At 62.4% G+C, this 226,403-nt stretch carries 219 protein-coding genes and 2 tRNA genes (2 of these 221 only partly in view); 89 read left to right on the top strand and 132 right to left on the bottom strand.

The annotated features are described in order from the left end of the window. A protein-coding gene (locus tag KY084_RS05575) for a hypothetical protein (RefSeq protein ID WP_219237463.1) crosses the window boundary here: on the top strand, window positions 1-67 show its end. The gene continues 119 nt to the left of window position 1, outside the view; 67 of the gene's 186 nt are visible here — the last part of the coding sequence; its start codon lies beyond the left edge, outside the window; its stop codon occupies window positions 65-67. Window positions 68-98: 31 nt separating this feature from the next. On the opposite strand, the gene KY084_RS05580 is transcribed toward KY084_RS05575, so the two are convergent. After that, a complete protein-coding gene (locus KY084_RS05580; RefSeq protein ID WP_219237464.1) occupies window positions 99-1,388 on the bottom strand; it encodes an MFS transporter in 1,290 nt (429 codons plus the stop codon). Between the two features lie 128 nt (window positions 1,389-1,516). Between KY084_RS05580 and pgsA the strand changes: the two genes are divergently transcribed. From pgsA to KY084_RS05595, 3 genes are read left to right on the top strand one after another with little or no spacing between them, the layout of a single operon-like run. Beyond that, window positions 1,517-2,071 (top strand): CDP-diacylglycerol--glycerol-3-phosphate 3-phosphatidyltransferase, encoded by a 555-nt coding sequence (gene pgsA, locus KY084_RS05585; RefSeq protein ID WP_219237668.1) that lies wholly within the window; start codon window positions 1,517-1,519, stop codon window positions 2,069-2,071. Beyond that, entirely contained in the window at window positions 2,071-2,328 is a 258-nt protein-coding gene (gene moaD, locus KY084_RS05590) for a molybdopterin converting factor subunit 1 (protein WP_219237465.1), read from the top strand. The genes pgsA and moaD overlap by 1 nt, the downstream gene beginning before the upstream one ends. Next, entirely contained in the window at window positions 2,325-2,762 is a 438-nt protein-coding gene (locus KY084_RS05595; protein ID WP_219237466.1) for a molybdenum cofactor biosynthesis protein MoaE, read from the top strand. The genes moaD and KY084_RS05595 overlap by 4 nt, the downstream gene beginning before the upstream one ends. Window positions 2,763-2,816: 54 nt before the next feature. On the opposite strand, the gene KY084_RS05600 is transcribed toward KY084_RS05595, so the two are convergent. The 5 genes from KY084_RS05600 to KY084_RS05620 form a co-directional block, all read right to left on the bottom strand. Next, entirely contained in the window at window positions 2,817-3,512 is a 696-nt protein-coding gene (locus KY084_RS05600) for a fasciclin domain-containing protein (RefSeq protein WP_219237467.1), read from the bottom strand. A gap of 105 nt (window positions 3,513-3,617) precedes the next feature. Next, a complete protein-coding gene (locus KY084_RS05605) occupies window positions 3,618-4,514 on the bottom strand; it encodes a hydrogen peroxide-inducible genes activator (protein WP_219237669.1) in 897 nt (298 codons plus the stop codon). 116 nt (window positions 4,515-4,630) lie between these two features. Beyond that, window positions 4,631-6,214: an alkyl hydroperoxide reductase subunit F gene (gene ahpF, locus KY084_RS05610; protein WP_219237468.1), complete on the bottom strand. Its 1,584-nt coding sequence runs from the start codon at window positions 6,212-6,214 to the stop codon at window positions 4,631-4,633. A 95-nt stretch (window positions 6,215-6,309) separates the two neighbouring features. Further along, window positions 6,310-6,873, bottom strand: a complete 564-nt coding sequence (ahpC, locus tag KY084_RS05615; RefSeq protein ID WP_219237469.1) for an alkyl hydroperoxide reductase subunit C — start codon at window positions 6,871-6,873, stop codon at window positions 6,310-6,312. Between the two features lie 196 nt (window positions 6,874-7,069). Continuing rightward, a complete protein-coding gene (locus KY084_RS05620) occupies window positions 7,070-7,831 on the bottom strand; it encodes a sulfite exporter TauE/SafE family protein (RefSeq protein WP_219237670.1) in 762 nt (253 codons plus the stop codon). 162 nt (window positions 7,832-7,993) lie between these two features. On the opposite strand from KY084_RS05620, the gene epsC reads away from it, so the two are divergent. Together epsC and KY084_RS05630 are read left to right on the top strand one after the other, a co-directional pair. Next, window positions 7,994-8,674 (top strand): serine O-acetyltransferase EpsC, encoded by a 681-nt coding sequence (gene epsC / locus KY084_RS05625; RefSeq protein WP_219237470.1) that lies wholly within the window; start codon window positions 7,994-7,996, stop codon window positions 8,672-8,674. Further along, on the top strand, window positions 8,674-9,018 hold the full coding sequence (locus KY084_RS05630) for a DUF2794 domain-containing protein (RefSeq protein WP_219237471.1): 345 nt from the start codon (window positions 8,674-8,676) through the stop codon (window positions 9,016-9,018). Before epsC ends, KY084_RS05630 begins: the two co-directional genes overlap by 1 nt. 121 nt (window positions 9,019-9,139) lie before the next feature. On the opposite strand, the gene KY084_RS05635 is transcribed toward KY084_RS05630, so the two are convergent. The 9 genes from KY084_RS05635 to KY084_RS05675 form a co-directional block, all read right to left on the bottom strand. Further along, entirely contained in the window at window positions 9,140-10,048 is a 909-nt protein-coding gene (locus KY084_RS05635) for an SDR family NAD(P)-dependent oxidoreductase (protein WP_219237472.1), read from the bottom strand. A 105-nt stretch (window positions 10,049-10,153) separates the two neighbouring features. Next, window positions 10,154-10,447, bottom strand: a complete 294-nt coding sequence (locus KY084_RS05640) for a hypothetical protein (protein WP_219237473.1) — start codon at window positions 10,445-10,447, stop codon at window positions 10,154-10,156. A gap of 92 nt (window positions 10,448-10,539) precedes the next feature. Then, window positions 10,540-11,232 (bottom strand): phosphate regulon transcriptional regulator PhoB, encoded by a 693-nt coding sequence (gene phoB, locus KY084_RS05645; RefSeq protein WP_219237474.1) that lies wholly within the window; start codon window positions 11,230-11,232, stop codon window positions 10,540-10,542. Then, the gene (phoU, locus tag KY084_RS05650) at window positions 11,229-11,930 is read right to left on the bottom strand and encodes a phosphate signaling complex protein PhoU (protein WP_219237475.1); all 702 of its coding nucleotides are present in this window, start codon (window positions 11,928-11,930) and stop codon (window positions 11,229-11,231) included. The genes phoB and phoU overlap by 4 nt, the downstream gene beginning before the upstream one ends. Before the next feature lie 17 nt (window positions 11,931-11,947). Next, on the bottom strand, window positions 11,948-12,694 hold the full coding sequence (pstB, locus tag KY084_RS05655; protein ID WP_246586938.1) for a phosphate ABC transporter ATP-binding protein PstB: 747 nt from the start codon (window positions 12,692-12,694) through the stop codon (window positions 11,948-11,950). 77 nt (window positions 12,695-12,771) lie between these two features. Further along, complete coding sequence (gene pstA / locus KY084_RS05660; protein ID WP_425516719.1) at window positions 12,772-14,052, bottom strand: phosphate ABC transporter permease PstA; 1,281 nt, start codon at window positions 14,050-14,052, stop codon at window positions 12,772-12,774. Continuing rightward, window positions 14,045-15,421 (bottom strand): phosphate ABC transporter permease subunit PstC, encoded by a 1,377-nt coding sequence (gene pstC, locus KY084_RS05665; RefSeq protein ID WP_219237477.1) that lies wholly within the window; start codon window positions 15,419-15,421, stop codon window positions 14,045-14,047. The genes pstA and pstC overlap by 8 nt, the downstream gene beginning before the upstream one ends. Before the next feature lie 76 nt (window positions 15,422-15,497). Next, window positions 15,498-16,544, bottom strand: coding sequence for a substrate-binding domain-containing protein (locus KY084_RS05670; protein WP_219237478.1), 1,047 nt, complete (start codon window positions 16,542-16,544; stop codon window positions 15,498-15,500). Window positions 16,545-16,670: 126 nt separating this feature from the next. Then, entirely contained in the window at window positions 16,671-17,888 is a 1,218-nt protein-coding gene (locus KY084_RS05675) for a sensor histidine kinase (RefSeq protein ID WP_219237479.1), read from the bottom strand. 103 nt (window positions 17,889-17,991) lie between these two features. On the opposite strand from KY084_RS05675, the gene KY084_RS05680 reads away from it, so the two are divergent. From KY084_RS05680 to KY084_RS05695, 4 genes are read left to right on the top strand one after another with little or no spacing between them, the layout of a single operon-like run. Further along, on the top strand, window positions 17,992-18,387 hold the full coding sequence (locus KY084_RS05680; RefSeq protein ID WP_219237480.1) for a hypothetical protein: 396 nt from the start codon (window positions 17,992-17,994) through the stop codon (window positions 18,385-18,387). A 5-nt stretch (window positions 18,388-18,392) separates the two neighbouring features. Further along, entirely contained in the window at window positions 18,393-18,668 is a 276-nt protein-coding gene (locus KY084_RS05685) for an HPr-rel-A system PqqD family peptide chaperone (protein ID WP_219237481.1), read from the top strand. Continuing rightward, window positions 18,665-19,528 (top strand): HprK-related kinase A, encoded by an 864-nt coding sequence (locus tag KY084_RS05690; protein ID WP_219237482.1) that lies wholly within the window; start codon window positions 18,665-18,667, stop codon window positions 19,526-19,528. Before KY084_RS05685 ends, KY084_RS05690 begins: the two co-directional genes overlap by 4 nt. Beyond that, window positions 19,525-20,532, top strand: a complete 1,008-nt coding sequence (locus KY084_RS05695; RefSeq protein WP_219237483.1) for a nucleotidyltransferase domain-containing protein — start codon at window positions 19,525-19,527, stop codon at window positions 20,530-20,532. The genes KY084_RS05690 and KY084_RS05695 overlap by 4 nt, the downstream gene beginning before the upstream one ends. Here the strand turns inward: KY084_RS05695 and KY084_RS05700 are convergent. Next, window positions 20,517-21,200 carry an HAD-IA family hydrolase gene (locus KY084_RS05700; RefSeq protein WP_219237484.1) on the bottom strand — a complete coding sequence of 228 codons (684 nt, stop codon included), beginning with the start codon at window positions 21,198-21,200 and terminating at the stop codon, window positions 20,517-20,519. The genes KY084_RS05695 and KY084_RS05700 overlap by 16 nt on opposite strands. A gap of 141 nt (window positions 21,201-21,341) precedes the next feature. Between KY084_RS05700 and glmU the strand changes: the two genes are divergently transcribed. The 3 genes from glmU (at window position 21,342) to KY084_RS05715 (ending at window position 25,701) form a co-directional block, all read left to right on the top strand. Further along, window positions 21,342-22,718: a bifunctional UDP-N-acetylglucosamine diphosphorylase/glucosamine-1-phosphate N-acetyltransferase GlmU gene (gene glmU / locus KY084_RS05705; protein ID WP_219237485.1), complete on the top strand. Its 1,377-nt coding sequence runs from the start codon at window positions 21,342-21,344 to the stop codon at window positions 22,716-22,718. 89 nt (window positions 22,719-22,807) lie between these two features. Beyond that, window positions 22,808-24,631: a glutamine--fructose-6-phosphate transaminase (isomerizing) gene (gene glmS, locus KY084_RS05710; protein ID WP_219237486.1), complete on the top strand. Its 1,824-nt coding sequence runs from the start codon at window positions 22,808-22,810 to the stop codon at window positions 24,629-24,631. A gap of 62 nt (window positions 24,632-24,693) precedes the next feature. Further along, on the top strand, window positions 24,694-25,701 hold the full coding sequence (locus tag KY084_RS05715) for a zinc-dependent alcohol dehydrogenase family protein (RefSeq protein WP_219237487.1): 1,008 nt from the start codon (window positions 24,694-24,696) through the stop codon (window positions 25,699-25,701). A 46-nt stretch (window positions 25,702-25,747) separates the two neighbouring features. Here KY084_RS05715 and KY084_RS05720 read toward each other — a convergent pair whose 3' ends face one another. Next, entirely contained in the window at window positions 25,748-26,581 is an 834-nt protein-coding gene (locus tag KY084_RS05720; protein ID WP_219237488.1) for a class I mannose-6-phosphate isomerase, read from the bottom strand. Window positions 26,582-26,997: 416 nt separating this feature from the next. Continuing rightward, entirely contained in the window at window positions 26,998-27,732 is a 735-nt protein-coding gene (locus KY084_RS16310) for a hypothetical protein (protein WP_246586960.1), read from the bottom strand. On the opposite strand from KY084_RS16310, the gene KY084_RS16315 reads away from it, so the two are divergent. The 3 genes from KY084_RS16315 to KY084_RS05735 are packed head-to-tail and all read left to right on the top strand — an operon-like array spanning window position 27,658 to window position 31,368. After that, on the top strand, window positions 27,658-28,425 hold the full coding sequence (locus tag KY084_RS16315) for an EAL domain-containing protein (protein WP_246586918.1): 768 nt from the start codon (window positions 27,658-27,660) through the stop codon (window positions 28,423-28,425). The genes KY084_RS16310 and KY084_RS16315 overlap by 75 nt on opposite strands. Next, a complete protein-coding gene (locus KY084_RS05730) occupies window positions 28,400-30,922 on the top strand; it encodes an ATP-binding protein (protein WP_219237490.1) in 2,523 nt (840 codons plus the stop codon). The genes KY084_RS16315 and KY084_RS05730 overlap by 26 nt, the downstream gene beginning before the upstream one ends. 53 nt (window positions 30,923-30,975) lie before the next feature. Further along, entirely contained in the window at window positions 30,976-31,368 is a 393-nt protein-coding gene (locus KY084_RS05735) for a response regulator (protein ID WP_219237491.1), read from the top strand. A gap of 14 nt (window positions 31,369-31,382) precedes the next feature. Here the strand turns inward: KY084_RS05735 and KY084_RS05740 are convergent, their stop codons facing one another. Next, window positions 31,383-32,537, bottom strand: a complete 1,155-nt coding sequence (locus KY084_RS05740) for an N-acetyltransferase (protein ID WP_219237492.1) — start codon at window positions 32,535-32,537, stop codon at window positions 31,383-31,385. 173 nt (window positions 32,538-32,710) lie between these two features. On the opposite strand from KY084_RS05740, the gene KY084_RS05745 reads away from it, so the two are divergent. Then, window positions 32,711-33,814 (top strand): fatty acid desaturase family protein, encoded by a 1,104-nt coding sequence (locus KY084_RS05745; RefSeq protein WP_219237493.1) that lies wholly within the window; start codon window positions 32,711-32,713, stop codon window positions 33,812-33,814. A gap of 209 nt (window positions 33,815-34,023) precedes the next feature. Here KY084_RS05745 and lptG read toward each other — a convergent pair whose 3' ends face one another. The 8 genes from lptG to KY084_RS05785 form a co-directional block, all read right to left on the bottom strand. After that, window positions 34,024-35,121, bottom strand: coding sequence for an LPS export ABC transporter permease LptG (lptG, locus tag KY084_RS05750; protein WP_219237494.1), 1,098 nt, complete (start codon window positions 35,119-35,121; stop codon window positions 34,024-34,026). Next, window positions 35,118-36,311: an LPS export ABC transporter permease LptF gene (gene lptF, locus KY084_RS05755; RefSeq protein WP_219237495.1), complete on the bottom strand. Its 1,194-nt coding sequence runs from the start codon at window positions 36,309-36,311 to the stop codon at window positions 35,118-35,120. The genes lptG and lptF overlap by 4 nt, the downstream gene beginning before the upstream one ends. Before the next feature lie 108 nt (window positions 36,312-36,419). Beyond that, complete coding sequence (gene spt / locus KY084_RS05760; RefSeq protein WP_219237496.1) at window positions 36,420-37,682, bottom strand: serine palmitoyltransferase; 1,263 nt, start codon at window positions 37,680-37,682, stop codon at window positions 36,420-36,422. Between the two features lie 110 nt (window positions 37,683-37,792). Next, window positions 37,793-38,038, bottom strand: coding sequence for an acyl carrier protein (locus KY084_RS05765; protein ID WP_219237497.1), 246 nt, complete (start codon window positions 38,036-38,038; stop codon window positions 37,793-37,795). 71 nt (window positions 38,039-38,109) lie between these two features. After that, window positions 38,110-39,015 carry an NAD-dependent epimerase/dehydratase family protein gene (locus KY084_RS05770; protein WP_219237672.1) on the bottom strand — a complete coding sequence of 302 codons (906 nt, stop codon included), beginning with the start codon at window positions 39,013-39,015 and terminating at the stop codon, window positions 38,110-38,112. Window positions 39,016-39,055: 40 nt separating this feature from the next. Beyond that, window positions 39,056-40,180 (bottom strand): glutamate 5-kinase, encoded by a 1,125-nt coding sequence (proB, locus tag KY084_RS05775; RefSeq protein ID WP_219237498.1) that lies wholly within the window; start codon window positions 40,178-40,180, stop codon window positions 39,056-39,058. Between the two features lie 40 nt (window positions 40,181-40,220). Then, the gene (gene obgE / locus KY084_RS05780) at window positions 40,221-41,267 is read right to left on the bottom strand and encodes a GTPase ObgE (protein ID WP_219237499.1); all 1,047 of its coding nucleotides are present in this window, start codon (window positions 41,265-41,267) and stop codon (window positions 40,221-40,223) included. An 89-nt stretch (window positions 41,268-41,356) separates the two neighbouring features. Continuing rightward, window positions 41,357-41,950, bottom strand: a complete 594-nt coding sequence (locus KY084_RS05785; RefSeq protein WP_219237500.1) for a TetR/AcrR family transcriptional regulator — start codon at window positions 41,948-41,950, stop codon at window positions 41,357-41,359. A 66-nt stretch (window positions 41,951-42,016) separates the two neighbouring features. Between KY084_RS05785 and KY084_RS05790 the strand changes: the two genes are divergently transcribed. Further along, a complete protein-coding gene (locus KY084_RS05790; RefSeq protein WP_219237501.1) occupies window positions 42,017-42,892 on the top strand; it encodes a metal-dependent hydrolase in 876 nt (291 codons plus the stop codon). A gap of 37 nt (window positions 42,893-42,929) precedes the next feature. Here the strand turns inward: KY084_RS05790 and KY084_RS05795 are convergent, their stop codons facing one another. The 4 genes from KY084_RS05795 to hspQ all read right to left on the bottom strand — a co-directional run bounded on the left by KY084_RS05795 (window position 42,930) and on the right by hspQ (window position 44,833). Continuing rightward, a complete protein-coding gene (locus tag KY084_RS05795; RefSeq protein ID WP_343227960.1) occupies window positions 42,930-43,478 on the bottom strand; it encodes a GNAT family N-acetyltransferase in 549 nt (182 codons plus the stop codon). A gap of 171 nt (window positions 43,479-43,649) precedes the next feature. Beyond that, the gene (gene rpmA, locus KY084_RS05800; protein WP_219237502.1) at window positions 43,650-43,919 is read right to left on the bottom strand and encodes a 50S ribosomal protein L27; all 270 of its coding nucleotides are present in this window, start codon (window positions 43,917-43,919) and stop codon (window positions 43,650-43,652) included. 33 nt (window positions 43,920-43,952) lie between these two features. Beyond that, complete coding sequence (rplU, locus tag KY084_RS05805) at window positions 43,953-44,318, bottom strand: 50S ribosomal protein L21 (protein ID WP_219237503.1); 366 nt, start codon at window positions 44,316-44,318, stop codon at window positions 43,953-43,955. Between the two features lie 134 nt (window positions 44,319-44,452). Beyond that, the gene (gene hspQ, locus KY084_RS05810) at window positions 44,453-44,833 is read right to left on the bottom strand and encodes a heat shock protein HspQ (RefSeq protein WP_219237504.1); all 381 of its coding nucleotides are present in this window, start codon (window positions 44,831-44,833) and stop codon (window positions 44,453-44,455) included. Between the two features lie 130 nt (window positions 44,834-44,963). Between hspQ and KY084_RS05815 the strand changes: the two genes are divergently transcribed. Further along, window positions 44,964-45,053, top strand: a tRNA-Ser gene (locus tag KY084_RS05815). A 57-nt stretch (window positions 45,054-45,110) separates the two neighbouring features. Here the strand turns inward: KY084_RS05815 and KY084_RS16575 are convergent. Together KY084_RS16575 and KY084_RS05820 are read right to left on the bottom strand one after the other, a co-directional pair. After that, window positions 45,111-45,239, bottom strand: coding sequence for a hypothetical protein (locus KY084_RS16575; protein WP_281421887.1), 129 nt, complete (start codon window positions 45,237-45,239; stop codon window positions 45,111-45,113). 56 nt (window positions 45,240-45,295) lie between these two features. Beyond that, entirely contained in the window at window positions 45,296-45,568 is a 273-nt protein-coding gene (locus KY084_RS05820; protein ID WP_219237505.1) for a zinc-binding dehydrogenase, read from the bottom strand. Between the two features lie 210 nt (window positions 45,569-45,778). On the opposite strand from KY084_RS05820, the gene KY084_RS05825 reads away from it, so the two are divergent. The 4 genes from KY084_RS05825 (at window position 45,779) to KY084_RS05840 (ending at window position 52,171) form a co-directional block, all read left to right on the top strand. After that, entirely contained in the window at window positions 45,779-47,719 is a 1,941-nt protein-coding gene (locus KY084_RS05825) for a methyl-accepting chemotaxis protein (protein ID WP_219237506.1), read from the top strand. 145 nt (window positions 47,720-47,864) lie between these two features. Beyond that, window positions 47,865-49,448, top strand: coding sequence for an alginate export family protein (locus tag KY084_RS05830; RefSeq protein WP_246586920.1), 1,584 nt, complete (start codon window positions 47,865-47,867; stop codon window positions 49,446-49,448). Between the two features lie 114 nt (window positions 49,449-49,562). Beyond that, window positions 49,563-51,353, top strand: a complete 1,791-nt coding sequence (locus tag KY084_RS05835; RefSeq protein ID WP_246586921.1) for an adenylyl cyclase — start codon at window positions 49,563-49,565, stop codon at window positions 51,351-51,353. Continuing rightward, entirely contained in the window at window positions 51,350-52,171 is an 822-nt protein-coding gene (locus KY084_RS05840; RefSeq protein ID WP_219237507.1) for a glycoside hydrolase family 16 protein, read from the top strand. Before KY084_RS05835 ends, KY084_RS05840 begins: the two co-directional genes overlap by 4 nt. Here KY084_RS05840 and KY084_RS05845 read toward each other — a convergent pair. Further along, window positions 52,168-53,379, bottom strand: coding sequence for an MFS transporter (locus tag KY084_RS05845; RefSeq protein WP_343227961.1), 1,212 nt, complete (start codon window positions 53,377-53,379; stop codon window positions 52,168-52,170). The genes KY084_RS05840 and KY084_RS05845 overlap by 4 nt on opposite strands. Before the next feature lie 25 nt (window positions 53,380-53,404). Next, window positions 53,405-55,648: a beta-glucosidase gene (locus KY084_RS05850; protein ID WP_219237508.1), complete on the bottom strand. Its 2,244-nt coding sequence runs from the start codon at window positions 55,646-55,648 to the stop codon at window positions 53,405-53,407. Window positions 55,649-55,793: 145 nt separating this feature from the next. On the opposite strand from KY084_RS05850, the gene KY084_RS05855 reads away from it, so the two are divergent. The 5 genes from KY084_RS05855 to KY084_RS05875 all read left to right on the top strand — a co-directional run bounded on the left by KY084_RS05855 (window position 55,794) and on the right by KY084_RS05875 (window position 63,350). Continuing rightward, window positions 55,794-58,898, top strand: coding sequence for a TonB-dependent receptor (locus KY084_RS05855; RefSeq protein WP_219237509.1), 3,105 nt, complete (start codon window positions 55,794-55,796; stop codon window positions 58,896-58,898). Window positions 58,899-59,046: 148 nt separating this feature from the next. Then, entirely contained in the window at window positions 59,047-59,766 is a 720-nt protein-coding gene (locus tag KY084_RS05860; protein ID WP_219237510.1) for a SapC family protein, read from the top strand. Further along, the gene (locus KY084_RS05865) at window positions 59,759-60,790 is read left to right on the top strand and encodes a cupin-like domain-containing protein (RefSeq protein ID WP_219237677.1); all 1,032 of its coding nucleotides are present in this window, start codon (window positions 59,759-59,761) and stop codon (window positions 60,788-60,790) included. Before KY084_RS05860 ends, KY084_RS05865 begins: the two co-directional genes overlap by 8 nt. A 47-nt stretch (window positions 60,791-60,837) precedes the next feature. Continuing rightward, on the top strand, window positions 60,838-62,286 hold the full coding sequence (locus KY084_RS05870; protein WP_246586945.1) for a tryptophan halogenase family protein: 1,449 nt from the start codon (window positions 60,838-60,840) through the stop codon (window positions 62,284-62,286). Window positions 62,287-62,294: 8 nt separating this feature from the next. After that, window positions 62,295-63,350 carry a LacI family DNA-binding transcriptional regulator gene (locus KY084_RS05875; protein WP_219237512.1) on the top strand — a complete coding sequence of 352 codons (1,056 nt, stop codon included), beginning with the start codon at window positions 62,295-62,297 and terminating at the stop codon, window positions 63,348-63,350. Window positions 63,351-63,359: 9 nt separating this feature from the next. On the opposite strand, the gene hutH is transcribed toward KY084_RS05875, so the two are convergent. Beyond that, window positions 63,360-64,889: a histidine ammonia-lyase gene (gene hutH, locus KY084_RS05880; protein WP_219237513.1), complete on the bottom strand. Its 1,530-nt coding sequence runs from the start codon at window positions 64,887-64,889 to the stop codon at window positions 63,360-63,362. A 174-nt stretch (window positions 64,890-65,063) separates the two neighbouring features. Here hutH and KY084_RS05885 point away from each other — a divergent pair, with 174 nt between their 5' ends. From KY084_RS05885 to KY084_RS05900, 4 genes are all read left to right on the top strand, one after another. Further along, window positions 65,064-65,753, top strand: a complete 690-nt coding sequence (locus tag KY084_RS05885; protein WP_219237514.1) for a histidine utilization transcriptional repressor HutC — start codon at window positions 65,064-65,066, stop codon at window positions 65,751-65,753. Between the two features lie 72 nt (window positions 65,754-65,825). Then, a complete protein-coding gene (locus KY084_RS05890) occupies window positions 65,826-69,422 on the top strand; it encodes a hydantoinase B/oxoprolinase family protein (protein WP_219237515.1) in 3,597 nt (1,198 codons plus the stop codon). Beyond that, window positions 69,419-70,420, top strand: coding sequence for a DUF2891 domain-containing protein (locus KY084_RS05895; RefSeq protein ID WP_219237516.1), 1,002 nt, complete (start codon window positions 69,419-69,421; stop codon window positions 70,418-70,420). Before KY084_RS05890 ends, KY084_RS05895 begins: the two co-directional genes overlap by 4 nt. A 4-nt stretch (window positions 70,421-70,424) precedes the next feature. Beyond that, entirely contained in the window at window positions 70,425-71,564 is a 1,140-nt protein-coding gene (locus KY084_RS05900; protein ID WP_219237517.1) for a transporter substrate-binding domain-containing protein, read from the top strand. Between the two features lie 32 nt (window positions 71,565-71,596). Here KY084_RS05900 and KY084_RS05905 read toward each other — a convergent pair whose 3' ends face one another. Both KY084_RS05905 and KY084_RS05910 read right to left on the bottom strand, forming a co-directional pair. Further along, window positions 71,597-73,648 (bottom strand): NAD(+) synthase, encoded by a 2,052-nt coding sequence (locus KY084_RS05905; RefSeq protein WP_219237518.1) that lies wholly within the window; start codon window positions 73,646-73,648, stop codon window positions 71,597-71,599. Window positions 73,649-73,833: 185 nt separating this feature from the next. After that, on the bottom strand, window positions 73,834-74,559 hold the full coding sequence (locus tag KY084_RS05910) for a murein L,D-transpeptidase catalytic domain family protein (RefSeq protein WP_219237519.1): 726 nt from the start codon (window positions 74,557-74,559) through the stop codon (window positions 73,834-73,836). A 208-nt stretch (window positions 74,560-74,767) separates the two neighbouring features. On the opposite strand from KY084_RS05910, the gene KY084_RS05915 reads away from it, so the two are divergent. After that, window positions 74,768-75,439, top strand: a complete 672-nt coding sequence (locus tag KY084_RS05915) for a L,D-transpeptidase family protein (RefSeq protein WP_246586922.1) — start codon at window positions 74,768-74,770, stop codon at window positions 75,437-75,439. 7 nt (window positions 75,440-75,446) lie between these two features. Here the strand turns inward: KY084_RS05915 and KY084_RS05920 are convergent, their stop codons facing one another. The 3 genes from KY084_RS05920 to KY084_RS05930 are packed head-to-tail and all read right to left on the bottom strand — an operon-like array spanning window position 75,447 to window position 77,234. Then, complete coding sequence (locus KY084_RS05920) at window positions 75,447-75,869, bottom strand: hypothetical protein (RefSeq protein WP_219237521.1); 423 nt, start codon at window positions 75,867-75,869, stop codon at window positions 75,447-75,449. Continuing rightward, window positions 75,859-76,149: a rod-binding protein gene (locus KY084_RS05925; RefSeq protein ID WP_219237522.1), complete on the bottom strand. Its 291-nt coding sequence runs from the start codon at window positions 76,147-76,149 to the stop codon at window positions 75,859-75,861. The genes KY084_RS05920 and KY084_RS05925 overlap by 11 nt, the downstream gene beginning before the upstream one ends. Then, entirely contained in the window at window positions 76,149-77,234 is a 1,086-nt protein-coding gene (locus tag KY084_RS05930; RefSeq protein WP_246586947.1) for a flagellar basal body P-ring protein FlgI, read from the bottom strand. The genes KY084_RS05925 and KY084_RS05930 overlap by 1 nt, the downstream gene beginning before the upstream one ends. Before the next feature lie 118 nt (window positions 77,235-77,352). Here KY084_RS05930 and KY084_RS05935 point away from each other — a divergent pair, with 118 nt between their 5' ends. After that, window positions 77,353-77,772 carry a flagellar assembly protein FliX gene (locus KY084_RS05935; protein WP_219237524.1) on the top strand — a complete coding sequence of 140 codons (420 nt, stop codon included), beginning with the start codon at window positions 77,353-77,355 and terminating at the stop codon, window positions 77,770-77,772. Window positions 77,773-77,833: 61 nt separating this feature from the next. Here the strand turns inward: KY084_RS05935 and flhB are convergent, their stop codons facing one another. Genes flhB through flgC form a run of 5 tightly spaced genes read right to left on the bottom strand, consistent with a single transcriptional unit; the run spans window position 77,834 to window position 80,711 of the window. Continuing rightward, complete coding sequence (flhB, locus tag KY084_RS05940; protein WP_219237525.1) at window positions 77,834-78,910, bottom strand: flagellar biosynthesis protein FlhB; 1,077 nt, start codon at window positions 78,908-78,910, stop codon at window positions 77,834-77,836. Between the two features lie 4 nt (window positions 78,911-78,914). After that, window positions 78,915-79,673: a flagellar biosynthetic protein FliR gene (fliR, locus tag KY084_RS05945; protein ID WP_219237526.1), complete on the bottom strand. Its 759-nt coding sequence runs from the start codon at window positions 79,671-79,673 to the stop codon at window positions 78,915-78,917. 8 nt (window positions 79,674-79,681) lie between these two features. Then, window positions 79,682-79,948: a flagellar biosynthetic protein FliQ gene (locus KY084_RS05950; RefSeq protein ID WP_219237527.1), complete on the bottom strand. Its 267-nt coding sequence runs from the start codon at window positions 79,946-79,948 to the stop codon at window positions 79,682-79,684. 16 nt (window positions 79,949-79,964) lie between these two features. Next, complete coding sequence (gene fliE / locus KY084_RS05955; RefSeq protein ID WP_219237528.1) at window positions 79,965-80,291, bottom strand: flagellar hook-basal body complex protein FliE; 327 nt, start codon at window positions 80,289-80,291, stop codon at window positions 79,965-79,967. A gap of 12 nt (window positions 80,292-80,303) precedes the next feature. Beyond that, a complete protein-coding gene (gene flgC, locus KY084_RS05960) occupies window positions 80,304-80,711 on the bottom strand; it encodes a flagellar basal body rod protein FlgC (protein ID WP_219237529.1) in 408 nt (135 codons plus the stop codon). Window positions 80,712-80,841: 130 nt separating this feature from the next. Between flgC and KY084_RS05965 the strand changes: the two genes are divergently transcribed. The 3 genes from KY084_RS05965 to fliP are packed head-to-tail and all read left to right on the top strand — an operon-like array spanning window position 80,842 to window position 82,144. Further along, a complete protein-coding gene (locus KY084_RS05965; protein WP_219237530.1) occupies window positions 80,842-81,081 on the top strand; it encodes a FliM/FliN family flagellar motor switch protein in 240 nt (79 codons plus the stop codon). After that, a complete protein-coding gene (locus KY084_RS05970) occupies window positions 81,078-81,413 on the top strand; it encodes a flagellar biosynthetic protein FliO (protein WP_219237531.1) in 336 nt (111 codons plus the stop codon). The genes KY084_RS05965 and KY084_RS05970 overlap by 4 nt, the downstream gene beginning before the upstream one ends. 5 nt (window positions 81,414-81,418) lie before the next feature. Beyond that, window positions 81,419-82,144 carry a flagellar type III secretion system pore protein FliP gene (fliP, locus tag KY084_RS05975; protein ID WP_219237532.1) on the top strand — a complete coding sequence of 242 codons (726 nt, stop codon included), beginning with the start codon at window positions 81,419-81,421 and terminating at the stop codon, window positions 82,142-82,144. A gap of 3 nt (window positions 82,145-82,147) precedes the next feature. Here the strand turns inward: fliP and KY084_RS05980 are convergent, their stop codons facing one another. From KY084_RS05980 to motA, 13 genes are read right to left on the bottom strand one after another with little or no spacing between them, the layout of a single operon-like run. After that, entirely contained in the window at window positions 82,148-82,789 is a 642-nt protein-coding gene (locus tag KY084_RS05980; protein WP_219237533.1) for a PilZ domain-containing protein, read from the bottom strand. Window positions 82,790-82,801: 12 nt separating this feature from the next. Further along, entirely contained in the window at window positions 82,802-83,239 is a 438-nt protein-coding gene (locus KY084_RS05985; protein WP_219237534.1) for a hypothetical protein, read from the bottom strand. A gap of 5 nt (window positions 83,240-83,244) precedes the next feature. Then, window positions 83,245-84,072: a flagellar motor protein MotB gene (locus KY084_RS05990; protein ID WP_219237535.1), complete on the bottom strand. Its 828-nt coding sequence runs from the start codon at window positions 84,070-84,072 to the stop codon at window positions 83,245-83,247. 6 nt (window positions 84,073-84,078) lie between these two features. Further along, on the bottom strand, window positions 84,079-84,414 hold the full coding sequence (locus KY084_RS05995; protein WP_246586923.1) for a hypothetical protein: 336 nt from the start codon (window positions 84,412-84,414) through the stop codon (window positions 84,079-84,081). An 8-nt stretch (window positions 84,415-84,422) separates the two neighbouring features. Next, on the bottom strand, window positions 84,423-84,941 hold the full coding sequence (locus tag KY084_RS06000) for a chemotaxis protein CheD (protein WP_219237536.1): 519 nt from the start codon (window positions 84,939-84,941) through the stop codon (window positions 84,423-84,425). Between the two features lie 13 nt (window positions 84,942-84,954). Beyond that, the gene (locus KY084_RS06005) at window positions 84,955-85,344 is read right to left on the bottom strand and encodes a response regulator (RefSeq protein WP_219237537.1); all 390 of its coding nucleotides are present in this window, start codon (window positions 85,342-85,344) and stop codon (window positions 84,955-84,957) included. After that, window positions 85,345-86,394 (bottom strand): protein-glutamate methylesterase/protein-glutamine glutaminase, encoded by a 1,050-nt coding sequence (locus tag KY084_RS06010; RefSeq protein ID WP_219237679.1) that lies wholly within the window; start codon window positions 86,392-86,394, stop codon window positions 85,345-85,347. Further along, a complete protein-coding gene (locus KY084_RS06015) occupies window positions 86,394-87,266 on the bottom strand; it encodes a CheR family methyltransferase (protein WP_219237538.1) in 873 nt (290 codons plus the stop codon). Before KY084_RS06015 ends, KY084_RS06010 begins: the two co-directional genes overlap by 1 nt. Before the next feature lie 3 nt (window positions 87,267-87,269). Then, window positions 87,270-87,794: a chemotaxis protein CheW gene (locus KY084_RS06020; RefSeq protein ID WP_246586924.1), complete on the bottom strand. Its 525-nt coding sequence runs from the start codon at window positions 87,792-87,794 to the stop codon at window positions 87,270-87,272. Continuing rightward, entirely contained in the window at window positions 87,791-89,995 is a 2,205-nt protein-coding gene (locus KY084_RS06025) for a chemotaxis protein CheA (protein WP_219237539.1), read from the bottom strand. Before KY084_RS06025 ends, KY084_RS06020 begins: the two co-directional genes overlap by 4 nt. Beyond that, window positions 89,992-90,357, bottom strand: a complete 366-nt coding sequence (locus KY084_RS06030) for a response regulator (protein WP_219237540.1) — start codon at window positions 90,355-90,357, stop codon at window positions 89,992-89,994. The genes KY084_RS06025 and KY084_RS06030 overlap by 4 nt, the downstream gene beginning before the upstream one ends. Then, a complete protein-coding gene (locus KY084_RS06035; RefSeq protein WP_343227962.1) occupies window positions 90,354-90,686 on the bottom strand; it encodes an STAS domain-containing protein in 333 nt (110 codons plus the stop codon). Before KY084_RS06035 ends, KY084_RS06030 begins: the two co-directional genes overlap by 4 nt. Beyond that, a complete protein-coding gene (motA, locus tag KY084_RS06040) occupies window positions 90,661-91,545 on the bottom strand; it encodes a flagellar motor stator protein MotA (protein WP_219237541.1) in 885 nt (294 codons plus the stop codon). The genes KY084_RS06035 and motA overlap by 26 nt, the downstream gene beginning before the upstream one ends. 196 nt (window positions 91,546-91,741) lie before the next feature. Here motA and flaF point away from each other — a divergent pair, with 196 nt between their 5' ends. Beyond that, a complete protein-coding gene (gene flaF, locus KY084_RS06045; RefSeq protein ID WP_219237542.1) occupies window positions 91,742-92,101 on the top strand; it encodes a flagellar biosynthesis regulator FlaF in 360 nt (119 codons plus the stop codon). 24 nt (window positions 92,102-92,125) lie between these two features. Here flaF and KY084_RS06050 read toward each other — a convergent pair whose 3' ends face one another. From KY084_RS06050 to KY084_RS06080, 7 genes are all read right to left on the bottom strand, one after another. Then, window positions 92,126-92,743 carry a response regulator transcription factor gene (locus KY084_RS06050; protein WP_219237543.1) on the bottom strand — a complete coding sequence of 206 codons (618 nt, stop codon included), beginning with the start codon at window positions 92,741-92,743 and terminating at the stop codon, window positions 92,126-92,128. Further along, entirely contained in the window at window positions 92,740-95,379 is a 2,640-nt protein-coding gene (locus tag KY084_RS06055) for a PAS domain S-box protein (RefSeq protein WP_219237544.1), read from the bottom strand. Before KY084_RS06055 ends, KY084_RS06050 begins: the two co-directional genes overlap by 4 nt. A 306-nt stretch (window positions 95,380-95,685) precedes the next feature. Beyond that, window positions 95,686-96,696, bottom strand: a complete 1,011-nt coding sequence (locus tag KY084_RS06060) for a sigma-70 family RNA polymerase sigma factor (protein ID WP_219237545.1) — start codon at window positions 96,694-96,696, stop codon at window positions 95,686-95,688. Window positions 96,697-97,071: 375 nt separating this feature from the next. Continuing rightward, window positions 97,072-97,995: a lysozyme family protein gene (locus KY084_RS06065; protein ID WP_219237546.1), complete on the bottom strand. Its 924-nt coding sequence runs from the start codon at window positions 97,993-97,995 to the stop codon at window positions 97,072-97,074. Continuing rightward, a complete protein-coding gene (locus tag KY084_RS06070) occupies window positions 97,992-98,432 on the bottom strand; it encodes a hypothetical protein (RefSeq protein ID WP_219237547.1) in 441 nt (146 codons plus the stop codon). The genes KY084_RS06065 and KY084_RS06070 overlap by 4 nt, the downstream gene beginning before the upstream one ends. Beyond that, window positions 98,416-99,753 (bottom strand): flagellar protein export ATPase FliI, encoded by a 1,338-nt coding sequence (gene fliI, locus KY084_RS06075; protein ID WP_219237548.1) that lies wholly within the window; start codon window positions 99,751-99,753, stop codon window positions 98,416-98,418. Before fliI ends, KY084_RS06070 begins: the two co-directional genes overlap by 17 nt. A 10-nt stretch (window positions 99,754-99,763) precedes the next feature. Further along, the gene (locus KY084_RS06080; RefSeq protein ID WP_219237549.1) at window positions 99,764-100,156 is read right to left on the bottom strand and encodes a flagellar biosynthesis repressor FlbT; all 393 of its coding nucleotides are present in this window, start codon (window positions 100,154-100,156) and stop codon (window positions 99,764-99,766) included. Window positions 100,157-100,341: 185 nt separating this feature from the next. Between KY084_RS06080 and flgE the strand changes: the two genes are divergently transcribed. The 4 genes from flgE to KY084_RS06100 all read left to right on the top strand — a co-directional run bounded on the left by flgE (window position 100,342) and on the right by KY084_RS06100 (window position 106,717). Further along, on the top strand, window positions 100,342-101,646 hold the full coding sequence (gene flgE / locus KY084_RS06085; RefSeq protein WP_219237550.1) for a flagellar hook protein FlgE: 1,305 nt from the start codon (window positions 100,342-100,344) through the stop codon (window positions 101,644-101,646). A gap of 31 nt (window positions 101,647-101,677) precedes the next feature. Then, a complete protein-coding gene (locus KY084_RS06090) occupies window positions 101,678-103,777 on the top strand; it encodes a flagellar hook-associated protein FlgK (protein WP_219237551.1) in 2,100 nt (699 codons plus the stop codon). A gap of 11 nt (window positions 103,778-103,788) precedes the next feature. Next, window positions 103,789-104,691 carry a flagellin gene (locus tag KY084_RS06095; protein WP_219237552.1) on the top strand — a complete coding sequence of 301 codons (903 nt, stop codon included), beginning with the start codon at window positions 103,789-103,791 and terminating at the stop codon, window positions 104,689-104,691. A gap of 76 nt (window positions 104,692-104,767) precedes the next feature. Further along, window positions 104,768-106,717 carry a methyl-accepting chemotaxis protein gene (locus KY084_RS06100; RefSeq protein WP_219237553.1) on the top strand — a complete coding sequence of 650 codons (1,950 nt, stop codon included), beginning with the start codon at window positions 104,768-104,770 and terminating at the stop codon, window positions 106,715-106,717. Between the two features lie 180 nt (window positions 106,718-106,897). Here KY084_RS06100 and KY084_RS06105 read toward each other — a convergent pair whose 3' ends face one another. Continuing rightward, window positions 106,898-108,700, bottom strand: a complete 1,803-nt coding sequence (locus KY084_RS06105) for a hypothetical protein (RefSeq protein WP_219237554.1) — start codon at window positions 108,698-108,700, stop codon at window positions 106,898-106,900. After that, the gene (locus KY084_RS06110; RefSeq protein ID WP_219237555.1) at window positions 108,685-108,894 is read right to left on the bottom strand and encodes a hypothetical protein; all 210 of its coding nucleotides are present in this window, start codon (window positions 108,892-108,894) and stop codon (window positions 108,685-108,687) included. The genes KY084_RS06105 and KY084_RS06110 overlap by 16 nt, the downstream gene beginning before the upstream one ends. 88 nt (window positions 108,895-108,982) lie before the next feature. Here KY084_RS06110 and KY084_RS06115 point away from each other — a divergent pair, with 88 nt between their 5' ends. Then, a complete protein-coding gene (locus KY084_RS06115) occupies window positions 108,983-109,372 on the top strand; it encodes a hypothetical protein (protein ID WP_219237556.1) in 390 nt (129 codons plus the stop codon). Between the two features lie 34 nt (window positions 109,373-109,406). Here the strand turns inward: KY084_RS06115 and KY084_RS06120 are convergent, their stop codons facing one another. The 5 genes from KY084_RS06120 to KY084_RS06140 all read right to left on the bottom strand — a co-directional run bounded on the left by KY084_RS06120 (window position 109,407) and on the right by KY084_RS06140 (window position 112,629). Beyond that, complete coding sequence (locus KY084_RS06120; protein WP_219237557.1) at window positions 109,407-110,045, bottom strand: GAF domain-containing protein; 639 nt, start codon at window positions 110,043-110,045, stop codon at window positions 109,407-109,409. A 106-nt stretch (window positions 110,046-110,151) separates the two neighbouring features. Then, window positions 110,152-110,688 carry a MotE family protein gene (locus KY084_RS06125; RefSeq protein ID WP_246586951.1) on the bottom strand — a complete coding sequence of 179 codons (537 nt, stop codon included), beginning with the start codon at window positions 110,686-110,688 and terminating at the stop codon, window positions 110,152-110,154. After that, window positions 110,688-111,101, bottom strand: coding sequence for a DUF6468 domain-containing protein (locus KY084_RS06130; RefSeq protein WP_219237559.1), 414 nt, complete (start codon window positions 111,099-111,101; stop codon window positions 110,688-110,690). Before KY084_RS06130 ends, KY084_RS06125 begins: the two co-directional genes overlap by 1 nt. After that, window positions 111,098-112,111, bottom strand: a complete 1,014-nt coding sequence (gene fliM / locus KY084_RS06135) for a flagellar motor switch protein FliM (RefSeq protein ID WP_219237560.1) — start codon at window positions 112,109-112,111, stop codon at window positions 111,098-111,100. Before fliM ends, KY084_RS06130 begins: the two co-directional genes overlap by 4 nt. Continuing rightward, window positions 112,108-112,629, bottom strand: coding sequence for a flagellar basal body-associated FliL family protein (locus KY084_RS06140; protein ID WP_219237561.1), 522 nt, complete (start codon window positions 112,627-112,629; stop codon window positions 112,108-112,110). The genes fliM and KY084_RS06140 overlap by 4 nt, the downstream gene beginning before the upstream one ends. A gap of 124 nt (window positions 112,630-112,753) precedes the next feature. On the opposite strand from KY084_RS06140, the gene KY084_RS06145 reads away from it, so the two are divergent. From KY084_RS06145 to KY084_RS06175, 7 genes are all read left to right on the top strand, one after another. After that, on the top strand, window positions 112,754-113,494 hold the full coding sequence (locus tag KY084_RS06145; RefSeq protein WP_219237562.1) for a flagellar hook basal-body protein: 741 nt from the start codon (window positions 112,754-112,756) through the stop codon (window positions 113,492-113,494). Between the two features lie 16 nt (window positions 113,495-113,510). After that, window positions 113,511-114,293, top strand: a complete 783-nt coding sequence (gene flgG, locus KY084_RS06150) for a flagellar basal-body rod protein FlgG (RefSeq protein ID WP_219237563.1) — start codon at window positions 113,511-113,513, stop codon at window positions 114,291-114,293. Next, on the top strand, window positions 114,290-114,739 hold the full coding sequence (flgA, locus tag KY084_RS06155; protein WP_219237564.1) for a flagellar basal body P-ring formation chaperone FlgA: 450 nt from the start codon (window positions 114,290-114,292) through the stop codon (window positions 114,737-114,739). The genes flgG and flgA overlap by 4 nt, the downstream gene beginning before the upstream one ends. Window positions 114,740-114,753: 14 nt before the next feature. Beyond that, on the top strand, window positions 114,754-115,506 hold the full coding sequence (flgH, locus tag KY084_RS06160) for a flagellar basal body L-ring protein FlgH (RefSeq protein WP_219237565.1): 753 nt from the start codon (window positions 114,754-114,756) through the stop codon (window positions 115,504-115,506). 212 nt (window positions 115,507-115,718) lie between these two features. Then, on the top strand, window positions 115,719-116,537 hold the full coding sequence (locus KY084_RS06165) for a flagellin (protein ID WP_219237566.1): 819 nt from the start codon (window positions 115,719-115,721) through the stop codon (window positions 116,535-116,537). A 240-nt stretch (window positions 116,538-116,777) separates the two neighbouring features. Further along, window positions 116,778-117,155 (top strand): hypothetical protein, encoded by a 378-nt coding sequence (locus KY084_RS06170; RefSeq protein WP_343227963.1) that lies wholly within the window; start codon window positions 116,778-116,780, stop codon window positions 117,153-117,155. Between the two features lie 98 nt (window positions 117,156-117,253). Beyond that, window positions 117,254-117,577 carry a hypothetical protein gene (locus KY084_RS06175; protein WP_219237568.1) on the top strand — a complete coding sequence of 108 codons (324 nt, stop codon included), beginning with the start codon at window positions 117,254-117,256 and terminating at the stop codon, window positions 117,575-117,577. Between the two features lie 63 nt (window positions 117,578-117,640). Here the strand turns inward: KY084_RS06175 and KY084_RS06180 are convergent, their stop codons facing one another. From KY084_RS06180 to KY084_RS06220, 9 genes are all read right to left on the bottom strand, one after another. Beyond that, on the bottom strand, window positions 117,641-119,587 hold the full coding sequence (locus tag KY084_RS06180; protein ID WP_219237569.1) for a putative bifunctional diguanylate cyclase/phosphodiesterase: 1,947 nt from the start codon (window positions 119,585-119,587) through the stop codon (window positions 117,641-117,643). Between the two features lie 145 nt (window positions 119,588-119,732). After that, complete coding sequence (locus KY084_RS06185) at window positions 119,733-120,386, bottom strand: flagellar hook assembly protein FlgD (protein ID WP_219237570.1); 654 nt, start codon at window positions 120,384-120,386, stop codon at window positions 119,733-119,735. A gap of 10 nt (window positions 120,387-120,396) precedes the next feature. Beyond that, entirely contained in the window at window positions 120,397-121,947 is a 1,551-nt protein-coding gene (locus KY084_RS06190; protein ID WP_219237571.1) for a flagellar hook-length control protein FliK, read from the bottom strand. A gap of 31 nt (window positions 121,948-121,978) precedes the next feature. Further along, entirely contained in the window at window positions 121,979-124,060 is a 2,082-nt protein-coding gene (gene flhA, locus KY084_RS06195) for a flagellar biosynthesis protein FlhA (protein ID WP_219237572.1), read from the bottom strand. 4 nt (window positions 124,061-124,064) lie between these two features. Further along, entirely contained in the window at window positions 124,065-125,360 is a 1,296-nt protein-coding gene (locus KY084_RS06200; protein WP_219237573.1) for a sigma-54-dependent transcriptional regulator, read from the bottom strand. Between the two features lies 1 nt (window position 125,361). Then, window positions 125,362-125,739, bottom strand: coding sequence for a flagellar motor switch protein FliN (fliN, locus tag KY084_RS06205; protein ID WP_246586926.1), 378 nt, complete (start codon window positions 125,737-125,739; stop codon window positions 125,362-125,364). A gap of 11 nt (window positions 125,740-125,750) precedes the next feature. Beyond that, entirely contained in the window at window positions 125,751-127,361 is a 1,611-nt protein-coding gene (gene fliF, locus KY084_RS06210; protein WP_246586952.1) for a flagellar basal-body MS-ring/collar protein FliF, read from the bottom strand. A 138-nt stretch (window positions 127,362-127,499) separates the two neighbouring features. Next, on the bottom strand, window positions 127,500-128,162 hold the full coding sequence (locus tag KY084_RS06215) for a FliH/SctL family protein (protein WP_219237684.1): 663 nt from the start codon (window positions 128,160-128,162) through the stop codon (window positions 127,500-127,502). A gap of 19 nt (window positions 128,163-128,181) precedes the next feature. Continuing rightward, window positions 128,182-129,213, bottom strand: coding sequence for a flagellar motor switch protein FliG (locus KY084_RS06220; protein WP_219237574.1), 1,032 nt, complete (start codon window positions 129,211-129,213; stop codon window positions 128,182-128,184). A gap of 110 nt (window positions 129,214-129,323) precedes the next feature. Here KY084_RS06220 and KY084_RS06225 point away from each other — a divergent pair, with 110 nt between their 5' ends. After that, entirely contained in the window at window positions 129,324-132,017 is a 2,694-nt protein-coding gene (locus KY084_RS06225; RefSeq protein ID WP_246586927.1) for an NHL repeat-containing protein, read from the top strand. A gap of 2 nt (window positions 132,018-132,019) precedes the next feature. Next, window positions 132,020-132,433: a flagellar biosynthesis protein FlgB gene (locus tag KY084_RS06230; RefSeq protein ID WP_219237575.1), complete on the top strand. Its 414-nt coding sequence runs from the start codon at window positions 132,020-132,022 to the stop codon at window positions 132,431-132,433. 8 nt (window positions 132,434-132,441) lie between these two features. Here KY084_RS06230 and KY084_RS06235 read toward each other — a convergent pair whose 3' ends face one another. From KY084_RS06235 to KY084_RS06245, 3 genes are read right to left on the bottom strand one after another with little or no spacing between them, the layout of a single operon-like run. Beyond that, window positions 132,442-133,164, bottom strand: coding sequence for an anti-sigma factor (locus KY084_RS06235; protein WP_219237576.1), 723 nt, complete (start codon window positions 133,162-133,164; stop codon window positions 132,442-132,444). Further along, a complete protein-coding gene (locus KY084_RS06240; protein WP_219237577.1) occupies window positions 133,157-133,717 on the bottom strand; it encodes a sigma-70 family RNA polymerase sigma factor in 561 nt (186 codons plus the stop codon). Before KY084_RS06240 ends, KY084_RS06235 begins: the two co-directional genes overlap by 8 nt. 46 nt (window positions 133,718-133,763) lie before the next feature. Then, window positions 133,764-134,489, bottom strand: coding sequence for a Crp/Fnr family transcriptional regulator (locus KY084_RS06245; RefSeq protein WP_219237578.1), 726 nt, complete (start codon window positions 134,487-134,489; stop codon window positions 133,764-133,766). 170 nt (window positions 134,490-134,659) lie between these two features. On the opposite strand from KY084_RS06245, the gene KY084_RS06250 reads away from it, so the two are divergent. Beyond that, a complete protein-coding gene (locus KY084_RS06250) occupies window positions 134,660-135,625 on the top strand; it encodes a ferritin-like domain-containing protein (RefSeq protein WP_219237579.1) in 966 nt (321 codons plus the stop codon). Window positions 135,626-135,646: 21 nt separating this feature from the next. Continuing rightward, on the top strand, window positions 135,647-136,642 hold the full coding sequence (locus KY084_RS06255; RefSeq protein WP_219237580.1) for a ferritin-like domain-containing protein: 996 nt from the start codon (window positions 135,647-135,649) through the stop codon (window positions 136,640-136,642). Window positions 136,643-136,774: 132 nt separating this feature from the next. Here the strand turns inward: KY084_RS06255 and KY084_RS06260 are convergent, their stop codons facing one another. The 8 genes from KY084_RS06260 to KY084_RS06295 all read right to left on the bottom strand — a co-directional run bounded on the left by KY084_RS06260 (window position 136,775) and on the right by KY084_RS06295 (window position 145,878). Further along, the gene (locus KY084_RS06260) at window positions 136,775-137,476 is read right to left on the bottom strand and encodes a FadR/GntR family transcriptional regulator (RefSeq protein WP_219237581.1); all 702 of its coding nucleotides are present in this window, start codon (window positions 137,474-137,476) and stop codon (window positions 136,775-136,777) included. Beyond that, the gene (locus KY084_RS06265; protein WP_246586928.1) at window positions 137,473-138,222 is read right to left on the bottom strand and encodes a helix-turn-helix domain-containing protein; all 750 of its coding nucleotides are present in this window, start codon (window positions 138,220-138,222) and stop codon (window positions 137,473-137,475) included. Before KY084_RS06265 ends, KY084_RS06260 begins: the two co-directional genes overlap by 4 nt. Before the next feature lie 55 nt (window positions 138,223-138,277). Next, window positions 138,278-139,624, bottom strand: coding sequence for an MFS transporter (locus tag KY084_RS06270; RefSeq protein ID WP_219237582.1), 1,347 nt, complete (start codon window positions 139,622-139,624; stop codon window positions 138,278-138,280). Beyond that, entirely contained in the window at window positions 139,621-141,036 is a 1,416-nt protein-coding gene (locus tag KY084_RS06275; protein ID WP_219237583.1) for an FAD-binding oxidoreductase, read from the bottom strand. The genes KY084_RS06270 and KY084_RS06275 overlap by 4 nt, the downstream gene beginning before the upstream one ends. Window positions 141,037-141,039: 3 nt before the next feature. Beyond that, window positions 141,040-143,166 (bottom strand): TonB-dependent receptor, encoded by a 2,127-nt coding sequence (locus tag KY084_RS06280; protein ID WP_219237584.1) that lies wholly within the window; start codon window positions 143,164-143,166, stop codon window positions 141,040-141,042. A gap of 202 nt (window positions 143,167-143,368) precedes the next feature. Further along, window positions 143,369-144,142, bottom strand: a complete 774-nt coding sequence (locus KY084_RS06285; RefSeq protein ID WP_219237585.1) for an SDR family NAD(P)-dependent oxidoreductase — start codon at window positions 144,140-144,142, stop codon at window positions 143,369-143,371. Window positions 144,143-144,155: 13 nt separating this feature from the next. Further along, the gene (locus KY084_RS06290) at window positions 144,156-145,661 is read right to left on the bottom strand and encodes a carboxylesterase/lipase family protein (RefSeq protein WP_219237586.1); all 1,506 of its coding nucleotides are present in this window, start codon (window positions 145,659-145,661) and stop codon (window positions 144,156-144,158) included. A 140-nt stretch (window positions 145,662-145,801) separates the two neighbouring features. Next, a tRNA-Arg gene (locus KY084_RS06295) sits at window positions 145,802-145,878 on the bottom strand. Between the two features lie 108 nt (window positions 145,879-145,986). On the opposite strand from KY084_RS06295, the gene KY084_RS06300 reads away from it, so the two are divergent. After that, complete coding sequence (locus KY084_RS06300; RefSeq protein ID WP_246586929.1) at window positions 145,987-146,688, top strand: queuosine precursor transporter; 702 nt, start codon at window positions 145,987-145,989, stop codon at window positions 146,686-146,688. Window positions 146,689-146,944: 256 nt separating this feature from the next. On the opposite strand, the gene KY084_RS16685 is transcribed toward KY084_RS06300, so the two are convergent. From KY084_RS16685 to purC, 4 genes are all read right to left on the bottom strand, one after another. Then, window positions 146,945-147,640: a Crp/Fnr family transcriptional regulator gene (locus tag KY084_RS16685; protein ID WP_219237588.1), complete on the bottom strand. Its 696-nt coding sequence runs from the start codon at window positions 147,638-147,640 to the stop codon at window positions 146,945-146,947. Further along, window positions 147,637-148,302 (bottom strand): phosphoribosylformylglycinamidine synthase subunit PurQ, encoded by a 666-nt coding sequence (purQ, locus tag KY084_RS06310; protein ID WP_219237589.1) that lies wholly within the window; start codon window positions 148,300-148,302, stop codon window positions 147,637-147,639. Before purQ ends, KY084_RS16685 begins: the two co-directional genes overlap by 4 nt. After that, a complete protein-coding gene (gene purS / locus KY084_RS06315; RefSeq protein ID WP_219237590.1) occupies window positions 148,299-148,529 on the bottom strand; it encodes a phosphoribosylformylglycinamidine synthase subunit PurS in 231 nt (76 codons plus the stop codon). The genes purQ and purS overlap by 4 nt, the downstream gene beginning before the upstream one ends. Window positions 148,530-148,624: 95 nt before the next feature. Continuing rightward, complete coding sequence (gene purC, locus KY084_RS06320) at window positions 148,625-149,404, bottom strand: phosphoribosylaminoimidazolesuccinocarboxamide synthase (protein WP_219237591.1); 780 nt, start codon at window positions 149,402-149,404, stop codon at window positions 148,625-148,627. A gap of 210 nt (window positions 149,405-149,614) precedes the next feature. Here purC and parC point away from each other — a divergent pair, with 210 nt between their 5' ends. After that, window positions 149,615-151,855, top strand: a complete 2,241-nt coding sequence (parC, locus tag KY084_RS06325) for a DNA topoisomerase IV subunit A (protein WP_219237592.1) — start codon at window positions 149,615-149,617, stop codon at window positions 151,853-151,855. Window positions 151,856-152,007: 152 nt separating this feature from the next. Then, entirely contained in the window at window positions 152,008-153,624 is a 1,617-nt protein-coding gene (locus KY084_RS06330) for a putative bifunctional diguanylate cyclase/phosphodiesterase (RefSeq protein WP_219237687.1), read from the top strand. Here KY084_RS06330 and KY084_RS06335 read toward each other — a convergent pair. The 4 genes from KY084_RS06335 to KY084_RS06350 are packed head-to-tail and all read right to left on the bottom strand — an operon-like array spanning window position 153,597 to window position 156,524. Beyond that, on the bottom strand, window positions 153,597-154,799 hold the full coding sequence (locus tag KY084_RS06335) for a CCA tRNA nucleotidyltransferase (RefSeq protein ID WP_425516720.1): 1,203 nt from the start codon (window positions 154,797-154,799) through the stop codon (window positions 153,597-153,599). The two genes, KY084_RS06330 and KY084_RS06335, sit on opposite strands and share 28 nt — an antisense overlap. Beyond that, on the bottom strand, window positions 154,796-155,398 hold the full coding sequence (locus tag KY084_RS06340) for a CoA pyrophosphatase (protein WP_219237593.1): 603 nt from the start codon (window positions 155,396-155,398) through the stop codon (window positions 154,796-154,798). The genes KY084_RS06335 and KY084_RS06340 overlap by 4 nt, the downstream gene beginning before the upstream one ends. Beyond that, a complete protein-coding gene (locus tag KY084_RS06345; protein WP_219237594.1) occupies window positions 155,395-155,961 on the bottom strand; it encodes a DUF1285 domain-containing protein in 567 nt (188 codons plus the stop codon). Before KY084_RS06345 ends, KY084_RS06340 begins: the two co-directional genes overlap by 4 nt. A gap of 11 nt (window positions 155,962-155,972) precedes the next feature. After that, complete coding sequence (locus tag KY084_RS06350) at window positions 155,973-156,524, bottom strand: GNAT family N-acetyltransferase (protein WP_343227964.1); 552 nt, start codon at window positions 156,522-156,524, stop codon at window positions 155,973-155,975. Window positions 156,525-156,612: 88 nt separating this feature from the next. On the opposite strand from KY084_RS06350, the gene KY084_RS06355 reads away from it, so the two are divergent. Beyond that, window positions 156,613-157,245 (top strand): glutathione S-transferase family protein, encoded by a 633-nt coding sequence (locus KY084_RS06355; protein WP_219237595.1) that lies wholly within the window; start codon window positions 156,613-156,615, stop codon window positions 157,243-157,245. Between the two features lie 69 nt (window positions 157,246-157,314). Here the strand turns inward: KY084_RS06355 and KY084_RS06360 are convergent, their stop codons facing one another. Then, window positions 157,315-157,920, bottom strand: a complete 606-nt coding sequence (locus tag KY084_RS06360; protein ID WP_219237596.1) for a TetR/AcrR family transcriptional regulator — start codon at window positions 157,918-157,920, stop codon at window positions 157,315-157,317. A 184-nt stretch (window positions 157,921-158,104) separates the two neighbouring features. Between KY084_RS06360 and KY084_RS06365 the strand changes: the two genes are divergently transcribed. From KY084_RS06365 to KY084_RS06375, 3 genes are all read left to right on the top strand, one after another. Beyond that, window positions 158,105-158,875, top strand: a complete 771-nt coding sequence (locus KY084_RS06365; protein ID WP_246586954.1) for an alpha/beta fold hydrolase — start codon at window positions 158,105-158,107, stop codon at window positions 158,873-158,875. A gap of 149 nt (window positions 158,876-159,024) precedes the next feature. After that, window positions 159,025-159,405: a dihydroneopterin aldolase gene (locus KY084_RS06370; protein WP_219237598.1), complete on the top strand. Its 381-nt coding sequence runs from the start codon at window positions 159,025-159,027 to the stop codon at window positions 159,403-159,405. Next, the gene (locus tag KY084_RS06375) at window positions 159,402-160,151 is read left to right on the top strand and encodes an SDR family oxidoreductase (protein WP_219237599.1); all 750 of its coding nucleotides are present in this window, start codon (window positions 159,402-159,404) and stop codon (window positions 160,149-160,151) included. Before KY084_RS06370 ends, KY084_RS06375 begins: the two co-directional genes overlap by 4 nt. On the opposite strand, the gene KY084_RS06380 is transcribed toward KY084_RS06375, so the two are convergent. After that, window positions 160,132-160,857: a hypothetical protein gene (locus tag KY084_RS06380; RefSeq protein WP_246586930.1), complete on the bottom strand. Its 726-nt coding sequence runs from the start codon at window positions 160,855-160,857 to the stop codon at window positions 160,132-160,134. The genes KY084_RS06375 and KY084_RS06380 overlap by 20 nt on opposite strands. 365 nt (window positions 160,858-161,222) lie before the next feature. Here KY084_RS06380 and KY084_RS06385 point away from each other — a divergent pair, with 365 nt between their 5' ends. The 4 genes from KY084_RS06385 (at window position 161,223) to KY084_RS06400 (ending at window position 163,765) form a co-directional block, all read left to right on the top strand. Beyond that, entirely contained in the window at window positions 161,223-161,903 is a 681-nt protein-coding gene (locus KY084_RS06385; protein WP_219237600.1) for an energy transducer TonB, read from the top strand. A 56-nt stretch (window positions 161,904-161,959) separates the two neighbouring features. Further along, window positions 161,960-162,745 (top strand): MotA/TolQ/ExbB proton channel family protein, encoded by a 786-nt coding sequence (locus KY084_RS06390; RefSeq protein WP_219237601.1) that lies wholly within the window; start codon window positions 161,960-161,962, stop codon window positions 162,743-162,745. 90 nt (window positions 162,746-162,835) lie between these two features. Next, on the top strand, window positions 162,836-163,312 hold the full coding sequence (locus KY084_RS06395; protein ID WP_219237602.1) for an ExbD/TolR family protein: 477 nt from the start codon (window positions 162,836-162,838) through the stop codon (window positions 163,310-163,312). A gap of 27 nt (window positions 163,313-163,339) precedes the next feature. Further along, the gene (locus KY084_RS06400) at window positions 163,340-163,765 is read left to right on the top strand and encodes an ExbD/TolR family protein (RefSeq protein ID WP_219237603.1); all 426 of its coding nucleotides are present in this window, start codon (window positions 163,340-163,342) and stop codon (window positions 163,763-163,765) included. A 258-nt stretch (window positions 163,766-164,023) separates the two neighbouring features. Here the strand turns inward: KY084_RS06400 and dcd are convergent, their stop codons facing one another. From dcd to KY084_RS06420, 4 genes are read right to left on the bottom strand one after another with little or no spacing between them, the layout of a single operon-like run. Beyond that, window positions 164,024-164,578, bottom strand: a complete 555-nt coding sequence (dcd, locus tag KY084_RS06405; protein WP_219237604.1) for a dCTP deaminase — start codon at window positions 164,576-164,578, stop codon at window positions 164,024-164,026. Between the two features lie 47 nt (window positions 164,579-164,625). Further along, window positions 164,626-165,069, bottom strand: a complete 444-nt coding sequence (locus KY084_RS06410; RefSeq protein ID WP_219237605.1) for a cytidine deaminase — start codon at window positions 165,067-165,069, stop codon at window positions 164,626-164,628. Next, complete coding sequence (locus KY084_RS06415) at window positions 165,059-165,757, bottom strand: glycoside hydrolase family 25 protein (protein WP_219237606.1); 699 nt, start codon at window positions 165,755-165,757, stop codon at window positions 165,059-165,061. Before KY084_RS06415 ends, KY084_RS06410 begins: the two co-directional genes overlap by 11 nt. 3 nt (window positions 165,758-165,760) lie before the next feature. Next, window positions 165,761-166,243, bottom strand: coding sequence for a UPF0262 family protein (locus KY084_RS06420; RefSeq protein WP_219237607.1), 483 nt, complete (start codon window positions 166,241-166,243; stop codon window positions 165,761-165,763). A gap of 123 nt (window positions 166,244-166,366) precedes the next feature. On the opposite strand from KY084_RS06420, the gene KY084_RS06425 reads away from it, so the two are divergent. Continuing rightward, window positions 166,367-167,881, top strand: a complete 1,515-nt coding sequence (locus KY084_RS06425; RefSeq protein WP_219237608.1) for a replicative DNA helicase — start codon at window positions 166,367-166,369, stop codon at window positions 167,879-167,881. Between the two features lie 59 nt (window positions 167,882-167,940). Here KY084_RS06425 and KY084_RS06430 read toward each other — a convergent pair whose 3' ends face one another. From KY084_RS06430 to KY084_RS06460, 7 genes are all read right to left on the bottom strand, one after another. Next, the gene (locus KY084_RS06430; RefSeq protein WP_219237609.1) at window positions 167,941-168,708 is read right to left on the bottom strand and encodes a phosphoadenylyl-sulfate reductase; all 768 of its coding nucleotides are present in this window, start codon (window positions 168,706-168,708) and stop codon (window positions 167,941-167,943) included. After that, complete coding sequence (locus KY084_RS06435; RefSeq protein ID WP_219237610.1) at window positions 168,701-169,126, bottom strand: DUF934 domain-containing protein; 426 nt, start codon at window positions 169,124-169,126, stop codon at window positions 168,701-168,703. Before KY084_RS06435 ends, KY084_RS06430 begins: the two co-directional genes overlap by 8 nt. Continuing rightward, entirely contained in the window at window positions 169,119-170,750 is a 1,632-nt protein-coding gene (locus KY084_RS06440) for a nitrite/sulfite reductase (protein WP_219237611.1), read from the bottom strand. Before KY084_RS06440 ends, KY084_RS06435 begins: the two co-directional genes overlap by 8 nt. 1 nt (window position 170,751) lies before the next feature. Then, a complete protein-coding gene (locus tag KY084_RS06445; protein WP_219237612.1) occupies window positions 170,752-171,048 on the bottom strand; it encodes a DUF2849 domain-containing protein in 297 nt (98 codons plus the stop codon). Then, on the bottom strand, window positions 171,045-171,833 hold the full coding sequence (cobA, locus tag KY084_RS06450) for a uroporphyrinogen-III C-methyltransferase (protein WP_219237613.1): 789 nt from the start codon (window positions 171,831-171,833) through the stop codon (window positions 171,045-171,047). Before cobA ends, KY084_RS06445 begins: the two co-directional genes overlap by 4 nt. A gap of 93 nt (window positions 171,834-171,926) precedes the next feature. Continuing rightward, the gene (gene astD / locus KY084_RS06455) at window positions 171,927-173,345 is read right to left on the bottom strand and encodes a succinylglutamate-semialdehyde dehydrogenase (RefSeq protein ID WP_219237614.1); all 1,419 of its coding nucleotides are present in this window, start codon (window positions 173,343-173,345) and stop codon (window positions 171,927-171,929) included. Window positions 173,346-173,444: 99 nt separating this feature from the next. Beyond that, window positions 173,445-174,821: a protein adenylyltransferase SelO family protein gene (locus KY084_RS06460; RefSeq protein ID WP_219237615.1), complete on the bottom strand. Its 1,377-nt coding sequence runs from the start codon at window positions 174,819-174,821 to the stop codon at window positions 173,445-173,447. A gap of 18 nt (window positions 174,822-174,839) precedes the next feature. Between KY084_RS06460 and KY084_RS06465 the strand changes: the two genes are divergently transcribed. The 4 genes from KY084_RS06465 (at window position 174,840) to KY084_RS06480 (ending at window position 179,040) form a co-directional block, all read left to right on the top strand. Next, entirely contained in the window at window positions 174,840-175,739 is a 900-nt protein-coding gene (locus tag KY084_RS06465; protein WP_219237616.1) for an alpha/beta fold hydrolase, read from the top strand. Window positions 175,740-175,773: 34 nt separating this feature from the next. Then, window positions 175,774-176,910 carry a glycosyltransferase family 4 protein gene (locus tag KY084_RS06470; protein ID WP_219237617.1) on the top strand — a complete coding sequence of 379 codons (1,137 nt, stop codon included), beginning with the start codon at window positions 175,774-175,776 and terminating at the stop codon, window positions 176,908-176,910. A gap of 59 nt (window positions 176,911-176,969) precedes the next feature. Next, the gene (locus KY084_RS06475; protein WP_219237618.1) at window positions 176,970-178,373 is read left to right on the top strand and encodes an NAD(P)H-dependent flavin oxidoreductase; all 1,404 of its coding nucleotides are present in this window, start codon (window positions 176,970-176,972) and stop codon (window positions 178,371-178,373) included. A gap of 178 nt (window positions 178,374-178,551) precedes the next feature. Further along, on the top strand, window positions 178,552-179,040 hold the full coding sequence (locus KY084_RS06480; RefSeq protein WP_219237619.1) for an SH3 domain-containing protein: 489 nt from the start codon (window positions 178,552-178,554) through the stop codon (window positions 179,038-179,040). Window positions 179,041-179,103: 63 nt separating this feature from the next. Here KY084_RS06480 and KY084_RS06485 read toward each other — a convergent pair whose 3' ends face one another. The 3 genes from KY084_RS06485 to KY084_RS06495 all read right to left on the bottom strand — a co-directional run bounded on the left by KY084_RS06485 (window position 179,104) and on the right by KY084_RS06495 (window position 182,080). Continuing rightward, window positions 179,104-179,277 (bottom strand): hypothetical protein, encoded by a 174-nt coding sequence (locus tag KY084_RS06485; RefSeq protein WP_219237620.1) that lies wholly within the window; start codon window positions 179,275-179,277, stop codon window positions 179,104-179,106. A 117-nt stretch (window positions 179,278-179,394) separates the two neighbouring features. Beyond that, window positions 179,395-181,626 (bottom strand): catalase/peroxidase HPI, encoded by a 2,232-nt coding sequence (katG, locus tag KY084_RS06490; protein WP_219237621.1) that lies wholly within the window; start codon window positions 181,624-181,626, stop codon window positions 179,395-179,397. Window positions 181,627-181,789: 163 nt separating this feature from the next. After that, on the bottom strand, window positions 181,790-182,080 hold the full coding sequence (locus KY084_RS06495; protein WP_219237622.1) for a hypothetical protein: 291 nt from the start codon (window positions 182,078-182,080) through the stop codon (window positions 181,790-181,792). A 25-nt stretch (window positions 182,081-182,105) separates the two neighbouring features. On the opposite strand from KY084_RS06495, the gene KY084_RS06500 reads away from it, so the two are divergent. Both KY084_RS06500 and KY084_RS06505 read left to right on the top strand, forming a co-directional pair. After that, window positions 182,106-182,555 carry a hypothetical protein gene (locus KY084_RS06500; protein WP_219237623.1) on the top strand — a complete coding sequence of 150 codons (450 nt, stop codon included), beginning with the start codon at window positions 182,106-182,108 and terminating at the stop codon, window positions 182,553-182,555. Further along, the gene (locus KY084_RS06505; RefSeq protein ID WP_343227965.1) at window positions 182,552-183,859 is read left to right on the top strand and encodes a PepSY-associated TM helix domain-containing protein; all 1,308 of its coding nucleotides are present in this window, start codon (window positions 182,552-182,554) and stop codon (window positions 183,857-183,859) included. The genes KY084_RS06500 and KY084_RS06505 overlap by 4 nt, the downstream gene beginning before the upstream one ends. Here the strand turns inward: KY084_RS06505 and KY084_RS06510 are convergent. Continuing rightward, complete coding sequence (locus KY084_RS06510; RefSeq protein ID WP_219237625.1) at window positions 183,842-185,053, bottom strand: mechanosensitive ion channel family protein; 1,212 nt, start codon at window positions 185,051-185,053, stop codon at window positions 183,842-183,844. The two genes, KY084_RS06505 and KY084_RS06510, sit on opposite strands and share 18 nt — an antisense overlap. A gap of 166 nt (window positions 185,054-185,219) precedes the next feature. Between KY084_RS06510 and KY084_RS06515 the strand changes: the two genes are divergently transcribed. Together KY084_RS06515 and KY084_RS06520 are read left to right on the top strand one after the other, a co-directional pair. After that, window positions 185,220-185,483 (top strand): hypothetical protein, encoded by a 264-nt coding sequence (locus KY084_RS06515; protein ID WP_219237626.1) that lies wholly within the window; start codon window positions 185,220-185,222, stop codon window positions 185,481-185,483. Beyond that, on the top strand, window positions 185,476-186,225 hold the full coding sequence (locus tag KY084_RS06520) for a prepilin peptidase (RefSeq protein ID WP_219237627.1): 750 nt from the start codon (window positions 185,476-185,478) through the stop codon (window positions 186,223-186,225). Before KY084_RS06515 ends, KY084_RS06520 begins: the two co-directional genes overlap by 8 nt. Before the next feature lie 172 nt (window positions 186,226-186,397). Here the strand turns inward: KY084_RS06520 and KY084_RS06525 are convergent, their stop codons facing one another. The 4 genes from KY084_RS06525 to hppD all read right to left on the bottom strand — a co-directional run bounded on the left by KY084_RS06525 (window position 186,398) and on the right by hppD (window position 190,331). Then, on the bottom strand, window positions 186,398-186,982 hold the full coding sequence (locus KY084_RS06525) for a DUF1989 domain-containing protein (protein ID WP_219237628.1): 585 nt from the start codon (window positions 186,980-186,982) through the stop codon (window positions 186,398-186,400). Beyond that, window positions 186,979-187,665 (bottom strand): guanitoxin biosynthesis heme-dependent pre-guanitoxin N-hydroxylase GntA, encoded by a 687-nt coding sequence (gntA, locus tag KY084_RS06530; RefSeq protein WP_219237629.1) that lies wholly within the window; start codon window positions 187,663-187,665, stop codon window positions 186,979-186,981. The genes KY084_RS06525 and gntA overlap by 4 nt, the downstream gene beginning before the upstream one ends. A 103-nt stretch (window positions 187,666-187,768) precedes the next feature. Continuing rightward, window positions 187,769-189,055 (bottom strand): homogentisate 1,2-dioxygenase, encoded by a 1,287-nt coding sequence (gene hmgA / locus KY084_RS06535; protein ID WP_343227966.1) that lies wholly within the window; start codon window positions 189,053-189,055, stop codon window positions 187,769-187,771. A 202-nt stretch (window positions 189,056-189,257) separates the two neighbouring features. Continuing rightward, the gene (gene hppD, locus KY084_RS06540; protein WP_219237631.1) at window positions 189,258-190,331 is read right to left on the bottom strand and encodes a 4-hydroxyphenylpyruvate dioxygenase; all 1,074 of its coding nucleotides are present in this window, start codon (window positions 190,329-190,331) and stop codon (window positions 189,258-189,260) included. Between the two features lie 133 nt (window positions 190,332-190,464). On the opposite strand from hppD, the gene KY084_RS06545 reads away from it, so the two are divergent. Both KY084_RS06545 and KY084_RS06550 read left to right on the top strand, forming a co-directional pair. Then, window positions 190,465-190,917, top strand: a complete 453-nt coding sequence (locus KY084_RS06545) for a MarR family winged helix-turn-helix transcriptional regulator (protein ID WP_219237632.1) — start codon at window positions 190,465-190,467, stop codon at window positions 190,915-190,917. 81 nt (window positions 190,918-190,998) lie between these two features. Beyond that, the gene (locus KY084_RS06550) at window positions 190,999-193,098 is read left to right on the top strand and encodes a malate synthase G (RefSeq protein WP_425516721.1); all 2,100 of its coding nucleotides are present in this window, start codon (window positions 190,999-191,001) and stop codon (window positions 193,096-193,098) included. A 27-nt stretch (window positions 193,099-193,125) separates the two neighbouring features. On the opposite strand, the gene KY084_RS06555 is transcribed toward KY084_RS06550, so the two are convergent. Then, a complete protein-coding gene (locus KY084_RS06555; protein WP_219237633.1) occupies window positions 193,126-194,154 on the bottom strand; it encodes a YihY/virulence factor BrkB family protein in 1,029 nt (342 codons plus the stop codon). Between the two features lie 218 nt (window positions 194,155-194,372). Between KY084_RS06555 and KY084_RS06560 the strand changes: the two genes are divergently transcribed. The 6 genes from KY084_RS06560 to KY084_RS06585 all read left to right on the top strand — a co-directional run bounded on the left by KY084_RS06560 (window position 194,373) and on the right by KY084_RS06585 (window position 206,427). Then, the gene (locus KY084_RS06560; RefSeq protein WP_219237634.1) at window positions 194,373-196,604 is read left to right on the top strand and encodes an autotransporter assembly complex protein TamA; all 2,232 of its coding nucleotides are present in this window, start codon (window positions 194,373-194,375) and stop codon (window positions 196,602-196,604) included. Next, complete coding sequence (locus tag KY084_RS06565) at window positions 196,604-200,833, top strand: translocation/assembly module TamB domain-containing protein (protein ID WP_219237635.1); 4,230 nt, start codon at window positions 196,604-196,606, stop codon at window positions 200,831-200,833. The genes KY084_RS06560 and KY084_RS06565 overlap by 1 nt, the downstream gene beginning before the upstream one ends. 49 nt (window positions 200,834-200,882) lie before the next feature. Continuing rightward, window positions 200,883-202,370, top strand: coding sequence for a flavin-containing monooxygenase (locus KY084_RS06570; protein ID WP_219237636.1), 1,488 nt, complete (start codon window positions 200,883-200,885; stop codon window positions 202,368-202,370). Window positions 202,371-202,493: 123 nt separating this feature from the next. After that, window positions 202,494-203,228, top strand: a complete 735-nt coding sequence (otsB, locus tag KY084_RS06575) for a trehalose-phosphatase (protein WP_343227967.1) — start codon at window positions 202,494-202,496, stop codon at window positions 203,226-203,228. Next, window positions 203,225-205,027 carry a glycoside hydrolase family 15 protein gene (locus KY084_RS06580; protein ID WP_219237638.1) on the top strand — a complete coding sequence of 601 codons (1,803 nt, stop codon included), beginning with the start codon at window positions 203,225-203,227 and terminating at the stop codon, window positions 205,025-205,027. The genes otsB and KY084_RS06580 overlap by 4 nt, the downstream gene beginning before the upstream one ends. Then, window positions 205,024-206,427, top strand: coding sequence for an alpha,alpha-trehalose-phosphate synthase (UDP-forming) (locus KY084_RS06585; protein WP_219237639.1), 1,404 nt, complete (start codon window positions 205,024-205,026; stop codon window positions 206,425-206,427). The genes KY084_RS06580 and KY084_RS06585 overlap by 4 nt, the downstream gene beginning before the upstream one ends. Before the next feature lie 197 nt (window positions 206,428-206,624). On the opposite strand, the gene KY084_RS06590 is transcribed toward KY084_RS06585, so the two are convergent. From KY084_RS06590 to KY084_RS06615, 6 genes are all read right to left on the bottom strand, one after another. Continuing rightward, window positions 206,625-207,089 carry a GNAT family N-acetyltransferase gene (locus KY084_RS06590; RefSeq protein WP_219237640.1) on the bottom strand — a complete coding sequence of 155 codons (465 nt, stop codon included), beginning with the start codon at window positions 207,087-207,089 and terminating at the stop codon, window positions 206,625-206,627. A gap of 1 nt (window position 207,090) precedes the next feature. Next, complete coding sequence (locus KY084_RS06595) at window positions 207,091-209,016, bottom strand: acetyl/propionyl/methylcrotonyl-CoA carboxylase subunit alpha (RefSeq protein ID WP_219237641.1); 1,926 nt, start codon at window positions 209,014-209,016, stop codon at window positions 207,091-207,093. An 8-nt stretch (window positions 209,017-209,024) separates the two neighbouring features. Beyond that, on the bottom strand, window positions 209,025-210,626 hold the full coding sequence (locus tag KY084_RS06600; RefSeq protein ID WP_219237642.1) for a carboxyl transferase domain-containing protein: 1,602 nt from the start codon (window positions 210,624-210,626) through the stop codon (window positions 209,025-209,027). Between the two features lie 232 nt (window positions 210,627-210,858). After that, window positions 210,859-212,016: an isovaleryl-CoA dehydrogenase gene (locus KY084_RS06605; protein ID WP_281421891.1), complete on the bottom strand. Its 1,158-nt coding sequence runs from the start codon at window positions 212,014-212,016 to the stop codon at window positions 210,859-210,861. Between the two features lie 136 nt (window positions 212,017-212,152). Continuing rightward, entirely contained in the window at window positions 212,153-212,998 is an 846-nt protein-coding gene (locus KY084_RS06610; RefSeq protein ID WP_219237644.1) for an HpcH/HpaI aldolase/citrate lyase family protein, read from the bottom strand. A gap of 141 nt (window positions 212,999-213,139) precedes the next feature. Continuing rightward, window positions 213,140-216,385 (bottom strand): autotransporter outer membrane beta-barrel domain-containing protein, encoded by a 3,246-nt coding sequence (locus KY084_RS06615; RefSeq protein WP_219237645.1) that lies wholly within the window; start codon window positions 216,383-216,385, stop codon window positions 213,140-213,142. Window positions 216,386-216,696: 311 nt separating this feature from the next. Between KY084_RS06615 and KY084_RS06620 the strand changes: the two genes are divergently transcribed. The 3 genes from KY084_RS06620 to KY084_RS06630 all read left to right on the top strand — a co-directional run bounded on the left by KY084_RS06620 (window position 216,697) and on the right by KY084_RS06630 (window position 219,574). After that, entirely contained in the window at window positions 216,697-217,428 is a 732-nt protein-coding gene (locus KY084_RS06620) for a response regulator (protein WP_219237646.1), read from the top strand. Further along, window positions 217,425-218,756 carry an ATP-binding protein gene (locus KY084_RS06625; protein WP_343227968.1) on the top strand — a complete coding sequence of 444 codons (1,332 nt, stop codon included), beginning with the start codon at window positions 217,425-217,427 and terminating at the stop codon, window positions 218,754-218,756. The genes KY084_RS06620 and KY084_RS06625 overlap by 4 nt, the downstream gene beginning before the upstream one ends. 101 nt (window positions 218,757-218,857) lie before the next feature. Beyond that, complete coding sequence (locus KY084_RS06630; protein ID WP_219237647.1) at window positions 218,858-219,574, top strand: EF-hand domain-containing protein; 717 nt, start codon at window positions 218,858-218,860, stop codon at window positions 219,572-219,574. A gap of 85 nt (window positions 219,575-219,659) precedes the next feature. Here the strand turns inward: KY084_RS06630 and KY084_RS06635 are convergent, their stop codons facing one another. Both KY084_RS06635 and KY084_RS06640 read right to left on the bottom strand, forming a co-directional pair. Continuing rightward, window positions 219,660-220,253, bottom strand: coding sequence for a Spy/CpxP family protein refolding chaperone (locus KY084_RS06635; protein ID WP_219237648.1), 594 nt, complete (start codon window positions 220,251-220,253; stop codon window positions 219,660-219,662). 78 nt (window positions 220,254-220,331) lie between these two features. Next, complete coding sequence (locus KY084_RS06640) at window positions 220,332-220,514, bottom strand: hypothetical protein (RefSeq protein ID WP_219237649.1); 183 nt, start codon at window positions 220,512-220,514, stop codon at window positions 220,332-220,334. A gap of 163 nt (window positions 220,515-220,677) precedes the next feature. Between KY084_RS06640 and KY084_RS06645 the strand changes: the two genes are divergently transcribed. Continuing rightward, complete coding sequence (locus tag KY084_RS06645) at window positions 220,678-222,342, top strand: amidohydrolase (RefSeq protein WP_219237650.1); 1,665 nt, start codon at window positions 220,678-220,680, stop codon at window positions 222,340-222,342. Between the two features lie 15 nt (window positions 222,343-222,357). Here KY084_RS06645 and KY084_RS06650 read toward each other — a convergent pair whose 3' ends face one another. Then, entirely contained in the window at window positions 222,358-222,969 is a 612-nt protein-coding gene (locus KY084_RS06650; RefSeq protein WP_219237651.1) for an FMN-binding negative transcriptional regulator, read from the bottom strand. 217 nt (window positions 222,970-223,186) lie between these two features. On the opposite strand from KY084_RS06650, the gene pdxR reads away from it, so the two are divergent. The 3 genes from pdxR to KY084_RS06665 form a co-directional block, all read left to right on the top strand. Beyond that, window positions 223,187-224,653 (top strand): MocR-like pyridoxine biosynthesis transcription factor PdxR, encoded by a 1,467-nt coding sequence (pdxR, locus tag KY084_RS06655; RefSeq protein WP_219237652.1) that lies wholly within the window; start codon window positions 223,187-223,189, stop codon window positions 224,651-224,653. A gap of 121 nt (window positions 224,654-224,774) precedes the next feature. Continuing rightward, a complete protein-coding gene (locus KY084_RS06660) occupies window positions 224,775-225,941 on the top strand; it encodes a PepSY-associated TM helix domain-containing protein (RefSeq protein ID WP_219237653.1) in 1,167 nt (388 codons plus the stop codon). Further along, on the top strand, window positions 225,938-226,403 hold the 5' end (the start) of the coding sequence (locus KY084_RS06665) for an alpha/beta hydrolase (protein ID WP_219237654.1). It continues 473 nt past the right edge of the window; 466 of the gene's 939 nt are visible here — the first part of the coding sequence; it begins with the start codon at window positions 225,938-225,940; the stop codon falls past the right edge of the window. Before KY084_RS06660 ends, KY084_RS06665 begins: the two co-directional genes overlap by 4 nt.

Genomic DNA, 226,403 nt, shown 5'->3' on the forward strand with positions numbered 1-226,403 from the left:
CGACTGGAAATTGTTCGTGCTCAGCTTCAGCGCGTTCTTCGTCTGCTTCTACACCTTCATCGCCTGATCCGGCGGATCGGTCGCAACGTGCGATATGTCTAGTCGCAGGCGCGGTGCAGCTTTGTCGCTATCCATGCGGCGACAATGCACATAATCGCCACCATCAGCAGCATGTCGGTATTGTGAAGCCCCGCCAGTGACAGACCGATCACCAGTAGCGACCCCGCCACCATCGCGCCCGAATTGACGACGTTGTTGGCCGCCACGGTGCGCGCCGTCTGATCCTTGGTCACCGTGGTGGTGAGGAAGGCGTACAGCGGCACGACAAACATTCCACCGGTGATCGCGATGGCAGCCAGCGTCGCCATGATCAGCACCGATTGCGGATGGGTCAGGAAATCGGCGATGCCGTACAACTGTCCCGCAGGCGCAGGAATGAAATTGTGCGCCTCCACCCAGAACGCGACAACGCATACCGCCATCGCGATTACCGAGGCAGGCGCATATCTTGCCGATATACGCCCTTTCAGCAGCGTGTTGATGACGACCGACCCGATCGCCACCCCGATCGAGAAGGTCGCGATGGTGAGGCTGGCGACGCGTTCGTCGGCGGTCAGCACATTTTTCACCAGCGGCGGGAAAACCACGATCAGCACCGCGCCGATCGCCCAGAAGAAGCTGATCGCGCAAATTGCCAGAAACAGTCTGGGAATATGCATGGTGGCGTTGATCAGCCGCCAGGAGGAGGTGAAGGGATTGTAATTGAGTGCCAGTTTCGGCCCGAGGCGCGGGGCGGGGAGTACGCAGCGTCCCGCGATCCAGCCGATGCCGGCGACGACGAGCACCAGAATCGCAGCGCCTTCGACCGAAATCCAGCCCGCGACGATCGTTCCCAGCAGGATGGCGAGATAGGTTCCCGCTTCCACCAGCCCCGTACCGCCCAGCACTTGGTCATCCTCCAGATGCTGCGGCAGGATCGCATATTTGATCGGGCCGAAAAATGTCGAATGAACGCCCAGGAACAGCACGGCGGCAAGCATCATGCCGATGCCGAAGCTGGTGAAGCCTGCGCGCGCCATCATCAATCCCGCCGCGCCGAACAGCATGATGCCGATTTCGGCCGTTTTGACGATGCGGATGATCTTCGCCTTGTCGGTCGTGTCGGCAAGCTGGCCCGACAGCGCGGAAAGCAGGAAGAAGGGGATAAGCGACAGGCCGGTGGCCAGCGCGTTGAAGTTCGATTCCATATGCGGATCGGCGAAGATCGAATAGGTCGCGAACAGGACCATCGCCGTCTTGAACAGATTGTCGTTGAACGCCCCCAGAAATTGCGTGACGAAAAGGGGCAGAAAACGGCGCTGTTTCAGCAAACCAAGCGCGCTAATCATGGAATTTCGGGGCCTGTGGTGGCATGGTGGCGCCGCCATAGCCGGTCCCGCGCACGCATAACAATCGCTAATTGGTTGAACGCATGGGCTGGCAGGCCGCGCCGCATGACGATAGAGCGCAAGATGCGATGCTGACCCTGCCCAACATACTCACCCTTTCGCGCATCTTCACGGTGCCGTTGCTCGTCGGCTTGTTGTGGTGGCCGCAATGGACGCTTGGCTATGCCATTGCGTTCGCGGTCTACTGCCTGATGGGCATCACCGATTATTTCGACGGCTATCTGGCGCGCGCGCAAGGGACGGTGTCCAAACTCGGCGTGTTCCTCGATCCGATCGCCGACAAGATCATGGTCGCGGCGGTCGTGCTGATGCTGGTCGGCACGCATGATATCGCCGGGCTGCATGTGATTGCGGCGCTGATCATCCTGCTCCGCGAGATCATGGTGTCCGGCCTGCGCGAATTTCTGGCACAGCTTCAGGTGTCGATGCCGGTATCGCGGCTCGCCAAATGGAAGACGACGCTGCAACTGATCGCGCTCGGTGCGCTGATCCTTGGCGGCGCGCTGCCCGACTGGCCTTGGGTCGGTACGATCGGGCTGGTTAGCCTGTGGGGCGCGGCGGTGCTGACGCTGATCACCGGCTGGGATTATCTGCGCGTCGGCCTGCGCCATATGGATAGCTGATGGCGATCGAGATGCTTTATTTCGCCTGGGTGCGCGAAGCGACCGGCATGGGCGGCGAAACGGTTGCGCCACCCGAAACGGTGCGCACAGTCGCCGATCTGATCGACTGGCTGGCTGCACGGGGTGAGGGGCATGCACGCGCGTTCGGCGAACCGGCAAGGCTGCGCGCCGCGATCGACCAGGAATTCGTGCCGCTCGATCATGATCTGGCCGGCGCGCGCGAAATCGCGATCTTCCCTCCGGTCACCGGCGGATGATCCGGGTCGCGGTCACCGCCGAACCGTTCGACCCGGTGGCGGCGGCCACGGCGCTGGAGCGGGAAGGTGCGGGGGGAATCGCTACCTTTACCGGACTGGTGCGTGCCGATGACGGCGTGACTACGCTGGAACTGGAACATTATCCCGGCATGACCGAGCGCGTCCTGCACGAACTGGCGCAGGAGGCGCAGCGGCGCTGGGCGCTGAGCGCGGTTACCGTGTTCCACCGTGTCGGGACGATGGCGATCGGGGAGCGGATCGTGTTCGTCGGCACGGCGGCCGCGCATCGCAGCCCCGCGATCGAAGCGATGACGTTCCTGATCGACCGGTTGAAGACCGATGCCCCGTTCTGGAAACGCGAACAGCGCGAAGCGGGCGGCCGGTGGGTGGAGGCGCGGCGGACCGACGACGAAGCAGCAAAACGCTGGCGATAAAAAAGGCGCCGGTCCTTCGACCGACGCCCTTTTTCAAATCGAACACTTTAACGCTTATTGCGCGGTGTCGCTGGAACCGCCGCCCAGGGTGGGGACGATTACGCCGTTGATGACGTGGACAACGCCGTTCGATTGCATCACATCATTCATCTGCGGGCTGACATAGGCCTTGTTGCCGTTCGAATCGGTCAGCGTGACATTGCCGTTGGTCAGCGTCAGCGTGACCGGCTCGCCTTCGACCGTGGTGATCGTGGCTGAGCCGCCGCCCGCTTCGATCTTTTCCTTAAGGTCTTCGGTGGTCAGCTTGCCTGGAAGCACATGATAGCTGAGGATCTTTTTCAGCGTCGCCTTGTTTTCGGGCTTCAGCAGCGTGTCGACCGTGCCCGGCGGCAGACGGTTGAACGCATCATCGGTCGGCGCGAACACGGTGAACGGTCCCGGACCCGACAGCGTCTGGGCAAGACCGGCTGCCTGAACCGCTTTTACCAGCGTGGTCAGGTTGCTTGCCTTCGATGCATTGGCGACGATCGTCTTGTTCGGATACATTTTCGCGCCGCCAACCATCGGATTAGGCGTCGGAGTGGGAGTCGGCGCCGGAGTCGGGCTGGGCGTCGCGGTGCGCGTTCCGCTGGTCGTCGTGGGCGTGGAGGCTGCGGTATCCGTGCCGTCCATGTCTCCGGTAGTGGTGCAGGCGGCCAGCGCGGCCGCGCCAGCCATGCTCGCGAAAATCAGACTCTTCTTGCGGAACATTAAATTCTCCATCTGCCAGTAAGGGAACAGCGTGTGCTATCTTGTGCGTATGAACAGGTACGGTTCAACCCCGAAATGGTTGCGGCGCGACAGCTAATTTGATCGTCAAACTTCGGCCAGCGCCTTCGCCAACAAGCGGAAATCGCGTTCGCGCGGGCTCGCTTTTCGCCAGATCAGCGCGATTCTTCGCGACGCGCGTTCGGCTTCGATCGGACGCACTACGATATTGGTCCCGTCCAATATGCCTGAATGTACCGCCATTTCGGGAAGCATCGTCACGCCAAGGCCGTTATCGACCATCTGCACGATGGTGTGCAGCGACGTACCCATCATCGTTGCCTGTCCGCGCAAATCCGGATTGTTGCACGCGGCAAGGGCATGGTCCTTCAGGCAGTGCCCGTCTTCCAGCAACAGGAGGCGGGTGTCGTCGATATCCTCCGCCACAACCGGCGAATCGATGCGTTCGCTCTCGCCATCGGGAAAGGCGACGTAAAGCCGGTCGTCGAACAGCGTTTCGATCTCGACATCGCCACACGCATAGGGAAGCGCCAGAAGCACGCAATCGCTGCGCCCCTGATGCAGTCCCTCGCACGCCGCGGCGCTCGGCTCTTCGCGAAGGAACAGCTTCAGATCGGGATATTCCTTGCGCAGGCGCGGCAATATTCGCGGCAGCAGGAAGGGGGCAATGGTCGGAATGACGCTCATTCGCAGGTCGCCGGAAAGCGGCTGACCCGCGGCGCGCGCAATATCGCCAAGGTCTTCGGTTTCGCGCAGCACCTTGCGCGCCTTCGCAACGATCTGTTCGCCCAGGGGGGTAAAGCGCACGACCCGACGGGTGCGTTCGACCAGCGTGATGCCGATCAGCGTCTCCAATTCGCGAATGCCCGCCGAAAGCGTTGATTGCGTGACGTAGCACGCTTCGGCGGCGCGCCCGAAATGGCCGGCCTCGTGCAGGGCGACGAGATATTGAAGCTGTTTGATGGTGGGCAGATAGGTGGTCAGCGCTGGTCTCCGCGTGGGTGTCGCCCGCCTATCTAATCGGTGTACGCGCAGAGACAATGTCCCCGTCCGTCTCGCAGTGGCGCGCGGACGGGGATAAAAGCGTTTTGGCCGAAAATTCAGGCGGGTTCGAGTTCGCCCACCTGTTGCGCGGGAAGGCGAATCAGATAATCGAAGGCTGAAAGCGCTGCGATCGATCCCGCACCCATCGCCACCACGATCTGCTTATACGGAACGGTGGTCGCATCGCCCGCCGCGAAGATACCCGGTTGCGACGTTTCGCCGCGCGCATCGATCTCTATCTCGCCATGTTTGGAAAGGGCGACCGCGTCCTTCAGCCATTCGGTATTAGGCACCAGCCCGATCTGCACGAAGATGCCTTCCAGCGCGACCTCATGCATCTCGCCATGGTTGCGGTCCTTGTAGGTCAGGCCCACCACCTTCTCGCCATCGCCGCGTACTTCGGTGGTCATCGCGGATGTAATGATCTTCACATTGGGCAGGCTTGCGAGCTTGCGCTGCAGCACGGCATCGGCGCGAAGTTCGCTCGCATATTCGATGAGCGTGACGTGCGCGACGATTCCGGCAAGATCGATTGCGGCCTCAACCCCCGAATTACCCCCGCCGATAACCGCGACTCGCTTGCCCTTGAACAGCGGGCCGTCGCAATGCGGGCAATAGGCAACGCCCTTGTTGCGATATTCGTCTTCGCCCGGAACGTTGATCTTGCGCCAGCGCGCGCCGGTGGAAAGGATGATCGAGCGCGCCTTCAGCGACCCGCCATTGGCCAGGCGCAGTTCGTGCAGACCGCCTTCTTCCTTTGCGGGGATCAGCTTTTCCGCCGTCTGCAGGTTCATCACGTCGACTTCATTGTCCTTGACATGCTGTTCCAGCTGCACGGCGAGTTTTGGCCCTTCGGTATAGGGAACGGAGATGAAATTCTCGATGCCCATGGTGTCGAGCACCTGGCCGCCAAAGCGTTCGGCCGCGACACCCACGCGGATACCCTTGCGCGCGGCATAGACGGCCGATGCAGCACCGGCGGGACCGCCGCCGACGATGAGCACGTCAAAGGGGTCTTTTTTCGACAGCTTCTCGGCCGCCTTTTCATCGGCGCCGCTATCGAGCTTCGACACGATCTGCTCCAGTTCCATCCGGCCTTGGCCGAACGGTTCGCCGTTCAGATAGACCGACGGCACCGCCATCACCTTGCGGCTTTCGACCTCGTCCTGGAATAGCGCTCCATCAATCGCGGTGTGTTTGATGTTCGGGTTCAGAACCGCCATCAGGTTCAGCGCCTGAACGACATCGGGGCAGTTCTGGCAGGAAAGCGAAAAATAGGTTTCGAATTCATACGCGCCTTCGATCCCCTGGATCGTTTCGATCAGGTCGCGGCTTTCTTTCGACGGATGGCCGCCGACCTGAAGCAAGGCGAGGACGAGCGAGGTGAATTCATGGCCCATGGGCAACCCGGCGAACCGAACGCCGATATCGGTTCCGGCGCGCCGGATCAGGAAGCTGGGTGAACGCTTGTCAGTTTCGCGCGCAACTTCAACCTTTTCCGAAAGCGCAGCGATATCGTTCAGAAGCGCTTCCAGCTCGACCGACTTGGCATCGTCGCCCAGGCTGGCAACGAGCTCGATCGGCTGCTGAATCTTCTCGAGATACGCCTTGAGCTGCTGCTTCATATTGTCGTCGAGCATGTGAAGACTCCGTGTGTTTCAGATACAAAACGGCCCGGGACGGTGGGTTTCCGCCCCGGGCCGCCGTTCAAACCCAAAGGGGGCTTGGGTCGCGCTTAAATCTTGCCGACAAGGTCGAGCGAAGGTGCAAGCGTCTTTTCGCCTTCTTCCCATTTCGCGGGGCAGACTTCGCCGGGATTGTTGCGAATATATTGCGCAGCCTTGATCTTGCGCAGCAGTTCCGTGGCATTGCGGCCGACGCCTTCCGACGTGATTTCAACCAGCTGGATCACGCCATCGGGATCGATGACAAAGGTGCCGCGATCGGCCAGGCCCTGGCCATCGCGCAGCACGTCGAAGTTGGTCGCGATCGAATGGTTCTGGTCGCCAAGCATAAAGAAATCGATCTTGCCGATTGCGGGCGAGCTGTCATGCCACGCCTTGTGGCTGAAATGGGTGTCGGTCGAAACCGAGAAAACCTCGACGCCCATGTCCTGCAGCTTGGGATAGATGCCGGCCAGATCTTCCAGTTCGGTCGGGCAGACGAACGTAAAATCGGCCGGGTAGAAGAAGAACACGGCCCATTTGCCCTTGACGTCGCCATCGCTGACTTCGACGAACTTGCCCTGCTTGTACGCCTGGGTGGTGAATGGTTTCAGCGTGTCGCCGATCTTAGCCATAAGTGTTTCTCCTGCTTCGATGAAAGGGGCGAACCCCGTTTGTGCCATGCAGCATATAGGGGGCGTTGAAGCGGCTTCCAAATGGGAAGCCTCGTTTGTACAAATCGAAAAACTCGATCAAAACCGCCATGTTGATCGACGTCGCGTATCATGTTGCGAATGCGTGGAAAAAATCCCGCACTTGCGTAAAGGCCCCTTACAGCAACGCCCTGACCAGATTATAGATGCTGGTCAGCGTAAGGATCGTGCCCACCATTAGCAGCAGCGTCTTCGGGGCGAGCCGCCGCGCCAGCAGTGCACCGAACGGCGCCGCGATTACCCCGCCCACCAGCAGCCCCGCGGTTGCCAGCGTAAAGGCGGCAAGTCCAAGCTGGGTGAGGAAAGTCGCGGAAATGGTTACGGTGACGAAAAATTCCGCCGTGTTGACCGTACCTACCGTGGTGCGCGGACTGGCCCCCTGCGCCAGCAGGTTGGACGTGACCACCGGCCCCCATCCGCCGCCGCCCGCCGCGTCGAGAAAACCGCCGGCCAAGCCCAGCGGCTCGACGATGCGGGGCGCGCGTTCCTGCGGCGGAAAGCGCACCCCGCGATATATCAGGTAAACGCCGATCGCGGTCAGATAGGCGAGAATGAAGGGCTTGGCGACCGCGGCATCGATATTGGCCAGAACATATGCGCCCAGTGCGCCGCCGATCATTCCGGGCACCGCCAGACGTCCGAACAGCCGCCAGTTCACATTGCGTTGAAGCGCATGCGAGATTCCCGAAACCATCGTGGTGAAACTCTCCACCGTATGCACCCCGGCCGAAGCGGCCGCGGGCGGCACGCCCAGCGAGAGAAGCAGTGTGTTCGATATGACCCCAAATGCCATGCCCAGCGCACCGTCAATGATCTGGGCAAGGAAACCGACACCGGCAAAGGCTAGGAACGCCTGATAGTCAAACCCGGACACGTCCATCTTCATCACTCCTGCCGCAAATATTGCGGAAACGCGATCAGGGCAGGATTTTGTAATTCCTACAAGATAGATAGACTTTAGGGCAGTGATAAACAAATCCCGTGGCGCTGGAATTCGTTGTCCGCGTTCCCTAAATTGGCGCGCTGGAAAGGGGAGCCGCGCATGGTTCGGCAGTTGATTGCCTATCTCGATTCGATTCGCGAACGCGATCCGGCGCCGCGATCGCGTGCGGAAATCCTGCTATATCCCGGCGTATGGTCGCTTTTCTTTCATCGCATTGCGCACCGGTTGTTTCGTGCGCGCCTGTTCTTCCTCGCGCGCGCAGTGAACCATCTGTCGCGCTTCCTCACTGGAAATGACATTCATCCAGGCGCGACGGTCGGTCGCAACCTGTTCATCGATCACGGCTTTTCGGTGATCGGGGAGACCGCCGAGATTCACGACAATGTCACCATCTATCAGCATGTCACATTGGGCGGGACCAGCCCCGACGACGGTATCGGCGGCAAGCGCCATCCCACCATTCGCGATGGTGCGATTTTGGGATCGGGCGCTCAGGTGCTCGGTCCGGTGACGGTGGGGCGCGGCGCGCGGATCGGCGCGAACGCAGTGGTTACGCGCGACGTGCCCGAAGGCGCCACCATGGTCGGTATCCCTGCGCGCCCGACCATGGTGGAAGGCGGTGCGACGAAGCCCGATTTCGTACCCTATGGTACGCCGTGCACCGAAATGTTCGATCCGGCACGCCAGCAGGTCGAAATCCTGCGCTGCGAACTGGAGGTGATGCGCAAACGGCTGGACGCTATGCTTGCCGAACAAGAGGACCGCCGCGACCGCGCTTGATGGGTACGGTAACGCCATTTCCCGGCCCGCGGCGGCAGGATGGGCAGGTCGGCTTCGAACGCGCCGAACTGATGCGTATTCTCGATCTGTACGGCCGGATGGTCGCCGCCGGGCACTGGCGGGACTATGCGATGGATTTCGGGCGGGAAGCGGCAAGTTTCTCGGCCTTTCGCCGGACCGCCGAGCGACCCGAATTCCGTATCGAAAAACGCCCGGCGTTGCGCAATCGGCAGGGAATGTGGTCGTTGTTGAACGAAGCGGGGATGGTGCTCAAGCGCGGTCAGGAACTTGGCGCCGTGCTTGCCCCGGTGGAACGGCGTCTGGTCAAGCTGGTCGGCGAATAATCAAGACCATCAGCATGGGCAGGAGCCGCATGCACAAGGCAATCATCGCCAGTTGAAAGCATCTTCGCCTTCACCGTAATTGAGTCCGACCGCCATCGCCCCTGCCGTGCGGTTTCTCCGATCAGACGGCCATATTCTTTTGCAGTGTCGCGAAGATCGTCTGCGCCTGTTCCGCGCCCGATTGGGGCACGATTTCACCGGTGCGATCGGTGATGCGATCCCAGGCGGCGGCGACGCCGTCAGGGCTGAGTTCTTCGCCGTTCAGGTGAACGCCGGGGGTCAGCGTGACATAGGACGCCTGGAACACGCCTGCGCCCGCACCGATGATCGCGTTGCTCGGCGCGTCTTCCGAAACCAGATAGAGTGCGGCAGGCGCGACCTTTTCCGGGGAGAAGGCGTCGAACGCCGCTTCGGGGAAAATGTCCTCGGTCATGCGTGTCCCCGCCGTCGGCGCGATGGTGTTGACGCGGATGCCGTATTTCGCGCCTTCCAGATAAAGCGTCTTGGTGAGGCCGGCGAGGCCGAGTTTCGCCGCGCCGTAATTGGCCTGCCCGAAATTGCCGAACAGGCCGGTGGAAGAGGCCGTCATCAGGATGCGGCCGTAATTCTGCTCGCGCATGGTTTCCCATACCGCTTTTGTGCAATTGGCCGATCCGTTGAGGTGCACGTCGACGACGAAGCGAAAATCCTCCGGCGTCATCTTGGCAAAGCTCTTGTCGCGAAGCACGCCGGCATTGTTGATCAGGATATGGACGCCGCCCCATTTTTCCTTTGCGCGGGCGACCATCTCTTCCATCTGGGCGAAATCCGTTACGCTGCCGCCGTTGGGCATCGCGCTGCCGCCCGTCGCCTCAATCTCCTCCACCACCTTTGCCGCCGCGTCGGAATGCCCGGTGCCGTCGCGCGAGCCGCCCAGATCGTTGACGACAACCTTTGCGCCCAGCCGGGCGAGGTCGAGGGCATAGGCACGGCCCAACCCGCCGCCTGCACCGGTTACGATGGCGACGCGATCATCGAAGCGAATGGACATTAAAAAAGCTCCCGAAACATACGGGAGCCGCACTAACCCAGTTTCTAGCCGGGTAAAAGAAGGGCGGGCGCAGCGGTCAGGCCGCGCCCGTTCCCATGGGCGCGATCAGCCTCCGCGCTGGCGGCACCCGTCGGTCTGCCCACGTTTGCAGACAGGATATTCCGCCTTTGGAGCAGGGGCGGGATACGCCTGAGACACCGGCGGCGATGCCTTGAAAATCACCTTTTGCCCCGGCTTGGGCTGAACCGGCATCGGCGGTTGGTCGGGCTGATACCCGCCACGGTGATCACCATTGTTCATTGTGGCGTCCTGCTGCGGATTGCTGCCCTGCATGTCCTGCGCGTTGGCGAGGGCAGGAGCCCCGATCGCGAGCGCGGCTGTCATCAGAATCAGTTTCATACGACTCTCCAGCTGTTCGTAAGCGCCATTGGTGCGCTGCGGGGAGAAACGAGCCGGAGCGAGAATCTATCCGTTATTCTTTGCCTGTCGCGTTATGTGCCGGAATCGAGGGCATAGCCCGCCGAGCGGACGGTGCGGATGATATCGGGCTTTCCGCCTTCGTTGATCGCCTTGCGCAGCCGCCGGATATGCACGTCCACGGTGCGCGATTCGATATCCGAATCATGCCCCCAGACCGCGTCGAGCAGCCGTTCGCGCGAAAATACCCAGCCAGGATGTTCCAGAAAATGTTTGAGCAGGCGGAATTCGGTGGGGCCGAGCGGCACCACTTCGCCGCCGCGCCGCACCTTGTGCCCCACCGTATCCATTTCGACATCGGCATAGGTGAGTTGTTCGCCCGCAAGCGCGGGCCGCACGCGGCGGAGCACCGCGTTCACACGGGCGATCAATTCGCGCGGGGAAAAAGGTTTGGTGACATAATCGTCCGCGCCGGTTTCAAGGCCTCGAACCCGATCCTCCTCCTCGCCTCGCGCGGTCAGCATGATGATCGGAACATTCGCGGTTTCGGGCATCCGGCGCAGCCTGCGGCACACCTCAATCCCCGACAGCCCCTCGACCATCCAGTCGAGCAACACGATGTCGGGGGTCATTTCGCGTGCGAGCAGCAACGCCTCTTCACCATCGACGGTGTGGCGAATCGCGAAATCTTCCCGCCGGAAATGATAGGTCAGAAGTTCCGCCAGCGCGGCGTCATCCTCGACCAGCAGCATGTCGGCACGGTTCATCCTGCATCCCCGTTCAGTGGCACCGGATCGCCCTGATCGCGATCCCCCAGATGATCGCCGGTGGCGGCGTAATAGACCATTTCGGCGACATTGGTCGCATGGTCGCCGACGCGTTCCAGATTCTTGGCGATGAACAACAGGTGCGCCGACTGGCTGATGCTCGTCGGGTTTTCCATCATGAAGGTGACGAGCGTGCGGAAGATCGAATTATAGAAATCGTCGACCGCGCGGTCACGCTCGCACACGCGCTGCGCCGCTTCGGGATCGCGCGCGGCGAACGCGTCGAGCACGTCGCGCACCATGTCGGTCGCCATGTGCGCCATGGCGGGGAGCAGCGAAAGCGGTTCGATATGCCCGTCGCCGCGAATGGCGGGCACGCGCCGCGCGATATTCTTGGCATAATCGCCGATCCGTTCGACCACGCCGGCAATCTTCAGCGCCGCGACCACTTCGCGCAGATCGTCGGCCATCGGCGCGCGCAGTGCGATCAGGCGGACGGCAAGCCTTTCGACCTCCGTTTCCAGCCGGTCGATTTCCTTGTCGCCGTCGATGATCCGCGCGGCCGCTTCCAGATCATGGCGTTTCAACGCCACCATTGATGCCTCGATCGCGGATTCGGCCAGCCCGCCCATCTGCGCGATCAGGCCGCGAAGTTCGCCGATATCCTCGTCGAATGCCTTTACCGTATGCTCGTTCATCGCAGTTTCCATCCGGATCAGCCGTATCGGCCGGTGATATAGTCCTTGGTGCGCTCTTCGCGCGGATTGGTGAAAATTTCCGACGTTTCGCCATATTCGACCAAATGGCCGAGGTGGAAGAACGCCGTCTTTTGCGATACGCGCGCTGCCTGCTGCATATTATGCGTGACGATCACGATCGCATATTTACCGCGAAGCGCGTGGATCAGCTCCTCGATCTTCGCCGTTGCGATAGGATCGAGCGCCGAGCATGGTTCATCCATCAGGATGACTTCGGGATCGACGGCGATCGCGCGCGCGATACACAGCCGCTGCTGCTGACCGCCCGAAAGCGCGGTGCCGCTGTCGTCGAGCCGGTCCTTCACCTCTTCCCAAAGCCCCGCCCGTTTTAGGGCGCTTTCCACGATGCCGTCCAGATCGCGCTTCGCGGGCGCAAGGCCATGGATGCGCGGACCATAGGCGACATTTTCATAGATCGATTTGGGAAAGGGGTTGGGCTTTTGAAACACCATGCCGACCCGCGCGCGAAGCTGAACCACGTCCATGTCCGGCGAATAAATGTCTTCGCCATCCAGCGTGATGTCGCCCGTCACCCGTGCGATCGGGATCGTGTCGTTCATCCGGTTCAGCGTACGAAGGAAGGTGGACTTGCCGCAGCCCGACGGGCCGATAAAGGCGGTTACATTTTCCATATCGACATCGATCGACACGTCCCGGATCGCGTGACTGGTGCCATAGAAGACGTTCACGTCGCGCGCGGCCATCTTGATATGCGTTTCGCGCTTCGGCGTCGCACGCTCGGTATTGTCGGTGCGAACGGCGGGGGCTTGGGTATCGGTCATTACCAGCGGGTCTCGAAACGGTTGCGGAGATAGATGGCGAGGGCGTTCATCGCGAGCAGGAACAGCAACAGCACGATGATCGCGGCTGAGGTTCGTTCGACAAAGCCGCGGCTGATCTGATCCGACCACAGGAAAATCTGCACGGGCAGCACCGTGGCTGGGTCGGTCAGTCCTTCCGGCGGCTGGGCGATAAAGGCACGCATTCCGATCATCAGCAGCGGCGCCGTTTCGCCCAGCGCGCGCGCCATGCCGATGATCGTGCCGGTAAGGATGCCGGGCAGGGCGAGCGGCAGGACGTGGTGAAAGATCACCTGTACCTTGCTTGCGCCGACGCCCAGCGCCGCGTCGCGGATCGAGGGCGGCACCGCCTTGATCGCGTTGCGGCTGGCGATAACGATGACCGGCATGATCATCAGCGCCAGCGTCAGCCCGCCGACCAGCGAGGCTGATCGCGGCAGGTTCATGAAGCTGAGGAACACGGCAAGGCCAAGCAGCCCGAAGATGATCGAGGGCACGGCCGCCAGATTGTTGATCGATACCTCGATCAGGTCGGTCCAGCGGTTTTTACGGGCATATTCTTCAAGATATACTGCCGAAAGCACGCCGATGGGGAAGGCGATGGCCAGCGTCACCAGCATGGTGAACAGCGATCCCTTCACCGCGCCCCAGATGCCGACATCGGTCGGATCAGTCGAATCGGCGGACATCAGGAAGCCGAAATCGAACGAGGAGCCGATCATATCGTGCTGCTTCAGCTTTGCCGCGATCGCCTGCATTTCGGGCTTTCCCGCCCCGTCGAGCGCGCTTTTCAGGTCCTGTGACACCGGCACGGAGATCGCTGCCTTTCGGTTCAGCAACGATGGATCATCCTTCAGTGCATCGCGAACACCGGTCCAGGCATGCGGCGAAATCACATCGGGACCGTGCGCACCAAAGGCGGCTGTCGCCGAGCGTTCGACCAGTTCTTCCAAACCCGCACCCGCCAGCGCCAGATCGGCACCCCGGCTTTCAAGCTGCTGTGGTGTAACGTCGAGTTGTGCCGCCCGAAAATCGATCGGCAGCGTAACTTCGGTGCGCGTAAAGCCGGCAATGCCGTTCGACAGCATAGTAATCAGCAAAAAGGCGAGAAAACCGGCCGACAGCACGACCGCGCCCAGCCCGATCAGGCGGAATCGCCGTTCTGCGGCATAGCGACGTCGTATGCGCCGCTGCATCGCCGTGCCGCGCCAGTCGGTGGGGCGGCGCGGCGCGCCTGCGTCGGGGGCGGGCGGGTTATTCATAGGCCTCGCGATATTTCTTCACGACGCGCAGCGCGACGATGTTGAGCAGGAAAGTGATGACGAACAGCGTCAGCCCCAGCGCGAATGCGGCAAGCGTTTTCGGGCTGTCGAATTCCGCTTCGCCGGTCAGCAGGTCGACGATCTGCTTGGTGACCGTAGTGGCGCTTTCGAACGGGTTGAGCGTGATCGTCGCCGCGCCGGAGGCCGCCATCACCACGATCATCGTTTCCCCGATCGCGCGGCTGACGGCGAGCAGAATGCCCGCCACCACGCCGGGAAGCGAGGCGGGCAGCAGCACACGCCGGATGGTTTCCGACGTCGTCGCGCCCATGGCCAGCGATCCGTCGCGCATCGATGTCGGCACCGCCGCGATCGAATCGTCCGCCATCGAGGATACGAAGGGGATGATCATCACCCCCATCACCAGCCCGGCGGCAAGCGCGCTTTCGCTGCTGGCATATTCAAAGCCAAGCATGACGGCGAAATCGCGGATCGCGGGCGCTACGGTCAACGCGGCGAAATAGCCATAGACGACCGTCGGCACGCCGGCGAGAATCTCAAGAATCGGTTTCATCCATTTGCGCACGCGCGGCGCGGCATATTGGGTGAGGTAGATGGCGCTCATCAGCCCGAAGGGGATGGCTACGATCATCGCGATCACCGCGCCGATGAAGAATGTGCCCCAGAACAGTGGAACCGCGCCAAGCGATTTGCCCGGATCGGTCGAACTGATGACCTGCGGGCTCCAATGCGTGCCGAACAGGAAATCGGTGATCGGCACGACCGAGAAGAACCGCGCCGATTCGATCAGCAGCGAAACGAAAATGCCCAGCGTCGTCAGGATCGCGATCAGCGATGCTATCAGCAACACCAGCATGACCGTGCGTTCGACCCGGGTTCGCGCGCGAAACACCGGGCTGACCCGCGAATAGGCATAGGCGAAACCGGCAAAGGCCAGAAGGACAGTCAGCGCAGTGCCGATCCAGCTATAGCGCGTTTGCGCTTTGCCATAAGCGGGGGCGAGCACGCGCGCCTCTTCATTGAATGCGCCCGCATCGGGGTTGTTCGCCAGCCTGCGCGCTTCGCCCAGGATCGAATCGCGCTGAAACCCGAATTGCGGCAGCGTGCTTGCTGCGGGCGTTTCCAGCACGGCCTCGCGCACCAGCGAGGGCGAGATCGCCGACCATGCGGTGAGAAACAGCAAGGCGGGCAGCGCGGTCCACAGCGCGACATAGGTCGCGTGCTGGCCGGGGCGCGAATGGCTGCGTGTCGCCGAAACGCGGATCAGGCGCCCGGCGCGCGCCCGCGCCGTCAGCCAGCCGATCAGGCCGAGGCCGAGAACGAGGAAGAGAAGGGCGAAGGAATTCACGCTGCGACCGTCATTTCGTTGCGATTTGCAGGCGCGCCGGCGATGGCGCGCCCGTCATTTTTCAGAACCATGCCGATCAATGCAACTCATCATCAGCAAGCGTTTCGGCGGTGATCGTGGTGCCCTGATCGATAATGCGCTCACTTTGCTGACGAATATCGGCCGGGGCGGCGATCATCCCCTTGGCGACCAGTGGCCCGTCCGGGTCCCACATCTGGGTATATTCGTGCAGGAACTGCTTCATGCCGGGAACCGCGTTCAGATGCTGTTTCTTGACATAGATGAACAGCGGGCGCGCGCCCGGATAGGACCGATCGGCGATATTGGCATAGGTCGGTTCGACGCCGTTGACCGGCACGCCGTTCAGCCGGTCGCGATTTTCCTCAAGATAGCTGTAGCCGAATATCCCGATCGCATTGGGGCTGACGGTCAGGTTCTGGACGATGATATTGTCGTTTTCACCCTTGTCGACATAGGCACCGTCTTCGCGGATGCGCTGGCACCGATCCTTGAACGCGTCCTTGTCGCTTTCTTCCAGCTTCGCCGCCTGCGGATCGACTTCCTTGCAGCCTTTGGCGAGGATCAGTTCGGCCAGCGCATCGCGCGTGCCGCTGGTAGAGGGTGGGCCGAAAACCTGAATCGGCGTATGCGGAAGTTTGGGATTAACGTCGTTCCAGAATTTCGCCGTTTGCTGCTTGCCCATCGGATTGGCGGCAAGCGCGCGGTAGATGTCGGCGCGGGTCAGTTCGAGCTTCGGGCCCTTTTTCGATTCGGCAAAGGCAACGCCGTCCATGCCGACCTGGATTTCCATGATTCCGTCGACGCCGTTCTGGGTACAGGTCTGAAATTCGCCGGGTGTCATCCGGCGTGAAGCATCCTCGATATCGGGATGCTGAACGCCCACGCCGTTGCAGAACAGCTTCATTCCGCCGCCGGTGCCGGTCGATTCGATCACCGGCGTCTTGAGCGACGGATTGGCATTCACCATCGCTTCGGCAACCGCGGTGGAGAAGGGGTAGACGGTCGATGAGCCGACGATCTTCATATAATCGCGCGACGAATCCTGGCTGCAGCCGGTGACTGCGATCGCCGCCGCGGCGATGACGGTTAACCTGCCGAACATTTGCTTTCCCTTCCTGCTACCCGATATCCGCACGCCGGTGGCCAGCGGCGATCCGCATGTCCGATAGCGTGTTGTCAGGTCGCCAATGTTCCAATCGGGTTACGATACGATGACAGTGGTGTGATCTTATGATGACACGGGCTGCAAAGGCAGGTGCACGGTGACGGTGGTGCCCTTGCCCGGCGTGCTGGCGATATCCAGCCGTCCGCGATGCCGCTCGACGATATGTTTGACGATGGAAAGGCCAAGGCCGGTGCCGCCCATCGCGCGGCTTCGTCCCGAATCGATGCGATAAAATCGCTCGGTCAGGCGGGGAAGCTGATCGGGCGCGATGCCTTCGCCCTGATCGGTCACGCGAAGTTCCGCCATGCGGGTGCCGCTGGGGGTGAGGCGGATGGTGACGGGCGTGTCCGAATGTCCGTATTTCAACGCGTTGCCGATAATGTTGTGCAACAGTTGCGAAAGCTGCGCGCGGTCGCCCTTCACAGGGCGAATATCGGCGATGTCGAGTTTCAGGTGACTCGCGCGATCTTGTTGCGCCGCGCCGATCTCGGCGCATACTTCGCGGGTGAGCGCGGCAAGATCGACCTCGGCATCGGGTTCGCGATATTTTTCCGCCTCGATTCGCGACAGGCTCATCAGGTCGTCGACCAGACGCTGCATCCGCACCGCTTCGTTGAACATCACCGTCAGGAAACGCGCGCGAACCGCCGGGTCTTCGCCCGCTTCCTCACTCAGCGTTTCGATAAAGCCGATGATCGAGGCGAGCGGCGTTCGCAGTTCGTGGCTTGCATTGGCGACAAAATCGACCCGCATCCGTTCGGCGGCATAGCTGCCGGTGCGATCGGTCAGATGCACGATGCGCACGCTCCTGCCGACGCGCCGCACGCGCATTTCCCAACGTTGGTCGCGGGTGCCCAGCCCGACCAGATGGATCGGCGCGGTATCGTCTTCGCCGTGATCGCGGATCAGCCGTTCAGCGGCTGCCGGGTGACGGATGGCAAGCCGGACATCCTCCCCGACGATGTGACGACCGAGCAGCGCATGGGCGGCTTGGTTGGCGCGAACGACGCGGTTGTCGGTTACGATCAGCACCGGCTCCACGGCCGCCTCCAGAATGTCGGCGGCGGCGACATCGCTATCGCCGGGGGCGGGCCTTGGCAGTGCGGCTTCGGGGGATACCGGTTCGTCGCTTTCGGAAGCGGCGATCAATACCGCGGCGACCGAACCGACGAGCGCGATCAGCACGGCGTTGATATCCGCACCGAGCGCAAGGCCGGCAGACACGCTTATAACGGCGAGCAACAGCGCATAGAGTGTGCGATGTCCGAAAACGCCTTCCATTGTGCCGCAATAAGGCATTTTGCGTGAGAAATGGTAGCGGGTTCGATGCGCTTAACGACGTTTAACCGTTGCGAAACCAGCCGCATGGCAGGATGGTGGGCAAATGACCGACGAACCTTCTTCCGAACCCGGCGAGGTCAGTCGCCGTCGCGCGCTAATGCTGGGTGCGGTCGGTGCCAGTGCGGTAGTGTCGATCCGCCCTGCACTTGCGCAGACTGCGGCGTCGGTTTCGACGTGCGAAATTCCGGTGCCCGATCCGGCGCGCGCGGGAAGCTATATCGCGGCCGATGGCTCGCTGGTTCCGGCCGGAACGCCTGGCGCGTTTGCGCCGCCCGCCGCCCCGTTCAAGGGCGAGGATGTGAAGCGCGCCATGCACGGCGGTCAGCTTCCCGGCACCGATTACGAAAGCAATCAGGCCTATATGCAATATATCCGGCGGCTTCAGCGCGGGACGAGCGGCTTTACCTGTTTCGCATCGCTGCAAATGCCGCGCGGCTGATTCGCATGGCCGGGCCGCAATACCTGGCGGAGCCGGCCCGGCGGATCAAATCCGTCCGCCTGGGCGGGATAACCGCGCTGTTCCACCGACCCTCGGCGCGGACGCATCTGGTCGGGTCGCCGGTGCCGGAGATACTCGACGCGTTGCAGGAAACCGCGATGGATGCCAACGCACTCCTTACCTTTCTCCAAGATCGCTATGAGGTCGCGGATGCCGATCCCGCTTCGCTTGCCGCGCGGCTGGCCGAACTTGAAGCGGCGGGGCTTGTCCGCGTCGCATGAGACATAGCGTATCGCTGAAAATCGGTCCGGTCGGCTTTCGCATCGGATCGGATTGGCGCGTGCCCATCGCGGCGCTCAAAGACCTGTATCGCGATTATCCCGCGCCCGATGATGGTATCGCTGATTTCAACGTCCGGCTGTTCGCCGCACGGTTCTGGCGGCGTTTCATTCGGCCCTCAGTGATGATCGGCGGCGATTACATTATTCCCGACGCAGCGCCGCTTCCGCTCGAAATGGGGCTGTTGGCGGCGGAGATGGGGATGAACCTGCAAATGGCGCTTGGGCAGCGGCGCTATTTGTTGCTCCATGCCTCTGCCGTGGTACGCGACGGGAAAGCGTTGTTGATGTCCGGCGTGTCGGGGGCGGGCAAATCGACGCTCGCGGCGCTGCTGATGGCGCGCGGGTGGCGGTTGATGGGCGACGAATTCGCGCTGATCGATCCGATGAGCGGGCTGGTTTACGGCTTTCCCCGCCTGATCAGCCTGAAAAACGCGGCCATCGGCTTGATGCGAAGCACGCTTCCGCAAGGACGATTCGGCCCGCTGATGAAGGCGACGCCAAAGGGTAATATCCGCCATCTGGTCCCCGACGCGCAAGCTATCGCCGCGATGGAAACGCCAGCACGGCCCGCGCTGATCCTTTTTCCGACCTTCGGCCATGCGCCTGCCGAACGTGCGGTGGACGAAGCCGAGGCCTTTGTCCGGCTGACCCAGGCATCGACCAATTTCGTCGGACTGGGCCAAGCGGGGTTCGATACGCTTACCCGTCTGGTGCGCGAGGTGCCCGCGCGCGCGATCGACTATCCCGACACCGAAAGCGCGCTTCGGCTGGTCGAAGATTTGTGGAGCGCGACGGCATGAGCGCGCGGCTGGTCGTCGAAACGCTGCGCGAACCGGCACGCTGCGAACGCTATGACGCGGCACAATGGAACGCGCTGATCGCGGCGGCGCGCGCGGAGCAGATTATCGGCACGCTCGCCTGCCGGTTGGACGGGCTTTCGTTGCCGGTTGCCGCGAAGCGCATTCTGGACGACGCGCGTGCCTTGGCCGAGGTGGGGCGAACGCTGGCGCTGTGGGAAGCCGAAGCGGCACGGCGCGCGCTTGCGCCGCTGGGCGTGCCTGTTTTGCTGCTGAAAGGAACTGCCTTCGTTGCCGCCGGGCTGAAAGCCGGGGTGGGGCGGTCGATCGGTGACCTTGATATTCTGGTGCCGCGCGGCGCGCTCGACAGCGTGCAGGATGCACTGCTTGCCGCCGGGTGGGAATGGGTAAAGCCCGATCCGTATGACGATGCCTATTATCGCCAATGGATGCACGAACTGCCGCCGCTGATCCATCGCGATCGCGACCGGATGATCGATGTTCACCACACGATCCTGCCGCTGACCGCGCGGATCACCCCGGACGCCGATGCGATTATCGCGGATAGCGAAGCGCTTCAAAACGGGCTTCGCGTGCCGCAGCCCAATGACCTGCTATGCCATGCCGCGGCGCATCTGTTCGCCGATGGCGAGATGCTGGGCGGGGTGCGCAACCTGTGGGATATTCACTGCCTGCTGGAAGAGTTGGGCACTGACGGATTGGAAGCACGGGCGCGGCTCCACGGATTGCATCACCACGTCATGCGCGCAGTGCGGCTGTCGCACGATCTGTACGGCACCGATATCCCGATCGACTGGCGCGTTCGCGACCCCGCCGACGCACTTTTCAAACGGCGGCTTCTCGCGCGCGACGGATGGGGCAGGGTCCGCCCCAAATGGATCGAGCATGTATTTTATCTGCGTGGCCACTGGTTGCGAATGCCGCCGGCAATGCTCGCGCGCCATCTATGGACCAAATGGCGAAAGGGCTATCACCCGGTGGGTTGATCCAGCCGTTCGAGCGTCGGAAGCAAGTCGGCGTAGGAATCGATTACCGCATCGGCGCCCAGTTCCTCGACCGGGCCGGTCACGAATCCGAAACTGACCGCGATTGCCGGAACGCCTGCATTTTGTGCCGCCTGAATATCGTAGATTGAGTCGCCGACGAACGCGGTGCGACCGCCCCCGCAACGGCGGATCATTTCGTCGATGGGCGCACGGTGCGGCTTGGCAAAGCTCTTTCCCATCGTGTCGCCGCCGATCAGGCACGCAAAGGAATCGCGCAGGCCGATTTCGCGCATCAGTTTTTCGGCGAGCGATTCGAACTTGTTGGTCACGATCGCGGTTTTCACGCCGCGTTCGTGCAGCGAAGCGATGGCGTCGGGCAATCCGTCAAAGACAACCGAATGATCCGCGATGTGCGCTTCGTAAAAGCCAAGCAGTTCCTTGTGCAAACGGCGGAATTCCGCCTCGTCGCATCCGCCCGTTTCGTCCAGCGCGAGGCGAAGCATGTTTTTCGCACCGCCACCGATCTTTGACCGGATGTCTTGTACCGACAGCGGTTCGCGTCCCGCGAGCACCAGCGCGTGATTGACCGCCGCCGCAAGATCGCCGCTGGTGTCGAGCAGCGTGCCGTCGAGGTCGAAACCGACAATGTCGAAGGGAAAATCGCTCATGACGGGCGGACATGCCCGCTCGCCTATGGAAAAGGCAAGGCTCACATGGCAGGGCGGGTGCGATGGAAGCGATCGCCGGTTGCGCGCCTGTCGCAGCACCGCACGCGCTTGGTTAAGGAAAAACAGCACTCCACCGGTTGGATGCGAGCGGGAACTGGACTTGTGACGAATTCGAAAATCGCGGCGATCATCCTTGCGGCGGGCAAAGGCACCCGAATGAAGTCCGACCTGCACAAGGTGCTCCACCCGATTGCGGGCCGCGCGATGCTGTTGCATCTGATCGATTCGGTTTCGTCGCTGAACCCTGAAAAGACGGTGGTCGTGGTCGGCGCGGGGCGTGATCAGGTGGAAGATGCCGTAGCGGGAAGCGGCGTGGAAATCGCGCATCAGGCGGAGCAGCTCGGCACCGGTCATGCCGTCGCGCAGGCACACGAGGCGCTGGGCGATTTCGATGGTGACGTCCTTGTCCTTTACGGCGACGTGCCGCTGGTGACGGCGCAGACCATGTCGCGGCTAAGCGAGCGGCTGCATCAACCGGATTCGCCTGCGGCGGTTGTGCTCGGCTTCCGCCCCGCCGATCCGGGCGCTTATGGCCGGGTGATCGTCGAAGCGGGCAGCGACCGCATCGCAAAAATGGTCGAATATAAGGATGCGAGCGAAAGCGAGCGTGCCGAAACGCTGTGCAATTCAGGGCTGATGGCAGTGCGCTCGCGCGACCTGTTCGCGCTGCTTGGCCGGATCGGCAACGACAATGCCGCGGGCGAATATTATCTGCCCGATATCGTCATGCTGGCGGCGAGCGAAGGGCGCGGCTCCGCCGTGATCGAAACCGATGCGAGCGAAGTCGCGGGCGTCAATTCGCGCGCGGAACTGGCGCAGGTCGAACAGGACTGGCAGCAGCGCCGCCGGGCGCGCGCGATGTCGGAAGGAGCCACGCTGATCGCCCCCGAAACCGTCTGGTTCGCCTATGATACGCAGCTTGGACGTGATGTCGTTATCGAACCTGATGTGGTATTCGGTCCCGGTGCGATCGTCGCGGACCGCGCCGTCATTCATGCTTTCAGCCATGTCGAAGGGGCGCAGGTTGGCGAAGGCGCGACTGTAGGGCCGTTCGCACGGCTTCGCCCCGGCGCGGTCATGGAAACGGAGGCGAAGGTAGGCAATTTCGTTGAGATGAAGAAAGCGGTGCTCGGCAAGGGGGCGAAGGCGAACCACCTGACGTATCTGGGCGATGCGCAGGTGGGCGCAGGCGCGAATATCGGGGCGGGGACGATTACCTGCAACTATGACGGGTTCTTCAAATATCGCACCGTTATCGGCGAGGGCGCGTTCGTCGGATCGAACAGCGCGCTGGTTGCGCCGGTCGTCATCGGCGCTGGCGCGATCGTCGCGGCGGGATCGGTCGTAACCCGTGACGTCGCTGATGATTCGCTTGCACTTGCGCGCGGCAAGCAGGAAGCAAAGCCAGGATGGGCCGCAAAATTCCGCGCGCTCATGAAGGCCAGGAAGGGCGGTTAGGCAGCGACGGACAATCGCGCCGACTATTTGCGCGGGACCTCTCATCGCCTAGGCACGCTATCGCAACATTATTGGAGTATTGTGCGTCCATGTGTGGAATTGTCGGAATCATCGGCACCGATCCGGTTTCGGACCGCCTGTTCGAAGGGCTGAAGCGACTGGAATATCGCGGCTATGATTCCGCCGGGATCGCCACGATCGTCGATGGCAGGATCGATCGCCGTCGTGCCAAAGGCAAGCTGGCAAACCTTGCCGAGCGACTGAGGGAAGAACCGCTTCCGGGCACCGTGGGCATCGCGCATACTCGCTGGGCGACGCATGGCGCGCCCACCACCGGAAACGCCCATCCGCACGCAACGGATGAGGTCGCGATCGTCCATAACGGCATTATCGAGAATTTCCGCCCGTTGCGCCAGGAACTGGAGGCGCGGGGCCGGACGCTCACCAGCGAAACCGATAGCGAGGTCGTCGCGCATCTGGTCAGCGAAGCGATCGAGGCGGGGAAGCATCCGCGTGAGGCGGTGGCGGCGGTGCTTCCCCGGCTGCACGGTGCCTTCGCCATCGCGATGCTGTTCCCCCGCTATCCGGACCTGATCATCGGCGCCCGGCAGGGCGCGCCGCTGACCGTCGGCTATGGGGAGGGCGAGAATTTCCTCGGTTCGGACGCGCATGCGCTTGCTTCGCTTACCCAGCGGATCGCATATCTGGACGAAGGCGACTGGGCAGTGGTCGAGCGCGATAGCGTTCAGATATATGATCGTGACAATGCGCCGGTCGAACGGCCGATCGTGCATTCCGGCGCTTCGGCGGCACTGGTCGACAAGGGCAATCACCGCCATTTCATGCAAAAGGAGATTTACGAACAGCCGATGGTCGTCGCCCAGACGCTGAAATCCTATCTCCGCCCGCTTGAGGAGCAGGTCGCGCTGCCCGACATGGCGTTTGACCTTGCCGGGATCGAGCGCGTGGCAATCATCGCATGCGGCACGGCCAGCTATGTCGGGATGATCGGCAAATACTGGATCGAGCAGTTTGCGCGGCTGCCCGTCGAAGTCGATGTCGCGTCGGAGTTTCGCTATCGCGACCCGGTCCTGCTCCCCGGCACGCTGGGCATCGTGGTTTCGCAGTCGGGCGAGACGGCCGACACGCTCGCCGCGCTTCGCCATATGAAGCAGGCGAACGTCACAACGGCGGGGATCATCAACGTACCGACCAGCAGCATGGCGCGCGAGGTCGATCTGCTGCTTCCCACGCATGCCGGCCCCGAAATCGGCGTTGCTTCGACCAAGGCGTTCACCTGCCAATTGTCGGTGATGGCAGCACTGGCGGTGAACCTCGCCCGCGCGAAGGGCAGACTTTCCGCCGCTGACGAGGCGGAGATCGTTCGTCACCTGATCGAAGCGCCCGCGGCGCTGAACGAGGCGCTGGCGCATGATGCGGAGATCGAGGCGATGGCGCATACCGTCGCCGCGGCGCGCGACGTTCTGTATCTGGGGCGCGGCCCAGATTATCCGCTTGCGCTGGAAGGCGCGCTGAAGCTCAAGGAAATCAGCTATATTCACGCCGAAGGCTATGCCAGCGGCGAAATGAAGCACGGGCCGATCGCGTTGATCGACGATAATGTGCCGCTAATCGTGCTGGCGCCGTCGGGGCCGCTTTTCGATAAAACGGTCAGCAACATGAAAGAAGCGCAGGCGCGTGGCGCGCAGGTGGTGCTAATTTCGGATGCCGACGGAATTGCATCGGCGGGCGAAGACGCAGTCGCGACGATCGAGATGCCGAGGGTCCATCCGTTGATCGCGCCGCTGGTCTATGCCGTTCCGGTTCAGCTTCTCGCCTATCATGTCGCGGTTGCGAAAGGCACCGATGTCGATCAGCCGCGCAATCTCGCCAAAAGCGTCACTGTCGAATAGCGGGAACGCCGGACGGGGATGCGCGGTTGAGCGAGCGATCCTTCCCATTCGGAGACAGTTTCATGAAAGCAGTTCGTATCGGCAGTCCGGCAAACCTCGACACGCTTCAAATCGTCGATATTCCCGATCCGGGCCAGCCTGGGCCGGGGGACATCCGGGTGCGTATCCACGCAAGTTCGCTGAACTATCATGATTACGCGGTGGTCACTGGCGCGATACCGGCAAAGCCCGGGCGCATTCCGATGGCGGATGGTGCCGGCGTGGTCGAAGCGGTAGGCGAGGATGTGGATTCGTTCGTTCCCGGCGATCATGTCGTGTCCACCTTCTTTCCGAAATGGGAGGCCGGCGGGCCGGTGACCGCCGGTTTTTCCACGACGCCTGGTGACGGTGTCGACGGGTATGCCCGTGAAGTGGCGGTTTGTCCTGCGAGTGGCTTTACCCGCGCGCCGAGGGCATGGAGTCATGCCGAAGCGGCGACGCTGACAACGGCAGGGCTGACGGCATGGCGCGCGCTGGTTGTTGATGGCGGTATCAAAGCGGGCGATACGGTGTTGACGCTTGGAACCGGCGGGGTTTCGATCTTCGCGGTTCAGATGGCGCAAGCAATGGGCGCACGCGTGATCGCGACATCGTCTTCCGACGCCAAGCTGGAACGTCTGACCGCAATGGGTGCTGCGCATGTCATCAACTACAAACGGACACCCGACTGGGGGAAGAAGGTCCGCGACCTGACCGATGGGCAGGGTGTCGATCATATCGTTGAGGTCGGGGGGCCGGGAACCCTGCCGCAATCGATCGAGGCGGTGCGGATTGGCGGGCACATTGCCCTGATCGGCGTACTGACCGGTCGCGGAGGCGATGTGCCTACCGCCCAGTTCATGTCGAAGCAGGCAAGGCTTCAGGGCATTACCGTTGGCAACCGCCGCCATCAGCAGGAGATGGTTCGTGGTCTTGAAGCGATGGCATTGCGCCCCGTGATCGATCGCAGTTTCGCGCTGGATCAGATCGCCGATGCATTCCGCCACGAGAAATCAGGCGAGCATTTCGGGAAGATCGTTCTTGAATTTTGATCGGATAGGGTGGCGGCCATCGCGAACGGCCGCCACTTTTTCGCGATCAGGAAATATCGGCCAGCGTCTCGCCGCAATAGGCGACCAGCAGATCGCCATCCGAGCCGACATTGACTGCGGCGCTACCGGTTACCGCTACGCATTGGCCGGCAGTCCATTCGACGGAATCGGCGGTGCCCGATCCGCTGACCGGCACCAGCCAGGCGGCCTCTCCGTCCGGCAAGGTGATCGTGCGTTCGCATTGCCGCCAGCGTTCAAGCACGAATTTCGGCCCCTTGGCGAGTAGCGTGCGATCCGGAGCGGGGGATGGCGGAACAGCGAGCGGTACGAAGGGTTGCGCTCGCGATACCGCTACGCCCTCCTCAAGGTGAAGTTCGCGCGGACGGCCATAATCGTACAGGCGATAGGTGAGGTCGACATTCTGCTGCACCTCGATCAGCGTAATCCCCGCGCCGATCGCATGCACCGTGCCTGCTTGCGAATAGAAATAATCACCCGGCTTTACCGGTTTCCAGTCGAGAAGGTGTTCGATGGACCCGTCCAGCGCAGCGGTGCGAAGCTGTTCGGCATCAAGCGGTTCGTTCGTACCGAGCGCGATAGTCGAATCGGGTTCGGCAGCCAGCACCAGCCACGCCTCATCCTTCCCGCGCGGATAGCCTGCGCGCCGCGCATCCGAATCGTCGGGATGCACCTGAACCGACAATTTTTCGCTGGTAAAAAGATATTTGACGAGCAGTTCGTCGGGAAAACCTTTGGGCGTCTGAAACCAGACTTCCCCTATCGGATCGTCCTGCGGGTCGGGGTTTTCAAATCCCGGCCAGAGCGCATGCCGCCCCCACGGCTTCGCCACGCGATGGGTTTCAAGCAGAATAGCGGCCACGTAACCTCCCGTTCGACTGCAAGCCGCCTGGTATCAGGCGATTGTCCGGAAAGAGGTGTATTGCCCGTTTAAAAAAGCGCCGTCCAGCGCCCCACCGCTGTCGCGTTCTAAAAAGCGCGACGATATACCCTTGGTATGAGATGAGCCGGACGGGCAATCCATACTGGATCGACCATCCGGCCAGATCGAGTCTTAGTACGGACGGATGATATCGCCGCCCAGACCATCTTTGAAAAGAATCGAAAACATAGACTTCTCCCATACGCGCATCAGGCGCGCACAAATATAGTTAACAAGAAATTAACGAAGTTTCAACCGGACTGCGGCGGGGTTTGGCCAGAGCGGAGGTCAAAATGCTGCCGGACCTTAATATTTTTTTCAGGGGTAGGGCTTACGCCGAATGAAGAATGGTTGAGCTACGTGGACATCCCATGCCGAACCGTCGGCTTGCGCTCTCGCCGCGAATTATCCTCGGCGGTGCCTGCACGAATGGCATAGTCCGGCAATGTGAGTATAAACGCCATGCGGACATGCCGCTGACCCTGAAATTCGATACGCCTGGTAATGTGTCCGAATCGGAAAATGATGATGATCGACCCCTGATCCCCTTCTGGCGCGGGCTTGCGCTTATCGAAATCGAAAATTTTGCGTCGCTTCGGCGCCATTTGGGACGGGAGGGAGCGGCCGAACTGGCAGACAAGGTAAGCAACCTGCTTCATGCGGAAGTTCCGGACGCGCAGGTCGAAACGGTGGGCCGCCAGCTGGTTGAGGTTTCCTTTACGTGCGAGCGTCCTGATGTCGCCGGCGACATACTTCGCGCCATGGAAAAACTCCGCGACGTTCCCGTGTCGATCGGGCGGGAGCGTTACATGGTCAATATGACGATCGGCGCTGCGCTCGCCCCGTCGTTCGACGATGACGAAGTTCGCCTTTCTGAAGCGGCGGAAGCCGCGCTCGACCAGGCACGCAAGGATCGTCAGACCGTTTTGTTCGATCTGTCGCGCGAGGAGCTTAAATTCCATCGACCGGCATTGGTGCGCGAACTCCCGCGAGCAATCGCCGCTGGCGAGCTTTTCATGCAATATCAGCCGAAAATCCATTTGCGGCGACAGGACATCGCGAGTGCCGAAGCGCTGGTTCGCTGGCAGCATCCCTCGCGCGGGCTTATCATGCCCGGCGATTTCATTGCCGCTGCGGAAGAGGCCGGCAGTATCGCCGCATTGTCCTTATGGGGCATAAAGCAGGTGATCGCCGACCAGCGCAGGCTTGCTGCAACGGGGCATGATATCCCGATTTTCATCAACATATCCGGCGTGTTGTTGGCGGATGCCGATTTTGTTGTCGAAGCGTGTCGGCTGTTGAAGGGCAGCAAGGCCAAGATCGGATTTGAGATTACCGAAACGGCAGTTATTCGCGATCCTGCCGTTGCGTTGCGGCATCTTCAGCAATTTGCGGACATCGGTATTCCAGTTGCGATCGACGATTATGGCGCGGGGCTTTCCTCGCTCGCCTATCTGAAGCAACTGCCTGCATCGGAACTGAAGATCGACAAGATGTTCATCACCCAGCTGACCAGCAGCAATCGCGACCCCCTGATCGTGCGATCCACCATCGACCTTGCGCATGCCATGGAAATGGAAGTGACGGCGGAAGGTGTCGAATCCCCCGCAGCGCTCGCGTTGCTCAGCGTAATGGGATGCGATCTAGTTCAGGGTTATCTGATCAGTCGTCCGCTTAATTTCGACGCTTTTCTGACCTTCGTCGAAAAAGAGGGGCATCGCGCAATGTCTATGCCGTCAATGCCCGGCATCCAACGTAATGAAGCGTTCTGGAAACGTGCTTGATTTAAAAAGATGCCCGGCAAGAAGAAGTTCGCTTGCACGTCGTAAAATAGCATCGAAGCTCTATTTTTTCGCCATTTTTAGCGTGTTTTGTTTGGCATTATTTAATCAAGCTTTTGCGGGTCCAAGGCCAGCGCACATTCGGATTCGCATCCAAAACCTACACGAACTAATGATGGCTAATCCTGAAAAAGCATCCAAGGAGGCAGATAAATTATACAAAGAACTTAAAAAATATCCGTCAGACAAAGAAGAAATTATTGCTCGAACAAACACCTTGGCAGTAAAGGCTGAGGCCGAGATGCGTTTAGGCCGAGTTAATGTCGCTGATAAGCTAGTTTATGAGGCAATGAATATAATAAAAAATTTTGGAGATTTAAAAGTAAAGGGAGATTTGCTTCTAACTAAATCTTCTATTGAATCCTCAAAGGGTTCGCCTGCAAGAGCTTTAATAGATCTTCATCAAGCTTTTGATATATTCCGGAAAAATAATGATACTAGAGGGCAGTCGGTAGCATTACAAAACATAGCGTTTTTATATTCATCTGCAAATGATAATAGTCAAGCTGAAAAATATTATAAACAAGCAAAAGAGATTTACAGTTCAGATGATTTATTAGAACTTTCTCTTCATAATAATTTAGCTAGCGTATTTCTACAACTGGAAAAATACAAACAATCAGAAAAGGAGTACGAGTTAGCGCTTATTAACGCAAAAAATCTTAGTAATACTCCTCTCCAAGCTCGTATTTTAGGAAACATAGCGAGAGTTCGTCTTGAAAGTGGTGACGTATCTAGCGCTCAAACCTATCTTAAAAAAGCATTTTCAGAAGCAGAAAAATCTAAAGTTTCATTGATACTGCCGCAATTGATGGCTACTCAGGCCAGAGCATATTTTATGCAGAGTCGTTACAAATCTGCTGTAAATATTATAGATAAACTTTATGAAGATGCTGATTCCGGTGATTTCTACTACGCCCATTACGTTGCCTATCAGGTGTATGACGCGGTGGGGGACAGCGACAAGGCGTTGAAGCATCTGGCCGCCGCGAAGCGCCTTAATGACGAGGCAACGAAGGTGGCGAGTTCCACCAATGCCGCGCTTGCCGCCGCGCGGTTCGATTTTCAGAATCAGGAACTGAAAATCGCCAAGCTGAAGGCGGACGAACTGCGGCGCAATGTTGCGTTCGAACGATCGCGCTCGCGGTTTCAGCGGACCTTGTTCGCAAGTATCGGCGGGGCGACGCTGGTCCTGATCGCGGTGCTGTCGTTCAGCCTGTTCACGATCAGGCGCAGCCGCAACCGCGAACGCGAAACGAACAGCAAGTTGAATGCGAGCAACATAGCGCTTGAAAAAGCGCTGGCCGCGAAGACCGAATTCCTGGCCACCACCAGCCATGAAATCAGGACGCCGCTGAACGGAATTCTCGGCATGACACAGGTCATGCTTGCCGACGCCGCAGTGCAGAACGGCACCCGTGAGCGCATTGGCGTGATCCATGGGGCGGGGGTCACCATGCGCGCGCTGGTCGACGACATTCTCGACGTAGCGAAGATGGAAACGGGCGATCTGACCATCGAGCGCCGCGCGATGGACCTGCAAGCGACGCTTCGCGAGGTTGCGGCGGTATGGCGCGATCAGGCGCACAGCCGCGGTCTGGATTTCACGCTGGATATCGACCGTGCGCCGCAATGGATCGAGAGCGATGCTGGCCGTATCCGGCAGATCATCTTCAACCTGCTCGCCAATGCCCTGAAATTTACCGAACGTGGCGGCATCGGGATCATCGTTGATGCTATGGGCGCAGGTGAAGCCGAGCAGCTCCGCATCACGGTGACCGACACCGGGATCGGCATTCCAGCCGACCAGCTCGAAGAAATTTTCGACTCGTTCAAACAGGTCGATGGCGGCACCACCCGCAAATTCGGCGGGACGGGTCTTGGCCTTTCGATCTGCCGCAACCTCGCCATGGCGCTTGATGGCACCATCACGGTCGAGAGCGACCTTGATACGGGATCGAAATTCATCGTCACGCTGCCGCTGGAAAGGGTGGCACCGCCACGGAACGATAACCGTGAAAAAAAAGAGGGCCCCGAACTACTGGTGCTGGAACGCAATCCGATCGCGCGCGGGGTATGGAAGCGCACGCTTGGCGAGCATGCCGGAACGTTGAACTTCGCCAGCGATTCGCAGGAAGCGTGCGCGGTTCTGGCCGACGGCGCGGTTTCGCTGGTGTTGCTGGACGAAGGCACGCTCACGCATGACGAGGGACAAGCATTTGAGATCGTCGGCGAAATCGCCCGGACGGCGCATGGCATCGGCACCCCGGTCGCGGTGATGTGGAAGGCGCCTGACGAAGCGGTCCACAGCCGGCTTGTCGAGGCAGGAGCCGACCATATCATCGAAAAGCCGATCACGCGTGCCGCGCTGGTCGGCCGCGTGTTTGGAAGCGGGGAAGAGCGCGGAATCGCGCAGGCCCTTGTATCGCGCGCGGCATAGCGCAATAGCGGTGTCGTAATGAACAAACACACAGCCATCGGACCACCAGAACGGTGAACGTACTTTTCATCGAAGACGACCCGATGAACCGCCGGGTAGTGCGCGACATGCTTGACGTCGCAGGCGCACATATGGCCGAGGCGGAACTCGCCGATATCGGCCTTGCGAAAATCGATGCGGAGGATTTCGACGTGATCCTGGTCGACCTTCGCATGCCCGGAATGGACGGGTTCGAGGCGATCCGCCATATCCGCGCGCGCGACGATGCCAAGCGCGATCTGCCGATCATCGTGGTCACGGCCGATACGGCGGTCGATTTGCGCGAACGCTGCCTGAAGGCGGGGGCCGACGAAGTGTTGTTCAAGCCGGTTGCGATGGACGCGCTGTTCGAAACCATCGGTGCCGTCCTTGCCGAAAAGGGCGGCGAGGACGGCGAGATTCTATAGGTTCATCCAGCCGCTCAAAGCGCCTTTTCGTAGATCTGATAGACGCGGTTGATCCGGCTTTCGATGGTCTCGGCGATCGCGACCATCCCCTGATTGTCGTCGAGAATCCACCCGATCTCGCCCCGTTTTGCGCCATAGACGTCGACGGATGCGCGGCGGATATATTCGATCATCATAAAGGCGAGTTGGCTCGCCATTCGGGAAGATTGCAGCCGCTTCACCACGCCCATCAGCGGCACCCGCATCGTGCGCACCTTCGGCTTGCGAAGCCACCATAGCAGCTTTGCCCAGCCAAAGGGCAGCAGCGAACCGTTTAGCGGCTTGATCGCTTCGTTCAGGTCAGGAAGCGTGATCATGAACGCCACCGGTTCGCCGTCCAGTTCGGCGATCATGATAAGGTCCTCGAAAACGATCGGCTTCAGCTTCTTCCCGACGTCATCGATTTCCGGCTGGGTAAGCGGGACGAAGCCCCAATTATCGGCCCAGGCGTCGTTCAGGATCGCGAGGATGGTCGCGGCCTCCTGATCGAATTTCGATTTGTCGACGCGACGCACGCGGATGCGCTCATTCTTCTCGCCCGATTTGATGATCCGCTGGACGATCGGCGGCAGTTCCTGGGTGATGTCCAGTTCATAGGTCAGAAGCTGCTTCGCGGGGGTATAGCCCGCCGCCTCGATCCATGCCTGATATTCGGGTCGATGATGCCCCATCATCACGGTGGGAGCGTGGTCGTGCCCCTTTATCAACAGCCCCGGCTCTTCCCAGATCGACATGCTGACCGGTCCCAGCGCGCGGTTCATCCCCTTTTCGCGCAACCATTGTTCGGCACGTTCGATCAGCGCGACGGCACTTTGCGCGTCTTCCGCTTCGAACAGGCCCCAAAAGCCGGTGCCCGAACCAAAGCCCTGCTCCAGCGGCATGGTGAGCGCCAGCGTGTCGAGATGCGCCGAAATCCGTCCCACGACCTTTCCGCCATGCTCGGCAAGGAACAGCTGCGCCTCGGCATGGCTGAACCATCCATTCTTGTCGGGGTCGATCGCGCCATAGGCTTCGCCCTTCAACGGCGGCACCCAATTGGGATCGGCGGCATTGATCCGGTAGGTCAGGTCGATAAACGCCTTGCGATCCGCCTTGGTGGCGACCGGGCGGATGGAAATATCGCTGGTCACGTTTGCTGATTGCCCTTGCTGTGGTTGATGGCGGCTTCCGCCCCTTGGCGCGCGCTGTCAAGGCGATGGCGCACCGGTACGGGCGGCGTACATACGCGATTGTGGGGCAAGGCCCGGCGGGTGACCTGTAAATGCCTCTGTATCGCCACTATCTTTGAATAGCTATGACTGCCATGGAAAGCTCACTTCGTCTTAACGGCGGCGCGCAGGTCGCCCCGCGTCAGGCCGCAACCCGGCCTTCGACGGTCCGTTCGTCCGACGATCACGCCATGCTGCGCAAGGCGGCGGAGGTGTCGCGTGACATCAATACGCCGCGTGCCGGCATCTACTGGACCGATCTGATCGCTTCGGCGGGGATCGGCTATGCCGCGCTGTATCTGGCCGCGACGCATTCGCATACGGGATGGGCCATCGTCGCCGGCGTGGTGGCGGTACTGGCGCTCTATCGTGCGATCAGCTTCATCCATGAACTTACCCATATCAGGTCCAGCCGCCTGCCCGGTTTCCATATCGGCTGGAACCTGCTGGTCGGTATTCCAATGCTCACCCCGTCGTTCATGTATGAAGATGTGCACAGCCTGCACCATGCCCGCACGCGCTACGGTACGGTGGAGGACCCCGAATATCTGCCGCTTGCGCTGATGAAGCCGTGGACGCTGCCTACTTTCGTGCTGGTTTCGGCGCTTGCTCCGATCGGCTTCCTGATCCGCTACGCCATTCTTTCGCCGCTCTCGCTGGTATTTCCCGCGCTGCGCAAACAGGTAGTGGAGCGCTATTCCGCGCTTTCGATCAATCCGCAATTCAAACGCCGCCCGCCGGAAGGTGATTTCAGGCGTTGGTGGAACCGGCTGGAAACCGCTTGCGCGATATGGGCCATCACCCTGGTAGGGCTGGTGGTGACCGGCGTACTGCCGCTGCGCGCGTTTCTGGTGATGCTGGCGGTCGTGTCGGGCGTTGCCGTCATCAATCAGGTTCGCACGCTGGTCGCGCATCTGTGGGAAAATGAAGGCGAAGCGATGAGCGTGACGGCGCAATATCTCGATTCGGTCAATGTACCGCCGCCCGCCCTGCTGCCGATGCTATGGGCACCGGTGGGGCTGCGCTATCACGCGTTGCATCACCTGCTGCCCGGGCTGCCCTATCATTCGCTGGGGGAGGCGCATCGTCGCCTGTCGGCCGCGCTGGAGCCTGAATCGCCCTATCACAAGTCGAGTCATAGCGGGCTGCCGGTGCTTGCCCGGCGACTGATCGTCAGCAGCCTTCGCGGCGGACAATAAGGTAATACTACGCTGTATGGGGCTGAGCCCCAGCGAAGGGCCACGGCAATCGGGCGCTCGCCTATATCGGTGACTGTCGGCGCGGCGGCGCTTCGCTCCTCGCGATGACGATACAAGGTGATCCAGGCGCAGAATTTTTCCGACTGAAACAAGTTCTACGCCAGGAGTGTCGCTGGGCTTTTATGCTAGTCTGGCTCGCATGGCCGGGACTATTCTTCGGTTCGGAACAGCACCGCTTCGCCCACCAGCAGGAACAGCAGGAACGGTGCCCACGCGGCGAGGAAGGGCGGATATGCGCCGATATTGCCCATCGCCAGCGCGAAATTGTCCGCCACGAAATAGGCAAAGCCGAGCGCCATGCCGATCACGGCGCGCACGAACAAGCGGCCCGATCGCGCCAGTCCGAAACCCGCCACCGCGCCGAGCAATGGCATCAGCACGGCCGATAGCGGGCCGGACAATTTGTGCCACAATGTGCCGCGCAAATCCTCGGTCGGTCGCCCGGCCTGTTCAAGGTCGTTGATCGCCGTTTTCAATTCGCCGAACGACATGCCGTCGGCGTTGATATTGCCCAGGGTGAACTGATCGGGGCGGATTTCCTCGCCAAAGCTAACATGATTCAATCGGGTGCGCGTTCGCGACGCGATGTCGAACACGACCGCGTTGTTCAGAATCCAGCGATCGTCCTGCCGCTCGCCGCTGGGGGCGAAGACGATCTGTTTCAACGACCCGCCATCGCGGCGGAAGACCGTGATTTGCGACAGGCGCGTGTCGGCACCGCGGCCTTCCACACCAAGCGCGCGCACCAGATTGTTGCCGTCGCGCACCCACACATTGCTGCGTTCGTCGCGCGATCGCGGCACCGGCCCGTAATCGACCTTTTGCCACTGGTCGAGCGTCGCGGAAGCGCGCGACACCACGCGGTCATTGAAAGCGAAAGAGACGATGGCAATACCAAGGCTCGCAAGGAGCAGCGGCGCAAGCACCTGATGCGCCGAAAGCCCCGAAGATTTCAGCGCGATGATCTCGCTATTCTGGTTGAGCGTCGAAAGCGTGATGATCGTGCCCAGCAATACCGCATAGGGCAGGAAAGTGGCGATCAGTTGCGGAACGCGCAGCGTGACATAATGCCACACCTGCGCCTGTCCGTTGCCCGGATGCCCCAGAATAGATGCCGATTCGCTGAGCAGGTCGAGCGTTTGCAGAATGAGCACCAGCCCGGCCAGAATCGCAAAGGTGCGGACCAGGAACAGCCGCGCCATATACAGGCTGACGGTGCGTGAGGGGAACAGGCTGGGCAGCGTCATGCGTCAGCCTTTTTGCGACCTGGCAGCAGGCGGACGAGCATCTTCGCCAGCTTGCCGAACCATTTTTCCAGCGCGCCGATCGGTTGTCCGCCGGGAACATGCGCCACGACATGATACATCCATCCGACCAGTGCGCTGAACAGCGCGAACGGGCCCCATAGCGCGAAGAACGGATTCACCCGGCCGAGACTCCCGAAATCCTGCGCATATTCGTTGATCTTGTGATAGGTCACGATCATCACGATCGACAGGAAGACGCCCAGCGCCGATGTCGACCGTTTGGGGGGCACGCCCAGCGCGACCGCCAGCATGGGCAGCAGGAATATCGTCATCGCCTCGACCAGCCGGAAATGAAAATCGGCAAGCGAGGCGCTGCGCATTTCGGCGCTTCGCGCCGGATCATGGCCCACCTGCCACAGCTGGGGCAGGGTGAGTTCGCGATTGTCGTTCCCGCGCGCGCGGAAATCCCCCATCGCGGGCAGCGGGATCGGAAGATCGTGCTGGGTAAAGGTCAGCACGCGCGGATTGCCGAAATCTGGGGATTTGTTGACCAGCGTTCCGTTGGTCAGGCGAAAGATGATCGTGTCGGGATCGTCGATGGCAAGAAACTGGCCCTTTTCGGCGGTCACCGTCACCCAGCTTCCATCCTTCTGGATCGTATTGACGAAAATGCCCGAAAGGTTCGCGCCATTGTCGCGGCTCTGTTCGATGCGTAGCGTCATCCGGTCGCCGAAACTGGTGAATTCGCCGACCTTGATCGCTGCGCCCAATGCGCCAGACCGCAGGTCGAAACGAAGCTCTTCATAATTATACCGCGCCCAGGGCTGAACGAAGCCGACAATGCCGAGATTGAGCAGCGCAAGCGCCAGCGCATAGACATAGGGCATGCGCATCAGGCGACCATAGCCCATGCCCACCGCGCGCAGCACGTCGAGTTCGGACGTAGTGGCGAGTTTTCGAAAGGCGAGCAGCGTGCCGAGCATCAGCCCGATCGGAATGCCAAGGCCCAGATATTCGGGCATCAGATTGGCCAGCATCTTCCACACGACGTTCACCGGGCCGCCTTCGGTCGCGACAAAGTCGAACAGGCGGCGCATCCGGTCGAGCACCAGCAGCATCGCCGCGATGATGAGCGTGGAAAACAGCGGCACCGCGATCAGCCGGGCCATGTAACGGTCGATCGACTTCATCGGCGTGTGCGGATGCCCTTCGCGAAAAGCGGCTGAAAGCAGGAATGCCCGCTATAGCCGGGGGCGGTCGGCGCGTCACCCCTTGTAGAGGCGGCGCGCCGGAGGAGGTCAGGAAAGCACGCCGGTCGCCTTGCCAGCCGCCTGGAACATGGCGAGCACCCGATCGATCTGATCCGCGCTGTGTTCGGCGCACAGAGAGCAGCGCAGCAGATAGGTTCCGGCGGGCGTCGCCGGCGGACGCGCCATGTTTACATACAGGCCGTTGTCGAGCAGCGCCTGCCACATTGCCACCGCCTGTTCCTGATCGTCGAGCATCACCGCGATGATGGCGCTGTCTGGCTTTTCGGTGCCGAGGCGGAAACCCATTTGGGTGAGGCCGCCGTGAAGACGTTTCGCATTTTCCCAAAGATGTTGCCGCTTGTTATGCGCGTGCATAAGCTTGCGGATCGACGCTTCGGCCGTCGCGACCACGCTGGGCGGCAGCGATGCGGTGAAGATATAAGGGCGGCAGGCGAGGCGGATCGCCTCGAACTTGGGATGGTTCGATACGCAGAAGCCGCCGACCGTGCCGACCGATTTGGAAAAGGTGCCGACGACGAAATCGACCTGACCTTCCAGTCCCTGATCTTCATACACGCCGCGGCCGTTGGGGCCGAAAAAGCCCATCGAATGCGCTTCATCGACCAGCACCATCGCGCCATGCTTTTTGGCGACTGCGACCATTTCCTTCAGCGGTGCGATATCGCCGAGCATCGAATAGACGCCCTCAAGCACCACCAGCTTGCCCGGCTCCTTTGGCAGGCGGCCGAGCCGCTTGTCGAGATCCTCGACCGAATTGTGGCGGAACCGCACGATCTCCGCATTGCCCTGCGCGCAGCCATCATAGATCGAGGCATGGCTGTCGGCGTCGAGGATGACATATTCGCCCTTGCCAGCCAGCGTGGAAATCATGCCCAGATTGGCCATGTAGCCGGTCGAAAAAACGATCGCGCCGGACATGCCGTAAAAGTCGCGCAGCGCCTGTTCTACCGCCATATGGTCGCGGAACGTGCCGTTGAGCATTCGGCTGCCATTGGTGCCCGATCCAAACTGGTCGAGCGCGTCCTTGCCCGCCTGAATGACGTCCGGATCGAAGGTCATGCCCATATAGTTGTAGGTGCCGAGCAGGATCGTGTCCTTGCCAGCAATCACCGCTTCGGTGGGGGACTTTACCTGCTCCATCACGATCGCGAAGGGGTCGGTAACGCCCGAATCGAGCAGCGCCTGCCGTTCGGCGATCAGCCGATCGAACTTGCTCATCAGATCCGTTTCGGGGGCAACCCGCTCCGGATGTTCCGGCGTCTGGTGCGCGGCTGCGGTGGCTTCGGTCATTGGGTCACATTCCTAAACCGTTCGTGCTGAGCCTGTTTTTGCCCTGCATTCAATTCAACGGCCGGTTAGCATGAAAGGGCTGCCCCTGGACACGGTCAGGGCAAACGGTTTCACTGGTTTTTCAGCTTCTCTACCGCATCAACCAGCTGACCGACATTTTCGATCTCTGCCTGCATGTTCATGGTGATGATGATGTCGAATTCATCCTCGATCGCCGCGACGAAATCCATGACCGTCAGGCTGTCCCATTCAAGGTCGCCGGCAAAGGTCGTGCTTTCGGCAAGGGCCACGCCCTTTTTGTTGAACGGTTCGATCAGGCTTTTGACCTTGTCGAAAACTTGCTGGCGGTCGCTCATGCGTTTTCCTTGCTCGTCTTTCGTGTCGCCAACGTGGTTGGCAGGCAAATGCGGCGCCATTTCGGCGCGGATTACAACAGGCCCTGCGCCCTATACCATTGCGCCGTCTCGGCAAGCCCCTGCGCGGTCGCAATGTCCGGTTTCCACAGGTCCGGGGCGGGGCGGTTGGCGGGATTGGCCACCCAGTCGTCGTGGCAGAAATAGGCCGCGCGATCGGGGGTCAGCTTTGCATGGGACCCGCGCACCAACCGGTCGATCCGTGCCCCTGCCATCAATGTCCAGCGCGGGCAGGAGAGGGCGAGGACGCTCCGTCCCACTGCGGTTCCGATCGCGTGAGCGAAGCCGCGATGGCTCCACCCATTTGGCACACCGTCATCGGGATCGAGCGTGTCACGTGGGCCTTTTTGCCGGGTCAGCGCCAGCAACAGGCGGGACAGATCGCGCACATGGAGCACCGACAGCCGCCCGCCTGGGGGCAGCAGCGCCAGATGGCGTTTCGCTAGCCGGAACAGGTCGAGCATTTCGCTGTCGCCGGGGCCGTAGATGGCGGGCGGCCGAACGATCGTCCACTCGAGCGGCGATGCGCGAACCAGCGCCTCCGCCTCCGCCTTCGACCAGCCATAATCGGAAAGCGCGGGTTCACGCGCCGCGAGGGAGGAGACGTGCACGAAGCGGGATACGCCCTGATCCTGCGCAGCTGTGAGAATTGCACGCGTACCCTCTATATTCCCCCGCGCGAATCCGGCGCGATCCGATGCGTTCACCACGCCCGCGACATGGATGACGGCGTCGGCGCTGGCGACAAGGTCCGCCAGCGATCGGGGTTGATCCAGCGCCCCGTGCACCCATGCCACGCCCTCGCGCGGCGGCTGGTCTCGCCGGGTGAGCGCGCGTACGCCGTGCCCCTTCGCCAGCGCGATGTCGATCAGGTGCCCGCCGACGAACCCCGTACCGCCGGTAATGGCGAGCGTAGTCACGCCGCCGAGGCCGCTGCCCGAACGGGACAATACCCGAAAATCAAAGCACCGCCATATGGCTGCGGTGCACCAGTGCGGAGCGCGGGGCATAGCCCAAGATGCGCGGAATATCCTCACTGCGCCGGCCGATGATCCGCGCGGCGTCGACATAGTCATATTCGACCAGTCCGCGCGCGATCTTGTTATGCTTCGAATCGACGATGGTAACCAGATCGCCGCGCTGGAACTTGCCCTCGATCCGGATCGCGCCGGCGGGGAGCAGGCTGTTGCCGTTCTGCAATGCCTTCACCGCGCCCTGATCGATAATGACGACGCCTTCATCGGTCAGACCGCCGGCCAGCCACGCCTTGCGCGCGCCGGCAGTGCCTTCGCCGACGAAGACGCTGCCGCGCCCGGTATCGGCAAATGCCTGAAGCGCGTGATCGGGATGGCCCGATACGATGGCGAGATCGGCGCCCACCGTGGTGGCGATCCGCGCCGCCTCGATCTTCGAAACCATGCCGCCCGATCCCATGCCGGAAGCCGAACGCGCATCCGCCATTCCTTCGATATCGTCGATGTTGCGGATGACCGGGATGAACTGCGCATCGTCATGATGGGTCGGGTTCTTGTCGTACAGCCCGTCGACATCGGACAGCAGGATCACGCCGTCGCCATTCGCCGCCTGCGCCACGCGCGCAGCCAGCCGGTCGTTGTCGCCAAAGCGGATGCGTTCGGTCGCGACCGTATCATTTTCGTTCACGATCGGAATGACGTCGAGCGATAGCAGGCGCGCCAGCGTCGCCGAGGCGTTCAGATAGCGTCGCCGATCCTCCAGATCGCCCAGCGTGACCAGCACCTGCGCGGCCTGAAGGTCTTTTTCATCGAGCAATCCGGCCCAGACCTGTGCAAGCGCGATCTGGCCGCGCGCGGCCGATGCCTGCGCATCTTCCAGGCTGTTGCGACCGCCGCCGGGAAGGCCCAGCCGGCGTGCGCCGATGGCGATCGCGCCGGAACTGACCACTGCGACTTCCTGTCCCTGTTTGCGTCGTTCGGCAATGTCGTGAACCAGGGTCCTCAGCCATGCCTCGCGCACTTCTCCGTCCTGATCCACGATCAAGGCCGAGCCGACCTTTACGATCAGCCGGGGGCAGCGTTTGGGCGAAAAACGGTCCGCTTCGTTCAAGCAGGGCCTCCTGTAATTTTATTCAGTACCATTATGCGATTCAGACAGGGGACCATTCAACCGGTTCCTCGCCGTCATCGTCGTCGATATCGTCCGGCGCGGCAGGGTCGATCGCGGCGATTAGCCGGTCGAGCACGGCCGCGGCACCCTGACCGGTCGCGCCGGACAGGGGCAGGACCTCAGCCCCGCTGGCCTCCGCCAATTCAGCGCTCAACGCTTCGGTGAGTTCCTCGTCAAGCAAATCGGCCTTATTCAGGGCAATCACCTCCCGCTTGTCGGCAAGGTCCGCGCCATAGGCCTCCAGTTCGGCGCGCACGGTGCGATAGGCAGTCGCCGGATCGTCGCCATGCGCATCGACCAGATGGAGCAACACCTGACAGCGTTCGATGTGCCCCAGAAACCGGTCGCCGATACCGGCGCCATCTGCCGCGCCCTCGATCAATCCGGGAATGTCGGCGATGACGAACTCGCGATTCCGGTGTTTGACCACGCCCAATTGTGGCCGGGTGGTGGTGAAAGCGTAATCGCCGACCTTCGCCTTGGCATTGGTGACCGCGTTGATGAAGGTCGATTTGCCCGCATTGGGAAGGCCGACAAGGCCCGCATCGGCAAGCAGTTTCAGGCGCAGCCACAGCCAGGCCTCTTCGCCGGGCCAGCCGGTGCCATGCTGGCGCGGCGCGCGGTTGGTGGAGCTTTTATAGCTCATATTGCCGCGACCGCCATCGCCGCCGCGCAGAAACACCTTGCGCTCGCCCACGCGCGTGAAGTCCATCAGCACATGGTCCTTGTCCTCGCTCAGCACCTGTGTGCCGACCGGAACCTTGATGACAAGATCGTTGCCGCCCGCGCCGGTCTTGTTCTGGCCCGCGCCGCCCTTGCCGCGCTGGGCGCGGAAATGCTGGGTATAGCGAAAGTCGATCAGCGTATTGAGGCCGGGCACCGCTTCGAACACGATGTCGCCGCCCTTGCCGCCGTCACCGCCGTCGGGGCCGCCATATTCGATATATTTTTCGCGCCGGAAACTCACGGCGCCCGGGCCGCCGGTGCCCGAACGAACGTAGATCTTGGCCTGATCCAGAAAATGCATGTGCCGCTATCTAGCGATGACCAGCGATTTCGCCAGTGGGGAAGGGAGGAAGCGCACGGTTTCGTTCGTGCCAGATGGGATAATGCCGGTCAGACCGGCTCACGACGTTCGGCGAGCAACGCGGAACAGGCGAGGTCGCGCGCCTTTTCGCGCGGCAGCCCCAGCGCGCGCGCCATCGGCGCTCCCAGCAAGGCATCGCCGAGTGCCATCAGGACCAGTTGCAGCGTCTCTTCATGAATCGGGCGTCCCGTGCGCGCCCCTTCGTCGAGTTCGACGCTTAGTTCGTTCACCAGCCGGTGGATCGCTTCAAGAATGGGATTGAGCGCATCCTGATTGCCCGAAAGTATCATCCAGCTCGCAAGCTGCGCGGCGCCTTCCTTGTCAAAGGCGTCGAAGGTAAGGTCCACCACTTCGCGCGGATCCTGATCGGAATCGCGCGCCTTCAGTGCGGCGGCGGCGATTTTAGCGGTGATCGCGTTCGCCATCATCTCGATCAGCGCTTTTTGCAGCCCCGCGGCCGATCCGAAATGATGAAGCAGGTTCGCATGGGTGCGCCCGATACGGGCTGCGACCGCTTTCAACGTCACCGCCTGCGGCCCGTCTTCGATCAGCAAGGCACGCGCGGCATCGAGCGCGGCGAGCCGCGATTCTTCCGGGGTGAGGCGTTTGCGAATAATTGACATTATTGTAAGTAAGGCTATCTACATCGGTGTAAGCACAATGCCGAATTGCCTGTTTGGAGGAAAAATATGGCGAAGGCAAAAACTCCGACCGATCTGACCATCACCCCGCGCGACCAGCGTTTCGGGCGTGAAGAGCGCTATCGCCGCTGGTGGGCGAACGGCGATCCCTATGCCAGCGCCTTTTACAACGCATTGTCGGTTACCTTTCCCAAGGGGGAGGGGTTCTTCATCGATTCGGTTCGCCAGTTTCGCGACGGCGCCTCGCCGCGACTGGCGCGCGAGATAAAGTCCTTCGTGCAGCAGGAAGTGATGCACACCCGCGAACATGTCGCGTTCAACCGGCATGTGGTCGATCAAGGCTATGACATCAGCCGACTTGAAAAACGGGTCGATGACGAAATCGCATTGACCAGGGGGCGGCCGCCAATCGCGAATCTGGCCGCCACGATGTGTCTTGAACATTTTACCGCGATCATCGCGAATGAACTGATCGCCGATCCCCGGCATCTGGCGGGCGCCGATCAGGCCGCGGCCGATCTGTGGCGCTGGCACGCGATCGAGGAGATCGAGCATAAGGGCGTTGCCTATGACACTTGGCTGTACGCCACCCGTGACTGGAGCCGGTGGCGGCGGTGGAAGGTGAAGGCGATCGTGATGCTGATAGTGACAGCGCGATTTTTTCGCGGCCGCGCACAAGGCATGCTTGATCTGCTGGCGCAGGATGGAATGACCGGGCCGGGCGTTAAATGGCGGTTGTTCCGCTATGCATTTGTCCGGCCCGGCATGGCGCGCAAGATACTGGGCGCATGGGCGTCATTCTTCCTGCCGGGCTTTCACCCGTGGAAGCATGACGACCGGCAGCTGATCGCGCTGGTCGACAGCGATTATCAGGATGCGCGCCTGCCACGCTCGCCCGCGGCCGGCCAGCCGCAGGCGGTGTGATCCGGCGCCGCTACCTTTTTGGGCGCGGAAACGCGCGTCAGGCGGCGATACGGGCCGGGGCGGGGGATGACGCGAGCGGAACGGCATAGCGCATCCTTACCGTCTCCACCGGCTCGCCCCGCGCCATGCACGCCGTGGTCAAACGCTCGCCTGTCGGCCGGAACCCCAGCCGATCGAGCACGCGTGCGCTGGCGATGTTGTCGACGGCATATCCCGCTTCGATTTCCGGAAGCCGCAACACCTCGCGCGCATGGTCGATCAGGCCGCGCGCCGCTTCCACCGCATAGCCGTTCCCGCGCGCTTCGGGGATCAGCCAATAGCCCAGTTCCCACCGGTCGTGTTCATTCGGGCGAAGACCGATGCCGCCAATTATCCGGTCGCCGGACATATCGGGAGCGAGGATCAGCAACGCCTCTGTCGGGGCGTGGGGCGCGCCTAAAAACGCTTCGGCATGGCCCAGCGTATAGGGCCAGGGTGCGCGCGAAAGATTCTTCACCACGCCCCATTGCCCGATGGCGCGCGCCAGTTCGGGGGCATCTTCTATCCAACCGGGGCGCAACGTCAGCCGCCTGGTGCGAACGAACACAGCAACTCTCCTCGTCGTTGCGTGCGCCGCATGCCATACAGGGATGACAGACGTGCGACCACGCGGGGGGAGGGAGCAAGAAAAAGGGAGCCGGGGTGACCCGTCTCCCTTTTTTGCTGGTTCCTGCGTGGAACCCGGGTCACCCTGGTGGGTAACCCGGCCGGTTACCCGTTATTCGGCGGCATCCGCCATAATCTGTACCGACGCGTATTTGCGGCCCAGCTTGCCTTCGCGGAACGCAACGCGTCCGTCAGTAAGCGCAAAAAGGGTATGGTCCTTGCCCATGCCGACATTTTCGCCCGGATAGAATTTGGTACCGCGCTGGCGCACGATGATGTTTCCGGCGATCACTTCCTGACCACCGAATTTCTTCACGCCAAGGCGACGGCCTGCCGAATCGCGGCCGTTACGCGAAGAGCCGCCTGCTTTTTTATGTGCCATGTGAGTCTACTCCTCGAATCTTCGCTGAAGGCCTTACGCGGCGGCGGTGTCGCCGTCGGTCGCTTCCGCCTTCTTGGCGGGCGCCTTCTTGGCCTTCTTCTCACCACCGACAGCGGTGATCTTCAGGATCGTGTGCTGCTGACGATGGCCGTTCTTGCGGCGATAATTGTGCCGGCGGCGCTTCTTGAACACGATCACCTTTTCGGCCTTCGCCTGCGCGATGATCTCGGCAGAAACGGTCAGCCCGTCGGTAGGCTTAAGATCGCTACCTTCGCCCGCCAGGAGCACGTCGTCCAGCGTAATCGAATCACCTGCTTCGCCGCCGATCTTTTCGACGACGATCTTGTCTCCTGCGGCAACGCGATATTGCTTGCCGCCCGTGCGCACGACTGCGAACATGGCCCTCTTCACTTCCAAATGCGTGTGTCCGCGTGGAGGCATGCTCGACGCGGAAATGAAGGCGCGGGCTATGCGAAGCCACGCGCCTTGTCAAGCTTGGTCAGGGCAAAAAGCCGCCCGGACCCAGGCGTCGTTTAGTGGCGATGCTCGCGACGAAGCGTGTAGCGACCGTCGGCATAGCTGTCGAACAGGCCGGTGATCGCCGGATGGTCCACCGGCTCGTCGCTGTCGTCGCTCATCAGGTTCTGCTGACTGACATAGGCGACATAGCTCGAATCGGTGTTTTCGGCGAGGATATGGTAAAAAGGCTGCTCCTTGGACGGGCGCGCATGTTCGGGAATCGAATCATACCATTCCTCGCTATTGGCGAAGACGGGATCGACATCGAAGATGACGCCGCGAAAATCATACAGGCGGTGGCGAACGACATCGCCCAGATTGAACCGCGCATGCGTGATCGCTGGTACGGGAATGCCGGTTTCCAGCGGATTGGATATTGGTTGGCTACGCTCCATGCCTGCTAATTTAACGCTTTGTACGCGACGTACAAGCTGGTGCTTGTGTCGTCGCACCGCTTGGGTTAAGGCCCCGCCCTCATCGACCGGTGCAGCGACGCGATCAGGCGTCAATCGGCACGAAATCTGCGGAGAGGTGGCAGAGTGGTCGAATGTACCGCACTCGAAATGCGGCGTGCCTTCACGGGTACCGTGGGTTCGAATCCCACCCTCTCCGCCATTTGACGGTCTCCCGTGAGCTGCGGCAGACCGTCACCAATTACACAAAAACAAATAATTACAGGTTGTTGGGAAGCGTTTCGATCGCCGGTTCGCAATGGATCGCATCAAGCCGTATCTCGCTATTGAGAGCATGATTGTGCGGAGATTGCCGCTTTATGATTTCCGGCTGGATGTGCGCAGACATGATGATGCGCTGATTCGGCAATGGCAAACTGACATTCGCCGAACGCTTGGGGTTGTTTAGCGGAGAGCGTTTACCGTCAGGACGATCTTGCCGCGGATATGACCTTTGGCCGCGCGTTCATGCGCTTTGCGGGCGTCGGCAAGCGGGAAGGCGTTATCGATCGCCACCCGGATTGTGCCATCGTCAAGCAGCCGCCCAATCGCTTCGAGTTGACCGCCGTTCGCCCGAACCTGAGTCGTTGACACGGTAATGCCGAGCCGTTCCGCCTCCCCGGCGCACGACACGCCAAGGCCGAAGATCGGGAGGAGCGCGCCACCGCGTTTGATCATGGAAGGAACCGGAAGGTTGCCGGGCCACCGATCTGACGGGCCACTGGCTCTCCGCCATTTTCACGCCGCTGCCGCCATGTTGCAGGGAAGCCACAGCGCCGGAGCAACCGCGCCCTTTCGTTCGGCGAGGCGTCTTTTTTGCGCTGTCCAGCGAGATCCTTCGGGAAAATTTCCTACAAATTCTTCGAATAATTGCATTCGGAGAGCAACTTGTCGATTCTAGCCCGGTTGAAGATCAGCCAACGTATTTTCGTGGTCGGAGTGGCGTCGCTGCTCGGCTTGCTCCTTGTCACTGGTTTGGCGATGATGGAGCTGAAGCTTTCGTTGCAGCACAGTTTCGAAACACGCACCAAACAGACGCTCGACGTCGCGTACAGCCAGCTCGAACGCTTCCATGCCGAGGAGGCCGCGGGGAGGATGACAAGGGCGCAGGCGCAAAAGGCGGCGGCGGCGGCGGTGAATTCGCTCCGGTTCGGCAAGCTCGGCTATTTCTTCATGTTCGACAACGACATGACGATGGTCGCCCATCCGGTGAAATCAGAACTGGTTGGCACCAATGTGCGGGACAAGACCGACGCCGTCGGCAAGATGCATTATCGCGAAATGCGCGAGAAGGCCGCCGGCCCGGACGGCGGCGGTTTCGTGCGGTACCAATATCAAATGCCGAATGGCGAGGGCATAAAGGAAAAACTGTCCTATGCTCGGGGGTTCGCGCCCTGGGGCTGGGTGATCGCGACGGGCGTGCTCAATGACGAAATCGAGGCGGCGCTTTGGCACGACGCAGGAAATCTGGCGAAGATGGTTCTCTTTGTCATACTGCTTATCGGCGGTGTCATCTGGATGATCGGCCGGTCGATCACGCTGCCGTTGCGCAGTCTGACCGAACGGATGCGCAGCCTGGCCGGCGGCAATGTCACCGACGCCATTCCCGGCATAGAGCGCAAGGACGAACTGGGCGACATGGCGGGTGCGCTTCAGGTGTTTCGCGAACAGGCGGTCGCCAAGGAAGAAGCGCAGGCCGCCAAGGCGAAGGGTGATGCCGAGCAACAGATGATCGTGGCGCTGGTTTCCGACAAGCTGGAACGGCTGTCGGATGGCGATTTGACCAGCAAGATCGATGAGGATGTGCCCGGTTCCTATGCCGCGCTGAAGCGCAACTTCAACACCGCCATCGCCAATCTGAGCGAATTGATCGGCGCGCTTGCCGATGCGTCGCACGGGATCGAGACGGGGGCGACGGAGATCGCGGCGGCTTCGGACGATCTTGCCCGCCGGACCGAAAGCAATGCGGCAAGCCTGGAACAGACATCGGCTGCGCTGTCGCAGATGAACGACCGGCTGAAATCCAGCGCGCAATCCGCGGATCGCACGGTCGATTGCACGCAATCGGCGATCGCCATGGTCGATACCGGCCGATCGACCGCCGAACAGGCCACCGGGGCGATGGATCGCGTCGGCGAAAGCGCCCGCGGCATTGATGATGTGATCGAGGGGCTGGACAAGATCGCGTTCCAGACCCGCGTGCTCGCCATGAACGCCGCTGTGGAGGCGGGTCGCGCGGGCGAGGCGGGGCGCGGTTTCGCGGTCGTCGCCGATCTTGTCTCCGCGCTCGCCATGCGGGCGGAGGAGGAAGCGCATCGCGCGCGCGAACAGCTTACCGCCACCCAGTCCGATATCGGCATCGCGGTCGACGCGGTGCGCAGCGTCGATACCGCGCTCGCCAACATCACTGGAAGCGTGCAGCAGGTTCACGAGTTTGTGGAGAGCATGGCCACCGACAACCGGGCGCAGGTCGTGACGATCGGAGAGATTGCGAGCGCCATGAACACCATGGACCAGTCGACGCAGCAAAATGCGGCGATGGTCGAGCAGACGTCGGCGGCGGCCCGCAATCTTGCCGGCGAAGTCCGCACACTGACTCGCCAGTCGTCGCGCTTCACGGTGGAGCAACGCGAAGGCTCGGCAAGGCGGATTCCCGCCATGGCCGCGCCATCGGAGCGGGGGGCGAAGACCGCAGCGTCGCCAAAAGCGGCGACCCGGACCGAAGCGGTCAAGCCGAAGCCCGCCATGCCGCCGCGCAATGTTCAGCCTGTAGCGGCCGCCGCGATGTCCGCAGCGGGAGGCGCGGAGGACGACTGGGCGAGTTTCTGACTTCCGGGCCGCGCCGGCGTGCCGACGCGGCCGTACTTACGATCAACAACGAAGCGAGGACGTCGCGCGGGGGCGAATGCGGCGTACGGGGCGGGCGGAATATGCGTCAAAGCTCTTCGCGAACAGGGACGGAAAGCAACGAAAAATGATCAGCTTTATCGCTAAACGGGGCCACGGCATTTCGCTGATCGCGATTGCCGCGGCGTGCCCGCTCTTCGCACACGGCGCACATGCCCAGAGCGCCGAGCCGGACCTTGAAACGCCTTCCGAGATGATGGTGAACGGCCCGGTGCAGCAGGCGCCGCCGCCGGAAGTGCAGGTTCCGCCGAGCGAAGCCGCGCAGCCGCAAGCTGTCGCCAATCCGGCGATCCGGGCCTATCCCGCGCATGCCGACGGCCATGGCGTAAAGATCGGCGGGTATAATAAATCGCGCTGGGCCGAGGACTGGCGCCAAATGGCCGATCCGGCCAAGCGCGACGATCCGATCGACCGGCTGAAATTCCTGCCGCTCGACGATTCGGGCGATATCTATGTGACATTGTCCGGCGAAGCGCGCTTTCGCACGAATTATACCGGCAATCCGGGCCTTATCGATGGCGATCATGAACGCGAGGACCAGTTGCGGCTGGTTGCTGGCGCGGACGTACATCTGGGCACGTATGTCCGATTTTACGGCGAACTGGCGCATGCCGGGACCGGCGGGCATAATATCGGCACCCCGTCGGCGAAACTGCAAAACGATTTGATCGTGCAGCAGGCTTTTGGCGAGGTCAGCGCGATTGTCGATTCGACCGCCATCGGCGTGCGGTACGGACGGCAGGAATTCACCGACGGATCGCCATTGCTGCTTTCGCAAAAGGACGACAGCCCGATCCGCACCGTGCTCAACGGCTTTCGCGGCTGGGCGATGAGCAGCCGCCTTCGCTTCACCCTGTTCGATTTCGAATATACCGCTTTCGGCCGCGAAGGACTGAGCGACGACAAATCGGATGACAGTACGCGCTTTTCGGGCGTGACGATGGGGATCGTCCTGCCCTCGGTGGCGAAGGGCGAAGTGTTCCTCGATCCGTTTTTCTGGCGCGAACGCCATGATGCGGTGAGTTGGGGCGGGGTTAGCGAGCGAGAGGAGCGGCTCTATTACGGCGCGCGGCTGTGGGGCGATATCGGGCGGTGGACGATCGACTGGACGGTGGACCATCAGGGCGGAAGTTTCGGAAACCGCGATATCGATGCCTGGAACCTGTTCATCGCCCAAACCTATGGGCTGAGCGACAGCGGCTGGAAGCCCGAACTGGGCATACATTTCGATTATGGCAGCGGCGGCGGCAGCTATGACGGGGGCGCGCTGAAGGTGGCGAGCACACCGGTGGGGGGTAGTTCCTCGTACAGCTATCAGGGGCTGCTGACCATCAGCAACCTGTTTCAGGTCGCGCCGAACATCACCGTGACGCCTGTACGCGATGTGAAGACGACGTTCGAATATATTCGCGCCTGGCGGGCGGATGAAAACGACGCGGTATATCGTTCGAACAGCCGTCCCTATGCCGGTACGGAGCTGCTGGATGGAAAGGATATCGGGCAATCCTTCCGCATCCAGGCGGCGTGGAAGATCACGCAGCGGCTGTCGGTCACGGGGCGGTATGAATATTTCGACACGGGCAAATTGCTGACCAGGCTGGGCTATACCGATTCGCACTATCTCGCCGCCTGGACGAGCTTTCGCTTTTAGGCCGCCAAATCCCGAAGGGGGGAGTTGCGTAAGGCGGTCCCGCACATAGCCGGCGGGACTTGCGCCAGACCCCGTCATGCGTGAGAACGTTCCCAAAATGGACGGGAGCGGATCATGCGGTATCGGTCGGGAATGCGGACCAACAGGCGAAGCGTGCTGGCGGGGCTGGCCTCGGCGAGCGGGATCGCCGCGTTGCCGAAAGGTGCGCGCGCCCGCCCGGCGGGGCTTTCGCAACCGGACCTTGGACCGAACGTCATCATCCTGACGCCCGATATGCCGACGCAATCCGCGCAGGCCCGGCTGGACGGGATTTTCGCACGGCAGGAACGTTCGCACTTCAGCGATGATCGCTATGCGGTGCTTTTAATGCCGGGCGAGCACGCACTCGACATCAATGTCGGATTTTTCACCCAGGTCGCCGGGGTGGGCCGGATGCCGGGGGATGTCGTCGTTCGTGGGCATGTCCATGCGGAGGCGGACTGGAATGACGGGGTGGCGCTGGTCAATTTCTGGCGTTCGGCGGAAAATATGGCGGTGCGCCCGCCCGACGGGGCAGATCGCTGGGCCGTATCGCAGGCAGCGCCCTATCGCCGGATGGATATCGCGGGCGATTTGTTTCTGGACGATGGCGGCTGGTCGAGCGGCGGTTTTATTGCGGACAGCGTGATCTCCGGCACGGTCCGTTCGGGCACGCAGCAGCAATGGTTTACCCGCAACAGCACCATTGGCGGCTGGGACGGATCGAACTGGAACATGATGTTCATGGGCGTCGAAGGGGCGCCACCGACCATGTTTCCCGACCCGCCCTATACCACGATCGAAGATGTTCCCGTGGTACGCGACAAACCGTTTCTGCAGGTTACGCCATCCGGTGTGTGGCAGGTACTCAAACCGGCGCTGCGTCGAAACGCGCGCGGGCCGGGCTGGGCAAACGGCAGCCAGGCCGGCGAAGCGATCGCGCTTGATGATTTTCTGATTGCGACGCCAGACATGCCCGCCGGCCGGATCAACGCCGCGCTTGCGTCCGGAAAGCACCTGCTGCTCACGCCCGGTATCTATCGCCTTACCGAGCCCCTGGAGGTGGTGCGCCCCGGAACGGTCGTGCTTGGCCTTGGCCTTGCCACGTTACTGGCGGAAGGCGGGACGGTGGCGATGCGTATCGCCGATGTTTCCGGTGTCGTGATCGCAGGGTTGTTGTTCGACGCCGGACCGCAGGTTTCGCCGCTTCTGCTGCAGGTGGGCCCGCCGGGCGCGAGTGCCGACAATCGTGACGATCCGATTTCGCTGTCCGACATCTTCGTGCGGGTGGGCGGTGCGCGCAACGGCCGGGTCGAAACCGCGGTGGAGGTAAACAGCAACCACGTCATCGGCGACCATTTGTGGATATGGCGCGCCGATCACGGCGACCGGGCAGGCGGGCGCGAGCATGTCGGCTGGGATGAGAATACCGCCAATCAGGGACTGATCGTAAACGGTGACGATGTGGTGCTGAGCGGCCTGTTCGTCGAGCATTTCCAGAAATACCAGACGCTGTGGAACGGCGAGCGCGGGCGGACCTATTTCTATCAGAACGAACTGCCCTATGATCCGCCCTCGCAGGCGGATTACATGGCGGACGGGCGGCGCGGCTATGCCGCGTACAAGGTTGCGGATCATGTCGACCATCACCTTGCGGTCGGCATGGGTATCTATGCCAATTTCACCGCCGATCCTTCGATCGTGCTGGAAAGCGCGATACAGGCACCGGAAAAGCCCGATGTGCGGTTTCGCAGCGTCACCACCATTTCGCTGGGCGGTGGGAAAGGCACGATCGCGCATATCGTAAATGACAGCGGCGAGGCGGCGAAGAAGGGGGCGGTGCGCCAGACCCTGAACGAATATCCGCCCCGGGGAGCGATGAAATGATACTCGCGCTGTCGCTGATGCTGGCACAGACGCTCGGCGCGTCCAACTATGCCGTCGATGCGCCGATGGCAGTGCCGGTCGCGGCGCCGAGTTTTGCCGACGAATTCAACGGCGATGCCATCGATGATGCGACCTGGCGGTATGACACCGAACGCAATGCGGCGGGCTGGTATAATCACGAACGCCAATATTATGCGAAGGAGCGCCCCGAAAACGCGCGGATCGAGGACGGCGCGCTGGTGATCGAGGCGCGGCGCGAAACGCTGTCGAAGGACCAGCACCCCGATTGGGGCGGGCAGCAATACACCTCGGCGCGGTTGGTCAGTCGCGCAGGCTATGGCCACGGTTTCTATGAAATCCGTGCCCGGCTCTCCTGCGCACGCGGGACCTGGCCCGCCATCTGGATGCTGCCGCCCGATGGCATCTGGCCCGATGCGGGGGAGATCGACATTATGGAAATGGTCGGATGGGACGCGAATGTTGTGCACGCAACGCTGCATTCGGGCCTGTTCAATCACCGGCTGGGCACGCAACGCGGCGCGCAGATCGAAATTCCCGACGCCTGCACCGAATTCCATCGCTATCAACTCGATTGGACAAGGCATGCGATCACGATCGGCGTCGACGATCGCGCCTATATGCGGGTCGCCAATGATCGGCCGGGCGGGAAGGGGGCGTGGCCCTTCACCCGGCCCTATCACCTGATCCTGAATCTGGCCGTCGGCGGCGATTGGGGCGGGAAGGAAGGCGTCGATGACGATGCCTTCCCCCAGCGGATGGCGATCGATTATGTCCGCTATTGGAAAAGCGGCGACTAACGCCGGCCGCGCACCGCGAGGATCAGCATTCCGCCGATGCCGTTTAGCAGCGCCAGCGCAAGCAATGCCGTCGAAAAATTGCCCGGGGTCGCGAGCTGCCAGGTAAGCAATGGCCCCAACAGCGCGGGCAGGGTGTTGGTCAGATTCAACAGCCCCAGATCGCGCCCGCGATGGTTCGGATTGGGCAGCAATTGCATGGCAAAGGCAGAATGCAGCGCCATGAACGCCTGCGATCCCGCCGAGTAGAAGAAAAAGGCAAGCGCGCTGATCCGCGGATCGTTTGACAGTGCCATCACCACCAGTCCGGCGACCGCACCCGCCGCCGTGGCGAGCAGGAACGGCTTTCGCCGACGCAACTGGTCGGAAATCCGTCCGATCAGCAGCGCGATCGGGACCGGAACCAGAAAGGCGACGGTCAAAACATGCCCCACCCGTGCGGCAAGCTGATCCACCGCGGCGTCGGACACGGTTTCAAAATAATAGAAAAGATAGGTCGAGAGGACATTCGCGGCGACCTGCATCAGGATGCGCGCCGCCCATGCTATGGCAAGGTCGCGCCGCAACATCGCCGCTTCACCCGGCACCGGCGGCGGAGCATCAAGCATGCGCGGTCGCGTCGCCAGCAGCGGCACGGTGGCAAGGCCGATGGCAAGCACGACCAGTCCCAGCCTGCCGTCCTCGCCCAGGCCCGCCACGCCCACCAGCCGCGCCGAAGCCGCCGCCGCCAGCGGGAAGCTGAGCGCGAGCAGACCGCCGGTCAGCCCCTTTTGCGAATCGGGAATCTCGTCCGCCATGATCGCGATCAGCGGAGCGAGCAACATGTTCACCGCGATCTGCACCGCGACGACAGCCAGAATCAGCGCAAGCGGTTCGCTGGCTTCTGCAACGGCAAGGAAGGACAGGGCGATCGCCGCGATACCGCCCAGCACCCAGCGCCGCCGTCCGCCGCCCCTGCGCACCGAAATATCGCTCAGCCAGCCGAAAAATATGTTCGAAACGCTGGAGGCTATGCCGCCCGTCACCATGCAGGCGGTGAACAGACCAAGCCGCGCCTCTCCCGCCATCGCCTCGACCTTCATCGGTAAGAGCAGCGACAGCAGCGGCAGATATCCCAGTACGCCGCCCAGATGGGCGAGCGCGAACAGCAGCAGGAAGCCGACGGACCTGCGTCCGCCCGGCGCCGGCGTCGCCGACGCGGTTACTGTCACCGCTTCCTCCCCGATATATCTCTTGTCAGGGCTTCATCGTAGCGGCCTGCAGCGTCGCGGTGAAGACCCGGCTGCGATCGGTCGCATCGGTGGCGAGCGCAACCTTGTATTTGCCGCCCTGGATGCGCCAACCGGGAAGCGCGGTATCGTAATCGGCGACGATGCGCGGCGCTGCGCTAAGCGTCACATGGCGCGTTTCGCCTGGCCGCAATTCGATCCGCTGGAATCCGGCAAGGCGCATGGGATGGTCCGATCCCTCGCGCGTCACATACATTTGTGGGACGGCCGCCCCGGCGCGCTTTCCGGTGTTCACGACGTCGAATGAGAGGGTGAGCGTTTTACCGCCGGACAGCGTCGCGTTGCGATAGGCGAAGCTGGTATAGGTGAGGCCATGCCCGAAGGGGAAAAGCGGCGTCTCTCCCTGCTTTTCATACCAGCGATAGCCGACATCCGCGCCTTCGACATAATCGATAGGAAAACTTTGCAGCTGATATTGGGAAGCGTTGGCGGGGTTCGACGCCGCCTGCGCTTCAAGGCTGTTGAGCTTGTCGAGACCCACCGGCTCCGGGCGCGGTGCCTGCGACGCGGCGGCGGGGAAGGTGATCGGCAACCGGCCCGAGGGATTGACCTTGCCCGTCAGGATATTTGCGATCGCCTGCCCGCCGCGCTGGCCGGGATACCATGCCTCGACGATGGCGGGCACTTGATCGCGCCAGGGCATCAATACCGGCCCGCCGGTTTCCAACACGGCAATCGTTTTGGGCTGGGCGGCGGCGACTGCGGAAATCAGCGCGTCCTGATGATAGGGCAGCGACAGGTCGGGAGCATCCTGCGCCTCGGTCGTCCATTGCACCGCGAACACGATCGCGACATCCGCTTCGCTTGCCGCCTTTTTCGCGCCTTCGACATCGCGCTGATCGACAAAGGTGATCTGGGCATTCGGCATCGCCTTGCGCAGCGCTTTCAGCGGCGAGGAGGCGTGGTAGGTGATCCGCGCGAAGGAGGACGCCGCCCCCGATCCCAGCGGAATTTCGATCGGCGCGCCGCCGACCGAGCGGACCTGGCTCGATCCGCCGCCCGAAAGGACTCCGCGATCGGCATGGCCGCCGATGACCGCGATTTTGCGCACCCCGGAAAGCGGCAGCAGGTCGCCATCGTTTTTCAGCAGAACGATACCCGCTTCGGCGGCGCGCTGCGCCACCCTGGCATGGGCGGCATAATCGATTTTCTGCGCGGTTTTCGGCGCGGGCGTATCATAGGCGCCGGTTTCGATCAGCCCGGTCAGGTAGCGCGCGACCATGTCGTCGAGCCGCGCCTGCGAAACCTTGCCATCGGCAAGCGCCTGTTCGAGCGGCGCGCCGAAAAAAATCTGCTTGTCGAGTTCCTGTCCTGATTCCTGGTCAAGTCCTGCATTGGCGGCCTTAACCGTTGAATGCACCGCGCCCCAGTCGCTCATCACCCAGCCGCGATAGCCCCAGTCTTTTTTCAGGACATCGGTCAGCAAATGCTTGTTGGCGCAGGCATAATCGCCATTGACCTTGTTATAGGCGCACATCACCGACCCCGGATTGCCCTTTTCAATCGCAATCTGGAAGGCGAGCAGATCGCTCATGCGCAGCGCCGCTTCATCGATCCGCGCATCGGCGACCATTCGCCCGGTTTCCTGCGAATTGATCGCGAAATGCTTCACCGTCGAAACGATATTGTTCGACTGTATCCCGGCGATATGCGCCCCGGCCATTTCCCCGGCGAGCAGCGGGTCTTCGCCGAGATATTCGAAATTGCGGCCGTTCCACGGATCGCGGGTCAGGTTCACGCCGCCGCCCAGCAGCACGTTGAAGCGTTTGGCGCGTGCTTCGGCGCCGATCATCGCGCCGCCCTGATGGGCGATTTCCGGATCGAACGACGATGCGGTGGCAAGACTGGAGGGAAGCGCGGTGGCGACGTCGCCCTTGCGCTGTTCAACCTGATTGGCAACGCCCAGCGATGCGTCGCTTTCACGCACCAGCGGCACGCCCAGGCGGGGAATGCCGTCGATATGCCCCGCCGAGGGGATCAGCTCATGTTCGCTTTTGCCTGCCGCCATGGGCGGAAACAGGCCATGGACCAGCGCGATTTTTTCATCGCGTGTCATCTTTGCCACGATCGCATCAGCCCGCTCGCGCGAGGCATTCCCATCGTCGGACGGTTGTTGCGCGTGTAATGCGCCGGCGCCGGAAACCGCGATAACCCACGTCGCCGCATATGCCAGTCCCATCGATCTTGCCATGTCCAGACCCCTTGCTCCGATCCCGAAATTGCCCGGCTGATACCGGTGATGGCGATTACTTGACAGCGCGAATGAAACTGCGCAAGTGAACGTTATCAATTTTGAGATGCGGAATGTACCGCACCATATTTTTGGGGAGGACGATATGCGTAGCTTTCATGCGCGCGCTTTTTCGCGTTTGGTTGTCGGGGCGTCCACGCTGGCGATCGCGGCGGTGCCGCTTGCCGCGCACGCGCAGGATGTGCCCGCATCCTCAACCATGGGTCAGCCCGGCGATTCCGAAATTCAGAACGGCGACGATCAGGCCGATACCGATACGACGGTGACGACGCAGCCGGTACAGGCGTCGGGCGCGATGCAACCGGCCGATGCGGCCGAGGATATCGTCGTAACCGGTATCCGCGCCAGCCTTCGCAATTCGATGAATATCAAGCGCGAATCGCAGGGCGTGGTCGATGCGATTTCGGCCGAGGATATCGGCAAGTTTCCCGACACGAACCTGGCCGAATCGCTTCAGCGCATCACCGGCGTTTCGATCGATCGCAATAACGGCGAAGGATCTCTCGTGACCGTTCGCGGCTTTGGTCCCGAATTCAACCTCGTACTGCTCAACGGGCGGCAGATGCCGACGTCGAGCATCGGCGACGGTTTCGGCGCGCCATCATCGCGGTCATTCGATTTCGCCAATCTCGCGTCGGAAGGGGTGAAGGCGCTCGAAGTCTATAAATCGGGCCGCGCGACGGTGGAAACCGGAGGTATCGGTTCGACGATCAACATTCTGACCCCGCGTCCATTCGACAAGCCGGGCCTTCGCGGCAGTTTCGCGGCAAAGGGCATCCTTGACACCTCGCGCAACGGCAAGGACCCGGTTACCCCCGAAATTTCCGGTATCATCAGCGATACCTTTGCCGATGATCGCATCGGCGTGCTGCTGGTCGGTAACTATTCGCGGCGCAAGGCAAGCACCAATTCGGCGAATATCAGCGAATGGCGTGACGGCTATCTCGGCTCGGAGAACAACTGGGGTTCGCTGCCCACGCCCACTACGTTGGATGGTGACGGCAACGTCGTGCCGGATCCGCGCTACGACAACATCACCAACCGGCCCGGTCCGGACGATGTCTATCAGGTGCCGCAGGGCGCTTCGTATAATCTGAACGATATCGATCGCGAGCGGATCAACGGGCAGGCGGTGTTGCAATTCAAGCCCATCGACAGCCTGACCGCGACGATCGACTACACCTATTCGCGCTACGAACTGGAAACGCATAACAGCAATGTCGGCATTTATTACAACCATGCCGATACCAGCAGCGCCTGGGGTGACGGGCCGATCGCCGACCCGATCTTCTATTCGGAGCATTTCCCGGAAGAGGATGGCAAGGACCTTGCCTATTCGGGCTCGCTGACAAAGGTAAAGAATGAAAACAAGTCGCTGGGCGGCAACCTGCAATGGGAAGCGCCGGGCGGCGTGACGATCACGCTCGACGCGCATCATTCGACCGCAACGTCGAAACCAGGCAGCAAATACGGCAACAGCCAGTCTGTCGCTACCGCGATATTCGGTGTTGAAGATCAGTCGATCAATTTCGAAAACGACTTTCCGGTCATCTCTGCCTCTTTCTATCCGGGCATCGATCCGCTCGACGCGTCGCAGATTCACGCAACCGGCAATGTGTTCCGTAATTCTTATTTCCGCGACCGGATCAACCAAGTGCAGTTGTCGGGCCATTACGACCATCAGGGCGATTTCCTGGACAGTATCGACTGGGGCGTATCCTATGTCGATAACAAGGTCCGCTCGGCCTATGGCTATATCCAGAACGATACCTGGGGTGGCCTTGGCGGCGAAAACGGGAATGAGTTGATCCCCGACGATATTTTCACGCTGGAAAGCATCGCCGACAAGTTCCCCGGGCTGGATGGCGTCGGGACGGATGGGATGATCAGCCAATTCTATTCATTCGATTTCGGCCGACTGGTGCCGCTCCTGGACGACCAGTTCGGGATTTGCGGCGGCGACAATAATTGCCTTTCTCCCTACACCACCGACCGCCGCATTCGTGAAAAGACGCTGGCACCGTTCGTTCAGGTGGCGACAAGCTTCGATGTGGTCGATCGGCCGGCGCATCTGATCGCTGGCGTGCGGTATGAAGAAACGACGATTGATTCCGCTGCGCTGGTCCCGACTCCGGCCGGCACCCAATGGGTTTCGGCGAATGAATTCAACGTGGTGTTTTCGGACGACAGTGAATTTACGCGGTTCAAGGGCAGCTATCACAACTGGTTGCCCGCAATCGACTTCGACATCGAACCGATACGCAACGTGAAACTGCGTGCATCGTACAGCCATACTATTACGCGTGCGAGTTATGCCGACCTGCAAGGCGGCCGGACGATCGATCAGCTTTTCCGCATCGCCAACGGCACGGGCAGTCAGGGCAATCCGGGACTGTTGCCGTATAAATCAAAGAATATCGATCTTTCCGCCGAATGGTATTACGGCCCGTCGAGCTACATCTCGGTCGGGTATTTCCATAAGGATGTATCGAACTTCGTCGGAAGCGATCGGATCAATACCACGGCTTTCGGCCTGACCAATCCGGGGCAGGGGCCGCGTGCCGACGCCGCGCGCGCCGCGCTTGGATCGACGGCGACCTCAACGCAGATACGCGAATATATCGCGACCAACTATCCCGATACGGTCAGCTATAACGATAATGGCGACCTGCTCATTGCGGGCCTGCCCGAGGACGATCCGCTCAATTTCCAGATTTCTCAGCCGGTAAACAGCGATCAGACTGCGGCGCTGAATGGTTGGGAATTCGCGATCCAGCATAGCTTCTGGGAAACCGGCTTCGGCGTGATCCTGAACTACACGATCGTCAACGGCGACGCGAAATATGACAACACCCAGCCGGCAAGCGTTACCCAGTTCGCGTTGACGGGGCTCAGCGATAGTGCGAACGCAGTTGTCTTCTACGACAAGGGGCCGTTGCAGGCGCGTGTCGCATATAACTGGCGCGACGAATTCCTGCAGTCGACGGGGCCGAATCCGGCCTATATCGAACCCTATGGTCAGGTCGATGCCAGCGCGAGCTATGAATTCCTGCCGGGCATTACCGTCTTTGGTGAGGCGATAAATCTGACCGGGGAAAGCCGACGCGGCCATACCCGTTCGGATGCTTATGTCACGTTCATCTCGCCCGGCTATGCGCGCTATTCGGCAGGCGTGCGCTACGCCTTCTGATCGGTCGGCAAAGGGGGCGACCGACAGTGGGAAGGGCATCCTCGATCCGGGGATGCCCTTTACCGCTTGAGGCGCGTGCCGGATCGAACGCCTTGACGCAGGCTGAGCCGGCGGGTTTACTTTTCGAAAGGTTCAGCAAACGTCTTCAATGTCCGATCACCAACCACTCACTGCGCAATCGCACCGCGCGCTAACCCTCCACCACGCGCGCGGCGCCGAATATGGCGATGCCGTGATGTGCTGCGTCACGGTGCCGGACGAATTTCGCAGGGTGCAGAACGAATATCCCATCCTGTTCCGCCTGAATACGCAGCGCGACAGCTTCGCCGCGATGGCGTTGTTCGGGTTTGAAGATGGCGAGAACCTGTTTCTGGACGGCGATCGCTGGAACGCGCGATACCGTCCGCTGGCGATGGATATCCAGCCTTTCCTGATCGGACGTCCGGCACCGGATTCCGATGAACGGCAGGTGCATATCGACATGACCAGCCCACGCATCTCGCCCGACGCGGACGGGATCGCGGTTTTCGATGACGCCGGTCAGCCGACGCCATATCTGGAGCGGGCGATCGAGCAACTGGGGCAGCTTGATACCGGCTATGCGCGGGTGGGCGATTTCATCGCCGCGCTTCGCCGCTACGACCTGCTTGAACCGCTCGCGGTGGAAATCCCGCTTGCCGACGGTTCGGTCAACCGGCTGGTGGGTTTCCACACCATCAATGAGGACCGGGTGAGGGCGCTCGACGCGGCAGCACTTGGCGATCTGCATGCGGCAGGGCATTTGATGCCGATCTTCATGGCAATCGCGTCGATGTCCAATTTCGATGACCTGATCCGGCGCAAGAACCATCGGCTTGGCTATGGCTGAGGTCGATCCGGGCATCTTCGCGGCGATGAAGCCGGTGGAGGAGCGCTGTGTCGCCGATGCGGGCGAACTGGACGCCGCGCTGCGTGAAGCGGACCGTCCTTTCCTTGTCCGCGGGCTGGTTGCCGACTGGCCGCTGGTCGCCGCTGCCCGCTGCTCGTCCGGCGAAGCCAGGGCCTATCTGCTCGATCATGCGCGCGACATGGATTTTACCGTTTCGGCGGGGCCTCCGGGCGCCGATGGCCGGATGTTCTATGACGAAGCGATGGGGATGAATTTCCGCACGCTGCGCGCACGCCTTCCCGAAATTTTCGCTCGGATGGAAGCCGGCGAGGGGCGGCCCGACGCCCATCCGCTCTATATCGCTTCCACCGACATCCACCGGTTCTTCGACCGCCTTGCCGAAGATAACCCGATCGATCTTTCGGGGCGAACGACGCTGGACGGCATCTGGATCGGCACCGCCACCCGGATTGCGGCGCATAACGACTTTCCCGATAACCTCGCCTGCGTCGCGGCGGGGCGGCGGCGCTTCACGCTGTTTCCGCCAGACCAGTTTCGCAACCTGTATCTGGGGCCGATCGACAATACGCCCGCCGGTCGCGCGATCAGCATGGTCGATTTTCATGCGCCCGATTTCGAACGCTTCCCGAAATTCCGCGAAGCGCTCGATCATGCGCTGGTGGCGGAGATGGAACCGGGCGATGCGCTGCATATTCCTTCCATGTGGTGGCATCATGTCGAGGGGCTGTCGCCGTTCAACATCCTCGTCAATTTCTGGTGGCGCGATACCCCGCGCTGGCTGGGGCAGCCGCAGAACGCGCTAAACCTGGCACTGATGGCGATCCGGGACCTGCCAAGGCACGAAAAGGAGCATTGGCGCGACCTGTTCGACCATTATGTCTTTCGCAACCGCGATGCGGATTTTGCGCATATCCCCGAACATGCGCGCAGCGTCCTTGCGCCGCTGACCCCCGAAAGCGCCGAGCATATTCGCGGCTTTCTGTTACGGCAGCTCAACCAGTGAATCCTGCACAGCGGATCGTTGTCGCGGGCGGCGGCACTGCTGGCTGGATGGCCGCGGCCGCGATTGCGCATACCATGGGCGAAACGGTCGAACTGACGCTGGTCGAATCGGATGCGATCGGCACCGTCGGGGTGGGGGAATCGACTATCCCGCCGCTCGCCACCTTCAACCGCGTGATCGGGGTGAAGGAAGCCGATTTCATGCGCGCGACCAGCGCGACGTTCAAGCTGGGCATCTGGTTCGAAGGATGGCGCACCGGCGAACCGAACGACCGTTATTTCCATTCGTTCGGTCTGACGGGCCGCGACCACTGGTCGGCGGGGTTCCAGCATTTCTGGCTGCACGGACGCGAAAAGGGGCACGGCGAACCCTATGACGATTATTGCCTGGAACTGATGGCCGCGCGGGCGGGGAAGTTCGCGCATCTGCCCGACAACCGCATGAATTATGCGTACCAGCTCGACGCGACAGCCTATGGCCGATTCCTTCGCGGGCTGGCGGAAAAGAACGGCGCGCGCCGGATCGAGGGCAAGATCGCCAAGGTCCAACTGGACGGCGAAAGCGGCGACATCGCCGCGCTGATGCTGGAATCGGGCGAGCGGATCGAAGGCGATCTGTTCCTCGACTGCACCGGCTTTCGCGCGCTGTTGATCGAACAAGCGCTGCATGCCGGTTTCGACGACTGGACCCACTGGCTGCCCTGCGACGCCGCGATCGCCATCCAGACCGACAGCGTCCACGCCGCGCCGCCCTATACCCGCGCGATGGCGCACGATGCGGGGTGGCAATGGCGCATCCCGCTGCAACACCGCACCGGCAACGGGCTGGTCTATTGCAGCCGCTATCTGTCGCGCGACGATGCGCTGGAGCGTATTCGGGGCAATATTGAGGGCGCTGCGATCACCGAACCCAATTTCCTGCGCTTCACCACCGGAGCGCGGCGGCGGCAATGGTATCGCAACTGCATCGCCATCGGCCTGTCGGGCGGATTCATGGAACCGCTCGAATCGACCAGTATCCACTTGATCCAGCGCGCGGTGCTACGCCTGATCCGGATGATGCCCGCCGGAAGGGTCAGCGAGCGCGACATCGCCGAATTCAACGACCAGCAGCGTATCGACATGGAGCAGATACGCGATTTCCTGATCCTGCATTACAAGGCCACCGATCGCAGCGACAGCGCATTCTGGCGGCACTGCGCGGCGATGGAAATTCCGGAGACACTTGCGCACAAGATCGACCTGTTCCGCGAAACGGGCCGCGTGTTCCGCCGCAACGAGGAACTGTTCGCGGAGAATAGCTGGGTACAGGTGATGATGGGTCAGGGAATCGTTCCGCAGCATTATCACCCGATCGCGGCGAAACTGGGCGATGCCGAACTCGATCGCCTGTTGTCGGGCCTTCGCGAAAACGTGTCGCGCACCGTCGGCTCACTGCCCGCGCATGCGGAATATGTGGCCCGCTATTGCGCGGCAAAAACCCCGGACGCGGTCTGACCAGGGGGATGGCGCGTCGCAAACAGTCCGTCACGATAAAGCATGTTGCCGCCGATGCAGGGGTGTCGCTGCAGACGGTGAGCCGGGTCATTAACAAAGAACCCAATGTCCGCCCCGTGATGCGCGAACGGGTGCAGGCATCGATCGAAAAACTTGGCTATGTCCCTTCGATCGCGGCGCAGCGGATGAGCGGATCGCGTTCCTATCTGATCATGGCGCTGAACGATCGCGAACGCACCATTGCCGACTGGCGCAAGCGAGAGGGCACCGATTGGGTCGATCAGATGCTGCTGGGCGGGATGCTGAAATGCGCCGAACATGGTTATCGCCTGATCGTGGAGCTGATCGACACGCATAGCGACCATATCGAGCGCGAATTGCTAGGCGCGATCGCGGCGCTGCAACCCGATGGCGTGATCCTGACCCCGCCGCATTCGCAAAATCAGCGAGTCATCGAATTGCTGCGCAAGCACCAGATCAGCGTCGCGCGGATCGGGTCGCTGGACGGCGGGCCGGGGCTGCGCTTCACGATGGATGACGAGCGCGCCGCCCGGCTGGCCAGCGAACATCTGCTGCAACTGGGGCATCGGCGTATCGGCTTTATCGCCGGTTCGCCCGAATATGAACTGAGCGCCTGGCGCATAGACGGCTGGCGCGCCGCGATGCGGGCGGCGGGGTGCGCCGATGCCGGGCTGTGCGAAGAAAGCGATTTCAGCTTTGAATCCGGCCGCCGTGCGGCACGGGCATTGCTGGGCGGGAGACAGCCCACCACCGCGATCATCGCCAGCAACGACCAGACCGCGCTCGCCGTGATGGACGTGGCGCGCGAAATGGAGCTGTCGATCCCCGATGATCTGTCGCTGGTCAGTTTCGACGATACGCCGCTGGTTCGCTTCGGTGACCCCGCGCTGACCGCGATCGCACAGCCGATTGCCGAAGTGACCGCTCAGGCGGTGGCGGCGATCATCGAGGATCGCAAGACGCAGAGCGAACTTGACCGTACGGTCGTGGTTCCGGCGGGTCTGATCCCTCGCCAATCAACCGCGCCGCCCCGCAACGGCTGATTCTCATGCTCAATCCATCGTGGGCAGGGCAATGCCGATCGCGGCTTCAAGGGCGCCATCGCGGACAAGATCGACGGCCCTGACCATGTCGGGGTGGAAATGCCGGTCTTCGTCCAGCGAAGGGACGGCCGCGCGCACGACTGAACGCACCGCTTCGAGCATCGCCGATGACGCCAGCGGCGCGTGAAAATCACACCCCTGCGCGGCGGCAAGCAGTTCGATCCCGATTACGGCGTGCAGATTGTCGGTCATCCGGCCCAGCCGGCGTGCGCCATGCGCCGCCATCGAAACATGATCTTCCTGATTGGCCGAAGTGGGGATTGAATCGACGCTTGCCGGATGCGCAAGCTGCTTGTTTTCCGATACCAGCGCGGCCGCGGTCACCTGCGGAATCATGAAACCGGAATTCAGGCCTGGCCGAGGCGTCAGAAAAGCGGGAAGGTTGGATAGCGCCGGATCGACCAGCATCGCCACGCGCCGTTCAGCGATCGAGCCGATTTCGCACACCGCCATCGCGATCATGTCGGCGGCAAAGGCGACCGGTTCGGCATGGAAGTTGCCGCCTGAAAGCGCTTCGCCACTATCAGCGAAGATCAGCGGATTGTCCGACACACCATTGGCTTCGATGGCGAGCATGGCCGCGGCATTCTTCAGCACGTCGAACGCAGCGCCCATTACCTGCGGCTGACAGCGAAGGCAGTACGGGTCCTGCACGCGTGGGTCATCGACCCGATGGCTGGCGCGGATCGCCGACCCCGCCATCAGCGTGCGTAGCGTATCGGCAACAGCGATCTGGCCCGGATGCGGGCGAAGCGCATGGATTCGCGGATCAAAGGGCGCGTCGGTGCCCTTTGCCGCTTCGGTCGACAGCGCGCCGGTGATCAGCGCCGCGCGGAAGCCCGTTTCCGCTTCGAACAATCCGGCAAGCGCGTGGGCAGTCGAAAACTGCGTACCGTTGAGCAAGGCGAGCCCTTCTTTGGGGCCAAGTTCTAGCGGAGCCAGTCCCGCAGACTTCAGCGCTTCGTCAGCGGGTTTGACTTCGCCATCATCTTCGATTTCACCGACCCCGATCATGGCCGCCGCCATATGTGCAAGCGGTGCCAGATCGCCGCTCGCCCCCACCGACCCCTGCGCCGGAATCACAGGCAACAGGTTTCGGGTCAGCATGGTTTCGATCATATCGACGGTTTCCGGGCGCACGCCCGACGCTCCCTGAGCGAGACTGGCGAGTTTCAGCGCGAGCATCAGCCGTACGATCGCGCGCGGCGTGGCATCGCCGATTCCTGCCGCGTGGCTCAACACGATATTGCGCTGAAGCGTCGTCAGTTCTTCGTTTGCGATGCGAACGCTCGCCAGTTTTCCGAACCCGGTGTTAATGCCGTAGACCGGTTCGCCGCGTTCCAGAATGCGGGCCACCGCCTCTGCACCCTGTGCCACGCGTTCCCGGCATCCGTCCGCCAGTTCGGGTACGGCGCCGCGATAGATTGCGTGCCAGTCCCGTAAGGGAACTGCGCCGGGAGAAAGCGATATCGGGGACATGATGAACCTGTGTGGACGGGGGTTTGGTATCTGCGGGACAAATGCCTTGGTAGGGCTTGCCCGATATTATTTGTCTAGTCATAATGACAGGTGCATCGCTTGTGCAAGTCCTGTGTCGCTGGAAATGGAGGCGCAGATAGTCGCGCCCGAAAAGCCGAGGAAAATGAACCGGATATGAGTGACGTTCTGACCCTCGACCAGCAAATCCGTGCCGATATCGAAGAGCGTATTCGCTCCGGCGAATGGCCGCCGGGATTTCGCATTCCGTTCGAACATGAATTGGTAAGAAGTTACAATTGTTCGCGAGCAACGGTCAGCAAGGCGATGGAAAAGCTGGCCAATTCCGGCTTGATCGAACGCAGGCGGCGCGCCGGCTCCTTTGTCGCACGACCGCACATCGAATCGGCGATTCTTGAGGTTCCAGACCTTGCCGAAATCGTCGCGCGGCGCGGCGACGTCTATCACTGGCAGCTTGAACGTCGGCGCGAGATGCGCGGCGCGGGTGATCTGGCCGGGCCGGTGCTGTATGTGACGGGGGTGCATTACAGCGGCCGGGAGCCGCTTGCGCTTGAGAACCGGACCTTGTCGCTGACCGCCGTCCCAGAAGCGGCGGAGCAGGATTTCGGGGAAATCGCACCGGGAAGCTGGCTGCTCAACCGTATTCCCTGGACCGACGCCCGACATCGTATCCGCGCGGTGGAAGCAAGCGCTGAGGACGCCGCGCGATTGCTTATCGCGCCGATGAGCGCGTGTCTGTCGATCGATCGCACGACCTGGCGCGCGGGCGAAGCGGTGACACAGGTGCGCCATCTGTTTCCAGGATCGCGCTATGATCTGGTGGCCGAATTCGAATCGGCAAGCTGATGCGATCGGAACTCACCGCGCGCCGGGGGACTTGATGCGCAACAGCAAATCCGAAACCGTCAGAGGAGCCGAATGAGCGATACCGATCAGCGCTGGAATTTCTGGATCGACCGGGGTGGTACCTTTACCGATGTCATCGCGCGTTCGCCGAAGGGCGAGGTCACGGTCGACAAGCTGTTGTCGGAAAATCCGGAACAGTATGACGATGCCGCCGTGGCGGCGATCCGGCGAATTACCGGGGTGGAGACGGACGCTTTGCCTCCGCTCGACGTTCGGATCGGCACGACGATCGCGACCAACGCGCTGCTCGAACGCAAGGGGCAGCCGGTATTGCTGGCCATTACGCGCGGCTTTCGCGATGCGCTGACCATCGGTACGCAAGACCGGCCCGATATTTTTGCGAGGGCAATCCGGCGACCCGACCCGCTTCATGCCGATGTGGTCGAGATTGACGAGCGGGTGGCGCCCGATGGCGAGGTGCTGACGTCGCTGGACGAGGACGCGGCGCGAAAGGCGCTGAGCGCGGCGTATGATCGCGGGTTGCGCGCCGTCGCGATCGTGTTGATGCACGGATATATTCACAGCGCGCATGAGCAGGCGCTGGCGGAAATTGCGCGGAATATCGGCTTTACGCAGATTTCGGTCAGTCATGAGGTCGGCGCGCTGATCAAGCTGATCGGGCGCGGCGACACCAGCGTGGTTGATGCGTATCTGTCGCCGGTGTTGCGCAACTATGTCGAGACGCTGGAAAATGCGCTGGGCGAAGGTGCGCAGCCGCTGTTCATGCAATCGAACGGCGGGCTGACGCTGGGCCGCGCCTTTCGCGGGAAGGACGCAATCCTTTCCGGCCCGGCGGGCGGGATCGTGGGTATGGCGCAAACCGCGAAGCGTGCCGGGTTCGACAGGGTGATCGGCTTCGACATGGGCGGCACGTCGACCGATGTCTCGCTATATGCCGGTCATTATGAGCGCGACAATGAAACCATGGTGGCGGGGGCGCGTATTCGCGCGCCGATGCTGCGTATTCATACGGTCGCGGCGGGCGGTGGGTCAGTTTGCGGTTTCGATGGCGGGCGATTGCTGGTCGGGCCGGAATCGGCAGGCGCGGTGCCGGGGCCCGCTGCCTATCGTCGCGGCGGGCCGTTGACCATAACCGACTGCAATATCGCGCTGGGCAAGGTGCAGGCCGATTTCTTTCCCGCCCTGTTCGGGAAAGACGGCGACCAGCCGCTTGATGCCGACGCATCGCGCGAGCGCCTGACCGAACTTGCCGATGCGGTTGGTGATGCAGGCGGCACGGCGCAATCGCCGGAGGAAATCGCCGAAGGACTTCTTACGATCGCGGTTGCCGATATGGCTAATGCGATCAAGGCGATTTCGATCGCGCGTGGACATGATGTCAGCCGCTTCGTGCTTGCCTGTTTCGGCGGGGCGGGTGGGCAGCATGCCTGTTTGGTCGCCGATGCGCTGGGGATCGACCGGGTGCTGATCCACCCGCTGGCGGGCGTATTGTCGGCCTATGGCATGGGGCTTGCCGATCGGCGCGAGCTTCGCGAACGCACGTTGTCGCTGCCGCTTGAGGACGCGCGAATGACTGCGCTGCGCGACGACGCCGATGCGTTGCAGGGCGAGGCCGTGGATGCGCTTGCCGCGCAGGGCGTGGCGCGCGAAACGATCGAAACGAACTGCATCGCGATGGTGCGCACGCACGGCACCGAAAGCAACTTTGCTATTCCGCTGGGTAATCTGGACGATATGCGCGCCGCCTTTGCCGCCGCGTTCCGGCAGCGCTTCGGCTATGCCGACACCGGTGCACTGGTCGTCGACATGCTGCGTGCCGAGGCGGTGGCGAAAACCGGGCGGGCGGATGAACGCATCACCGCCGCCGCCGAACAGACCGCCGGTCCCGCCGCCATCACCCGAACCTTCATGGCGGGCGAATGGCGCGAAACCCCGGTTCATCGCCGCGAGGAACTGGCCGAGGGCGCGCATATCGGCGGCCCTGCACTAATCATCGATGCGGTGTCGACCACGGTAATCGAGCCGGGCTGGGGCGCCGCCGTCGATGGCGACGGCGCGCTGGTCCTGAAGCGGGAGGAAGCGCGCGGCCGCGCCGAAATGGGCACGCAGCGCGACCCCGTCAGGCTGGAAATATTTTCGGGCCTGTTCATGGCGATTGCCGAGGAAATGGGCGCAGCGCTTCGTCACTCGGCATCATCGGTCAATATCCGCGAGCGGCTGGATTTTTCCTGCGCGCTGTTCGATGCCCAGGGCAATCTGATCGCCAACGCGCCGCACATTCCGGTGCATCTGGGATCGATGGGCGAAAGCATCCGCAGCGTGCTTGCCCGGCGCGGAACGGACGGGCGCGGCATTCGCGAAGGCGATGTCTACGCGCTGAACGCACCCTATGACGGCGGTACGCACCTTCCCGATATCACGGTTATCCGTCCGGTATTCGCCGGTGGCGGCGATGTGCCCGATTATTTCGTCGCGGCACGCGGGCATCATGCCGATGTCGGCGGCATCTCGCCCGGATCGATGCCGCCGAACAGCGTGACGATCGAGGAAGAGGGCATCATCTTCGACAATGTTCTGCTGGTCGATGAAGGGCGTTTTCGTGAGGCGGAGGTGCGCGAGTTGCTAGCCTCCGGTCGCTGGCCCGCGCGCAATATCGATCAGAATATCGCCGATCTAGCCGCGCAGGTCGCGGCATGTGAGCGCGGTGCATCCGCGCTTTGCGGGATTGCAGACCAATATGGCGCGGATGTCGTCACCGCCTATATGGCGCATGTGCAGGACTATGCCGCTGAAGCGGTACAGCGCCTGATACCCCGTCTGTCGGGCGGCGAGTTCGCTTATGAAATGGACAGCGGCGCGGTAGTGAAGGCGCGCATCGACATCGATGCAGATAAAGGTGCGATGACGGTCGATTTCACAGGCACCAGCGCGCAGCAGCCCGACAATTTCAACGCCCCGCTGGCCGTAACGCGTGCGGCCGTGCTCTACGCCATCCGCACGTTGATCGACGACCCCATTCCCCTGAACGACGGGTGCATGCGCGGCGTTTCGGTGGTGGTGCCCAACGAATCGATGCTTAATCCCGAATATCCCGCCGCGGTCGTCGCCGGGAATGTCGAGGTGAGCCAGGTTGTCACCGACACGATTTTCGGGGCGCTCGGCGCGATGGCGGGCGCGCAGGGGACGATGAACAATCTCACCTTTGGCGATGCGACGCACCAATATTACGAAACCATTGCGGGCGGATCGGGGGCGGGGCCGGATTTCGACGGTGCCGATGTCGTGCAGACGCATATGACCAACAGCCGCCTGACCGATCCCGAAATACTGGAAACGCGATTTCCCGTTCTGGTGGAAGAATTCGCCATTCGTAGCGGATCGGGCGGGGCAGGGCGGCATCGTGGCGGTGACGGGGCGGTCCGTCGCCTGCGGTTTCGCGAACCGATGCAGCTCTCGATTCTGTCGAACCACCGCCGGGTGCCGCCGTTCGGACTGGCAGGCGGCGGCAACGGGGCATGCGGCGAAAACAGTGTCGAGCGTGCCGATGCGAGGGTCGAGCGATTGCCCGGCACCGCCGGCGTCGATATGCTGCCCGGCGATGTTTTCGTTGTGAAGACGCCGGGCGGCGGAGGGTATGGCGCGACGTGACGCAGCTTGAACGGCAGGATGCCGAACGATTTGCCGCGCTGACGCTGGCGAACCTTACCCGGCGCTGGCCGTGGAAGCCGGGGCATGTGGCATATGGCCCGGAAGACCTGATGCCGCCCGATGCACTGCACCCCGCTTTTTACGGAAGCTATGACTGGCATAGCTGCGTGCATGGCTGGTGGCAGGTGCTGCATTTGCTTCGCCGTGTTCCGGACCTGGAACAGGCCGGGGCCATCGCATCGCTGGCGGATCGGACCCTTACCGCGGATGCTATCGCGGGCGAGATCGCGATGTTCGACCGGGCAGGGGCGGCGACGTTCGAGCGGCCCTATGGCTGGGCATGGCTGCTCGCGCTGCATGGCGAGGCGCGGTGTCACTCCGAACGGCGCTGGGCGGCGACGCTCGCGCCGCTGGCGGATTTGCTGGCGAAGCGCATGGCGGCGTATCTGACCCGATTGTCGCACCCGTTGCGGCAGGGTGCGCACGGCAACAGCGCCTTCGCCATGCTGCTCGCGCATCACTGGGCGAAACGTGGAAACGAAGCGCTGGCGCAAACGATCGAAACGCGTGCGGCCGACTGGTTCGGCGCGGATCGTGATTGTCAGGCATGGGAACCGGACGGTGATGCGTTTCTGTCGCCTGCGCTGATCGAAGCGGCGTTGATGGCGCGATTGTTACCGGTGAGCCAATTCACGGACTGGTTCGATGGCTTCCTGCCCCGCAGTGGCGATCGCGAACCGCGAACGCTGTTCGTCCCCGTCACGCCGCCGGACCGCGACGACGCGAAGATGGTGCATCTCGACGGGCTGAACCTGTCGCGGGCATGGTGCTGGCGACTGATCGGCGACACGCTGCCGCCCGGCCACGCGACGATCCACGTAGCGCGGGAGGCCGCCGCGTCCCATCTATCGCAAAGCCTGCCGCATCTCGCCGACAGCTATATGGGGTCGCACTGGCTCGCCACTTTCGCACTGCTGGCGCTGGGCGGCGAAGCGTGACGCCATGGTGGACAGTTGGACTGCGTGCCGTAATATTTGCACGATGACCCATGTCTCCCGATCGCCTCGCTGGTGTCTCGCTCCGCTGGTCGTTCTTCTCAGTTTTTTGGCGGTGCCGGCGTTCGCGCAGGACGCGCCGTCGCCCGCCGGAACGCTGACGGTCGCGACGCGTGAAGCGCCGCCCTTCGTCATGAAGGGCGATGACGGCGAATGGCATGGCCTGGCTATCGATCTGTGGCGCGACATCGCGCGTCAACAAAATCTGCAATATCGAATCGTCGGCACCGACCTGAAAGGCATGGTCGATGGGGTCGCGGACGGCCGGTATGACCTCAGCATCGGCGCACTGACGGTGACGCCGCAGCGAGAGCAGAAAGTCGATTTCACCCATCCGTTCCACACCACCGGTTTCGGCATCGTGGTGGGAAAGGCGCCGCCAAGCTGGCTGCTGCTGCTCAGAAACTTTTTCACATGGAGTTTTTTGCAGGCGGTGTTGGCGTTGCTGGCGCTGCTCGCGGTGATCGGCCTGCTCTTCTGGCTGGCCGAGCGGCGGCATAATGAAGACGAATTCGGCGGCGGCACGGTGCGCGGCATCGCATCGGGCATGTGGTTTTCCGCCGTCACCATGACCACCGTCGGCTATGGCGACAAGGCGCCGCGAAGTTGGGCGGGCAAGGCACTGGCGCTGATCTGGATGTTCGGCGCGATCATCATCATTTCGACCTTTACCGGCATGATAGCCTCGTCGCTGACCGAAGGACGCCTTACCGGACGGATCAGCGGCCCCGACGACCTGTCGGGAAGTACCATCGGGTCGATCCGTGGATCGGCGGCTGAGGACTGGCTGCACGATCGCGGGCTGGGGTTTCAGGATGAAGGGTCGATAGCAGCGGGGTTGAAGGCCGTGCGCGACGGCAAGATCGACGCCTTCGTCTATGATCGGCCGTTGCTCGCCTATCTCTTTCGCGAAGGCGATGCGGGCAAGGGGCTGCGCATGGTGCAGGGGACGTTCGGGCGGCAGGACTATGCCTTTGCCCTGCCGCAACAGAGCAGTCTGCGCGAACCGCTCAATCGCGCATTGCTGACCGAAATCGACAGCCAGCAATGGGCAGCGAAGCTGAAGCAGGTGTTGGGCAAGGAATAGCGGCAACGCGCGCGGGACGTGGCGCGCTTCGTTCAGTCGGGCAGCGCCGCTTCCAGTTCCTCGATCCATAGCCGCGCGGTCCCGTCCGACGGCGCGCGCCAGTCGCCGCGCGGCGACAACGCGCCCCCGCTCGACACTTTCGGCCCATTGGGGATGGCGGAGCGTTTGAACTGGCTAGTCTGGAAAAAGCGCCATAGAAATGCGCGCAGCCATTTGGCGATCTCTTCCAGCGAATAGTCATGGCGAAGATGATCGGGAAAGCCGATCGGCCAACGCCCTTCATCCGCATCGCGCCAGGCGTGCCACGTAAGAAACGCGACTTTTGAGGGCTTCAACCCAAAGCGCACGATGTGATGCGCGAAAAAATCGTTCAGTTCATAGGGGCCGATCTTCTCCTCGGTCTTCTGGATCGCGCCATCCTCGCCGGGGGGAACCAGTTCGGGGGAAATATCGGTGTCGAGGATCGCGGCGAGCACGCGATGCGTCGCATCGTCATATTGCCCGCTGGCGATGCACCAGCGGATCAGATACTGGATCAGCGTCTTGGGAACGCCGGTATTGACGGCATAATGGCTCATCTGGTCGCCCACGCCATAGGTACACCAGCCAAGCGCCATTTCCGAAAGGTCGCCCGTGCCCAGCACGAAACCTTCGCGCTGATTGGCAAGGCGGAACAGGTAATCGGTGCGAAGCCCCGCCTGCACATTTTCGAATGTTATATCGTGGACCGGTTCGCCACTGGCGAACGGATGCCCGATATCCTCCAGCATTCGCGTTGCGGGCGGGCGGATATCGATCTCCGCTCCGGTGATGCCAAGCGAATCCATCAGCGCCCAGGCATTGTCCTTCGTCCAACCGCTGGTCGCGAAGCCGGGCATGGTGAACCCCAATATGTCCTTGCGATCGCGACCCATGCGATCGAACGCCTTGGCCGCGACGATCAGCGCATGGGTCGAATCCAGCCCCCCCGAAACGCCGATGACGATCCGCTTCGCGCCCGATGCAACGATCCGCTTGCGCAGTCCCTCCACCTGGATGTTGAAGGCTTCATAGCAGTCCTCATCCAGCTTTTCGGGCGTGTTGGGGACGAAGGGAAAGCGCCGGACCGGGCGCTTCAGCCCGATGTCATCCATCGTCGGCGCATGGGCGAAGCCGATCCGGCGAAAGCGCGTTTCCGGGTGTCCCGCCGCGATTGCCGCGTCGTTGAACGTGCCCATGCGCATCCGTTCGAGCCGGATGCGTTCGACATCCACATCGGCGAACACGATTTCGGTCGCCAGGTCGAACCGATCGGACATGGCAAGCGGTTCGCCAAGTTCGTGGATCATGCCCTGACCATCCCATGCCAGGTCGGTGGTGCTTTCGCCCGGTCCCGCTGCCGAATAGACATAGGCCGCAACCGCTCGCGCCGATTGCGACGCGGCGAGCATGGCGCGTTCGCGCGCCTTTCCGATGGTGATGTTCGAGGCCGACAGATTGGCGAGGATCGTCGCCCCGGCAAGCGCGCCATGGGTGGAGGGCGGAATCGCCGCCCAGTAATCTTCGCAGATTTCGGCATGAAAGAGAAAATCGGGCAGGTCCGTGGCGGCGAAGATCAGGTCGGTGCCGAACGGTGCGCTTTGTCCGGCAACGTCAATCGTCAGGCCGGTTACGCCCGCGCCGGGGGCGAACCAGCGCTTTTCGTAATATTCGCGGTAATTGGGCAAATGGCTTTTGGGAACCACACCCAGAATGCGTCCGCGCGCGATCGCGACGGCGCAGTTATACAGCCGCGAATTGCGGCGAAGCGCCACGCCGACGAGCAGCACCGGTTTCAGCGTGGCGCTCGCTTCCACCACGCGCGTCAGCGCCGCCTCGCTCGCATCGCATAGCGCGTCCTGCAAATGCAGGTCGTCGATGGCGTAGGATGAAAGGTTGAGTTCGGGAAAGACCAGCAGGTCCGCCCCCGCATCGTCGCCCTGTTTGGCCAGCGCGATCGTGGCATCGGCGTTGGCCCGCGCATCGCCTACCGTCGCGATCGGTGTGCATGCGCCGACCCGGACGAAACCATGGCGGTGAAGCGCGAAAAAAGGGTGGGTGGTCATCAAATCGCCCGTTGCGGAATCTTCAAAGGCGACCCGGATTGCGGTGATCCGGATCTTTCCGCAACCGATACCATCAAAATGACCGCGGCGCGCAACCGTTTCGGCGGTCGTGAGGGCAATGGCGCCAACTTCACGAAAGCGGAAGGGCGCGGCCGTCCTGACTTCGGATCAACGGCGGATTGGGATCAGACCTTGCCCGCGAACAGCAGCCGACCTTCGCCCAGCATCGCGAACACCTTGTCGCGATGCGGTTCGCCTACCGCGAAACAACCCTGGCTGCGGCCCAGCATGCCATGCTTTTCGATCATGTCGGCATTGGCATACCATGCGCCGTGAATGACGATCGCGCGGGCGCGGGCATTGTTGTTTGTCGGATCCAGACCATCGAGACGCTGCGACTTGCCATGCTTACCGACATAGAAGTTCGACGTCAGGAACGCGCCCTCGCTGGTCGAATTGGAATTGGGCACATTCGAAAAGCTGTGCAGATAGCCGCTGTGTGACGGGTCCGACCCGCTGCCATGCGCGACCAGCATTTCGTGCATCGTGCCATCTTCCAGATTGATGACCTGAAGCCGCGGCTTGGCTGAAAACGGCGTAAAATCGGCAAGTGCGATTACATCGCGCTTGGCGATCCGGTCGCCGTGCGAATCCAGTGCGGCGAGCGCGCGCTGAAACAATTCGGGCCGCACGCCCCTGGGTGCGGTCGGCGCCTTGGCGATAGCGGACGCCGTTTGTGGTGCGGGCGGCACCGGTGCCTTGGGCATACGCGGGTTGATCGCCGGACCGGTCATCGCGGTTTTGTCGCCGATAACCTGACTGGCGCAACTGCCCAGCACCATGGCCGAACCCAGCGTGAGACCCGACCGAAGAAAAGCGCGACGTGAGCGCGCATTATCAAATGTATTCATGGACTTCGTCCCCCGACTCTGTCCCCCTTATTTGCAAGTCCTTATAGCAGGATGCGGCGCGATTTCAGCGGTTCGTTCCGCAACACGGCTCGATCAAGGCACGATTCGTCCATGTGAGAGTCCCGACAGGGGACTGTCCGACGGCTTCCTTTTCATTCTGTTAACCATATACTTGGCTCGTCCACGCAAATTTTACCGGAGATTCGCCTTGCATCGTGCCCTGTTCGCGCTGTTGATCGCGGTCGCCGCGTCGATGACCGGGCTGTGTCCGGCACACGCGCGGGCGGCCGAAACACTGGATGCGGCCAGCCTGTCGTTGAAGAACGGGCAATCTCGCTGGGCCGATGGGGCCGATGGCTCCGGCCGGATCGAAATCGTCATTTCGCTGCCGATGCAGCGGATGTTCGTCTATCGCGACGGTGACCTGATCGGCGCGACCAGCGTTTCGACCGGGCGCCGCAGCAAGCCCACGCCGACCGGCGATTTCACCATATTGGAAAAGCAGGAATTTCACCGCTCGAATCTCTATTCCGATGCGCCGATGCCATATATGCAGCGGCTGACATGGAGCGGGATTGCGATGCACGCCGGGTATCTGCCGGGCTATCCCGCATCGCATGGGTGCATTCGCATGCCGCGCGCCTTTGCCCGGCGGTTGTACGATATCACCCGTACCGGTGCGCATGTGACGGTGACCGATCAGCGCATCCCCGGCGCGTTGCCCGACCGGCTTCGCCAGCCGCCGCCGGTGCTGATCGCCGAGGCGAGCGATTATGAAAGCGCGCGGTTCAACATGGTGATCCGCAACGGCGTGGCGTTCGCCGCTCCGGGCGAAACCGTGTTCGCCCGCGCCAGGCCGGTGGTCCAGCCGCTTCCGTAAGCCGCGCCTATAACCGCGTGTTGATCGCGATCGGGCTGGGCAGGTCGGTGCGCTGCATCACGCCGCCCGCACCGTAATAGGACGAACTGCTGCCCTGCCGCTTACGGTGGTCCTGTTCGATGGCAATTATCAGGTCCTCGGCCAGCGCGATTTTCCGCTCCAGTGCGGTGGCGTTCGCCTTGGCGCTGGTCGCGAGCCGCTGCGATGCGTCGGCCAGCGATTGTCGAAGGTCCGTATCGATCGTTTCGCGCCAGCCCGGCGTTTCGCGTTCCAGTTTTGCGAGCCGTGCATCGAGCGCGCTGGCAAGGCGGATCTTGTCGCGAACGACTTCGTCGATCTGCTGACGCGGCGCATTGTCGAGCAGCAGGTCGGTTTCCTCTTCGGTAATGCGCGCCATCGACAGTATCAGGTCAAGCAGTTCAATGGCCATCGGGGGTTCCTCCCTGCATCTTGATAATCTGATCGAGCACCGCCGGAGCGAGGCCCAGTCCGCCGCGATCGGCGATCGCGCTACCCATTTTCTCGGCCAGCACGCCGCGAAACATTTCCTCGCCATGCCCGCCGGAAAATTCGCCCTGTTCGACGCTTTCCAGCATGAGCTGGGTCATCTGGCCGATGAACACGGCTTCGAATTCCTTCGCCGTCTTTTCATCGCGCGGGTTGACCGCGGGGCGCGTCGAAACGGCGGGCAGGGGCGTTACGGGATCCATTATTGCACCTCGATATCGGCCTGTAGCGCACCGGCGCTCTTGATCGACTGAAGAATGGTGATGAGGTCGCGCGGGCTGACGCCAAGCGCGTTCAGGCCCGCGACCAGTGAGGAGAGCGAGGTTTCACCGCCCAGCATCCCCAGCGAACGGCCCGATCCGTCGTCGATGCCGATCGACGTGCGCGGCACGGTGGTGGTTTGTCCGTTCGAAAACGGGCCAGGCTGCGACACCATGGGCGTTTCGGTGACGCTGATCGTCAGGCCGCCCTGTGCGATGGCGACGGGGCTGATGCGCACATCCGCGCCCATGACGACGGTGCCCGATGCCTCGTTCACGACCACGCGTGCGGGCTGGTCCACGGTAACGGGCAGATTTTCCACCATCGCCATCAGGTCGACGACTGACCCCTGAAATCCCGCGCCCGGCCCGATTTCGACCGTACCGGGATCAAGCACCGAAGCGGTTCCCGTAAAGCGCGTATTGATCGCGGCGGCGATCATGTTCGCGGTGGTGAAGTCGGGATTTTTAAGCGCGAGTTTCAGCGTCTGCGCGGAACGCAGCGCATACGGCACCTCGCGCTCAACGATCGCGCCGCCGGCGATCCGGGCAGAGGTCGCAACGCCGCGCGAAACACTGGCCGCCGCGCCCTGCACCTTGAACCCCGAAACGGCGACGGGGCCTTGCGCCACGGCATAGACCTGCCCGTCAAGCGCGCGCAGCGAAGAGGCGATCAGCATGCCGCCCTGAAGACTGGTGGCATCGCCCAGTGCGGCGACGTTAACGTCGATGGTGGAGCCGGAGCGGGCGAAGGGTGGCATCGTGGCGGTGATCGATACGGCAGCGACATTCTGCGTTTTCAACTGCGCGCCGCGCACGTTCACGCCCATGCGCTCCAGCATCGCCTGTATCGATTCCTCGGTGAAGGGCGTGTTGCGCGTGCGATCGCCGGTGCCGGCAAGGCCGACGACCAGGCCATAGCCGACAAGCTGGTTCGAACGGACATTTTCGATATCGACAATGTCCTTGATGCGGTGCTCGGCGGGGCGGGCAAGCGCGTTCAGCGGCATCAGCCCCATCGCTCCCATCGCCAATATTGTCAGGATCAGGCGCATATTCCCCTCTGCAACGCTCCGATTTGTGGTCTTTTGTCTTATAGAAGGAAGAAGGGCCTGCCGGTTTGCGGGTGCAAAGGAAGTGATAGCGATGCGCGTGGAGGGAATTTCGTTGCCGGTCCGGGCGGTGCTCAACGCACTGTCGCGCACCGACACGTCCTTTCGCTTGCCCGGAACGGCACTTGCGGGGCCGGAAGCGCCGCCGCAGACCCCCGGCCCGTCGCTTCAGGCGGCGACGTCGGTTCAGGTCCTGATCGCGGTCGCTGCGATGAACGAATCCCCGCAACAGCGCCGCAAGCAGGAGGCGAAGCGGGTGGACAAAGGGCTTGGCCTGCTGGAGCGGCTGCACGATGCAAGCCTTGGCGGCGCAAGCGAAGCTGAAGTGCTCGAAGCGCTCGAACAATGGGTGGCGGAATTTTCGATGCCCGACAATCCGCAGCTTCAGCAGCTTGCCCGCGATGTCGAATTGCGGGTGAAGGTCGAACTGGCGCGGCACGACCGGCTGGTGTGACCGGCGCCGCCGATAGCGGTTTCGCCTTCGCCCCAGCAGCGCTTTTCCGCAGCCTGCTTCGTCAGCCGCCCTGGCGTTCGCGCGCCAGCTTCATGACATAGCTGATGATTTCGGCGACCGCCGCATAATGTTCGACCGGGATCGGCCGGTCGATTTCGGCGCTGGCATGAAGCGCGCGGGCAAGCGGGCGGTTCTCGACCAGCGGTACGCCCGCTTCGGTGGCGATGGTGCGGATTTTCAGCGCAACCTCGTCGGTGCCCTTGGCCACCACCACGGGCGCTGCCATCGCCCCGTGATCATATTGCAGCGCGACCGCGAAATGGGTCGGGTTGGTGATGACCACGCTTGCCTTTGGTACGGCGGCCATCATCCGGCGGCGCGAACGCTGCATGCCGATCTGGCGTATTTTCGCCTTTATCTGCGGATCGCCTTCCTGATCCTTGTGCTCGTCCTTGACCTCCTGCCGTGACATGCGCAGCTTCTTGAACCAGCTGTGGCGCTGATAAAAAACGTCGAAAATGGCGATCGCGGCGACCAGCACCACCACCGCGCGAAGCACCGCGACAATGATGTTGTGCGTCAGTCCTGCGATGCCGACGGGGTCCAGCCCCACCATCGAATTGAACCCCGGCAGGAACGGGCGCACCACGAAACCGCCCACCAGAACGACCGCGATCAGCTTGGCAAGCGTCTTGCCGAAATCGACAAAAGCGCGTGGGCCGAACAGACGCTTTGCGCCTGAAACCGGTGACAGTTTGGACCATTTGGGCTGCAATCGCGACCAGGATATTGTAGGCGGTCCCTGAAGCAGGCCGCCCATAATGGCGAAAGCGACCATCGCGGCGAGCAGTGGCAGCACGGTGATCGCCAGCGCGCCGAACAGCGTCGCGGCGAGCGACTGTACGCCATCGGGCGTGATGCGAAAGGTTTCGGCGCGGTCCCACAGCACGGCCATTTTCTGCGCCAGCGAATTGACCACATAAGTGCCGATAAAGGCGACCGCGACCAGCAGTGCGGCGAACATCGCGGCGTGGCGAACCTCCTGCGCGGTGGCCGTGTCGCCCTTCTTGCGCGCATCCTCCAGCCGCTTTGGTGTCGGATCTTCTGTTTTCTGGTCCTTGTCGGGTTCCTCGGCCATCCGATCAGCCCCAGCCGTTGTTCAGCCATGCCGCCTGGGCATTGGCGAACGCGATCAGCACGCTGCCCAGCACGCTCGCGGTGATGGTTATGCCCAGCAGCAGGTTCAGCGGCTGGGCGATGAAGAATACCTGAATCGCAGGCGCGATCCGCGCCGACAGGCCCAGCACCACGTTAAAGACGATCGCATAGACGACGACCGGCGCCGCGAGCGACAGGCCAAGCGTCAGCGCATCGCCCGACACGCGAATGGCAAGCTGCGCGAAATCGGATGCGTTGGGCAGCGCGCCGACCGGAAACAGGCCATAGGATTTGATAAGCGCGCCGATCCACAGGTGATGGACGTGCATCGCCATGCACACCACGGCGGCGGCTACGGCGATGAAGCGCGACAGGATCGCCGATTGGCTCGCCTGCGCGGGATCGAACATCATCGCCATCGACAGGCCGATATTCAGGCTCATGATCGACCCCGCGATCGTGATCGCCTGAAACATCAACCGCATGACGAGGCCGAGCGAGAGCCCGACCATCAGTTCGGCGAACAGCGCGCCGACGAAAACCGCATCCCCCTGCCGGGCGAGGGGCATTACCTTGCCGGAAAGCAGCGCCCAGAGCGCAAGCGTCATGGCACCGGCCGCGAGCAGGCGTATCTGGTTCGGAATGCCGTCTTCCGAAAATACGGGAAGCAGCGCGATCACTGATCCGACCCGCGCGAACAGCAGGAAGAACGCGGTGACGTACAGTGGCAGATCGGCAAACATTGCCGCCCCTATCGACCGGTGACGATGTGATCGCTGACAAGCGCCATGAACTGCCCCAGCGCGCTGCCCATCATCGGCAGCGACAGCAGAAGCACGACGCCCATCACCAGAATCTTCGGCACGAAGGTAAGCGTTTGTTCCTGCACCTGTGTCAGCGCCTGCATCAGGCCGATGACGACACCGGTGATCAGCGCGCCGAACAACAGCGGTCCGGCGATGGTCAGCGTCAGCACCAGTGCTGCGCGGGCGAGTTCGATGGCGGTTGCGGCGTCCATGGTTTTTGAACCGCGCTTAAATCTGCATGCGCATGATTTCGGAATAGGCGCCGACGACCTTGTCGCGCACCGCGACGACGGTATCCAGCGCCATTTCCGCCGCGCCCATCGCCGTCACCACGTCGATAAGATCGCCCTTGCCGGCGACCTGTTTCGACGAAGCGGTTTCGGCCGCGTGCAGATTTCCCGCGGTCTGTTCAACCATGGATTGCACCATCTGGCCAAAGCCGCCCGCTTCGCCGCTCGCGCCGGTGTCGGCGACGCCGCCGGGGCGGGTTGTTACAGGCGCAAGGCCGGCCGCGCGGCCGTATGCGCCGGCCGCGTCCAAAGCTCCAATCGACATTAGGCTGTTTCCTTATTTCATCAGATCGATGGTGCGCATCGTCATGCCCTTGGCGGCTTCGATGGCGCTAAGATTGGCTTCATAGGCGCGCTGCGCGGCCTTCATATCGGCGGCTTCGACCAGCCCGTTCACATTGGGCTTCAGAACATATCCGTCGCCATCGGCGGCGGGATGGCCAGGCTGATAGACGCGGGTGAAGTCCGACCGGTCGGTCGTCACCCGTTTCACGGCGACGCCGGTGCCGCCGGTCGCGCGGTCCAGTTCGGCCTGAAAGGTCGCGACCTTGCGCCGGTAAGGCGCGCCGCCGGGCGTATCGGAAACGGAGTCCTGGTTCGCCAGGTTTTCGGCGATCACGCGCATTCTGAGCGATTGCGCGCGCAGTCCCGTGGCCGATACCGAAACCGAAGTCTTCAGGTCCATAATAGGATCGTCCCCATCTCGGCAGGCAGGGATTGCCGCCGACACCCCCATCATAGGCAAGTTTTTCCTACCCCGGACCGGAGGCCTGAAATTTCCTCCTATAAATTTGCGCATACAGGAGGTGCAGCCAATGTCCGTATTGGAAGACATATCGGTGGACATGTCGATCGTGTTGGGTTCGACCCAGTTGCCGATCCGGCAGGTGCTAAAAATGAGCCGCGGCGCGATGATCGCGTTCGACAGCGGTCAGGACGATCCGACGCTTATATTCGTAAACGGCACGCTGGTCGCCAAGGGCCATGTGCTGGTCGAGGGCGAGCGCATGTCGGTGGAGATCACCGAGGTCATGCCAAAGGGCGCCACGATATGAACCTGTTCGAACTGCTGCGCATGTTCGGTGCGCTGGCGCTGGTGCTGGGCGGGCTTGCGGGCGCGCTGTGGGCGGTGCGCCGTTATGATCTGAAATTGCCCGCGCGGATCGGCGGCGGTGACCGCATCCGGCGACTGGAGCTGGTCGAACGGCTTTCGATCGATCAGCGGCGCGCGGTGGCGCTTATCCGTCGCGATGGGGCGGAACATCTCATCCTGCTCGCGCCCGAAGGCAATATGGTGGTCGAAACCGCCGCGAATCCCGCCGGGTACGGACGCGCATTTCCCGATTTTCTGCCGCGCTTCGAACGCGCTGACGACCCGCGGGGCTGAATACCATGAAACATGCAATGAAGGCGGCGCTGACCGCCGCGTGGCTGCTCGTCCCCAATGTGGCGCTGGCGCAGGATTCGCTGCTGGGCGGCGGCGGGTCGATGAGCACGCGCGCGATCGGTCTGGTCGCGATGCTGACGGTGCTCAGCCTTGCCCCGGGCATTTTGATGACCGTTACGTCCTTTACCCGGATCGTGGTCGCGCTGTCGCTGCTGCGCACCGGGCTGGGTGCGCAGGGCGTGCCGCCGAACCCGGTGATCATCAGCCTGGCCCTCTTCCTGTCGATCTTTGTGATGGCGCCGACCTTCGAACGCGCCTGGGACGCCGGCGTTCAGCCCTATACGCAGGGGGAGATTGACGAGAGCACGGCGTTCGAACGCACTTCGGAACCGTTTCGCGAATTCATGCTGGGCCAGGTGCGCGAAGACGATCTGGCGATGTTCAACGAATTGTCGCAGGAACCCGCCAAGAGCCGGGCCGACATCTCGCTCGGCACGCTGGTTCCGGCTTTCATGATCTCCGAACTGCGCCGCGCGTTCGAAATCGGCTTCCTGCTGCTGTTGCCCTTCCTGGTCATCGATCTGGCGGTGTCGGCAGTGCTGATGGCGATGGGTATGATGATGCTGCCGCCGGTGACAATTTCGATGCCATGCAAAATCATATTCTTCGTGCTGGTCGACGGCTGGGCGCTGGTCGCGGGCAGCCTGATCCGAAGTTTCGGAACGGGCTGACCGTCAGCGCAGCGCGAAGCGCGCCGGCGAATAGTGCAGCCAGCCGGCAAGCACGGAAAAAGGAATCGGACGGGTGAAGCGAACCCCCGCCGATTCTTCCTTGCGCCAGCGTATCGTGCCCTCGACGGGATCGAGCTGCGGGATGTTCAGCGTGAACAGTCCGTCGGCGAGCGGCAATTGCAGGTTGGTAAGCCGCGCCCCACACGGGTTGATATCCATCATGTCGGCATGGACGATGCGGCCGTGCTGACGTGCGGTCACCGGGCATTGGGTAGGGATTCGCGGCATCCGGTGATGCCATTGCACGCCGGCTTCGCTTCCGTGCAGGACCATATCGGTATCGACCGGCGCGGTGAATTGCATCCCCGCCGCTCCCGGGCTGGTCCAGCAGATATGCCCGACCAATGCGATCTCTCCGCGAAGTTCCACGCGCACTTCGTCACCCGGACGTAGTGGCATCGGCGTTTCAAGCCGTGCACCGCCGCTGGATATATTTCGCACGCGACATAGACCGTCATCCCTGGGCGTCAGCAAATGGGCGACGAGCAAGGTGGTGACCAGCCGTTTTTCGCCATCGGCGCGGCGATCCTGCGGGTCATTCCCGGACTCCGGTTCCGGGTGCTGGGACGCATCGACATTCGCCATCCTGTGCCTCCTTCAGTCCGGCACGGCCTGGGTCACCGCTACACGGCGAACCGTACCTGGCCCCATGCTCTCCTTCGCTGCATCCATGACGACACGGCGAAACTTGTCGATATCGGGAATGGCGCCGTCGACCCCCGCTGCGATCGGGGTGCGATAGGTGCGCAGGTTGATCGCGTGTTGCAAAAACGGCAACCGTTGCGTGACCCGCTCGGCATCATCCTCACCGACTTCCAGTTGAAGTTCAAACGCAGCATAGCCCGAAAGGTGCCCGTCGGCCAGCACCAGCGGCGCGACCATTCGGGGCAGGGGGACGAACACGGTTTTGACCTCCGCCTGGCTTTCGGCACCGCCTTGCGGCGCGCCGAGCAGCAGGTTGGCACCATAACCGCTTCCCGCGCCGACGCCGGCGCCCAGCAGGACAAGTATCAGAGGGAGCAGCAATTTCTTCATCGCGCTCAGAACCGGAAACTTGCATCGGTGGGAAGCGACGGTGCCTCACCCTTTACGATGATGGTGATGCGACGGTTCTCCGCCCGGTCCGGCTGATCGGGATAAAGCGGCTGGCTGCCCCCCATGGCGACCGCGCCCGCGATCCGGTCCGCCGTGATGCCGCCCGCAATCAATGCCCGGCGCGCGGCAAGCGCGCGTTCGCCCGACAGCTTCCAGTTCGCTTCGCTGTCGCCGCCGATCCCGTCGGTATGGCCTTCGACGGTAAGCCGCGCGCCCGATTTGGCCAGCTTTTCCCCGACCAGTTCGAGTCGCTTGCGCGCAAAGTCGTTAAGCTGGGCGGTCGCGGGCCGGAACATCGGCAATTTCGTGCTGTCCATCAGCGTGATGCGCAGCGCGTCGGAATCGGTTTCGACCTTGCTGGTCTTGTTGGTGCTGTCGGTTGGCTGCGCATCGAGCGCGATCCGCAATTCCTGCGCAAGCACGCGCAGCGAAGCGTCCGGGATATTGGCGCTGCCGCCGCGCGAAACGCCGGTGGTCTGCGCGTTCATCGCCGGGACGCCGGTCGGGCGGGGGGCATCGGAATCGGCATCGCGCGCATGGCCTTCGCCGCCAACGCTTTCGCCCGACGTGGTGACCGGGGTGAAATATTCGGCAAGCCCTTTCAGCTTTTCCTTATCGGGATTGCCGATCAGCCATAACAGCATGAAGAATGCCATCATCGCCGTCACGAAATCGGCATATGCGACTTTCCACGCGCCGCCATGATGCCCCCCGCTGATCTTTTTGACCCTGCGGATGACGATCGGGCGATCGTTGGAGGCGCGGCTCGCCATTGCCTATCAGCCCCGGCCCAGCGCGGCGTGCAGCCGATCGTGAACCGCGGTAAGGCGCACCGGCGCGATCGCCTCGTCCGAAGGCAGGCCATTGGCCAGCCGTTCCAGTATCGCGGCGTTCTCCTCGGCATATTGCGCGAGCAGGTCGAAAGTCTGCAGCTTGTCGACATAGCGTTCGACGAAATGTTCGTCGGTGATCAGCAACGCCGCCAGTTCCTCGATCATCAGCCGGGCATGGCGAAGTTCGTCGGCGATCGCATTGTGCAACAGTCCGACCAACCGGTCGGTGGCTTCGCCCGTTGGCGAGGGGGGTGCCGAAGCGCTGTCTTGGGTCATCGTCATGGTTTCCCTCAGAAAAGCTCGATCTCGCCGCCATGTTCGGGCGTCGGGTCGGGTTTGGGCGGCGGCGGGGCGTCGGAGACGCAGCGTGCGCGGATCTTCCCGTCGAACGGGCGGAACTCCACCTTACGCGCGCGCGTGCCGCCAGTGTCGACATGGCCGATGGCTATCCCTTCGGTCTCCAGAAAGCGCTTGGCGAAGGCCGCGTTCGCCGTCCCGATCCCGCCAAGCCCGGCGATGATATTTGCGCCGCCATACAGGTGCGCGCGCAGGTTCTGGCGGTTCGCCCCTGCTTTCATCGTCGCGTTGATAAGCACTTCCATCGCGTGCACACCGTACCGCTGCAAATCCAGTTCGCTCAGCGTGTGTTCGGGGCTGGGTTCGCCCAGCAGGAAGTGATTCATCCCGCCAAGCCGCGCCTCGGCATCGTGCAGGCACACCGCGATGCAGGAGCCGAGCAGCGTCGAAATGACGGTGTCGGCGTCCTTCACTACGGCATGTTCGCCCTGGATGATCGGGATCGTGCGCAACGCTGGTGCTTCCTCAGGTAAGCGCGCCGAAGACGCGTTCGATCTTCTCCTTCAGCGCCGCCGGGGCGAAGGGTTTGACCAGATAGTTGTTGACGCCCAGCGCAGCCGCTTTCTGCACCACCTCCCGGTCGGAGGAACCGGTCAGCATGATGAACACGGTTTTGGCGAGAACGTCGTCCTTGCGCACCGCTTCCAGAAAGGCGAGGCCGTCCATTTCCGGCATGTTGTAGTCGGAGATGACGAGGTGGACCCGATCGGTCTTGATGGCGGGAAGTGCCTCGGTCGCCGTCGGCTTGTCCCGTACATCCTTGAAACCGAAATCCTGCAACGCGCGACGGATCATCGCTCGCATACTGGCCTGGTCGTCCACGACCATCACCCGGATTTGAGAGGCAGCAGGCATTCAACGCTCCCGATTCTGGCCGCTGCAGGCGGACAGGATTGATCCCGCCATACCGGACAGACTGATTTCAGATTGCACCGCGCCCAGCTCCAGCGCCGCGCGTGGCATTCCCCAGACGACGCAGCTTTCGCGCGTCTGGCCAAAGGTCGGCGCGCCCGCCTGCCGCATTTCCAGCAGCCCTTGCGCGCCATCCGCGCCCATCCCGGTCAATAGCGCACCGACCGAGGGTGCGCCGCTGCTCGCGACGGAGCGGAAAAGGGTATCGACCGAGGGACGATGTCCGCCGACCGGATCGCTTTCGATCAGTCGGACGTGCCCGCCAAGGCCACCGTGAAGCGTCATGTGATGTGTGCCTCCCGGTGCAATATAGACGGTTCCCGGCACGATCGGCTGGCCATCGCGCGCTTCGACGATATTCGGCGGGCAGGACCGGTTGAGCCGGTCGGCGAAACTGCCGGTAAAGGCCGCCGGCATGTGCTGGACGACCAGGGTCGGCGGGCAGTTTTCGGGAAAGGACGACAGGACGTGGAACAGTGCTTCTACGCCGCCGGTCGATGCGCCGATCGCGATGATGACGTCGCGAAACTTGCCGCCATGGCCAGGTCCGTTCGCATGGCCGTGTGCAGGCGCGGGTTCACGCGCAGGGCGCGTGCTCGACCGGGCTGCATTCTTCACCGTCCGGCAAAGCAGCGCAGCGCTCGCCTCGAGTTCGGCCGGTCCGCCGGTGGGTTTGGCGATACAATCGACCGCACCCAGGCGAAGCGCCTCGATCGTGACCTCGGCCCCCGCGGCGGTGAGCGAGGAGCACATCACCACCGGCATCGGGCGCAGTCGCATGATGCGTTCGAGGAAGGACAGGCCGTCCATTCCCGGCATTTCGACATCCAGCGTGATGACGTCGGGGTTCAACTCCTTGATCATCGTCCGCGCGCTATGCGGTTCGGGCGCCATGCCGACGACCTCGATTTCCGGGTCGGACTTGAAAATATGGGCGAGCGTCGCGCGGATCGCCGCGCTGTCGTCCACGATAAGGGTGCGGACCGGCTGCATCAGTGCGCTCCCGCCAGGCGATAGATCGTGTTGCCGCACGGCGTCATCTTTTCCGCCGCCGGGCCGATCAGCCGCTCCGAATGACCGATATACAGGAACCCGTCGGGCTTCAGCATGTCGACCAGCTTCGCTTCCAGTTCCGCTTTGGCATCGTCGTCGAAATAGATCATGACGTTGCGGCAGAAGATCGCGTCATAGCGCATCCGCATCGGCCATTGATGGAACAGGTTCAGCACTCTGGCGGTGACGAGCGCCCGAACGGCCGGCGCCATGCGATAGCCGCCGTCCTCCTGCTGCATCCACAGGTTGCGATAGGCGTCGGGAACCGGCGCGACGGTGGATTCGGAATACAGCGCTTCACGCGTTGCGTTCACCACCGGTTCCGAAAGGTCGGTGGCGAGAAGCTTCACATCGCGCCCGTTCATCCATTGGGCGTGCGAACGATCGGTGCCCAGCAGGCACATCGCGATGGTGTAGACCTCTTCCCCGCTGGAACAGGCCGACGACCAGATCCGAACCGGCGTGCGGCTGGTATCGGCCTTCAGGCGCGGCAGCAATTCTTCGCGCAAATGGTCGAAATGATGATCCTCGCGAAAGAAATGGGTGTGGTTGGTTGTCAGCGCGGTGACCATTTCACGCCGTTCGTCCGCATCCGCCTCGACCATATCCAGATACGCCTTGAACCCGGCCAGGCCATGTTTGCGCAGCCGACGGCTGAGGCGCGAATGGACAAGTGTCTTCTTGACCTCGGTCAGGTGGATCCGGGCGTCGGACTGCATGATCCGTGCGACCCGAGCGAAATCGGCGTCGCCAAGCGCGGGTGCGCCGTCGGAGAGCGCGGTGCCATTGGAATCGGGGGCGAGACTCGCCATGGCTCAGGCGGCCAGATCAAGGTGGCGGGTGATCGCCAGCGCGTCGAGATCGAGCAGCAGGACCATCGAATGGGTGTCCTCGCCGCCATCGGTCGCGCGCTGGGGCACCTGAACCAGACCGGAAATCACATTCGCTTCCTGAATTTCAACATCGGGCGCGGGCTGGATCGCATTTTGCTGAATGACGACGATGTCATTCACCTCGTCGATAAGGAACCCTGCCTGCTTTCCCGAAATCGCGACGACCAGCACGCATGAGCGCGGATGGATGACGCTGGGTTCCCAGCCCAGCCGTTCGGCCAGACCGACAATGGGGATCACCGTGCCGCGCAGGTTGCTGACGCCCAGAATATAGCTGGGCACGCTGGGCAACGGGGTGGGCGCGGCCCATTCGCGGATTTCGATCAGGGAGCGCATATCGATGCCGAACACCTGATCGCCCAGCGCGAAGGTGACGATCTTCATTTCGCCGGCAGTGTCCATGTCCGAAGGCGTTTTGTTTTCGGAAGCAAGGGTCAGGTCGTTCATGCCGCAATTCCTCTCATCTGGGCACGGGTTTGATGAAGCGAGGGCGCCGTCAGGGCATCCACGTCGAGAATGAGTGCGATGGAGCCGTCGCCCAGGATGGTCGCGCCGCCCAGACCGCGGATCGGGTAGAGATTTTCTTCCAGGCTCTTGATCACCACCTCGCGGCGGTCGTCGATCGTGTCGACCAGCAGACCGACCTGCCCCTCGGCATCGTTTTCGACGACGACGATCAGGCTGTCCTCGATCGGCCGCCGTTCACCGCGTTCCAGTCCGAACATACGGGGCAGGCGACGGACCGGGATGTACTGGCCGCGCACCTCGATCACCTCGCTGTCGGGCGTGGTCGAACGGACCTGATCGGGTTCGGGTTGGAGCGTTTCGACCACCGTGGCGAGCGGCAGGACGAAGCGCTGCCCGCCCAGCCGGACGACCATCCCGTCGAGAATGGCGAGCGTCAGCGGCAGGACCAGGGTGAACGTCGTACCCTTGCCGGGGACCGAACTGATATCGACGCGGCCGCCCAGCGCTTCCACGTTCGAACGAACAACGTCCATGCCGACACCGCGGCCGGATATGTTCGATATTGTTTCGGCGGTCGAAAAGCCGGGCGCGCAGATAAGCTGGTCGATCTCTTCGTCGGTCAGGTTCGCATCCGGGGCGATCAGGCCGCGTTCGACCGCCTTGCCGCGAACGCGGACGCGATCGATGCCGCGGCCGTCATCAGCGACCGTCACGATGATTCGCGCGCCTTTCTGTTCGGCCGAAAGGGTGACGGTGCCCGCTTCGGGCTTTCCGACGCGAACGCGTTCCTCAGGCGTTTCCAGCCCGTGATCGACGGCGTTACGGATCAGATGAGTCAACGGGTCGCCGATCTTTTCGATGACGCCCTTGTCGACTTCGGTCGTTTCGCCGAAGGTTTCGAGGTCGATGATCTTGCCGGTTTCGGCGTGCAGATCGCGCAGCATCCGGGGGACGCGGCTGAATGCCTGGCGGATCGGCTGCGCGCGCAGGCTCATCACATTGTCCTGTATCTCGCGGGTCAGCCGGGCGAGTTCGGGCAGTTCGACGCGTTCCTGGTCCTCCGAATCGAGCCGGTCGGATAGGATCGAGTTGCGGATGACCAGTTCGCCGACCAGATTCAGCAGCATGTCCAGCTTCGTCAGGTCGACGCGGATCGTCTGCGATCCGTGATCGGGCGCGCGCGCATCCGATACCGGACGGGCCTTCGGTTTGGCAGGAGCCGGCTCGGCCGCTGCCAGGGCGGGGGCCGGTGTCGGCTCCGCAGGAACGGGCGCCTGCGGCTCCGGCGCTTCCTGCGCGCTATCGCTGACCGGATCAGCGGTGGGTTCTTCGGGGGGGGGCTCGCGCTCGATGACGATCAGCGAATCGGGCGGTACAAAGTCGAAGGCATCGTGAATACGCGCTTCGTCGCACCATTCGGGAAGTTCGAGCGTCCAGCTGACATAGCCATTTTCGGGATCGAGTTCACGAAGCGGGGGGAGGGCGCTGGCGTCATAGCCAGTGACCCGGCCGCCAAGCTCTTCCAGTTCGCGGATGACCAGCATCGGCTCTGCGCCGTTCGCCATGGCATCGTTCGAGGGACCGAAACGGACGTGCCAGCCGGGGGCTGCGTCTTTCTCCGCAGCGGCCGCCGGTTTCACGTCGAGATCGGGCAGATCGATCGGTGCGCCGTCAAGCGCGTCGAAATCGTCGATCGCCACCGCCACGGGTTCGAACCCGAACGGATCGTCATCCTCAACGGCGACCGGCTCCGGTTCGGCTACGGGCGCCGGCGCAGGCGTTGGCGCAGATGCTCCGCCAGCGTTCAGGATGGCATCGAGCGCGGCAAGCGATCCGCTGTCGTCGGGCGTGGCGATCGTGCCCTGCGCAGCGGCGACATGATCGGACAGGACGTCGAGCGCGGTGAGCATCACCGCCACCGTTTCGGGCGGGGCCGCGATTCGTTCGGCGCGCACTTCGTCGAGCAGGTTTTCGAAGCGATGGGCAAAGGCGGTCAGCGCGCTATGACCGAACGCTCCGGCGCCGCCCTTGATCGAATGGACGGCGCGAAAGACCGCAGCGATCGTTTCGGAAGACGTGTCGCCATCCTGCATCGCCGACAGGCCCCTTTCGGCCGCCGTCAGCCCTTCGGCGCATTCTTCAAAGAAGATCGCCTGAATTTCGTCGAGTTCGTCGCTCATGGGCATACACGGCGCACGGCCGCCCCCAATTTGGTCGGTTCAAAGGGTTTGGTGATCCATCCGGTCGCGCCGGCGGAACGGGCGCGCGATTTCTTTTCGTCCGAAAATTCGGTCGATAGCACCAGAATGGGGGTGCCGCGGAAATCGGTGATGCCGCGCACCGCCTCTATCAGTTCAAATCCGTCCATCTCCGGCATGTTGATGTCGGTGATGAGCAGGTCGGGACGCACTTCATGCATCCGCTCAAGCCCGTGCTTGCCGTCATTGGCGCTTTCGATGCGATACCCCTGCGCGGTGAGGGTGGCCTTGAGCAGCATCCGCATGCTCGCGGAATCATCGACGGTCAGGATCAGCTTGCTCACGATTTTATTTCCTCTTCGGTAGCAAGGCCCAGCGGGCCGGCAAGACCCAGCGCCTCGATCCTGGTTCTGAAGGCAGGGCTGGCATTGATGATGGTGAACGGATGCCCGTTGGCGTCGGCTTCGGCGCGTCCGGCCAGCAACAGCTGAACCATCGCCTGGCCGACGCTTTCGACCTCGCCCGCGTCGACGATCACCTCTCCACCCAGATCGGTGGCGAGGACGAGGCGGACCTTCAGTTCCTCTCCGTTCACGGTGGAGCCGTTGACGGGCAGCACGATCGTATCGATCGCGTCGGCTGAACCGTCAGGCAGGTTGGGCAGCAAGGTCACTCTTGGCCTCCTCGAGCGCGTTTTCCAGTTCCTGGAATGTTGGGGCGTAATCGGTCGGCGCCGCGCGCCGGGCGATCTCGACCGCGACCTGGGTCGGCATGCCCTGGGCATGTGCGACGATCGCGGTTTTGATGATGAAGAAAGGTTTCACGTCGTCGGCGATCACCTGCTGCAGCTTTTGCGCCAGGGGGCCGACGAAACAGTAGGACAGCAGCACACCCAGAAAGGTGCCGACTAGCGCGCCGCCGATCATCGCGCCCAGAATTTCCACAGGCTGGTCGATCGATCCCATCGTCTTGATGACGCCCAACACGGCGGCGACGATGCCGAGCGCCGGCAGCCCGTCCGCCATTTGCTGCAATGCGTGCTGCGGGTGCATTTCATGCGCGATGTGCGCTTCGATATCGTTTTCCATCGCTTCGGCGATCTGGTGCGGATCTTCGAAGCTGAGCGTCATCATGCGCAGATAGTCGCACACGAACGCGACAAGGTGATGGTTGGCCAGAATGCGCGGATACCGGGCGAAGATTTCGCTTTCCTCCGGCGCGTCGAGATGCGGCTCCAGCGTTACCGCGCCGCCCTTTTTGAACGTGGCCAGCAACGCGAACATCAGCGTCAGCAAATCCTGATAGTCGCTGTGTTTCCAGCGGCTGCCCTTGAACGAACGCATCACGCCGCGCCCGGCGGCTTTCACCACCGACATCGGGTTCGACACCAGAAAAGCGCCGATCGCCGCTCCGCCGATCGCCATCATTTCGTGCGGAAGCGCGTGCAGCACGACCTCCATCTTGCCGCCGGCCCAGATGAAGCTGCCGAACACGCAGGCAAGAATAATGATGAAGCCTACGCCATTTAGCATGATGTCGAACGGTCCCCTGGTGCTACGCCGTCAAGCGTCGATAGCTGGGATTATAGGACGGGGCGGCAATGCCCGGACGCGGGCGTCATGCTTTTGGTGCGCCCGCGAATTAACTGTTGTGATCGCTGTGTGTCCGCGGCGACCGGCGGGGGCGAGCGTCCTCTAGAATAGGGGCTGAGGCCAACGAGGAAGGTTCATGTCGCTCAACGCCTATCAACGCACCCGCACTTTGGCCGAAACCCCGCGCGCAACCGAGCGTCGCCTGATTGGTCAGATTACCGGCGAATTGTTCAGCGCACACGAAGCGGGGCTGACCGGTGCGCGGCTGATGCCTGCGCTGCATCGCAATCGTGAAATGTGGAACACCTTCGCCGCGCTTTGCGGTGGGCCGGGCAATACCTTGCCGGACGAAGTGCGCGCGTCGATCGTTTCGATCGGCTTGTGGGTCGACCGCTATACCAGCAAGGTCGTTTCGGGCGAGGAATCGATCGAACCGCTGATCGACGTCAACCGTTCGATTCTGGAAGGCCTGTCGGAAGAAGTGCTCGCGGCCTGACGGTTCGCGGGCTGGCCCGTCCGTTCAGGGGACGGGCACCATTCCCGCGGCGAAGGCAACGCGCAGCGCTTCCGAAAGACTGCCAACGCCCAGCTTTTCCATCATGTTCGCGCGATAGATTTCAACTGTGCGCGGCGACAGGTCGAGATCGTGGGCGATCACCTTGTTCGCGCGGCCTTCGATCAGGCCCATCAACACGTCGCGCTCGCGCGGGCTGAGCCGATCGATCCGGTCGGTCGCGGCCTTCAGCCGTTCCTGCTGCCCTGTATCGCTTTCGAACCGTTTGAACGCTGCTTCGACGACGCGCAGCAGGTGATAGGGATCATAGGGCTTTTCCAGAAAATCGACTGCGCCGGCCTTCATCGCCTGAACCGCGACCGAGACATCGCCCTGGCCGGTCAGGATCACTGCCGCGAAACGGGAACGCTGTTCGCCGAGCAGGCGGAGCACGTCCAGCCCGTTGCTGCCGGGCATATGATAGTCGAGCAACAGGACGCCGCCATCCTCCGGCTCGATACTTTCCAGAAAATCGTCGCCCGATCGAAAGACGCGAATCTGATGTTCGGGTCTTTCCGACAGCAGCCCCTGCAGCGAACCGCGTACCGGATCGTCGTCGTCAACGATGTAGACGCTACGCATCATGCCGACACCTCCTCTTTTTCCACACGGGGCAATGTGAAACGAAACCGTGCCCCCCCTTCCGGTTTGTTTTCGGCGCTCAACGTGCCGCCATGCGCTTCTACGATGCGGCGACAGATTGAAAGGCCGATCCCCATGCCGCTTTCGCCCTTGGTTGTCTTGAACGGCATATAGATTTCGTTGAGCACTTCCTGCGCGATCCCCGGCCCGCTATCACTTACGCTCAGTTCCAGCATTTCGTTGTCGAGCGAACGCGAACCAATTGTGATGACGCGATGTTCGCGCGGCACGCCCGCGACCGCGTCCATGCTGTTGCGCAGCAGATTGACCAATACCTGCTGCACCTGAATGCGATCGCCCAGCATATACAATGCGCTGTCGGATAAATCATATTCGATATCAATACCCAAGCGGTCATAGCCGGTAAGGACCAGCGTCGTCGCCTCCTCGATCACCGAATGGACCAGTTCGACGCGGCTGTCGGTCTCACGCTTCGACGCGAAGTCGCGCATGCGCCGGATGATCTGGCCCGCACGCAGCGATTGCTGCCGGGCGGCGCCCAGCTGTGCGCGAAGCCTGCTGCGCTTCAACTGGTCGTCGTCGAGCATCATTTCGGCGGTGGCCATGTAATTGGCGATCGCAGAGAGCGGCTGATTGATTTCGTGCGCCAGACCGGCGGCGAGCTCGCCCATCGCGTTCAGCCGACCGACATGCGTCAGTTCGCTGCGAAGATTGTCGAGCCGCTCTTCGTTCTTCAGCCGGTCGGAAATGTCCTGAACGAAGGCGGTGAAAACGCGCGTGTCGCTGTAGCGCGCTTCGCCGACCCGCACCTCCACCGGTATCTGGTGGCCATCGGCATGAACGGCGGTCATCATCCGCTGCGCGCCGATCATTCGCCGCTCTCCGCTTTCCAAAAAGCGCGCAAGGCCGTCCTGATAGCTGCCCAGATGAATGTCCGCGATCAACACCGACACGTTCTTGCCCACCGCCACCGCCGCCGAATAGCCGAACAGCTGCTCCGCCGCCTTGCTGAAGGTCAGGATGACGCCATGTTCGTCGATCACGATCATCGCGCTGGGAACCGTATCGAGGATCGAGCGCAGTTGCGCTTCGCGCGCCGCCAGCTGCGCTTCGCGATCGACGCGCGCGGTAACGTCGATATTGACGCCGATCGTTCGCTCCAGACGGCCGTTTTCATCGTAGAAACAGCGCGCCGACCCTTCGACGGCGCGAACCTCTCCCGACGGCAGGCTCAGCCGGTAGAAGAAGGAAAAACGTTCCGCCTTGGCCCAGATCGTTGCTTCGATGCGCTTGTCGAGCTCCTCCAGATCGGCCGGGAAGCAGAGCGCGCGCCAGCTTGCATATTCGGTCATGGTTCCGGCCGGAACGCCAAGCTGGGTTTCTGTGTCGTTGATCCAGCGCAGCCTGTCGTGTTTGGCGGTCCATTCGAAGATAGCGATGGCGTGCGCTTCCGCCGCCAGCGTAAGTCGCGCGTCACTGTCGCGCAGCGCCACTTCGGTCGCCACGCGCTGGCTGATATCGGTCATCGAAAGAACCGTGACCTGCTGTTCCGTATGGTCTTCCGTGACCAGCCGGCGTTCGAGGATGTGAAGCTTCGCACCGTCGCGATGTTGTTCGATCAATTCATTTTCAATCGCGCTATCGCTCGAGTGCATACGCTCCTGATCGTCGATCCCCTGTGATTGCAGCAGCGCCGATTTGACCTTTCCCAGCGCCTCTTTCGCCGACCAGCCGTACAGCATCTCGCACCCGCGCGACCAATGGACGATGCGACCATCGCCGTCGACCAGGGCGATCGGCGTCAGATCGGCGACCCGCGCAAACGCCCGCGCGGTGGAACGTTCGTCGGCGAGAAGGCGGAATATCCAAAGCATCAGAATGCCCAGAACCGCCGTCTGGGTGACCATGGTGACGATCAGAATCCAGCGAGCCGGTTCCAGCATGAAAATGATGAGGTCGAGAAGCCCGACAAAGCACGGCACGGCAAGTAGCAGCGGCACCGCCCGGCCCGCGCCGAGCCGCCGCCCGCGATTTTCCTGATAATCGATCGCGCGTCGCGATGCGAGCATCAGCAGGCCGATCGTCATCAGGACGAGCGCGACGGCATTGCCCGGCGGCACGATCATGACAAAATCTGGAAAGGGGAGCAGGCGCTGCTCGATCGATTTGACCGCAGCAACGGTTACCGGACCGGAGGCAACGGTCGCGCATAGCGTGGCAAGGCCCATGACCAGCGGGGTCCGGCCGGACGCGAGCCATATGCCAAGGGTGAGCGGCCCGATCATCAGCGCGAAAAGCAACCGGTATATGCTGGTGGTGTCGAAGGATAAGGCGACCGCCAGATTGGTCGCGGCGACTGCGCAGGCAAAGCCGCAAAGCACGGCGATACTCCACACCGGCCATTTGCGATCCACCCCCAGCAAGGCGACGCCAAGCGCCCATACAGAGGCGCAACGCAGCGGAACATCCCAGACGTGCAATGCACCGAAGGAACTGAGGGTCGCGTCGGGTGAAAAGGTTGCAAAAAGCTGCACGGTCGCCGCAGCGATAGCCGCCAGGGCCAGATACGATACCGGCCGAACAGTGTGATTCGTCGTCCAGGTCAGGCGCGCTTCCATTCGGGTCGTGCTTCGTTCTACCGTGCAATTTACGCGATTAACGCATAACTGCCAGAAAAAACTAATCCATCCTAGATAATTAGACGGGTTAGGTTAATCTGATTGTAAATAGCGGGCGGCGTGGGCGTCTCTTCCGGCCGACGAAAGAACTGGAAAGGAAAGCGCGGCCTGGTTCGTGCTGTCGAGGCAGGGAACCGGTTATCCTGCGGACCTGCTCATAGTGTCAGGGAATGCCCGATCAACAACAAAAACTGCCCGCTTCGGCAGGGGGCCGAAGCGGGCAGTCTTCCCGAACGGGAAAAGTGGTTAGTTCAACCGCGAGCGGGCGGCGGGGAAGGCGTCGGCCATGGGGAGGGCGACGCGCGCGCCTTCCATGTCGGTGGCCTCCACCACCATGACGCGGGTTCCCTGTGAATTGACGGCATCGGGCAGCAGAGACTGACGCGTTTCGATCCGGTCGGTGTCGCGGCGACGCGGTTGCGGCTTGCGACGTTCGAACATGCCGCCGAAGCGTTCGTCGGTTTCGGCAATCTTGGCGATGGTCTTGGCCGCACGCTTGGCGACCTGGCGAAGCCGTTCGCGTTCCTGCGGATCGTCGGTCATGTCCGACAGATCGTCGTTCAGCCGATGCGCAACGATTTCGCGCTGGCTGGCCAGTCGCTCTTCCAGTTCGGCCAGCTCGTCGGCATCGATGCCGCCCTTGGCGCGGAACCGGGGCAGCGAGGAGTCGTCGTTCTGGCGCGAACGCTGGTTACGGGCGCGGCGGCGAAGCTGGTCAAGGCCCACCTCACGCAGATGTTCGACATAGGCGTCGAGCAGCGCTTCGCGGGTATTGTCGGCGAGATGCTCTGCCGCCGCCGCTTCGGTGCGTTCCAGCGCATCCTCATCCTCTACCATGCTTTCCAGCGAGGTGGTTTCGCCATCGTCGCCGGTTGCGGTGGCGTGCAGCGAAACGGTGGTGGCATCGACCTTCTTCGCCGACGGGCGCTGATCGGTCATGACGCGGAAGCGAAGGCTCTGCAATTCGCCGCGAAGCTGCCAGTTGACGAAGGTCGTGAACTGCGCCTTCGAAGGGTCATAGGCCTGGATCGCGCGGTGCACGCCGATGGCGCAGCACTGTTCGGCATCGTCCCAATGCGCGATCAGGCCGTACTGGCGAATGAAGTGACGGATGCGCGGGGCAACGAGGTCAAGAACCCTGGCGAAGGCGCGATCGGAAGCGACACGCTGGCGATTGGTCTGCTTTTCGCCGTCCTTCGGCAGATTGGCGATGACTTCGGCGACGGCAACTTCGAGGGCGGCGGTGATCTTCGACATTGAACTTTCCCCTGACATGATCCGGCGGAATGCGTTGCAGTCCGTCGGTAGGAGAAAGAATGGCGTCCCGGAATTAAGGGATATGAACTACCGCCCTATGGGGAATCACGCAGGACCATAGGTATTTATACAATGACCCGGTCGGCCAACCCGCAGTTTTTCGTGGATTTCGCCGATGGCGGCGAAATGCCTGCCTTAAAGAAATTAACGTCCCGACGTTCGGATTTCGCTGATTTCGACGTCGCATCGGACGCGGTCATTCAAAAATCCGAATCACCGCGCGTCACAAAAGAAACACAGGCGATGGATCATTATAGTAGATTACCGGAAGTCGGGGCGCGGGCCGGGAAAATTCAGCAAATTGGTTGCCGAATATCAGGCGTAACGCTGCGGCTGGACCGAATTCGCGACATAGCCGCGCAGCCAGGCGCGATGCGCGACGCTGGCATCGCCCGCCGCGGCGATCGCCTGACGCGCCTTGCTGCTGCCGATCTGCGCGGCGAGCAGCGTGGCCGCGCGTTCGTCCGAAAGCCCGGTGGTGAGGAAGCGGATCGCGTCGCCGGGGCCAAGGTGGTGCGCGATGTATGCCGTGCGCGCCACGCTGGTCGCATCCGAACCAACCGTCACGCCCTTGCGTTCAAGCAGGTCCAGATTGCGGCTGGCGTAGTCGGCGATCGTCTGAATCGACGCGTCAGGATCATAGCGCAGGCGCAGCAGGTCCGATCGCGCGGCGGAGCGGATATTTCCGCTCGCATCGAGCCAGCCCCTGGCGGCGGCGGTCTTGTTCAGCCATGTGCCCGGCTGGCGCGCCATATCCTGCCAGGTGCCGCTGAGGAACTGGCCCAGTCCCGCCGCACTTGATCGCGGATTGCGCGAATAGGTGTTCCAGCGGCCGGACGAATCCTTTGCCGCTTCCGCATCGACGATCGCAGCGAGCGCGGTTTCGGGAACGCCGGTGCGCTGCGCCGCTGCCTCCAGCGTGCCGGCACGATCGGCATTGGCGCCCAGATTGAGCGACCCCGTTTGCGCGACGGCGGCAACCGGCTGAGTCATCACTGCGGCGCGCGGTTGCGGCCGGACGTCAGAGCCCGGCCGGTTCGCCGACACCAGCGCCACCATGCTCGCGAAATCCATGCCGCCGGCGGCGGGGCGGGGCGAATCATATTGGGATGAAAAATCGTCGCCATGGCCCAGTGCAGCCTGCCACAGGCGCTGCTGGACATCGGCCATCGCGGTGCGGTGGATAAGTTCGGCGCGCTTTGCCGGGGACAGCCGGTTGGCGTCTAGCGATTCGATCATGACAGGCGCTTTCTGTCTCGTGCATGGCGCATCGACCGGACGAACCGGGCGGCGACCACATCGTCGACAAGTTGCTGTTCCGCCCGGTCGCGGGCGCGCTCCGCCTCTTCGCGATACCGGTCGGCGGCGTTGCCGACAGCACGGATCGAGGCATATTGTTCGGCAGCCTTGTCGCGCAGTTCGGCGAGTTCGGCCTCCGCCGCGCACCGCTGTTCGTTCAGCATCGCGCGTTCGTTGCGCGCGCGCGCCAGATACGCGTCGGCGAACAGCATATGGTCGAGCGTCGCCAGCTTCTGTTCGTGCACGATCTGCCCTTCAAGCGCTTCGTGCAGCGACTGCATCTCATCCAGGCGCTGCGTCGCCGCGCCGATCACACGTTTCAGCGCGTCCATTTCATGTTCCAGCGCGCGCAGCGCGGCGTCATAGGGCGTCTTCATCGCCGCCCTCCACCAGTTGCGCCATCGTTGCAAACGCCTGTTTCATATCGCCGCGATCGCCCTTGCCCTGGGTCAGCAGCGTTTCGATGCGCGGGGCGATCGCCACGGCATTGTCGACATCGGGGTTCGATCCCGCCTTGTACGCGCCCAGCCGGACGATGTCCTCCATATCGGCATAGGTCGAAAGCACACGCCGAGCGGCAAGCCGGGTGTCGTTCTGCTCCGTTTCCAGGCAGTGGGGCAGGGTGCGCGATACCGATTTCAACAGGTCGATCGCCGGGTAGCGGCCGCGCTCGGCGATCCGGCGGGTGATGACGACATGCCCGTCCAATATGCCGCGAACCGCATCGGCGACGGGTTCATTGTGATCGTCGCCATCGACCAGCACGGTAAACAGTCCGGTGATCGATCCCTGACCGGGCAACCCCGGCCCCGCCCGTTCGAGCAGGCGCGGCAGTTCGGCAAACACGGTTGGGGTATAGCCCTTGGTCGCGGGCGGCTCTCCGCTCGCCAGCCCGATTTCGCGTTGGGCCATGGCGAAACGGGTAACCGAATCCATCAGGCACAGGACATTCAGCCCGCGATCGCGGAAATGTTCGGCGATTGCCATGGTCGTCCATGCCGCCTGACGCCGCATCAGCGCCGGTTCGTCGGAGGTTGCGACCACAACGACGCTGCGCGCCAGTCCTTCGGGGCCAAGATCGTCCTCGACAAATTCCTGCACTTCGCGTCCGCGCTCACCGATCAGGCCGATTACCGCGACGTCGCATTCGGTCCAGCGCGCCAGCATTGACAGAAGCACGGACTTGCCGACCCCTGATCCGGCGAACAGGCCAAGCCGCTGGCCGCGGCACAGCGGTACGAACAGGTCGAGCGAGCGAACCCCGGTTTCGATCCGGCGGCCGACGCGCGCGCGCGCGGCGGCGGCGGGTGGCGATGCCTTGATCGGTTGCGGCTCCGGACCGCGCGGAAGCGGCGGCTTGCCGTCTATCGGCCTACCAAGCCCGTCGACCATCCGCCCCAGCCAGCCATCGCACGGACGCACGGCGAAGCTGCTCGCTTCCAGCCAGGCGGCGGTTCCGACCATCAGGCCCTGCGGGTCGCTGAAGGGAAGGCATTGCGCCAGTCCCGATTCAAAGCCGGTGACTTCGGCGGCAAGCACGCCCGATCCGGTTTCGATCGACATGCGCGATCCGATCTGCGCCGCGCCGCCAAGTCCCTCCACTTCGATCAGTGCGCCGCGCACTGACACGACCCTGCCATGGCGCAGGTCGAGCGGCAGCGAACCGATGGCGCGTGCGGCGGAGGCAAGCGTTTGCATGCGGCGATGCTCAGGCGGCGACGGTGTTGCTGTTGGCGGCCTGTTCATGCGCGATCAGCGCGCGGCACTGGGCCAGACCCTTGTAATAATCGCCGACCGCCACATGATTGGCGAACGCGACGCATGCCGCCTTCGCCGCGATGTCGTCGAGCGTGGGCATCAGCAGGCGAAGCGCATCGATGATCGAATCGCGATGTTTTTCGCTATCCTCGCCGATATACGCCATCATGCACGCGAAATAGAGCTGCTTGGCCGGGGTGTCGGCCTCTTCGGGCGTCATGATTTCGCGACCGCGCAGCAGCGCCGCCTGGTTCTCGACGATCAGGTCGGTACGGCCCGAAGCGCGCAGCAAAGCGCCGTTGATGATAAGCGCTTCACCGTCGCGCAGGGAAATACGAAGCATTGCAGCCTCCAGACAAATCAGATGCGTTTGCCCTGTTATAGAAGCCTGCTGCCCGCCCCCGACGCGCAGGGCGGAAAAAATTGCCGGGTATATTTTTTGCGTATCGCTTCGGACCGGTCGCCCCGCGCGCCTCCTATCATGGGAAACGACGCGCCATTGTGGGCGCAGATGACGGGAGATCCCTCTTGAGCCTTTATTCGGCCCTGTACGCCGGTGTGTCCGGTCTGAGCGCGGAATCATTCGCAATGGCCGCGGTTGCGGACAACATCACCAACATCAACACCGTCGGGTACAAGGGGACGGACACCCAGTTCCGCACCCTGGTGACCGACAGCGGATTGAAGAGCAGCTATTCGGCGGGCGGCGTCGCTGCATCGCCCCAGGCGCTGATTTCGAAACAGGGCCTGCTACAGGCTTCGTCCAACTCAACCGATCTGGGGATCGAGGGCGCGGGCTTCTTCGTCACCCGCACCGGTCCGGACGCCAATGCCGATGTCGCCTTTACCCGGGCGGGATCGTTCAAGCCCGATGAATCGGGTTATCTGCGCAACGCATCCGGCCTGTATCTGATGGGCTGGCGGCTCGACGCGGAGGGCGGTTTCACCAATACCGGCAATATCAACGGCCTCGAAGCGGTGCGCGTGAGCGACCTGACCGGATCGGCGGCCGCCACGTCCAGCATCGACATTCGCGCCAACCTGCAATCGTCGGCCGAAGCACTCGCCACTCCGTATAATGCCGGGGACATGGCGACCGGCGCGGTCGAACCGACCTTCAGCCGCTCGTTCGATGTGTATGACGCCCAGGGCGGCACCCATCGCGTCACCATGTCGTTCGTGAAAACGGGCGCGAATCAGTGGCAGGGCGAAGTCTATGCCGATCCGTCGGAAGTCACCGCGGCGAACGGCCTGCTCGCCAGCGGCGAAATCCGCTTCAATTCGGACGGCAGCCCGATCATCGACGACACGCAATATACCTCGGCGATGTTTGATCCGCTGGCGATCAACTGGACCAACGGTGCCGGTGCGCAGACGATCAACATGGGCCTCGGCACCAATGGCGGCCTTAGCGGCCTTAGCCAGTTCGGTTCGGAATCGGCGCTGATTACGTCGGATGTCGACGGCGGAATGCTGGGCACGATTTCTTCGGTGCAGGTTTCCGACGACGGCGTGGTGAGCGCGGTGTTCGACAATGGCGTCACGCGCGACGTGTTCCAGCTGCCTATTGCCACCTTCGCCAATCCCGACGGCCTGACCCGCATGTCCGGCAACGCCTACATGGTTTCGGATCAGTCGGGCGCCTATGCGATCAACCGGCCCGGCGCGCTGGGTTCGGGCGTCGTGCGCGCGGGAACGCTGGAAGCCTCCACGGTCGATCTGGCCGAGGAATTCAGCAACATGATCCGCTTCCAGCGGGCGTATAGCGCATCGTCGAAGATCATCACCACGGTCGACGACATGCTTCAGGAAGTCAGCAACCTGAAGCGCTGATGCGTTTCGGTTAGGATAGGGGACGCCGTCAGTGTCGCTGAATGACATTTTGGGATCGGCACTGTCGGGACTGGGCGCAGCGCAGTCCGGGCTGCGGACGGTTTCCACCAACATCGCCAATGTCGGCACCCCCGGTTACGCCCGCGAACGCGTGACGCAGGCGGCCGGGGTTACCGCCGGACGGGTAAGCGGCGTCGTCGTGAGCCAGCCCGAGCGGGTCGCCGACCGTTTTCTGGAAGCAGCCGCCTATATGCGCGCGACCGAGGTGGGACTGACCGAGGCGCGGTCGGACTATCTCGACCGTGCGCAGGCGCTGCTCGGCGCGCCGGGTTCGGAATCGAGCCTTCCGGCCCGGCTCGACGCGATCTCGTCCGCCGCGATCGCAATGACCGGCTCGCTTGGCGCGAGCCAGAATGCGGCCGATTTCGTCGCCAAGACAAGCGATTCGATTGCATCGATGCAGCAGCTCGACAGCGATATCGAAAGCCTCACGAGCGATGCCGATCAGGAAGTGGGCAGCACGGTAGAGCGGATCAATACGCTGCTTTCGCGCATCTACGACTTGAACTCCACCGTTTCGCGCCTTGACGGGCTGGGCAAGACGTCCGCCGGTTCGGTCGATCAGCGCAATGCCGCCGTCGAGGAATTGAGCAGCCTGATGGCGGTCAATGTCCGCCTGCAACCCAATGGCCGGGTCAATATCGACACTGCCGGCGGCGCGCCGCTGATCGACAGTCGTCTGCGGCTGCTGTCCTACCCCAATGGCGGGGCGGGAAGCGCGCAGCCGGGCCATCCGGGGATCGAGATACGCTTTGCCGATTCCGCCGGTGGCCTTGGCGTCGCTACCGGCGATCGGATCGAATCCTCGGCGACCGGCGGCAAGCTTGGCGGGCTGCTCGACCTGAGGGACCGAACGCTGCCCGCGCTTCGCGAACAGATGGGCAGCCTGTTTACGGGCCTTGCCCGCACGCTGAACGAAGCGTCGAACGCTGCCAGCGCGGTTCCCGCGCCGTCGCAACTGGTCGGGGCGAATACACCATTCGCGTCGAGCGATCGGCTGGGCTTTACCGGCAGCACCGTCTTCGCGGTCACTGCCGCCGACGGGACCGTGACCGCGAAAACCACGGTGGATTTCGACTCGCTCGGCACGGGCGCTACGATCGCCGATGCCGTTGCCGCCATCAATGCAGGGCTGGGCGGCGCGGGCACCGCGACATTCGCCAACGGAACGCTTTCGATTTCCGCGAATGGAACGGGGCAGGGCATTGCGGTCGCCGACGACCCGGATAATCCCGCGCAGCGGGCAGGGGTCGGCTTCTCGCAATTCTTCGGGCTTAACGACCTTATTCGCAGCGATGACGGCATTTTGGCGCCGACCGGCTTAACCGCCGCCGACCCGCATGGCTTTTCCGATGGTCAGACCGTCGGCATCGAATTGCGCGACGGAAGCGGGCGAATTCTAGCGCAAACGACGCTGACCCCGACAGGCGGCGGCACGATGGGCGATCTGCTCGACGATCTGAACAGCGGTCCGATGGGACAATATGGCAGTTTCCGGATCGACGATGCAGGCCGGTTCCGGTTCGAAGCCAATGCCGCGTTTGCCGGATCGACTATTTCGGTTCCGGTCGATTCGACCGACCGCCTGGGCACCGGCGCATCTTTTTCGATGATTTCGGGGTTGAGCGGTCTTTCCTCCGGCCTCCGCTCGGGCGAAGTGCGGACCGACATCCGCAACGACACCAGCCGCTTGCCGCTCGCTTTTCTGGACACAAGCGCCGCCGTCGGCGCGAGCGCGCTCGGTTCGGCCGACACGCGCGGGGCGCAGGGCTATGCCGATGCGTTGTCGAATTCGGTCGATCTGGGCAAGGACGGCGTTCTGTCGCTGGAACGCTTTTCAAACCAGCTGCTCGGCAAGGCGGGAACCGAGGCGTCGCAAGCGCAGGACCGGCTGGCCGATGCCACTGCAAGGCGTGACGATGCCGTCAACCGCCGCGATAGCTATTCGGGCGTCAATATCGACGAGGAATTGTCGCAGATGGTCGTCCTGCAGAACAGCTATTCCGCCGCTGCCCGGGTAATGACCACCGCCAGCGAAATGTATCAGACGCTTATCGCGATGATGGGCTGAAAGGACCGGTAATGCGCGTCGCCACCATACCGTTGCAGAAAACCACGATGGACGCCATCCGGCGCAGCCAGGAGGCGCTGGCCGACACCCAAGCGCAGCTTTCCACGGGCAAAAAGGCACCCGACCTCGCGTCGCTCGGCACCGAAGCGGTTCGCACGCTTTCCGCACATTCGATGCTGGCGCGGCAGGAATCGCAAGGGCAGGTCGCGCAGCGGCTTGGCACCACCCTGTCGCTGTACGATGCGAATATCAGTTCAATCGAAGAACAGGGCATGGACCTGAGCCAGCGCTTGCTGACCGCGATCGGCACGCGCGAAGGCGCGGGTCTGGGCGAAGCGATAGAGTCGGCATTCGCGCAGGTGCGAAGCGCGCTGAATGGCGAAGAAGCGGGAATCCCGCTCTTCGGTGGCGGTAGCGACAGCGCGCCGTTCAAACCGCAAAAGCTCGAAGACCTTGTCGGCCTCGATCTGTCAGACGCCTTTACCAACGGTAATGCGCGCGCAACCGCGCGGGTCGGCGACCGGCTGGACATGGAATATGGCGTGCTCGCCAGCGATCTTGGCACCGGCATGATGAAGGCGTTTGCGACGCTGGCCGCTGCCGGGCCGTTCGGCGACACGATCACCGAGGAACAGTCGGCGGCGCTCGCCGAGGCGCATACCCAGCTTGAATCCGCGCTCACCAATGTGCGCGCGATCAACGCGGACAATGGCCGCCGCCAGGCCCAGGCCGAAACGCTGGTGACCCGATCGGACGAACGCGCACTGGTACTGCAGGACGTGATTAGCAGGAACGAGGATGCCGATCTGGGGCAGGTGGCAATCGACCTTGCCCAGCAGCAGACCGTTCTGAAGGCAAGCTATTCGGTGTTCAGCCAGCTCAACAGCCTCACGCTGCTCGATTATCTGCGCTGATCGTCTGATTTCCGGCGCGACCGCCGGACTGTCGATACCCGCGGCCCTGATCTGATTTGAAAGAAAGAATCCTCTGATGAAGCGATTCAACGACCTTCGCATTGCCGCGAAAATCGCGATATTGATGATCATGCTGGGCGGCGTGACGCTGTTCGCCGTTTTCAATGGCGTCAGCAAATTGCGAAGCGTCGACGCCGGGTACAACAGGCTTGTCGCGGTCACCCTGCCCGACAACACCGAACTTGCGCGTTCGCGTCAGGTCGTTACCGAAATGATGTATGCCGGCTATCAAATCGTGACGCATGCCGGCGACGACGTCGCGGCGCGAAACGCCGCCGAACGCGAGCAACGCGCCTATGACGAGGCGCGACGTCGGCTCGGCGATATGAAGATAGCGGAGCCGGATGCGGCCGCGGCGATTGATCCGGTATTGGGCAAGATCGAAACGCTCCATGGACTTATCCGGCAGAGCGCGGAACATGCGATGCGCGGAGACGCAGCCTATGCCCGCCGCGAACTGGCGAAGGCGGATGCGAGCGCGGATGAGATTCTGGGCGACCTGCGCGTTTACACCAACCAGCGCGTCGAAGCGGGCGAGACGCAGTCGCGCGGGCTTTCCAGCGCTGCGGCGAGCACCGTTTACAGCCTGCTGATCGTCGGTATTCTGGGCACCGTCGTCGCGGTCGGGGCGGGCGTGTTTGTTGCCGCAAGGACAATTACCGGTCCGCTGAAGCGGCTGAGCACGACCATGCGCGAACTGTCGGGCGGAAACCACGACGTTACCGTGGGCGACACCAATCGCACTGATGAGGTCGGCGCGATGGCCAAGGCGGTTCTAGTCTTTCGCGACGCCGCGCAGGAACAGGCGCGATTGCAGGCAACAAAGCGCGCTGCCGACGAAGAGCAGCAGGCGGTGATCGAACGCGTGTCCGAACATCTGCATATCCTGGCGGGCGGCGACCTGTCGCGTCCGATCACGCAGAAGTTTCCGGAAAATTACGCCGCGCTGAAAAGCAACTACAACGCCGCGCTGGAATCGCTGCGTACCCTGATCGCCGAGGTGCTGGAAAGCGCGCGAACGATCGGCACGGGATCGCAGGAAATCCAGTCGGCTTCGGAGGATCTCGCCCGTCGGACCGAAAGCAACGCCGCATCGCTGGAGGAAACCACGGCCGCCGTAGCGCAGATTACCGACCGGCTTCAGGCGGGAGCCAAGGCCGGCGCCGGCACTGTTCGGCGCGCGGACCAGGCGATCGCCACCGTGGGCAGCGGACGCGAAACCGCCGAGGAGGCGGTTCAGTCGATGAGCCGGGTATCGGAAAGCGCCAAGGGCATCGACAGCGTGATCGAAGGGCTGGACAAAATCGCGTTCCAGACTCGCGTCCTTGCGATGAACGCTGCGGTCGAAGCGGGCCGGGCGGGAGAGGCGGGGCGCGGCTTCGCGGTCGTCGCCGATCTGGTGGGCCAGCTCGCCATGCGTTCGGAGGAGGAGGCCAAGCGGGCGCGCGAACAGCTTACCACCACGCAGACGGATGTGGAAATGGCGGTGACCGCCGTGCACAAGGTCGATGCGGCGTTGGTCGCGATTTCCGACGATGTCGGGTCGGTTCACGAAGCGCTGGGCGCGATGGCCGACGACAATACCGCTCAGGCGTCCGCCATTCAGCAGATTTCCGCCGCGATCGGATCGCTTGACGAAAGCACGCAGCAAAATGCCGCGATGGTTGAGGAAGCCTCCGCCGCCGCGCGCAACCTGAATTCCGAAGTCCGGATGATGTCGGGCAGGGCCGGGGCGTTCACATTGGGCGACACGCATGGAACACCGCAGCGCGGTCATGCACGCTCCGCCGCCGCCCTTCCGGCCGGACCGGCGGTCAATCGCCCCGCAGCGCCCGCCGCAAAGCGCGATGGCGCGAAACCGGTCAACGGCAAGGCGGTGTACCAGTCGCCGGTAAAGCCGCTTCCGGCAGAAGCGGTAAAGGCGCTCGTCGTTCGAAATAATGAGGATGACTGGGACGAATTCTGAGCGACGCTCCTCGCGCTCGGACGGCTCGGCTGCTTCCCCTGGCGGCCGGGCCTTTTTTGTCTGTAGCAAGGCTGCCCGGCGCTTGAACGCCATAGATATTATCGCGAGAGGGTGTCGCGTGCGTTCTCCGAAGGGGGGAGGGCGGCGTCCCGGACACTGGCAGCCCCCATGCAGCAGCGTTTATCCGTCGAGCAGCGGCCCGAACGATCCGACGGTGGGCGCGCCGGGCATTGCGGCCAGCGCCGCCTCGATCGCTCCGGGTTGCACCTGATCGGGTTGATCGGTGAGGAGCGCGAGCGCACGGCCGGCCGGCCGGTCGGCAAGCGCTTTGCCATAGCGTTCGCGCAGCGCGGAAAGCCCTGCTTCATCGCCCTGCATGGCAAGCGCGACCGCCTGACGAAGGACCGTTGTTTCGGCCATGGCGTCGATGCCGGCCGGGCCGGGAAGCGCGGCGGCATTCACTTTCGCGAAACGCTGCCAGTCGCGCCGATGCCACAGCATTTCCGCCTTTAGCGGGGCCGAGTCCGGGACAAGGTCGAGCATCGTCATCGCTTCGGCATTCTTGCCAAGCCGGAACAGCGCGATAGCGCTCATCCGCCGTCGATCGGTCAGCATGGTTTGGGGATAGGCAGGCTCGTCGCTTGCCTCCATTACCGCAAGCGCGGCATCGGGACGACCGGCGAGCAGTTCGAGTTCGGCGATGCGAACCGAAAGCGGGCCCTTGGCGATATCGGTCGCGCGATTGTCCATCTGATAGCGCAGTAATTCGGCCGCGCGCTGGAACAGCCGCGCATCGGCAAGCCGGTCGGCAAGGCGCGCCGCAACCGCGTCGCCCGCCCCACCGGTGGGGGAAAGGTCGCGATATTCCCAATAAATTCCCGCCGCCTGCGACAAGGGAAGCCGTTGATCATCAAGCAGCAGGTCGGAGAGCATGGCCTGAAGCCGTTCCAGCACCGGCCGCGTCTGTTTGCCCAGATCGAAATGACGGAAAAGGCTGGCGCCCGCTTCAAGCGCGGCGCGCTCGTCGCCCATCTCTTCGGCAACGTCCCAGCGCAGCTTCAGCGCCTTTCGCTCGGTGACATCGCCGCGCCAGCGATAGAGAATGGTATCGAGCTGCTTCGCGGCAGCGCCGGGGGACAGCGATTTTTCGGCAAGTTCCGCCTCAATGATTGCCAGTTGCGCCGCCGGTTTTTCGCGAACATCACCGGCGAGCCCCGCCCGGCGGAGCCTGAGTAGCCCCTCATCAATCTTGCCCTGCGCGATCAGCGCCTTGCCACGTAACAGATTTGCTGTCGCATCGCTGTCTTCGAAACGCGCGAGCAACGACAATGCCTGCGATGGCTCACCGATGCCGAGTGCGGTTTGCGCGCCCGCTACGACGAAGGGACGTTGCTCGCGTGCCGGCATCGCATCCATCGCGGGCGCGGCGCAGCGAAATTCGTGCGCTGCCGCCTGCCAGTCCTCTGCCTGTACCTGAAGTCGCATGCGCCAGGCGCAGGCGCGGCCGAAATCATCGAGCCCAGGCCCGGAAAGCGCGGCCAGCGCTTCCTTTGTCCGGTTGAGGCTGCCAAGTGCCATGCCATAGGCAAGCCGCCATGCCGGAACGAGTTCAAGGTCGAATTCGTCGGCCTGCATCACCGAAAGCGCGCCAAAGGCTTCGGCTGTACGCCCGTGTTTCAACAGCGTGCGGGCGACGTTCCACCGCGCTTCCTGGCGGGCGCCGGGGGCAGAGCGTGCAAGCGCCGTCCAGGCAGCATCGATCGAGGGAATATCGCGATCGGCCTGGCCGATCGGCATCTGCGCGAGACGCGCGGCGAAACGACCCAGATCATCCCGCTCGCCCGACCCTTCGCCATCGTCCGCGCCATCGGCCGCTGCGGGCGACATGATCGATGCGGGATGGTCCGGCGCGGGGGCATTGGCGGTCGAAGCGAGCAGCGCCGCTATGATCAGGGGGCGGCCGGGCTTCATCGCAGCAGCCATGCCTGAAGCGCGCCGCCAAGCGCGGCGGCGGCCAGAAACAAAAGGATCAGCGCAAGCGGACGCGGCTTGCGCGCTACCGATATCGCTTCGGGGGCGGCATCTATCACCGCCGTTTCGGGATTCGCCTCGACCGGTACGGCGGCGGGGCGGGAACCGACGACGCGAACGCGCGCGGGTTTCTGATCGTAACTCATGCTTTCATCCGGCGGCTGAACTTTCCTTCTATTATAGAAACCGGAACCCCTGCCCGGTTCGCCGCGCAGCGATAGGAGTCTTTCGGTCGTGTCTCGCCTTTTACGTCTTCTGCCCGCAGCGCCGCTTCTATTCCTCGCGCCGCCGCTATGGGCTGCGGAAGGGGAAGCGGCGGGGGCTGGCGTCACGCAACTCGACCCGTTTCACGTTCCCATTGTCGATGGGAGCCGGATCGTCGGCCGGCTGGACCTGCTGGTGGCGGTCGAACCCGATGCGCAGGGGCACGGCCCGATCGTGCAGCCGGTTGTCCGCGCCGCGCTGTTTTCGGCAATGATCGAATTTGCGCGGCTTCACGCTTCCACGCGACTGCCAATAGATGTCGGTGCGTTGTCCGGCGCACTGGATAACGCGGTGCAGCAGGCGCATGGCGGCGCGGGCAAGGTGTTGTTGCTGGAAGTCCGCACCTATCCCGACCAGTAAGGATAACCGATCGACATGATTGCCCGGCCCCCCATCATGGGGCGGCGTCGGGTTCGATCGAGCGAAGCACATGGTCAAGCGCGGTGACCAGATCGTCATCGCCCTCCCGCATCGCTTTGCGGATCATCTCCATCAGCGGACCGACGGCATATTTCTCTGTGCGATGGCGATGGTGGGATTGCTGGATTTCGCGTGTGATGTAATCCGCTTCGGTTTCGAGCTGTGCCAGGACTTCCGCATCGAAATCGTCGCGTGGTTCGGTGTCCGCGACGAAGACCGTACCGATGGCGCCGCCCAGAATGCCGCCGAGCGGCACGCCCGCATAGGCGCGTATCCGCATCGGGCCGATCACTGCCGGGTGATCCTTGAATTCGGGATCTTTCAGAAGATTGGGCAGCGTCACCTTGCTGTTGCGTTTGACGACCGCGGCGCACAGCGATTCCGAAAGCGGCAGGCTTTCCGCATCGATCCGATGGCAGATCGGCAGCCAGCAGGTTTCGTCGTTCATGACTGTTATGCCGCTGACGCGCGTGCGCGTGCGCTCGGCAAGTTTTGCGATGCGCTCCTGAAGCACGGCGTCGCCGCGCAGCAACAACATTCCGGATGCCAGGATTGCGGCCTGACGCAGCGTTGCCGAGCGTTGCTCGTCATTCGAGGGTGAGGAAGACCCCAATCATTGTCCCCCGCAAAAGGCATGGAAACGGTGCTGCAGCACAGGGCATGCCTTTTTTGCGGATCGGAGTCACTAGCGTAGATTTACGTAAACGGAACTTGGCTGTTTATTTGGCTGCGCTCTTGCGGGTCGCTGAACGAACAGGTTCGCCGCGCGCCAGCGCCATCGAAAGCGCGGCCGCTCCCTGCGGCGACATCGAAGCCATGATCAGCCCCGCGTTTCGTTCGCGCATATTCTGGGCGATGCGAAGCTGAACATCGGGGTCGAGCTTTTCGAGCACCAGCGCAGCGCGTGCAGGCTTCATCGCCTGATAGATGCGGGCAAGTTCCTCGAACCGCTCCTTTGCGGGATCTTCGACCGATTCGCCCTTTTTCGAAGCCGAACGCGTTCCCGCAGCATTGGCATCGCCAAGCTGGCGCTGCATCCGCGTCTGCGCGGCCTTCAGCGCCTGTTCGCGAAGATCAAGCGAACGCTGGCGCTGCTCCTCGCGGCTTTGCTGCGCCTTCATATCGGCCCTGATCTCGTTGCCGAGCCGGGTGTCCTGTTGCGCGGGATCGTTACTGCCGGCAAGCGCGGCGGCGCCGTTTGCCACAACGGCAAGCGCGCTGGCCGCCGCGGTCAGGGGGAGCAGGGGCAGGCGCATCACGCGGCTTCCTTCTCGGCGGCCTTTTCGGCCGGTGTTTTCGACTGGCGCTGCGCCTTCGCGCCGCGCGCGCCCCGCGCGTTCTTGGCGCTTGCCTGCGGCGGCGTTTCCTCACGCGAACGCGCAAGGCGTTCGGCGCTGGCATCGGCCAGTTCGGTCATCATGCGCAGTTCCTCGGCAATCGCTTCGGCGCGCATGAGGGCGTCGCTCGAATCCGAACAGCGTTTCAGCGTGCCTTTCAGTTCGGACATCACGATCCGTGCCTGCATCGTCGCCTGGTCAAGCGCGCTCACCACTTGCGACAGGTCGCCGCGCTTCACCGCGTTCAGGCTGCGGATCATTCGCACGCTTTGGACGGTCACTGCGCCGCACAGCAGGATGGTCACGATATTGGCGATCAGGGTGAAGGTCATTGTCGCACTCCCTTTGCGATGTCGGATACCAGTCGCACAGCGACGTTGTTCGATCGCTGGCCGATCTGGGCGCGGCCCAGCGTTACGCCGCCGCATTGCAGTTCAAGCGGTTCGTCGGGGCCGTGGAACAGCGAAATCGTCTGCCCCACGTCGAAATCACGCACCTGGGCCAGCGGCAGCATCCGTTCGCCCAGCACGACATCCACGGTGACGTCGGTCTGACGGATTTCGGCCGCCATATGCGCTTCCCAGATATTGTCGCGGCCCAGCTTCTCGCCCATGAACCGCTGGCCCAGAAGGTGGCGGACGGGTTCGATGGTGGCATAAGGCAGCAGGATGCTGAACCGGCCGCCGCGTTCGTCCATGTCGACGCGGAACGTGGCGACGGCGCAGATATTGGTCGATCCGGCGATCGTCGCGAAGCGCGGGCTGGTTTCGATGCGCTCCAGCGACATGGTGTTCGGTGTGATCGGCGCCATCGAACTCGACATGTCGGACAGCGCATGGCGAAGCATCCGGCCGACAAGATCGGTTTCGATGGTGGTGAAGCCGCGCCCGTCGATCATCATCGAATCGCCGCCGCGTCGACCGCCCAGCAGCGCGTCGACCACCGAATAGATCAGGCCGGAATCAACGGTGATAAGGCCGTAATTTTCCCATTCTTCAACCCGAAACACGCCAATCATCGCGGGCAGCATCACCCGGCCCATGAAATCGCCGAAGCGCACCGAGGACACCTCTTCCAGGCTGACATCGATCGCGTCGGAGGTGAGGTTGCGCATCGAGGTGGCGAAGATGCGCACCATGCGATCGAACACCACTTCCAGCATCGGCAGCCGTTCATGGCTGACGACGTCGGATTCGATGAGCGCACGCAAACCCTGTTTCGGTTCGACCGGCCCGCCCACATCGCCGAACAGCGCGTCGATGCCCGCCTGGTCGAGCGGCGTATCGGGATTGAAATCGCCGGCGGGCGGATCGGGCAGGAAATCTTCGAAATCGTCGCTCATTGCTGGATCATGTCCTGGATGAGAATGTCTTTCACCTGGCCATGGCCAAGCACATCATCGGCGCGCAGCAGCAGTTCCTCCTTGACGCGGAAGACGGCGGCCGAACCATTCAGGTCTTCGGGACGTAGCTCGCGCAGGAAGGGCTGATAGCTGTCGAGCAGAAGCGGCAGCTTCGCCTCGATCGCATCCGCGTTCCCCGCAGGACCGGGGACCAGCATGAAATGCACCTTCAGGAAATGCGCGCTGCCGTCGGTGCTGCGCAGGTTCACCATCATCGCCGGCACATCGACAAAGGTTTCGGTGCCTTCACCGCCACCGTGATCGCCCGCTTCCGCGCCATGGCCGCTGTCGGACGCTTCGGCCGGGTCGCCGCCCAGAAAGGCATAGGCACCGCCGCCGACGCCGCCCACCAATGCCAGCGCGCCGGCCGCGATGATGAACAGCTTTTTCTTTCCCTTTTTGGGAGCGGCCGTTTCCTCGGCCGCGTCGGCGGAAATGTCCGCTTTGTCCTCGCTCATCGCCCTGTTTCCTTTTGCGCGGGTCCGCGACCGGACCGGCAGTTTGGTCCTATTATAGGAGAGCGAGCAGGCAATTTTTGCCTAGTCGAAAAAAACTGAACAGATTTTTCAAGGACGCTTCGTCTTGGACATTACATCCTATGTATTGCTGAGCCATGAGCAGGCGCTGCGCCGCCGGATGGACGTCGTGTCGAACAACATGGCGAACCTTTCGACCGCCGGATTCAAGCGTGAAGACCCGCTGTTCCGCGAATATGTCGAACGCACCGGCAATGCCGACGCGCCGACGCGCACCACATCGATGGTGCTCGATTACGGAACGGTCCACGATACCAGCGCGGGCAGTTTTCAGGTGACCGACAACCCGCTCGACATCATGATCGACGGTCCGGGCTATCTCAGCGTGGAAACGCCGGAAGGCGGCGTCGCATATACGCGCGCGGGCTATCTGAAAGTGGCGGAGGACGGCACGCTGACCAATGCGGCCGGAATGCGCCTGCTGGGCGAGGGTGGTCGGCCTATCACCGTGCCGGTGGAGGATGCGGGCCGGCTCAGCATCGCCGATGACGGCACGATCAAGGGGCCGAACGGTGAGCTCGGCCGGGTCGCGGTCACGATGTTCGATAACGAAGCCAGCGTTGATCCGCGCGGTGACGGCATGTTCACCGGGCAGGGCGGACGCGAACTTACCGCTGCGGAAACGCGGCTGCGCAGCGGCGGGATCGAAGGGTCGAATGTCCAGCCGATCGTCGAAACCACGAACATGGTCGCGATCCTGCGCGCCTATCAAACCAGCATGCGGATGGCGGAATCGATGAACGACATCCGCAAATCCGCCATCGACAAGCTCGGCCGCTTCGGCTGATCGAAGGAGAAACCAAATGCGTGCTCTTTTTACCGCCGGCACCGGGATGCTTGCCCAGCAAACCAATGTCGATGTGATTTCGAACAATATCGCGAACATGAACACCACCGCGTTCAAGCGGCAGCGGGCAGAATTTCAGGACCTGCTGTATCAGCAGGTATCGCGCCCCGGTTCCGCTTCGGGGCCGGACAGCCGGGTGCCGAGCGGTATTCAGATTGGTACGGGCGTGCGCACGGGCGGCGTCTATCGCATTGGCGAACAGGGCTCGCTCAGCCAGACCGACAACCGCTACGACCTTGCGATCGAGGGGCGCGGCTTCTTCGCGATCACGCTCCCTTCGGGCGAAACCGGCTATACCCGTGACGGTTCGTTCCAGATTTCGGATCAAGGCGAATTGGTAACCCAGGACGGATTCCCGGTGCAGCCGGGCATCAATATCCCGGAAGAAGCGATCGACGTCGTCGTTTCGAAAACGGGTGAGGTGCAGGTGAAGATTTCGGGTCAGCCCGAACTTCAGAATGTCGGCCAGCTTCAGCTTGCGACGTTCATCAACGAAGCCGGGCTGGAGGCGCAGGGCGGCAATCTGTTCCTGGAAACCGCGGCATCGGGTCAGCCGACCTTCGCAGCGCCGGGCGATCCATCGTTCGGCACGGTGCAGCAGGGGTTCATTGAAAGCTCCAACGTCAATCCGGTATCGGAAATCACCGCGCTGATCACCGCGCAGCGCGCCTATGAAATGAACAGCCGCGTCGTGAAGACGGTCGACGAAATGCTGTCCACGACGAGCCAGATGCGATGATCCGCGCGGCCGTCATGGCATTGGCGCTGTTCGCGCCGTTCGCGACGCCCGCGATTGCCGCCCCCGAAACGGCGGAGGTTGCGGTGCTGGCCAATCCGGTGATGCGCGGCGACCTACTGAACGCCGGCGACTTCGTGGTCGAGGAACGCCCCGTGTCGGCTTCGCGCGGCGCGCTCGACATTCAATCGGCGTCGGGAATGGAGGCGAAGCGCTCGCTTGGCCCCGGCTCGATCGTCCGCGTTACCGATATCGTCACGCCGCGTCTGGTGCACCGGGGCGAACCGGTGCTGATCGTCGTGAAACGGGCCGGGCTGGTGATTACCGGTCGCGGCCGCGCGCTGGGCAGCGCCGGTGCGGGCGAGGCGGTTCGCGTGGTCGCCGATGCCACCAACCGCACACTTGACGGCACCGTGGGACCGGATGGTTCGGTTCTGGTCGGCGGATAAGGGGAAGACAGAATATGCGTAAGCTGTTTTGCGCCGTGGCGATCGCCGCGATGCTGCCTGGCTGTGCCTCGATGGACCAGCTGGGGCGGATGGGCAGGGCGCCCAAGCTGACCCCGGCAGAGCCGGTTACGATGCCGGCCACCGAACCTTCGCTTGGTATGCCCAGCCTTGGCACCGTGCAGGCGCTGACCCCTGGCGCACCGCCGCCCGCAGGCACGAGCAGCGCATCGCTGTTCCGACCGGGGGCGGGGAGCTTTCTGGGCGATCAGCGGGCAAGCCGTACCGGCGACATCCTGACGATCCGCATCCAGATTCAGGACAAGGCGGAAGTGGGCAATACGACCACGCGTCAGCGCGCGGGATCGGAAAATGCCAGCGTCGCTTCGCTGCTGGGCCTGGAAAAACTGCTTCCCAACAGTATCGACCCCAGCAACCTTGCCTCGACCAGTTCGAATTCCAAATCGAGCGGCGGCGGTAATATCAGCCGATCGGAAACGATCAACATGACGATGTCGGCCATCGTCACGGGTGTGTTCCCGAACGGCAACCTCGCTATTCGCGGGCGGCAGGAAGTGCGGGTGAACTACGAACTGCGCGAACTGGTCGTGACGGGAATCGTGCGACCGCAGGATATCGCGCGCGACAATTCGATCCTGCATTCGCAGATTGCGGAGGCGCGCATCAGCTATGGCGGACGCGGCCAGCTTTCCGAAGCGCAGCAGGCGCGATGGGGGCAGCAGATCTACGACGCACTCTTCCCGTTCTGATCGAACCAAAAGCAGAAAAACCAGGGTCGGCCGCTGTGCCGGCCCTTTTTTTATTAACCTGCCGGAAACCATCAAAATTACAGCGGCGACGACCGGCGGACCGCGATCCTTTCCAAAATGGACCATGACCTCATTCTCGCGGGTCGTCGGCGGACCGCCGTTCCGGTCCATGGCTGCAGAAGCGGCCATTCATTTCCAGAAGGAATATTATCATGGGCTTTTCCGTGAACACCAATGTCGGCGCGATGGCCGCTCTTCAGAGCCTCAACGCGACCAACAAAGGCCTGGCCACCACCCAGAGCCGCATCAACACCGGTCTTAACGTCGCTTCGACCAAGGACGATTCGGCTGCCTTCACCATCGCTCAGACGCTTCGCGGCGACCTGGGTGGTCTGTCGGCCGTCAATTCGTCGCTCAGCCGCGCCAAGAGCACGGTTGACGTTGCGACCGCCGGTGCCGAGCAGGTCTCCGACCTCGTCAATCAGATGAAGGCGAAGGCCGTTGAAGCTTCGGACGCGGGTCTGGACGATGACAGCCGCACTGCGCTGGGCAAGGACTTCGATGCGCTCAAGGAGCAGATCAATACGATCATCGATTCGTCCGAGTTCAACGGCACGAACCTGCTGAAGGCTTCGGGTGGTTCCGTTTCCGCGCTGCAGTCGACCGATACGTCGGCGGGCACGCTGGACGTTGCCAACCAGGACCTGACTGCAGTCGTGACCGCGATCGGTTCGACCTTCACCGACGCCGCCACGGCGAAGACGATGGTCGACACGCTCGATACGCAGGCGGATGCGATCAACACCAAGCTCAGCACGCTGGGCGCGGCTGGTCGCAAGATCGAAGGTCAGCAGACCTTCGTGAGCAAGCTGTCTGACGTTATCGACAGCGGTATCGGCAACCTTGTCGATGCCGATCTGGCGAAGGAATCGGCGAAGCTTCAGGCGCTTCAGGTCAAGCAGCAGCTTGGCGTGCAGGCCCTGTCGATCGCCAACCAGGCGCCGCAGACGATCACGTCGCTGTTCCGTTAAGAGCAATAGCGATTGCGGCAGCTGCAGCCGCAATTGGCGGGAGGCCGGGGTGGAGCAATCCATCCCGGCCTTTTGCATTGTCGCAAGGCGTTCCCGACGGCCGGAACGAACACGCAAAAACAACGCATTCGGCAGCCATACTTTTTTAACGCTGAAGTCGTCGGCAGCAGCCCGACCAGTCCCTCGCGCCGCTATAAAACAGTTATGCACCTGCCTTATTTCGTCCGAATTCGCGAGCTTGTGGACGCTAGCGGCGTTCGCCTGCGGCTCGGCGTGGAAAACGGCCCCGCCGGGCTTCAGATTGCGCTTGAGCGATCCGATCTTGCCGCGGTTCCGCTCGCCACGCTCGATATCTACGGCGCGGAACTGCTGTGCGGATTCATCATGGCGGCCAGGCTGGCCGGCAGCGACGATCTGGCCGAGGAGCAGGCATGGGGTGCCAACGCGGCGACCTTTGCGCTTCTGGGATCGGCGCGGCGGATAGAGATTGTCCAGAATGGCTCGGCCGGGCCGGTTTCGATCCCCGCCACCCTGTGGGACCGCTTGTTCGCAGAACTGTGTATTGTCGCCGCACATGGCCGCGCCGTCGCGGAGCCCGGCCGGGCAACGCTGCACTGATGCGCAAGCAACACATGTTTCGCGATATTTCGTTTCGCCGCCCGCATGGGCATTGATGAGGTCGCGGACCCATTCGTCCGCACATAAGGGGAAACCCGATGAATCCTGCTGAAGCCAAGGCAATCAACGAACCCGACCGCCGGGTCTGGATCTATGGGCCGGAACCTGAATATCGCGTCCATTTCAGCATGACGCTGAGCGATGCGCGCGCATTGTGGCGCGCCGCGCGCGAACAGCTGCTGCAGGCGCCGGGCGGCTCGCAAGCGCTGGTCGAGGAAACGATCGGGAGCGAAGTCACCCCTGCAGTATCGGATTGCATCGCGTTGCTATGCGCGCCACGCGGTGTCGCCGGCTGTTCGGTCAACGATTTCTGGGTGGACAGCATGCCTGGCCTGCCCGAACCCATTCCCGGCTGGCAATAACCGGGAAGCCCGGTCTTTTCCGAAATTCGATTACCAGGACCCCGCGCTTGTCGCGGGGTCGCTTTATGTGGTCAGCGCAGGTTTGGCGAGCATGCCGGGAACCGCTGCTCCCAGCGAACCGGGCAGCGAATATTTCAGCTCTTCGAGCGGGACCGGTTTGCCGAGCAGATATCCTTGCGCATAGCGATATCCGATCCGCGACGTTTCGACCAGCTGCTCCTCGGTTTCGATGCCCTCCATCGTGCATTCAAGCCCCAGCGACTGGCCCAGATTGCGGATTGCGCTGACGATCTGCCGGCCGGCGGGCGAAACCATCCGCGCTGCGAAACTGCGATCCACCTTCACGATGTCGAGCGGCAGGTCCTGTAACGTGTGCAAGCTGGAATAGCCGGTGCCGAAATCGTCCAGCGCGACGCGCATTCCCAGCGTGCGCAACCGTCCCAGTACTTCTCGCGCGCCATCGAAATCGCGGACAAGCGATGTTTCCGTAACCTCGAAGATAAATCGGTCGGGCGGCACCCGCGTCGACAGCACCATCGCGATCAGTTCGCGCATCGTCGTGCCCGATGCGATGTCGTCGGCAGACAGGTTGAACGAAAGGCTGATAGTAGGCGGCAGCGCCGTTATGGCGGCCAGCGCCTTTTCGAAAAGGTGCAGTGTGACCTGACCCATCTTGCCCGATCGTTCGGCGGTCAGGATCAGCATTTCGGCGGGCACCAGCCCCAGCGTCGGCGAATTCCAGCGGGCCAGCGCCTCGACGCTGCGAACGGTCATGGTGCGCGTGTCGTAAATGGGCTGGAAATGCACCGACAGTTCGCGGTCGAGATCGGCCGATTGCAGCGTGCTTTCGATCCGCTGCGCATCGCGAACACGGTCTTCATGCGCGCTGGTGAACACGGCGCATTCGCCCCGACGATTGGTCTTAACGTGGTGCAGCGCGTAATCGGACCGCGCGAACAACGTTTCGGCGTTCGTTCCGGCGTCGGGATAAAAGGCGATGCCGGCGGAACATCCGATCCGCAGTTCCAGATCGTCAAGATCGATCGGTTGGCGGACCAGCGCGCACAATTGTTCGACAATGCGCTGGCCCTCCGCCTGAGACCCCTGGAAAAGCAGGCCGAATTCGTCGCCGCCCAGCCGCGCGACGAACAGGCGTTTGCCGGCGCGTTCGTTCAGGCGACGCGCGGTTTCCACCAGAACCCGGTCGCCGGTGGCATGGCCATAACTGTCATTGACCAGTTTGAACCGGTCGAGATCGAGCAGGGCGATGCAGAAGGGCGGGGCGGAACCGTTTCCGGCCTCCAGCATCTTGCGGATTTGCGCGAACAGCGACCGGCGGTTGGGCATGCCGGTCAGCGGATCGGTATGCGCAAGACGCAGATTTTCGTCGATCAGCCGCACCGCTTCGCCGCGTTCCAGCGCAAGTGCCTGTTGCGATTTGAGCAGCCGGGTGAAGGTGCGGTGCGAATCGAACAACATTCGCAGAACCAGTCCGGCTACTAGGGCAATGCTAAGTGCGACGGCGATGCGTACCGCGCTGCCGCTCCACAGATTATATGCGATCAGCGGCGCCAAAACCCCGGCTGTCATGTAAATCGCCACGCGCGGAGTGTGGATGAGACTCACCAGCGCGCCAAGCAGCGACAGGCCGGTAAACAGCATGATATAGCCGTAATATATGTCGCCGCTGAACGCGCCGAGCGCGAGTGCCCAGACAGTGAATACGCCACCGACCATAGCGGAAAGCCATGTGACGATCCGCAGACGCCTGGTCGATGTCTGCTCGTCCTCCGGCGGTTGCCGCGATGCGATCCACCAGTACGCCACGCGACTCAGTGCACCGCCGACCAGCAGGATCGGCAATATGGTGGTCAGCAGAACAGGCGCTACCGCATAATGGATGGCGGCAAGTGACGTGGTGTTCGCGGCGAGCAGCAGGTAATTCCACGGCAGCTGTCGGCGCAGATAATATAATTGATATTGGACCAGCGAGTATTTGCCGCTCAGCATGTCGCCCTCGTCATTCGAGGGGAGCGGGCAGAACAAATCGTCACGGGGTGGACCGGAACCGGGGGTAAACAGGGGGCACAGACCATCGGTTCCGATCCTTCCCCATCATAGGCGAGTCGCGCCCGTTTCGGTCGCGCCCCGCACGTCAATCCACATTCGTCGTGCCTACGAGCGTATTGAACGAATAAACCGCACCGTTGCCCCGCAATATCACGCCGTCATCCTCCATTGTCGCTTCATCAATCTGGGCATTTGCCCGGACCGTCACGGGAAGCGCATTGCCCGACGTGTCGCTGGCCGCGATGGAAAGCGTATACACGCCTTCCGGTGCGGTCGCGCCGTTGGTCATTTCTCCATCCCATGCAATGCTACCGTCGGCATTGTCCAGAGTCCATTCCGCCACCGGGACACCCGCTGCGTTGGAAACCGTGGCGGTCATCGCGGCGGGAGCGCCCTCGGTCGTATAGCTCCACTGCGCCGGGCTGTTTTCGGCAAGACCCGCGGCATTGCTGTCGAAACTTGCCGTTTTACCGACCAGCGAGGATGCGGAAATCAGGTCCTGCCCTGACAACCGGTCAAGGATCGCGCTGAGCGTCGTGTTCTGCTGAATCGCCTGTTCGACCTGCGAGAACTGGACGAGTTGTTGCGTATATTCCGATGTATCCATCGGATCGAGCGGGTCCTGATTCTGCATCTGGGTGGTGAGCAGTTGCAGAAACATCGTCTTGTCTGAGGTGAGCTTGTCGAGCGAAGACGAGGTTCCGGTCGTGCTGCTGGTCGCGCTGATTGCTGTGGTCATGCGTATGTCCTCATGCGAGCAGGTTTATGCGTCCGGCGGCGATGCCGAGCGGTTGCGCCTGTGCGGGAAGGGGGTCGGTAAGGGCGTCGCTTGCTGCGGCGTCATGTTGAAAGGGCAGGCGGCGTCCGTTGCCGCCGCCCTGCTGGCCGTTCCAGGCGGCGTTTTGCTGACCGCCCGACGTGCCGCCGCCTTCGAAGCGGAACCCTTGCGTTTCGGCGCGAACGCCCGCGTCGTTCAGGGTACGGACCAGCGTATCCGCATCGCGCCGGATCAGGTCCAGCGTGTGGTGATGATCGGCAGTTACGCGCGCGGTCATCATGCCTTTGTCATCGACCGCCAGACGCACCTCGATCCGGCCGAGATCGCCGGGGTCAAGGCGAAGCGTTACGACCTGATCGCCCTTGTGATCAGCGTGGCGCGCAAGTGCGATACCCATGTCATGGCCCGGCGCGGAAGCACGCACGATCCCATCCGAAGGCTGCCCGGGCGGCTGCGCCGATTGCGCGGAGGCCGACTTCGCGTCCATGCCCCGCATCGGATCGGCATTGGGTTGAGCACGCGCGGCGTCGAGGGCGGCGGAAAAGTCCTTTGGCGCGGCGATATCGCGCTGCGGCGCGGATGCGCCCTCGTGCGAGGATGCTTTGGTTTTCCCTGGCTTGGAATCCGGCGCGGCGCTGTCGCCGTTCTGAGATTTCAGGCGTGTTTCGCCATCGGCTTTCGCCATGGCGATTTCTCCCTCGCCCCGCGCGGGGACGATGCCGTCGATGCCCGACGCCGCTGTCGCAGCCCCTTGAGGCTTGTCCTGCTTACTGGTCTTCGCCTGCGCAGAGGGCTGTGGAACCGGCGCGGCCACCGGAACGGCTAGCTGCGCCGCTGCGACGTGCACAGCGGTGGATGCCTGCGACTGGTCATCTGAAGAAGGCGCTGAATCGTCTGCCGGATCAGCGTCCCCTGCATCTTCTGCCGATTGCGCGACGGTCACTATACCAGCTGGCGTTTCGGTCTGGATGTTCGCGGAGGGGGCTGAAGCCTTTGCCATGACTGTCTTGCCATCCGGATCGACATCCGCTTGATCGCCAGAGTTTCTCGGCCCGGTCAGCGTCGATGGCGCCGCCTTGCCCGGCATCGGCGCGTCGATTTGCGCGACGGGAAGCTTCGATCCGTCAGTAGCGGGCGTTTCACCTGTGGAAGCGGCCTCTGGTGAGGCAATCTTGCCGGACAGGTCGGGCGAGCGCAGCGCAGGCGCGATCGGAACTGGCGGCGCACTCACTGCCGAAGCCGGCAATTCGCCTTCGGCCTGGGTCCCGGCCGCTCTCTTGGCTGGGACCGGTTCAGACGATGCGGCGTCGCTGCCTGTTTCGCCAATCGCGAGTTGCAGAGGGGGCAGGGCGGTATCGCCTGTTGCCAGCATCGCGCCCTTGGTCGGCGGGGTGAGCGCGGTTCCGCCCAGAAGATCGGCAAAACCGCCGGTATCGCCGCCCGAAGCGGGGCTGGCGGTCCGGCCAGGGGCGGACGGCGTGGATACGCCGACGAGCGAGAGAGGCTGCATAGAGACCATCATAGACGTTGCCTGCTCCATCCGGTCGCGCGTCTCATCCTATCGATCCGAGCGCGCGGACGCGGGCACGGGCGTGAATTTCGTTTTGCGACAATACGACCGTCGCGGGCCGGACGCGCTCGATCACCGAGCGGACGAACGGCCGGATCGTGGGATTGGTCAGCAGACACGGGATTTCACCGTCGCCCGCCAGCCGGTCATAGGTATCGCGCACCGCCGCGATAAAGCCCTGAAGCGCGGATGGCGCCATGGCGAGTTGCCGTTCGTCGCCCTGACCGACGATGCTTTCGGCAAAAGCGGTGTCCCATTCGGGCGAGAGGGTGACGATGGGGATCGATCCCTCGCGCGCCTGCTGCGCCGAAATCTGGCGGGCGAGCCGGGCACGGACATGTTCGGTGATCTGGGTCAGGTTCTGCGTGATCGGGGACGCTTCGGCAATCCCTTCCAGGATCGTCGGAATGTCGCGGATCGATACTCCTTCGGCGAGCAGGTTTTGCAGGATGCGCTGAACGCCGGAGATCGAGATGCGCGACGGGATGATGTCTGCGACCAGCTTCGACGAGTCGGTGTGCACCTCGTTCAACAGCTTCTGCACCTCGGTATAGCTAAGCATGTCGGCGATATTTTCCTTCACCAGCTCGGTAAGGTGCGTGGTGATGATCGTACCGGCATCGACAACGGTCAGGCCGCGAAAGCCCGCTTCCTCGCGCAATTCGCGGTCGATCCACAGCGCGGGCAGGTTGAACACCGGTTCGCGCGTGTCTTCGCCGGGTATGCCTACTGGTCCGCCGCCGGGATTGATGACCATCAGCCGGTCGAGGCGGATTTCGCCGCGCGCAGCCTCCGTCTCCTTGATCGAGATGATATATTCGTTGGCCTTCAGCGCCATGTTGTCGAGAATTCGTACCGAGGGCAGGACGAAGCCGTATTCGGTCGCCATTTGCCTCCGGAGCGCGCGAACCTGATCGTCCAGGCGCGGCTCGCGGCTCGAATCGTTGATGATAGGCAGCAGGCCATAGCCGATTTCGATCCGCACCGCGTCGATGGCGAGGGTGCGCGAAATCGGTTCTTCCGCGCTCGCTGCCGCTTCCGCCTCGGCGGTTTCGGCGGCGCGCGCCTCACGCTGGGTTTTCTCGGCGTTGACGCGCGAAATCTTCCACGCGGCATAGCCCGACGCGCCAGCAAAGGCGGCGAAGGGGATGAAGGGCAGGCCAGGCATCAGCGCCAGCGCGCCCATCAGCACCGCGACCATGCCGAACGCCTTGGGGAAACGGAAAAGCTGTTCGCCGAGTGCGGTTCCCGCCTTGCCGGCAACCGCACCCTTGGAAACGAGCAGGCCAGCCGCGGTCGAAACGATCAGCGCAGGGATCTGGCTTACCAGGCCATCGCCGACGGTTAGCAGCGTATAGCTTTGAAATGCCTGGCCAAAGGGGACCCCGTGAATGGCGACGCCCATGATCAGCCCGACTATGACGTTGATCGCGGTGATGAGCAGTCCGGCGATCGCATCGCCCTTCACGAATTTGGACGCACCGTCCATCGCGCCGTAAAAGCCGCTTTCGGCCTCCACTTCCTGACGACGAGCGCGCGCCTGTTCCTCGTTGATCATGCCCGCCGACAGATCGGCGTCGATCGCCATCTGCTTGCCCGGCATCGAATCGAGGCTGAAGCGCGCCGCGACTTCGGCGATACGCCCCGCGCCCTTGGTGATGACGACGAAGTTGATGACCACCAGAATCGCGAAGATGGTGAGGCCGATGACGGTTTCGCCACCGATCAAGAACTCGCCGAACGCACCGATGACGCCGCCCGCCGCTTCCGGCCCTTCATGGCCATGTCCCAGGATCAGCCGGGTCGAAGCGAGGTTGAGGCCGAGCCGGAGCATCGTGGCGACCAGCAGGATGGTCGGAAAGGCGGAAAGCTGAAGCGGTTTTTCGATGAACAGCGCCGTCATCAGGATCATCACCGAAAAGGTGATCGAGAGCGCAAGGCCAAGGTCCAGCATCCATGCCGGCATCGGCAGGATCAGCATCGCGATGATGCCGACCACGCCGATCGCGAGCGCCATGTCGCGATTGTCGCCGATGCGGCCGAGGATTTGGGTCAGCTTTTCCATGAAATCATGCCGCCGGAATGGTGGAGATGCCGGCTTCGACGAACGCCTTCAGCTTGTTGCGCATCGTGCGAACCGAAATGCCCAGAATTTGCGAAGCGGAGGTGCGGTTGCCGTTGCACCGCTCCAGCGTCTGCAGGATCAACGCGCGTTCGACTTCTTCCACTGTCCTGCCGACCAGCGCTTCCACCGTGGCTTCGGGCGCGTCGGCTACCGCCGAACGGATGCGCGATCCGTCGGCGAGCACGATGGCGTCGCCATCGACCTGCCCGGTATCGGCAAGCAGCACTGCGCGATGCATCGCCTCCTGAAGCTCTGCGACATTGCCTGGCCAGTCATAGCTTTGGATCAGCGACAGCGCTTCCGGTGAAAGGCGCGGCACTGGCCGGCCCTCCATCGCGGCGAAGCGGGCCAGAAAATTCCCGGCGAGCAGCGACATGTCGTTTCCGCGATCGCGCAGCGGCGGAATGGTGATGCTGGCAAGCGCAAACCGCGCGAGAAGATCGGCGCGAAAACGACCCGCCTCCACCAATGCGCCAAGTTCGCGCGAATTGCTGGCGATCAGGCGCGGCGCCCCCGCTTCGTCGATCGCATCGAGCACCCGATGCTGCAACGCGCCGGGCAGATGGTCGATATCGCGCAAGAACAGCGTGCCCCCGCGCGCGGTGGTGAACGCCCCCCGACGCGTTGCTCTCGCACCGGGAAACTCCCCTTCGTCATGGCCGAACAGTTCGGAAGACAGGATGTCGGGCGCTACCCCATTGCATTCGATGGTATGGAAACAATTGCCGCCGCTCGCGGCATGAACGGCATGCGCCACGCTCTGCTTGCCGGTGCCGCGTTCGCCCGAAATCAGGATCGGCGCGTGCGAGGGTCCCATCGCTCGGGCAAAGGAAAGCGCCCTTGCGAACGCCTGATCCTCGCCGGTCAGCGTCTGTTCGGGAAGCGCGGCGATCTGTCGGATCGCGGCGGCAATCAGTTCGCGATCCGGGGGCAGGGGGATATAATCAGCCGCGCCCGCCCGGATCGCGGCGACCGCGCGTTCGGCAGGGGCGTCGATGCCGCAGGCCAGCACCGGAACCGCGAAGCGCTCCTCGGTTAGATCGGCCAGAAAGGCCGGTACATCGGTTTCAACGTCGATCATCACCATTCCCGATCCACGTTCACGCAAGATTTTCAGCGCTTCGCCCGGCGTATCGGCGAGTTCGACCTGAGCGCCTGCGTCGCGTGCGATCTGGGCCGCTTCGCGAAAAGGTCCGCCGGCCGGCCCGACCAGCAGCATCCTGACGATAGTGCAATCCATATCAGCGATCCGGCCGAACGATTTCGGTCAACGTTACGCCGAGCGCCTGATCGATCATGACGACTTCGCCGCGCGCGACCAGCCGGTTGTTGACGAAGACGTCGACCGGTTCGCCGACCCGCCGGTCGAGTTCGACCACCATGCCGGAGCGCAGGTGAAGCAGATTGCCGACCGGCATTTTCGCGCGGCCGAGCACCGCCTGCACCTTCACCGGAACGTCATGCACGGCGGCAAGCGCGGTTGGCGCGTCGGTAGCGGTGTTCGAGGACGGTTCGCCGAACTCCTCGAACGCCGGAATGTCGCTCGCGACCATCGCCATGGGATCTTCGGCCTGGGTTTCGGTATCGGGTTCGGGATTGGCGTCGGTTGCCATGTCCATGGGACTCTCCATCATGCGTTCATCCATTGCCGAAGTACGGCCGTCGCTTCGGGCGGGTTGTTGGAAACCAGATCGCCGATCCGCTTGATCGCCGACGCCTTGACCCGACCGTCAATCTGGGCAAGCGCGACATCGTGGTCGAGCATCGGAACGTCGGCCGACTGGCGCGCCTCAAGCTGTTCCAGCGCTTCGGGGTCGCCCTCCGCCGCCTGATCGGCAAGCTTCAGCATCTCGGCCTGTTCTTCTTCGGAAAGCAGGGCGGTATTTTCCTGCGGCTTTGCTTCATCCTGCGCTCCGAAGCGCGGTTTGATCATGCGAAGCGCGATCAGCCCCACCGCGGCGACGATCAGCAGTTTGACAAGTCCGGTAACCTGATCGCTGTTGAGCAGGTCCCACCATGCGTCTTTGCTGTCGGCCAGATCGTCGGGCGCGGTGAACGGCATGCTTTCGATCACCACGCTGTCGCCGCGTTCGGGGTCCATGCCGACCGCGTTTTCGACCAGGCGGGTAAGCCGCTGGATGCGCGCTTCGGGCATGCCCTTTTCGCCGCCATCAACCATCACCGCGACGCTGAGCCGCGTGACCTGTCCGGGGTTGCGATCTACCACGCTGCGGGTCATCGAATTGGCGAAGGTGGTGTCTTCCGACGTTTCCTTGCGCGCTGACTGGCTCGTATCACCAGGAGCTGCCGGCTGGCCCTGCGCTTCGGGAAGTTCGTTGCCGACGCTGACCGTATCCGATGCCTGTTGTTCGTTGTTCTGATCGTCGCTTTCAACCGTCACCTGCCGCGCGATCACCTGAAGATCGGGGTCATAGGCGCTTTTTTCCTCACGCGTGCGGTCGCGGTCGATCTGTGCGGCGACTTCGGCGCGCACCTTGCCCTGACCGACAATCGGTTCGAGCAGGGCGACGACCTGATCGCGCAGCTTGTGTTCGACCTGAAGCTGGCGTTCGTCGGCGTCGCTGCTGCCGCCCGCACCCGAATCGCCTGCCCGGGCGAGCAGGGCGCCGCTTTGATCGACGATCGAAACCGATTCCGGCGACAGTTCGGGCACGGCGGAGGCAACGAGGTAGCGGATCGCCTTCACCGTTTCGGCGGGCAGGCGGCCGCGCGTCTTCACGGTGACCGATGCCGTGGCGGGGCGGGCTTCGGCCGCGAACATGGCGCGTTCGGGCATGACCAGATGGACACGCGCGCCCGAAACCTGATCCAGACTCTGAATCGATTTGGTCAGTTCGCCTTCGATCGCGCGGGTTTCATTGAGCTTCGCCCGGCTGGACGAAACGCCGAAGGGCTGTTCTTCGTCAAGCACCTCATAGCCGATCTTGCCGCCCAGCCGTTCGCCGGCCATCGCCATGCGAAGTTCGGCCAGCTTGTCTTCGGGCGCCATGATCGCGGTGCCGTCGGCGGTGATCTCGAACGGTGTGTTCTGCGCTTTCAGCTTCTCGCTGATCGATGCAGCCGCCGAGGGATCAAGATCGGTGTAGAGAAATCCCATGGTGGTGTTCTCGCCGCGCAGTGCGACGAAGGCGAGCGCAAGCAGCAACGCTGCGGCCACGCCCCCCATGATCATCAGCCGCTTGGGCCCCAGCTGGGCGACAAGATTGCGTAGCTGCTCCAAGATCACGATCCCCGTTTCGATTGCGGGAGCGCGCTCGGCGTCCCTTTGATCGAACTATAGAAGGGTGCCGGAGGGGCAGGTTTTGCCGGGTAGGAAAAATTTGCCGCCCCGTTCGATATGCGGGGCGGCGCAGAAAAATCAGTCTTCGCGACGCGCGGCCAACAGGCCTTCCAGCTCTTCGCGAACGGCGGCTTCGCGCGCTGCGCGATCGACCAGCAGGCCGCCCTCGTCCCATTCGATACGCGCGTCGCCCGGTGCCAGATCGGGATCGGGCGCGACATGCAGGTTCAGCCGGCGGCGATCCGCCGCCTGACGCTTCGTAATGCGTTCGGTGATGTCGCTTTCCAGGTCGGGATGCACGCGGATCAGCAATTCGGTGCCGCGTGCGACCTGCGCCAGCGCCCGGCCGATCGCATCGTCGATCGCATTGGCGGGATGTTCGGCAAGCGCGCGCCCGGCGATGTGCCCGGCGGCGGCAAGCGCCAGTTCGGCCGCATCGCGCGTGAGTTCGCTGCACGTCGTGTCCAGCGAACCGCCGATGCTTTCAAGGTCCGCCTGAATCGCGTCGACCGCAGACAACAGCGCCGCCTCGCGCTCGTTGCGCGCCTGGGTCAGCCCGGCTTCGAACCCGTCCACACGGGCACGGGCCAGTTCGGCATGATGGTCCTCGCGCAGTTGTTCCAGTTCGGTTCGAAGCGTTTCGATTTCGATCGCCATCGAATCCGATATGCCCGCCTCGCGCGCGGCAGGCATGTCCACGAAGACGCGATCGAAGGCGAAGGGGCGGGTCTGAAAGGACATATCCACGAAAGCGCGCTCCTTACATGATCATCGTATCGTCGCTCTTCGGATCGACGAGAACGATCTCGCCGGTATCCGCGAGCATTTTGGCAAGGCGCACCAGTTCGCCCTGCGCCTCTTCGCAATCGCGTGCGCGCACCGGTCCCATGCCCGCCATGTCCTCGCGCAGCAGCTTCGCCGAACGTTCGGTCATGGTGGAGAAGAACAGCGTCTTGATCTCCTCGGGCGCGCCCTTCAGCGCCAGCGCCATCTGACGCTTGTCGGCCTGGCGAGCGATGACGCCTATGGCGATCGGCATCAGATTGGCCAGATCCTCGAAGGTGAACATCAGTTCGCGGATGCGTTCGGCCGAATCGGGCGCTTTCTTGTCCAGCGCGTCGAGCATGGTTTCTTCGGTCGACCGGTCCATGGCGTTGAAAATCTCAGCCATGGTTTCGTGCGGATCGCGGCGCTGCGCGCGCGCGAAGTTTGCCATGAATTCGGTTTTCAGCGTCGCTTCGACCTGGGTCAGAACTTCCTTCTGAACCGTATCCATGCGCAGCATCCGCTGCACCACGTCGACCGATATTTCGCGCGGTAACACGCCCAGCACGCGGGCGGCGTGATCCGATTTCAGCTTTGACAGGATCACCGCGATCGTCTGCGGATATTCGTTTTTCAGATATCCTGCCAGAACGCCTTCGCTGACATTGGAAAGCTTGTCCCACATGGTGCGACCGGACGGGCCACGGATATCCTCCATGATCTCCTTCACCTTGTCCGCGGGCATGATCCCGGCAAGCAGGCGTTCGGTTGATTCAAACGATCCGTGACAGGTTTCCATTGCGGCGATGTCGCTCGAAAACTGTACGAGCAGATGCTCGACCACGGGGGCGGGAACGCGGCCCAGCAGCGCCATCGAACTGGACAGCTCCTTCATCTCCTCGACCGAAAGTTGGTCCCAGATCGGGCCGCCATATTTCTGGCCCAGCACCAGCATCAGCGCAGCGGCGCGCTGACGCGGGTTGAAGCGTTTGAGTTCGGGCGGCTCGGCGAGCTGAGTCATGACCATAATCGTATTTTTCCCCTGACTACGGGTTTTTCCCGGCGTGGTGCGTCGGAACCCGTGCGTGCCCGTCTATTATGGAGGCACGATCGGATGGCCGGTCGCGTGGAGGTGGAATGATGGATATTGCCTCGGGGCTTGCAGGATTGAGTTTGCTGGGCGGGGACGCGAGCCTTTTCTCGTCCTATGCCGCAAGCACCGCGAGCACCATCGAGACGCGGGCTGTGCGCGAAGCGAAGGCGCAGTTCACGCTTCCCGAAACGACGCCGCCATGGAAGCTGGCGACCGCAACCACGTCCGCCGCGGCGCAGCTTTCGGCCATTCAGCGCATGCGCACGCTGATCGACAAGCCGGAAACGGGAACGCGTACGCTGCCCGACGACGTCCAGACATCGTTTACCACCTGGAAAGCGCTCGACCGGCTGCGCCTGCTTGCCGAAGCCGCGGTGAAGCCCGGTGCGGGCGCCGCAACGCGCGAGGCGCTGAACAAGACCTTCACCCAGGGGTTGAGCGACCTTCAAAGCTACCTCTCCACCGCGCCCAGTGACAAGCTTACCTTGGCTTTCGACAAGCCGGTGCGCCGTGCGCAAACCACCGCGGTCGAACCGGGCCTTACCAGCTACTCCACCAGCATTACCGGCAAGGCGGTCACCGAGAATCGCGATGATGTGATGAGCGGGCTGACGGGCACGGAGCGTTTCCGCATCCAGCTTGCACAGGGCAGCCGAAGCGACAGCGTCACCGTCGATCTGAGCAATCTGAACGGACCACCGACGCTCGACAGCGTCGCGACGCTCATCAATCAGGCGATTTCGGCAATTCCCTATCGCGACGCCAATGGCGATGTCGTGTTGCAGGATGACGGCAGCGCCGAACCGAAATGGAAGGTTTCGTTCGAACCGCGCAAGACCGAGGATGGCTGGGCGCTGGAGGCGAACCGCCAATCCTATGAAAGCATTTCGATCGATCAGATCGATGCTCCTGATGCCGTTCTGGTCGCGACGGGGATAACCGGGCTGGAAACCGCAACCGCTGCGCGGGTCATGCGAATCGACGATCCGACAGGCGAGATGAGCCGCAAGACGCTGGCTACCATCGCCGCGCATGATCGGCTGGACCCCGATCTGGCAGTGAAGACGACCGCGGACGCCGTGGCGACCGATGCCGACGGCTTCGGATATGTCCTTGGCACCGCCGCCGGCGATCTGGGCTCGCAGCGCGCGGCGGGCGAACAGGATCTGTACCTGACCAAGATGGACAGCCTGGGCAACGTCGTCTGGCAGCACAGCCTGGGCGCGGCCGAAAGCGCAAGCGGTGCGGCGCTGTCGATCGCCGCCAATGGCGATGTCGTGCTGGCCGGTAATGTGAGCGGCAAGTTCGACGGCGCGGACAGCGACGGCGATATGCTGGTCGCGCGGTTCGATACGGACGGAAACGAAAAATTCTCGACGCTCGTCCGCGCGGTCGGGACCGACACCGCGACCAGCGTGCTCGCCGCGCCCGACGGCTCGATCTATGTCGGCGGACAATCCTCGCCCAATGGCGGCGACGCGTTTATCGCGAAGCTGGATTCGGAAGGGCGCCTGCGCGAACGCCATGCCTATGACGCGGGGGGAAGCGAAACCATCGCATCGCTTGCCATGGGCAGTGACGGCAAGTTGCTGGCGCTGACGCGGGAAGGGGCGCAATCCTCGCTGCGTTTCCTCGATACCGCCGATCTTTCGGCTGAGGTGTCGCGCATCGACCTTGGTACGTCCGACGCACGCGCGATCGCGGTCGATGCATCGGGCAATATTGCGATCGGGGGAACGACGCTTGCCGCACTTCCGGGAACGCAGGTCAACAGCACGGTGTCTTCGCGCGACGGTTTCGTCGCCCGGATGGCGGCGGACGGTAGCGGACTTGCTGTCACCTATCTGGCGAGCGACGCCAGCGATCAGGTCGACAGCCTCGTCTTTTCAGGCGACACCCTGTATGTCGGCGGGCGGACCAACGGCGTGCTGGGCGATGCGAAAGGCGGGGCGGTCGACGGCTTCGTCGCGCGGCTGGATGCTACCACCGGCGCGATCGGTCAGATCACCCAGTTCGGCCAGCCGGGCCAGCGCACCGAACCGGTGCGGCTCGCCATTTCTTCGGGTGGAAACAACCGTGTCAGCGACCTCGGCTTCGGCCGCGGCGAACTGACGCCGGCGGGATCGCTCAGCCTGACCGCGTCGACCAGTCTTCGCGCCGGGGATTCGTTCCAGATGCGCGTGGATGGCGGCGCGCTGCGCACCATTACCATTACCGCCGACGACACGCTGCAGACGCTCGCCGACCGGATACGCAAGATCGCCGGATCGAAAGCGCTGGTCACCACGCCGCGCGATCCCGATGGCGGGGCATCGCTTGCGATTTCGCCCAAGGCGGGGATCGACATCGAATTCGTTTCCGGCCCTGACGGTCGCGACGCTTTGGAAAAACTCGGCCTGCCCGCCGCGCGCGTGTCGGGGTATGACAAGGTCGATGAAGACGCGCCCAAGGTTCGACCCGGTGGCAGCTATGGTCTTGGCCTCGACCTTTCATTGTCGATATCGACGATGAAGGACGCCGCCGCCGCCCTTTCAAAGATCAACAATGCGCTGTCGATCTCGCAGACCAGCTATCGCTCGCTATACTGGGACGATCTGAAGGCCACGCTTGTCAACGGCACTCCGGCAAGCAGCGCCGGGACCGCGCGCGAACAGGCGATGCTCGCCAATTATCAGGCGGCGCTCGACCGGTTGAGCAGCACAAGCACATCCTCCACCTCGCTATTCACGGGATTCTGACCATGACCGACCTGATCGCCGGCATCGGCAAGCGAATGCATTTTCTGTCCGACCGGCAGCGCGTGATCGCCGAAAATGTCGCCAACAGCGAAACCCCGGCTTACAAGGCGCGCGAAGTAGACGCGCCCGATTTTTCCGATCTGGTTCAGACCGGGGGCGGGGCGCGCGTCGCGCGGCCGCGCGTGGCGCTGACTTCGGCCATGACAGCGCTGGGGGCCAACCCGTCGCTGGGCGGCAGCAACATCGTCCTTGATGCCGCGACCAGCGAGACGAAGCCCGACGGCAACAACGTCACGCTTGAGGACCAGCTCCTTAAAATGGGAGAAGTTCAGGCCGACTTCGCGACGATGACGAGCCTGTATCGCAAGAGCCAGGCGCTGATGAAAACCGCGCTGGGCCAGGGCTCGCGCGGCTGACGCCTGCTTCAGATTTCAAAGATCGTCCCCGTCGCGATAATTTCGCCTTCGGGCGCGGTATGCGGTGCGCCCTGCGTGTTTTCCAATGAGACCGCCAGCGACGATCCGGGGCGCAGATAGGCGCGCAGCGCGGGCGGAACCGCCACTTGCGACGACCCGGAACCCGATATCAGGCCAAGCGAGCGTGGCGTGCCGTCCGCCGGGATCACCCATAGTTGAGGTACGCGCTCGCCCGCATTCACCCCATCGGCCTCGATCCGCAGCCGGTCGGCCAGCGGGTCGTAGCGCGCGGCGAAGCTGGGGCCGCTATCGGCCTTGCCCAGCCGGGCAGTCGCCGCCTGCACCAGGACGGGCCTGGGAACGTCACGCGTGACGATCACCGGTTCCGGCGATGGTCGGACGAAAAACAGTCCCGCGAACAGTGCGGCCGCAGCGCCGGTGACAAATGTCGCTGCCTGCCAGCGCCGAAGCGTGGACACCGGGCGCTGCTCGGTCTGATCGGACAGGCGACGTTCGATCGCAGGCCAGAGGCTGGCGGGGGCAGGGGTTTCGGGAATGCGGCTGAGCAGCGGGCCAAGCCGCAACTGCCACGCTTCGACGCGTTCGGCGAAACGCGCATCGGACAGTTGCAGGCGAAGCGCCTCGGCCCGCGCATCGCCTTCCAGAACGCCGATCGCCAGTTCTCCGGCGAGAACGTCGAATTCATCGCTATTCCAATCCGGTTCAGTCATCGCCCAAACACTTTCTCAGGCGGATAAGCCCGCGCCGGATCCAGCTTTTCATGGTGCCGAGCGCAACGGACTGGCGCGAAGCCAGTTCGCTGTGCGTACACCCGTCCAGAAAGGCGGCAGCGATCGCGGCATTTTCCGCCTGGGGTAATTCATCGAGACATTCGAACAGCCGGTCATGCTGCTGTTTTTCCTCCATCGCGATATCGGCGATGCGATCGGTATCGACAAGGGCGCCGATCGCGTCAGCGCTTCCCGCCGGTTGACGAAGGACGCCGCGATGCAAATCGAGCGAGGTATTGCGCGCGATCACGGAAAGCCAGGTCAGCGGGCTGGCGCGATTGCGATCATATCTTCCCGCGCGGTTCCAGATTTTAAGATACACCTCCTGCAGCGCGTCTTCGGCCAGTTCGCGATCCTTCAGAATATGGACGCAGATGCCGAACAATCTTGCGGACGTGGCTTCATACAGACGACGAAGCGCCTCCCGGTCGCCTGTGCCGATATGATCGAGTTCAGCGATAAGGTGATCGCTGCTCGTACGATCGCTCACCATATACGCGTTCCAGCCACGCCGATCATTCCCCCCTGGCGACGCCGGATCAAGCGTCGAGATGCATTGCCGGAGCGCAGTCGGCCCGTTCCGCATCGCCATAGCCGTTGCTTGCATGCTTCTCCAGCAACTGTCTATTGCGAACGCGAATGCGCCCGCGGTTGCATTCAAGGGCAAGTTCGCCTTCGATGATGTGCAGGCAGTCGGTAATCGTGGCGCGGCGGACATGAAGCGCCGAGGCGAGTTGATCGTGCGTGATCTCGATATCATCCCCTTCTATCCGATCGTGCAGCAGCAGAAGCCAGCGGGCAAGGCGGGCAGAAGGCGGGTCGCAGAAATGCGAAAGCATCGTGCGTTGCAACTGGTCCAGAAACATATCGACATAGCGGAACAACGATTGCGCCAGCGTGGGAGCGGCATTGCACAGCGATTGCAGATCGCGGCCGGATATCGTCAGCGCGGTGCCGGGCGCGACAATGGTGATATACTGTTTGCTCGATCGCGCCGCGCCCGGCAGTTGCCAGCCGAACATCCCCTCATTCCCGACCATGCCCAGAAATCCGCTCTCGCGTCCTTGGGAAGCAACAGCCATGCAGGCGACCAGCGTTTCGGGGAAGCAGGCATAGTCGAAACGCGGATCGTCATGGTCGATCCTTTCGCCGCCGTCCCACCGGGTTCGTTTCAACCGTGACGCAATCAGCCTTGCATCATGTGCGTTCAACGACGCCAGAAGATGATTTCCCCTTAGTTCACGCCACGGATCGATCATGGCCATGTTGTCCCCCCCCCCGATAGTATCAGCGCAGAGCACCGCATAATAGGTACGACCCTTCTGTCCGATCGGATGCGCTGTGTACGCCAGCGTACCCAAATACTTAGCAAAGGGAACAGCGAAAACTTTGTGGTAGTTCAAATGTCTGGCCCGTTTTGACAGGGAGGCATTACATGGACGACACGACCGATATGATGGAGGCGCTGGAAACCCGTGCCAAGCGCAGGGAAGAGCGGCGGAATTTCTTCCGCGCGTTCGGGACCGCGTCAGCGCTCGCAGGTGGTTTCGCGCTTACCGCCAAAACCAATCCTGCCCATGCGCAGTCGACGCCAAGCGACGCCGACGTTCTCAACTTCGCATTGAACCTCGAATATCTCGAAGCGCAATTCTATGCGTATGCCGCGACCGGCTCCGGTCTTTCTTCGAGCCTGCTCGACGGGTCCGGAACGGCGGGTTCGGCCACCGGCGCGCGTCAGGTCACATTCACCGATCCCGCTGTCGCTCAGTTTGCGCGTGAAATCGCCGCCGACGAACGTGCGCACGTCGCGTTCTTGCGCGATGCGCTGGGCTCCTCTGCGGTCGCGCAACCGGCGATCGATATCGGGACCGATCCCGATGGCGCCTTTTCAACCGCGGCGCGCGCTGCCGGCCTGATCGGTGAAGGCGAATCGTTCGATCCCTATGCGAACGACGAAAACTTCCTCCTTGCCGCGTTCATTTTCGAGGATGTCGGCGTGACTGCCTATAAGGGCGCGTCACCGCTGGTGAGCGACAAGACGTTCCTTGAGGCGGCGGCCGGCATTCTGGCGGTCGAGGCGTATCACGCGGCGATGATCCGTTCGACGCTGTATGCAAAGGGCATCGACGCGCCCAGCCTGATCAGCGCCACCGAGGCAATCTCCGACGCGCGCGACAGCCTGGACGGTGATACCGATCTGGATCAGGGCATTGCCCCGGCGGGAAGCGGCAGTTCGCTGACCAGCAACATCGCGCCGCTCGATTCGAACGGCATCGCTTATAGCCGCTCCTATGATCAGGTTTTGAACATCGTGTACCTGAACGCGGCGGCGGCAACCGGCGGCGGCTTCTTTCCGCAGGGCGTCAACGGCACGCTGAACATGAGCGCGCAAAATTCCTAATTCCCGCAGGGAGATACCAAGATGAACCAGCATGATCTGATACTCGAGGTTCTTGCGCGCCGGGAAGAACGCCGCGCGGACCGTCGTAAATTCATTAAAATCGCAGGAACCACCGGTGCAGTAGCGGCCAGCGCTTCGTTGCTCGCCGCGTGCGACGACGGGCCGAAGGGCACGATTGCCCGTCCCGCGCCGACACCGACGCCCACGCCCACCGCCCCGGCCCTGACCGACGGCGACATTCTGAACTTCGCGCTGAACCTCGAATATCTCGAAGCGCAATTCTATGCCTATGCGGCTACCGGATCGGGTCTGTCGCAGGATATTCTCGGGGGAAGCGGTACCCAGGGAGAGGTAACCGGCGGTCGTCAGGTGAACTTCACCGATCCCGTCGTCGCAGCCTATGCCCGCGAAATCGCGGCGGATGAGCGAGCACATGTCGAATATATCCGCAACGCCATCGGTTCGACAGCGGTCGCGCAACCCGCGATTGACATCAGTTCCGATCCGGACGGTTCGTTTTCCAGTGCCGCGCGCGCTGCCGGTCTGATCGGAGACGGCGAATCGTTCGATCCGTATGCAAACGACGAGAATTTTCTGCTCGGCGCGTTCATATTCGAAGATGTCGGTGTCACCGCCTATAAGGGCGCATCGCCGCTCATCACCGACAAGCTGGTGCTTGAAGCCGCGGCGGGAATTCTGGCGGCCGAGGCGTATCACGCCGGGCTGATCCGATCGACGCTGTATCGCAAGGGCATTGATATGCCGACCCTGATCACGTCGACCACCAGCATTTCCGACGCGCGCGACAGCCTCGACGGCGACAGCGATCTCGATCAGGGGATTGCGATGCTGGATGATGCATCGAATATCGTGCCCGCCGACGATTCTGCGGTGGCGTTCAGCCGGTCTACCGGTCAGGTGCTCAATATCGCCTATCTGAACCAGATGGCGGTGAGCCGTGGCGGATTTTTCCCGGACGGGGTGAACGGCACGATTTCGCTCAGCGCGGATAATTAAATCCGGCTATCCGGAATAAGACCTGTTCGAAAGCGGGGGCGCTACATGGCGGCGTCCCCGCTTTTTTGTTTGCCGCGATGTCACGGGACACCGAGTCGGAAACCGCTGGATTCAGGTTAATGCGGCTTGCGGTTACAGCCGTTTGAACAGGTCGCCGATCGACGTGTCGAAATGGGTGTTCATGGTATCGCTCGCCGCAACGGGATCGCTGTCGGCGATCGCACCCGCAATCTCGCGGTGCTGGCGAAGCATCGACTGGCGCTGGTCTTCGGTAGTGCGCGTCTGCCATGCCGCCGGAACGGCGTTTCGCATCAACCCTTCAAACGACCGGACGATCTGAACGAACAGCGCATTGCCGCTGGCACGGGCGATCGCCTGATGAAAGGCGATATCGTGCTGGGTCAGCGCTTCAAGGTCGGCATGTTGTTCCGCCATGCAGTCGGCGAGTTGCAGGATCAGCTTCGCATCCTGATCGCTTCGATGAAGCGCGGCGAGTTCGACGGTGCGCAACTCCAGCGTGCGACGGACATCCCATATCTGCGCCATCGACACCTGCGCGGTAACTACGGCATGATCAAGCGACGCGCCCATGACCGATCCATCGATCGCACCAACGCGTGCGCGACGGCCGTTTCCCACATCGATCAGTCGCAGCGCCGCCAATGCGCCGAATGCCTCGCGCGTGACGGCGCGGCTGACGCCCAGTTGCGTGGCGAAATGCGCTTCGCTGGGCAGTTCGTCACCGACCCGAAGCCGGCTGGCGCGGATGAAATCGCGGATGGAACGAACGGCATGTTCGACTCGGGTTTCGCCGCTTGTCGAAAGGTCTTTCATGCCGCGACCCAACATGCACGAAGCTGTGTCGGCGCAACGCCGAAGCGGCGCGAAAATGCGCGCGTGAAGCTGGCGTTATTCAGATAGCCGCAGCGATAGCCGACGGAAGAAACGGGAAGGTCGGTCGCGAGCAGCATTGCCTTTGCGCCCGTCAGCCGCTTTTCGGCGATCGCATCGGCGACCGTGCAGTTGAACAGCATGCGAAACCCCCTGGTCAGCTTGCTGCGATTGATGCCGCACGCGCGCGAAATACCGTTCAGCGTCAGTTTTTCGTGCCAGTTTTGATCGATCATCCGGCGCGCTTCCAATATTCTTCGCGTGTCGAGTTCGGACAGACCAGCGCCGGGTTCGACAGGTACCAGCGTGCCTGCCTGAAATTCCGCGAACACGGCGGAAAGCAGTTCGATCGATTTGGCGAGCTGCAGCGTGTCGCGCCATGCGCCGGGAAGGTCGCATTGGCATATTTCAACCACCAGCTTGCGGATTGCGACGCTCATGTGCCAGATGCCGGGGGTGCTGGACAGCGAACCGAAAATACGTCGACAGGCGGCAGCGGTGACAACGAACACCAGATCCCCCTGATCTGCGCTCAATCTGCCTGACGGGTCAAAATGCACCGTGCCTCCTGTGCAGCGTGCATCGAAACCCAGTATGACGGGTTCTTCCGGCCAATCCTCGAACGATACTGATCCACGGCCGATAAAGGCCAGCATTTCGGGGGAAACGACGAGTTTGCGTTTTTTCATGACTCTCTCCGGTGCGAAGAGGACTACAGCTTTATGATAGGTGTCACAATAGCTATCAGATAGGCGCTTCGGTGGCCGATAAGGGTGCGTGGCGCATCGAGCGCCAGAAAGCGAAGGCGGAAACGATGCTGACGACAGTGCCGGTCAGCGCGAGTGCCTTGGCCAGTTGCGCCTCGCCGCCCATCATGTCGCTGATCGCCGCGACCAACGTCGGCGCAACCCCGAATCCGATCAGCCCTGCAACGGCAATGAAGGCGCCGATCGACAAGCCGCGAAGCTCGTTGGGAAGAAGCACCGTAAGCGCTGCCGAGGTGATCAGGCCGGTAATCGTGCCGCATAGCACCAGCAGTCCAAGCGCAAGCGCGAACATCGGAACGCCGGGCGCGATGGGAAACAGGGCCGCGGGAATGCCGATCACCGCCGCCACTGTTGCGCCGATCAGGATACCGCCCCGTCTGCCGCTTTTCTGTCCGAAATCGGCGGCTATCCCGCCGAGGATCGATCCCATGAGACCGGTGAGGAACATCAGCGCGCCCATCCATCCGGCGAACGCATCGGGCGTCAGGCCATAGGTGCGCGAAAGAACCGGCGCGGCCCAGATGCCGGCGGCGGCATCGGCCATCACAACGCTGACCTGACCGACGAACAACGGTCCCAGGAAGCGGCGGCGCGCCCATAATTCATTGGCAACCACGCGGATCGGTGCGTGAACATTCGACACATTTTCATGGCGCTGGGGTTCGCGCAGGAAAAGCAATGGAAGCATCCCAATCGCAGCCAGAATCGCCAGCGATAAATGAACGTCGCGCCAGTTGCTGCCCAGCCATCGGGGCAGCGCACCGGTGGCGAACAGGCCGAAAAGCCATCCGGCGAGCGCGAACGCCGCAGCGGTGCCGAGCATCTTGCCCAGCGTCACGATCAGCATCGTACGGCCGCGCCGTTCCGCCGTGCAGACATCAGCACCGATCGAAAGCGCGGCGGTTAGCGCGCCGGTGGTGCCGATGCCGGTCAGCATACGTGCAGTGAACAGCATCGCCGTTCCCTGCGCGAATGCCGTCAGCAGCGTTCCAGCTACCCAGAGAAGCGCGAGCAGGAACAGCAGCCTGACCCGATTGAACCGGTCCACCATCAGGCCGATCGGAATCGAGAAGATCGCGAGCGGCAGCGCGGCACCGACGCCCTGAATCAGGCTCAGCGCATAATCGCTGAGGCCCAGTTCGACCTTGGCGCTTTCCTGAACGGTGCTGAACGATCCCATCATCGTGAACCCAACCATCATCGCGAAGGCGAGGATAAGCAGCGGCCATAGCGAACGGACGAAACCAGTGCGTTCAGGGGGAAACGGCTCGGTCGCGGTGTTCGGCGGAAATGCGCTCCCCCGACCATCCAGGTGCGGGGTCATTGCATATCCAGCGCGAAAATTTTTCCGGGATTCATGATGTTCTGCGGATCGAGCGCTCGTTTGAGCAGGCGCATGACATCCACCGCTTCGCCCAGTTCCGCGATCAGCGCATCCTGTTTTCCCAGTCCGATACCGTGCTCGCCGGTGCAGGTCCCCTCCATCGCCAATGCGCGAGCGACGAGGCGCTCGTTGATCGCCTTCACCTCGGCCATTTCTTCCGGTGCGTTTGGATCGATTGAGAATACAACATGGAAATTGCCGTCGCCGACATGGCCCAGGATCGTTGCGGGAATGCTGCTCTTTTCGAGATCGGCCTTGGTTTGCACAAGGCATTCGGGAAGCCGGCTGATCGGCACGCATACATCGGTGGCCCAGCCGACCGCGCCGGGCCGGACATTGACCGCCGCATAATAGGCCTCATGCCGGGCGCGCCACAGCTTTGCGCGCTCTTCGGGCAGATTGGACCATTGAAAATCGCCTCCGCCATTCGCGTTCGACAGGTCGCGTACGATTTCAACCTGTTCGGCAACGCCGCCGGGTGAGCCATGAAATTCGAAGAAGAGCGTGGTGACTTCGGGATAGTCGAGTTTTGACCAGGCGTTCACCGCCGCCATCTGCCGATCGTCCAGAATTTCGACCCGGGCAAGGGGGATGCCGCATTGTATCGACTGCACCACGGTGTCCACCGCACCCTGCAAGGTTTCGAACCCGCATACAGCAGCGGAGATGGTCTCCGGGATCGGGTGGAGCCGAAGTGTCACCTCGGTAATGATGCCAAGCGTTCCCTCCGACCCGACGAACAGCCGGGTGAGGTCATAGCCTGCCGCTGATTTGCGGGCGCGGCGGGCAGTGGTGATGGCCTTGCCATCCGCCGTGACGATGGTGAGCGCCAGTACCGCTTCGCGCATGGTGCCATATCGGACCGCGTTGGTGCCGCTGGCCCGGGTCGATGCCATCCCGCCGATCGTGGCGTTCGCGCCGGGATCGATCGGAAAGAAAAGGCCGGTGTCGCGCAGATATTCGTTAAGCTGTTCCCGCCGCACCCCGGCCTGAACGGTGCAGTCGAAATCGTCCGCATTGACGGCAAGAATCGCATCCATTTGCGACAAATCTACGCTGACGCCACCCTGGACGGGCAGGGCGTTGCCCTCTATCGAGGTTCCCGCGCCAAACGCGACGACAGGCACGCCTTGCGCAGCGCACATCTTGACCAGATCGGCGACATCGCCGGTCGATCGTGCGAAAAGCACTGCGTCGGGTAGCGCGTCGGCAAAATACGCCTCGCTGGTACCATGTTGTTGCCGGATGGCATCGCCGGTGTTCAGCGCATCGTCGCCAAAACGTTCGCGCAACCGGTCGATAAAGGCGGGAGAAGCGGTCACGCTGTTGCGGTGCCCTGACGTGTCGGTCATCGATCAGAACCGGACGGTGCCGCGCAGCCCGACGCGGCGGCGATTGCCCTGCAACGCCAGGTTGTTGACGATCGCGTCGGGCACGCCTGCGCGACCGAGAAGCGACGCGTCGAGATAGGATTCCATATATTTCTCATCAAACAGGTTGGTCGCGAAAACGGCGATATCGAAATGTTTCGTCCGATATGAGAGCGAGGCGTTCACCAGCCGATAGGCTTCGAGAACGGGGACGGAACTTGCATCGAGCGAGCTGCCCGTACGTTCCCCCTTCGCTACGACATTGGCGTCGAATACCAGCGACTGGTCGTTGTCGATCGGCTGTTTATAGGTCGTGCCCAGCGTGTAGGTTAAATCGGGCACGAAGACGATGTGATCGCCAGGATAGGCATAGCCCGTCGTCTGCTGAAATTCGCTGGCGTCGGTGACCCGGGCATGAAGCAGCGTCGCGTTGCCGTAGAGACGCCATTGCGGGGTGACGGCGAAGTTGAGTTCGCCTTCCAGCCCATAGCTTTCGGCATCCCCGGCGTTGAGGTTGACCGCTACGAAGCCTGTGCCCGATGTGCTGGGCGCAAGCGCATTCGGGCCGATGAAATCCTTATAGTCGTTATAGAATATCGCGATGCTGGCCTGCAGCCGATTGTCGAGCGCAGTGGCCTTCGTGCCGATCTCATACGTCCAGACGCTGTCGCCCTTGTAGATAAGGTTGGGGGCGTCGGGTTCGTTCTGGCCGCCGCCTCGTGTCCCACGCGCGACGGATGCATAGGTCATGATGTCCGGTGTCCAGTGCTGGGTGATGGTAAGCCGCGGTTGCACCTCGTCCGCCTTATAGGTGGCAAGGTCGGTCGTGGTTTGCGCGTCGAGCTTCTGATGGTCCCAGCGCAGGCCCAGCGAGATGTCGAGCGTGCCGAGCGAGAGGAATGCGGTGCCGAACAGCGCATAGGTCTTGTTCGTGGTATGTCCGACCGAAGGCACGGTCAGGTTCAGCGGAACCAGCGTCTGTTCGGTGCGCTGATCGTTCGTCGAATAGTTATAATATGCGCCGATCAGCGTCGAAAAAGCATCGTTCCATTGCGTATCGAAACGCAATTCGCCGGTGCGGGTTTTGATGTGGCGTTGATTGACGTTGCGAAGAAAATCGATCGCGCTGAAATCGCCGTCGCCATGGGAATCGGCATCGCTTTGATTGTACGCGCCGATCGCCGTAATCTTGGTCTTCAGAGCGTCGACATCGAATTCGCCTTTGATATTCGCGGCATAATAATCGATCGTTATCAGACTGAGGCTGTTGGTTTGCCCGTCTAGGCTGTAATCGCGCGGTCCGTCCGATACGAAATAGGGCGTCGCGCCGCCGAAAACGCGGTCATAGCTGCCGTTAACGGTGATGGTTGCCGCAGAGGACGGCGTGAACAGCAGCGTGGCGCGGGCGCTTTTGGTTTCCAGCGGGTTCTGATCGCCGTTCGCCAGGACATTGTACTGGAATCCGTCCTGCGTGTGATAGGCGCCGCCGATGCGAAAGGCGAGCTTGTCGCGGACGATCGGGCCGGTGATGTTGGCGGAAACCGATGCATAATTGTCGCCGGACGCCATGGCTCCGTCGATCTGTGCCTTCCAGTCGTTTCCCGGCTTCTTCGTGATGACGTTGATCGCGCCGCCCAGGGTGTTGTTGCCGAACAATGTCCCCTGCGGTCCGCGCAGCACCTCTACGCGTTCGACATCGACCAGCGGCGAGTTGAGATAGGTCGTGTTCGGTTGATAGATGCCGTCGATAAAAATGCCGACACCCGGCTGAACCGTGTCGATCAGCGTCGTCCCGATGCCCCGAATCGAAACGAAGGCGCGGCCGGCGCTGTCCGAATTGACGTTCAACCCCGGAGTGAACGCCTGAACATCCTTGACGGTGGTTAGTTGCTGATCCTTGATCATGTCGCCGGAAACGGCGGTCACGGAAATCGGAACATCCTGCAGCGACTCTTCGCGCTGACGCGCGGTTACGACGATGTCCTTCGTTTCCGCCTGAGGCACCTGGGTTGCCGGGGTAGGTGCGGATTTCGTCTCCTGCCGGGCATAGGCCGATGCCGGGATAAGCGTGATGGCCGTGCAGCCGCATGCAAGCAGAGTCTTAAAGCCCATAATCCAGTTCCCCTCGAATTCGGTGTCTCGTGGCACCTTTGTCCGGGGACCTATCTGACAGCGCACCTGTATGAAAGCTCCGCCGCTTTGCAGATCGGGGCAATGGCTTGTCCGATCCGCCGACGGTGTGCGCTTTGATCCAATGCTCGGAATTCGGCCGGACGATGGGAAGGGCGGGGCGATTGCCCGGACGGCCGGGCGATCACCAGCAGCTATAGCCGCCATCGGCCAGCACGATGCTGCCCGTCATCAGGCTGGCGGCGTCGGAGGACAGAAACAGCACAACCGATGCCACTTCATCGGGATCACCCAGACGGCCCTGTGGCGTGCCGTCGATCCAGCGCCGGTACATTTCGGATTGCTTGTCGGCGAAGGCGTTGAGCGGGGTGGCGATATAGGTTGGCGCGACCGCGTTTACGCGAACGCCGCGCGGCGCCCATTCGGCCGCCAGGCTTTTGGTAAGCTGGTGCACTGCGGCCTTCGACGCATTGTAATAGCTTTGCGGCTGCGGACGATTGACGATGAACCCCGACATCGATCCGATATTGACGATCGCGCCCGATTCCTGCCGCAGCATGTGCCGGCCAAAGGCGCGCGCGCACCAGAAGGTGCCGTTCAGATTGACGTCCAGGACGTTCAGCCAATGTTCGTCGCACACATCCTCCGCGCTGGTTTCGCTACGCGCGATCCCTGCGTTGTTGATGAGGATGTCGATCCGTCCCTCTATCGACCACATGCGATCCGCGGCGCGGGTGACCGCATCGGAATCGGTCACGTCGAGCACCACCCCGGCAGCATCGTAATTTTTCGCCTTCAACGACGTGATGGTGCTTTCCAGAAGTGCTTCGTCACGGTCGGCGATCGTTACCTTGGCACCGGCTTCCGCCAGCGCTTGCGCACAGCTTAATCCGATGCCTTGCCCCCCGCCGGTAACGAAAGCGGTTCGGCCGTCAAGGCGGAAGCGTTCCAGAAACATGCACGAGCCTCCGTCAGTGGGGAAGGAAATCCGCGGCGGGCATCACCGGCTCATGCACCGTCTTGCCGCTGCTGATCTGATACACCTGCCGCGTCGCGGCGTCGAACTGCTGCCAGGGAAGCGAGCTGTCGGTGGCGAAATTGACCCAGATGCGATGCATGCGGTCGGCAAGCGCCTGTGGCGGATCTTCTCCCACCAACCCCTGCTTACCGGTCGCGGTGGCGAGTGTGTCAAAGACAAACGGCAGTTCCATCGCGTGCGCGGCGCCGAGTTCGCCGTCAAACGCCGGTGAGCGCCAGTCGAATTCGTACATCCACGTCCGTCCTTCATGCGCTGCCGCATATTGGCGCGCGGGCCAGCGAAAGACGAGATCGCTCATCGCCGCGGTCATCGCTTCGCCCGGACGTGTGCCGCGCCGGCCCATGCCATAGGCCTTCAGCACCTTGCCCGCGTGCGGATGCGATTTGCCGAGCGCGTAGCGGGCGAGCAGCCGACCGATCTTCCGTTTGACGCCGGTGGGTACGAAATAGAGGTTCATTTCCTCTGCATTCGTTCCAATCAGGATATCGATGTCGGAACCGGCCCCCCGCCGCAGCGCATCGAGCGGCTTTGACGGCAACACATCGTCGCCGAATACCGGGACAAAGCGGCTGATGCCGAATACCGGTTCATGCCCCGCCGCATCGCGCAGGTCGATGTGGGCGGTGGGTTTGGAAACCCGTTCGGTCGCGTCGAGGCAGGCTTTGGTATCGGTCTGTTCGAACCCTGCGCGGTCGGGCGCTATTTTCAATATGCGGGCAAGTTTTTTCACCAGTCGCTCTGCAACAGGAATGTCGCGGACCATCGCGCCATGCCCGCTTTCAATGATCGCGCGGCGGAACAGCCCCTTGGCGAGTGGCGAGGTGACCAGATCGGCGATCGCCATGGCGCCCGCCGATTCCCCGAATATCGTGACATTGGACGGATCGCCGCCGAACGCCGCGATATTGTCGCGCACCCATGCGAGCGCGGCGATTATATCGCGCAGCCCCAGGTTCGTCGGGACGTCCGGTATCGGCAGAAAACCCTCCACCCCCAACCGATAGTTGATGGCGACACACACCACCCCGGACCGGGCGAAGCTGCTGCCGTCGCTCACCGCCGCATCCTTGCCGCCGAGTACGAAGCCGCCGCCATGGATGAAGACCATCACCGGCCGCCCCGCCGCATCGCCCGGCGTCCAGATATTGAGCGACAGATAATCGCCATCCCGGGACTGCCCGTCGCCGATCAACGGGATGACGTCGAGTCCCGGAACCTTGCTTATCCGCTGCGGCGCGCACACGACATGATCGGTCGCATCCACAAACGTCGGTTCAGGAGGTTGCGGTAAAGCGAAACGGCGACTTCCGATAGGAGGCTGGGCATAGGGTATGCCGATAAAAGACCGGATCGCGCCCGAATCGAGGCCCCGCACCGTCCCGTCATCGCGCAGTGTAACGTCGCAAAGTGCCGGATCGGGCGGTGCACAGTCAGCCATTGTCCAAGTGTAGCCTTATCGCTTGCCGCGCCAACGCCCAAAGCTGTGCAGAACCGCAAAAGCACCATGCCGAAACGCGCGGGGCGTATTTGAAACGCGCCGGGCATCGGCATCATAATGGTAATGGACAAAAAAGGGATTGGCGCGCCCGGCAGGGTTCGAACCTGCGACCCCAAGCTTAGAAGGCTCGTGCTCTATCCAGCTGAGCTACGGGCGCGCGCGCAGGCTGCAATAACGACAATTGCGCGGTTGGAAAATGCCGATCATAATTCGGGCCATGAAAACGGGGGATGGCGCACCGCCGCGCCGGGTTGAAGCCGGCGACATGGCCGGCGGACATTTTCGCTATTTCGATTTCCTGATGGCGGCATTCGTCACCATCCTGCTGCTGTCGAACGTGATCGGTGCGGGGAAGGTGGCGGTAATCGGCCTGCCGCTGATCGGCGACTGGCCGTTCGGGGCGGGTATCCTGTTCTTCCCTATCTCCTATGTCCTCGGCGATGTGCTGACCGAAATATACGGCTATGCCCGCGCGCGCCGGGTGATCTGGGCCGGGTTCGGCGCGGTGGTGTTCATGGCCTTCATGGCGTGGGTCGTGGTTACGCTTCCGCCGGCGCCGGGCTGGGGCAATCAGGCAGCGTATGAAGCGGTATTCGGTCAGGTGCCCCGTATCGTTGGCGCGTCGATCTGCGCCTTCTGGGCTGGGGAATTCGTCAACAGCTTCGTAATGGCGAAGATGAAGGTTATGACCGGGGGCAGGCATCTTTGGACCCGGACGATCGGATCGACGATCTTTGGCGAAGGCGTCGACAGCCTGATCTTTTATCCGCTCGCTTTTTGGGGAGCTGAGGGCTGGAACCACGCGCTTGTCGTCACCGTGCTGCTTACGCAATGGGTTTTGAAGGTCGGCTGGGAGGTGCTCTTGACGCCGGTGACCTATCTGGTGGTCGGATGGCTGAAGCGGCGCGAAGGCGTGGATGTCTTTGACGAGCGAACCGACTTCACACCGTTTCGCACTCGCATATAGTTTTTCGGCGCTTTTGACCGAACGCAAGGCGAAGCTGCGCGCGGCGGGGCATAGCGTTTTTGTCAACCCGCCAGACACGCAATGTCGGTATCCGGCCTTTGGCGTGATCGCACCAACCGGACACAGGGACAGGTCCGGTTGGTGCAGGTGACGGAGCGAAGTTATATGGGGCCGGATGCGTGGGGCGGTTCCAAACGCGTGGCGTCGTGTCCCAAGGGAGTCGCATGAGGGCGCTGCACGCTTCGTCTGGTGGGTGTCAGGTGACCAGGGCGGTGAGGCCGTCCTGGTCCCTGATCACGATGCCGTGCGCGCCGCGCCGTTCGATCAGGCCGTCGCGTTCCAGCCCGGTAAGCGTCCGGCTGACGGTTTCGATGGTCAGGCCCAGCAATTGGGCCATTTCGCCGCGTGAAAGCGGAAGGTCGAAGGCTTTGGCGTCATGGCAAGCCGCCGGGCTTGCCGCGCGCGCGAATTCAAGCAGCAGCGCCGCCACGCGTGCGGTCGATTTGCGCTTGCTGATCAGATCTATCAGGCTTCGTGCACGGCCGAGGTCGCGTGTCGTTTCCTGCAACATCCGGGCGGCCAGCGCGGGGTGGCTGTTGACCAGCGATTCGATTTGTTCGCGCGGGAACAGGCATGCTTCGCTATCGGTCAACGCCATGACGTGCAGGTCGTCACCGGGCGCGAACAACTGCCCCAGCAACCCCGCCGGGTGGGCGAGGGCGACGATGCGTTCGGTCCCGTCGGCATCGATCGTTGCGATCTTTGCAGCGCCGCGGATCAGCGTTGCAAAGCCATAATTGCTATCGCCCGCCGCGATGATGGTGTCGCCGCGCGAATAGCGGCGGCGGCGGCCATAGCGGGTAAGTTCTTCGCGCTCCGCCTCGCCGAGCACTGCACAGATCGCGCGGTCGGCGATTGTGCACTGATCGCAAAAGGCGGGGCCGTCATTCACCCCACGCGCTCCAGCAGCCCTTCGAACAGGCGCCGTCCGTCATCGCCGCCATGCGCCGTTTCGATCCGGCGTTCGGGATGCGGCATCATGCCAAGCACATTGCCTTTTTCGTTGACGATGCCCGCGATGTTGCGCGCTGACCCATTGATGTTGCCGGTGTAACGAAACGCCACCTGGCCTTCGCCCTCCAGCCGGTCGAGCGTTTCGTCGTCGGCGAAATAATTGCCGTCATGATGCGCAACCGGGATCGTGATCCGTTCGCCCGACGAATAGCGGTTGGTGAAAAGCGAACGATCATTCTCCACGTTCAGCGTCACGTCGCGACACACGAAATTCAGCGCGCCGTTGCGCATCAGCGCGCCCGGCAGCAGGCCGATTTCGGTCAGGACCTGAAACCCGTTGCAGATGCCGAGAACGGGCATCCCGCGGTTTGCCGCATCGACCACCGCCGCGACGATCGGCGAACGTGCCGCGATCGCGCCGCAGCGCAGATAGTCGCCATAGGAAAAGCCGCCAGGCAGCGCGATCAGGCCGGTTCCGTCGGGCAGCGCGCTTTCGCCGTGCCACACCATCGCCGGGCGGGTCCCCGTAACCTGTTCCAGCGCGACCGCGACGTCGCGATCACAGTTCGAGCCGGGAAAGACGATTACCGCGCTCTTCATTGCCGTTCGACCCGGTAATTTTCGATCACCGTATTCGCGAGCAGCTTTCGGCACATTTCGTCAATCGCTTCGTCGCTGGTCGCGTCGGCGACGTCGAGTTCGAAAATCTTTCCCGCGCGCACGCCGTTGACGCCGTCGAAGCCGAGCGAACCGAGCGCATGCTCGATCGCCTTGCCCTGCGGATCGAGCACGCCGGGTTTTAGCGTGACGATAATGCGGAGCTTCATTGGCGGTGCCTTCCGGTTGCTAAGGGGTGATGCAGCCGCCTATCGCGCCCGAACGCACCTCGCAAGCCGGATCGGTCGATTCGGCGGCGCGGCGGTTATTTGCCGCGGCGCTTGCGATGGCTGTCGAGGTCGAGCACCTCGGTATCACTGCCTTCTGGAAGCAGGCCAAGGCGGCGGGCCACTTCCTGATAGGCTTCGACTTCGCCGCCAAGGTCGCGGCGGAACCGGTCCTTGTCCAGCTTTTCGCCGGTATTGATATCCCAGAGACGGCAGCCATCGGGGCTGATTTCATCGGCGAGGATGATCCGGGCATAATCATTTTCCCATATCCGGCCGAATTCCAGCTTGAAATCGACCAGACGGATGCCGATCCCTGCGAACAGGCCCGACAGAAAGTCGTTCACCCGAATCGCCATATCGGCCATGTCGTGCAGTTCGTCCTGGCTGGCCCAGCCGAATGCGAGAATATGTTCGTCGGTGACCAGCGGGTCGCCCAGCGCATCATCCTTGTAATAATATTCGATGATCGTGCGCGGCAGCGGCTGGCCTTCCTCGATCCCCAGTCGCTTGGCCATCGATCCGGCGACGACATTGCGCACTACCACTTCGATCGGAACGATCTCCACCTGGCGAATAAGCTGTTCGCGCATGTTCAGGCGGCGGATGAAGTGGGTCGGCACGCCGATATTGCCGAGCAGCGTGAAAACATGCTCGGAAATACGATTGTTCAACACGCCCTTGCCGTTGATCGTGCCTTTTTTCTGCGCGTTGAACGCAGTCGCATCGTCCTTGAAATACTGGATGAGCGTACCGGGTTCCGGCCCTTCATAGAGGATCTTGGCCTTGCCCTCGTAGATTTGGCGGCGGCGAGCCATGGCGCGAATATCCTTGCAGCAAAAACAGTCAGCCCCGGCGATCACGGGTGAACCGCGCGCGCCGGGGCAATCGGACAGCGGCTATACATCAGCACCGCATGGGGCGCAATCAAGCTGCGCACCCGATAATCTGCATAACCGCAGCACAGCGAAACGCACCGGGAACAACCGGCTCGCATGGCGCAAAAAGCCCTGCTATCGACACAGGCGATGGCAACAGATTTTTCCGACCCCTTCGATCAGATCGTCGATGCGCCGTTCGACAGCGCCTTGTCCGAACGATATCTCGTCTATGCGCTGTCGACGATCACCGCGCGATCGCTGCCCGACGTTCGTGACGGGCTGAAACCCGTTCATCGGCGGCTGTTATGGGCGATGCGCCTGCTTCGGCTCGACCCCAATCAGGCGTATAAGAAATCGGCGCGCGTGGTCGGCGATGTCATCGGCAAATATCATCCGCACGGCGACCAGTCGGTCTATGACGCGATGGTCCGTCTCGCGCAGAACTTCGCGCTTCGCTATCCGCTGGTCGACGGGCAGGGCAATTTCGGCAATATCGACGGCGATAACGCCGCTGCCTATCGCTATACCGAAGCGCGATTGACCCAGGTCGCGATCGACCTGATGGCGGGTCTGGATGAAGACGCCGTTGATTACCGCGCTACCTATAATGGCGAGGATCGCGAGCCGGAGCTGTTTCCAGGCCTGTTCCCGAACCTGCTGGCGAACGGCGCGAGCGGGATCGCGGTGGGGATGGCGACCAGCATTCCGCCGCACAATGCCGCCGAACTGATCGATGCCGCGATCATGCTGATCGATCAGCCGGGGGCGGATGACGCACAGGTGCTCACCCATGTCAGGGGGCCGGACTTTCCCACCGGCGGAGCGGTGGTGGACAGCCCCGAAGCGATTGCAGAGGCATATCGTACCGGCAAGGGATCGTTCCGAATGCGCGCGCGCTGGGAGGTGGAGGTTCTGGGCCGCGGGGCCTGGGTCGCGGTGGTTACCGAAATCCCCTATGGCGTGCAGAAGGGCAAGCTGATCGAGCAGATTGCAGGGCTGATCAACGACAAGAAACTGCCAATCCTTGCCGATATTCGCGATGAATCGGATGCCGAGATACGCATTGTGCTGGAACCGCGCAGCCGTTCGGTCGATGCCGAACTGCTGATGGACGGCCTGTTCCGCATGAGCGATCTGGAAAGCCGGTTCGGGCTGAACCTGAATGTTCTGGACGCAACCCGGACGCCGCGAGTGATGAGCTTGCGCGAAGCGTTGCTCGCATGGGTCGATCATCAGTTCATCGTGCTTCGCCGCCGGACCGAACACCGGCTGGCGAAGATCGCCGATCGGATGGAATTGCTCGACGGCTATATCATCGCGTTCCTCAACCTTGACCGGGTGATCGAAATCATCCGGACCGAGGATGAGCCGAAAGCGGTGATGATGGCCGAATTCGACCTCACCGACCGGCAGGCCGAGGCGATCCTGAACATGCGGCTGCGCAGTTTGCGCAAGCTGGAGGAAATGGAACTGAAGCGCGAGCGCGCCGATCTGGAAAAGGAGCAGGATGACCTTACCAAATTGCTCGGTTCCGATGCGCGCCAGCGGACGCGGCTGAAACGCGATCTCGGCAAGATACGCGATCGCTACGGCCCCGAAACCGCGCTTGGTGCGCGAAGAACGCGGATCGAGGAAGCGGCACCCGCGCGCGAAATCCCGCTGGAGGCGATGATCGAACGCGAACCGGTGACGGTGATCCTTTCACGCCTCGGCTGGATTCGCGCGATGAAGGGACATGTAGACCTTTCCACCGCCGATACGCTGAAGTTCAAGGAAGGCGACGGACCGCGCTTCGCCTTTCATGCGCACACGACCGACAAGTTGCTTCTGGCGTCCGAAACCGGGCGTTTCTACACGCTGGGCGCCGACAAGCTGCCCGGCGGCCGGGGCTTTGGCGAACCGGTCGGGCTGATGATCGACCTGAACGGTGACATTGCAGGGCTGCTGACTGCAAGCATGGCCGACAAGATTCTGGTGGCGGCAAGCGATGGACGCGGTTTCATCGTGAAGACGTCCGATGTTCTGGCCGAAACGCGAAAGGGCAAGCAGGTCGTCAATCCGCGCAAGGGCGCGACACTGAAGGTCGTTCGCCCGGTCGAGGCGCAGGATGATTATGTCGCGTCGATCGGCGACAATCGCAAACTGGTGGTTTTCCCGCTCAACGAACTTGCCGAACTGACGCGCGGGCAGGGGGTGCAGCTTCAGCGGTATCGCGACGGCGGCTTGTCGGATGCGCGCACCTTTCGTTTCGAAGAGGGGCTGAGCTGGACCATGGGCGGCGAACAGGGGCGAACGCGCACCGAAAGCGATATGAGCCAGTGGCGCGCGGCGCGCGGCGCGGCGGGGCGAATGCCGCCCAACGGATTTCCGCGCGATAATCGCTTCTGATCCTGTGCTTTGACGGGAAATTAACCAGTCGGGATGTAGCGCACGAACCAATGGTATTTCATCGGTCCAGAACGCCGAAGACGGATTTTCCGCCCAAACCGGAGGAGCGGGCATCGTCGGGCCATGGCGCGGACCCGGCACCGATGTCGGCCATGCTCGACCTGCTGCCCATTCCCGCCGCGATCGTGACGTTGAGCAACGGTGAACTGTGCTTCGGGGCGGTGAATCAGCCATTTCGCCATGCCGGGCTGGGCACTGCCGCCGCACAATCCCCGCTCGTGCAGCATCTTGGCAACGCTATGAAACGCTTCCTGCTTTCGCGCGATTCGCGTCACAGCTTTTCATGGGAACTCGGTTCGTCGGTCGATTGCCGCTATTTTCAGGTAACCCTTGCGCGGCGCTCGGCGTGCGGTGCCGATCCGCAATGCCTGGTCAGTCTGGTCGATCAGACCGGCGAGCAGCGCACCGAACACAGCCTCCGGCGCGAAATGAGCACCGATGCGCTCACCGGGCTGCCCAACCGGACGGGCTTTGGCGATCTGATCGACGCTACGATCGACGATGCCCGCCGCGACCAATATGCGGTTCTGGCGATCAATCTCGACCGGTTCAGCCGGATCAACGCCTGTATGGGCGGGGTGTCGGGGGACGAACTGCTGATTTCGGTGGCCCGGCGGTTGAAAGGCGCACTTCGCGGACGCGACGTACTGGCGCGAACCGGCGGTGATGAATTCGCCATCCTTCTCGTGCTGGACGACGGACCGGAAGACGCCGTCCAGGTGGCGTCACGCATTCGCGGCGCGCTGGCCAGCCCGTTTCGGCTGTCGGATTTCGAAATTCGCGTCGATTGCGCCATCGGCGTTGCGCTGGGGACCGACAATATGCGCGTGGTGGAGGATATGATCCGTCATGCCCAGTTCGCGGTCAACCGCGCCAAGCGCACGGGCCGGACCGAAATCTATCAAAGCCAGATTTTCGCGCTAGCCCGCCGCCAATTCGGTATCGAAACCGAGTTGCGACGGGCGATCGATACCGGCCGGATGATGCTGCATTATCAGCCGATCTGCGATCTGGCGACCGGCCGGGTGGTGTCGTTCGAAGCGCTCGCCCGGTGGCGGAACGAGGCGGGGCAGGAAATTCCGCCGAGCGAATTCATTCCCGTGGCCGAAGAATCGGGCCTGATCGTTCCGCTGGGTCGCTGGGCGATCGAAGAGGCGGCGAAAACCCTGTCGCTTTGGGATCGGGGCGGCGAAGCGGCGCAGGGTGTGAAACTGGCGGTAAACCTGTCGGCGATCCAGCTTCAGCGAGACGATGTGCCGCAGCTGCTGCAGGATACGCTTTCCCGATACGCCCTTGGCGGCGACCGGATTACGCTGGAACTTACCGAAAGCGCGATCGTGTCGGACCCCGATCGAATCACGAAACTGATGCACGCGTTGAAGGAAATCGGCGCGACACTGGCGATGGACGATTTCGGCACCGGCTATTCGAACCTTGCCTATCTTCAGCGGCTGCCGATCGATGTGTTGAAGATCGACCGCAGCTTCGTTGCCGGCATGTTGGCCGATCGCGACAAGATCGCCATTGTGCGCGCCGTCCTGTCGCTTGCGCAGGCGCTGGGCATGGCGACCACTGCCGAGGGCATCGAAACCAACGAACTGGCCCAGACGCTGGCCGCGCTCGGCTGCACCTATGGACAGGGCTTTCTATACGCGCGTCCGCTTGCGCCGAATGCCGCGTATCAGTTCCTGCTTGATCGCAACGCCTGATCGACCTTTGCATCGGCAAGGGCTTCGACCCGCCCCTTGTCGGGAAAGCCTTCCGCGATCCATTGGTCCTCGATCTCACGCAGCAGTTGAGCAACTTGCGGTCCCTTGCCGATACCGCGCGCCACCAGCGCGCCTCCGGTCAGTGGGAAGCCGGGAACCGGCCAGTCCATGATACGGCGAATTGCGGCCTCGCTGTCGCTCATATCGGTCAAAATCAGCCGATCGAGCGCGCTCTCGCGCCCCAAGCGATAGGTCAGTTCCTCGGCTGACCCCGCGGCATCGACTGCTGCATGGCCCAGCCGCCTGCGCTGCGCATTGGAAAGTTTCAGCCGCGCCCCCACATTCTCGGCCGTTTTCGGATCGCGCGGCAAGAGTGCAGCCAGCCGGCGGATGGGATCAGGAGCGAGGCCGGCTTCGACTTCCCGGTTCACGCACAGGTCAAGGCGCGCAACGCCGCTTGTATCGATTTCCGGCAGCACAGGCTTGAGCACCTGATGCTCGATCATGAGCGCGACTACTGCCACGGCCGAGCGTGCGACGAGCAGCTTCAGCATTTCGTCGGCAATGCGTTCGCGCGACAGCGCCATCAGGTCGTTGGCTCGCGCGATGCAGGCGGAAAGGCCGGATTCGTCGGGCGAATCGCCGAACCGGGCGAGGAAGCGGAAGAAGCGCAGGATACGCAAATGATCCTCGGCAATGCGCTGCAACGGATCGCCGATGAACCGAACGCGGCGCTGCGAAAGATCGCCCAGCCCGTCGAAATAATCGAAAACTTCCCCCGACAGGGGATCGGCGTACAGTGCATTGATAGTGAAATCGCGTCGCGCGGCATCGGCCCGCCAGTCATCGGTAAAGGCCACCGTCGCGTGGCGTCCGTCGGTTTCCAGATCGTGACGAAGCGTTGTTACTTCGATCGGACCGCTGCCCAGGATGGCGGTGATCGTGCCGTGTTTCAGGCCGGTCGGAACGCTGCGGATGCCGGCATCGGCAAGCATCGCCAATATCGCGTCGGGCCGGTGGATGGTGGCCATGTCGACATCGGCAACCCGTATGCCGATCAGCGTGTCGCGCACCGCGCCGCCGACGAATCGCGCTTCGCCGCGATCGGCGCCGAGCGCCTGGCCGAGCGCATCCAGCCCCTCTCGGTCGCGCCAGGGTGCATCGGGGAGTTTCATGGCGTCCAGGACAGCCTGCGCGACAGGTTGACGATCATCGCCGCGGTCGCGCCCCAGATCCTGCGTTCATCCCAGAATATCTCGTAATAATGCCGATTGCGGCCCTGCCATTCGACTTCCGCTTCCAGATGATTGGTGGCGTCGAGCAGAAAGTCGAGCGGTACTTCGAACACATCATCGACCTCACCGGGTTCGGCACGAAAGCGAAGATCGGGCGGAATAACGCCGACCACCGGCGTGACCTGAAATCCGGTGATGGTGCGATAGCGGTCGGCCAACCCGACGATCCGCACCTGATCGGCCGGCAGAGCGATCTCCTCATGCGCTTCGCGAAGCGCCGCGGCGACCAGATCGGTATCGCTGTCGTCCTTGCGTCCGCCGGGAAACGCGATCTGGCCGGCATGATTGCGCAAATGGCGGGTGCGCTGGGTCAGGATCACGCCCGGATGGGGGCGATCGGTAACCGCGACCAGGACTGCCGCGTCGATCAGCGTGGTATCGCCGCCAAGCATCGCATCGCCGTCATCGCCGGTCAGCAGCACGACATGATCGGGTGAGGCGTCGCCCAGTGCTTCGGAAAGCCGTTCGAACAAGCTCATTCGGCATCTCCCACGGCGAAAAAAGCCCTGTCGCTCCATATGCCTGACGGGCCATCTTGATCCGCAAGAATGCGTTCGGCCAGTTCGTAATAGACTGGCCGGGCGAGCAATGCCTCCAGCCCGTATCGGACCAGCAAATAGGGGTGCGGACCGTTAGCGGTGGCGACAAAGCGGATGGGGTGGTCGCCGTTCGCCACGACAAGGTCGCCGGTGTTGAGCCGAAAGGCGAGGCGCGATTGACGCCCCGTGCCCTCCGCCTTCATTTCGACGGCCACGAAAGGCGCATCGTCCACCGCGATTGTCAGTTTCTCGACCGGCGTGACCAACACATATCCACCATCCGCCTCGCGCCGCAAAATGGTGGAAAACAGCCGCACCATGGCGGGGCGGGCGATCGGCTCGCCGCGATGATACCAGCTGCCGTCGCGCGTGATCCGCATTTCGCTGTCGCCGCAGCGCGCCGGGTTCCAGCTTTCCACCGGTGGCAGACGACGATCCTGCGCCAGCCGGGCGATTTCGGCGAGCGACAGCGATTCCAGATCGGGTAACGGCGGCATCGGCATCGCGAAACCGCCTAGGCCAGGGTGGCGGCCGACCGCAAGCCGGATCGGGGTGCGGGAAGCGGGCGAGCCTCCAGCCGGCCGTACGAAAAGGGAAGCGCCGCGCCGCGCGAAAGCAGCCGGTGGCGCTCAACCGGGCCGGGTAGCTCCCAATTTCCTGTTGCATCGGCAGTGAAGCCGAACGGTGCGTAATAGCCCGGGTCGCCAATCAGCATCTGCGACCCGGTGTCGGCAGCGGCCCCTGCATCGACCCGCCCCAGTATTTCGCGCAGCATCGCCCGCCCGATCCCGATATTCTGATGATCGATATCCACCGCGATCGGCCCCACCATCACCAGCGGCGTCGTCCGCGCGCCATCGCGAAGCTGTACCGGCCAGCACTGTATCGAACCTACCAGTTCCCCCCCGTCACTGAGCGCAGCCAGGCTGAGCGCGTCCATGGGCAGCGCCCCGGCGCGGATATGGTAAGCAGTGCGGTGATGCCGGTCGGTCCCGAACGCGCGATCGAGCAGCGATTCGATCGCGCCGGGATCGATCCGGTCTAGAGGGACGAATTCTGGCTGCACGACATTTCTGCTGGCAATGGACGGGACGGGCCGCGCGCTTTAGCGTTGCGGATGATCGAGCGCAAAGCCAATCGCAAGGAAGCGGCCGATGAAACTATATGATGCCGAATGGGCGCCCAGTCCGCGCCGGGTGCGGATATTCCTCGCTGAAAAGGGAGTGGACGTCCCGCGGGAGACGATCGATCTGCGCAAGGGCGAACAGTCCGCGGATCCCTATCTGAAGATCAATCCGCGCGGCGCGGTGCCTGCGCTCGAACTCGATTCGGGCGAAGTGCTCACCGAATCCGCCGCGATATGCCGCTATATCGAAGCGTTGCATCCCGAACCCTGCATGTTCGGCGCCACTCCCCTGGATATCGGCAGGATCGAAAGCTGGACCCGCCGGGTCGAATCGGACGGCTATGCCGCGGCAGTTTATGTTTTCCGCAACTGCCAGCCGCGCCTTGCCGGGCGGGGCGAGCCGGGGCATTGGCCCACGATTCCGCAAATTCCCGAACTCGCCACGCGCGGCGGGATCATGTGGCGTGCCTTTACCGAAGCGCTCGACAACCGGTTGACGCAAAGCGAATGGCTGGCGGGAGATTCGTACAGTTTTGCCGATATCACTGCGCTGATCACAATTGACTTCGCGCGTGCGGCGCGGCTGGAGGTGGGCGATGGGCAGGCGGGAATCCAGCGCTGGTACACGGCTGCTTCGGCTCGCCCCAGCGCGTCGGCATGACGCTTATACCGCCAGGACAGCACACCTTTAACATATCCAGCAGGGCAATGTTCACCTGAAGCCTCAGGTTCATGCTTTCAGCGCATGCCGGGTCGCTCGCACGGCCTCATCGATAATCGCGCCTGCCGGCGATGGGGGGGGCGTTGAGATAAGCTGCAGCGCGATCCCGCGCAGAAGTCCAAGCAGGTACACGGCCATCGCCTCGGCGTCTGCGTCTGCCCGAACCGAGCCATCGCGAACCCCTTCGTTGATTTTGTCGGCTAACAAGCGCCGGAATCGAGCGTCCTGTCGTGCGTAAAGCGGCATCAGGACGGGGTCGGCTGCAATCGCTTCGCCCCACATCTGCAAAAATGCGCGGGCAGCGGGGCGTTGATTATTGATATTCTTTAGATAGGCACGAACCGTATCTGCCAGCCACGAGCCAGCGCTGCCCCCCGGTATGGGAAGATCGAAAGTCTGGGCGTCGCGCATCACTGCGCGGAGCAAATTTTCGCGGTTGCCGAAGTGATGAGAGACGATCCCTCTGCTGTATCCGGCGGCCTCGCCGACCTTCGCCAGAGTGAGTGAGCGCGAACCTTGCTCGGCGATAAGGGCCGTCGCGGCAGCCAATACCTTTCGTTCGGTTTGCGCGCGCCGCTCTTGCTGCGTCCGGCGAGCGGGAGTCTGATCGGGCATCAGGACTATCCAGAATTCGGTTCAGCGAAGCATGTTTTCGCCAGCGTGGTTGCTTACCACGCCGATAGCAAGCGTGTGTAAGGAGACGCAAGCTGCGCAAAAGAAACAAACGAGCAATGGTATTGCATCTTAACGCCGTTATGATACTTGCGTGTCGGATAACAACTATATGCGAGATGTAGACATGGCGCACGCAGCACTCGTTCTGATTCACGGAAACCCCGAGTCTGCAATCGTTTGGGGACCACTCATCGGAGCCCTTGATCGGGCGGACGCGATTGCACTGTCCCCACCAGGGTTTGGTTCACCCGCGCCAAGCCGGTTCGAACCGTCGCTGTTGGCGTATCGCGACTGGCTTGCATCCCAGCTGGAATTGTTCCGTGCTCCGGTGGATCTGGTGGGACATGACTGGGGCGGTATCATCGTTGCGGCGCTGGCCATGGTGCGGCCGGATCTGGTTCGCAGCTGGGCCTCGGACGCGCTCGGCGTATTTGCGCCGGATTATGTCTGGCATGCGCGTGCGCAGGCATGGCAACAGGAAGGTGTGGGCGAAGCCTCGGTCGAGGAAATATGGGGAGGCGACATGGCGCAGCGTCTCTCGGTAACCTTGTCCCTTGGCATGACCGGACGCATGGCGGAGCGGGTTGCGGCAGGCATGGACCTGGAGATGGGTAGCACCGTGCTCAAATTGCTGCGGTCAGCACGACAACCGGCGATGGCTGAGGCTGGGCGGCTTTTGACTGGCGCTGCCAAACGGCCGGGCCTTGCTCTCATCGCGGTAGACGATTTTGGGCGTGCGAGCGGCACAGTGGCGCAGCATGAGTGGGCCGCGCAGCATGCGGGTGCGAAAATGGCGTATTTGGAGGGGGTCGGCCATTGGTGGCCGGAAGAGACGCCCGCGCCAGTTGCCGAAGCTCTGACGACGTTTTGGGGCAATTTGCAAGATTCTGCTTAGGCTCCCGACAACGGGTTTCGGGGTGCTGTGAGACGTCATATTTTGGCTCACATACCCCATTTCCTGTTCGGCATATTCTGCTTGTCGATCCGCTGCGCCTCCATGTGCTACAGCGCGCGCTCGTTCATCCATTGCCAAGGCGTAATCCATTGCCCGACAGCCTTCAGCTTCAGGTTCACGATCTCGAAGTTCAGGTCCTGACCGGCGTCTATTCCGAAGAGACGCATCTTCCCCAGCCGCTGCGTATTTCGATCACTGCGGATTTCGAATGTCCGGAACATTTCGAACCCGATACGCCGCTATCGGCGTCGAAAAGCTATCTCGACCTGAAGCATGCCGCGACCGGTGCGCTGCCGCAGGGCGTGCATTTTACGCTGATCGAGGGGGTTGCCGATCATATCTGCGACACGGTGTTCATAAGCGACAGGCGAGTGCGCCGGGTAGAGGTGAAGATCGTCAAGCTGGCGATCGCGGAAGCCGGTGAATCGATCGGCATCACGTTGGTGCGCGAGCGCAAGCAGCCGTCATGACGCTGGCGCTGGTCACCGGCAGCACGCGGCGACTGGGTGGGCACATTGCCGCGCGACTGGCCGATGCGGGGTATGATGTGGCGCTGCACGCTAGCAGCGATCCGCTGGCTGAAGACTGGCTGGCGCGTCGGCTGGACGCCAGCGGGTGTCGCTGGTCCTGTTTCGACGCGGACCTGTCCCGCGACGATGTGGCGATGCACTTGGTTGCGCGCGCGGCGGAGCATTTCGGTGCGCCGCCGACGCTGCTCGTTAACAACGCCTCGCTTTTCGATCCTGACGAGGCCAGCGTTCCCGACATGGCCGCGCTCGACCGTCATTTTCGCGTGAATACCGGCGCGCCGCTGCTCCTCGCCCAAGCGGTGGCCGAAGCGGGTGGGGAGGATAGGGCGGTCGTCAACATCGTCGATCAGCGCATCCGCAATCCGCACCGTGATCAGCCCGCTTACACCTTATCCAAACAGGCGCTGGCGGAAGCGACCCGGCTGTTGGCGCGAACGCTTGCCCCCGATGTCCGGGTGAACGCGGTGGCGCCAGGACTGACCATGGCGACGGAGGATTATTCTAAGCCGCAACTGGAGCGGCTATGCGCGATGATGCCGCTGCGCCGATTGCCGTCTGCCGAAGATATCGCCGATGCAGTGCTGTATCTTGCGTCCGCCCGATCGGTGACCGGGCAGACGCTGTTCGTCGATGCGGGCGCTTCGATGGTCAGCTTCGACCGCGATTTTATCCACTTGGCGCGGTGACCGCCGGCTGTTCGCCGCATGGCCCCAGCTGGTTGCGAACGAACTGATAATCATCACGCGCCGCTGCGGCGTTTGACGGTTCCTGCCCAGCGAGCGCCGCATCGGGCAACTTCTGCGGCAGGCCGCAGGCGAGGCGATACCATAGCAGCGTGTCGGGCCGCGGCGGACCGGCCGAATTATCGACGATATCGCCGGTGGATACCGACCATTGCCGCTGCTGGTTCGGGCGGCTGAGAATCGAGATCGAAATCGGCGCGTCGCTGGTAGTGAGAAAGATTTGCGTTTCGCCTTCGCCGGGAATGGTGCCGGGGACGTGAAACGCGTTTCCGATTCCGGTGAGGGCGGGCGGCGCGTCCTGACTGACCGATTCGGTTATGATCGATCGCACCATTCTATCGAGTTCGGGCGACCATGGCTTCTGCGCATCGCGCGCGACAAGCTGTAACTGGGCGGGGCGGCCGGGCACGGGCCGGGCAAAGGCGATCACCCGCATGTCGCGCAGGCGCGGCGGCCGTCCGTCCGGGCTGAACGGAACATCGACCACATATCCGACGCGCGCAGGCAAGGCGCCGCTGCCGCCGATCAGCGCGTTGACGTTAATCTGTTCGTAAAAACGCGCATATCCGGGGGGTGCGTCGGCCGCTTCCTGCCCCTTGATTCGGACTGCGCTGTTAACCACGCCGTCGATCACCAGCGGGGATTGCAACGCTAAGTCTGCGATCGCGGTATAGGACGGAGCATCAGACGCTATAGGGCGTTGTATTTGCTGAGACTGCGCGGGCGCGACGAAAAAAATGGTCGTCGCAAGCGCAACGGTGCGAATAATTGTTGGGAAACCAGTCATGGCGTGCGACGTTAAGCGATAGAGCGATTCCGATACAGCAATAAATCTGCCATTGGCCGATTGCAGGACGGAATTGTTCGACAAAAGCGTTTGCGTCCATCCGGGCGTCACGATAGAGACTCGGCCTCCGGGCGGCACGAACCGGGATGGGTGGATACTGGCTATCCTACGTCCGTCCGGGATTCTATCCGCCAAGGCGTTAAGTAATTGAGGAGTGACTTCGCTGAATGGCTTATGCTGACCGGGATGTTGCTGGTAGCCGCGTCATCGCGATCGTTATGGTCGCGGTCATTCTCGCCGCTGTCGGTTATGCTTTCGTCACGGGTCTCGCATATCAGTACGTCAAAAAGGTTCAGGATAACCTAGAGACGTTCGATATCGACGAGCCGCCGCCCCCGCCGCCGGATGAGCCGCCGCCGCCGCCGCCGCCGGACACACCCGTTCCGCCGCCGCCGCCGACCACCGTGGTCGCGCAGCCGCCGGTGGTTAAGGTTCCTGCTCCCGCGCCGATGATCCGTACGTCGGACATCATCCCGCCGAGCCAGCCTCCTGCACCGCCCGCGCCGCCGGCTCCGCCTGCGCCGCCTGCGCCCCCGCCCGCGCCGCCGGCTCCGCCGCGCGTCGCTTCGAAGGCGGAACTGCGCAGTGGTTCGATCAGCAATGCCGACTATCCGCCGGCAGCGCGGCGTGCCGGGGACGAAGGTCGCACGGTGGTTCGCTTCACCGTGGGCACCAATGGTCGGGTCGATACCTGTTCGACGGTGACGTCGAGTGGTTCGAGCGAGCTGGATGCTGAAACATGTCGCCTGATTGAGCGTCGTTTCCGTTACAAGCCCGCCGAAGATCCGAACGGGAACAAGATTCCCGAAACCAAGGTGCAGGGCGTTACCTGGAAGCTGGATCGCTGAGCCACCGGAAGCGAATCTTTATTTGAACGAATTCTTGCTAGAGGAAGATACCTGATATGTTCACCACTCTTCTTGCCGAAGGCGGCACGGCGGCAGCCGGGTCCAACCCGTACGGCTTGATCCCCGCGCTTCGCGAGGGCGGGCTGATTTCCCAGACAGTGTTCGGCATTCTGGTGCTGTTCCTGTTCGTCTCGCTCTACATCTTCTTCACGAAGCTGTTCGAGCAGCAGAAGATCATCAATCAGGGCAAGCGGGTGCGCGGCGCGTTCTGGCACTCCAACAGCCTTCGTGAAGGGGCGGCCAAGCTCGACAAGAACTCGGCCTATCGTCAGATCGTCGATGACGGCCTGGCCGCGCAGGAACAGCATGCCAAGCTGACCGATCCGGTCGAAGCGCATGACTGGTTGCACGGTTCGCTGGCGCGTTCGGAAGCGGAAATCAATTCTCAGCTGGGTGGCGGTCTGGCGTTCCTCGCGACCGTCGGTGCGACCGCGCCCTTCATCGGTCTGTTTGGTACGGTGGTCGGCATCTACCGCGCACTTATCAAGATCGGTGCATCGGGTTCGGCATCGATCGACCAGGTTGCCGGTCCGGTTGGTGAGGCGCTGATCATGACCGCGCTCGGTCTGATCGTGGCGGTTCCGGCCGTGCTTGCCTACAACTTCCTGCAGCGTCGCAACAAGTCGATCGCCGAAAACCTGAATGCGTTCTCGAACGACGTTCTGGGTTATCTGGCATCGAACGGCGCGGTCCGTCCGGACGTGAAGGCTGCCGGCACCAAGCCTGCCGCCAAAACCACGACCAGCGGGCAGACCGGCGGCGTGCCGAAAAAGCCTGCCTGATCGGCGGTTAATATGGATCGGCGGGCATCGTAACGCCCGCCGATCCAGCCGCCCGGAATGCTTAAGAGTAGACGATAGGATAACGCGCACATGGCGATGAGCGTAGGCGGAGATACCGCTGAAAAACCGATGTCGGACATCAACACGACGCCGCTCGTGGACGTGATGCTCGTGCTGCTGATCATCTTCCTGATCGCGGTTCCCGTCGTGGTCCAGACGGTCAACCTCACGCTTCCCGAGGTTGCGTTTGAACCGACCACGACAAAGCCTGAAAATGTTTCCTTGTCGGTGAAAAACGGCGCTGACGGGTGCGAGGTGTACTGGAACCTTACCCGCGTCGACAGCAAGGAACTGCTTCAGCGTGCGGCGGACAAGCTGGAAGCGGAACTCGACCGGCTGGGTTCGAACATCACGCCCGACGATCTGCCCGAAGTGCACATTCGCGGTGACGTGAACACGCCGTATAAGTGCATCGGCGGTACGATTTATACCATGCAGTCGGCGGGCTTTGCGAAGGTGGGCTTCATTTCCGAACCCCCTCCCGGTTCGATCCAGGTCAATCGCTGAACATCGCGGCTTTAGGAGTAGTTTGACATGGCAATGAGTGGCGGCAGCGATGATGGCGAGCCGATGATGGAAATGAACACGACGCCGTTGATCGACGTCATGCTCGTTCTCCTCATCATGTTCATCATCACGATCCCGATCCAGACCCATGCGGTGAAGGTCGATCTTCCTCAGCCGAGCGATCAGCCGCAGAACACGGTCGAACCTGACAAGAACAAGGTGATCATTTCACCGGAAGGTGCGATCACCTGGAACGGCCAACCCATTAACGAGGTTCAGCTTCGCCAGTATCTGGATCAAACGGTACGGATGAACCCGCAACCCGAACTGCATTTCCAGCCGGATCCGCAGGCTCGTTACAATCGCGTTGACGAAGTATTGGCGATCATCAAGCGCGCTAATGTTACGAAAATGGGATTTGTCGGCAACGAACAGTATCGCAACGATTTCTGACCGATCTCGATGGGATCAATATCGAAAGGGCGGCTTCGGCCGCCCTTTTTTGTTCATAGTGGTAATCGGGTAGAAACAGGCCTGACGGTTATTTCAAGATACATTCATGCACCGAAGGCGGTCATAAGCGAGCCGGCGGGTTGCGCCGAGATACGCGACAGCCTCGGAGATCACAGTAACCTCGATCCCGCTTATCGCTCGCATAGGGTCGGACGCTTTTGCGCGCCACCGTGACCGAATGCAGCGAATCTTCAGCAGCTATAAGCGGGGCAGGGTCACGCCGCGCTGCCCCATATATTTGCCCGCGCGATCGGCGTAGCTGGTTTCACACGGCTCATTGCCCTTCAGAAACAGGAACTGGCATGCCCCCTCATTGGCGTAAATTCTGGCGGGCAAGGGGGTGGTGTTCGAAAATTCGAGCGTCACATGTCCTTCCCATTCGGGTTCGAGCGGAGTGACGTTCACGATAATCCCGCATCGGGCATAGGTCGATTTGCCGAGGCAGATTACCAGTACGTCGCGCGGAACGCGAAAATATTCCACCGTGCGGGCCAGTGCGAAGCTGTTCGGCGGGATGATGCAGCAATCGGTCTTGCGATCGACAAACCCGCTTTCCGAAAAATCCTTCGGATCGACCACGGCGCTGTCGATATTCGTGAAAATCTTGAATTCATCGGCAACACGCGCGTCATAGCCATAGGAACTCAGGCCGTAACTGATGCAGCCTTCGCGCCGTTGACCCTCAGTAAACGGCTCTATCATGCCATTTTTTTGCGCCTGTTCGCGAATCCAGCGGTCCGAAAGAATGCTCATGCATTCGGGCTTAGGCGAAGCGGTGTCCGGCGGGCAAGCATGCGCGGCTATCCCTTTTGCGGCGGCAGGTCGGCGGGGCCGAACGCATGCGGCAACAGCGTACTGAGGTGATGCGTCTGATACACGTCGCCGCTTGATCCGGCGCAGTGAACCGCCAGGTCGCGGCCGCCCAACTGCGCGGCCTCGTTCAAAATCTGCCGACATCGCCCGCATGGGTGCACTGCCGCTTCGCTGTCGACGCCGATCGGCGATCCGCTGATCCCCACGGCCACCACATCGCCCAGCCTGCCCAGGTTGCCGACCTTAGCCATTGCCACCGTTTCAGCGCAGAGCGACAGGCCGTAGCTCGCATTTTCGAAATTCGCGCCGGTAACTATCTCACCATCGGACAGCAGGATGGCCGCACCGACCGCGAAGCCGGAATAGGGCGCATAGGCATTTTGCGCTGCATCGCGCGCTGCGTCGATCAATCGTTTCGCATCATCGGTCATCGGCGATCACATCCCAGTTTACCGTCCCGGAAACCCCATCGATCCGCCGGACGTCGCTTGCCCGCCACATCCGCCACGGTCGGGCGGTATAGTCCGGCGCGAAGAAGCGGCCTTCCACCCAGGCGGGGCGATCGATGATTTCACTGATCCGATAGCGTTTTTCGAATTGGCGCGACAGACGCAGCAGCATCGGTTTGCCCGCATGCCCTTCGGTCAGGCGCAAAAACGACGTCACGCGAGCGATTACGGTTTCGCGTGACGGCCGCGCGGTGCAATCGTCGCTGAAATCCAATGCCAGGGCAGCGGGCAGGGCATCGCCGGTGCGCGGCACCGTGCGTACGAAATTGGCCGCTTGCGCTGCTGCAGGGCTGCACAGGGAAAAGACGTGCACCGCGCCGCGCGGCATGTCCACCGCCTCAAGTGCGGCCCAGTTGTCGGCGAATCGCGTGTCGCGGCGATCCGCGCCGATCGTCGCGCGCACATAGGCGAAATCGGCCCCCTGCGCGCGGACCACGAACCAGTCGATCACGCCGTTCGCGCCGGTCACGTCAACCCCCTGAAGCGTATATGCGTCGCGTGCGGGATGCCAGCGGGTGGCGTAGAACGCGGCTGCCAGCGCAACCGCGCCGAACAGAATCGTAACCGCGCACGCAATCGTCAGCCGCCGCCGGAACGCATCGCTCACCATGGCTCAACCCTTGATGTGCAGGACGCAGATCAGCGTGAAAAGCCGCCGCGCGGTGGCGAAATCGACCGTGATTTTGCCCGATAGCCGCTCACGCAGCAATTCCGCCGCTTCGTTGTGGATTCCGCGACGCGCCATGTCGATCGTTTCGATCTGTTGGGGACCGGCCTTGCGGACTGCCTGATAATAGCTGTCGCATATGCTGAAATAATCGCGGATCGGGCGCCGGAAACGTGCAAGCCCCAGCACCAGCGTTTCGAGATGCCGGTCATCCGCGCGCAGAATGTCGATGGCGAGCCGCCCCTCCTCCACGCGCAACTTCACCTTATAGGGTCCGGCATAGCCGTCGGGATGTTTGCGCTGCGGTTCGAAATGATTTTCTTCGAGCAGGTCGAAGATCGCGATTCGCCGTTCCTGCTCGATATCGGCGCTGCGCCATAATATCGTGCCCTCGTCGAGCGTAACGTCGATGATCCTGGGATCGGCCATGCGGTGAGCGATGCCGATTTTGCGCGCTGATGGCAACGGGCGAAGCACGCGCCCCCGTTTTCCACAGCCACTTTGTCGCAATCGCGCTTGAGCGGCGCTGCCCGTTCTGAAAAGAGGCTGGATATGGCAACGAACCCCAGCAACGATACCGAATCCGCCGAAGCAATCCGGCTGCCCGCGAATGTGGAGGCGGAGGCCGCGCTGCTGGGCGCGATGATGATCGACAACCGGCTTGCCGACGAGATTATCGATACGCTTGATGCCGAGCATTTCTTCGAACCTGTACATGCCCGCATTTATGGCAAGATTCGCGAACTTCGCGTTGCCGATATGCTCGCCAATCCGGTCACGTTGCGCCCGCTGTTCACCGACGATGCGGGGATGAAGGCGCTGGGCGGCCCTGCCTATCTGGCGCAGCTTACCGGGAGCGGCGCGGGGCTGATCGGTGCGCGGCAATTCGCGAAGCAGATTTACGATCTCGCTATGTTGCGCGCGCTGGTGACGGTGGGGCGCACGCTGGTCGAACGCGCGATGGACACCAGCGAAACGGTCGATCCGCGCGCGCAGATCGAAAATGCCGAAGAGCTGCTGTATGAAGTGGCGGGCGAAGGCAATACGACCAATCAGGTCAAATCGTTCAGCGAAGCCAGCAAGATGGCGATCCGCATGGCGGACAAGGCGCTTAATTCGGGCGGCAATCTGTCGGGGATTACCACGGGCCTCGACAGCGTGAATGCCAAGATCGGCGGCATGCATCATTCGGACCTTATGATCCTTGCCGGACGGCCTGGCATGGGCAAGACGTCGCTGGCGACCAACATCGCGTATAATGCTGCGCGCCGGTGGATGGACGATATGGCCGCCGGAGTGCCGCCCGAAAAATCGGTTGGCGCGAAAACCGCCTTTTTCAGCCTGGAAATGTCGGCGGACCAGCTGGCGACGCGTATCCTTGCCGAACAATCGCGGATCAGTTCAGAAAATCTGCGCATGGGCAAGATCAGCAAGGCGGAATTCGCTCGCCTTGCCGATGCGGCGGCTGACCTGAACGATCTGCCGCTGTATATCGACGACACGGCGGGCCTGACGATCAGCGGCCTGCACACACGCGTGCGGCGGCTGAAGCGCAAGCTGGGCGATGAACTGGGCCTGGTGGTTGTCGATTATCTGCAACTTCTGCAGGGCTCGGGCAGGGCGCAGGACAATCGCGTGAACGAGATTTCCGAAATCTCACGCGGGTTGAAGACGCTGGCCAAGGACATGAACGTTCCGGTCATGGCGCTGTCGCAGCTCAGCCGCGCGGTCGAACAGCGTGAGGACAAGCGCCCGCAGCTTTCCGACCTTCGCGAATCGGGATCGATCGAACAGGACGCCGATATCGTGATGTTCGTGTTTCGTGAGGATTACTACATGGCGGCGAAAGAGCCGAAACTGCCGCAGGAAGGCGACGACGCCCGTGTGTTCGAAGACCATACCAAATGGGCGATGGACATGCAGCGCGTCGACGGTCTGGCCGAACTGATCGTCGCCAAACAGCGCCACGGCGCGACGGGCAAGGTGATCCTGCGCTTCGAATCGGAGATTACGCGGTTCAGCGACTATGCCGGCCATGATTATGGCGGGTATGACATGGGGGAGTGAGGCGGCTTTTCCGGGATGCTTCGATCGCGATGACGATTGCGCCGCCTCCTCGTAGTTGATCAGAACATCGGTTGTTCGGGGTCGCCGTCGGGAATGGGTGTGTGGATGCCGCATTCGGTCTTGTCCCAGCCGCTCCAGCGGCCCGAACGCGGGTCGTCGCCCGGCTTCACCTTGCTGGTGCATGGTGCGCAGCCGATCGAGGGGTAGCCTTGCGCTTCGAGCGGGTGGCGGGGCAGGTCGTGCGCTTCGAAATAGGCGTCGATATCCGCTTTTACCCAGTCGATCAGCGGATTGACCTTCAGCCGGTCGCCATCGAGTTCGAAGCGCGGCAGGGCAGCGCGGGTCGATGACTGGAACGCCTTTCGCCCGGTGATGCTGGCATCGAGGGGAGCAAGTGCCTTTTCCAGCGGCGCGACCTTGCGGATGGCGCAGCAGCCGTCGGGATCATAGGACCAGCGCAACCCGTTTTCGTCGCGCGCGGCGAGTTCTTCCGCATCGGGGATGAGGATTTGCAGGTTGGTGAGGCCGAGCCGTTCGACCAGCAAATCGCGATAGGCCAGCGTTTCGGGAAAATGCTTGCCAGTATTGAGGAACAGCACCGGGATCGCCGGGTCGGCTTTCGCGACCAAATGCAGCAGTACGGCGGATTCCGCACCGAACGACGATACCACGGCGACATCGCCCAGCATCGCATCGCCCATTACCGCCTTCAGCATTTCTTGCGTATCCCGGCCGCGGAACAGATTGTTGAGGCGGTGCGCATCGGCAGCGGTAAAGCGCGGCGCGACGTCAAGCCGGTCGATCCTGCGCGCGGTCGCTTCAGCCATGACGCAATTTCCACACCGGCGTGCGCGCATCGGCCGCGGGCTGATAGACATGGTCATAGCGGTCGAGCGCGCGGCCAAGCACCGCTTCGTCGACCTCTGCCGCGGGCGCGAAACTATCAAAACCGCAGCGGCGCATGAACGGAATCTGATCGACCAGCACATCGCCTTCGGCGCGTAGTTCGCCGCCATATCCCGCTTCACGCAGGATGCGCGCGGTCGAATAGCCGCGCCCGTCACGGAAGGTCGGAAAGCTGATTTCGATCAGCCGGATACGGGAAAGATGGGGAAGCAGCGAACGGACATCCTCCCCCGATTCGATGCGCACCGCGCCAGCGTTCGACTGGCCCAGAAAGGCGTCGAGCGTCACCGCCGGTTCATCATGCGGAGCATCATCGCGGAAATGCAGGAAATCAGCCATAAAGCGCCTCCTTGAACGGCTCCATGCCGACGCGGCGATAGGTATCGACGAAGCGTTCGCCCTCGGTACGGGCGTTCAGATAGACATCAGTCACCTTTTCCACCGCATCGACAATGCCCGCTTCATCGAAACCGGGGCCGGTAATCTTTGCCAGGCTGACATCCTCCGCTCCCGATCCGCCAAGCAGAAGCTGGTAATTCTCGGTGCCTTTCCGGTCGACGCCCAGAATGCCGATATGACCGGCATGGTGATGGCCGCAGGCATTGATGCAACCCGAAATCTTCAGCTTTAATTCGCCCAGTTCGCGCTGGCGCTTCGCATCGCTGAAGCGTTTGGCGATTTTCTGCGCCACGGGGATCGATCGGGCATTGGCAAGGCTGCAATAATCCAGCCCCGGACACGCGATGATATCGCTGATCAGGTCGAGATTGGCCTCGGCCAGTCCGGCTTTGCTCAGGCGCTGCCACAGTGCGTATAGGTCAGCCTTTTTCACATGCGGCAATACGATGTTCTGGGCATGGGTGACGCGCAGTTCATCGAAGCTGTAGCGCTCGGCAAGCCCGGCCATCACGTCCATCTGATCCGCCGAGGCATCGCCGGGGATGCCGCCCACGGGTTTCAGGCTGATCGTCACCAGCGCATAGCCCGATTGCTTATGCGCTTTTACGTTCTGGTCGACCCAGACGGCGAAGTCCGGATCGCTGCGATCGACCTCGTCCGGCGCATTCGCATCGAAGGCGGGAGGCGCGAAATAACCGGCGATCCGTTCGAACTCGGCGAGCGGCGGATCGATGTCGAGCGTTTCCATCGCGGCGAATTCTTCCTCGACCTGACGGGCATATTCCTCCGCGCCAAGATCGTTGACCAGGATCTTGATCCGCGCCTTGTACATATTGTCGCGGCGGCCGTGTCGGTTATAGACGCGAAGGCAGGCCTCCAGATAACTCAGCAAGTTAGTAACCGGCACGAAGTCCTTGATTTCCTTGCCGATGATAGGTGTACGACCCATGCCGCCACCGGCATAGATGCGCGCCCCGAATGTGCCGTCGCGCTCGACAATCTGAATGCCGATATCGTGCAGGCGCATCGCCGCGCGATCTTCGTCCGATGCGATCACCGCGAATTTAAATTTGCGCGGCAAATAACTGAATTCAGGGTGAAAAGTCGACCATTGACGAAGTAGTTCGGCCCAGGGGCGCGGATCCGTCACTTCGTCAGCGGCGGCACCTGCGAACTGATCCGATGAAATATTGCGGATGCAATTGCCGCTCGTCTGAATTGCATGCATCTCTACCGTGGCAAGATCGGCAAGGATATCAGGTGCTTCCGACAGTTTTATCCAGTTATATTGCAGGTTCTGCCGAGTGGTAAAGTGGCCGTATCCGCGATCATATTCGCGCGCGATTCTGGCCAGCATCCGCATCTGGCGGCCATCAAGCGTGCCATAGGGAATTGCCACGCGCAGCATATAGGCGTGGAGTTGCAGGTACAGGCCGTTCATCAGCCGCAGCGGCTTGAACTGGTCTTCGGTCAACGCGCCCGAAAGGCGGCGCTCCACCTGATCGCGGAACTCGGCGACGCGGGTGTCTACGATATTCTGGTCATATTGGTCGTAACGATACATTTCAGAGTACCCGGTTGGCCGCATCGGGATCGGCGGGTTTCAGGGTAAGGTCGGGGCGCACGGTAGGACCGAGCGCGCGCACACGGTCCTTGATATGCGCGGGCCGCGGTCCGCTATCCGACTGTTCGCCATCGATGACATAGGGCGAATTGACGCGACGCGCGCCCTCTTCGGCATGGGCGATCGCTTCGCCCTGATCGCCGACATCGGCCGCATCCTCGACATGACGCGACCAGCCGCTGCCGGTCCACCACACGACATCGCCGGTCGCAAGATCGTTTCCGGTCAGAATCTTCACGCCATCGCCTCCGCAACATTGGCCCAGCGGGTGAGCTTGTCCTGCGCATCGCTCAGCATCACCACTTCGCCCACCACGATGATCGCGGGGCTTTTCACATTCTCCTGAGCCACCATCGCGCCCAGATCGGCAAGCAGGGTGCGGATGGCGCGCGCACCCTCCAGCGTACCGCGTTCGAGCACCGCAACCGGCATGTCGGGCGCGACCCCATCGGACATCAGCTTTTCGGCGATATCGGCGGCGGTGGCGACGCCCATATAGATGACGAGCGTGCGACCCTTGCCCGCAAGGCCGGACCAGTCCTGTTCGGACAATCCCTTGCATTGGCCCGCGACGAAAGAAACCGCGCTGGACCAGTCGCGATGGGTAAGCGGGAGCCGCGCCTCCGCCGCGCAGCCGAGAGCTGCCGACACGCCGGGGATTACTTCCACCGCGACACCGGCCGATCGTGCAGCATCAACCTCTTCGCCGCCGCGCCCGAAAATGAACGGGTCGCCGCCCTTTAACCGGACGACGGTGGCCCCACCGCGCGCGCGTTCGATCAGCAGGGCGTTGATGCCATCTTGTGGCAAGGTGTGGCGCGCGCGCTTCTTTGCCACCGAAATCCGTTCAGCGTCGGGCGAGGCAAGGCCGAGGACGCGCGGGTCGACCAAACCGTCATGAACGACGATGTCGGCCGCCGCGATCGCCTTTGTCGCGCGCACGGTGAGCAGATCGGGACTGCCGGGTCCGGCGCCGATCAGGATGATGCGCCCCGATGCGGGGATGGGATATTCAGGAGCCATGGTGCAAAGATGCGCATCGCGCGGCCCGGTCGCAATCGACGGTTCCTTTGGCGCGGCCTAGCGAAACTATGCGGCGGCGCGGCGGATGCCCCGTCAGACGGCGTCGCGAAGCCCCACACCGATCGTCGCGCGCGCCTGATCCGCCTCGTTCGACACCACCGGATAGGCGCAATAGTCCGCGGCATACAGCGCGCTTGGCCGATGATTACCCGACCAGCCGATGCCGCCGAACGGCGCGGCCGAGGAAGCACCGTTGGTCGGCCGATTCCAGTTGACGATACCGGCACGGATATTCGCCCAGAACTGTTCGAACAATTTCGGGTCCTGGCTGATCAGCGACGCCGAAAGGCCGTAACGGGTGCGGTTCGCCTCGACGATCGCTTCCTCGAAGGTATCGGTGCGAACGACCTGAAGGATCGGTCCGAATAATTCGATGTCGGGCCGGTCGCTTGCCTCGGTCATGTCGATCAGGCCGGGGGTGAGGAAGGGCAGATCGCCGTTCGGGCGCGCCATGTGCAGCAGCGGCCGGCCGCCGCGCGTCGAGAGCGCCAGAAAGCTTTCGGTCAGCATGTCAGCGGTGTCGTTGTCGATCACCGGGCCCATGAACGGCTGCGGGTCGGCATGGGGGTGGTCGACGATGATCCGCCGGATAAGCGTTTCCAGTTCGCCGAGCAGAGGTTCATACAATTGCTTGTCGACGATCAGGCGCCGACCGGCGGTGCAGCGCTGTCCCGCGGTGGTGAAGGCCGATTGGACGATCAGCACCGCCGCCGATTTCAGGTCGGGTGTCTTCCACACCACGATGGGGTTGTTGCCACCCATTTCGAGCGCGAGAATCTTTTCGGGTTGTTCGGCGAACTGGCGATTGAGCGCGATTCCCGTGCGCGCCGACCCGGTGAACAACAGCCCGTCGATATCGGGATGGCCCGACAAGGCCTTGCCTTCTTCCGGTCCGCCGAGCAGCAGGCGGACGCACCCTTCAGGCACCCCGGCTTCATGGAGGCAGCGGACGAGAAACGCACCGGTCGCGGGCGTTTTTTCCGACGGTTTGAATATCACCGCATTGCCCGCGATCAGCGCGGGGACGATATGCCCGTTGGGCAGATGCGCTGGGAAATTATACGGGCCGAGCACCGCGAGCACGCCGTGCGGTTTGTGGCGAAGCGCCATGCGCGTATTCATCGGCGCATCCAGCCGACGCTGGCCGGTGCGTTCGGAATAGGCGGCGACCGAGATATCGACCTTGTTGACCACCGAATCCACTTCGGTGCGCGCTTCCCATAGCGGCTTTCCGGTTTCGCGCGCGATGGTGTCGGTGAAATCGTCATGCCGGGCGCGCACGGTATTGGCGAAGCGGCGAAGCGTTTCGATGCGATAGGTTACCGGCTTGGCAGCCCATTCCGCCCAGCTTTCGCGCGCTGTTGCGACTTCGGCATCGACATCGCCCGCAACCCCGCGCCAGAATTCAGCGCCGGTCGCCGGTTCGAAGGAAATCAGTTCTGCTCCGGTCATCCTTCTCTTTCTTAACAAACGCTTCACCAGGCGCGAAGCACAGGTCTTGCCCGATCGGCGCGCGCTTTTCCACTCCCGATCGGTTCAGATGCCGTTCGTTCAGGCGAGCGCGTCACCCATATGCCGGATGGCCGCGACCTTGGTGTGAAACGCGCGCCAGTCGTCGTCGCGATCAATCGCCGCCCATATCGATTCGACTTCATCGATCAGCATCGAACAGGGGGCCGGGGCGCTCCAATAGGGATGATCACGGGGTTTTCGGGGGTAAAATCCCTCAAGCGCGCTGCGAACCGGCGCGAACGCTTCACCATAGCTGTCGGGCAGCGCACCGGCGAACGCATCGAAGAAGAACCGGTCGATCGGCGTTTCGGACGAACGAATCGCGCCTTCGACCGCGCCGACCAGTGCGGCGTCGCTTTGCGTATCGCGCGGCATTACCCCCAGCCGCCACAGGATCGCGCGCGACACATGCCGCTGATAGCGCTCGCCGAAGCTTTCGAGGATGTCGATGAGCGGCTGGGCGTCCTCGGCAAGCAGGCGAAGCGAGGCGGCAAGCTGCATCGCGTCCCAATGGATCGCTTCGGGCTGGCGGCCGAACGCATACAGGCCCGCATGGTCGAAATAGGCGGCGGTGAAGCCAGGGTCCCAGGTCGGGGCGAAGCGCCAGGGACCATAGTCGAAACTCTCCCCGGTGACGTTGATATTGTCCGAATTGAGCACGCCATGGACAAACCCGGCCGCCATATACTGCGCGGCAAGCCGGGCGGTGCGATCGACGACATGCGCCATCAGTCGCTGCGGCGCGTCCTCTCCGGCGGGTTCGCCGTAATAGCGGTCGAGCACATAGGCGACGAGCCGTTCCATCGCCTGCGTTTCGCGGAAATAGGCCAGCCGCTGGAAGGTGCCGATCCGGATATGACCGTGACTCAGTCGGACGAGCACCGAGGAGCGGGTGGGGGAGGGTTCGTCGCCGCGTTCCAGCGCTTCGCCGGTTTCGATCAGCGAGAAACTTTTCGACGTTTCGACACCCAGCGCTTCGAGCATTTCGGTGGCCAGCACTTCGCGAACGCCGCCCTTGAGCGTCAGGCGCCCGTCGCCGAAGCGGCTATAGGGCGTCTGGCCAGACCCCTTGGTACCGAGATCGAGCAGCCGTCCACCGCCGTCGCGAAGCTGGGCGAACAGAAAGCCGCGCCCGTCGCCGATGTCCGGATTATATTGGCGGAACTGGTGGCCGTGATAGCGAAGCGCCAGCGGTGTATCGAGCGAGCCGTCGAGCGGTTCGAACCGGGCGAAGTGCTCCACCCATTGCGCATCGTCCAGCGAACCCAGTCCGACGGCATTGGCCCAGCGCTGGTTGCGGAAACGCAGCGTCGCTTGCGGGAAATCGACGCTTTCGACCGGATCGTAGAACGCGTCGCCCAGATCGAGAATCGCTTTTTCGGGACGATAGCTTGCGGCTTGCGGTAAATTGGCCATGCCGCGATATGGGTCGTGATGGGTGAAAAGCACAACCGGGCAGGATTCGAAGACGGCTTCTGGTGGTCGAATGACGGGTTGCGTCTGCATTATCGCGACTATCCCGGCCGCGACGACAGGCCGCCGATTCTGTGTTTCGCAGGCCTGACACGCAACGCGCGCGATTTCGAAGCGGTGGCGGAGCGGTTGTCCGGCGAATGGCGAATCATCGTCGCCGAACTGCGCGGGCGCGGCGAAAGCGCCTATGCGAAGGATGCGATGAGCTATGTCCCGCTAACCTATCTTCAGGATGTCGAGGCGCTGATCGCCCAATTGTCGCTGAAGCGCTTCGTTGCGTTCGGCACGTCGCTGGGCGGTATCCTTACCATGCTGCTCGCAGCGGCCGAGGGCGATCATGTCGCCGGCGCGCTGCTCAACGATGTCGGGCCGGAACTCGATCCGGCAGGCATGGCGCGCATTCGCGGTTATGTGGGCAAATCGGCGTCGTTCGCGACCTGGATGCACGCCGCGCGCGCCACGGCGGAAGCCAATCGCGACGTCTACCCCGATTACGATGTCGAGGACTGGCTGCGCATGGCCAAGCGGCTCTATCGCCTGACCCCGACCGGGCGGATCACGCTGGACTATGACATGAAGATTGCCGAGCCCTTCCGCCTGCCGGGCAATCAGGCCGGGCCGGATATGTGGCGCGCATTCGACGGGCTGAAAACCTGCCCATTGCTGATCGTGCGGGGCGAAACGTCCGATATCTTTCCCGCCGATGTCGCGCGGCGTATGGTTGAACGGCACGGCGATGTCGAACTGGTCACCGTACCGCGAACCGGGCACGCACCGACGCTGGAAGAACCCGAAGCAGTGGGCGCGATCGACCGGCTGCTGATCCGCATCGAAGCGAAATTAGGGGAAACCGCCAAGTGACGAAGCCGCTAAGGCCCGTTACATCCGCGCTGCCATGACGATCCGGATACTTCATCTTTTTTCGAGCTTCGACCTTGGCGGCAAGGAAGCGCGCGCGGTCCGCCTGATGAATGCGTTCGGGAACCGCGCGCGCCATACCATCGTGTCGGGCGTGCCCGATGCGCTTTCCGCGCGTGATGCGATCGCACCGGGGATCAAATATGAAATTGCGCAAAATCCTCCGGCGCTGACCGGTCGGCCGTCGGTCGCGCGCTATGAAATGATCGCGCGGGCGATGGCGAATTTCGACCTCGTGCTGACCTATAATTGGGGCGCGATCGACGGGGTGATGGCGAAGCGGGTGTTTTCGGGCAAGCTGCCGCCCGTTATCCATCACGAAGACGGGTTCAACGCGGATGAGGCGCGCCGCCTCAATCCGATTCGAAATATGTACCGGCGGGTGGCGCTTGGCGCCGCGCATGCGGTGGTGGTGCCTTCTGAAAAGCTGGAAAGCATCGCGCAGCGTTATTGGAAAGTGTCCGAACCGCGTTTGCGCCGGATTTCGAACGGAATCGATGTTGCCCGCTATGGCGGAAAGCCTGAATCGGGTGCGATTCCGGGTCTGGAGAAAAAGGAAGGGCAGATCGTCGTCGGCACGGTCGCGGGGCTTCGCGCGGTGAAGAACCTGCCGCTGCTGCTGCGTGCGGTCGGCGGGATGGCCTTTACCGTGAAACTGGTGATCGTTGGCGAGGGCGGCGATCGCGAGAATATTCTTGAGACCGCCGAACTGATGGGGCTGGAGGACGATCTGGTGATGCCCGGATTTCTCCCCGATCCGGCGCGTTATCTGGGCCTGTTCGACATTTTCGCGCTTTCGTCGAAAAGCGAGCAGCAGCCGATTTCGGTGATGGAGGCGATGGCGGCGGGGCTGCCGATCGTCGCGCCCCCGGTCGGCGACGTGCCGCAAATGGTGGCGGCTGACAATTCGCCCTATCTCAGCCCCAATTGGAGCGCGGTGGGATTGCGTGACCGGATTCAGGTGCTGGCCAGAAACAAGGCCGCGCGCGAACAGCTTGGCAAGTCAAACCGCGCACGCGCACAGGCGTTGTTCGATGAAAAGGACATGATCGCCGCCTATGCGCGGCTATATGGCGAAGCAATCGGAAAAACGGACGCGTTCAGTATTTCGTAATCGCTCGCCATCAGTCGCCGAATTGTTTAGGCTGTATCCAAGATTTAATCGGAGGATTTGTGTTTAAAGGCCTGAAGCCTATCCAGTATAACGGTCACGAGGTCTGGCCCCTGATCGAGGGCGGCAAGGGCGTCGCGGCGACCAACCATGCCAGCGCCGGCGCGTGGGCGGCGGCCGGAGGCATTGGAACAGTCTCCGCCGTCAACGCCGACAGCTATGATGCCGAGGGCAAGATCATTCCGCAGGTCTATCGCGCGCTTACCCGGCGCGAACGGCACGAAGAGCTGGTCGAATACGCCATTGAAGGCGCGGTGCAGCAGGTTAAACGCGCATTCGAAATCGCTGGCGGCAAGGGCGCGATCAACATCAATGTGTTGTGGGAAATGGGCGGTGCGCAGCGGGTGCTGCACGGCGTTCTGGAACGCACAAAGGGGATGGTCGCGGGCGTGACCTGCGGCGCGGGCATGCCGTACAAGCTTTCCGAAATCGCGGCGAGCTACAATGTCAGCTATCTTCCGATCGTCAGTTCGGGCCGCGCGTTTCGCGCGCTGTGGAAACGCGCTTATTCCAAGGCGTCCGAATGGCTGGCGGCGGTGGTGTACGAAGACCCGTGGCTGGCGGGCGGACATAATGGCCTGTCCAATGCGGAGGACCCGCTGAATCCGCAGGATCCGTATCCGCGGGTCAAGGCGCTGCGGGACACGATGCGCGAAGGCGGTATTTCGGACGATGTGCCGATCGTGATGGCGGGCGGCGTCTGGTATCTGCGCGACTGGAGCGACTGGATCGATAACAGCGAACTGGGGGCGATCGCGTTCCAGTTCGGCACGCGGCCGCTGCTCACCAGGGAAAGCCCGATCCCCGACGAGTGGAAGGCGCGGTTGATGGAGCTGGAGCCGGGCGACGTGCTGCTCCATCGTTTTTCGCCCACCGGATTTTATTCCAGCGCGGTGCGCAATCCCTTCCTGCGCAATCTGGAAGCGCGTTCGGAGCGCCAGATCGCATTTTCGAAACAGGAGGCGGGTGACCATACGCATCAGCTTGATGCCGGGGTAAGGAGCAAGAATTTCTGGGTGACCCGGGGCGACCTGATGCGCGCGCGCGAATGGGTGGGGCTTGGTTATACCGACGCGCTGAAGACGCCGGACAATACGCTGGTCTTTGTGACGCCAGAGGAAAAGGCCGAAATTCGCAAGGATCAGGCCGACTGCATGGGATGCCTCAGCCAGTGCCAATTTTCATCCTGGGCGGATACCGAAACCAATTCGACCGGCAGGCTAGCCGATCCGCGCTCCTTCTGCATCCAGAAGACGCTGCAGGACATCGCCCATGGCGGCCCGGTGGATCAGAACCTGATGTTCGCGGGCCATAATGCGTATAATTTCAAGAAGGACCCGTTTTATTCGAACGGCTATGTCCCGACGGTCAAACAGCTTGTCGATCGCATCCTGACAGGCGACTGATACCCGCGTTCATCGCTGTGAGCATTTTTTCGAATTGTTGTGAGCAGCGGAGCGTTGCGGCGGGGGGCGGTTCGACATCCGGCTTTGGTGCAGCGTGTCGAACCCCGTCAGTCAGTGGTTGAAGCACGGACGCGGAACGCTGTAACGAGCCGCAACGTGTTGGAGCAAGGGGCGTATCATGCGGATTTCGGGCACGGTCATCGCCGGTTTTGCCACATTGGCACTGGCCGGCGGGGCAGTGGGGCAGGCGGGCGCGCAGCAGCGCCAGACGCCCTATTATGCGTCAATCGCTGCCGGGAAAGCGCGCATGCGCACTGGGCCGGGGCGAAATTACCCTATCAGCTGGCTCTACAAACGCGAAGACCTGCCGATCAAGGTGATCGACATCTATCAGGACTGGCGCAAGATCGAGGACCCGGACGGCACGCAGGGCTGGATGCAGGTTGGGCTGTTGAGCGCGGCGCGCACCGCGATGGTTACGGGCATGATAGCAGCGATGCGCAGCAGCCCCAATCAGGGCGCGAGCATCAACTGGCGCGCCGAACCCGGCGTGGTAGGAAAGATCAGCGACTGCAAACGCGGCTGGTGCTGGTTCGATGTCGGCGGACGTTCGGGCTATGTCGAACAATCGCACCTATGGGGGGTCGATCCGGGCGAGGAGCTTTGACCCTGCGCCGCCTGGCGATGGGATAGGGGGCAGCCGGTTGATCGGGCGCTTGCGGACGGAGCGTCAATGCTTGTGGCGTGAACGCATGCCGATCAGCATCGCCGTGGGGATACCCAGCCCGATTATCAGGCCCGCCACCGCGCCCCAGATCGAACCTTGCTGACCGCCAAGCACGCCGCCCAGAACCGCGCCGCCCAGAAAGAACAGGACCGGGAACAGGCAACCGATCGCCATCATGCGGCATATCCTCCTGCGGGTAGGGCGTGCGGCGGCTGGCCGTGCCGCAAAAAAGAAGCCGCGACGCGCGTAGCGCCGCAGCTCTTTCAGGAAAAGCCTTGTCGGCGAAAATCGCGTTTACCGGTGCAGGTCGTACCGATCCGCGTTCATCACCTTCGTCCATGCAGCAACAAAATCCTTCACGAACTTTTCGCCCGCATCGGATGCGGCATAGACTTCGGCGATCGCGCGAAGCTGTGAATTCGATCCGAAGACGAGGTCGGTGCGCGTGGCCCGCCATTTCTCCTCGTCGCTTTCGCGATCGGTGCCGATGAATTCCTCATCGCCGGATTCATCGACTTCCTTCCAAGCGACCGTCATGTCGAGCAGGTTGACGAAAAAGTCATTGCTGAGCTGCCCGACCCGATCGGTCAGCACGCCTTCGGGCCGGTCGCCGTAATTGGCCCCCAGCACACGCAAGCCAGCAACCAGCACCGCCATTTGCGGAGCCGATAGATTGAGAAGCTGAGCGCGATCGACCAGAAGCTCTTCGGTCGGCACGCTCATTCGCGTCGACAGATAGTTGCGGAAACCATCGGCCTGCGGTTCAAGCGGTTCGAACCCTTCTGCGTCGGTCAGTTCGTCGGTCGTATCGACCCGGCCGGGTTCGAACGGAACGTCAATCTCATGCCCGGCATCGCTTGCCGCCTTTTTCACGGCAACCGAACCGCCAAGCACGATCAGATCGGCAACAGACACTTTTTTGCCGCCCGTCGCGCCGTCGAAATCGGCCTTGATGCCTTCATAGACCTTCAGCACCTTGGCCAGCGCTTCGGGTTCGTTGACTTCCCAGTCCTTTTGCGGGGCAAGCCGGATGCGCGCGCCGTTTGCGCCGCCGCGATGATCGGACACGCGCCAGGTCGATGCCGACGCCCAGGCGGTTTTCACCATCTGAGAAATGGTCAGACCCGATCCGAGTATCTTCTTCGACAGCGTCCGAATGTCCTCCGCGTCGATCGGGGCATAGTCGGCCTTTGGCAGCGGGTCCTGCCAGATCAGATCTTCTTCGGGAACGTCGGGGCCAAGATAGCGCGCCTTCGGCCCCATATCGCGGTGGCAAAGTTTGAACCATGCCCGCGCGAACGCATCGCCGAAATAGGCAGGGTCCGCCCGGAACTTGTCCATGATCTTGCGATATTCGGGATCGACCTTCATCGCCATGTCGGCGGTCGTCATCATCGTCGGGACCTTCTCACCCGGCGTATGCGCCTTGGGAGCGAGCGTCTCTTCGGGGTTGCCGACCGGCTGCCACTGGGTCGCGCCCGCCGGGCTTTTTACCAGTTCATATTCATGGTCGAGCAGCATGTCGAAATAGGTCATGTCCCATTTCGTCGGGGTGGGCGTCCAGGCGCCTTCCAGTCCCGATGTGATGGTGTGATCGCCGACGCCGCTTTCATGTCCCGACTGCCAGCCAAGCCCCATCTGAGCGATATCCGCGCCTTCGGGTTCTGCCCCGACCTTGGCCGCATCGCCCGCGCCATGGCATTTGCCGAAAGTGTGGCCGCCGACGGTCAGCGCGACCGTTTCCTCGTCATTCATGCCCATGCGCGCAAAGGTTTCGCGAATGTCGCGGCCCGATTGCGCCGGATCTGGCACGCCGCCGGGGCCTTCGGGGTTGACGTAGATAAGGCCCATCTGAATCGCGGCGAGGGGATTTTCGAGCGCCATTTCCTTGTCCGGGTCGATACGGGTCTGGCTTCCTTCAGAACCGACCCATTCTTCCTCGGTACCCCAATAGACGTCCTTTTCGGGTTCGAAAATGTCTTGGCGCCCGCCGCCAAAGCCGAACACGGGCGCTCCCATCGATTCGAACGCCATGTTGCCGGCCAGGATCATCAGATCAGCCCAGCTCAGCCGACGACCATATTTCTGCTTGATCGGCCAGAGCAGGCGACGCGCCTTGTCCAGATTGGCGTTGTCCGGCCAGGAGTTGAGCGGCGCAAATCGCTGATTGCCCGAAGATGCGCCGCCGCGACCATCACCGGTGCGGTACGTGCCTGCCGAATGCCATGCCATGCGGATCAGGAAGGGACCGTAATGACCGTAATCCGCCGGCCACCAGGGCTGGCTGTCGGTCATCAGGGCGCGAAGGTCCTTCTTCACCGCGCCCAGATCAAGTTTCTTGAATTCCTCGGCATAGTCGAAATCGTCGCCCATCGGATCGCCGGTCACACCGTGTTGGTGGAGGATGTCGAGCGACAACTGGTTGGGCCACCAGTCGCGATTCGTCCGGCCCAGTAGCGAACGCACCGCTTCGGGATTTTTCATCGGGCATCCGCCGCCCAGTGGATCACCTGTCTTCGCATCCATCACATCTCTCCTTCGCCGATCTTTTCAACATTTCCAGACATAGCAAAGCCAAGCGGAGACGCGCCAAACGAATATGGCGTTCAGAGACATGCAGAAAATCACTTTCACCGAAAAATGACGACTGCTTCGGGTTGTTAATGCGACTGATTGTCATTAGAGGCGATTATGCGCTGTTTAGTCGGACAAGGGGGGATATGAGATTCGCGACGCTCGATTTGCTGGAACCGGTATGCCGCGCGGTGGAACGTTGCTGGCGCAGCGGCGCGCGGCCGGGCGAACCGTGTCTATATCTGAGCTTTTTGCGTGATCCGGCGGGGTAAGCGATCGCGACGAAGCCGTCAGGCGCGGATCGCGTGATGGCGGCCGGGCTGTTCGTCTGGTCGGGCGCGATCGGTGCGGCCGCAGCGGTTTTGCTGTTGCGGATGGCATGGTCGCGGCCGCGCCGTTCGGTCACGGCGAACCTCGCTGGCTGGGGGCTGATGACCCTGGCCCTTGCGCTGGCCGGCCGGGGCGCCGGAGCGTGGGGGATCAGCATGGCGTCGCTTGCCGCCACGGCGGTTGCGTTCGTGCTGCTTGCCCAGGCCGCGATCGTCACCCCGGCGCGGCGGGCGTCCCCGCCCGTCCGACGCGCCAACATCATGCCGGCCAAGGGAACGGGGTGGCGCCTGCCGCGCCGCTTCGCCACCTTCCTGCTCAGCGTGCCCTGTGCGGCGGGGGCGGCGGTGCTGATCGCGCTGGTCGTGCGGCAATGGTCGCAGGCAGCGGGCGAAGCCAACGCCAATGTCCTGGCGCTGTATGCCATGCCGATCGGCTGGGCTGTTTTGATGACGGTGATGCTGATGCAGGCGCGGCAATCGGTTCGGCTGGTCATGGTCGTTATCCCGATCCTTGTCGCTGCGGCGATTTTATGGGCAGGGGGACGGGTGTGAAGCCGTTGATTGCAAAACAGACGGTTCGTTCCGCGCTTTCCGCGCATGCGGCGATCGGCCTGTTGGCGAGCGCGCTGCTCTATCTGGTCTGTGTCACTGGTACGCTCGTCGTATTCTATCAGGAATGGCAGCGTGTGGAACAACCGTCCGCGCCCGAAATGACCGCGATTTCCCCCGAGGCGGTGCAAAAATCGGTAACGACGCTGCTTGCATCGGAGGCGGGACATGCGCCCAGCACGCATCTGTACGTGCAGCTTCCCTATGGCGGGTTGCCGCGCACCGCCGTCATTACCGACGATCAGGCGATGAATGTCGCGCCCGACGGCACGCTTGCTGGGGCACAGGAAAAGGGCTGGTCCGAATTTCTGCTGAACCTGCACTACCGGCTAATGCTGCCTGCGACATGGGGACTGATTATCGTCGGCGCGCTGGGGGTTGTGATGGTTGCGCTGTCAATCACCGGGGTTCTGGCGCATCCGCGTATATTCCGCGATGCCTTTCGCCTGCGCGCGCGGCAGGGCAGTGGGGTGGGGCTTGCCGACTGGCACAACCGGCTGAGCGTCTGGACGCTGCCCTTTTCGCTGGCGGTCGCCCTGACCGGCGCGGTCATCGGACTTGCCGGTGTGACCAGCTATGGTTTGGGCAAGCAATTTTACGACGGAGATACCCTGGCTGCCTATACCCCGATTTTCGGTGGAGAGCCGAAGCCGGATCATGCCGTCGGCCCCGTGCCCGACATGGCTGCGGCGCTTCGCGGCATGAAGCGGCGCTTCCCGTACGCCGACCCTTATTATGTGATCGTTCACGACCCGCTGACCGCCGGGCAGCATATCCAGATTCTGGCGCATATCCCGCACCGGCTGATCTACGGCGAAAGCTACAGCTTCGATGCCGCCGGCCGGTTCCGGAAGAAAGCGGGCATGTCCGACGGTGCGTTGGGCAAGCAGGCGGCGGCTTCCAATTACAATCTGCATTTCGGCAATTTCGGCGGGCTGCCGGTGAAGATCGCTTATCTGATCTTCGGTGCCGCATTGTGCGCGATCATCGGCACCGGGCCGGTATTGTGGCTGGGCAAGCGGCGTCGGCGCGGGATGCACGAACCGAAGCTGCGCGCTGCTTGGAACGCTGTGTTATGGGGCATTCCGGCGATGCTGGCCGCAACGTTGGTGCTTCGCCTGATCGCGGGCAATGCAGCGCCGCTCAACGCTGTTTTCTGGATCGGCATGGCGGCGATCCTGCTGGTTTCGATCACGCGCGCAGGGCTACGCGATAAGCGCGCGCGGGAATCACTCCAACCGGCCTAGCGCACGGGCGAAGTCGCTGCCGGCCGGATGCTGGAACAGGCGCAGGCCGAATTCGGGGAGCATCGCGATGAGATGGTCGAAAATATCGGCCTGCACCGCTTCGAACTCGACAAAGCCGGTGCGCGCGACGAAGCAATAGATTTCGAGCGGCAGTCCTTCCGGCGTCGGATCGCGCTGCCGGACCAGGCGCAGCATGTCCTGAGCGACCAGCGGATGCGCGCGCAGATATCCCTCAACATAGGCGCGGTAGGTGCCGATATTGGTCAACCGGCGCTGTTCGCTCGCGTCCCGGTCGCGGTTCCAATGGTCGATCTCGCGTCGCCTTGCCTGAAGATAGGGACGCATCGCGCCGAGCGCCTCCAGCTTGTCCATCTGCGCCCCCGTCAGATAGCCGACGCAATTCTGGTCGACGGACAGCGCGCGCTGAATCCGCCGCCCGCCCGAATCCTGCATCCCCCGCCAGTTGCGAAATGATTCCGAAATCAGCCGATGGGTGGGGATGGTGGTGATGGTATGGTCCCAATTCTGCACCTTCACCGTGTGCAGCGCGATATCGATGACATCGCCATCGGCGTTGAGCTGCGGCATTTCGATCCAGTCGCCCACGCGAAGCATGTCGTTCGACGCAAGCTGAACCGAGGCGACGAGCGAAAGGATCGTATCCTTGAATACCAGCATCAAAACCGCTGCCATCGCTCCCAGCCCCGACAGCAACAGCAGCGGCGATTGCTCCATCAGCGCGGCGACCATCAGGATGGCAGCGCCCAGATAGACCAGGATCTTGATCACCTGGACATAGCCCTTGATGGGGCGCGAGCGCGCTTCGGGCCGACGGCGATACAGTTCGTTGACGACGCTCAGCCCCGCGCTGAGCGCCATTGCGATGCACAGCACGACAATCGCCGAACAGATATTGCCGACCACCGTGTCGATTTCCGGCGACAGATGCGGCACCAGCCGAATTCCGCGTTCCACCACCAGCGTCGGTATGATGGTGGCCAGCCGCTGCGCCACGCGCGGAAGCGAGGGCAGATCGTCATCGAACGCGACCCGTTCCAGATAGCGCCAGATCAGCCGTAGCAGCACCTGTTTGACGACAAGGTTCGCCGCCGCGGCTGCGAGCGCAAGTGCGACGATGCTGATCAGCGTCTGGGCAAAGTTATTGAGTTCGAACTGGGGAAAGGTGAAATCCATGGCGCCGCGCGTAGTAACGCCGCGGCGCTCGCGCGCCAACCGCTGTGCGCGATCGTAAAATCGCCCGGCAACTTTTCATCGCGCCAGGGAAAATGCTGGACATGCCGACACCGCCGCGCGTTGGTGGCGACGGCTTATACATGAACAAAAAGGGGATGCACACGGCATGGAAGACAGGCCGCTGGTACAGGCAATCAAATGGGCAGCAACGGCCAGCGGCGTGCTGGCGGCGTTCATGGTGTCGCTCGATCTCGGTCGCCGGACGGTAGGCGTCGGGTTCATCATTTTCACATTTTCAAGCGTCGCATGGATCACGGCCGCCGCGATGTCCGACGACTGGGCGCTGGGGACGCAGAACGGCGTTTTGTTCGCAATCAACCTGTTCGGTATCTATCGCTATCTGATCCGGGAAAAGCCACTGCATGGCTGAGGCGCTATGGTTTTGGGTGGCGGGGCTTGCCGTGCTCGGCCTGATCTTTGGCAGCTTTATCGCGACGGTGGTGGTGCGCTGGCCGCAAGCGCGATCGGCGCTGAAAGGCAGGTCCGAATGCGATGGTTGCGGCAAACCGCTACGCGCGGCCGAGCTGATCCCGCTGCTGAGCTTCGCGCTGCAGCGCGGGCGTTGCCGAGAATGCGGGAGGCGGATCGATGCGATACATCCGTTATGCGAAGCGCTTGGCCTGATCATCGGTCTGTCGGCGGGCGTGGCGGTGCCCGGGTGGCCGGGCGCCGCCGGCGCTGTGTTCGGATGGCTGTTGCTGCTGCTGGGAACGCTCGACCTTCGCGCTTTCTGGCTTCCCAATGTGCTGACCGGTGCTTTGGCGCTGGCAGGGATCGGTGCTGGCCTTGCCGGACTTCCGCCTGCCATCGAGGACCGTCTGATCGGCGGCGCGGCCGGTTTCGCCTGCCTGTGGTTCATTGCCCTGGTGTATCGCCGAACGCGTGGGCGCGAAGGGCTGGGCGGGGGCGACGCCAAATTACTCGGCGCGATCGGACTGTGGCTTGGCTGGCGTGACCTGCCGATGCTGGTGCTTGTCGCGTGCATGATCGGCCTGATCGCTGTCGTGGCTCAGATGCTGCGCGGCCGCACGGTTTCGGCCACGACTCAACTGCCGCTGGGCACGTTGCTGGCGCTGGCCGCATATTCATTATGGCTTACGGCAAGCCATTGAACGGCGGAAACGCTGAGTTATCGCCTTGATGGCCGGGCAAAAAAAGGGGCCGCCCGAAGGCGACCCTTGAAAAGTTTTAGGAGAGGATGCCTGAAAAGGCCTGATCCTTGTGCACCGCAGCAATTCGGATTGCAAGTGCGAAATGCATTTTCGTATAAAAAAGTCCGTAGAATCATTCGATCCGATAATGGATCGGCTTGAAACTGCCGCCGTTCGAATCGGGCGCGGAGCAGGCGGTAAGCCCGATCACCAGATCCATTTCGGCGCGCAAGGTAATGTGGTCGCCCGCCTTGCTTATCGGAGGAAGCACCCGCAATTTACCCGTTTCGCCGTCGATCGGCACATTCATGAAGCAGTTGAATGCAACCGGTATTCGATCCGGTTCAATGCCATAGGGCGCCAATGCTTCGGCGAGATTTCCGAAACAGCCGCGATGGGGCGGCTGACCAGGATAAAAGTGATGAAAGGTGTCGACCGAACAGGGCGTGAGCAGGAAATCATGCATGCCTACCGTGTCCTCGACGATTTCCAACATTGCATTGGACCGGTTCGAATAAAGCCGGTGCCCGGTCGTCAGGCGTATCGTTTCCGCGTAATCGAGCGTTCGTCCGGAAGAGATCGCTTCATCCATGTCATCCGCGTTGAAGGCGAGGAGGTCGGCCACCTGCTCGCCCTTCGGATCGACCACGGTCAGCATCTTGCCTGCGGACAGACGGAAGGCGGTGCCGCTTCGTTCGGGAATGACCATCATATTCATTTGCCGGTTCCGTGATATTCGAACGGTGGTGCCCAGCCATCGTCGACGATCCTGCCGCTATACTGGCGCGCCTCGCTCGACTGTCCGTGCGGCGCGAGCATGGGGTTGCGCGATCCGGCGAGCCGTTCGTCGCGGCTCATAATTTTTTCGCGCATGCCTTCATATTTATTTTCCTGCCGAAGGCGCTCGAATTGATCGTGCAGATTGAAGATCAGCGCAGGGCGTTCGAAACGGCGCGCCGGACGGCTGGCATTGGGGTGCAAGCCGACGATGAAAAAGGCTTCGCCACCGAAGCTGAGCGAGAAATGCGGGTTCGCCGGATCGGCGCTGACCCGGTCGTCATATTCCTGTCCGCGCCAGACATCCTTGTCCGACAATGACTGGACGCGCTGCCATAGCGCGCGTTCGAAGGCCGCTTCGTCCAGATCGACGGGTCGGTCGAAAATGACCGCGAAACTGCGGTACATCGCAGGGGCTTTGCGATATTCCTCGGCCCAGCGCAGCAACGCGTCATGGATGCGCAGATCGTCCCAGGCACTGTCGATCGCGTTGCACGCAAGCACGTTCAGAGTCCCGCGGGCGAGCGCTGCTTTCGCGCCGACGCATGGAAACGCCTGTTCACCGATATGGGCGAACAACAGGCTTTGCAGGCGCTCCTGCGCTTCGTGTTGCCAGTCAAACATGGATCAAGGGAACCCTTTTCGGGATTTGTTGCCACCCTCCAACGTTACGACCAAAGGGCGGTTCCGTCTCACTTGATCGGTGTTAAGGTATTGAAGAAAAAAGCTATCGCACGGGTGTCTTGGCCTTGGGAAAGCCGGCCCATGCTTCGTCATAATCGGTTTGCGCGCAGTCGGCTGCGAACGCAGTCGGGCGGAATATCCATCGGCTTTCAACCATGAACGCCATGGTGTTTTCGATTTTTTGCGGCTGCAACGTGGCTTCGCTCGCCGCCCGCCAGCTTGCGACATCAGGACCATGGCCCGACATCTGATTGTGCAGGCTCAACGCGCCAGGGCCGAACCCTTCGGCCTTTGCATCATACGCGCCGTGGATCAGTCCCATCGCCTCGCTCATCACATTGCGGTGAAACCAGGGCGGGCGGAATGTATCCTCCGCCACCATCCAGCGCGGGGGGAATATGACGAAATCGGCATTCGCCGTGCCGGGCACATCGCTGGGCGAGGTGAGGACGGTGAAGATCGAAGGATCGGGGTGATCGAAACTGACCGTACCGATCGCGTTAAAGCGCGAAAGATCATATTTGCACGGTGCGAGGTTGCCGTGCCAGGCAACCACGTCGAGCGGCGAGCGGCCGAGATTGGTGGTCCATAACCGGCCGAGATATTTCTGGACGAGTTCGAAATCGCCCTCCACATCCTCGTACCAGGTGACCGGCGTTTCGAAATCACGCGGATTGGCAAGCCCGTTTGACCCGATCGGACCAAGGTCGGGGAGGCGGAAAGGCGCGCCATGGTTTTCGGCGACATAGCCGCGCGCCGCGCCGTCGGGCAGCGTGACACGAAATCGCAGCCCACGCGGGATCAAAGCGATTTCACCGGGGGACAGGTCGATCCGCCCCATTTCGGTGAGCAGGACCAGCCGCCCTTGTTCGGGGATGAAAAGCAGTTCGCCATCGGCGGAAACGAAAGCCCGGCGCTCCATATCGCGGTTGGCTCGGTAGATATGGACGACGGCGCCGCTTTGCGTTTCGGGACCGTGGCTGGACAGCATTGTCGCCATGCCGTCGATCCAGTCGGTATCGCATTGCGGCATCGCCAGCGGCGACCAGCGCATCCGGTTCGGCGACAGCGGCTGATTGTCGGTATCCGGTTTGAACGCTTTCGCGCCTGTGTATCGCGTGAAAGGCGGGTGCGCCGCCGACGGGCGCAGGCGATACAGCCAGGACCGGCGATTTTCATTGCGCGGCGCGGTGAAGGCGGTGCCCGAAAGCTGTTCGGCGTAAAGGCCGAAAGCAGGGCGTTGCGGGGAATTGCGGCCGACGGGCAGCGCGCCGGGAATGGCTTCGCTGGCGAAATGATTGCCGAATCCGCTCACATACCGATCAGCCACGTCATGCTCTCCCGAAAATGGAACTGGCCGCTCCGTAACGATCGACCGTCGCTTTGCGGAGGTATGCGGTCCGCCGCCATGCTCGTCATTATTGCTGTGCGCCCCCTGATTGCGGGCGGGCATGGCAGCGGACCACGGGCCGTTTCCCGCCGGGCTTCCTCCTACAGACCCCCGGCCGGCCTCTCCAACTGGTGCGGGCGGATTACGCCTCGCTATCTTCCTTTGCCGGGATCACGCCCCGGCGAATCTGGTCAAGCTCGATGCTTTCGAACAAGGCTTTGAAATTGCCTTCGCCAAAGCCTTCATTGCCCTTGCGCTGAATGATTTCGAAGAAAATCGGGCCGACCATATTCTGGGTGAAAATCTGCAGGAGCAGCCCTTCGCCTGTTTCGGGCGATCCGTCGATCAAAATCTTGCGTTCGCGCATTTTTTGAATGTCATGGCCGTGACCGGGAAGGCGTTCGTCGATCAAATCGTAATAGGTGTCGGGCGTGTCCTGAAACTTTACACCATTGGCGCGAAGCGCGTCGACGGTAGCGAAAATATCGTCGGTGGTGAGCGCAAGATGCTGGATTCCCTCACCCTTATAATCCTTGATGAACTCTTCGATCTGCGAATGTTCGTCGCGGCTTTCGTTCAGCGGAATACGAATCTTGTCGTCCGGCGCGGTCATCGCGCGGCTGAGCAGGCCGGTCTGCTGCCCCTCGATATCGAAATAGCGGATTTCGCGGAAGTTGAAGATCGATTCGTAATAATTGGCCCAGTAATCCATCCGGCCGCGCTGCAGATTATGGGTAAGGTGATCCAGCGTTTCCAAGCCGGCTTTATGCTGCGGCAGCGCGCCTTCGACCGGATCGAAATCGGTATCGTAGATCGTCTGATCGCCATGTTTGTCGACCAGATACAGGTTGGCGCCGCCGATCCCTTCGATCGCGGGAATGTCGAGCTCGCCCGGTCCGTTGTTACCCTTCACCTCTGTCGCGCCGCGTTCGACGGCCAGCTTGAGCGCTGCCTGCGCATCGGCGACGCGGAACGCCATCGCATTTGCGGACGGGCCATGCGCGTTACGGAATCCGGCAACCTGGCCTTCCGGCTCCATGTTGAGCAGGAAATTGATATCGCCCTGATTATAGCGGCGCACATTTTTCGATTTGTGGTTGGCGACATGGGTGAAACCCATCCGGGTGAACAGGTCCGCCAGCGCTTCCGGGTCGGGCCCGGTGAATTCGACGAATTCGAAGCCGTCAAGGCCCATCGGGTTGTCGCGCGCTTCCATCAAATCGGTCCTTCGTGGCTATGATCGTTGCAATTGATACTAATCTAGCAACTCGCCCCATCAGTGTCAAAAGCGCTGGTCACGCGATAAGGGGGCAAGGATACGGCCAATTTTAGCGGCTAAAAGAGGTATCATGACTACGCTTCAGCTAGACGCATTCCTGCCTTATCGCCTGTCGATCGCATCGAACCGGGTGTCGGGCGTGATCGCCACCGCCTATCAGGCGCTGTTCGGGCTGAAGATTCCCGAATGGCGGCTGGTCTGCGTACTTGCAGAGGGCGGGGGGATGAGCCAGCAGGCGCTGGGCGTAGCGACCCGCATGGACAAGGTGATGGTCAGCCGCGCGGCGATCGCGCTGGTCGACCGTGATCTGGTGGTGCGCGAACCCAATCCCGCCGATCAGCGATCGCATCTGCTGTCGCTCAGCGAGCTGGGGCAGCAGTTATACGATCAGATCGCGCCCAAGGCGCTGGAGATCGAACGCGAATTGTTCGCCGGTTTTTCCGATGCGGAGCGAAAGGAGCTGATGGAAATGCTGCTCCGCCTCGAATCCGCAGCCGAACGCTATGAGGCGGAGCAGACTTGATCGCGCCGTGCCCCTTGTCGTAATCGGTTGTGGCCTCCCCGGGCTATGCCGAGTGAAATACGCGTGTGCCAAGGAGGAATCATGTCGCAAATGCTGTCCCGCGCCGGATTGAAGGTTGCCGCCCCGCTAGCCGGGTTTGTCGAGCAGCAGGTGCTGCCGGGGCTGGGTATGACCCCCGATGCGTTCTGGGCAGGCGCGGCCGCGATCATCGAAGGGTTCGCGCCCGAAAATCGCCGGCTGCTCGACATACGCGACATGCTACAGGCGAAGATCGATGCCTGGCACAGGGCCAATCCCGGCCAGATCGCGGATATGGCGGCGTATCAGGCGTTTTTGCGCGACATCGGCTATCTGGTGGAGGAACCGGGCGATTTCGCCATCGGCACCCGCAATGTCGATGCCGAAATCGCGACGGCAGCCGGGCCGCAACTGGTCGTGCCGGTACTCAATGCCCGCTTCGTCCTGAACGCCGCCAATGCGCGGTGGGGAAGTCTGTATGACGCGTTATACGGCACCGATGCCATTCCCGGCGACATCGGGCCGGGCGGATATGATCCTGAACGTGGTGCGAAGGTAATTGCGCGAGCCAAAGCGTTTCTCGATGAAGTGGTGCCGCTCAAATCGGGTAAATGGGCCGATGCGGCCTGGCCGATCGAGCCGGTCGACGGATCGCAGTTCATCGGTTTTCGGGGGAAGTCGCAACTCTACCGGCATAATGGCCTGCATATCGAGGTGGTGATCGATCGCGATCATCCGATCGGGAAGGATGACCCGCTCGGCATCGCCGATGTGCTACTTGAATCCGCCATTACGACGATCGTTGATTTCGAAGATTCGGTCGCTGCTGTTGATGCCGGGGACAAGGTTGCGGCCTATGCCAACTGGCTGGGGCTGATGAAGGGCGATCTGGCCGAAACCTTCGACAAGGGCGGGCGGGCGATGACCCGCCGCCTGAACGACGACCGATCCTATAGCACGCCCGACGATGCCGGGCTGACGCTGCCCGGACGCAGCCTGTTGTTCGTGCGCAATGTCGGCCATCTGATGACGACGCCGGCGGTACTACTTCCCGATGGCCGTGAGGCACCGGAAGGCATTCTCGACGCGATCCTGACCAGCACCATCGCGCTGTACGATCTTCGTGGGCTGGGCAAATATCGCAATAGTCGCGCCGGATCGATCAATATCGTGAAGCCGAAAATGCACGGGCCGGACGAATGCGCCTTCACCGACCGGCTGTTCGATGCGGTGGAGGACATGCTTGGCCTTGCCCGCCACACGATCAAGGTCGGGGTGATGGATGAGGAGCGGCGCACGTCCGCCAATCTCTCCGCGTGCATTCATGCGGTGAAGGACCGCATCGTCTTCATCAACACCGGTTTCCTCGATCGCACCGGCGATGAAATGCACACCGCGATGCATGCCGGCCCGATGATCCCCAAGGGCGAGATGAAAACGAGCGACTGGCTGACCGCCTATGAAGATCGCAATGTGCGCATCGGCCTGGCGCACGGATTTTCGGGCAGGGCGCAGATCGGTAAGGGAATGTGGGCCGCGCCGGACCGCATGGCGGATATGCTTGAGCAGAAGATCGCCCATCCGCAATCGGGGGCGAATACCGCATGGGTGCCCAGCCCGACCGCGGCAACGCTGCACGCGATGCACTATCATGCGATCGATGTCTTCGCGCGGCAAAACGCGATCGCCGCCGAACCGGTGCCGTCCCTCGACCGGCTGCTCACCATTCCCGTTGCCGATGGGCGCAACTGGCAGGCGGACGATGTCCGGCGCGAACTCGACAATAATGCGCAGGGGATATTGGGCTATGTCGTTCGCTGGGTCGATCAGGGGGTAGGCTGTTCGAAAGTGCCCGACATCAATGATGTGGGATTGATGGAGGATCGCGCGACGCTTCGCATATCCTCGCAGCACATGGCGAACTGGCTGCTCCACGGTGTTGCGTCAAAGGCCGATATTGACGATGCTTTTTCGCGGATGGCGCAGAAGGTCGATAGCCAGAATGCGGACGATCCGGCCTATCGCCCGATGGTGGGGCGCGAAGACGACAGCCTTGCGTGGCGTGCTGCACGGGCGCTGGTGTTCGAAGGGATGGAACAACCCAATGGCTATACCGAGCCGCTTCTCCATCAATTCCGGAAAGAGGAAAAGCGGCGCGGCTGATCCATTCGGGGTCGCTGCAACGACGGTTCAGTATTTGTCGCGGCGCGGTTTAGCCTGACGCTTGCTGGGAAGCGTATCGGCCATGACCGCCCCGCGATGCCCAAAGGGGCGGGGATGGCCGGTAGTCGTATCGATCCCGGTCTGCCGCTCCGCCTCGGCATTGATTTCCGCGCCCAGCAGCACCGCGTAAGACGATACGAACAGCCACATCAGCAGCACCACCACCGCGCCCAGCGCGCCATAGGTCGCGTTGTAGTTGGCCAGATTGGCGGCGTAGAGGCCGAACAGCAATGTCGCGACCAACCAGAGAAAGGTTGCTGCGATCGATCCGATCGACAGCCATTGCCAGCGCGCCTGCGCACGGTCAGGCGCAAATCGGTACACCAGCCCGAATCCCGCGCTGACGATAAGCGCGGCGACGACCCAGGTTGCGATCTGGATCATGGTGACGCCGACTTGACCAAGGATCGTGACGGCGTTTTGCAAATAGCCGAATACAGCCGCGGAAACGACGCCCAGAATGGCGGCGACGATAGCCCCCATTGTCAGGAGAATGGCAAGGATGGTCGTTACGATAATGTTGCGTTCATCGATTTCCTCGTAAATCACATTCATCGCCTGGATGAGCGCGCTTGCCGCACGCATCGCACCGTAAATCGAAAAGAACAGTGCGATTCCCAGCCCAAGCCCGGTTTTGCTCGCCGCCTCGGTCGTGACGTTTACGAGCTGATCCTGGATCAGGCGCGCGGCGTCAGCGGGCACCAGTTCGAAAATCTGCTGCATGTGATCGGCGACCGTGGCCGGGTCGGCGATAAGCCCATAGGTCATTACAACCGCGCCAAGCAGCGGGACAAATGACAGAAACGCATAAAAGGCAACACCGGCGGCCATCAGCGACAGGTTATGGTGACCCATCATAATGTATATGCGTCCGAAAATCGCTTTCCACGCTCTCCATGGATGGTGCCAGGGCTTGCTCGACTGGAAGCCGGGGATAGCTTCGGTTTCGGCGGTCTCCGGAGCTCCGGTGTCGGCGGCGATCGTCGCGTCGGTCATCGTGTTTCGGTCTCCCCGTTTGGACGGGAAACGCGCGATCATGAATTGGGATGCACGCGCAATGCGGAAAACCGCGATTCCCCTGCCTAAAAAGGGGGACCTTTTTCGCAAATCGCATGTTATGCAAAAAGTTGAAGGTATTGGTGCGTCGATTCGGCACGGCGTTAAAAGGGGTTAGGGGCGACGTGCGCGGCACAATAGGCGTAGCAAAAGCTGCAATGATTTTGGCGGGTGCCGCTCCGGCGGCGTTTTGTGTTGCCGCCCCCGCCTGGGCGCAGACCAGCAAAAACGATGACAGCAATGCGTCGTCTGAAACACAGGCGAAGGACCATCCGCAGCAGGCGCAGGACGGTTCGGCGCAATCGCCGGATGGTTCGGTTCCTTCGCAAAGCACGGATGACCAGGGCGCAATCATTCCCGAACAGCAGTTCGACGAAGCGCTTCCGGTGTTGAGCGACGACATCAACGCGCCGCTTGAGCCGATGCCCGATAGCACTTCGCCCACCGGTTCTACAGGCGATGAAACCGGAACCGTTCAGGGCCAGGCTGTTCAGCCGACCGCGGGAAGCCAGTCGGGTACGGTGTCTCAGCCGGTGTCGATCGAGGATTCGCAGCCGCTTCCCGATGAAGGGGAACTTGCCCAGCCGCTGGCGCCCATCGACCAGTTCGATACCCAGCCGCCGCCCGAAATAGCCGGCGTTGAGGATGAAAAAGCGACCCAGATTGCCTATTCGGTAAAGGTCGAGGGGCTGGACGAAGTCGATCTGGAAGGCGAGTTTCGCGACCATTCGGCGCTTGAGGACGGCGACGGCAAAGCGGCCAACGCCACCATGGTTACCGCGCGTGCCAAGGAGGATGAGCAGCTTGCCGTCCGCCTGATGCAGTCCATCGGCTATTATGATGGAACCGCGATTTCCACGGTGGAAACGGCCGGGGCGGACAATCCCGGCCTGATCGTCACGATCACCGCGACGCCGGGCAAGCTCTACACGCTGGGATCAATCACCACGAAAGGCGATGTGACCGAGCCGGAAGGACTGGTCGACAAGGCGTTGCCGTTGAAAGTGGGCGATCCTATCGATGCGGCGCGGGTGCAGGGGGCGGAAGCGAATGTTTCGCTGCGCCTGCCGCAGCAGGGCTATCCGTTCTTCAAGCTGGGCGATCGCGACATCCTGCTCGACGATACCGACTATACCGGCGCCTACACGCTTCCCTACGCCCTCGGCCCGCGGGCGTCCTATGGCGGCTTCACCATGAATGTCGAGGATGCGCCGTTCGATGCCGAGCATGTCAAGGTGCTTGCGCGCTTCGACAAGGGCGACCTGTATGATTCGCGCGAAACGGACGACCTTCAGCAGGCGCTGGTGGCGACCGGATTATTCTCCAGCGTGTCGGTCGAACCCAAGGAAACGAACGAAACCGCGCCGGACGGCACCGAATATGTCGACATGCTGGTGCGCGGGAAGGCGGGGCCGGCGCGAACGCTGGCCGGGGAAGCCGGGTACGGCACGGGCGAAGGCATCCTGCTTCAGGGAAGCTGGACGCATCGCAACCTGTTTCCGCCGGAAGGCGCGCTGATCGTCTCAGGCAAGGCGGGTACGCAGGAACAGGGGTTGAGCGGAACCTTCCGCCGATCGAACGCTGGCAAGCGGGACCGCACCGTCTCGCTTATTCTCTCGGCGGACCATACCGATTACGACGCGTACGAAGCCTATACCACCACGCTGGCGGGACGGGTTTCGTATGATTCGACGCCGATCTGGCAGAAGAAGTTCACCTATGGCTATGGCTTCGAACTGGTCGGTACGAACGAAGACGTCTATAATTTCGATGCCGGCGAGCGGCAGCGAAAGACGTATTTCGTCGCCGCACTTCCGCTGAACGCCGGCTGGGATACGTCGGATAGCCTGCTGAACCCGACCAAGGGGTTCCGCCTCAACGCAAATGTCAGTCCCGAAGCGGCGGTGAAGGGCGGTTTTCGTCCCTATGCCCGGGTAAGCATCGAAGGCGATGTCTATTATCCGGCCACCGACAGCCTGGTGATCGCGGGCCGGCTGGCCTTTGGTACGATCCCCGGAATCGATCGCGACGACCTCCCGCCTTCCCGACGCTATTATTCGGGCGGCGGCGGATCGGTGCGCGGCTATGGCTATCAGGAACTTGGGCCGATCGCGCCCGACGGCAAACCGATCGGCGGTTTGAGCTTCAACGAATTCTCGCTTGAGGCTCGCTACCGCTTCGGCAATTTCGGCATCGTACCGTTTATCGATGGCGGCCAGGCGTATGACACGGTGTATCCGCGCGGATCGGACCTGCATTACGGGGCGGGTATCGGCGGACGGTTCTACACCAATTTCGGGCCGTTGCGCGTCGATGTGGCGACGCCGCTGAACCCGCGGGACGGCGATCCCAAAATCGCGCTGTACATCTCGATCGGGCAGGCTTTCTGATGGCGGAAGAGATCGTGTCCGAACCTGAAGGCGAAACCGTTCGCGTAATCGAAAAGCGCCCCTTGTGGCAGCGCATCCTGAAATGGCTTGGTATCGCCATCGGGTCGCTGGCGGTGCTGGTCGTGCTGATCGTGCTTGGCCTGAACACCGGGCCGGGTCGCAATTTCCTGACCGGTCAGATAAACGGTTTCAAGATGGCGTCGGGCATGGGCGTCCATGTCGGGAAAATCGACGGGTCGTTGTACGGCCGGATGGTGCTGAAGGACGTTCGCCTCACCGATACCAAGGGCGTCTTCGCGGCATCGCCCAGCATCACGTTAGACTGGCGTCCGTTCGCTTATATCAACAAGCATGTCGATGTGCGCGAACTGTCCAGCCCGCTGATCCAGTTCGCGCGAATGCCGGTGCTGAACCCCACCCCGGCAAGCAACGACAACGGCCCGCTGCTTCCCGACCTTGATATCGATGTTAACAAGCTGGCGATCGCCCGGCTGGATATCGGCGCGGCGGTCAGCGGACAGCGGCATATCGCCCAGATCGCGGGGCAGGCGCATATTGCCGATCGGCGCGCGCAGCTTCGCGCGAACGCGCGCACGATCGCTGCTCCCGGCGTTGCTGGCGGCGACCGGCTGGCGCTGACGCTGGACGCGGTGCCGGACGATAACAAGCTGGATGTCGACCTGAAATTGCGCGCGCCTGAAAACGGCATGATTGCAGGCATGGCGGGCCTGAAAAAGCCGCTCTCGCTCTCGCTCGACGGTAATGGCAGCTGGCAGCGCTGGAACGGCCGTCTGACCGGAACGCTGGGCGGCAGTTCGCTCGCCAATCTGCAAATCGCCGAACAGGATGGCCGGTTTCAGGTGCGCGGTGTGGCGCATCCCGGCCTTTACCTGACCGGACCGGTCGAGCGACTGACCAAGCCGGGGCTGCAAATCGCGCTGGATGCGGCGTTCGACAATCGCGTCGCCAATACGCGCCTGCGACTGCGATCGGATGCATTGGCGGTATCGACGAACGGCGTCATCGATCTGGGCAAAAGCGAATTTCATAATTTCCGCGCCGAGGCGCTGTTGCTGACGCCCGGCGCGATTGCGGAGAATCTACGCGGCCGCTCGGTTCGCGCGGCGGTTGCGCTGGACGGCGCGTTCCAGACGCCGACGGTGGATTACAAGCTGACCGCTGGCGCAATCGGCTTTGGTGAAATGGCGGTCGAACAGCTTTCGGCGGAAGGCCGCGCGACGGTAAACGCCGATCGCATTCTTGTACCCGTGCATGCCAAGGCGGGCCGGGTGACCGGCCTGAACGCCGCGGCGGGCGGCCTGCTCACCAATGTGGCGATCGATGGCGATTTCGCGATCGACGGAGCAAAAATCCTTTCCGACAATCTGCATCTGCGCTCGGACAAGATCGACGCGACCGCGATCGTAGCGGCGGATATGGCGAAGGGGCGCTATACCGGCGCGCTGAAAGGCAGGGTGAACAACTACCGGGTCGAAAGCTTCGGCATCGTCAATCTTCAGACCGACGCCGATGTCTATTCACCGCCGCAGGGCGGATTCGGGGTGCGCGGCCATGTGGTGATGCGCACGCAGCAGATATTCAACGATGGCATCCGCAACTTCCTGGGCGGAAATGCGATGGCGCGGGTGAACCTCGACTATACGCCCGAAGGCGTGATCCGCTTTTCCGGGCTTCAGGTGCAGGCGCCCGATTTCCGTCTGAATAACGGGTCCGGGATGTATGATCCTGCCGGCGCGCTCGCGCTAAACGCCGACGCCTATTCCAAGCAATATGGTCCGATCCAGGCGCGCGTAACCGGAAGCATGACCCGTCCCGTGGTGCAGGTGCGCGCGGCGCGGCCGGGGCTTGGCATCGGCCTTGCCAATCTGGACGCACGGGTGCGCGGCAATAACGGTGCTTATGCGGTGCTGGCCAATGGCGACACCGATTACGGTCCGTTCAAGGCCGATATGGTCATCGATACGTCGAACCGGCTGAATGTCGATATCCGCAGCGCTCGCTTCGCCGGCATGGATATTTCGGGACAGGTGCATCAGACCGCGGCAGGGCCGTTTGCGGGTAATGTCCGTTTCGCCGGATCGGGCATCAACGGCAGCGCCAATCTGAGCGCGCAGGGTCAGTATCAGCATGCCGATGTCAATGCGCAGGCGAACAACGCCAGCATTCCCGGCAATTCCGGGCTGACGATCGGCCGGGCGATCGTGACCGCCAGCGCCACCATGTATCCGGGCAAGCCCGAAGTGATCGCCGATGCGCAGATCGCATCGTTCGCGATGGGCGATTTCGTGATCAAGAAGGCGCGTGCCAAGGTCAATTACCGCGGTGGGCAGGGTACGGCGCAACTCGTCGCCAACGGATCGTCCAGCGTGCCGTTCGAACTGGCGGCCAATGCCAAGCTCAGCCCCGATCAATATATCGTCGCGCTGAAAGGCAGCGGCAACGGAATTGGGTTCGCGACTGCCAATCCGGCGCGGATCAGCAAGACCAGCAGCGGCTATACGCTGGCACCAACGCAGATCAATCTCGACAAGGGATCGATCCGGCTGGCGGGTGATTTCGGTTCGGCGATCAGCATGAAGGCACGGCTCGATTCACTGGACCTGTCAGTGGCCAATGCTTTCGTGCCGGGACTGGGGATCGGCGGACAGGCGACGGGCAGCCTGGACTATACGCAGCAGGGGTCGGGTTTCCCGCAGGCGCAGGCGCGGCTGAACATCACCGATTTCCGGCGCACCAGCATCGCCGCGGTGTCGGAGCCGGTGAATATCGAATTTGCCGGGAAACTGGTGCCCAGCGGCGGAGATGCGCGCGCGCTCATCAAACGGGGGACCACGACCGTCGGCCGCATGGTCGCGACGCTGCAACCGCTCGCGCCCGGTAGTGGTGCGTGGTCGACGCGGTTGATGGCGGCGCCGCTGAGTGGTGGCATCCGCTATAACGGTCCTGCCGATGTGCTGTTCTCCTTCGCCGGACAATCGGGCCAGACGCTGAAGGGACCGATCGCGCTGGCGGCGAATTTCGGGGGACAGGTGCGTTCGCCCCGGCTGACCGGTGTGGTCCGGGCGCAAAACCTGACCTATGAGAATGAAAATTATGGCACGCGACTGAGCAAGATGTCGATCGATGGTCAATTCAGCAACGACCGGTTCGTGCTGAACACGCTGCACGCCAATGCCGGCGACGGTACGATCGATGCCAGCGGACGCGTCGGCCTTGCCGCCGATGCCGGTTTCCCGATCGACATCACGGCGAAGCTGAACAAGGCGCAACTCGCGAAGAGCGATGCGCTCGGCGCGACTGCCACGGGCGAAATTCACGTTGTGAACAAACCCGGCGAGCAGGCGTCGATCACCGGCGAAATCCGCATTCCTGAGGCGCGTTACCAGATCATCCGTCAGGGATCGGCCGACGTCCCAGAACTGACGGGTATTCGCCGCAAGGGGCAGAAGCCTGCGAATGAGCAGGACCACAGCGCAAGCGGTCCGCCGGGACTGTTCCGTCTGGATATCCGCCTGCGCGCCGACAATCAGTTGTACGTTTCGGGCATGGGACTGGAATCCGAATGGAGCGCCGACTTGCGCGTGACGGGAACGTCCGCCGATCCGCGCGTCCGCGGTTCGCTTAACATCGTTCGCGGCACCTATTCGTTCGCTGGCAACCGGTTCGACGTGACCAAGGGAGTCGTCAGCTTCGAAGGCGGCGCCGTCAGCAATCCGCAGATCAACATCGTGGCGAGCACCGAAAAGGATGACATCACCGCGACGATCACGGTGACCGGCACCGCGCAGAATCCGCAGATCGCGTTCAGCTCGACGCCAGCGTTGGCGCAGGACGAGGTACTTTCGCGCCTGCTGTTCGGAAGTTCGGTGACCGATCTTTCGGCGACCGAGGCGATTCAGCTGGCGTCATCGCTCAACTCGCTGCGTGGATCGGGCGGCGGCGGGCTGAACCCGCTGGGCAAGCTGCGGTCGGCAACGGGTATCGACCGGCTTCGCGTCCTGGGTGGCGATGATACGACCGGTCGCGGCACGTCGCTCGCTGCGGGCAAGTATATCACCAACGATATCTATGTGGAGATCATCACCGACGCGAAGGGCTTCACCGCCACCCAGCTCGAAATTTCGTTGAGCAAGGCGCTGAGCATCCTGTCACAGACGGCAAGTTCCGGCGGATCGAGCGCCAGCCTGCGCTATTCGAAGGACTATTGACCTCTGACGCCCGCAACGCTTCGCTCCATTGCATGGTGGAGCGAAGCGGATGATCGAGCATTTCGACGTGGTGATCGTCGGCGCAGGTATTTCCGGCATTGCTGCGGCATATCATCTGCAGAAACGCTGCCCCGATCGAAGCCATGTCGTGCTGGAAGCGCGCGACACGCCGGGCGGGACATGGGACCTGTTCCGCTATCCTGGCGTGCGTTCGGACAGCGACATGCATACGCTGGGCTTTTCATTCCGCCCCTGGTCCGATCAAAAGTCGATCGCCGACGGGCCGACGATCCTTTCCTATCTGACGGGAACCACGAGGCAATTCGGAATCGACCGCCATATCCGGTTGGCGCATCGCGTTATTGCCGCGAACTGGTCAAGCGCTGACGCGATATGGACGGTTGAGGTGGATACAAAGGGCGAAAGCCGACGCTTCACCTGCAATTTCCTTTTCATGTGTCCAGGCTATTATCGCTACGATCGAGGCTATACGCCCGATTTCGAAGGACGCGACGATTTCGCCGGCCGCATCGTCCACCCACAATTCTGGCCCGCTGATCTCGATTACAGCGAAAGGCGCGTCGTCGTGATCGGCAGCGGCGCGACGGCGGTCACGCTGGTCCCCGCGTTGGCCGGGCCGGCCGCGCACGTCACGATGCTGCAACGCTCACCCACCTATATCGTGTCACGGCCAAGTCGTGACCGGGTCGCCAACTGGTTGCGCAAGTTGCTGTCCGAGGCGGCGGCGCATCGGCTAACGCGCTGGAAAAATGTGTTGTTTCAGCAATTTTTCTATCAGCTGGCGCGCAAACAGCCTGAACGGGTGAAGCGACGCCTTATCGCCATGGCGCGGCGCCATCTGAGTGACGATTATGACGTGCAAACCCATTTCACCCCCGATTACGATCCTTGGGATCAGCGGCTGTGCCTGGTTCCCGATGCCGACCTGTTCAGCGCGATCCGGGAGGGGCGGGCGTCTGTCGTGACCGGCCATATCGATCGCTTTACGCGCACCGGCATCCGGTTGCGATCGGGTGAGGACTTGCCCGCCGACATTATCGTCACCGCCACGGGGCTGGAATTGCAGCTGATGAGCGACATCGCGCTCAGCATTGATGGCAAGCCGGTCGATGCGAGCGAATCGTTCAGCTATAAGGGCATGATGTTTTCCGACATTCCCAATCTGGCGCTGTCATTCGGCTATACCAATGCATCCTGGACGCTGAAGGCGGAACTGACCGCCATCTATGTCTGCCGCCTGCTCGACACGATGGCGGCGCGCGCGATGCGCCAGTGCACGCCGCGCGTTGCGGGCGAGGTGACGGAATTACCGTTTCTCGACTTCACCTCCGGCTATGTCCGCCGGGCGCAAGATAAATTTCCGCGCCGAGGCGCGACCGGCCCGTGGCGCGTGAACCAGAATTATCTGAAGGACATGCTGGCATTGCGCTATGGCCCGGTGGACGATCAAATGGTGTTTTCCAACCCCGGCCGTTGGCATGATGACCAGAAAAAAGCACGCAAGGCACCTGCATAGGGGTTGCGTTCCGGGTGGTTTTTTCCGCAACGCAGCAGCCTTGTTGACAGTTACGCTCGCGGGAGCACGCACATTATGAATCACGCCGCGTCCGACGCGCCAAATCAAGCCGCATCCGCCGGGTTGCAACCACCGCCAGACGGTCTGCTTCGCGGGGCGAGCCTGTTCCTCGATTTCGACGGAACGCTGGTCGAAATCGCTTCGCGGCCCGACGGCGTGGCGGTCGATCAGCGACTGCGGGCGCTGATCCTGCGTCTGGGCGAGCGGCTGGACGGGCGTATGGCGGTGGTCAGCGGACGCCCGGCGGATACAATCGCCGAATATCTGGGAACCGGATTCGCGATCAGCGGCAGCCACGGACTGGAAATGCGTTGGGCCGATGGTCGCCGCGACGCGCCCGACCGTCCCGATGGCTTGGTCGAGGCGGTCGCCCGGCTGCGCCGGTTCGCCGATGAGCATGCCGGGATGCTGGTGGAGGAAAAACCCTATGGCGTCGGCCTGCATTTTCGCGAAGCCGAAGGCGACAGGGCTGAAGCGGCCGCGCGCGAGATTTCGGAGCGGCTGGCCGGCGAAACCGGCATGCAGCTTCAGGCGGGGAAAAAGGTGTTCGAACTGCGCGCGGCGGGCGCCGACAAGGGCGAAGCGATTGCCGCGTTCATGGCAAGCGCTCCTTTTGCCGGGCACACCCCGCTGTTCCTGGGCGATGACAAGACCGATGAACATGGTTTCGCCGTGGTGCGCGATCAGGGCGGGGCCGGGGTGCTGGTCGGCGAACCGCGCGAAACCGCTGCGCGCTATCGGCTGGATGGGGTAAACGAAACGCTCGCCTGGCTCGAAATTGCGGCGGAGGCGGTATGACGCAGGCAACCGAGATGGACCTGTGGCCGATCGGCAATTGTCAGGTCGCGGGACTGATCGACCGGTCGGCGCGGCTGGTATGGGGATGCGTTCCCCGGTTCGACGGCGATCCGGCCTTTTCCTCGCTGCTCGACGGGCGCGATCCCGATTCGTCGGATGCGGTCGGTCTGTGGGCGATCGACATGGAGGATTGCGCCACAATTGAGCAGGATTATGTGCGCAACACGCCGATCCTGCGTAGCGTGCTGACCGATCAACAGGGCAATTCGGTCGAACTGATCGATTTCTGCCCGCGCTTTCAGCGGCTGGGGCGGATGTACCGCCCCGTTTCCTTCGCGCGCATCGTCCGCCCGTTGCACGGGTCCCCGCGGATCAGGGTGCGTCTTCGCCCGACCCGCAACTGGGGCGATCCGAATGTCGTGCGTACCAGCGGATCGAACCATATCCGTTATCTTCTGGAAGGCGTGCAGCTTCGCCTTTCCACCAATGCCCCGGTCGGCCTGTTGCAGGAGGAGCGCACGTTTCGCGTGGAAAAGCCGCTCCATTTCTTCCTGGGCCCCGACGAAAGCTTTTCCGGCGACATCGCGCTGAGCATCGAAGAGATGTTGCGCTACACCACCCAGCATTGGCAGGAATGGACGCGCGGCCTGGCCACGCCCTTCGAATGGCAGGAAGTGGTCATCCGTTGCGCGATCACGCTGAAACTGTGCCAGTATGAGGAAACAGGCGCGATCGTCGCTGCGCTCACTACCTCAATCCCCGAACATGAAGGGTCGGAACGCAACTGGGACTACCGCTATTGCTGGATTCGCGACGCTTACTACACCGTGCAGGCGCTCAACCGGGTGGGCGCGCTCGACGTGCTGGAGGGCTATCTCAGCTATCTGCGCAACATCGTCGATGAAGCGAAGGGCGGTATGATCCAGCCGCTTTACGGCGTGCTGGGGGAGGCGACGCTGGTCGAACGCGTCGCGCCGCGGCTGGCCGGCTATCGCGGGCAGGGGCCGGTTCGCGTCGGCAATCAGGCCTATGAACAGGTGCAGCACGATGCCTATGGCCAGATCGTGCTGTCGAACGTGCAGGCATTTTTCGACCATCGCCTGTTCCGGATTGCGGGGCGGGAGGATTTCGAATCGCTCGAACGCGTCGGCGAACGGGCGTGGGAACTGTATGACAAACCCGATGCAGGATTGTGGGAGCTTCGCACCCGCCAATCGGTGCACACCTATTCCGCGGCGATGTGCTGGGCCGCGTGCGACCGGTTGGCCAATGCGGCCGAGCGCCTTGGGTTGGACGAACGGCAGGATTTCTGGGCGGAACGCGCCGCGGCGATGCGCGCGACAATCGAGGATTCGGCGTGGCGAGCCGATACCAACCGCATGTCGGCTACGTTCGGCGGCGATGATCTGGATGCCAGCCTGCTGCAATTGCTGGAATTGCGCTTCCTCTCTCCGGACGATGAACGTTTTCTCGGCACGCTGGCGGCAACCGAACAGGGGTTAAGGCGCGGCTCGCATATGCTACGCTATGCGACGGAAGACGATTTCGGGCTTCCGCACACTGCGTTCAACGTCTGCACCTTCTGGTTGATAGAGGCGCTGCATTTCACCGGACGGAACGCGGATGCCCGTGAATTGTTTGAAGAAATGCTGTCCCGCCGGACGGAGGCCGGGTTGTTGTCGGAAGACATCGATCCCGCCAGCGGGGAGTTGTGGGGGAATTATCCTCAAACATACTCGCTCGTCGGGATGATCAACTGTGCCGTGCTGTTGAGCCAACCGTGGAGCGCCATACGATGAGCCGCCTGATAATCATTTCGAACCGCGTTTCGGCTCCCAAGGACTCCCATTCGGGGGCGCAGGGCGGGCTGGCGGTCGCGTTGGCGGCGGCGCTGCGCGAAAATGGTGGCATATGGTTCGGCTGGTCGGGCGAGGTGACGGAGAATTTTACCGGCGACATCAATTTTCAACGGCGCGCCGGGGTTACCGCCGCGACGATCGACCTCGAACAGCAGGACGTCGAGGAATATTATAACGGCTATGCCAATCGCACGCTGTGGCCGCTTTTCCATTATCGGATCGATCTTGCAGAATATGAACGCGGCTTTGCGGGCGGTTATGTCCGGGTGAACGACCGGTTTGCGGATACCGTCCGTCCGCTGATCGAGCCGGACGATGTCGTGTGGATTCAGGACTATCACATGTTTCCGCTGGGTCAGGCTCTGCGTGATCGCGGGTGCAAGAACCGTATCGGATTCTTTCTGCACATCCCCTGGCCGCCGCGCCGGCTTCTCGGCACGCTGCCCGAAGCGTCCGATCTGGTGCGCACCATGTTCGCCTATGACGTGGTGGGATTTCATACCGAGGAATGGCTAGAATCGTTTCGCGATTTCGCGATCAAGGACCTCGGCGCGGAAGAAGGCGAGGGCAACACGCTGAAACTGGGCGATCACACGCTTGAGGCGATTGCCGCCCCGATCGGCATTGATTGCAAGGAATTTATCGAGGGCGCGAACAGCCCCGCCGCGCGGCTCGCCTTTCGCCAGATGCGCGACAGCGCGGTGGGGCGCGATATGATCGTCGGCGTCGACCGGCTGGATTATTCCAAGGGGCTGGAAGAGCGGTTTCGCGGGTATGAACGCTTTCTTGAGCGCCACCCGGAAGAGCGCAAGGAAATCTTCATGCTGCAGATCGCGCCACCTTCGCGTGCCGGGGTGGAAAGCTATCAGAAGATCCGTACCACGCTTGAAGGGCTGGCCGGGCATATCAACGGCGCCTATGCCGATGTCGACTGGGTGCCGATCCGCTACGTCAATCAGGGCTATCCGCGCGATCAGCTTGCCGGCATCTACCGCGCGGCGCGGATTGGGTTGGTCACCCCGCTGCGCGACGGGATGAATCTGGTCGCAAAGGAATATGTCGCGGCGCAGGACCCCGAAAATCCCGGCGTTCTGATCCTGTCGCATTTTGCGGGCGCGGCGGCGCAGCTTCGCGAGGGCGCGGTGCTGATCAATCCCTACAGCGCGGAGGAAATGTCCGACGCCATCGTCCAGGCGCTGCGCATGGAACGTCAGGAACGCATCGACCGCTGGCGGGTGATGATGGACAATGTCGAAAAGGAAGACGTGATCTGGTGGCGAAAGCGCTTCACCAACGCGTTGATAGGCAAGGCGCTGGAAACCGCCGAAGCCGCGGAATAGCTCCATTACGGCGCAGCAAGCGCGACTTACCTGCTACGTCGTCATCGCGAGGAGCGCAGCGACGCGGCGATCCACCGTCCTCGGTGGCCGCGCATCTGGATTGCCGCGCCCCTGCGGGGCTCGCAATGACAATGGTGCTATGAGTTCAGGTCATTGCACCTTGCTACCAAGCTGCCCCCGCCGTTCGGAGCAGGATTTTACCTGTCCAGAAACAGTTTCATGCCGACATGGCTGGCGACAAAGCCAAGCCGTTCGTAAAAACGGTGCGCGCGGGTGCGTGCGCGGTTCGAGGTCAGTTGCACGACTATGCATCCTTTTTCGCGACTGCGCTCGATCGCCCAGCGCATCATCGCTTCGCCATAGCCGCGCCCGCGAACGCTTTCGTCGATCCGAACCGCCTCTATCAGCCCGCGCCAGCCGCCGTGAAACAAAAGGCCGGGAATGAAGGTCAATTGGAACGTGCCGACGACCCGGCCGTCGACCTGCGCCACCAATAGTCGATTGTCGGGGTTGGCGGCCATCGCATCGAATGCGGCGCGATAGCCCGGATCAAGCGGCGGGCCGGACGAATCATCTTCCCCGCCCATTTGATCCTGTGCCAACAGCGAAATGATCGCCGGCAGATCATCGGCGGTGGCATCGCGTATGACGAGGTCGGTCATGTCAGCCATCCTTCGCGTCGGCGGCGGCATCGGTGGATTTTGCCGGTTCGATACGGATGAGCAACGTTCCTTCCTTCACCTGGCTTCCCGCTTCCGCCGAAAGTTCGCTTACCGTGCCGTCAAAGGGAGCGGTGAGCGTGTGTTCCATCTTCATCGCTTCGAGCGTGAGCAGCTTCTGGCCGTTCGCAACGCTGTCGCCTTGCGCGATATCGACCGCGATGACCTTGCCCGGCATCGGCGCCTTGATCTCACCATCACTTGCCGAGGCGCCTGTGCGGGCAAGGGCGTGCGGCGTTTCGAATAGAAAGGCATTGCCGTTTTCGAACACCAATATCCCATCAGAATCGATCTCGCGCGGCAGGAAGGGGTCGGGCGGCGACTGGACAAGATCGAACACGCGGACTTCGCCCTTATGCACGACAGCCGTTAGCGACCGGGAAGGGGCGTTAAGGCGAAAGCCCGACCACTGGCTCCAGACGTCATACGGGTCGCGATACTCGGCAGTGCCGTCGATATGCGCGCGCGCGCCTGCGCCGATCCACCATGCTGCCTCGGACGGTTCGGCCGCGCCCGCAAGCGTTTCCAGATGATCGCCGATATAGCCGGTGGTCACCGTGGCGTCGCGGAATTCGTCGCTGAGCAGGCAATTGCGAAGGAACGCTGCGTTGGTCTTTACCGGCCAGATCGCGACGTCGTCGATCGCCTCGGCCAGCGTATCGATGGCGGCTGCGCGTGTTTCTTCGTGCACGATCAGCTTGGCGATCATCGGATCGTAGAACGGCGTGACCTCGTCGCCTGCCATCACCGCGCTGTCGCAGCGAATATCGTCGGGCAGGGAAAAGACCCGCAGCGGCCCGGTGGAAGGGAGAAAGCCGGTCACCGGGTCTTCGGCATAGAGCCGCGCCTCGATTGCATAGCCATGGATAGACAGGTCGTCCTGCGTGCAGGGTAGTGGCTCGCCGCTTGCCACGCGAAGCTGCCATTCGACCAGATCCTGTCCGGTAATCGCTTCGGTCACTGGATGTTCGACCTGAAGCCGGGTGTTCATCTCCATGAACCAGGTGCGATCCGCCGACAGCCCCTGCGAGGCATCGGCGATGAATTCCACTGTGCCCGCGCCGACATAATCGACCGCCTGTGCGGCGCGCACAGCAGCCGCGCAGATCGCCTCGCGCGCCTCGTTGCTCATACCGGGGGCGGGGGCTTCCTCGATGACTTTCTGGTGGCGGCGTTGCAGCGTGCAGTCGCGTTCGAACAGGTGAACGACATTGCCTTGGGCATCGCCGAAAATCTGCACTTCGATATGACGCGGGGTGAGGATGTATTTCTCGATGAGCACGCGGTCATCGCTGAACGAAGCGGATGCTTCGCGCTTGCACGAGGCCAGCATGTCGGCGAAGTCGCTCGGATCGTCGACACGGCGCATCCCCTTGCCGCCGCCTCCGGCAACCGCCTTGATCAGCACGGGATAGCCGATTTCGTCAGCCTTTGCCTTCAGCGTATCGGGCGACTGGTCCTTGCCCAGATAGCCCGGCGTGGTTGGAACGCCCGCATCCTGCATCAGCTTCTTGGCGGCGTCCTTCAGCCCCATCGCGCGGATGCTTTTCGCGTCCGGCCCGACCCAGATCAAACCCGCCGCCTTCACAGCCTCGGCGAAATCGGCGTTTTCCGACAGGAAGCCATAGCCGGGATGAATCGCTTGCGCTCCGCTGTCCTTCGCCGCGCGGATGATGCGTTGGCCGTCGAGATAACTTTCGGCAGCGGGGGAGGGGCCGATATGCACCGCCTCATCAGCTTCGCGCACATGCAGCGCGGTGGTGTCTGCATCCGAATAAACGGCGATGGTACGGATGCCGAGCCTGCGCGCGGTGCGGATGACGCGGCAGGCGATTTCGCCGCGATTGGCGATCAGAAGGGACTGGATCATGGTCTGCCTCACATCCGGAAGATGCCGAAGCGCGGTGCTTCGGGAACAGGGGCGTTGGCGCAGGCGGCAAGCGCAAGGCCGAGGACGTCGCGGGTCTGGGCAGGGTCAATGATCCCGTCATCCCATAGTCGCGCGGTTGCGTGCCAGGGATTGCCTTCCTCTTCATATTTCGCGCGGATGGGGCCTTTGAATGCTTCGGCCTGATCCTCGCTCCAGTCATCGGCGTCGCGATGCACGGTGGCGAGAACGCTCGCCGCCTGTTCGCCGCCCATCACGCTGATCCGGCTGTTGGGCCAGGTGAACAGGAAGTTGGGCGAGTAGGCGCGCCCGCACATGCCGTAATTGCCCGCGCCGAAGCTGCCGCCGATCAGCACGGTGATTTTTGGCACCTGCGCGGTGGCGACGGCGGTGACCAACTTCGCGCCATGTTTGGCGATGCCCTCTGCCTCGTAACTGCCGCCAACCATGAAGCCGGAGACATTCTGCAGGAATAGCAGCGGAATCTTTCGCTGGCAGGCAAGCTCAATGAAATGCGCGCCCTTTTGCGCGCTTTGCGAAAAGATCACGCCGTTATTGGCAAGGATTGCGACCGGCTGGTCATGGATATGCGCGAAACCGCACACCAGCGTATCGCCGTAGAGCGGTTTGAATTCATGAAATTCGCTGCCGTCGACCAGCCGCGCGATGACTTCGTGCACGTCATAGGGGGCGCGGACATCTTCGGGGATGATGCCGTACAGCTCTTCCGCTGGAAAGCGCGGTTCGCGCATCAGGTCGCGTGGCGGCGTGTCGGCGTCGGGGGCGGGCAGCGTCGATACGATATCGCGAACGATGGTGAGCGCGTGATGATCGTTTTCCGCAAGATGATCGACCACGCCCGATGTACGCGCGTGCAGATCGCCGCCGCCCAGATGCTCCGCGCTGATTTCTTCGCCCGTCGCCGCCTTTACCAGCGGCGGCCCGGCGAGGAAGATCGTACCCTGTTCGCGCACGATGACGCTTTCGTCCGACATGGCGGGGACATAGGCGCCGCCCGCGGTGCAGCTTCCCATCACGCACGCGATCTGCGCGATCCCCTGCGCCGACATCTGCGCTTGGTTGTAGAAGATGCGCCCGAAATGGTCGCGGTCGGGGAACACCTCTGCCTGATGCGGCAGGTTCGCCCCGCCCGAATCGACCAGATAGATGCACGGCAGCCGGTTCTGCATCGCGATCTCCTGCGCGCGCAGATGCTTTTTGACCGTCATCGGATAATAGGTGCCGCCCTTCACCGTTGCATCATTGGCGACAATCATCACCTGCCGCCCGCACACTTGGCCGATGCCGGTGATCATCCCCGCACCGGGTACATCGCCTTCATACATGTCGCACGCGGCGAGCTGGCTGAGTTCGAGGAAGGGCGAGCCGGGATCGAGCAGCAGTTCGACGCGGTCGCGCGGGAGCAGCTTGCCGCGCGAAACATGCCGTTCGCGGCTCCTTTCGCTGCCGCCCAGCGCCGCCTTGGCGACATCATCGCGCAGCCTTTGGGCCAGTGCGCGGTTATGGTCGGCCTTGCGGGTGAAATCCTCGCTATCGGGGCTGTTCCGCGTTTGCAGTGCGGGTGCGCTCATTATCGCTGGCTATCCTCTGTTGTTTTTTCGGGCCTGCTCTACCCGGCACGGATGCGCTTTGAAAGGCGATTGGGAAGGCGCATGAAACGGCCGGATCGGCTCGCCGCGACGGTCGCGGGTGGACAGGTTGTCATGCGAAGCCGGACGGTCCGACGTAGGACAAAAAAGGACCGCCCGGCCCCGCATGACTGCCGAAACCACGTTTCGGCAAGATTTCGGGCGCTGTGCGGCGTCACACGCCGATCAGTTCCCGCCCGATCAAGTAACGACGGATTTCATTGGTTCCAGCGCCAATGTCATAGAGCTTGGCATCGCGCAGCAGGCGTTCGACCGGCCATTCCTTCGTATATCCCGCACCGCCCAGCGCCTGAATCGCTTCAAGCGCGGACTTCACCGCGTTTTCGGAAGCGAGCAGGATCGCACCGGCTGCATCGAAGCGCGTCGTCTTTCCTGAATCGCAGGCGCGCGCGACAGAATAGACATAGGCGCGTGCCGAATTGAGCGCGACGTACATGTCGGCGACCTTTGCCTGAATCAGCTGAAAACCGCCGATGGGGGTGCCGAACTGCTTGCGCTCGCGAACATAGGGCAGGACGGTGTCGAGACATGCCTGTATGATGCCCAGCGGCCCGGCGGCAAGCACAGCGCGTTCGTAATCGAGCCCGCTCATCAGCACTCCCGCGCCCTTGTTCAGTTCGCCGAGGATGTTTTCGGCCGGAACCTCGCAATCCTCGAACACCAATTCGGCGGTGTCGGAGCCGCGCATGCCCATCTTGTCGAGCTTTTTGGAAACGGAAAACCCTGCGAAATCGCGTTCGATCAGGAAGGCGGTAATGCCCTTCGGCCCGGCCGCGCTGTCGGTTTTGGCATAGACGACCAGCGTGCTCGCTTCGGGCGCGTTGGTGATCCAGAATTTGGTGCCGTTCAGGACATAGCGGTCATTGCCCTTCGCCTCCGCCTTCAGCTTCATCGATACGACGTCGGAACCCGATCCGGCTTCCGACATGGCAAGGCTGCCGATATGCTCGCCCGAAATCAGCTTGGGCAGATATTTGCGCTTTTGCGCTTCGGTCCCCCAGCGGCGGATCTGGTTTACGCACAGATTGGAGTGCGCACCATAGGAAAGCCCGATCGAGGCAGAGGCGCGCGAAATTTCCTCCATCGCAACGCAATGTTCGAGATAGCCGAGACCCAGTCCGCCGAACTCTTCCTCCACGGTGATGCCGTGCAGGCCAAGTTCGCCCATTTGCGGCCACAGGTCACGCGGAAACGTGTTGGTTTCGTCCACCTCCGCCGCGATCGGGGCGATCTTGTCAGCGGCGAAGCGCGCCGTCGTCTCGCGAATCATGTCGGCGGTTTCGCCCAGCGCGAAATCCATGGTCGGTTGCATCATCCCTCCTGGCGGTTTTCTTTTTCGCGATCCCGATTAGCGGCGGTCGGCGGGTACGTCTATCGCCTGCAACATGTTGTACAACGGCCTGATCTTTCCCGCCTAAACGCGAAGTGGAGGGGATAGGCTCCATTCGTTATTGCGGATCGTATTCGCGCGCGCCGATCGCGTCGGCGATGGCGATCAGCCGTTCAGCCTCGTCGACATGAAGCTGTTCGACCATCCTGCCATCGATCCGCGCTACGCCCAACTGCTTCGCGCGCGCATCGGCCCATGCCGCAACGATGCGCCGCGCCGTGTCCACCGCATCGGGTTCAGGAGCGAAAACCCGGTTCGCGATGTCGATCGTCGCCGGATGGATCAGCGTCTTGCCGTCGAACCCCATATCGCGACCCTGAATGCAGACCGCTTCCAATCCCGCGTCATCGTCAAGGTCGAGGTGCACGCCGTCGATCGCTGCAAGACCATGCGCGCGGGCGGCAAGGACGATCAGCGACAGCGATGTCAGCAGCGTTGCACGGTCGGGACGGTGCCGCGCATGCAATTCCTTGTTCAGGTCATTGGTCCCCGCAATCAACCCAGCCATGCGCGGGGCAGCGGCGATATCGGCGGCGCGCAGCACGCCAAGCGGCGTTTCGATCATGCACCAGATCGGCAGCGCGATCCGTTCGGCGGCCTGCGCGACCATAGGGCCGCTCTCGACCTTGGGCAGCACCACGCCGTCGAGCGGGAGTCCGGCGGCAAGCGCGAAATCCTCCGCGACATCGATCCCGCCGACGCGTAACAGCAGTTCGCGAGGCCCGTAATCGTCGCCCGACAGCGCCTGTGCCACGATGTCGCGGGCATCCACCTTTCGTTCCGGAGCGACGGCATCTTCCAGATCGATGATGATTGCGTCGACGGGCAGCGTGCGGGCCTTTTCCAGCGCGCGCGTCTTGTCCCCCGGCACATAGAGCATCGACCGGCGCGGGCGGATCGGCATAATGGATTTCCCCAATTCAGGACCGGCGGTCGGCCTGTTTTTCGTGCAGGGAATAGCAGCGATTACGCCGCACCGAAAAGCCCCGTTGGGCGCAGAGGCAAGCGGCGCGCACGGATGTTTGGCGCGCGCCGCCTTTGCCGGTCAGAATGCGACGGTAAGGGCGCCGCCGAAGGAAAAGCCGGTGCCGCTTTGCGTCTGTTCCCAGCCGCCGTTGATTTGCCACATATAATCCAGTCCGCCCTGAACGATACGCGCCTTGGCGAGCCAGCCGCTCTTCAGCGACGTAGGGTCGATGGTGAACGCATCGCCGTCGCTATCGTCGAAATAGGCGGTGGTGGAACCGAGATCGCCCGAAATCTGATTGCGGCGGCCGCCCTCCAGTTCGAACGTCAGCGGGCGATAGTCATGGGTGACATAGCCGGTGCTCCACGCCAGTGTGAGCGTGGTTTCCGCCGACAGGCTGTCGCTGTTGCGCGATTCGACCGCCAGATCGATCACATCGTCATCGCCGTCTTCGGTATAGCCGTTTTCGTGGAGACGCAGATAATCGAGTGTCACCTGCGGCTTTAGCGAGAAGTTGCTTCCCAGCGCGGCGGTGTAGGCGGCACCGGCCGATGCGGATGCGCTCCAGCCCTTCCAGTCGCCATCGGTGGAATAGGTGATGTCCGCATCATCGACTTCGCCGGTAAAGGTGCGGTCCGATGACATGCTGACGCGGCCGGCGCCGATCTTCGCAAAGGTGTAAAGCGGTCCCGAAGCCTTGCGCCAGAACAGGTTAGCGCCAAGCTGGCTGACATCGACATCCTGCCAGTCGCCGGTCGACACTGAACCGCTGGTATAGCTGAGCGATAGCCCGATAAAGCCTATGCCGGTGCGCTTTTCGACACCGGTCGAAATGCCCCAGCCGCTCGCGGTGTAGGGCGCGGTCGCGTTTTCATCCTTCTTGTCGTGGAAGTAGAAGGGTTCGATCCAGCCGCCGACATCGCTGATGTCGAAATCGGCATTGGTGTCGGTGATGTGACGATCGGCGAGTTTGGTACCGCGCCGTACCACGTCGAATACACCGCCCGCATGATCGGGAAGCAACTGGTCGAATTGTCCCTGAAGTGCCTCGACATCATCGACCTGAAGCAGGCTGGCGGTCAGATCGTCATCTTCGCTGGCCGCGGCGATGATCGCATCGAAACCGGCGCTTTGCGACGCGGTCAGGCCAAGTTGCTCGGCCGTTTTCCGGCTGATCGTCAGAACGACATCGTTGTCGTCGGTGGTGACTGATCCGGTATAGAGCACCGGCAGGCTGGCCGTGTCTGAGAAGGTCGGGCTGCCGTTGAGCGTGTCGGCGGTCAGAATGGTGTAGCTGCCCTCCGCATCGGTCAGCGATTCGATCGTGGCGGTGACGGTCGATCCATCTTCGAACGTGGCGGTGTTCGCGATGATCTTGGACGCGGTCCCGCTGTCGCCGTCGATATAGACATGATAGCTTGCATCCGATCCGACAGTGATCGAATTGACGCTGGACGTGGTTGCGGAACTACCGCCGAACGTTCCGCCGGATACGGTTACGTCCAGATTGCTTCCGCCGGTGATCGCGCCCAGAAATGAAGCATCGCCCGCCACCGACAGGGTTGCGCTTTCATCGCCGAAGTCGGCGGTGCCGTTGAAATAGGCATAGTCGGACAGTGCCATCGTCGCGTTGCCGGTGCCGAAATAGATGTCGCCGTCATATCCGCTATAGCCGCTTAGCGAGACGGTATCGTCACCGGCGGCAAGATAGGTATCCCCTGCAATACGGCCCGCCTGGATATTCAGGACGTCATCGCCCGAACCGGTCAGGATATCGCCGCTGATAGCGGTATAGGTGGTGGCGGTGTCGGCGTCGTAATCGTCATCCTCCAGTTCTTCATCGAACGATTCCTGATCGATCGAATTGAGATACTGGTTGATCGTGACGCCGGTTGTATTCGCCGAAAGGTCGATTGCCGCGCTGGTGTCCTCGATCGATGCCGAAACGCTGATCGTGCCGGTATTGTCGATCTGGGTAAGCGTGTTCGAAAGGTCCTGCACCGCATAGACGGTGCCACCGCCGGGTGAGGAAATCGACGCCGAAATGGCGCCGCTGTTATACAGATAGGGGACGTTCGACCCCTGATTGATCAACAGCCCGATCGCTTCGGAATCGACCGTGGTCGCGGTCACCGTTCCCGTCACGCCTATGCCGTCGGCCATGTCCACATCGCCGCCCTGACCGCCGATGACGATGGCATGCGCGTCGAGCGAGCTTTTGTTCGCCGATGCCGAAACGGTGCCGTCGACCGCCAGCGAGAAGTCGCCTTCGCGCCCCGTGACGGTGCCGATGGCGATGTCGTCCTCTCCGCCGATTTGCAGCGCGGGGCTTGCGCCGTAGGAATAGATCGCGCCCGTCGCTTCATCGTCATCATCGACACCGTCGCCATCCTCATCATCGACATCGTCGTCGAGGTCATAGGGCGGAGCGGCGATGATGATGCCACCATCGACATTGCCAGTCACCTCTACCGCGGGCGCGCTGACCGCGAGATCCGAACGCGACAGGTAGATGGTCGCGGAATCGTCGTCGATATAGGAAAGCGACTGGGTGACCGTGCCCTGAACCGAAAAGGTCCCGCTGACATCGCCGTCGATCACGACGCCCTGCGCGCCTTCGCCGACGACCTGAATCGTGCCGTTCGCCTCGACATTGCCGTCGACCGACTGCGTATGCAAACCGGTGCTGTAATCGCCGATCGTATAGATCGTGCCGTCATTGACGATGTCGCCGGTATAATCGGAATCGACCACGATGCCGTAGGAATTCAGCCCCTCGACCGTGATCGTGCCGCTGTTGGTGATGGATCCGCTTGCCGTCCCGCCCGACGCGACATGGATGCCGTAGCGGTCGCTGGCGCTGGCGATCGCGCCATCGGCGATGCTGTTGGAATCGGCGTCGGTGGGGACATAATCTTCCAGCACTTCGATATCGCCGTCATTGACGATGGTGCTGTCGGTGCCGGGCTGAATTGTGATGGCGCTTGCGCCGTCCGCATCGCCGACGCTGATGGTCGCATCGTCTTCCGTCGTTACGTCATTGTCGGAATTGACGGTGATGGCAGCGCCGCTGTCGACCGTCAGAACCGCGTCTTCCGCCACCGTGATGTCGCCAGCGCTGGACGTGACCAGCGGGGTGGTGGCGTCATCGTCGCTCACCGTCATCTGCGCCGCGGCAGGGTGCGCCAGCAGCAGCGCCGCCGCGCCGGCGGAGGTCAGGCAGGTAGCCTGTTTCAGGAGCAGCGGTAGTTTGCCGCGAGCGCGTACCGCCGTGCGAGTGAGCGTCCCGTCGGAGCGGGGAGAGGCGGACGAGCATGGGAACATTTGGCGATTTCCTGAATTCATTAAGGTGGCACGCGCGCAAGGGCCGATACCGCCGCGCACGCCGCGTGCGATATTCAGCCTGTGTGTCTGGTTTTTTTCCGACGCGGAGAAGGCTGCGCTGTGTCTTGCACCCACAGCATCGGCAGGATTGCAGTCACGACAGTTTGACAGGGTATCCGGGAAACTCCGGGATTGCGTCATCCGCCATTGGCGGGCGAAGGCCGCTCCTTGTTTTTCAAGTGCATGTGCGCTGTAGTTCCGAAAGCGGAACCGGAAATATCGCGAACACAAATGCGGATAAAAGCCCGGACATGAACGATTTTACATCCTCTCCAGTCGACGGGCCGAATGGCGCGGCGCTGCTGATCGTCGATGACGACCGGGCCATTCGCGACCTGTTGGGGCGCAGCCTTACCGGCCATGGCTATCGCGTCACCACCGCCGCCAATACCCGCGAAATGGAGGAGGTCTTGCGCGAGGGCGGGATCGATTTGATCCTGCTCGACATCATGATGCCGGGCGAGGACGGGCTGTCGGCTTGCCGTCGCATCATCGGTAGTGACGGGCCGCCGGTCGTATTCCTGAGCGCACTGGGCGAAGAGGATGACCGGATCACCGGTCTGGAAACAGGTGCGAGCCATTATCTTCCCAAACCGTGCAGCGCGCGAGAGGTGCTGGCGACGGTGCGTGCGGCGCTTCGCCAGCGCGGGCAGGTGGAACCGTCGCAGCGCAAGGCATTCCGGTTCGGAAGCGGCTGGCTGATCGATTTCACCTCGCACGAACTGGTCGATCCAAAGGGCGTGCTCGTCGATCTGACCGACGGCGAATTCGCGGTACTGCGGGCATTTGTCGAACGTCCACGTCGCGTTTTGCCGCGCGAAACGCTGTTAGAGGCGGCACGCGGGCCGGACAGCGAATCTTTCGACCGCGCGATCGACGTTCAGGTGAGCAGATTGCGCCGCAAGCTGAACGCCGAAGGCGACATCATCCGCACCATCCGCAACGAAGGCTATATGTTCGCGCCGCAGGTCAGCCGCGCGTGATCTCCGCAATCCGCCTGCGCCACTGGCCGCTTTTCGGGCGGATTTTCGCGATCATGCTGCTGGCGCTGCTGCTGGTCCAGATATTCAATTTCGCGCTGGTCGTGCTGGTGCCGCCGCCCCAGCCGGATATCACGTCGCTTGCAACCGTTGTCGAGGCGCTGGAGCAGAAGCCATCGGAAACGCTTCGTATTTCCTATGACCATCCGCCTTCGAAAAAGATGGCGGGGCCGCATGAACGGCGCATCGCGAAGATACTCGCCAACCGTCTTGGCATACCCGCCAATCAGGTGAATGTGGATACGCACTTTCCCGCCCCGCACGGCGCGCCGATGGCGATGTTCGGTCGTGAAGGGCCGGTACAGCGCGAGAGGATGGACAGCTTGCCCCGGCCGGAAGCGGTGCTGTTCGGCGATTTCACGGTTTCGGCCCGCATGGACAATCGCTGGATTACCGTGAAGCCGAAGGAAAACGCGATGGCGCCTTGGCGGCGCAGGGCGTTATTGTGGTTGCTGGTCGCGATTGTGGTCGTGGCGCCGGTCGCCTGGATATTGGCGCGCGCGCTCGCCAGGCCCATCCGGTTGTTCGCCCAGGCGGCGGAACGACTGGGGCGCGATCCAAAAGCGCCGCCGCTCGCGTTGAGCGGTCCGCCCGAAATCGGCGAGGCTGCGGCCGCGTTCAACGAAATGCAATCGCGGCTCAACCGTTATGTCGAGGACCGGACGACCCTGATGGCAGCGATCGCGCATGACCTGCGCACGCCGCTGATGCGCCTTGGCCTTCGCCTCGAAAATGCTCCAGGCGACCTGCGCACGGCGTGCGAGGAAGATATTCGCGACATGGAGGAGATGGTCGCGGCGGTCATGGCGTTCGTCCGCGATATGCGGCGTCCGTCGCGTCGCCAGCGTCTCGACCTGCAGGCGCTGGCGCAAAGCGTGACCGACGGGTTCGAAGATGCGGGCGGCGCAGTTACGCTGGAACCGGGCGAACCGGTGGTGGTGGAAGGCGACGCCGCTTCGTTGAAGGCGATGCTGTCCAACCTTGTCGGCAATGCACTGAAATATGCCGACGGGGCGACCGTCTCGCTTATCACGCAAGGCGCGAACGCGGTGATCGAGGTGCGTGATTGCGGGCCCGGCATGGAACCCGACGATTTGGAACGTGCGTTCGAACCATTTTTTCGCGGCGAACGTTCGCGCAACCGCAACACGGGCGGGATCGGGCTGGGGCTGGCGAGCGCGCGTGCGGTCGCACGTGGGCATGGCGGCGATATCGTCCTTGCCAACCGACCCGAAGGCGGGTTGATCGCGACAGCGACGCTTCCGCTTTAAGGCAGACATATCCCAGCAATGGCGCCACCGCAGCCAGCGGGTATCCCAATCGAAAGGATATCGCCGCCATGCGCGTTGCAACAAAGAGTTTGTGCTTTCTTTTGACTTTGGCGGGCTGCGCTTCGCACGGGCCGGGGCATTTCGGTGGCGGGCCGCCGGGTGGTCCGGGGGGACCGGGCGGTCCGCCACCCGGCGGATCGGTGTTTCTAAGCCCGATGGGCGAACCGTTTCGCGGCACGCCAGGCGGGGTAAGCGCGGAGAAGGCGTGGTTCGCCGGGGCCGATGCCAATGGCGACGACGCGCTGACTCGCGACGAATTCGTCGCCGATGCGCTTCGCTTCTACACCGTGCTCGATCGCAACGGCGACAGCGACATCGATCCTGAGGAAGTTGCCTATTACGAAAATGTTCTGGTGCCCGAAAGCCGTTCCGCCGCTGCTGGACCCGGTGGGGGAGCGGGGCGGCAGGGTCGTGATGGCGGTGCCGGTGGTCCGCCGGGCGGCGGCGGTCCTCCGGGCGGGGGCGGAGGACCCGGCGGTGGTGGTCCGGGCGGCGGGCCGGGCGGTCCGGGGCAGGGCGGTGAAAGACCGGGATCGCATTCCGGCGAAGTCGCGCCCGATTACGCGCGGATGGGTGCCGCGCGCTACAGCTATCTGCCGCTGCCGGAACCGGTTACCGCGGTGGATACCGACTTTAACCGCACGATCACCCCCGAAGAATTCCGTCGGGCCGCGCAGTCGCGTTTCGCGCGGCTGGACCTCAACCATGATGGCAAGCTGGTTGCCGCCGAATTGCCGGACCTTGGCGGCAAGCGCTGATGAAGTATCCCGCCCGGACATAAAAACCGGGCGGGTACTGCGCAGTACCCGCCCGGCCCCCGCCCACAGGAGAAATGGCTCGTCCTTACCGCTTGGGCGAACCGCCTGGGGGCAAGCCCGGCCCACCGGGTCCGCCGGACGGGGGAACTCCGTCATGTGGACCACCGGGACCAGGGGGAGGGGCAAAACCGTCCGGCCCGTGATCGAGGCGCAGGATCGCCTCGAACCGCGTACGCTGCTGCGCATCCAGAGCCTGGTAGAAACTTTTCAGCGCAGCGATGCGCTGACGCGCCTGTTCGCCATGTTCGGCCTCGCGGCGTTCCATATCGGCGAGCCGTTCGTCAAAAGACGTTGCTGACGGCGGCGGCGGTGGGTTGGCGGCCCCATCACGATTGCCGCGATCACCCGGCCCACCTTGCCGACCGGGATTCTGATCGGGCTTGCCGCCGGGGCGCGGACCGCCGCCACGATGCGGCGGGGCGCTTGCCTTCAGATACGCTTCAAGCGCGGGGCGCTGATCGGCGCGCAGGTTCAGCAGCAGCGCCATATCGTCCACGCGCTGTTGATCCATTGCATTGTCCGGCATGCCGGGCGCATTGGCGGGTGGTCTTTGCTGCGCCATGGCTGGCGTCCCCACCGCGCTGGCCATGACGCCGGCCAGAATAAATGCTTTGATCATCCCTTTGGTCCTTGTCGTTGTGCCGTCTGGAATTCCGTCAAAATGTGTCGCGGGAATTTCCATCAGCCCAGATTTCGGTCAGCCGAGTATGCCGGTGAAACGCCAGCGGCCCGTGACGGGCGAGCGCACGAGCAGCCCGCCGCACTGCCGGCAATGCGTGTGGGGAAGCGCGGAGCGACCCGGCGTCTTGTCGCGTGCAAGCCGGGTGCGGCTCGGCCGGTGCCGCCCCAGTGAACAATCAGTCTGATTGGTACTTATCATCGTCACCTCGTCACGAGGACGTTTCGCACTGGCACTTGTCCGCGATATTTCCCGTGCAAGCGCGGCGACAGGCTTGGTCCCCCGGCGCTGTGCGCTTTGGAGGTTTCGCCGAATATCCCGGCGGGCTTTTCTCCAGCTCGGCTTGGGCAGGGAGAAAACGGCCATGATCGATCGCAGGACCATGATCGCGGGCGCGGGATCGCTGTTCCTGCTTTCCCGTCTGCGCGCGAACGCCGCCGCGCGCGGTCTGGATATCGCGCTTGTCAACGGCAGTTTCTGGACGGGCGTGCCGGCTCAAAGGCGGGCAAGCGCTGTCGGCATCGTCGGCGATCGCATCGTCGCGCTTGGCGCGGATCACGTGGCTTCGCTCACCACGCCGCGCACCCGGATCATCGATCTTGATGGCGCATTCGGTATGCCGGCGATGACCGACGGCCACACCCATTTCCTCAACGGTTCGGTGACATTGACCCAACCGGATCTGCTTGGCGCACGCAACCGCTCCGAATTCGCCGAAAGAATAGGCGGCGCGGCGCGGGCAAGGCCGGGCAAATGGATATTGGGCGGCGCGTGGGACGAACAGCGGATGGGCGGCGAACTGCCGACCCGCGAATGGATCGATTCGGTGACTTCCGACACGCCCGTCGCCGTTCCGCGGACCGATCTTCACAGCTATCTGCTCAATTCGCTCGCCCTCAAAATGGCCGGTATCACGCGCGAAACCCCTGACCCCGAAGGCGGCGTCATCGTCCGAAATGCGGACGGCGACCCCACGGGTATTCTGAAAGACAATGCCAAGGCGCTGGTCGAGCGGGTGATCCCGCCCCTGAGCGACACCGACGCCGATGCAGCCGTCCGGCGGGGGATAGAGCACGGGCTGTCCAAGGGGCTGGCCCAAATCCACAACCCCGAAATCAACTGGGACTGCCTGCCGGTGCTTCGTCGCCTGCGCTCCCGCGGGGAGACCGATCTGCGCTTTTATGCCTTTGTGCCGATCGCGGACTGGGAAAAAATGGCGGGCATCGTGGCGGAGGAAGGCCGTGGCGATGACTGGCTCCGCTGGGGTGCGGTAAAGGCGCTTGCCGATGGCTCGCTGGGGTCTCGCACCGCAGTTTTCTATGACGATTATACCGATGCTCCGGGGCAGCAGGGCGTCCGTGTGACACCGCTGAACGATCTGCACGAATTTGTTCAACAGGCCGATGCGCACGGGCTTCACGTCGCTACCCATGCCATCGGTGATCGCGCCAATGACGATGTGCTGGACATCTATGCCGCGGTGGCGAAGGCCAATGGCCGAAAGGATCGGCGGTTCCGTATCGAACATGCCCAGCATTTGCGCCCCGAAAGCATCGGCCGCTTTGCCCGTCAGGGCGTCGTCGCGTCCGTCCAGCCCTATCACGCGATCGACGACGGACGCTGGGCGGTAAAGCGGATCGGCGAAAAGCGGCTTGCCGGAACCTATGCGTTTCGTTCGCTGATCGACAGCGGCGCGCATGTGGCTTTCGGTTCCGACTGGCCGGTTGCGCCGCTCGATCCGCTGACCGGAATCTATGCCGCGACGACAAGGCGGACCATTGACGGAGCCAATCCGGACGGGTGGCTGCCGGACCAGAAGATAGCAGCCGAACAGGCGCTGATCGCCTATACCCGCGGCAACGCCTATTCGGGTTTCATGGAAGACCGTACCGGCATGCTTGCATCCGGATATTACGCCGATATCGCAATTTTCGACAGCGATCTGCTCGCCATCGATCCGCTGAAAATTCCGGATATAAAGACGCTGCACACTTTTGTCGGGGGCAAGCAGCGTTATACTTCGGTTTAAGGGGCGCGCGCCCGGCTATTCGGTCTCGTCGGCGCGGCCGGGATTGAACCGCCGCATCCACTGAACCAGCGCGGGATCGTCGAGCGTGTCGAGGATATTGGCGAGTACCGGGTCGGCTTCATCCTGCCCCAGCTTGAAGCGACCGGCCATCGCCGTCACCTCCGCGCGGAAGCCGATGATAGCTTTAAGCATGCCGTGATAGCGATGCGCGATTTCTTCCTTGCTCCAGGGGGTTTTGCGGCCGGATTCCATATGCGCGACGATGCGATCGACAGCCGCGCCGGTCGCTTCGGGGGTGAAAACAAGCCGCGCCTCGACGCGAAGCTGCGCATAGTTCCATGTCGGACCCCAGTCGCGGCGGCGCGCATGTTCGGGCGAGATATAGGCATGTGGTCCGGTAAACAGGATGAGCGCGGTTCCTTCAGGTGCCAGCGCATCGTAAAGTGCGTTTCGACGCGACATATGACCGATCAGACGGACGAGACGCCCATCGCTGTCATATTCGCCCAGCAGCGGCAAAAGGCTGGCCGCATCGACCCCGTGCCCCGGCGCGACCACCCAGCCGAGCGGATAGGCCGTGATCAGGTCCCGAGCATCGTCGTTTGAAAAATCGTCGAATATTTTCATCGATTTGCCGGTCCGCGATTCGGGCCGTCCGGTGAAGTGCGATGATGCATCCTGCCCCCGCGATGGATGAGGTCGGCCAGCATCTTACCGCCGGTTGCATCGCGCAAGCGCCAATAGCAATAAACCGCCCGGACCAAGGCCGGGCCTTGCCAGCGATTACGGCGCGAATATACACTGGACCCAGGCGACGTCCCATAATTGCATGAAGGAGGTTCCAGTGCTGCGTCCATGGAACATCAGCCTGCGCGAACGGATCGATGCGTCGAAGGATGCTCCGATCTATATGCAGATTATCCAGGCGCTGATCCGCGATATCGAAAGCGGGCACCTGGCCTCCGGGACCTATCTGCCCAGCACGCGCGAACTGGCATCGACGCTCGGCGTCAATCGTAAGACGGTCGTGCTCGCCTATGAAGACCTGATCGCGCAGGGGTGGCTCGCTTCGGCGGGAACGCGCGGCACCATGGTTTCGCAGTCGCTGCCCGAAGCGACGCGTCGGCAGGAAAATGCCCTGCCGGCGGATCAGCCGACAAGCGCCGATTACCGGTTTGCCCTACCGCCCGAACGGCCGCTGGCGTTGCCCGAAGGTGGCGGGATCAAAATCGATGAAGGGACGCCGGACGGGCGATTGATGCCGACCGAGGTGCTGTCGCGCGCCTATCGCACCGCGATCCGCAACGCATCGCGTGAAAATCGCCTGCAATATCGCGATCCGCGTGGGTCACCGCGCCTGCGGCAGGCGATCGCAGGGATGTTGAAGGGTGAACGCGGCCTGCCGGTCGCGGCCGAAAATATCTGTATCACGCGCGGAAGCCAGAATGGCATGTTCCTTGCCGCGCAGATGCTGGTGGGCGCGGGAAATGCGGTGGTGGTCGAAGCGCTGACCTATGAACCCGCCGTCGCCGCGTTTCGCGCGCGCGGTGCCGAAATCGTATCGGTCGGGCTGGATGAAGAGGGCATCGATATCGATGAACTGGAGCGCGTCTGTCGCCGTCATCCGGTGCGCGCGATCTTTCTGACCCCGCATCATCAGTTTCCGACCACGGTGGCGCTGCGCCCCGAACGGCGATTGCGTCTGCTGTCGCTGGCGCACCAGTTCGGTTTTGCGGTCATCGAGGATGATTATGATCATGAATTTCATTTCAACTCGCAGCCGCTGCTGCCGATGGCGGCCTATGCCCCGGCGCAGGTGATTTATGTCGGCTCGCTGTCGAAATTGCTGCTGCCCGCGCTTCGCATCGGATATGTCGCGGCGCCCGTGGACGTGATCGACGCCATTGCGCATCAGGTGTCGGTGACGGACGGCATGGGCAATACGCTTACCGAGGATGCTGCGGCGGAACTGATCGAGAATGGGGAATTGAAACGCCATGCCCGCAAGGTGCGGCAGGTATATGCCGAACGCCGCACGGCATTTGCCGCGCTGCTCGACGAGCATCTGGGCGGTATAGCGGAATATGCCATGCCTGATGGCGGGCTGGCGTTCTGGCTGCGCTTCCGCGATCCCGCCGCGCTGGCGCGGGTGGAGGCAAACGCATCGCGGTTCGGCGTCAATTTCGCCGCTTCGCAATCCTATGTGACGCGGCCCGATACGCCCAGCGGGCTGCGCCTGGGCTTTGCGAGCCTTGCGAGCAAGGAGGCCGAAGCCGCAATCCGGCGTTTGCGAGGCGCAGCGGAAGAATAGTCGTCGTCCGACCTCCCTTGGTCCCCCGCAAATGCATTGATTGGCGGTTCCAAAAGACCAGCGTGCCGGGAAGGTTTGCCGCATACGATGCTTCGGGGGGAAGGTCGGCGTGCAATATTGGGTGACGATACATCGCTGGTTGGGGCTGACGGCCTCGGCGTTTTTGTTGGTGGCAGCATTAACCGGCTGCCTTTTGTGTTTCACCAGTCCGATCGACCATGCGCTTAATCGCGACCTGTTCGATCATGTGCCGGTGTCTAATGCGCCAGCGCCGATGACCGTGGTGCAAGCGTTCCAGCGCGATCATCCCGCAATACGTGTCATCGAATTTCCCGTTAATGTGCCGAATGATCGCAACATTGTTGTGAAAGTCACTCCCGCGCCCGGCGCCCCGCATTTGTCCTATCGAGAGCTGTTTCTCGATCGGACGGACGGGCATATGGTCGGCGGGCGGACCACCGAACCGTCCTGGGACAGGCGCGGATTCATGGCCGGGGTGCAAATGTTGCACGAAAATCTGTTCGGCGGAACGATCGGCCGATGGCTGATGGGCGTGGTTGCCGTCGCCTGGCTTATCGGCGCGGTTGTCGGCGTCTATCTTACCTGGCCGCAACGGCGCCCGTTCTGGAAAAACTGGAAGCGGGCATGGCGTTTCCGATTCTCAAGCGCGATTCCACGGCTGTTGCTCGACCTGCACCGGTCGTCGGGATTATGGCTGTTGATTGGTATCCTGCCGCTGGCGCTGACGTCGGTTTGCCTCAACTTCTACAGTGAAGTCTATAAGCCGATGGTCGATCGATTGACGCCCAGCGCGCCGACCATGTTCGACCGCAACCCCCCGTATCCGGGCGGGAACAGGATGCCAAAGATCGATTTTGCCCGCGCCGGCGCGCTGGCGGAGCGATATGCGGCGCGCGCGGGTGAGCGTTGGCGGCCCGCCACGATGGTCTATCTGCCGCAATGGAACGCCTATGGTCTGGCGTTCACGCATAACGGCGTGCTGAACTATCGCGGTTACGGCCCGCCATATTATTATGTCGATGGCGATAGCGGCGCATTTCTGGAAGTCGAAAATCCCTATGGCGGGTCGCTGCGACTAAAACTCATCCGTCTGCTCTATCCGTTGCACAGCGGGCATATCATCGGCTGGCTGGGCTCCGCGATCATCTTTCTGCTCGGCATTGCGACGGTTCAGATGATCGTCACGGGACTTTACGTCTGGTGGAAGAAACGCAAATCGCGCGTGGCGGCAAAACGCGCGGCAACCAAGCGAAAGGCACATGCATGAAATCCACGCTCGATCCCGATATCGCTGCGTTTCAGGCGCGGGTGAATGGCGATTATGCGCGATTGTCGCGCGGCGACGGCACCGATGTGGTCGCACGCCGCGAGGTTGCTGAGTCGGTGCGCAGGCCATGGGTGGCGGGCGGTCCGCAAATGGCGTCGACCGAAACGCTTGCCGTCGGGGCGGGGCAGGTGCGCATCCGCATCCACCGTCCCACCGACGCTGCGCAGCTTCCCGCGCTCGTCTATCTGCATGGCGGCGGCTGGGTGGTGTTCAGCATCGACACGCATGACCGCCTGATGCGCGAATATGCGGCGCGATCGGGGTGCGCGGTGGTCGGCATCGATTACGCGCTTGCACCCGAAGCGCCGTTTCCCGCGGCGCTGGACGATATCGCGGCGGTGCTTGCCTGGCTGCGCGACAATGGCGAAGCGTACGGAATAGACGCGACGCGGTTGGCGATCG

Origin of the sequence: Stakelama flava (assembly GCF_019351405.1) — a bacterium.
GTDB lineage: Bacteria > Pseudomonadota > Alphaproteobacteria > Sphingomonadales > Sphingomonadaceae > Sphingomonas > Sphingomonas flava_A.

What these genes read in the sequence shown, in the direction of transcription:
- KY084_RS05935 (WP_219237524.1), top strand. Translation starts at nt 77,353, where the DNA reads ATGCGCGTGGAGGGAATTTCGTTGCCGGTCCGGGCGGTGCTCAACGCA.
- KY084_RS06015 (WP_219237538.1), bottom strand. Translation starts at nt 87,266, where the DNA reads ATGGCGAGTCTCGCCCCCGATTCCAATGGCACCGCGCTCTCCGACGGC.
- KY084_RS06415 (WP_219237606.1), bottom strand. Translation starts at nt 165,757, where the DNA reads ATGGTGAGCGATGCGTTCCGGCGGCGGCTGACGATTGCGTGCGCGGTT.
- KY084_RS06185 (WP_219237570.1), bottom strand. Translation starts at nt 120,386, where the DNA reads ATGACCACAGCAATCAGCGCGACCAGCAGCACGACCGGAACCTCGTCT.
- parC (WP_219237592.1), top strand. Translation starts at nt 149,615, where the DNA reads ATGGCAACAGATTTTTCCGACCCCTTCGATCAGATCGTCGATGCGCCG.
- KY084_RS06280 (WP_219237584.1), bottom strand. Translation starts at nt 143,166, where the DNA reads ATGGGCTTTAAGACTCTGCTTGCATGCGGCTGCACGGCCATCACGCTT.
- hutH (WP_219237513.1), bottom strand. Translation starts at nt 64,889, where the DNA reads ATGTCCCCGATATCGCTTTCTCCCGGCGCAGTTCCCTTACGGGACTGG.
- KY084_RS05830 (WP_246586920.1), top strand. Translation starts at nt 47,865, where the DNA reads ATGATCAGCTTTATCGCTAAACGGGGCCACGGCATTTCGCTGATCGCG.
- KY084_RS05980 (WP_219237533.1), bottom strand. Translation starts at nt 82,789, where the DNA reads ATGGCGAATGTCGATGCGTCCCAGCACCCGGAACCGGAGTCCGGGAAT.
- KY084_RS05840 (WP_219237507.1), top strand. Translation starts at nt 51,350, where the DNA reads ATGATACTCGCGCTGTCGCTGATGCTGGCACAGACGCTCGGCGCGTCC.
- flgC (WP_219237529.1), bottom strand. Translation starts at nt 80,711, where the DNA reads ATGGACCTGAAGACTTCGGTTTCGGTATCGGCCACGGGACTGCGCGCG.
- KY084_RS06365 (WP_246586954.1), top strand. Translation starts at nt 158,105, where the DNA reads ATGGCGCACGCAGCACTCGTTCTGATTCACGGAAACCCCGAGTCTGCA.
- KY084_RS06650 (WP_219237651.1), bottom strand. Translation starts at nt 222,969, where the DNA reads ATGAAAATATTCGACGATTTTTCAAACGACGATGCTCGGGACCTGATC.
- KY084_RS05890 (WP_219237515.1), top strand. Translation starts at nt 65,826, where the DNA reads ATGAGCGATACCGATCAGCGCTGGAATTTCTGGATCGACCGGGGTGGT.
- KY084_RS06465 (WP_219237616.1), top strand. Translation starts at nt 174,840, where the DNA reads ATGGGTGAAAAGCACAACCGGGCAGGATTCGAAGACGGCTTCTGGTGG.
- KY084_RS06230 (WP_219237575.1), top strand. Translation starts at nt 132,020, where the DNA reads ATGACCGACCTGATCGCCGGCATCGGCAAGCGAATGCATTTTCTGTCC.
- KY084_RS06570 (WP_219237636.1), top strand. Translation starts at nt 200,883, where the DNA reads ATGATCGAGCATTTCGACGTGGTGATCGTCGGCGCAGGTATTTCCGGC.
- KY084_RS05950 (WP_219237527.1), bottom strand. Translation starts at nt 79,948, where the DNA reads ATGGACGCCGCAACCGCCATCGAACTCGCCCGCGCAGCACTGGTGCTG.
- KY084_RS05965 (WP_219237530.1), top strand. Translation starts at nt 80,842, where the DNA reads ATGTCCGTATTGGAAGACATATCGGTGGACATGTCGATCGTGTTGGGT.
- KY084_RS06275 (WP_219237583.1), bottom strand. Translation starts at nt 141,036, where the DNA reads ATGACCGACACGTCAGGGCACCGCAACAGCGTGACCGCTTCTCCCGCC.
- KY084_RS06440 (WP_219237611.1), bottom strand. Translation starts at nt 170,750, where the DNA reads ATGTATCGTTACGACCAATATGACCAGAATATCGTAGACACCCGCGTC.
- lptG (WP_219237494.1), bottom strand. Translation starts at nt 35,121, where the DNA reads ATGACGCTGCCCAGCCTGTTCCCCTCACGCACCGTCAGCCTGTATATG.
- KY084_RS06215 (WP_219237684.1), bottom strand. Translation starts at nt 128,162, where the DNA reads ATGTCCTTTCAGACCCGCCCCTTCGCCTTCGATCGCGTCTTCGTGGAC.
- KY084_RS06385 (WP_219237600.1), top strand. Translation starts at nt 161,223, where the DNA reads ATGGCTTATGCTGACCGGGATGTTGCTGGTAGCCGCGTCATCGCGATC.
- hspQ (WP_219237504.1), bottom strand. Translation starts at nt 44,833, where the DNA reads ATGGAGCGTAGCCAACCAATATCCAATCCGCTGGAAACCGGCATTCCC.
- KY084_RS05785 (WP_219237500.1), bottom strand. Translation starts at nt 41,950, where the DNA reads ATGTCAATTATTCGCAAACGCCTCACCCCGGAAGAATCGCGGCTCGCC.
- rplU (WP_219237503.1), bottom strand. Translation starts at nt 44,318, where the DNA reads ATGTTCGCAGTCGTGCGCACGGGCGGCAAGCAATATCGCGTTGCCGCA.
- KY084_RS06400 (WP_219237603.1), top strand. Translation starts at nt 163,340, where the DNA reads ATGGCAATGAGTGGCGGCAGCGATGATGGCGAGCCGATGATGGAAATG.
- KY084_RS06620 (WP_219237646.1), top strand. Translation starts at nt 216,697, where the DNA reads ATGAACGATTTTACATCCTCTCCAGTCGACGGGCCGAATGGCGCGGCG.
- ahpC (WP_219237469.1), bottom strand. Translation starts at nt 6,873, where the DNA reads ATGGCTAAGATCGGCGACACGCTGAAACCATTCACCACCCAGGCGTAC.
- KY084_RS06130 (WP_219237559.1), bottom strand. Translation starts at nt 111,101, where the DNA reads ATGACCTTCACCCTGATCGCCAATATCGTGACCATCCTGCTGTGCGGC.
- KY084_RS06110 (WP_219237555.1), bottom strand. Translation starts at nt 108,894, where the DNA reads ATGAGTTACGATCAGAAACCCGCGCGCGTTCGCGTCGTCGGTTCCCGC.
- KY084_RS05600 (WP_219237467.1), bottom strand. Translation starts at nt 3,512, where the DNA reads ATGTTCCGCAAGAAGAGTCTGATTTTCGCGAGCATGGCTGGCGCGGCC.
- KY084_RS06545 (WP_219237632.1), top strand. Translation starts at nt 190,465, where the DNA reads ATGACTACGCTTCAGCTAGACGCATTCCTGCCTTATCGCCTGTCGATC.
- KY084_RS05595 (WP_219237466.1), top strand. Translation starts at nt 2,325, where the DNA reads ATGATCCGGGTCGCGGTCACCGCCGAACCGTTCGACCCGGTGGCGGCG.
- KY084_RS06330 (WP_219237687.1), top strand. Translation starts at nt 152,008, where the DNA reads ATGCTCGACCTGCTGCCCATTCCCGCCGCGATCGTGACGTTGAGCAAC.
- KY084_RS06615 (WP_219237645.1), bottom strand. Translation starts at nt 216,385, where the DNA reads ATGTTCCCATGCTCGTCCGCCTCTCCCCGCTCCGACGGGACGCTCACT.
- KY084_RS06290 (WP_219237586.1), bottom strand. Translation starts at nt 145,661, where the DNA reads ATGGCTGACTGTGCACCGCCCGATCCGGCACTTTGCGACGTTACACTG.
- KY084_RS06125 (WP_246586951.1), bottom strand. Translation starts at nt 110,688, where the DNA reads ATGCGCCTGCCCCTGCTCCCCCTGACCGCGGCGGCCAGCGCGCTTGCC.
- KY084_RS06525 (WP_219237628.1), bottom strand. Translation starts at nt 186,982, where the DNA reads ATGAATATGATGGTCATTCCCGAACGAAGCGGCACCGCCTTCCGTCTG.
- KY084_RS06645 (WP_219237650.1), top strand. Translation starts at nt 220,678, where the DNA reads ATGATCGATCGCAGGACCATGATCGCGGGCGCGGGATCGCTGTTCCTG.
- KY084_RS05855 (WP_219237509.1), top strand. Translation starts at nt 55,794, where the DNA reads ATGCGTAGCTTTCATGCGCGCGCTTTTTCGCGTTTGGTTGTCGGGGCG.
- fliN (WP_246586926.1), bottom strand. Translation starts at nt 125,739, where the DNA reads ATGGACATGGCAACCGACGCCAATCCCGAACCCGATACCGAAACCCAG.
- KY084_RS06555 (WP_219237633.1), bottom strand. Translation starts at nt 194,154, where the DNA reads ATGACCGACGCGACGATCGCCGCCGACACCGGAGCTCCGGAGACCGCC.
- KY084_RS05835 (WP_246586921.1), top strand. Translation starts at nt 49,563, where the DNA reads ATGCGGTATCGGTCGGGAATGCGGACCAACAGGCGAAGCGTGCTGGCG.
- KY084_RS06560 (WP_219237634.1), top strand. Translation starts at nt 194,373, where the DNA reads ATGATTTTGGCGGGTGCCGCTCCGGCGGCGTTTTGTGTTGCCGCCCCC.
- flgA (WP_219237564.1), top strand. Translation starts at nt 114,290, where the DNA reads ATGATCCGCGCGGCCGTCATGGCATTGGCGCTGTTCGCGCCGTTCGCG.
- spt (WP_219237496.1), bottom strand. Translation starts at nt 37,682, where the DNA reads ATGACCGAAGCCACCGCAGCCGCGCACCAGACGCCGGAACATCCGGAG.
- KY084_RS06580 (WP_219237638.1), top strand. Translation starts at nt 203,225, where the DNA reads ATGACGCAGGCAACCGAGATGGACCTGTGGCCGATCGGCAATTGTCAG.
- KY084_RS06460 (WP_219237615.1), bottom strand. Translation starts at nt 174,821, where the DNA reads ATGGCCAATTTACCGCAAGCCGCAAGCTATCGTCCCGAAAAAGCGATT.
- KY084_RS06005 (WP_219237537.1), bottom strand. Translation starts at nt 85,344, where the DNA reads ATGCCTGCTGCCTCTCAAATCCGGGTGATGGTCGTGGACGACCAGGCC.
- KY084_RS06250 (WP_219237579.1), top strand. Translation starts at nt 134,660, where the DNA reads ATGGACGACACGACCGATATGATGGAGGCGCTGGAAACCCGTGCCAAG.
- KY084_RS06390 (WP_219237601.1), top strand. Translation starts at nt 161,960, where the DNA reads ATGTTCACCACTCTTCTTGCCGAAGGCGGCACGGCGGCAGCCGGGTCC.
- flgG (WP_219237563.1), top strand. Translation starts at nt 113,511, where the DNA reads ATGCGTGCTCTTTTTACCGCCGGCACCGGGATGCTTGCCCAGCAAACC.
- KY084_RS05640 (WP_219237473.1), bottom strand. Translation starts at nt 10,447, where the DNA reads ATGAAACTGATTCTGATGACAGCCGCGCTCGCGATCGGGGCTCCTGCC.
- phoB (WP_219237474.1), bottom strand. Translation starts at nt 11,232, where the DNA reads ATGAACCGTGCCGACATGCTGCTGGTCGAGGATGACGCCGCGCTGGCG.
- KY084_RS06425 (WP_219237608.1), top strand. Translation starts at nt 166,367, where the DNA reads ATGGCAACGAACCCCAGCAACGATACCGAATCCGCCGAAGCAATCCGG.
- moaD (WP_219237465.1), top strand. Translation starts at nt 2,071, where the DNA reads ATGGCGATCGAGATGCTTTATTTCGCCTGGGTGCGCGAAGCGACCGGC.
- KY084_RS05900 (WP_219237517.1), top strand. Translation starts at nt 70,425, where the DNA reads ATGGTGGACAGTTGGACTGCGTGCCGTAATATTTGCACGATGACCCAT.
- ahpF (WP_219237468.1), bottom strand. Translation starts at nt 6,214, where the DNA reads ATGCTCGACGACAATATGAAGCAGCAGCTCAAGGCGTATCTCGAGAAG.
- obgE (WP_219237499.1), bottom strand. Translation starts at nt 41,267, where the DNA reads ATGCATTTTCTGGATCAGGCCAAGATCTACGTTCGTTCGGGCACCGGC.
- astD (WP_219237614.1), bottom strand. Translation starts at nt 173,345, where the DNA reads ATGACCGGAGCAGAACTGATTTCCTTCGAACCGGCGACCGGCGCTGAA.
- KY084_RS06585 (WP_219237639.1), top strand. Translation starts at nt 205,024, where the DNA reads ATGAGCCGCCTGATAATCATTTCGAACCGCGTTTCGGCTCCCAAGGAC.
- KY084_RS05685 (WP_219237481.1), top strand. Translation starts at nt 18,393, where the DNA reads ATGGCCGGGCCGCAATACCTGGCGGAGCCGGCCCGGCGGATCAAATCC.
- fliE (WP_219237528.1), bottom strand. Translation starts at nt 80,291, where the DNA reads ATGTCGATTGGAGCTTTGGACGCGGCCGGCGCATACGGCCGCGCGGCC.
- KY084_RS06520 (WP_219237627.1), top strand. Translation starts at nt 185,476, where the DNA reads ATGGCTGAGGCGCTATGGTTTTGGGTGGCGGGGCTTGCCGTGCTCGGC.
- KY084_RS06200 (WP_219237573.1), bottom strand. Translation starts at nt 125,360, where the DNA reads ATGGATTGCACTATCGTCAGGATGCTGCTGGTCGGGCCGGCCGGCGGA.
- KY084_RS06515 (WP_219237626.1), top strand. Translation starts at nt 185,220, where the DNA reads ATGGAAGACAGGCCGCTGGTACAGGCAATCAAATGGGCAGCAACGGCC.
- KY084_RS05850 (WP_219237508.1), bottom strand. Translation starts at nt 55,648, where the DNA reads ATGGCAAGATCGATGGGACTGGCATATGCGGCGACGTGGGTTATCGCG.
- KY084_RS05675 (WP_219237479.1), bottom strand. Translation starts at nt 17,888, where the DNA reads ATGGAAGGCGTTTTCGGACATCGCACACTCTATGCGCTGTTGCTCGCC.
- KY084_RS05690 (WP_219237482.1), top strand. Translation starts at nt 18,665, where the DNA reads ATGAGACATAGCGTATCGCTGAAAATCGGTCCGGTCGGCTTTCGCATC.
- phoU (WP_219237475.1), bottom strand. Translation starts at nt 11,930, where the DNA reads ATGAACGAGCATACGGTAAAGGCATTCGACGAGGATATCGGCGAACTT.
- KY084_RS06635 (WP_219237648.1), bottom strand. Translation starts at nt 220,253, where the DNA reads ATGATCAAAGCATTTATTCTGGCCGGCGTCATGGCCAGCGCGGTGGGG.
- motA (WP_219237541.1), bottom strand. Translation starts at nt 91,545, where the DNA reads ATGCTAAATGGCGTAGGCTTCATCATTATTCTTGCCTGCGTGTTCGGC.
- dcd (WP_219237604.1), bottom strand. Translation starts at nt 164,578, where the DNA reads ATGAGCATTCTTTCGGACCGCTGGATTCGCGAACAGGCGCAAAAAAAT.
- KY084_RS06060 (WP_219237545.1), bottom strand. Translation starts at nt 96,696, where the DNA reads ATGTCGAAGATCACCGCCGCCCTCGAAGTTGCCGTCGCCGAAGTCATC.
- KY084_RS06190 (WP_219237571.1), bottom strand. Translation starts at nt 121,947, where the DNA reads ATGATGGTCTCTATGCAGCCTCTCTCGCTCGTCGGCGTATCCACGCCG.
- KY084_RS06065 (WP_219237546.1), bottom strand. Translation starts at nt 97,995, where the DNA reads ATGATCGAATCGCTAGACGCCAACCGGCTGTCCCCGGCAAAGCGCGCC.
- flaF (WP_219237542.1), top strand. Translation starts at nt 91,742, where the DNA reads ATGTCGCTCAACGCCTATCAACGCACCCGCACTTTGGCCGAAACCCCG.
- katG (WP_219237621.1), bottom strand. Translation starts at nt 181,626, where the DNA reads ATGGATGCGAAGACAGGTGATCCACTGGGCGGCGGATGCCCGATGAAA.
- fliM (WP_219237560.1), bottom strand. Translation starts at nt 112,111, where the DNA reads ATGAGCGACGATTTCGAAGATTTCCTGCCCGATCCGCCCGCCGGCGAT.
- KY084_RS06345 (WP_219237594.1), bottom strand. Translation starts at nt 155,961, where the DNA reads ATGCCGATGCCGCCGTTACCCGATCTGGAATCGCTGTCGCTCGCCGAA.
- KY084_RS06055 (WP_219237544.1), bottom strand. Translation starts at nt 95,379, where the DNA reads ATGGAAGCGCGCCTGACCTGGACGACGAATCACACTGTTCGGCCGGTA.
- pstA (WP_425516719.1), bottom strand. Translation starts at nt 14,052, where the DNA reads ATGAATAACCCGCCCGCCCCCGACGCAGGCGCGCCGCGCCGCCCCACC.
- rpmA (WP_219237502.1), bottom strand. Translation starts at nt 43,919, where the DNA reads ATGGCACATAAAAAAGCAGGCGGCTCTTCGCGTAACGGCCGCGATTCG.
- KY084_RS05925 (WP_219237522.1), bottom strand. Translation starts at nt 76,149, where the DNA reads ATGGATCCCGTAACGCCCCTGCCCGCCGTTTCGACGCGCCCCGCGGTC.
- KY084_RS05905 (WP_219237518.1), bottom strand. Translation starts at nt 73,648, where the DNA reads ATGACCACCCACCCTTTTTTCGCGCTTCACCGCCATGGTTTCGTCCGG.
- KY084_RS06020 (WP_246586924.1), bottom strand. Translation starts at nt 87,794, where the DNA reads ATGAACGACCTGACCCTTGCTTCCGAAAACAAAACGCCTTCGGACATG.
- KY084_RS06010 (WP_219237679.1), bottom strand. Translation starts at nt 86,394, where the DNA reads ATGCAGCCGGTCCGCACCCTTATCGTGGACGACAGCGCGGCGATCCGC.
- KY084_RS05910 (WP_219237519.1), bottom strand. Translation starts at nt 74,559, where the DNA reads ATGAATACATTTGATAATGCGCGCTCACGTCGCGCTTTTCTTCGGTCG.
- KY084_RS06080 (WP_219237549.1), bottom strand. Translation starts at nt 100,156, where the DNA reads ATGCTTCGTATTTCCCTGCGCGACGGTGAAGCGCTTATCATCAACGGC.
- KY084_RS06565 (WP_219237635.1), top strand. Translation starts at nt 196,604, where the DNA reads ATGGCGGAAGAGATCGTGTCCGAACCTGAAGGCGAAACCGTTCGCGTA.
- KY084_RS05580 (WP_219237464.1), bottom strand. Translation starts at nt 1,388, where the DNA reads ATGATTAGCGCGCTTGGTTTGCTGAAACAGCGCCGTTTTCTGCCCCTT.
- KY084_RS06470 (WP_219237617.1), top strand. Translation starts at nt 175,774, where the DNA reads ATGACGATCCGGATACTTCATCTTTTTTCGAGCTTCGACCTTGGCGGC.
- KY084_RS05635 (WP_219237472.1), bottom strand. Translation starts at nt 10,048, where the DNA reads ATGTCCATTCGCTTCGATGATCGCGTCGCCATCGTAACCGGTGCAGGC.
- KY084_RS06225 (WP_246586927.1), top strand. Translation starts at nt 129,324, where the DNA reads ATGATGGATATTGCCTCGGGGCTTGCAGGATTGAGTTTGCTGGGCGGG.
- KY084_RS05865 (WP_219237677.1), top strand. Translation starts at nt 59,759, where the DNA reads ATGGCTGAGGTCGATCCGGGCATCTTCGCGGCGATGAAGCCGGTGGAG.
- KY084_RS05745 (WP_219237493.1), top strand. Translation starts at nt 32,711, where the DNA reads ATGGAAAGCTCACTTCGTCTTAACGGCGGCGCGCAGGTCGCCCCGCGT.
- KY084_RS05920 (WP_219237521.1), bottom strand. Translation starts at nt 75,869, where the DNA reads ATGGCCATTGAACTGCTTGACCTGATACTGTCGATGGCGCGCATTACC.
- KY084_RS06285 (WP_219237585.1), bottom strand. Translation starts at nt 144,142, where the DNA reads ATGTTTCTGGAACGCTTCCGCCTTGACGGCCGAACCGCTTTCGTTACC.
- KY084_RS06420 (WP_219237607.1), bottom strand. Translation starts at nt 166,243, where the DNA reads ATGGCCGATCCCAGGATCATCGACGTTACGCTCGACGAGGGCACGATA.
- KY084_RS05730 (WP_219237490.1), top strand. Translation starts at nt 28,400, where the DNA reads ATGAAGCGTTCTGGAAACGTGCTTGATTTAAAAAGATGCCCGGCAAGA.
- KY084_RS06640 (WP_219237649.1), bottom strand. Translation starts at nt 220,514, where the DNA reads ATGATAAGTACCAATCAGACTGATTGTTCACTGGGGCGGCACCGGCCG.
- KY084_RS06240 (WP_219237577.1), bottom strand. Translation starts at nt 133,717, where the DNA reads ATGGTGAGCGATCGTACGAGCAGCGATCACCTTATCGCTGAACTCGAT.
- KY084_RS06485 (WP_219237620.1), bottom strand. Translation starts at nt 179,277, where the DNA reads ATGATGGCGATCGGTTGCCTGTTCCCGGTCCTGTTCTTTCTGGGCGGC.
- KY084_RS05700 (WP_219237484.1), bottom strand. Translation starts at nt 21,200, where the DNA reads ATGAGCGATTTTCCCTTCGACATTGTCGGTTTCGACCTCGACGGCACG.
- KY084_RS06140 (WP_219237561.1), bottom strand. Translation starts at nt 112,629, where the DNA reads ATGAGCGAGGACAAAGCGGACATTTCCGCCGACGCGGCCGAGGAAACG.
- KY084_RS06410 (WP_219237605.1), bottom strand. Translation starts at nt 165,069, where the DNA reads ATGACCGATGATGCGAAACGATTGATCGACGCAGCGCGCGATGCAGCG.
- KY084_RS05820 (WP_219237505.1), bottom strand. Translation starts at nt 45,568, where the DNA reads ATGATCAAACGCGGTGGCGCGCTCCTCCCGATCTTCGGCCTTGGCGTG.
- KY084_RS06245 (WP_219237578.1), bottom strand. Translation starts at nt 134,489, where the DNA reads ATGGCCATGATCGATCCGTGGCGTGAACTAAGGGGAAATCATCTTCTG.
- flhB (WP_219237525.1), bottom strand. Translation starts at nt 78,910, where the DNA reads ATGGCCGAGGAACCCGACAAGGACCAGAAAACAGAAGATCCGACACCA.
- KY084_RS06105 (WP_219237554.1), bottom strand. Translation starts at nt 108,700, where the DNA reads ATGGCTGCTGCGATGAAGCCCGGCCGCCCCCTGATCATAGCGGCGCTG.
- purQ (WP_219237589.1), bottom strand. Translation starts at nt 148,302, where the DNA reads ATGAAGAGCGCGGTAATCGTCTTTCCCGGCTCGAACTGTGATCGCGAC.
- KY084_RS16575 (WP_281421887.1), bottom strand. Translation starts at nt 45,239, where the DNA reads ATGTCTGCGCACATCCAGCCGGAAATCATAAAGCGGCAATCTCCGCAC.
- epsC (WP_219237470.1), top strand. Translation starts at nt 7,994, where the DNA reads ATGGTTCGGCAGTTGATTGCCTATCTCGATTCGATTCGCGAACGCGAT.
- KY084_RS06500 (WP_219237623.1), top strand. Translation starts at nt 182,106, where the DNA reads ATGACCCTGGCCCTTGCGCTGGCCGGCCGGGGCGCCGGAGCGTGGGGG.
- KY084_RS06100 (WP_219237553.1), top strand. Translation starts at nt 104,768, where the DNA reads ATGAAGCGATTCAACGACCTTCGCATTGCCGCGAAAATCGCGATATTG.
- KY084_RS05885 (WP_219237514.1), top strand. Translation starts at nt 65,064, where the DNA reads ATGAGTGACGTTCTGACCCTCGACCAGCAAATCCGTGCCGATATCGAA.
- KY084_RS05630 (WP_219237471.1), top strand. Translation starts at nt 8,674, where the DNA reads ATGGGTACGGTAACGCCATTTCCCGGCCCGCGGCGGCAGGATGGGCAG.
- KY084_RS05620 (WP_219237670.1), bottom strand. Translation starts at nt 7,831, where the DNA reads ATGGACGTGTCCGGGTTTGACTATCAGGCGTTCCTAGCCTTTGCCGGT.
- KY084_RS05670 (WP_219237478.1), bottom strand. Translation starts at nt 16,544, where the DNA reads ATGTTCGGCAGGTTAACCGTCATCGCCGCGGCGGCGATCGCAGTCACC.
- KY084_RS06050 (WP_219237543.1), bottom strand. Translation starts at nt 92,743, where the DNA reads ATGATGCGTAGCGTCTACATCGTTGACGACGACGATCCGGTACGCGGT.
- KY084_RS05765 (WP_219237497.1), bottom strand. Translation starts at nt 38,038, where the DNA reads ATGAGCGACCGCCAGCAAGTTTTCGACAAGGTCAAAAGCCTGATCGAA.
- flhA (WP_219237572.1), bottom strand. Translation starts at nt 124,060, where the DNA reads ATGGAAAAGCTGACCCAAATCCTCGGCCGCATCGGCGACAATCGCGAC.
- pstB (WP_246586938.1), bottom strand. Translation starts at nt 12,694, where the DNA reads ATGGCCGCGCGCGACGTGAACGTCTTCTATGGCACCAGTCACGCGATC.
- KY084_RS16315 (WP_246586918.1), top strand. Translation starts at nt 27,658, where the DNA reads ATGCAATATCAGCCGAAAATCCATTTGCGGCGACAGGACATCGCGAGT.
- KY084_RS05790 (WP_219237501.1), top strand. Translation starts at nt 42,017, where the DNA reads ATGGCGAAGGCAAAAACTCCGACCGATCTGACCATCACCCCGCGCGAC.
- KY084_RS16310 (WP_246586960.1), bottom strand. Translation starts at nt 27,732, where the DNA reads ATGCTGCCAGCGAACCAGCGCTTCGGCACTCGCGATGTCCTGTCGCCG.
- KY084_RS06340 (WP_219237593.1), bottom strand. Translation starts at nt 155,398, where the DNA reads ATGAGCTTGTTCGAACGGCTTTCCGAAGCACTGGGCGACGCCTCACCC.
- KY084_RS06480 (WP_219237619.1), top strand. Translation starts at nt 178,552, where the DNA reads ATGCGGATTTCGGGCACGGTCATCGCCGGTTTTGCCACATTGGCACTG.
- KY084_RS06260 (WP_219237581.1), bottom strand. Translation starts at nt 137,476, where the DNA reads ATGAAAGACCTTTCGACAAGCGGCGAAACCCGAGTCGAACATGCCGTT.
- glmU (WP_219237485.1), top strand. Translation starts at nt 21,342, where the DNA reads ATGCGAGCGGGAACTGGACTTGTGACGAATTCGAAAATCGCGGCGATC.
- KY084_RS06430 (WP_219237609.1), bottom strand. Translation starts at nt 168,708, where the DNA reads ATGGCTGAAGCGACCGCGCGCAGGATCGACCGGCTTGACGTCGCGCCG.
- KY084_RS06255 (WP_219237580.1), top strand. Translation starts at nt 135,647, where the DNA reads ATGAACCAGCATGATCTGATACTCGAGGTTCTTGCGCGCCGGGAAGAA.
- KY084_RS05695 (WP_219237483.1), top strand. Translation starts at nt 19,525, where the DNA reads ATGAGCGCGCGGCTGGTCGTCGAAACGCTGCGCGAACCGGCACGCTGC.
- KY084_RS05680 (WP_219237480.1), top strand. Translation starts at nt 17,992, where the DNA reads ATGACCGACGAACCTTCTTCCGAACCCGGCGAGGTCAGTCGCCGTCGC.
- KY084_RS05715 (WP_219237487.1), top strand. Translation starts at nt 24,694, where the DNA reads ATGAAAGCAGTTCGTATCGGCAGTCCGGCAAACCTCGACACGCTTCAA.
- KY084_RS06165 (WP_219237566.1), top strand. Translation starts at nt 115,719, where the DNA reads ATGGGCTTTTCCGTGAACACCAATGTCGGCGCGATGGCCGCTCTTCAG.
- KY084_RS06375 (WP_219237599.1), top strand. Translation starts at nt 159,402, where the DNA reads ATGACGCTGGCGCTGGTCACCGGCAGCACGCGGCGACTGGGTGGGCAC.
- KY084_RS06600 (WP_219237642.1), bottom strand. Translation starts at nt 210,626, where the DNA reads ATGAGCGCACCCGCACTGCAAACGCGGAACAGCCCCGATAGCGAGGAT.
- fliI (WP_219237548.1), bottom strand. Translation starts at nt 99,753, where the DNA reads ATGCAAACGCTTGCCTCCGCCGCACGCGCCATCGGTTCGCTGCCGCTC.
- flgH (WP_219237565.1), top strand. Translation starts at nt 114,754, where the DNA reads ATGCGTAAGCTGTTTTGCGCCGTGGCGATCGCCGCGATGCTGCCTGGC.
- KY084_RS05995 (WP_246586923.1), bottom strand. Translation starts at nt 84,414, where the DNA reads ATGACGATGACCCAAGACAGCGCTTCGGCACCCCCCTCGCCAACGGGC.
- cobA (WP_219237613.1), bottom strand. Translation starts at nt 171,833, where the DNA reads ATGGCTCCTGAATATCCCATCCCCGCATCGGGGCGCATCATCCTGATC.
- gntA (WP_219237629.1), bottom strand. Translation starts at nt 187,665, where the DNA reads ATGTTTGACTGGCAACACGAAGCGCAGGAGCGCCTGCAAAGCCTGTTG.
- KY084_RS05875 (WP_219237512.1), top strand. Translation starts at nt 62,295, where the DNA reads ATGGCGCGTCGCAAACAGTCCGTCACGATAAAGCATGTTGCCGCCGAT.
- KY084_RS06235 (WP_219237576.1), bottom strand. Translation starts at nt 133,164, where the DNA reads ATGACTGAACCGGATTGGAATAGCGATGAATTCGACGTTCTCGCCGGA.
- purC (WP_219237591.1), bottom strand. Translation starts at nt 149,404, where the DNA reads ATGGCTCGCCGCCGCCAAATCTACGAGGGCAAGGCCAAGATCCTCTAT.
- KY084_RS06220 (WP_219237574.1), bottom strand. Translation starts at nt 129,213, where the DNA reads ATGGTCATGACTCAGCTCGCCGAGCCGCCCGAACTCAAACGCTTCAAC.
- hppD (WP_219237631.1), bottom strand. Translation starts at nt 190,331, where the DNA reads ATGGAAGCGCGCGACAACCCGATGGGCCTTGACGGCTTCGAATTCGTC.
- KY084_RS06395 (WP_219237602.1), top strand. Translation starts at nt 162,836, where the DNA reads ATGGCGATGAGCGTAGGCGGAGATACCGCTGAAAAACCGATGTCGGAC.
- KY084_RS06590 (WP_219237640.1), bottom strand. Translation starts at nt 207,089, where the DNA reads ATGACCGACCTCGTCATACGCGATGCCACCGCCGATGATCTGCCGGCG.
- lptF (WP_219237495.1), bottom strand. Translation starts at nt 36,311, where the DNA reads ATGAAGTCGATCGACCGTTACATGGCCCGGCTGATCGCGGTGCCGCTG.
- KY084_RS06435 (WP_219237610.1), bottom strand. Translation starts at nt 169,126, where the DNA reads ATGGCTGATTTCCTGCATTTCCGCGATGATGCTCCGCATGATGAACCG.
- KY084_RS06300 (WP_246586929.1), top strand. Translation starts at nt 145,987, where the DNA reads ATGGCCGGCGGACATTTTCGCTATTTCGATTTCCTGATGGCGGCATTC.
- fliR (WP_219237526.1), bottom strand. Translation starts at nt 79,673, where the DNA reads ATGTTTGCCGATCTGCCACTGTACGTCACCGCGTTCTTCCTGCTGTTC.
- KY084_RS05930 (WP_246586947.1), bottom strand. Translation starts at nt 77,234, where the DNA reads ATGGGAGCGATGGGGCTGATGCCGCTGAACGCGCTTGCCCGCCCCGCC.
- KY084_RS06605 (WP_281421891.1), bottom strand. Translation starts at nt 212,016, where the DNA reads ATGCAACCGACCATGGATTTCGCGCTGGGCGAAACCGCCGACATGATT.
- KY084_RS06610 (WP_219237644.1), bottom strand. Translation starts at nt 212,998, where the DNA reads ATGCCGATCCGCCCGCGCCGGTCGATGCTCTATGTGCCGGGGGACAAG.
- pgsA (WP_219237668.1), top strand. Translation starts at nt 1,517, where the DNA reads ATGCTGACCCTGCCCAACATACTCACCCTTTCGCGCATCTTCACGGTG.
- KY084_RS05990 (WP_219237535.1), bottom strand. Translation starts at nt 84,072, where the DNA reads ATGGCGAGCCGCGCCTCCAACGATCGCCCGATCGTCATCCGCAGGGTC.
- KY084_RS05970 (WP_219237531.1), top strand. Translation starts at nt 81,078, where the DNA reads ATGAACCTGTTCGAACTGCTGCGCATGTTCGGTGCGCTGGCGCTGGTG.
- KY084_RS05860 (WP_219237510.1), top strand. Translation starts at nt 59,047, where the DNA reads ATGTCCGATCACCAACCACTCACTGCGCAATCGCACCGCGCGCTAACC.
- KY084_RS06175 (WP_219237568.1), top strand. Translation starts at nt 117,254, where the DNA reads ATGAATCCTGCTGAAGCCAAGGCAATCAACGAACCCGACCGCCGGGTC.
- KY084_RS06025 (WP_219237539.1), bottom strand. Translation starts at nt 89,995, where the DNA reads ATGAGCGACGAACTCGACGAAATTCAGGCGATCTTCTTTGAAGAATGC.
- KY084_RS06270 (WP_219237582.1), bottom strand. Translation starts at nt 139,624, where the DNA reads ATGACCCCGCACCTGGATGGTCGGGGGAGCGCATTTCCGCCGAACACC.
- purS (WP_219237590.1), bottom strand. Translation starts at nt 148,529, where the DNA reads ATGAAGCTCCGCATTATCGTCACGCTAAAACCCGGCGTGCTCGATCCG.
- KY084_RS06360 (WP_219237596.1), bottom strand. Translation starts at nt 157,920, where the DNA reads ATGCCCGATCAGACTCCCGCTCGCCGGACGCAGCAAGAGCGGCGCGCG.
- KY084_RS06550 (WP_425516721.1), top strand. Translation starts at nt 190,999, where the DNA reads ATGTCGCAAATGCTGTCCCGCGCCGGATTGAAGGTTGCCGCCCCGCTA.
- KY084_RS06510 (WP_219237625.1), bottom strand. Translation starts at nt 185,053, where the DNA reads ATGGATTTCACCTTTCCCCAGTTCGAACTCAATAACTTTGCCCAGACG.
- fliP (WP_219237532.1), top strand. Translation starts at nt 81,419, where the DNA reads ATGAAACATGCAATGAAGGCGGCGCTGACCGCCGCGTGGCTGCTCGTC.
- KY084_RS06070 (WP_219237547.1), bottom strand. Translation starts at nt 98,432, where the DNA reads ATGAAGACGCCCTATGACGCCGCGCTGCGCGCGCTGGAACATGAAATG.
- KY084_RS06180 (WP_219237569.1), bottom strand. Translation starts at nt 119,587, where the DNA reads ATGCTGAGCGGCAAATACTCGCTGGTCCAATATCAATTATATTATCTG.
- KY084_RS06335 (WP_425516720.1), bottom strand. Translation starts at nt 154,799, where the DNA reads ATGAAACTCCCCGATGCACCCTGGCGCGACCGAGAGGGGCTGGATGCG.
- KY084_RS05870 (WP_246586945.1), top strand. Translation starts at nt 60,838, where the DNA reads ATGGCCGCGGCCGCGATTGCGCATACCATGGGCGAAACGGTCGAACTG.
- glmS (WP_219237486.1), top strand. Translation starts at nt 22,808, where the DNA reads ATGTGTGGAATTGTCGGAATCATCGGCACCGATCCGGTTTCGGACCGC.
- KY084_RS06095 (WP_219237552.1), top strand. Translation starts at nt 103,789, where the DNA reads ATGCGCGTCGCCACCATACCGTTGCAGAAAACCACGATGGACGCCATC.
- KY084_RS06595 (WP_219237641.1), bottom strand. Translation starts at nt 209,016, where the DNA reads ATGATCCAGTCCCTTCTGATCGCCAATCGCGGCGAAATCGCCTGCCGC.
- KY084_RS05985 (WP_219237534.1), bottom strand. Translation starts at nt 83,239, where the DNA reads ATGAAGAAATTGCTGCTCCCTCTGATACTTGTCCTGCTGGGCGCCGGC.
- KY084_RS06265 (WP_246586928.1), bottom strand. Translation starts at nt 138,222, where the DNA reads ATGAAAAAACGCAAACTCGTCGTTTCCCCCGAAATGCTGGCCTTTATC.
- KY084_RS06355 (WP_219237595.1), top strand. Translation starts at nt 156,613, where the DNA reads ATGAAACTATATGATGCCGAATGGGCGCCCAGTCCGCGCCGGGTGCGG.